The 230686-nt window shown below is 33.9% G+C and carries 166 protein-coding genes, 1 tRNA gene, 1 pseudogene and 1 riboswitch (2 of these 169 running past the window's edge); of the genes and pseudogenes, 90 read left to right on the forward strand and 78 right to left on the reverse strand.

From position 1 onward, the window contains the following. The 7 genes from AB3G33_RS02735 to AB3G33_RS02765 form a co-directional block, all read right to left on the reverse strand. Window positions 1-2028 carry the 5' portion of a glycoside hydrolase family 2 TIM barrel-domain containing protein gene (locus AB3G33_RS02735; RefSeq protein ID WP_367772427.1) on the reverse strand. Its footprint begins 1107 nt before the window's first position, so the window shows 2028 of its 3135 coding nt (coding positions 1-2028); it begins with the start codon at window positions 2026-2028; the stop codon falls past the left edge of the window. A gap of 382 nt (window positions 2029-2410) precedes the next feature. After that, window positions 2411-3928: a RagB/SusD family nutrient uptake outer membrane protein gene (locus AB3G33_RS02740; RefSeq protein WP_367772428.1), complete on the reverse strand. Its 1518-nt coding sequence runs from the start codon at window positions 3926-3928 to the stop codon at window positions 2411-2413. Between the two features lie 10 nt (window positions 3929-3938). Continuing rightward, complete coding sequence (locus AB3G33_RS02745) at window positions 3939-7013, reverse strand: SusC/RagA family TonB-linked outer membrane protein (RefSeq protein WP_367772430.1); 3075 nt, start codon at window positions 7011-7013, stop codon at window positions 3939-3941. 160 nt (window positions 7014-7173) lie between these two features. Further along, the gene (galT, locus tag AB3G33_RS02750) at window positions 7174-8226 is read right to left on the reverse strand and encodes a galactose-1-phosphate uridylyltransferase (RefSeq protein WP_367772432.1); all 1053 of its coding nucleotides are present in this window, start codon (window positions 8224-8226) and stop codon (window positions 7174-7176) included. A 1-nt stretch (window position 8227) separates the two neighbouring features. Further along, entirely contained in the window at window positions 8228-9397 is a 1170-nt protein-coding gene (galK, locus tag AB3G33_RS02755) for a galactokinase (protein WP_367772434.1), read from the reverse strand. Between the two features lie 115 nt (window positions 9398-9512). After that, complete coding sequence (locus AB3G33_RS02760) at window positions 9513-11954, reverse strand: DUF4982 domain-containing protein (RefSeq protein WP_367772436.1); 2442 nt, start codon at window positions 11952-11954, stop codon at window positions 9513-9515. A gap of 1 nt (window position 11955) precedes the next feature. Further along, entirely contained in the window at window positions 11956-12981 is a 1026-nt protein-coding gene (locus tag AB3G33_RS02765) for an aldose epimerase family protein (protein WP_367772438.1), read from the reverse strand. Window positions 12982-13107: 126 nt separating this feature from the next. Between AB3G33_RS02765 and AB3G33_RS02770 the strand changes: the two genes are divergently transcribed. Next, window positions 13108-14106 (forward strand): GntR family transcriptional regulator, encoded by a 999-nt coding sequence (locus AB3G33_RS02770; protein WP_367755762.1) that lies wholly within the window; start codon window positions 13108-13110, stop codon window positions 14104-14106. 32 nt (window positions 14107-14138) lie between these two features. Here the strand turns inward: AB3G33_RS02770 and AB3G33_RS02775 are convergent, their stop codons facing one another. After that, window positions 14139-18095 (reverse strand): two-component regulator propeller domain-containing protein, encoded by a 3957-nt coding sequence (locus AB3G33_RS02775; protein WP_367772440.1) that lies wholly within the window; start codon window positions 18093-18095, stop codon window positions 14139-14141. A 387-nt stretch (window positions 18096-18482) separates the two neighbouring features. Between AB3G33_RS02775 and AB3G33_RS02780 the strand changes: the two genes are divergently transcribed. The 11 genes from AB3G33_RS02780 (at window position 18483) to fsa (ending at window position 35572) form a co-directional block, all read left to right on the forward strand. Then, on the forward strand, window positions 18483-21494 hold the full coding sequence (locus AB3G33_RS02780) for a SusC/RagA family TonB-linked outer membrane protein (RefSeq protein ID WP_367772441.1): 3012 nt from the start codon (window positions 18483-18485) through the stop codon (window positions 21492-21494). A gap of 18 nt (window positions 21495-21512) precedes the next feature. Next, on the forward strand, window positions 21513-23039 hold the full coding sequence (locus tag AB3G33_RS02785; RefSeq protein WP_367772442.1) for a RagB/SusD family nutrient uptake outer membrane protein: 1527 nt from the start codon (window positions 21513-21515) through the stop codon (window positions 23037-23039). A 78-nt stretch (window positions 23040-23117) separates the two neighbouring features. Continuing rightward, window positions 23118-24290: an endo-1,4-beta-xylanase gene (locus tag AB3G33_RS02790; RefSeq protein WP_367772443.1), complete on the forward strand. Its 1173-nt coding sequence runs from the start codon at window positions 23118-23120 to the stop codon at window positions 24288-24290. 59 nt (window positions 24291-24349) lie between these two features. After that, window positions 24350-25405, forward strand: coding sequence for a glycoside hydrolase family 43 protein (locus tag AB3G33_RS02795; protein ID WP_367772444.1), 1056 nt, complete (start codon window positions 24350-24352; stop codon window positions 25403-25405). Window positions 25406-25409: 4 nt separating this feature from the next. Then, entirely contained in the window at window positions 25410-27161 is a 1752-nt protein-coding gene (locus AB3G33_RS02800; protein WP_367772445.1) for a sugar-binding protein, read from the forward strand. A 177-nt stretch (window positions 27162-27338) separates the two neighbouring features. Beyond that, window positions 27339-29159 (forward strand): glycoside hydrolase family 2 protein, encoded by a 1821-nt coding sequence (locus AB3G33_RS02805; protein ID WP_367772447.1) that lies wholly within the window; start codon window positions 27339-27341, stop codon window positions 29157-29159. Between the two features lie 11 nt (window positions 29160-29170). Further along, window positions 29171-30211, forward strand: coding sequence for a family 43 glycosylhydrolase (locus AB3G33_RS02810; RefSeq protein ID WP_367772449.1), 1041 nt, complete (start codon window positions 29171-29173; stop codon window positions 30209-30211). 33 nt (window positions 30212-30244) lie between these two features. Next, a complete protein-coding gene (locus AB3G33_RS02815) occupies window positions 30245-31426 on the forward strand; it encodes an aldose epimerase family protein (protein WP_367755779.1) in 1182 nt (393 codons plus the stop codon). A 22-nt stretch (window positions 31427-31448) separates the two neighbouring features. Then, window positions 31449-32450, forward strand: a complete 1002-nt coding sequence (locus AB3G33_RS02820) for a glycoside hydrolase family 43 protein (RefSeq protein WP_367772451.1) — start codon at window positions 31449-31451, stop codon at window positions 32448-32450. A 398-nt stretch (window positions 32451-32848) separates the two neighbouring features. Then, on the forward strand, window positions 32849-34888 hold the full coding sequence (locus AB3G33_RS02825; protein WP_367772453.1) for a transketolase family protein: 2040 nt from the start codon (window positions 32849-32851) through the stop codon (window positions 34886-34888). A 27-nt stretch (window positions 34889-34915) separates the two neighbouring features. Then, window positions 34916-35572 carry a fructose-6-phosphate aldolase gene (fsa, locus tag AB3G33_RS02830; protein ID WP_367772455.1) on the forward strand — a complete coding sequence of 219 codons (657 nt, stop codon included), beginning with the start codon at window positions 34916-34918 and terminating at the stop codon, window positions 35570-35572. Window positions 35573-35776: 204 nt separating this feature from the next. Here the strand turns inward: fsa and AB3G33_RS02835 are convergent, their stop codons facing one another. Further along, window positions 35777-36466: an NUDIX domain-containing protein gene (locus AB3G33_RS02835; protein WP_367755787.1), complete on the reverse strand. Its 690-nt coding sequence runs from the start codon at window positions 36464-36466 to the stop codon at window positions 35777-35779. Between the two features lie 592 nt (window positions 36467-37058). On the opposite strand from AB3G33_RS02835, the gene AB3G33_RS02840 reads away from it, so the two are divergent. The 12 genes from AB3G33_RS02840 to AB3G33_RS02895 all read left to right on the forward strand — a co-directional run bounded on the left by AB3G33_RS02840 (window position 37059) and on the right by AB3G33_RS02895 (window position 56395). Next, window positions 37059-40106 carry a SusC/RagA family TonB-linked outer membrane protein gene (locus tag AB3G33_RS02840; protein WP_367772457.1) on the forward strand — a complete coding sequence of 1016 codons (3048 nt, stop codon included), beginning with the start codon at window positions 37059-37061 and terminating at the stop codon, window positions 40104-40106. Window positions 40107-40136: 30 nt separating this feature from the next. Next, entirely contained in the window at window positions 40137-41699 is a 1563-nt protein-coding gene (locus AB3G33_RS02845; RefSeq protein WP_367772459.1) for a RagB/SusD family nutrient uptake outer membrane protein, read from the forward strand. A gap of 89 nt (window positions 41700-41788) precedes the next feature. Continuing rightward, complete coding sequence (locus AB3G33_RS02850; protein ID WP_367772461.1) at window positions 41789-43333, forward strand: alpha-N-arabinofuranosidase; 1545 nt, start codon at window positions 41789-41791, stop codon at window positions 43331-43333. Between the two features lie 11 nt (window positions 43334-43344). Continuing rightward, window positions 43345-44958, forward strand: coding sequence for an arabinan endo-1,5-alpha-L-arabinosidase (locus tag AB3G33_RS02855; protein WP_367772463.1), 1614 nt, complete (start codon window positions 43345-43347; stop codon window positions 44956-44958). A gap of 44 nt (window positions 44959-45002) precedes the next feature. Beyond that, a complete protein-coding gene (locus AB3G33_RS02860) occupies window positions 45003-45998 on the forward strand; it encodes a glycoside hydrolase family 43 protein (RefSeq protein ID WP_367772465.1) in 996 nt (331 codons plus the stop codon). A gap of 10 nt (window positions 45999-46008) precedes the next feature. Next, window positions 46009-46995, forward strand: coding sequence for an arabinan endo-1,5-alpha-L-arabinosidase (locus AB3G33_RS02865; protein WP_367772467.1), 987 nt, complete (start codon window positions 46009-46011; stop codon window positions 46993-46995). Window positions 46996-47015: 20 nt separating this feature from the next. Beyond that, window positions 47016-48980 (forward strand): glycoside hydrolase family 127 protein, encoded by a 1965-nt coding sequence (locus AB3G33_RS02870; protein WP_367772469.1) that lies wholly within the window; start codon window positions 47016-47018, stop codon window positions 48978-48980. An 86-nt stretch (window positions 48981-49066) separates the two neighbouring features. Then, on the forward strand, window positions 49067-51052 hold the full coding sequence (locus AB3G33_RS02875; protein WP_367772471.1) for an alpha-L-arabinofuranosidase C-terminal domain-containing protein: 1986 nt from the start codon (window positions 49067-49069) through the stop codon (window positions 51050-51052). 167 nt (window positions 51053-51219) lie between these two features. Further along, window positions 51220-52911 carry a ribulokinase gene (locus AB3G33_RS02880; RefSeq protein ID WP_367772473.1) on the forward strand — a complete coding sequence of 564 codons (1692 nt, stop codon included), beginning with the start codon at window positions 51220-51222 and terminating at the stop codon, window positions 52909-52911. After that, window positions 52895-53596: an L-ribulose-5-phosphate 4-epimerase gene (locus AB3G33_RS02885; protein WP_367772475.1), complete on the forward strand. Its 702-nt coding sequence runs from the start codon at window positions 52895-52897 to the stop codon at window positions 53594-53596. The genes AB3G33_RS02880 and AB3G33_RS02885 overlap by 17 nt, the downstream gene beginning before the upstream one ends. An 87-nt stretch (window positions 53597-53683) precedes the next feature. Continuing rightward, complete coding sequence (araA, locus tag AB3G33_RS02890) at window positions 53684-55192, forward strand: L-arabinose isomerase (RefSeq protein WP_367772477.1); 1509 nt, start codon at window positions 53684-53686, stop codon at window positions 55190-55192. A gap of 21 nt (window positions 55193-55213) precedes the next feature. After that, entirely contained in the window at window positions 55214-56395 is a 1182-nt protein-coding gene (locus tag AB3G33_RS02895; RefSeq protein WP_367772479.1) for an aldose epimerase family protein, read from the forward strand. Window positions 56396-56773: 378 nt separating this feature from the next. On the opposite strand, the gene AB3G33_RS02900 is transcribed toward AB3G33_RS02895, so the two are convergent. Further along, the gene (locus AB3G33_RS02900; protein ID WP_367772481.1) at window positions 56774-58693 is read right to left on the reverse strand and encodes a glycoside hydrolase family 97 catalytic domain-containing protein; all 1920 of its coding nucleotides are present in this window, start codon (window positions 58691-58693) and stop codon (window positions 56774-56776) included. Window positions 58694-59174: 481 nt separating this feature from the next. On the opposite strand from AB3G33_RS02900, the gene AB3G33_RS02905 reads away from it, so the two are divergent. The 4 genes from AB3G33_RS02905 (at window position 59175) to AB3G33_RS02920 (ending at window position 63947) form a co-directional block, all read left to right on the forward strand. Next, window positions 59175-60494 (forward strand): phage integrase SAM-like domain-containing protein, encoded by a 1320-nt coding sequence (locus tag AB3G33_RS02905; protein WP_367755812.1) that lies wholly within the window; start codon window positions 59175-59177, stop codon window positions 60492-60494. A 256-nt stretch (window positions 60495-60750) separates the two neighbouring features. Beyond that, the gene (locus AB3G33_RS02910) at window positions 60751-61989 is read left to right on the forward strand and encodes a hypothetical protein (RefSeq protein ID WP_367755814.1); all 1239 of its coding nucleotides are present in this window, start codon (window positions 60751-60753) and stop codon (window positions 61987-61989) included. A gap of 135 nt (window positions 61990-62124) precedes the next feature. Continuing rightward, window positions 62125-62400: a helix-turn-helix domain-containing protein gene (locus AB3G33_RS02915; RefSeq protein ID WP_367755816.1), complete on the forward strand. Its 276-nt coding sequence runs from the start codon at window positions 62125-62127 to the stop codon at window positions 62398-62400. A gap of 8 nt (window positions 62401-62408) precedes the next feature. Continuing rightward, window positions 62409-63947: a hypothetical protein gene (locus AB3G33_RS02920; protein ID WP_367755817.1), complete on the forward strand. Its 1539-nt coding sequence runs from the start codon at window positions 62409-62411 to the stop codon at window positions 63945-63947. Between the two features lie 179 nt (window positions 63948-64126). Here AB3G33_RS02920 and AB3G33_RS02925 read toward each other — a convergent pair whose 3' ends face one another. The 10 genes from AB3G33_RS02925 to AB3G33_RS02970 form a co-directional block, all read right to left on the reverse strand. Next, window positions 64127-64945, reverse strand: a complete 819-nt coding sequence (locus AB3G33_RS02925) for a hypothetical protein (protein WP_367772483.1) — start codon at window positions 64943-64945, stop codon at window positions 64127-64129. 128 nt (window positions 64946-65073) lie between these two features. Beyond that, the gene (locus AB3G33_RS02930; protein WP_367772485.1) at window positions 65074-68262 is read right to left on the reverse strand and encodes a type I restriction endonuclease subunit R; all 3189 of its coding nucleotides are present in this window, start codon (window positions 68260-68262) and stop codon (window positions 65074-65076) included. A 10-nt stretch (window positions 68263-68272) separates the two neighbouring features. Then, window positions 68273-70063, reverse strand: coding sequence for a DUF262 domain-containing protein (locus tag AB3G33_RS02935; RefSeq protein ID WP_367772486.1), 1791 nt, complete (start codon window positions 70061-70063; stop codon window positions 68273-68275). Between the two features lie 39 nt (window positions 70064-70102). Continuing rightward, window positions 70103-70564 (reverse strand): type II toxin-antitoxin system antitoxin SocA domain-containing protein, encoded by a 462-nt coding sequence (locus AB3G33_RS02940; RefSeq protein ID WP_367772488.1) that lies wholly within the window; start codon window positions 70562-70564, stop codon window positions 70103-70105. 2 nt (window positions 70565-70566) lie between these two features. Next, window positions 70567-71463, reverse strand: a complete 897-nt coding sequence (locus AB3G33_RS02945; protein ID WP_367772490.1) for a hypothetical protein — start codon at window positions 71461-71463, stop codon at window positions 70567-70569. A gap of 9 nt (window positions 71464-71472) precedes the next feature. Continuing rightward, window positions 71473-72669, reverse strand: a complete 1197-nt coding sequence (locus AB3G33_RS02950; RefSeq protein ID WP_367772492.1) for a restriction endonuclease subunit S — start codon at window positions 72667-72669, stop codon at window positions 71473-71475. Further along, window positions 72653-74221, reverse strand: coding sequence for an N-6 DNA methylase (locus tag AB3G33_RS02955; RefSeq protein WP_367772494.1), 1569 nt, complete (start codon window positions 74219-74221; stop codon window positions 72653-72655). The genes AB3G33_RS02950 and AB3G33_RS02955 overlap by 17 nt, the downstream gene beginning before the upstream one ends. Window positions 74222-74223: 2 nt before the next feature. Next, entirely contained in the window at window positions 74224-75471 is a 1248-nt protein-coding gene (locus AB3G33_RS02960) for a hypothetical protein (RefSeq protein ID WP_367772496.1), read from the reverse strand. Then, entirely contained in the window at window positions 75461-78148 is a 2688-nt protein-coding gene (locus tag AB3G33_RS02965) for an N-6 DNA methylase (RefSeq protein ID WP_367772498.1), read from the reverse strand. The genes AB3G33_RS02960 and AB3G33_RS02965 overlap by 11 nt, the downstream gene beginning before the upstream one ends. A 60-nt stretch (window positions 78149-78208) precedes the next feature. Further along, window positions 78209-79207, reverse strand: a complete 999-nt coding sequence (locus tag AB3G33_RS02970; protein ID WP_367755837.1) for a helix-turn-helix transcriptional regulator — start codon at window positions 79205-79207, stop codon at window positions 78209-78211. 272 nt (window positions 79208-79479) lie between these two features. Continuing rightward, window positions 79480-79577, forward strand: a riboswitch (SAM-I-IV-variant riboswitch). On the opposite strand from AB3G33_RS02970, the gene AB3G33_RS02975 reads away from it, so the two are divergent. From AB3G33_RS02975 to AB3G33_RS02985, 3 genes are all read left to right on the forward strand, one after another. Further along, window positions 79545-79952, forward strand: a complete 408-nt coding sequence (locus tag AB3G33_RS02975; RefSeq protein ID WP_367772500.1) for a hypothetical protein — start codon at window positions 79545-79547, stop codon at window positions 79950-79952. (Overlaps the previous riboswitch by 33 nt.) Before the next feature lie 8 nt (window positions 79953-79960). After that, a complete protein-coding gene (locus tag AB3G33_RS02980) occupies window positions 79961-80344 on the forward strand; it encodes a hypothetical protein (protein ID WP_367772502.1) in 384 nt (127 codons plus the stop codon). Between the two features lie 61 nt (window positions 80345-80405). After that, window positions 80406-80846: a hypothetical protein gene (locus AB3G33_RS02985; RefSeq protein ID WP_367772504.1), complete on the forward strand. Its 441-nt coding sequence runs from the start codon at window positions 80406-80408 to the stop codon at window positions 80844-80846. 694 nt (window positions 80847-81540) lie between these two features. On the opposite strand, the gene AB3G33_RS02990 is transcribed toward AB3G33_RS02985, so the two are convergent. Next, window positions 81541-81620 (reverse strand) — tRNA-Leu (locus AB3G33_RS02990). Window positions 81621-81909: 289 nt separating this feature from the next. On the opposite strand from AB3G33_RS02990, the gene AB3G33_RS02995 reads away from it, so the two are divergent. The 3 genes from AB3G33_RS02995 to pth all read left to right on the forward strand — a co-directional run bounded on the left by AB3G33_RS02995 (window position 81910) and on the right by pth (window position 84468). Next, window positions 81910-82851, forward strand: a complete 942-nt coding sequence (locus tag AB3G33_RS02995) for a ribose-phosphate pyrophosphokinase (protein WP_367755845.1) — start codon at window positions 81910-81912, stop codon at window positions 82849-82851. A 42-nt stretch (window positions 82852-82893) separates the two neighbouring features. Further along, window positions 82894-83508, forward strand: a complete 615-nt coding sequence (locus AB3G33_RS03000) for a 50S ribosomal protein L25/general stress protein Ctc (protein ID WP_367755847.1) — start codon at window positions 82894-82896, stop codon at window positions 83506-83508. 285 nt (window positions 83509-83793) lie between these two features. After that, window positions 83794-84468, forward strand: coding sequence for an aminoacyl-tRNA hydrolase (pth, locus tag AB3G33_RS03005; RefSeq protein WP_367755849.1), 675 nt, complete (start codon window positions 83794-83796; stop codon window positions 84466-84468). A 52-nt stretch (window positions 84469-84520) separates the two neighbouring features. Here the strand turns inward: pth and AB3G33_RS03010 are convergent, their stop codons facing one another. Continuing rightward, window positions 84521-87196 carry a reprolysin-like metallopeptidase gene (locus AB3G33_RS03010; RefSeq protein ID WP_367772506.1) on the reverse strand — a complete coding sequence of 892 codons (2676 nt, stop codon included), beginning with the start codon at window positions 87194-87196 and terminating at the stop codon, window positions 84521-84523. A gap of 218 nt (window positions 87197-87414) precedes the next feature. Between AB3G33_RS03010 and AB3G33_RS03015 the strand changes: the two genes are divergently transcribed. The 4 genes from AB3G33_RS03015 (at window position 87415) to bioB (ending at window position 90607) form a co-directional block, all read left to right on the forward strand. Continuing rightward, entirely contained in the window at window positions 87415-88347 is a 933-nt protein-coding gene (locus AB3G33_RS03015) for a bifunctional riboflavin kinase/FAD synthetase (RefSeq protein ID WP_367772508.1), read from the forward strand. Between the two features lie 110 nt (window positions 88348-88457). Continuing rightward, the gene (locus tag AB3G33_RS03020) at window positions 88458-88910 is read left to right on the forward strand and encodes a hypothetical protein (protein ID WP_367772510.1); all 453 of its coding nucleotides are present in this window, start codon (window positions 88458-88460) and stop codon (window positions 88908-88910) included. Window positions 88911-88985: 75 nt separating this feature from the next. Further along, complete coding sequence (locus AB3G33_RS03025; protein WP_367755857.1) at window positions 88986-89423, forward strand: hypothetical protein; 438 nt, start codon at window positions 88986-88988, stop codon at window positions 89421-89423. 98 nt (window positions 89424-89521) lie between these two features. Further along, the gene (gene bioB, locus AB3G33_RS03030) at window positions 89522-90607 is read left to right on the forward strand and encodes a biotin synthase BioB (protein ID WP_367772512.1); all 1086 of its coding nucleotides are present in this window, start codon (window positions 89522-89524) and stop codon (window positions 90605-90607) included. Between the two features lie 65 nt (window positions 90608-90672). Here the strand turns inward: bioB and AB3G33_RS03035 are convergent, their stop codons facing one another. From AB3G33_RS03035 to AB3G33_RS03045, 3 genes are all read right to left on the reverse strand, one after another. Continuing rightward, window positions 90673-95802 carry a T9SS sorting signal type C domain-containing protein gene (locus AB3G33_RS03035; RefSeq protein WP_367772514.1) on the reverse strand — a complete coding sequence of 1710 codons (5130 nt, stop codon included), beginning with the start codon at window positions 95800-95802 and terminating at the stop codon, window positions 90673-90675. Between the two features lie 348 nt (window positions 95803-96150). Next, window positions 96151-100236, reverse strand: coding sequence for a T9SS sorting signal type C domain-containing protein (locus tag AB3G33_RS03040; RefSeq protein ID WP_367772516.1), 4086 nt, complete (start codon window positions 100234-100236; stop codon window positions 96151-96153). Window positions 100237-100719: 483 nt separating this feature from the next. Next, window positions 100720-104292 carry a T9SS sorting signal type C domain-containing protein gene (locus AB3G33_RS03045; RefSeq protein ID WP_367772518.1) on the reverse strand — a complete coding sequence of 1191 codons (3573 nt, stop codon included), beginning with the start codon at window positions 104290-104292 and terminating at the stop codon, window positions 100720-100722. Between the two features lie 285 nt (window positions 104293-104577). Between AB3G33_RS03045 and AB3G33_RS03050 the strand changes: the two genes are divergently transcribed. Beyond that, on the forward strand, window positions 104578-105054 hold the full coding sequence (locus AB3G33_RS03050) for a regulatory protein RecX (RefSeq protein ID WP_367772519.1): 477 nt from the start codon (window positions 104578-104580) through the stop codon (window positions 105052-105054). Between the two features lie 310 nt (window positions 105055-105364). Next, window positions 105365-108811, forward strand: coding sequence for a T9SS sorting signal type C domain-containing protein (locus tag AB3G33_RS03055; protein WP_367772520.1), 3447 nt, complete (start codon window positions 105365-105367; stop codon window positions 108809-108811). 2 nt (window positions 108812-108813) lie between these two features. Here the strand turns inward: AB3G33_RS03055 and AB3G33_RS03060 are convergent, their stop codons facing one another. The 4 genes from AB3G33_RS03060 to AB3G33_RS03075 all read right to left on the reverse strand — a co-directional run bounded on the left by AB3G33_RS03060 (window position 108814) and on the right by AB3G33_RS03075 (window position 113361). Then, window positions 108814-109971 carry a beta-ketoacyl synthase N-terminal-like domain-containing protein gene (locus AB3G33_RS03060; protein WP_367772521.1) on the reverse strand — a complete coding sequence of 386 codons (1158 nt, stop codon included), beginning with the start codon at window positions 109969-109971 and terminating at the stop codon, window positions 108814-108816. Between the two features lie 128 nt (window positions 109972-110099). Beyond that, window positions 110100-111371 (reverse strand): adenosylmethionine--8-amino-7-oxononanoate transaminase, encoded by a 1272-nt coding sequence (gene bioA, locus AB3G33_RS03065; RefSeq protein ID WP_367772523.1) that lies wholly within the window; start codon window positions 111369-111371, stop codon window positions 110100-110102. 82 nt (window positions 111372-111453) lie between these two features. Further along, window positions 111454-112071, reverse strand: a complete 618-nt coding sequence (gene bioD, locus AB3G33_RS03070; protein WP_367772524.1) for a dethiobiotin synthase — start codon at window positions 112069-112071, stop codon at window positions 111454-111456. A gap of 150 nt (window positions 112072-112221) precedes the next feature. Then, window positions 112222-113361, reverse strand: a complete 1140-nt coding sequence (locus tag AB3G33_RS03075; RefSeq protein WP_367772526.1) for an aminotransferase class I/II-fold pyridoxal phosphate-dependent enzyme — start codon at window positions 113359-113361, stop codon at window positions 112222-112224. 183 nt (window positions 113362-113544) lie between these two features. On the opposite strand from AB3G33_RS03075, the gene AB3G33_RS03080 reads away from it, so the two are divergent. The 7 genes from AB3G33_RS03080 (at window position 113545) to AB3G33_RS03110 (ending at window position 121065) form a co-directional block, all read left to right on the forward strand. Beyond that, window positions 113545-114084 carry a hypothetical protein gene (locus AB3G33_RS03080; RefSeq protein WP_367772528.1) on the forward strand — a complete coding sequence of 180 codons (540 nt, stop codon included), beginning with the start codon at window positions 113545-113547 and terminating at the stop codon, window positions 114082-114084. Window positions 114085-114370: 286 nt separating this feature from the next. Then, complete coding sequence (locus AB3G33_RS03085; RefSeq protein WP_367772530.1) at window positions 114371-115573, forward strand: hypothetical protein; 1203 nt, start codon at window positions 114371-114373, stop codon at window positions 115571-115573. A gap of 84 nt (window positions 115574-115657) precedes the next feature. Next, a complete protein-coding gene (locus AB3G33_RS03090; protein WP_367772532.1) occupies window positions 115658-116785 on the forward strand; it encodes a hypothetical protein in 1128 nt (375 codons plus the stop codon). Window positions 116786-116949: 164 nt separating this feature from the next. Then, window positions 116950-117396, forward strand: a complete 447-nt coding sequence (locus AB3G33_RS03095; RefSeq protein ID WP_367772534.1) for a DoxX family membrane protein — start codon at window positions 116950-116952, stop codon at window positions 117394-117396. A 33-nt stretch (window positions 117397-117429) separates the two neighbouring features. Beyond that, a complete protein-coding gene (locus tag AB3G33_RS03100) occupies window positions 117430-118353 on the forward strand; it encodes a hypothetical protein (protein WP_367772536.1) in 924 nt (307 codons plus the stop codon). Beyond that, the gene (locus AB3G33_RS03105) at window positions 118343-119899 is read left to right on the forward strand and encodes a phosphatase PAP2 family protein (RefSeq protein ID WP_367772538.1); all 1557 of its coding nucleotides are present in this window, start codon (window positions 118343-118345) and stop codon (window positions 119897-119899) included. Before AB3G33_RS03100 ends, AB3G33_RS03105 begins: the two co-directional genes overlap by 11 nt. A 47-nt stretch (window positions 119900-119946) precedes the next feature. Further along, entirely contained in the window at window positions 119947-121065 is a 1119-nt protein-coding gene (locus AB3G33_RS03110; RefSeq protein ID WP_367772540.1) for a permease, read from the forward strand. A 292-nt stretch (window positions 121066-121357) separates the two neighbouring features. Here AB3G33_RS03110 and AB3G33_RS03115 read toward each other — a convergent pair whose 3' ends face one another. The 7 genes from AB3G33_RS03115 to AB3G33_RS03145 all read right to left on the reverse strand — a co-directional run bounded on the left by AB3G33_RS03115 (window position 121358) and on the right by AB3G33_RS03145 (window position 132494). Then, window positions 121358-121639: a F0F1 ATP synthase subunit epsilon gene (locus AB3G33_RS03115; protein ID WP_367755886.1), complete on the reverse strand. Its 282-nt coding sequence runs from the start codon at window positions 121637-121639 to the stop codon at window positions 121358-121360. Window positions 121640-121713: 74 nt separating this feature from the next. Next, entirely contained in the window at window positions 121714-123225 is a 1512-nt protein-coding gene (gene atpD / locus AB3G33_RS03120) for a F0F1 ATP synthase subunit beta (RefSeq protein WP_367755888.1), read from the reverse strand. 257 nt (window positions 123226-123482) lie between these two features. Continuing rightward, complete coding sequence (locus AB3G33_RS03125; RefSeq protein ID WP_367772542.1) at window positions 123483-125024, reverse strand: G-D-S-L family lipolytic protein; 1542 nt, start codon at window positions 125022-125024, stop codon at window positions 123483-123485. A 37-nt stretch (window positions 125025-125061) separates the two neighbouring features. Further along, complete coding sequence (locus AB3G33_RS03130; protein WP_367772544.1) at window positions 125062-127890, reverse strand: TonB-dependent receptor; 2829 nt, start codon at window positions 127888-127890, stop codon at window positions 125062-125064. Window positions 127891-128192: 302 nt separating this feature from the next. Further along, entirely contained in the window at window positions 128193-130040 is a 1848-nt protein-coding gene (glmS, locus tag AB3G33_RS03135) for a glutamine--fructose-6-phosphate transaminase (isomerizing) (protein ID WP_367772546.1), read from the reverse strand. Between the two features lie 9 nt (window positions 130041-130049). After that, a complete protein-coding gene (locus tag AB3G33_RS03140) occupies window positions 130050-131666 on the reverse strand; it encodes a DUF4270 domain-containing protein (protein ID WP_367755896.1) in 1617 nt (538 codons plus the stop codon). Between the two features lie 21 nt (window positions 131667-131687). Continuing rightward, window positions 131688-132494: a glycogen/starch synthase gene (locus AB3G33_RS03145; protein WP_367755898.1), complete on the reverse strand. Its 807-nt coding sequence runs from the start codon at window positions 132492-132494 to the stop codon at window positions 131688-131690. Window positions 132495-132572: 78 nt separating this feature from the next. Between AB3G33_RS03145 and panC the strand changes: the two genes are divergently transcribed. The 8 genes from panC to AB3G33_RS03185 all read left to right on the forward strand — a co-directional run bounded on the left by panC (window position 132573) and on the right by AB3G33_RS03185 (window position 141496). Further along, window positions 132573-133451 (forward strand): pantoate--beta-alanine ligase, encoded by an 879-nt coding sequence (panC, locus tag AB3G33_RS03150; protein ID WP_367772547.1) that lies wholly within the window; start codon window positions 132573-132575, stop codon window positions 133449-133451. 14 nt (window positions 133452-133465) lie between these two features. Continuing rightward, window positions 133466-133816, forward strand: a complete 351-nt coding sequence (gene panD, locus AB3G33_RS03155) for an aspartate 1-decarboxylase (RefSeq protein WP_367755901.1) — start codon at window positions 133466-133468, stop codon at window positions 133814-133816. 194 nt (window positions 133817-134010) lie between these two features. Beyond that, window positions 134011-135159, forward strand: a complete 1149-nt coding sequence (locus tag AB3G33_RS03160) for an alpha/beta hydrolase (protein ID WP_367772548.1) — start codon at window positions 134011-134013, stop codon at window positions 135157-135159. After that, entirely contained in the window at window positions 135159-136520 is a 1362-nt protein-coding gene (radA, locus tag AB3G33_RS03165; RefSeq protein WP_367772549.1) for a DNA repair protein RadA, read from the forward strand. Before AB3G33_RS03160 ends, radA begins: the two co-directional genes overlap by 1 nt. A 126-nt stretch (window positions 136521-136646) precedes the next feature. Continuing rightward, a complete protein-coding gene (locus tag AB3G33_RS03170; RefSeq protein WP_367772550.1) occupies window positions 136647-138290 on the forward strand; it encodes a carboxylesterase/lipase family protein in 1644 nt (547 codons plus the stop codon). Between the two features lie 197 nt (window positions 138291-138487). Next, entirely contained in the window at window positions 138488-138898 is a 411-nt protein-coding gene (locus tag AB3G33_RS03175) for a hypothetical protein (RefSeq protein WP_367755909.1), read from the forward strand. A 74-nt stretch (window positions 138899-138972) separates the two neighbouring features. Continuing rightward, entirely contained in the window at window positions 138973-139389 is a 417-nt protein-coding gene (locus AB3G33_RS03180) for a hypothetical protein (RefSeq protein ID WP_367772552.1), read from the forward strand. A gap of 145 nt (window positions 139390-139534) precedes the next feature. After that, window positions 139535-141496 carry a transglycosylase domain-containing protein gene (locus AB3G33_RS03185; RefSeq protein ID WP_367772553.1) on the forward strand — a complete coding sequence of 654 codons (1962 nt, stop codon included), beginning with the start codon at window positions 139535-139537 and terminating at the stop codon, window positions 141494-141496. Window positions 141497-141616: 120 nt separating this feature from the next. Here AB3G33_RS03185 and AB3G33_RS03190 read toward each other — a convergent pair whose 3' ends face one another. The 3 genes from AB3G33_RS03190 to AB3G33_RS03200 all read right to left on the reverse strand — a co-directional run bounded on the left by AB3G33_RS03190 (window position 141617) and on the right by AB3G33_RS03200 (window position 144544). After that, window positions 141617-142654, reverse strand: a complete 1038-nt coding sequence (locus AB3G33_RS03190; protein WP_367772554.1) for an aldo/keto reductase — start codon at window positions 142652-142654, stop codon at window positions 141617-141619. A gap of 154 nt (window positions 142655-142808) precedes the next feature. Continuing rightward, window positions 142809-143750: an OmpA family protein gene (locus AB3G33_RS03195; protein ID WP_367755917.1), complete on the reverse strand. Its 942-nt coding sequence runs from the start codon at window positions 143748-143750 to the stop codon at window positions 142809-142811. Window positions 143751-143779: 29 nt separating this feature from the next. After that, window positions 143780-144544 (reverse strand): exodeoxyribonuclease III, encoded by a 765-nt coding sequence (locus AB3G33_RS03200; RefSeq protein WP_367755919.1) that lies wholly within the window; start codon window positions 144542-144544, stop codon window positions 143780-143782. Between the two features lie 136 nt (window positions 144545-144680). Here AB3G33_RS03200 and AB3G33_RS03205 point away from each other — a divergent pair, with 136 nt between their 5' ends. Further along, window positions 144681-146483, forward strand: a complete 1803-nt coding sequence (locus AB3G33_RS03205; protein WP_367755921.1) for a GNAT family N-acyltransferase — start codon at window positions 144681-144683, stop codon at window positions 146481-146483. Between the two features lie 64 nt (window positions 146484-146547). Here the strand turns inward: AB3G33_RS03205 and AB3G33_RS03210 are convergent, their stop codons facing one another. The 14 genes and pseudogenes from AB3G33_RS03210 to AB3G33_RS03275 all read right to left on the reverse strand — a co-directional run bounded on the left by AB3G33_RS03210 (window position 146548) and on the right by AB3G33_RS03275 (window position 159330). Continuing rightward, window positions 146548-146829, reverse strand: coding sequence for a TM2 domain-containing protein (locus AB3G33_RS03210; protein ID WP_367755923.1), 282 nt, complete (start codon window positions 146827-146829; stop codon window positions 146548-146550). A 461-nt stretch (window positions 146830-147290) separates the two neighbouring features. Then, a pseudogene (locus AB3G33_RS03215) lies at window positions 147291-148235 on the reverse strand (2-hydroxyacid dehydrogenase); the annotation flags it as partial. A 115-nt stretch (window positions 148236-148350) separates the two neighbouring features. Then, window positions 148351-148734, reverse strand: a complete 384-nt coding sequence (locus AB3G33_RS03220; protein WP_367772556.1) for a Dabb family protein — start codon at window positions 148732-148734, stop codon at window positions 148351-148353. Between the two features lie 129 nt (window positions 148735-148863). Next, window positions 148864-149850: a DUF6624 domain-containing protein gene (locus tag AB3G33_RS03225; RefSeq protein WP_367772557.1), complete on the reverse strand. Its 987-nt coding sequence runs from the start codon at window positions 149848-149850 to the stop codon at window positions 148864-148866. Between the two features lie 50 nt (window positions 149851-149900). After that, window positions 149901-150293, reverse strand: coding sequence for a hypothetical protein (locus AB3G33_RS03230; protein WP_367772559.1), 393 nt, complete (start codon window positions 150291-150293; stop codon window positions 149901-149903). Between the two features lie 453 nt (window positions 150294-150746). Then, complete coding sequence (proC, locus tag AB3G33_RS03235) at window positions 150747-151523, reverse strand: pyrroline-5-carboxylate reductase (RefSeq protein ID WP_367755931.1); 777 nt, start codon at window positions 151521-151523, stop codon at window positions 150747-150749. 47 nt (window positions 151524-151570) lie between these two features. Next, on the reverse strand, window positions 151571-152980 hold the full coding sequence (mgtE, locus tag AB3G33_RS03240) for a magnesium transporter (RefSeq protein ID WP_367755933.1): 1410 nt from the start codon (window positions 152978-152980) through the stop codon (window positions 151571-151573). Continuing rightward, window positions 152970-153749, reverse strand: coding sequence for a 16S rRNA (adenine(1518)-N(6)/adenine(1519)-N(6))-dimethyltransferase RsmA (rsmA, locus tag AB3G33_RS03245; RefSeq protein ID WP_367755935.1), 780 nt, complete (start codon window positions 153747-153749; stop codon window positions 152970-152972). Before rsmA ends, mgtE begins: the two co-directional genes overlap by 11 nt. Window positions 153750-153903: 154 nt before the next feature. Next, the gene (locus AB3G33_RS03250) at window positions 153904-154215 is read right to left on the reverse strand and encodes a DUF4286 family protein (protein ID WP_367772561.1); all 312 of its coding nucleotides are present in this window, start codon (window positions 154213-154215) and stop codon (window positions 153904-153906) included. 61 nt (window positions 154216-154276) lie between these two features. Further along, the gene (locus AB3G33_RS03255; RefSeq protein ID WP_367772563.1) at window positions 154277-156055 is read right to left on the reverse strand and encodes a tetratricopeptide repeat protein; all 1779 of its coding nucleotides are present in this window, start codon (window positions 156053-156055) and stop codon (window positions 154277-154279) included. Between the two features lie 121 nt (window positions 156056-156176). Next, the gene (gene serS / locus AB3G33_RS03260) at window positions 156177-157448 is read right to left on the reverse strand and encodes a serine--tRNA ligase (protein WP_367772565.1); all 1272 of its coding nucleotides are present in this window, start codon (window positions 157446-157448) and stop codon (window positions 156177-156179) included. Window positions 157449-157645: 197 nt separating this feature from the next. Further along, complete coding sequence (locus tag AB3G33_RS03265) at window positions 157646-158185, reverse strand: hypothetical protein (RefSeq protein ID WP_367772567.1); 540 nt, start codon at window positions 158183-158185, stop codon at window positions 157646-157648. A 93-nt stretch (window positions 158186-158278) separates the two neighbouring features. Beyond that, a complete protein-coding gene (locus AB3G33_RS03270; RefSeq protein WP_367772568.1) occupies window positions 158279-158449 on the reverse strand; it encodes a hypothetical protein in 171 nt (56 codons plus the stop codon). A 158-nt stretch (window positions 158450-158607) separates the two neighbouring features. Continuing rightward, window positions 158608-159330 (reverse strand): hypothetical protein, encoded by a 723-nt coding sequence (locus AB3G33_RS03275; protein WP_367772570.1) that lies wholly within the window; start codon window positions 159328-159330, stop codon window positions 158608-158610. A gap of 322 nt (window positions 159331-159652) precedes the next feature. Here AB3G33_RS03275 and metG point away from each other — a divergent pair, with 322 nt between their 5' ends. The 4 genes from metG (at window position 159653) to AB3G33_RS03295 (ending at window position 164897) form a co-directional block, all read left to right on the forward strand. Beyond that, window positions 159653-161713 carry a methionine--tRNA ligase gene (gene metG / locus AB3G33_RS03280; protein WP_367772571.1) on the forward strand — a complete coding sequence of 687 codons (2061 nt, stop codon included), beginning with the start codon at window positions 159653-159655 and terminating at the stop codon, window positions 161711-161713. A gap of 100 nt (window positions 161714-161813) precedes the next feature. After that, on the forward strand, window positions 161814-162725 hold the full coding sequence (locus AB3G33_RS03285; protein WP_367772572.1) for a DMT family transporter: 912 nt from the start codon (window positions 161814-161816) through the stop codon (window positions 162723-162725). Window positions 162726-162732: 7 nt separating this feature from the next. Further along, complete coding sequence (locus AB3G33_RS03290; protein ID WP_367755952.1) at window positions 162733-163422, forward strand: HAD family hydrolase; 690 nt, start codon at window positions 162733-162735, stop codon at window positions 163420-163422. Window positions 163423-163640: 218 nt separating this feature from the next. Then, window positions 163641-164897 (forward strand): OmpA family protein, encoded by a 1257-nt coding sequence (locus tag AB3G33_RS03295; RefSeq protein WP_367772574.1) that lies wholly within the window; start codon window positions 163641-163643, stop codon window positions 164895-164897. An 84-nt stretch (window positions 164898-164981) separates the two neighbouring features. On the opposite strand, the gene AB3G33_RS03300 is transcribed toward AB3G33_RS03295, so the two are convergent. After that, window positions 164982-166124, reverse strand: coding sequence for a cystathionine gamma-synthase (locus AB3G33_RS03300; protein WP_367772576.1), 1143 nt, complete (start codon window positions 166122-166124; stop codon window positions 164982-164984). A gap of 103 nt (window positions 166125-166227) precedes the next feature. Here AB3G33_RS03300 and AB3G33_RS03305 point away from each other — a divergent pair, with 103 nt between their 5' ends. Further along, window positions 166228-166971: a DUF4163 domain-containing protein gene (locus AB3G33_RS03305; RefSeq protein WP_367772578.1), complete on the forward strand. Its 744-nt coding sequence runs from the start codon at window positions 166228-166230 to the stop codon at window positions 166969-166971. A 2-nt stretch (window positions 166972-166973) separates the two neighbouring features. On the opposite strand, the gene AB3G33_RS03310 is transcribed toward AB3G33_RS03305, so the two are convergent. After that, entirely contained in the window at window positions 166974-167429 is a 456-nt protein-coding gene (locus AB3G33_RS03310; protein WP_367772580.1) for a DinB family protein, read from the reverse strand. 74 nt (window positions 167430-167503) lie between these two features. Between AB3G33_RS03310 and AB3G33_RS03315 the strand changes: the two genes are divergently transcribed. From AB3G33_RS03315 to nadD, 5 genes are all read left to right on the forward strand, one after another. Further along, window positions 167504-167860 (forward strand): arsenate reductase family protein, encoded by a 357-nt coding sequence (locus AB3G33_RS03315; RefSeq protein ID WP_367772582.1) that lies wholly within the window; start codon window positions 167504-167506, stop codon window positions 167858-167860. Then, complete coding sequence (locus tag AB3G33_RS03320; RefSeq protein ID WP_367755964.1) at window positions 167853-168746, forward strand: DMT family transporter; 894 nt, start codon at window positions 167853-167855, stop codon at window positions 168744-168746. Before AB3G33_RS03315 ends, AB3G33_RS03320 begins: the two co-directional genes overlap by 8 nt. 68 nt (window positions 168747-168814) lie before the next feature. Then, entirely contained in the window at window positions 168815-169675 is an 861-nt protein-coding gene (locus tag AB3G33_RS03325; protein WP_367755966.1) for a YicC/YloC family endoribonuclease, read from the forward strand. A gap of 41 nt (window positions 169676-169716) precedes the next feature. Next, on the forward strand, window positions 169717-170289 hold the full coding sequence (gene gmk / locus AB3G33_RS03330) for a guanylate kinase (protein ID WP_367755968.1): 573 nt from the start codon (window positions 169717-169719) through the stop codon (window positions 170287-170289). Window positions 170290-170375: 86 nt separating this feature from the next. Continuing rightward, window positions 170376-170987, forward strand: a complete 612-nt coding sequence (gene nadD, locus AB3G33_RS03335; RefSeq protein WP_367755970.1) for a nicotinate (nicotinamide) nucleotide adenylyltransferase — start codon at window positions 170376-170378, stop codon at window positions 170985-170987. On the opposite strand, the gene AB3G33_RS03340 is transcribed toward nadD, so the two are convergent. Then, the gene (locus AB3G33_RS03340) at window positions 170988-171884 is read right to left on the reverse strand and encodes a LysR family transcriptional regulator (RefSeq protein ID WP_367755972.1); all 897 of its coding nucleotides are present in this window, start codon (window positions 171882-171884) and stop codon (window positions 170988-170990) included. Between the two features lie 86 nt (window positions 171885-171970). On the opposite strand from AB3G33_RS03340, the gene AB3G33_RS03345 reads away from it, so the two are divergent. From AB3G33_RS03345 to AB3G33_RS03355, 3 genes are all read left to right on the forward strand, one after another. Next, window positions 171971-172741, forward strand: a complete 771-nt coding sequence (locus tag AB3G33_RS03345; RefSeq protein ID WP_367755974.1) for a type 1 glutamine amidotransferase domain-containing protein — start codon at window positions 171971-171973, stop codon at window positions 172739-172741. Window positions 172742-172743: 2 nt separating this feature from the next. Beyond that, a complete protein-coding gene (locus tag AB3G33_RS03350; RefSeq protein WP_367772583.1) occupies window positions 172744-173901 on the forward strand; it encodes an iron-containing alcohol dehydrogenase in 1158 nt (385 codons plus the stop codon). A gap of 296 nt (window positions 173902-174197) precedes the next feature. Then, window positions 174198-175193, forward strand: coding sequence for an NAD(P)H-dependent glycerol-3-phosphate dehydrogenase (locus tag AB3G33_RS03355; protein ID WP_367755977.1), 996 nt, complete (start codon window positions 174198-174200; stop codon window positions 175191-175193). Window positions 175194-175273: 80 nt separating this feature from the next. On the opposite strand, the gene AB3G33_RS03360 is transcribed toward AB3G33_RS03355, so the two are convergent. The 3 genes from AB3G33_RS03360 to AB3G33_RS03370 form a co-directional block, all read right to left on the reverse strand. Continuing rightward, window positions 175274-175681 (reverse strand): hypothetical protein, encoded by a 408-nt coding sequence (locus AB3G33_RS03360; RefSeq protein WP_367772585.1) that lies wholly within the window; start codon window positions 175679-175681, stop codon window positions 175274-175276. A gap of 192 nt (window positions 175682-175873) precedes the next feature. Beyond that, complete coding sequence (gene pheS / locus AB3G33_RS03365) at window positions 175874-176893, reverse strand: phenylalanine--tRNA ligase subunit alpha (RefSeq protein ID WP_367755981.1); 1020 nt, start codon at window positions 176891-176893, stop codon at window positions 175874-175876. Between the two features lie 143 nt (window positions 176894-177036). After that, on the reverse strand, window positions 177037-177393 hold the full coding sequence (locus AB3G33_RS03370) for a hypothetical protein (protein ID WP_367755983.1): 357 nt from the start codon (window positions 177391-177393) through the stop codon (window positions 177037-177039). Between the two features lie 178 nt (window positions 177394-177571). On the opposite strand from AB3G33_RS03370, the gene AB3G33_RS03375 reads away from it, so the two are divergent. Continuing rightward, entirely contained in the window at window positions 177572-178108 is a 537-nt protein-coding gene (locus AB3G33_RS03375) for a CvpA family protein (protein ID WP_367772587.1), read from the forward strand. Between the two features lie 8 nt (window positions 178109-178116). On the opposite strand, the gene AB3G33_RS03380 is transcribed toward AB3G33_RS03375, so the two are convergent. The 8 genes from AB3G33_RS03380 to AB3G33_RS03415 all read right to left on the reverse strand — a co-directional run bounded on the left by AB3G33_RS03380 (window position 178117) and on the right by AB3G33_RS03415 (window position 187328). Next, window positions 178117-178863, reverse strand: a complete 747-nt coding sequence (locus tag AB3G33_RS03380; RefSeq protein ID WP_367755987.1) for a tetratricopeptide repeat protein — start codon at window positions 178861-178863, stop codon at window positions 178117-178119. 15 nt (window positions 178864-178878) lie between these two features. Continuing rightward, window positions 178879-180624, reverse strand: a complete 1746-nt coding sequence (locus tag AB3G33_RS03385; protein ID WP_367772588.1) for a BatD family protein — start codon at window positions 180622-180624, stop codon at window positions 178879-178881. Between the two features lie 86 nt (window positions 180625-180710). Beyond that, a complete protein-coding gene (locus tag AB3G33_RS03390) occupies window positions 180711-181487 on the reverse strand; it encodes a tetratricopeptide repeat protein (RefSeq protein ID WP_367772590.1) in 777 nt (258 codons plus the stop codon). A gap of 60 nt (window positions 181488-181547) precedes the next feature. After that, window positions 181548-182576, reverse strand: a complete 1029-nt coding sequence (locus tag AB3G33_RS03395; protein ID WP_367755993.1) for a VWA domain-containing protein — start codon at window positions 182574-182576, stop codon at window positions 181548-181550. A 101-nt stretch (window positions 182577-182677) separates the two neighbouring features. After that, on the reverse strand, window positions 182678-183679 hold the full coding sequence (locus AB3G33_RS03400; protein ID WP_367772592.1) for a VWA domain-containing protein: 1002 nt from the start codon (window positions 183677-183679) through the stop codon (window positions 182678-182680). Beyond that, the gene (locus tag AB3G33_RS03405; protein WP_367772594.1) at window positions 183679-185313 is read right to left on the reverse strand and encodes a hypothetical protein; all 1635 of its coding nucleotides are present in this window, start codon (window positions 185311-185313) and stop codon (window positions 183679-183681) included. Before AB3G33_RS03405 ends, AB3G33_RS03400 begins: the two co-directional genes overlap by 1 nt. A 62-nt stretch (window positions 185314-185375) precedes the next feature. Beyond that, complete coding sequence (locus AB3G33_RS03410; RefSeq protein ID WP_367755999.1) at window positions 185376-186239, reverse strand: DUF58 domain-containing protein; 864 nt, start codon at window positions 186237-186239, stop codon at window positions 185376-185378. Window positions 186240-186323: 84 nt separating this feature from the next. Further along, on the reverse strand, window positions 186324-187328 hold the full coding sequence (locus tag AB3G33_RS03415; protein ID WP_367756001.1) for an AAA family ATPase: 1005 nt from the start codon (window positions 187326-187328) through the stop codon (window positions 186324-186326). Between the two features lie 212 nt (window positions 187329-187540). Here AB3G33_RS03415 and AB3G33_RS03420 point away from each other — a divergent pair, with 212 nt between their 5' ends. From AB3G33_RS03420 to AB3G33_RS03440, 5 genes are all read left to right on the forward strand, one after another. Continuing rightward, window positions 187541-188413: an aldo/keto reductase family oxidoreductase gene (locus AB3G33_RS03420; protein WP_367772596.1), complete on the forward strand. Its 873-nt coding sequence runs from the start codon at window positions 187541-187543 to the stop codon at window positions 188411-188413. A 71-nt stretch (window positions 188414-188484) separates the two neighbouring features. Then, the gene (locus tag AB3G33_RS03425) at window positions 188485-189240 is read left to right on the forward strand and encodes an SDR family NAD(P)-dependent oxidoreductase (RefSeq protein ID WP_367772598.1); all 756 of its coding nucleotides are present in this window, start codon (window positions 188485-188487) and stop codon (window positions 189238-189240) included. Between the two features lie 3 nt (window positions 189241-189243). Beyond that, complete coding sequence (locus tag AB3G33_RS03430) at window positions 189244-190392, forward strand: ATP-binding protein (protein ID WP_367756007.1); 1149 nt, start codon at window positions 189244-189246, stop codon at window positions 190390-190392. 301 nt (window positions 190393-190693) lie between these two features. Then, on the forward strand, window positions 190694-191419 hold the full coding sequence (locus AB3G33_RS03435) for a metallophosphoesterase family protein (RefSeq protein ID WP_367772600.1): 726 nt from the start codon (window positions 190694-190696) through the stop codon (window positions 191417-191419). 47 nt (window positions 191420-191466) lie between these two features. Further along, a complete protein-coding gene (locus AB3G33_RS03440) occupies window positions 191467-191964 on the forward strand; it encodes a DUF6646 family protein (RefSeq protein WP_367756011.1) in 498 nt (165 codons plus the stop codon). 95 nt (window positions 191965-192059) lie between these two features. On the opposite strand, the gene AB3G33_RS03445 is transcribed toward AB3G33_RS03440, so the two are convergent. Next, window positions 192060-193613 carry an aldehyde dehydrogenase family protein gene (locus AB3G33_RS03445; RefSeq protein WP_367772601.1) on the reverse strand — a complete coding sequence of 518 codons (1554 nt, stop codon included), beginning with the start codon at window positions 193611-193613 and terminating at the stop codon, window positions 192060-192062. A 198-nt stretch (window positions 193614-193811) separates the two neighbouring features. On the opposite strand from AB3G33_RS03445, the gene AB3G33_RS03450 reads away from it, so the two are divergent. Continuing rightward, window positions 193812-194771: an MBL fold metallo-hydrolase gene (locus tag AB3G33_RS03450; RefSeq protein ID WP_367772603.1), complete on the forward strand. Its 960-nt coding sequence runs from the start codon at window positions 193812-193814 to the stop codon at window positions 194769-194771. A gap of 104 nt (window positions 194772-194875) precedes the next feature. On the opposite strand, the gene AB3G33_RS03455 is transcribed toward AB3G33_RS03450, so the two are convergent. Continuing rightward, window positions 194876-195415, reverse strand: a complete 540-nt coding sequence (locus AB3G33_RS03455) for a 3-hydroxyanthranilate 3,4-dioxygenase (RefSeq protein ID WP_367772605.1) — start codon at window positions 195413-195415, stop codon at window positions 194876-194878. Between the two features lie 183 nt (window positions 195416-195598). Then, the gene (locus AB3G33_RS03460) at window positions 195599-196708 is read right to left on the reverse strand and encodes an endonuclease/exonuclease/phosphatase family protein (protein ID WP_367772607.1); all 1110 of its coding nucleotides are present in this window, start codon (window positions 196706-196708) and stop codon (window positions 195599-195601) included. 262 nt (window positions 196709-196970) lie between these two features. Here AB3G33_RS03460 and AB3G33_RS03465 point away from each other — a divergent pair, with 262 nt between their 5' ends. From AB3G33_RS03465 to AB3G33_RS03525, 13 genes are all read left to right on the forward strand, one after another. Then, complete coding sequence (locus AB3G33_RS03465) at window positions 196971-197867, forward strand: LD-carboxypeptidase (RefSeq protein WP_367772609.1); 897 nt, start codon at window positions 196971-196973, stop codon at window positions 197865-197867. Window positions 197868-197907: 40 nt separating this feature from the next. Continuing rightward, a complete protein-coding gene (locus AB3G33_RS03470) occupies window positions 197908-198267 on the forward strand; it encodes a YraN family protein (RefSeq protein WP_367772611.1) in 360 nt (119 codons plus the stop codon). 118 nt (window positions 198268-198385) lie between these two features. Beyond that, window positions 198386-199042, forward strand: a complete 657-nt coding sequence (locus AB3G33_RS03475) for an aspartate kinase (protein WP_367756025.1) — start codon at window positions 198386-198388, stop codon at window positions 199040-199042. 275 nt (window positions 199043-199317) lie between these two features. Next, entirely contained in the window at window positions 199318-199881 is a 564-nt protein-coding gene (locus AB3G33_RS03480) for an RNA polymerase sigma factor (protein WP_367772613.1), read from the forward strand. Window positions 199882-200118: 237 nt separating this feature from the next. After that, the gene (locus tag AB3G33_RS03485) at window positions 200119-201288 is read left to right on the forward strand and encodes a FecR family protein (protein ID WP_367772615.1); all 1170 of its coding nucleotides are present in this window, start codon (window positions 200119-200121) and stop codon (window positions 201286-201288) included. Between the two features lie 128 nt (window positions 201289-201416). Then, window positions 201417-204680 carry a TonB-dependent receptor gene (locus AB3G33_RS03490; protein WP_367772617.1) on the forward strand — a complete coding sequence of 1088 codons (3264 nt, stop codon included), beginning with the start codon at window positions 201417-201419 and terminating at the stop codon, window positions 204678-204680. Window positions 204681-204695: 15 nt separating this feature from the next. After that, window positions 204696-206183 (forward strand): RagB/SusD family nutrient uptake outer membrane protein, encoded by a 1488-nt coding sequence (locus tag AB3G33_RS03495; RefSeq protein ID WP_367772619.1) that lies wholly within the window; start codon window positions 204696-204698, stop codon window positions 206181-206183. Between the two features lie 15 nt (window positions 206184-206198). Next, the gene (locus AB3G33_RS03500; RefSeq protein ID WP_367772621.1) at window positions 206199-207278 is read left to right on the forward strand and encodes a SusE domain-containing protein; all 1080 of its coding nucleotides are present in this window, start codon (window positions 206199-206201) and stop codon (window positions 207276-207278) included. 127 nt (window positions 207279-207405) lie between these two features. Then, entirely contained in the window at window positions 207406-208788 is a 1383-nt protein-coding gene (locus tag AB3G33_RS03505; protein ID WP_367772623.1) for an alpha-amylase family glycosyl hydrolase, read from the forward strand. Between the two features lie 318 nt (window positions 208789-209106). Then, window positions 209107-211266: a glycoside hydrolase family 97 protein gene (locus AB3G33_RS03510; protein ID WP_367772625.1), complete on the forward strand. Its 2160-nt coding sequence runs from the start codon at window positions 209107-209109 to the stop codon at window positions 211264-211266. A 115-nt stretch (window positions 211267-211381) separates the two neighbouring features. Beyond that, window positions 211382-214765 (forward strand): gliding motility-associated C-terminal domain-containing protein, encoded by a 3384-nt coding sequence (locus AB3G33_RS03515; RefSeq protein WP_367772627.1) that lies wholly within the window; start codon window positions 211382-211384, stop codon window positions 214763-214765. Window positions 214766-214782: 17 nt separating this feature from the next. Then, window positions 214783-215670 (forward strand): type IX secretion system membrane protein PorP/SprF, encoded by an 888-nt coding sequence (locus tag AB3G33_RS03520; RefSeq protein ID WP_367772629.1) that lies wholly within the window; start codon window positions 214783-214785, stop codon window positions 215668-215670. Window positions 215671-215914: 244 nt separating this feature from the next. Continuing rightward, window positions 215915-217981 (forward strand): alpha-amylase family glycosyl hydrolase, encoded by a 2067-nt coding sequence (locus AB3G33_RS03525; protein WP_367772631.1) that lies wholly within the window; start codon window positions 215915-215917, stop codon window positions 217979-217981. A 94-nt stretch (window positions 217982-218075) separates the two neighbouring features. Here AB3G33_RS03525 and AB3G33_RS03530 read toward each other — a convergent pair whose 3' ends face one another. From AB3G33_RS03530 to AB3G33_RS03545, 4 genes are all read right to left on the reverse strand, one after another. Next, complete coding sequence (locus AB3G33_RS03530; RefSeq protein WP_367772633.1) at window positions 218076-218843, reverse strand: SDR family NAD(P)-dependent oxidoreductase; 768 nt, start codon at window positions 218841-218843, stop codon at window positions 218076-218078. 100 nt (window positions 218844-218943) lie between these two features. Beyond that, window positions 218944-219873 (reverse strand): helix-turn-helix domain-containing protein, encoded by a 930-nt coding sequence (locus AB3G33_RS03535; RefSeq protein ID WP_367772635.1) that lies wholly within the window; start codon window positions 219871-219873, stop codon window positions 218944-218946. Between the two features lie 106 nt (window positions 219874-219979). After that, the gene (gene mfd / locus AB3G33_RS03540) at window positions 219980-223354 is read right to left on the reverse strand and encodes a transcription-repair coupling factor (RefSeq protein ID WP_367772637.1); all 3375 of its coding nucleotides are present in this window, start codon (window positions 223352-223354) and stop codon (window positions 219980-219982) included. After that, a complete protein-coding gene (locus tag AB3G33_RS03545; protein WP_367772639.1) occupies window positions 223347-223949 on the reverse strand; it encodes a hypothetical protein in 603 nt (200 codons plus the stop codon). Before AB3G33_RS03545 ends, mfd begins: the two co-directional genes overlap by 8 nt. A gap of 225 nt (window positions 223950-224174) precedes the next feature. Here AB3G33_RS03545 and AB3G33_RS03550 point away from each other — a divergent pair, with 225 nt between their 5' ends. Continuing rightward, window positions 224175-225128: an L-threonine 3-dehydrogenase gene (locus AB3G33_RS03550; RefSeq protein ID WP_367772640.1), complete on the forward strand. Its 954-nt coding sequence runs from the start codon at window positions 224175-224177 to the stop codon at window positions 225126-225128. 52 nt (window positions 225129-225180) lie between these two features. On the opposite strand, the gene AB3G33_RS03555 is transcribed toward AB3G33_RS03550, so the two are convergent. The 4 genes from AB3G33_RS03555 to AB3G33_RS03570 form a co-directional block, all read right to left on the reverse strand. After that, entirely contained in the window at window positions 225181-227055 is a 1875-nt protein-coding gene (locus AB3G33_RS03555; protein ID WP_367772642.1) for a M1 family metallopeptidase, read from the reverse strand. 62 nt (window positions 227056-227117) lie between these two features. Beyond that, window positions 227118-228743 (reverse strand): S8 family peptidase, encoded by a 1626-nt coding sequence (locus AB3G33_RS03560; protein ID WP_367772644.1) that lies wholly within the window; start codon window positions 228741-228743, stop codon window positions 227118-227120. 74 nt (window positions 228744-228817) lie between these two features. Further along, a complete protein-coding gene (locus AB3G33_RS03565; RefSeq protein WP_367772646.1) occupies window positions 228818-229678 on the reverse strand; it encodes an MBL fold metallo-hydrolase in 861 nt (286 codons plus the stop codon). Between the two features lie 219 nt (window positions 229679-229897). After that, window positions 229898-230686, reverse strand: the 3' portion of a protein-coding gene (locus tag AB3G33_RS03570) for a M48 family metallopeptidase (RefSeq protein WP_367772648.1). Its footprint extends 279 nt past the window's final position; 789 of the gene's 1068 nt are visible here — the last part of the coding sequence; its start codon lies off the right edge, out of view; its stop codon occupies window positions 229898-229900.

Consider the following 230686-nt stretch of genomic DNA (forward strand, 5'->3'; position numbering starts at 1 on the left):
ATTTTTCAAAACTTCATATTTGAAAAGGTATTTATCAAGATTAGTATAACCAAAACCATTTTCGACTTCGATAATTCCTTTCTCTAAATTTATCCCCTTGAAAAGTATGTCTTGATACACTTTTTTTACTTCAAAAGCACCAGGGTGCGGCGTGCGATCTGGCCAAACCAATCCATTATGACAAAAATTCTCGTCGTTAGTGTAGTTTTGACCTCCCATATCACCACCATAAGCCCAGTATTTTCTACCAGCTTCATCTGTTTGTTCAAAGCCTTGATCAACCCAATCCCAGATGAATCCACCTTGCATGTTAATACTACTGTGAATAATGTCCCAATACTCTTGAAAGTTACCGTTACTGTTACCCATTGCATGTGAATACTCGCACATGATGAAAGGACGTTTTACATCTTTGCGATTAGCATATTCCTTCATATATTCCATACTTGGATACATTGGACAAACAACATCAGTGTTTTCTTGTTCCCCAGCTTGCTCAAATTGAACTAATCTCGTTTTATCTCTATTTTTTATCCATTCGTAAGCCTCGTGAAACACAGGTCCATTTCCACATTCATTACCTAGTGACCATAGAATAACCGAAGGTTGATTTTTATCGCGCTCCACTAAGCTATAAATACGATCCATATGAGCTGCTTTCCATTCTGGGAGATATGCTGGATGCTTTGTTTTATCAAATGAACCTTGAAGTTCAGCTCCCATTCCATGCGTTTCAATATTTGCCTCGTCAACTAAAAACAAACCATATTTATTGCACAGTTTTACCCACAATAAATTATTTGGATAATGGCTGCAACGCACCGCATTAATGTTTAGTTGTTTCATTAACTTGATGTCCTTCATCATGGTTTCTTTATCTTGATAATGACCGGTTTTTGGGTTATGCTCATGAATATTCACCCCGTGAACCATGATTCGGATGCCATTAACTAATAATTGTCCGTTCTTCAATTCTACTTTTCTAAAACCGATAGAAGTGGCAACCGTTTCTACAAATTTGCCGTTTTCATCCTTTAACGTAAGTACTAGAGTATAAAGGTTAGGTGTTTCATTATTCCATAATTTAGGGGAACTAACATTTTGTACAAACGTGGTTGATGAAACCGCATTGGCACCTAAATTCATTTTAATTGTTTTTACAAAAACTTCTTTTCCTGTAGCATCAACTAATTTAGCTACAACAGTTTGATTGTTCTTGGCAACCGAATTGGTATTTTTAAGTTTAATATCTACAGATAAACTTCCGTTTTTATAAGTAGCGTCAAGATCAGGACGAGCAAAGAAATCAGCAATACGCGTATTTGCTGTACTATAAAGATAAACGTCCCTGTCAATTCCAGATAGGCGCCAAAAATCTTGATCTTCTAAATAAGACCCATCGCTCCAACGATAGACCTCAACGGCAACCTGATTTACGCCTGCTTTTACATACTTCGTAATATCAAATTCAGTTGGGCTTTTAGTATTCTGGCTGTAGCCCACTTTTTCTCCATTTATCCAAATATACATGGCTGATGTTCCCGCTTCAAAATGAAGGTAAACACGACGTCCGTCCCAGTTTTCTGGCAACTCGAAAGTACGGCGGTAAGACCCAACAGGATTATCGGCATGATCAATGAATGGTGGATTTTTGACAAATGGATACGTAATATTAGTATAAATAGGAATTCCATATCCCACTAATTCCCAGTTGGAAGGCACTCCAATCTCTTTCCAGTTGGTCGTATTAAAATCGGGTTTAAAGAAATCTTTTGGTCTTTCATCCGGTGTAGGAGACCAATTAAACTTCCATTTCCCGTCTAAACTCATATACCATGGTGAACGAGTATAGTCATCCGCAATTGCTGATGCTTCATCTGCAAAAGGTAAAAATGCAGCTCTAGCTGGCTCACGATTAATCTGAAATACTTCAGGATTTTCCCAGTCATTGCGACTTGGTTTTTCCTGGGCAAAGACAATTAAAGATATAACAGCAAAAATGCTAGTTAAAATTGTTCTTTTTTTCATGTTCACTATTTTTTTAGGTAACTATTTTCTCATTTAGTTCTTTAATTTACAATGAATTGGCTTGCATTATAAAAGTAAAGGAACCCTGTTTTGTTTAAAAATAGCACAAATGATTAATTGCAGTACTACTGCAATTAACCATCTGTCACTATTTATTCTTATCAGTTATTGGGTGTGATTATTTTGACATTAATTTTAGCTCTATTTTGTTTTTTAACAGTGTAAGCCAATGTCTATATCCAATAAATGGATTAAAAACGTTTTTCGACAACATCCCAAATTTCATTTAGTATCAAAATTTGCTACATCATTAAACCATTAAACTTCTGTAGCCGTTTTTTTTATAAAATAATAACACCCGAGAACTAATTATTGTACTCTATTACCAATTGGCATTTTGAGTCATCTTAGGATTATTGTTTAATTCACTTTCTGGAATAGGAAAGTAATTGTATTTGGCTGAGTAATTATTGTAGCCTTCTCTTAAACTTTCTTTAATCACTTTTTCTAATGTACCCCATCTTCTTAAATCATACCAGTGAAGTCCTTCACGAGCAAATTCAACATTTCTTTGATGCATAATTTCATCCATCATTTGAGTTTGAGTCCATCCTGTCATTACAATGCTAGTTAGCTTCGCTCTGTCTCTAATTCTTTTAACTAAAGGGATTGCACTTGCCACTTTTCCTTGCATAGTTTGCGCTTCAGCAAGCATTAAAAGTACATCGGCATAACGCATAGCGTATTCATTCAATTCTGATTTCCAATCTCCTTCATCGTTATTCCACCAGTTTTGATTTTTTCTAATCCAAATAGCATTTGCTCCAAATTTTGTTGCAAAATCAGCATTATAATACATGCTTCCTGGGTAGTTCCATGCCAAAGTAGCCGTCGCTCTTGGATCAAAACCTCCATCTACCGTTTTCTCTTTGGTCATTGCATTCAATAATGTTTTTGAAGGCAATAACTCAAACCATCCACCTACTTCACCAGGAGCACATTCTTGAGCCATTGTTGTAGCTCTAGTTCTTTGTGCTGGTTCTCCTCCCCAAATAGTTGCTCCACCTACTCTACTAAACTGAATTTCAAATACAGATTCTTTACTGTTCTCATGCTTACCATCAAATAATTGAGCATAATCATCCAAAAGACCGTATCCATTTGTCCCTTCGTTATTTACTAATTTAGCAAATTGCTCTTCGGCTTTTGCCCACTCTTTTCTATATAAATACGCTTTTCCAAGATAAGCAATAGCAGTATTTTTAGTTACTCTCCCTTTTAAAGCCGCAGGATATATTTCTGGTAACGGACTAGTAGCTGCTAATTGAAAATCAGCAATTATTTGGTTCCAAACTTCATCTTCAGTCGACTTTTCTTTAAAGTAATCGGATGGGTCTTTTACTAAATCAGTAAATATTGGCACACTTCCAAATTCAATTACTAAATTAAAATAATTCAATCCTCTTAAAAAACTAGCTTCGGCAACTAATTGCGCTCTTTTAGTTTCATCAATATTTTGGATTTGTGGAGCATAATTTATCACCTGATTGGCACGAAATATCCCTATGTACATTGCTTTAAACATCCCTGTAGTTTCTGCCGTACTAGGACTATTTTTATAAGTAGCGACTGCAAAACGTCCAGGAACGTCATTTCTAGCAATAAAGTTTTCTGTTCTATTCTCTTTTAATTGCATGGCTTGAATTTCCCAATACCCTGCATTATTATTATCTACTAATGTATTATATACCGTAGCTAATCCAGACTCCAGATCGGCTGGTGTTTGCCAGAAAGATTCTGTTGTTAATTTATTTGGGTTCCCGAATTCAAGGTTGTCCGAACAAGAACTTAGCGTTACAAGTCCACCCATAAAAAATACTATGATTAATTTCTTTTTCATTTTTGTCGATTTAAAAGTTAAGTTGAATTCCAAATGTAATTGTCTTGCTTAACGGATAAGATTTATAATCTATCCCTCTACCTCCAAGTCCATCACTTGAAACATCTGGATTATATCCTGTATACTTAGTAAAAGTATGCAAGTTGTCTCCGGCAACATATAATCGGCATCTGTCAATCGCTAATTTTTGACTTAAGCTATTCGGGATAGTATACCCAACTTGGACCGTTTTGATTCTAAAGTAAGAACCGTTTTCAAGAAAACGATCAGAATAGTCTGCTCCATTATCATTTAAATCGTCAATGTCCAATCTTGGGAAATTTGAATTTGGATTAAATGTATAAGAGTTTAAAGTTGCACTAGAATAATTAATGTTTGATCTTACAGTAGCGATATCCGTATTATTACCATTATAAATCATATTTCCTTGCGTCCCTTGAGCTGCTATTGTAAAGTCAATTCCTTTCCAATCAGCTGTAAGACGTAAACCATATTCAAAATCTGGGAAAGCACTTCCTCTATACTGTCTATCAGCACCATCAATTTGCCCATCACCATTAAAGTCAACATATTTTATATCTCCTACTTGTGCTCTTGGTTGGATTGGATTTCCATTTAAAGTATAAGCATCAATTTCTTCTTGAGATCTGAATAAACCATCCGTTTTAACAAGAAAAAAAGAATAAATAGGATATCCTACTTTACTATACGTTACTGCTGCTCCGTGGAATGATCCACTAGAACCTGCTAGAATTTGACTTCCTGTACTTAAATCTTCTACACGATTTTTTACACTAGAAATATTAGAAGAAACAGAGAAATTAACTTCTCCTACTTTTTTATTATAAGTCAATCCTAATTCAAAACCTTTGTTAGACACTTTACCAGCATTCGTATAAGGGTCATTGCTAGAACCTACTGACAATGGAATTGGCACACGCAAAAGTAAATCTGTCGTATTTTTTTCAAAGTAATCAGCAGTAAAGTCTAATTGACCATTCCACATTGACAAATCAACCCCTACATTTGCAGTTGCAGTTGATTCCCATTTTAAACCAATTGCAGGATATTCTTGTTGAATATTACCAATCCATAATGAATTTGGCTCGCCCACTGCATAGCTGATTCCTGGAGAAATCAAACCAAGATACTGGTAGTCTCCAATTTCTTGATTCCCTAATACACCATAACTAGCACGTAATTTTAACTCAGATACAGGTAAGTTTAACTTGGTGAAAAAATCTTCTTTTCCAATTCCCCAAGCTGCAGAAATAGATGGGAAATTCCCCCATTTGTTTTCTGGGCTAAAACGAGAAGAACCATCACGTCTAAATGTTGCAGTAAAAATATATTTATTGTCATATGAATAAATAGCACGACCAAGGAAAGACATTAATTTACTTTCACTTGCTAAACCAACAATTGAAGGATCTTCTGCTCCAGCAAGAACATAAATACCATCAGGTAATCCTGAAACTGAACCTGAAATTGAACGAAATTTATTTTCATAAACCGTATGTCCAACTAATAAATTTACAGAATGTTTTCCAAAAGTTTTAGAATAATTCAACGTATTTTCTATTTGATAATACTGATTCATATCACTTCCTTCAGCTAAAGTATTCTTTAAATTCTTAAAGAAACCACCCACTTCGTAACGAGGTGTATAATTATAAGCTTTATGCTCAGAAATAGTTGCCCCTACGTTTAACTTATATTTAAAACCATCAAAAAAACTTGCTTCAGCATAAGTGTTTATCAATGCTTGGTAATAATCATTCTTTACATCAAAAAGATTCAAAGCAGCAACTGGATTAAATATATCCGTTACTGAACCAGATGCACCTCCATAACCTCCGATGGCGTTTTCGTCATAAATGGCAAAACCAGGAATCATTGATATTGCTGATCCTACAACATTTCTTCCTTGTCCAGGAACACCTGGTAAATCTTTTCTTTTTTCTTTGGTCAACATTACTGTTTCACCAATTTTAAAGATCCCTTTTTTATAATCCGATTTAACTCTTAAATTAACACGGTCATAATTAGTCTCTTTAACAACTCCTTCTTGATTAAAGTAGCTTAATGACATACTATACTTCACATTATCAGAACCTCCTGAAAGTCCCAATGAGTAATTTTTAGTTGGAGCCGTTCTGAATATTTCATTTTGCCAGTTTATACCTGCACCCGAAACTTCTGGGTTTAGAGCAATATCCAACGGCTGTTTTCCTGCTGCGGTATAGGCCGCAGTACTTACTTTTGCCCATTCCTCTTGATTTAACAAATCTAACTTTTTAGCTACGCTTGCAGACCCAAAAGAAGAATTGAAAGATACTTTCATATCTCCCTTTTTACCACTCTTTGTTGTAATTAAAATAACCCCATTTGCAGCTCTAGACCCATAAATGGCGGCAGCAGATGCATCTTTCAATACTTGAATAGACTCAATGTCATTTGGATTCAAATTATTCATTGATGCTACTGCAATATCATCAACTAAAATCAACGGATTATTATTGTTTAATGATCCAGCTCCTCTAATCTGGATTTTAGTTCCAGAACCTGGAGCACCTCCACCTGATTCTACTGTTACACCAGCAATTTTTCCCTGAATTGCACTACCTAAATTCGTGTTACTTTGAGCGTCTAATTGTGATGCTTTTAAGCCTCCAACAGCTCCAGTCATATCACTTTTCTTGATAGTACCATATCCAATAATAACAACTTCATCTAAAGTGTTATTTTCTTCATTTAATACTACATTAACGATTTTTCTGCCTTTAACAGCCTCTTCCACTTTACCATATCCAATGTAAGAGAATACTAAGGTTACATTAGAATCACTTACATTTAATACATAATTTCCATCAACATCAGTCATGGTACTATTGGTAGTCCCTTTGACAAGTACAGAAGCTCCAATAATAGTTTGAGATGTCTTTTGATCTATAACAGATCCCTTTATCGTATTTTGAGCTTGCAAACTAATACAAGAAATCAAAATAAAAAGAGATAAAGTGAGTTTAGAAGTTAAGAAAGTTTTAATCCTTAACATCTGATTTACGTTCTTCATGGTTTTCATAAATTCATGTTTTTAATAATTGGTTGGTTAATAATTTTTTTTTTTTGCTTAATCATTCTTAAAAAAAAACACAAAAGTTTTGCAACCCTACTTAAAAAGAAGGAAATTTAAATTGAGCTCTAATTCAATTTTTAAGTGTATATTTTAAAAGATTTTTTTACTATAGGCGCGTCTTATAATGAACTTCTGATTGGTTTTTCAGAAGTTCCGCACTTTTCTCAGGGGTAATATCTCTTTGTGATTCTCCCATCATTTCATATCCTACCATGAATTTTTTTACGGTTGCAGAACGTAATAATGGTGGGTAAAAATGCATATGAAATTGCCATTCTGGATGTTCCTCACCATCAGTTGGAGCTTGATGAATTCCTGAGGAATAAGGGAATGACGTTTCAAAAAGATTGTCGTATTTAATTGTTAATAGTTTTAAAATGGATGCAAAACCAGTTACCTCATCAGTTGTAAAATCAGTAATTTTTGTCAAATGACGTTTACTGATAATCATTGTTTCATAAGGCCAAATAGCCCAAAAAGGAACCAATGCTACAAAATGATCATTCTCGATTACAATACGCTCATTTAGTTTTAGCTCTTCTTGCAAATAATCCTGCAATAAATTACTTCCGTTTTTGTCTAAATACCCTTTTAAATTATTTTGCGTTTTCTCTACTTCTGTTGGTAAAGAAGATTGTGCCCATATTTGTCCATGCGGATGCGGGTTACTGCATCCCATAACACTTCCTTTATTTTCAAAAATTTGAACGTGATTGATGTAATCTACAGCACCTAAATCCGTATATTCTTTTTGCCAAGTATGAATAATGTTTTCAATACCTTCCACTTCCATTTCAGGCAATGTCAAATTGTGTTTTGGTGAAAAACAAACCACACGAGAAATACCTCTTTCCGGTTGTGCTTTAAAAAAAGTGTTGTTTTTGTTTTCTTCAAAAGCAATCTCTTCTTGCTTTAAAGCGGCAAAATCATTTTCAAAAACAAAGGCATTTTCATACGATGGATTTACTTCTCCATTAGCGCGCACATTTCCTGGACACAAGTAACAAGTTGGGTCATATTCTGGCAAAGAATCTGAGGTGACTTTTTCATTTTGACCTTGCCAAGGACGTTTAGCACGGTGTGGCGAAACCAAAACCCATTCGTTGATTAATGGATTATAGCGTCTGTGCGGATCTTCGTTGATATCAAAATTTTTCATTCTAATTGTTTTTATAAAGTGTTGTTCCGTTTCCGATTTTTACATCATAAATTTTTAATTCTATTCCAAAAGTCTCAAAATAAAGTGCCGAAAGCTCCTTTTTGATTCGGTTTTCATGTCCTTTTTTAATTAAGTTAATGGTGCAGCCGCCAAAACCACCACCCATTAATCGAGAACCTACAACTGCTTCCTCGTTTTTAAGGGTATTGACAATCATGTCTAGTTCAGCACAACTTACTTCATAATCTGAGGACAATCCTTCATGTGTTTCAAACATTAACTTCCCAAGAGTTTCAATATTTCCTTTGTCTAATGCTTCACATGCCAGGATAACCCGATTGATTTCTTTTACTACGAAAAGACTTCTTTTAAAAACATTAGGACTCATTACATTTTGTAATCCTAAAATATGTTGCTCTGTACAATCTCTAAAACTTGATATCTCAGGAAAATTATTTTTCACAATTGCAATCCCTTCTTCACACTGTTCTCTTCTTTCATTATATGCCGATGTCATTAAGGAATGCTTCACATTTGAATCAAATAAAATCAAAGAATAATCATTGAAATCAGCATTATGATATTCATACTCCAATGTTTTGCAATCAATTTTTATTACCTTATTTTCTAAACCCATCACACTAGAAAATTGATCCATAATTCCACAATTGATTCCTACCCAATGTTCAGCGCTTTGCCCCATTAGCGCCATATCAACTGGTTTTATATCCAAATTAAAAAGTTCATTTAGTCCAAATAAAAAACCACACTCTAAAGCTGCAGAGGATGATAACCCAGAACCAACTGGAATATTACTGCTAAAAACACAGTTGAAACCTTCAAACTCAAAACCTTTTATTTTCAATTGATTGATAACCCCTCTCACATAATTAGTCCAAACATTGTCGGTCAATTCAACTGAATCTGCAAGGTTAATTTCGAATTCATCATTAAGATCAATTGCAACTATTCTTGATTGATTTGTATTGTTTTTCTCGAAAGCAAAACAAATTATTTTATCAATTGCCGCTGGCAAAACATAACCATCATTATAATCAATATGTTCTCCAATAATATTAATCCTTCCTGGAGAAAGCACAATTTTTTCTGCAGTTGAACCAAAGGTTTCCTGAAAAAAATTGGTAGTATTTTTAATTAAAATATCATTCATTATTTTGAAATTATTATTCTTAACTGTATTAGTTTTCGAGGCTTGAACCACTTTTTCCCTTTTAAAATCCTTCTCTTTATAAGGTATCACTGCAATTCTTGCTTCGACTTTTTATTTATTTTGTAGATACTAAATTTAATTTACCACTCTTAAGCCCTGCTCCATTTACTTCGAGCTTTACATCCCCAGCTGTTGTTGTCGATTTTACAAGTACTACTAACTTTCCACTAAAAAGTTTCATAGTATCTTTATGAAACATTTCGAGCGAAGTAGCATCCCCATTACAAGCTGCCCTGAAAGTACCCGCTCCTTTAACTTTAAATTTTAATTGGTTTGTTGCCGTAGGGCACGGAATTCCATTTTTATCAACTACTGATACAGTGACAAAAGATATATCTTCGCCATCAGCAGTAATTGATTTTCTGTCTGCGTCTAAAACTATTTGATATGGCTTGCCAGCAGTTTTTACTTCTTGTTCAGCAATCGCTTTACCATTGTCGTCATAAGCCACGACTTTTACCGTTCCTGGCTCATATTTTACATCCATCCACATTAAACGGTAGCGATTTTGTGGGGTACTGTTGTTTTTTTTCTGCACACCCATGCTTATGCCATTTATAAAAAGTTCAGCGCTGTTGTAGTTCGTATAGACAAAAACAGGAGTAATTTCTCCTTCACGACCTTCCCAGTTCCAATGCGGCAAAATATGAAGAGTTGATTCCTTCGTATTCCAACGGCTTCTGTATAAATAATAGCGATCCTTAGGTAAACCCGCTAAATCGTTAATTCCAAAATAAGAACTTCGAGACGGCCAGCTTTCATCATAAGGTGTAGGTTCACCCAAATAATCAAAACCAGTCCAAACAAATTCACCAATAACCCAAGGTTTATCATCTTGAAGAACAAAATCTTCATCGGGTACATTAGACCAGCTACACGCTTCTAAATCATAAGATGAAGACTGAAAGTCAGGATATTGCTTCATTTTTTCTTGAACCACAGGAAATTTATAAATCCCTCTAGAACTTACAGTTGAAGCAGTTTCTGAACCTAAAATAAAACCTTGTGGAAATTTCGCAAAGGCTTCATCATATAAATGCACACGATAGTTTAAACCTGGAACATCCAACACTGCTCCAAAACCAGATTCCATAGTCGCTTTTACTTGATCCATACCCACAGTTACTGGGCGTGTTGGGTCTTCTCTATGAAATATTTCTTGCAACCATTTGGCTCTTTTTACACCTGCTTCTCCCCATTGATCAGGCACTTCGTTTCCAGCACTCCACATTACAATAGAAGGATGATTTCTTGTTGCACGCACCAAATTCACGATGTCTTTTTCGGCATAATCCTCAAAAAAACGATGATAACCATTCTCTACTTTCGGTTTTGCCCATTCATCAAAACTCTCTGCCAAAAACAAAAAACCCATTTCATCAGCCAATTCCAGTTGTTCAAAAGAGGGCATATTGTGTGAACTACGGATCGCATTGCAACCCATATCTTTTAATATCATCATTTGTCTGCGCAAAGCAGCTTTATTTACTGCAACTCCTAGTGGACCAAGATCGTGGTGCAGACAAACGCCTTTAAATTTAGTTACCTTCCCATTTAGACTAAATCCTTTATTGGGTTCGTATTTTATTTCTCGAATTCCAAAAGGAGTTGACATCACATCTTTCAGTTCTTTACCAACATACAATTGGGAAACCGCTTTATATAAATAAGGGGTTTCAGGGCTCCATAATTTTGGATTTTCAACTTTTATATTTTGATCAAACTCATTTCCGAATTGTATCGTCGACTCCTCAGAGTTTAGTTTATGTCCTTCGGCGTCAAAAATAGTGGTAACTAAACGGGTGTTTTCCCCAGAAGTTTTTGTCTTAATATTAACTTTAGCAACTTCGTCATTTATAAAAGGTGTCGTTACAAACTGTCCCCATTGGTCAATACTTTCGTTATTTTTTATAATAACACTTACATTTCGATATAAACCAGCACCAGGATACCAACGTGAAGCAAATTCTTTATTGGTTAGTTTTACTGATAAAGTGTTCTCTCCTTCTTCTACAAATTGGGAAACATCAAAATAGAAATAACTGTAACCATACGCCCATTCTCCTACTTTTTTTCCGTTCAAATACACTTGAGGTTCGCTCATTGCCCCTTCAAAAAGTAAAATTATTTTCTTCCCTTTTGAATCTTTAGGTAATGTAAATTTATTGCGATACCAGGCCGTTCCTATGTGAGGTAAAGCTCCTGTGCGCCCAGTTTTTTCGGTAGCTACATTTTCTCCGTTTTGAACAATGGCAACACTCTGCTTATCTACATTTTTATCAAATGGCCCGTATATTGCCCAGTCATGTGGAACAGTTACAGATTCCCATTTCGAATCATTAAAATTTATTTTTGACGCCTCTTCAAAATCTCCTTTTTGAAATTTCCAATTCGTATCTAATTTTATTTTTGATTGTGACTGTGCTTGAATTTCTCCAGAAGAAAAACCCAATACAATTAGCAATAAAAAAAGTATGTTGTTTATAATTTTAATCATTTTAAAAAGATTGAAATTTATAAATTGTTTTATGATGATATAATTCTTCTTTTCTCAAAATTGAACTTGGAAAATGTTCGTGATTTGGAGCATCTGGGAAATTTTGTGTTTCAAAACAGATGCCACTTAAAGGATGATAATCGCAATTTTCTTTGCCTTTTACTTCATTAAAACAATTGCCTCCAACATAAATATGAACTCCAGGTTGATCTGTATAAACAGTCATTTTTAGCCTATTCTTTTTGTTGAAAAGTGAAGCTGCAAACTCCTCTTTATTATCCAAAACAAAGGTGGTATCAATTTCCGATGGACATTTTTTGGGACTACTAAAATCAAATGAAGAACCGGCAATGTTCAAAAATTTTCCTGTTGGAATATTTTCATTTGTAGTTTCCAGAGTTCTTTTAGAATTAACTATTAACTCTTGCTCTAATATGTCTGATTTGTGACCATCAAGATTAAAATAACTGTGATGTGCTAAATTCACAATAGTGTCTTCACTTGAACTTGCTTGGTATTCTATAATTAATTCATTTTCTTCCGATACCGTATAAGTCAACTTAACCGCAAGCTCTCCAGGATAATTTTCTTCTCCATTAGGGCTTAAACAACTTAATGTAATCGATGGGTTTTTACCTTCAGTCCAATTTTCTACAGTCCAAATTTTTTGGCTAAAGTTCTCAATACCTCCATGAAGAGAATGATTATTGTTATTTTTATTTAATAAAAATGCTTTCCCATTCAAATTAAATAAACTGTTATTTATTCTTCCAGCAAATCTCCCCACTGTTGCTCCAAAATAAGGAGGACTTTTCAATTGAAAAGATTTTAGATACGCTTCTAAATTATCGAACCCTAAAACAACATCAATGACTTCGCCAGTTTTTAATGGCATTTTTAATGAGACTACGGTAGCTCCATAGTTTATAACGGTTAATTTCATACCGTTTTTGTTACTTAAATCAAAAGACTCAATAACCTCCTCGGTAGTTGTTAAACCAAACAATTTCATTATATAATTAGTCATAAAATATGATATGTGTTTTATTTCTATTCTTTTTTTATCAATATCAAAAATCAAAATTAGAATAATAATTCACTTTTACATACCAGTACCTACCAGTTTTTGTATATTGCAAAAAAAATCAGTCTCATGAAAACAATTTCCATTAAAAACAATCTTGGGATACCCAAATACAAACAGATCATCTCATCAATAGAAAAAACTATTGAAGATGGCAAACTAAAAAAAGATGAAAAATTACCTTCTATAAACAAAGTATGCTTAGAATTCTCATTGTCCCGCGACACTGTTTTACAGGCGTATGAAGAATTGAAAAAAAGAGGAATAATCTATGCTATTCTCGGAAAAGGGTACTACATAAAAAGCACTGAAATAAGCACTAAACAAAGGATTTTCTTATTATTTGAAGAGCTAAATATCTTTAAAGAAGACATCTACAACTCTTTCTTGGAAAACATAGGAAAAGAGGCCCAAGTTGACATCTTTTTTCATCATTTTAACATCCAAGTTTTTAAAAAACTAATAAATGAAAGCAATGGAAACTATACTAAATATATTATAATGCCAACCAATTTAGTGGAGGCAGCATCCGTTATAAAAACCCTACCGGTTAACGATGTTTACATATTAGACCAAACAAATCCTGATTTAAAATTGTATCCTGCGATATATCAAAACCACCTTAAAGACATCTACAATGGCTTACTTAAAGGAAAATCAAAATTAAATAAATACAAAAAAATTATCTTAATATTTCCTGGGTTTCGAGAACCATTAGGAATGAAAATAGGTTTTGAAAATTTTTGTAAAGACCACAATTTCAACTACGAAATAACACCCGACTTTAAAAATAGAGAAATAAAAAAGGGAGAAGTCTACATCATTCCAACGGATCGAGACCTCGTAAGTGTAATTGAAAAGTCAAAGTCTCAAAACTTAAAATTAGGCAGTGATTACGGTATTATTTCATATAACGAAACTCCATTGAAAAAGATTGTAGAAAATGGAATTACGACCATTTCTACCAATTTTGAAGCTATGGGAAAAATTCTTGCACAAATGATTCTACAAGGAAAAAAAGAGCAAATTGAGAATAAAAGCGCATTGATTATTCGAAATTCTTTGTAAAATAATTTGAGATTTGAAATAAAACATCCCTATTAATTTTTCATTGAAATATAATCTGATGGAGACATTTTAAAATGTTTTTGAAAATTTCTACCAAAACTGGTTTGCGATTTATATCCTACCATTTCAGCAATTTCATACATTTTATAATCTCCATTAAGCAACAATTCAGCCGCCTTTTTTAATCGGACAATATTGATTAATTCATTTGGACTCAAATTAGAAATATCTTTGATTTTTCGATACAAAGTTGACCTGCTCATATTCATAATCTCCGATAGGGATTCTACACTTAAATTTTGATCTGTAATATTTTTAATAATCTCATCATCTAGTTTTTTCAAAAAAGCTTCGTCCGTTTTATTGTGAGCAATACTTTTGATGTGCGAAAGGGGAGAGCTGGCATAATATTTCATTATTTGCTTTCTGTTTTCAATTAAATTTGAAGACTGAACTTTTAAATATTCCATAGAAAAAGGCTTGGATATATAGGAGTCAGCACCTACTTCAAGTCCGTCAATTTGTGATTTAAGTGAATTTTTTGCCGTTAACAATACTACTGGAATATGGCTTGTTTCAAGATTAGTTTTAATTTTTTTACACAACGTAATTCCATCCATCACAGGCATACCAATATCACTGATAACTAATGAAATATTTTCATTATGAATTATTTCCAGAGCTGACTCTCCATTATTTGCAGAAAAAACAATGTAAGAAGAAATAAGTTCTTTTGTAATAAAATCCAACAAATCTTCATTATCTTCTACGACAAGAATAGCAGTTTTTTCGCTATTTCCTTCCAACTCTTTTATTACACTTTCATTATTGCCAGAGTCTTTAGGAAACTCATCATATAACATAAATTCTTCTTCCTGATGCAGCGGAACAATAAGTTCAAAAACATTTAATTCCGACTCTATAAAAACCAATTGTAAGCTCCCATGATGAAGTTGTGTTAAAGACTGTGCCAAGGACAATCCGATGCCAGTTCCTGAATTATTACCCATATTTTCTACTCTGAAAAAGGGTTCGAAAATTTTATCTTTTAAATAACTAGGAATCAAATTTCCATCATTTTTAACCAACAGTTTTAATTTTTTTTCGTCCCTAGTTAAACTTACAATCACCTTATTATTGGAGTATTTAATTGCATTATTAAACAAATTACTGAGTATTTTTTTTAAAGCTTCTTTATCAACAAAAGCATAAATATCTTTATCACTTAAATCGAGTTCAAAATCAATGTTTTTTTCCTCTATTAGCTGACTAAAACGCAGGTGCAAGTTTCTCATAACAGCAGAAATATTTGTCTCTACAAAAGTGAGTTTTAAGCCTCCAATTTCTGTTTTTCTAAAATCCAAAAGTTCATTTACCAGCTTGAGTAATCTGGAGGTATTTTTTTTCATTATTAAAAGATTCTGAGGAATCTCTGGTAATTCATAATCAAAATTCAATAATTTTTCTAAAGGACTTTTAATAAGCGTTAAAGGCGTTTTTATTTCATGAGCCACATTGGTGAAAAACTCTATTTTCGCATGATAAATTTCTTTCTCTTTTTCATCATTCAGATGCTTAATTTTTCGATTGTTTTTCTCTTGAGTCACATTATTTGAATATCTAATAATTGCAAATAACCCGCAACATAATACTATAAAGTAAAATACATATGCATAAATACTAGCCCAAAACGGCGGGAGTATTTTTATAGTTATAGTAGCTTCTTTACTCCAAACTCCAAAACTATTTAATGATTTTACTTTAAAAGTATAAGTACCAGAGGCAAGAGCCGTAAAAAAAACTTTATTATTCCTTCCTAAATACACCCAGTCTTTATTAACGTTTTCTAGCTTATACCAATATTCAGTCAGTTGCGCACCAGTATAATTTAAAGCTGCAAACTCAATATTAAATGATGACTGATCGTATTCCAACTCTAACTCATCTAGGTATGAAATGGATTTTTTTAGAGGTGAATTTTCCTCATTTGTCAAAACCTCTTTGTTATTTATTTGCAAACTGGTTATAAATATTTCCGGTTTATATTTATTTTTAGTGAAGTTTTTAGGATTAAAACTAATCATCCCGTTCAGGTTACCAAAATACATATCTCCATTACTATCTTTAAATGCAGAGTTATAATTAAACTGGTCACTTAACAATCCGTTTGCAGTGGTGTAAATTTTAATACTTGTGTGATCTGAACCAAAATTCACTAATCCCTTGGAAGTTGTTATCCATAGATTTTTCAAGTCATCTTCTACTATAGAATAGAACACATTACTAGGAAATCCATTTGTTGTGTCGAATTTAGTAAAGCTTTTCGTTTTTTTATCATAAAGATTCAATCCATTCTCTGTAGCAATCCATAAATTATTGTTACTATCTTGAAAAATACAGTTTATAGAACTGTTGCTAATCCCCTTTTTGTCTTTATAATTGTATCTAAAGATCTCATTTTTCTTGTTTTTAGAATCATAAAACAATAATCCTTCTCTATAAGTTCCAGCCCAATAATTACCATCAACATCCTCCATAAAAGTAGTATAATGCATGGTTTCAGGAAATATACTAAAGAGATCAAAATTATCTTCGAGTTCATTGTATTTGTAAATCCCTATTGAAGTCAGTATTAAAAAATCCTTGTTTCTTGTTTCATAAAAGCTAAATACAAAGTTGCTTTTAAGCGCCCCTTTGGCGCTACTAGCTTCATAATGTTTAATTACTTTTCCTGTATTTCGATTTAAAACATCTAAACCATGCTCAAAAGTTCCTATCCAAATATTGTCCTTTCTAGGCAATAAAGCATGAATATTATAATAGGACACTGAACCTGACCTTCCATTTGGTTTAAACGAAGTGAATACCTGTGTTTTTGTATTAAATTTATTCAAACCAGCATCTTCAGTACCTATCCAAAAATCACCTTTATCATCTTTATGAATTTCTCTTACCGCACTTCCGCTAATGGAGTTTTGATTGTTTTTGGGGAAATATTTTTTAAATTGTGTATACTGTTTTTGATGGTAATTAATGCCCCCAAAATAAGTTCCTATCCAAACACCCAATTCCTTGTCAATAGTTATAGAATAAGCCGCATTATCTGAAATACTAAAGGGATCGTTAAAATCTTTTTTAAGATTAGTGTATTTATTTGTTTTGATATTATAAATAAACACACCCGATTCACTAGCTATCCAAATTTCATTATTTGTTTTTTTATTGAACTGACGAACAAACAAACATTCATTTTTGGCAAATGGCAATGCTACTGTTTTTTTAGTGATAGGATTGTACGAAAGAACACCATGTTCTTGTGTCCCAATTACTATATTATTAGTATCTACAGCATAAATAACAGTTATCCTATAAGGAGTTTTACTTACAGCATCATAATTCAACACAACATTCTCAAATGACAAACTTTCATCTGAATAGTGGTACAGCTTGTTTAAAGACGAAACCCATATTTCCCCTTTTGCATCTCTAGTTATTGATGTTGCAATAAAATAACTATTAGGATTGAATGTCGTAGTTTCATTTTTTAGTATTGAATATTTATAGAGAATGTTACCTGAAATAAACCATATATTACCATGTTCATCATGCTCTATTGTCGCAATTCTATCATTAATGGCCTCATTTAGAATACTAAACCGATCTGCTATTTTATCATATTTATACAACCCCTTATCAGTTCCGATCCAAATAATTCCTTTGTATTCATGCAGCGATTGAATATAGTTACTACCCAAACTATGAATAGGATCACCATTCCCGCGGTAGGTCTTAAATCCATAGCCGTCAAATCTATTTAATCCATCTTTTGTACCAAACCACATAAAACCATCTTGGTCTTGTAACGAAGTTAAAACGGTATTATTCGAAAGTCCTTCTTCTACTTTATAGTGCTTAAAATAATAGTCTTGAGCATATAAAAAATTAGTAAAAAAACAAATAAGAATTACAAAATATAAGAATTTACTCATGTTTTTAAATTTGATGTTAATCGACAACTTCTACAAATCGTCTCAATTGTATTCCAAATGTTGCAACAACATAATTTTTTAGCATTAAAAAAGAAATCTGCATCATTTACAAGTAATATTGACACAAATGAATTGATTTTTTTCGAATAAAAAAGGCCTAATTTGAATTTTGAAATAAAACATATTGATATTTTTTTAGCTTAAAAATTATTACATGTGTAAAAAAAACAAATTAAAAATACACAATAATTAAAATTTAGAAAAATGAAGCAACAGATTTTAAAAAACAATATTAACTATTTTTTTGATCGAATAAGAGACGATTAAAATAATAAAGGAACTATCCAAAAAACCAAAATCAATGAAAACTTTTTAAACGAAAAATCAATGAAAACAAAAATCAACCAAATTTTAAAGCAGAGATACTACCTCTTACTTTTTTTTAGTTTATTACTTCAACAAACGTATGCGCAAGACCAAATTCAAATTACTGGGAGAATAACTTCAGCTCTTCATGGAGATGCTGTTCCATTTGCAAATATCTTAGTGAAAAATACTACAAATGGTACTGTTACAGATCTTGAAGGTAAATTTTCAATTACTGCAAAGACAAATCAAACTCTTGTTATCTCTTATCAAGGATATAAAACAAAAGAAGTTTCAATCAATAATCAAAAAACAATTAACGTTTCGCTAGAAGAAGGAGCAGTTGCTCTAGATGAAGTGGTGTTAATTGGTTATGGTTCACAACAAAAGAAAGATCTAACTGGAGCTATTTCAGTGGTTAAAGCCGATGAAATTCAAAAAAGACAAGTTACTACAATGGCCGAAGGATTACAAGGCTTAGTAACAGGAGTTAAAGTTAGAGGTGGCGGAAGACCCGGACAAGAAGCCAGTATTGAAATTCGAGGACTTAAAAACCTACAAAATGCAAATCCGCTGTATGTAGTTGACGGATTAATTACATCAGCCAATAGAGATTTTAATCCAAATGACATTGAAACTATCCAAGTTTTAAAAGATGCCTCTGCTGCTGCAATTTATGGCTCTAGAGCAGCAAATGGTGTAATTATAATTACTACCAAAAAAGGTAAAAAAGGACCACTAAAAATAGAAGTTTCCTCAAAAACCAGCTTTACATCTATGCCTACCTATGATTTAATGGGAACTGAAGAGTTTTCGAAATTTAATTTTCAAGCATACGATAATGCAGGTATTCCAAGACAAAACTTAAATCTTGGCGTAAACACTGATTGGCAAAAAGAAGTTTTTAAACAAGGCTTAATTCAAGATTACAATGCTAGTTTTTCAGGTGGAGGAGACAATTCAACATTCTTTATGTCAGCAAATTATTTTGGAAATAAAGGAACTGTAGTTTCAACTGATTTCAACCGAGTTTCATTTAGAGTGAACACAAGTGGTACAAAAGGAATTTTCAGTATTGGGGAGAACTTAGCCATCAGTAATTCAAAAACAGATGAAATGTCAGGCAACCCAATCATAGATACGTACCGATTATTCCCTACAATTCCAGTTTATGATGAAGATAACCCAGGCGGATATGGTTATGGAAAACAAGGTGTTGCAAATACTTTTGGGACAAACCCAATTGCTATTGCCAATTTATTAGATACAGAAAATCAAAATTTTAGAATAAGAGGGAACTTATGGACGGAATTGAAACTAGCTTCTTTCCTAAAATACCGATTTAATTTTGGTTATGAAACCAGTTTTGATAGTTACAACTTTATTAGAAAACTAGGAAATTGGACTTTAAATCAACCCTATGAGCAGTCATTTATTAATCAAAATAAAGGCCGTTCACAAACTAAATTATTTGAAAATACATTGACATTCAAAAAGGAGTTTGGTAAACATGAAATTACTCTTTTAGCAGGTCAAACCTTTCAAAAAGACAATTACGACCAAATTTATGGTACAAAAAGAAATCTTTTGATTAATCCAAGTACAGGAAATTATTTTGATGTTTTGGATCTAGGTGATCAAGCTGAAGTTGGTGGATTTAGAAATGAATCTGCATTAGCGTCTTATTTGGGAAGACTGGAATACAACTATGATGATCGTTATTTATTTAATGCTGTTTTCAGACGTGATGGCTCTTCAAAATTTAGTGATGCTAATAAATGGGGTAATTTCCCATCCGTTTCATTAGGATGGAGAGTGAGCAACGAATCCTTTTTTAAAGTGGATTTCATAAATGATTTAAAAATGAGAGCCAGCTATGGTGAATTAGGAAGTGGAAACATTGGAAATTATGAATACCAAGGATTTATAAACACTTTTGGTGCCATTGTATTGGGAGATGGACAAACTTTATATCCATCAGCCAGTCAAGTTAGATTAGCAAACGAAGAATTGCGTTGGGAAAAATTAAAACAAACCAATGTTGGAATCGATTTAGGAATGCTAAATAACTCATTACGCTTAACTGCAGATTATTTTATAGCGCGTACAGAAGATGTTTTGTTTGGATTCCCAATTTTAATGACAACTGGAAATGATGGTGGAAATCCAATTTCAAATGCGGCAACTATCGAAAATAAAGGATTTGAATTGGATTTAAGTTACAATAAGAAAATAAACGACTTCTCCTTCAATGCTTCTATCAACTTTACTAAACTAAACAACAAGTTAGTCTCTCTTGGTAATGGTCAAAATGAAAGTATTCAAGGGAATACAATAACAAGAGCTGGTGGTGCTGTAGGAATGTGGTACATGTTACAAACGGATGGGTTATTCCAAAATCAAGAAGAAATTCAAAATTATGTAAACTCAACTGGGACCGTAATAATGCCAAATGCACAACCTGGAGACATTCGTTTTAAAGATGTAAATGATGACGGACAAATTACAAATGAAGACAAAGACATTGTAGGCAGTCCATGGCCAAAATTCGAAATGGGATTAAATGTAGGAGCTTCATATAAAAACTTTGATTTTTCTATGAACTGGATTACCTCACAAGGGGCAACCGTTTATAACGGATTTCGAAGTACAGTAGACCGTTTTGATGACGATAGTAACTATAGATCTGGAATTCAACCTTGGACACCTGAAAACCCAAATACAGATTTTCCTAGAATTGTAAAAGGAACTACTTTGAACTCAAGAGGGGATAGTGATCGATTTTTAGAAAGTGGTGATTTTATCCGACTTAAATATGTTGGAATTGGTTACAACCTACCTGAAAAAACAATACAAAAAGCTGGTTTTACTAGTGCTAGATTTACTTTGTCTACACAAAACGTGATTACAATTACAAAATATCTTGGATTAGATCCTGAATTCAGTAATGGTAATATTTTTCAAAGAGGGGTAGATGTAGGTTCATTTCCAAATCTAAAAACCTATTCACTAGGTGTAGAGTTTAGTTTTTAATTTTAAAAAAATAGTATAATGAAAAAAATATTTTTAATAACTGTAGTTTTTCTCAACCTCCTTTCCTTATCATCATGCGATAATGAGCTTGAACTTAACAACCCAAATACATTAACAACAGGTCAATATTGGGCTACAGAAAGTGATGCACAAGCAGGAATAAATTCTGCATATGCTATGTTTTATAAAGATGGAATGTGGGCGAGATGGATTTATTTCCGTCTTGATTTAACATCTGATGAAGGTTTTAGCCAAAGCCCATGGATTGAATTAGCCGATTGGACCCGATTTAATTATATCAATTATAACTTCTGGGAAGGGAATTCAGTTACTTGGAGAGATACATACAAAGCTATTTTTAGATGCAATCAAGTGCTAGCCAATGTTCCCAAAATTGAATTCAAAAATGAAGTGGATAAAAAGAACATTTTAGCTGAAGCAAAGTTCCTAAGAGCACTAAACTATTACTATGCAGCGATACTTTGGGAAAATATTCCAATCGTTTTAGAGCCTTCAACACCAAATGATCGTCCAGAACAAAAAAATATCACTGAAGTTTGGAAACAAATTGAATCAGATCTAAATGATGCTTACGCCGATTTACCAACAGAATGGTCGTCAAGCCAAACTGGAAGACCTGACAAAGGTGCTGCAAAAGCAATGCTCGCAAAAGTGTATATGCAACAACGCAAATGGCCTGAAGCTAAGACGGCTTTAGAATATTTAATAACTGGATCTGGCGCAAAATATAGTTTAGTAGCTAATTACAGAGATAACTTTACTGATGTAAATGAAAACAACAATGAATCTGTTTTTGAAATTCAGTTTGGAGATCAAAGAAAAGGGGGAACTGGTGAAGATCCTAGTGCGGCCGTTTCTAGTAACCGTGCTCAGTTTTTTGCTCCAAGAAGTATTGGATGGTCTGATGGACAAGCAAGATATTGGTTAGTTGAGGCTTTCAAGAAAGAAAAAAATAAAGACGGTGGTTTAGATATTCGATTAAGATATACCTTGTTTTATCCTGATTTATTAGCTGATTTTGGAGACAAAACCTATAATAAAACTTGGCAATGGGGAGCTGATGAGGCATGGTTTAGAAAAGGGAGTAGAGATTACTATAGAGACAATGAAGATTATTACAGTCAAGTAAACTACCGATTAATTCGCTATGCAGATATTTTATTGCGTTATGCCGAAGTGTTGAATGAAACAGGAAATACCGCTGGTGCCTACCAATATGTAGACAAGGTAAGAGCTCGTGTAAACATAGGCACTTTAGCCGCTGCTCATCCTGAAATTGGAAATGACAAAACCAAATTCTTAGAACAATTAAAAATGGAACGAGTTTTAGAATTGGCTGGCGAAAGTGTTCGTTGGGAAGATTTAAAACGTTGGGGAGATTTAGATTCTCAAGCTGCTGTAGATAAAATTGCAGCCCGTGATCCTGATTTTAAAAACTTCGTTGTTGGCAAACATAAAAGATTGCCAATTCCTCAAGTAGAGGTTAACAACAACCCCAATTTAATTCAAAATCCAGAATATTAAGCTATAATTTTTAAGGGAATGATTCCTGAATCACTCCCTTAAAATTAGCAAACATTTGTCCCAATAAAATAAATTATAATGAAAAACACAAAACTATATCTGGCGCTTGTGCTAGTAGGGATGTTATTACTTAGTTGTAACAAAACTAAATCAAGTAAAGAAAAAGAGAATAATACAGTAACAACCACGGTTGAAAAAAGAGAGATCTGGACAAAAGAACAGGCCAATTTCTGGTACGCAAAACAGCCGTGGCTAGTAGGGGCAAATTATTGCCCAAGTACTGCCATAAATCAATTAGAAATGTGGCAAGAAGCTACTTTTGACCCCAAAAGAATTGATCAAGAACTTGGTTGGGCAGAACAAATTGGAATGAACGTAATGCGTGTTTATTTACATGATTTGTTACACAAACAAGATGCCGAAGGGTTATATAAAAGAATGAATAGCTTTTTAGAAATTGCCAACAAACACCATATAAAAATTTTATTTGTGCTTTTTGATTCTTGTTGGGATCCCTTTCCAGAATTAGGAAAACAAAGAGACCCAAAACCATTTGTTCATAATTCAGGATGGGTACAAAGTCCAGGGAAAAAAGCATTATTAGACGAAAAAGAATATCCGCGTTTAGAAAAATACGTTAAGGAAACGGTAGCGCATTTCAAAGATGATGATAGAATATTAGGCTGGGATGTGTGGAATGAGCCTGATAACATGACAGGTCCTTCTTATGAAAAAGTGGAAATTGCTAATAAAGTTGATTTTGTATACCCTCTTTTAGAAAAAGCATTCCAATGGGCTAGAGAAAGTAACCCGTCACAACCATTGACTTCAGGTGTCTGGGCTGGCGATTGGACAGAGGTGAATCTAAAACCAATTTTTAAATTACAGTTAGAACAATCGGATGTAATCTCATTTCATTGCTATGATAAACCTGTCGATTTTGTAAAACGCATTAATGAATTAAAACGTTATGGAAAACCAATGTTGTGTACAGAATATATGGCTCGCCCTAATGGAAGTACATTCGAAGGTTTTTTACCAATTGCAAAAGAAAACAAAATTGCAATGATCAACTGGGGTTTAGTTGACGGAAAAACACAAACAAAATTCCCTTGGGATAGTTGGACAAAAAAATACACTGCAGCTCCTCCAGTATGGTTCCACGAGGTTTTTAATACAGATGGCTCTCCTTATATTGTTAAGGAAACTGAACTAATAAAGAAATTAACCTCTGAGGCTGTTTCTAAATAAAATAAGCTGAAAACTAACCCTATTTTAATGAATTAAAATAGGGTTATAATACCAATCACATGAAAAAAAGGATATTAAATACACTTTTTCTAATAGCCGTTTTATTTTTAGAAACGGCATTATTTGCGCAGCAACCTAATCCACCGGGACAAGTAGAAAATGGTTCAAAACCAAAGAACGAAGCCTACTTATTTGCTCATATGACCCATACAGATTACGGGAGGTTATACTATTCAGTAAGTCTTGATGGCTTGCATTGGACTAATTTGAATGATGGAAAAAGAGTGTTTCCAGAATATCAAGGTCATCCTGATATTTGTAAAGGGCCAGATGGAAAGTATTATATAGCAGGAAATACCAGCGATGAATCACCAGAAATTAATATATGGGTTTCTGATGATTTAATAACTTGGAAAAAACATGCTGTTTATACACCTGACCTAAAAAGCACTCCTGATTATGCAAATGCATTACAAAGAATAGGTGCTCCAAAATTGTATTATGACAAAGACTCAGTAAAATTTATGCTAACATGGCACACACCACACAAACTAGGCTCAAAAGAAGATCCAGAAGCTTATTGGGCAAGTCAAAGAACACTTTATGTGTTATCTAAGGATTTAAAAACTTTTGAAGGCACACCCAATCGATTGTTTGATTGGGATATGGGAACAATTGATGTATTTATTAGAAAAGTGGGAGATTCCTATTATGCTGTTTTAAAAGATGAAACTTACCCCTCTTTATATTGGACCACGGGAAAAACCATCCGAATTGCTAAATCAAAATCGCTTTTAGGCCCTTACTCCTTACCACAAGAATCGATTAGTCCTAATTTTAGAGAAGCACCGATGTTGATTGCATCTCCTGATGATAAAATTTGGTACCTGTATTACGAACAATACCCAGGAGTTTCTTATGGATTATCTATTTCAGATAATTTAAATGACCCTTGGTTTCAGGCCTCAGGATATACTTTTTACAGTGATTGGGATAAATATAGTTTACCCGAAAAAGCAAGACATGGCTGTATGATTTCCATTTCCACCAAGGAGTATAACAATTTGGTGCAAAAATTTGGTTTAAGTAAAACGGAATCAAATTCAAAAAAGTAAAAAAATGAATAAAATAAATCATTTATTTCTACTCTTTATTTTCATCCCATTACTTTCTTGTAGTGATTCTTCAAATGTGGTTGATGAAAAACCGATAGTAGAAAACATTCCATCTAAACCCGCTGTTGAAGGCATCCGAATTGCTTGGGATTATAACACTTTAATTCAGGTTTCGGATAAAAATAGTCCGGATTACAATGGGTACGCGAGATTAATACAATTAAACGATAAAAAACTAATTTGTACTTACGAATCTGGAGGAGCCATATTAGTAAAGACAAGTAATGATTTTGGAAATACTTGGAGTGCATCTATTAAAGTAGCATCTGGAAATACTGCGGTGAATATGACCACGCCTGATATTTTACAGTTAGAAGATAATTCTATTTTGATTTGCTATAATCCAAGACCAATTAGTAATGGAAATAGCAACGAAAAATTTTCTATCAACACTATTAAAAGTTATGACGGAGGTTTGACTTGGAAAGAAAATCAAATTGTTTATGAAGCCAGTTCCGATTTTGAAAACGGCTGTTGGGAACCTTCTGCACTACAAATTCCGAGTGGAGAAATTCAATTGTTTTTTTCCAATGAAAACGTGTACCGCACTTCTACTGAACAAAACATTTCTCTTATTCGCTCTTCAAATAATGGTTTAACATGGTCAACAACACCTGAAATTGTGAGTTTCAGAGCTGGGAAAAGAGACGGAATGCCTTCTCCTATTCTATTAAAAAATCAAACAGAAATTGTTTTTTCTATTGAAGATAATGGTGTTGAGAATCAATTCAAGCCCTATATTATTCGAAATTCAATTACAGAAAACTGGAAACAAACCATTGATGCAAACAGCAATAATCGAAATTATGCTTTGGAAGAGGTATTGAGTAACTCTGTTTATGCGGGTGCTCCTTACCTATCGCAACTGAGTACAGGAGAAGTGCTACTGTCCTATCAAGGAACAGAAAACAGAACTTCAAACGACATTAATAATGCCGATATGAAAGTGGTAATTGGGAATAATGAAGCCAAAAATTTCAATAGAAAATCTACTCCTTTTCTACTTTCAAATGGAAAATCAGCATTGTGGAATAGTATTTCTGTTTTGGAAGATGATACCGTAATTGCTTTAACAACCACAAACCAATTTTCCAACTCATCACAAATTTGGATGATAAAAGGGCATGTTTTACGCGATATTAATGCTGTCAGGGAAACTGCTACAATTGACGGACTGAGCAATGAAGGAGTTTGGCAGAAAGAAAGCCCAATTTTTATTGGCCAAAAAAGTGCCACACAATTAGAAGCTAATTTTACGTATGATACCGAGTTTTTATATGTTTTTGCACAAATAAAAGACAGCCAAATTATAAGCACGGATGCAATAACTGGAAGTGATGGTTTGGATTTGTATTTAGATCCTAAAAATAAAAAATTAATCGTTCCTGGAAGTTCCATCTTTAAACTCGAATTAGGACAATCCAATCAATTTTCACTTTATGAAGGCGAAAATAGCAAATGGAAAAAATTAGATGGTTCTCAAGGAATTCTAACGACTACAGTTAAAACCACAAATGGCTATCGAATAGAAACCAAAATTCCTTGGACAACACTAGGTGGAATCCCATCAAAAGACATGAGAGTACGCTACAACATAGCCCTTAGAGAGAAAGGAACAAATGATTATACAGAAGATATTGCAACCAATATAAATAACAAACCCTATTCTTGGTCGACTTTAAAGTTGGTTAATTAATAGGAACCATATATAAAAAAACTAGTGAATTTTTAGTGGTTAAGAAATTCACAAAGTTGGTTAGTTAGTTTTTTTTTTTAAAATTACCGGACTATTTAAAATAGTCTGGTAATTTATTTAATGACAAAAAAATAACACGTCAATTTAAATGATGTGTGCTTACAAATAAATAATATAATGATGAAAAAAAATGTACAGGTAATCCTATTTTTATTTTTAGGGTTATCACTATCCGCACAATGGAAACCTGCTGGAGAAAAAATTAAAACAGTATGGGCAAGTAAAGTAGAACCTAATCATGTACTTCCTGAATATCCTCGCCCAATTATGGAACGAAAGGAATGGAAAAACCTAAACGGATTATGGAATTATGCGATTCTAGAAGTTGGAAAAGCAGCTCCTGAGAAATATGACGGTCAAATTCTTGTTCCTTTTGCAGTCGAATCCAGTTTGTCTGGTGTGATGAAAGATGTTGGCGCTAAAAATGAGCTTTGGTATAACACTAGCTTCACTATAGAATCCAATTGGAAAGGCCAGAATATTTTACTGCATTTTGGTTCAGTTGACTGGAGAACTGAAGTTTGGTTGAATGGCGTAAAAATAGGTTCCCATACTGGTGGATATACTCCGTTTTCTTTTGATATAACACCTTTCATAACTGGAAAAACGCAGCAATTAACGGTAAAAGTTTGGGACCCCTCTAATGAAGGACCACAACCAAGAGGAAAACAAGTTAGGAGCCCAGAAGGAATCTGGTACACACCGGTTACGGGAATTTGGCAAACCGTTTGGATAGAGCCTGTAAATAAAAAGAATATTACAACGATTAGAACCACGCCAAATATTGATCAGAATGTGATTAACATAAAACCTGAAGTTGCAGGAGCAAGTTATGGAGATCTAATTGAAGTAACTGTTTATGAGGATTCAAAAGCACTTGTAACTGTTAAAGCTTCGGCTGGAGAAAATATAGAAATTGTTTTAAATAATCCAAAACTATGGTCACCAGAATCTCCATTTTTATACAAAACCAATGTGAAATTAATTAGCAACAGGAAAATGGTTGATGAAGTAAAAAGCTATTTTGCCATGCGGAAAATTGGATCTAAAAGAGATTCAAATGGTGTTCTTAGAATGCAACTGAATAATAAAGACTATTTCCAATACGGCCCATTAGATCAAGGTTGGTGGCCTGACGGACTATATACCGCTCCTACTGATGAGGCTTTAAAATATGACATTGTTAAGACAAAAGAATTGGGTTTTAATATGATTCGGAAACATGTTAAAGTAGAGCCAGATCGCTGGTATACGCATTGTGATGAAATAGGAATTTTAGTATGGCAAGATATGCCAAGTGGTGATGAGCAACCTATATGGCAAAACAAAAAATATTTTGAAGGTAATGAATTACAAAGAACACCTAAATCTGAAGAAATTTATAAAAAAGAGTGGAAAGAAATTATGGATCATTTGTATTCCTATCCAAGTATTGTCGTTTGGGTTCCTTTTAATGAAGCTTGGGGACAATTCAAAACCGTTGAAATTACAGACTGGACCAAGAATCACGATCCAAGTAGATTAGTCAATTCATCTAGTGGAGGAAATCATTTTCAAACAGGCGATATCTTAGATTTACACAATTATCCTGGTCCCGAATTGTATCTTTATGATGCTAGAAGAGTAACTGTATTAGGGGAATATGGGGGAATTGGATTACCTGTCGAAGGTCATTTATGGAGAGCAAATGACAATTGGGGGTATGTAAAATTCAAGAATAATGCTGAAGTAACCAATGAATATATTAAGTATGCAACCGAATTAAAGAAATTAGTTAAAACAGGATTTTCTGCAGCAGTATATACCCAAACTACTGATGTTGAAGGTGAAGTTAATGGGTTTATGACCTATGATAGAAAAGTAGATAAAATGGATTTTGAAAAAGTAAGCACAATCAATAAAGAAGTTATTGATGCTCTAAATAACAAATCTAACTAACAGTCGTCACAATGAAAAGATATTTAATGTTGATGTTAATCGTAATTATTTCTGGTTGCAATTCCGAAACCTATTCGCAAAAAGAAACCTTTACTAATCCTATTTTACCTTCTGGCGCAGACCCATATAGTACGTATTACAATGGATATTATTATTATACACATACGTTGCAAAACAGGTTGGTTTTATGGAAAACTAAAAATCTAGCCGATTTGAAAAATGCAGAGAGCAAAACCATTTGGATAGCACCAAAAAATACTGCCTATTCTGGGGACATCTGGGCACCCGAATTTCATATTATAAATGGAAAGTGGTACGTGTATTTTGCCGCAGATAATGGAGACAATAATACCCATCGAATGTATGTATTAGAAAACAAATCAGACGATCCTTTTAAAGGGGAATGGGAATTTAAAGGAAAAATAGCTGCAAAAACAGATAAATGGGCCATTGACGGAAATGTATTTTCCTATAAAAATAGCCTATATATGATTTGGGCAGGATGGGAAGGAGATACTAATGGACAACAGAATATCTATATCGCAAAAATGAAAAATCCTTGTGAAATAGAGGGAGATCGAGTACTAATTTCATCACCAACTCTGGAATGGGAAAAGCACGGAGCCTTAAATGATCCGTCTAATCCACCACAAGTGAATGTCAATGAAGGACCACAGTTTTTATCAAATGGAGGCCAAGTTTTTATAGTGTATTCAGCAAGCGGTTGTTGGACTGATTTTTATGCTTTAGGCTTATTGCATTATAAAGGAATTGGCAATTTACTGGATGCTTCTTCTTGGATAAAATCAGAGCAACCCTTATTTCAACAATCGGTAAAAAACCAAGTTTTTGCACCAGGACATAATTCGTTTTTCAAATCCCCAAACGGAAAAGAAGATTGGATTTTATATCATGCCAACTCTAATCCTGGGGAAGGTTGTGGAAATAAAAGAGCTCCAAGAATGCAAAAAATAAACTGGGACTCAAACGGATTTCCTGTGTTTGGAGAACCCCTTAGTGCTGGAACGATACTAAATATTCCTGCCGAATAGTTTTCTTTAAAAACGATATAAAAATTAAAAAAAATGAAAAAAATTCAGATTTACACCGCTATAATTCTTACTGTAATTCAAGTTTCATGCAAAGAAAATAAAAATAATAATTCAACTCAAAAAGATATGAATCAAGAATCGACTACTCAATTGGCTAAAAATTCTTTAGAAAATAAAAATTTTGAAACAGTAATAGACAATAAAAAGACGAGCTTATATTGGATCGAAAATAACGGTTTAAAAGCGGCTTTCACCAATTACGGAGGAAGATTAGTAGGATTATGGTTAATAGATAAAAATGGAAAAGAAACTGATGTTGTAGTTGGAATGAACAGTGTCATTGGGTTTCAAAAATCGACAGAACCCTACTTTGGAGCTACAATAGGTAGAGTTGGAAACCGAATTGCAAAAGGGAAGTTTACCCTTGAAGGTAAAGAATACAATGTTCCTTTAAATAACGGAGAAAATGCATTGCATGGTGGTAAAAAAGGCTTTCAAGATGTAGTGTGGAGTGCGGATAAAACGGATGAGCATACTTTAATTTTGACCTACATTGCTGCTGATATGGAACAAGGATTTCCTGGAAATCTACACGTAAAAGTAACCTACAGTATTACTGCAGATAAAACTTTAAAAATGGAATATGAAGCCACCACTGATAAAACTACCATTGTTAATTTAACCAATCATGCTTTTTTTAATTTAAATGGAGAAGGTAGTGGTACTATTTTGAACCATGAATTACAATTATTTGCACAACAATATACACCAGTAGATTCTGGTTTAATTCCAACTGGTAAATTAGAAAATGTTGCTGACACCCCTTTTGATTTTCTTGAAAAACACACTATTGGAGAGCGCATTGAGACTAAAAACGAACAGCTAGAGTTTGGAAAAGGCTACGATCATAATTATGTCCTAACTGGAGATATTAAAGATGGAATGCAACATGCGGCTACAATTACTGGAGACCTTTCGGGGATTTCTATGGATATATATACAACCGAACCTGGAATTCAGTTTTACAGTGGCAATTTTATGCAAGGTAAAAACACATTTAAATCAGGTGCAAAAGATAATTTTAGAACCGCATTCGCTTTAGAAACACAACATTTTCCAGATGCACCAAACCAACCAAATTTCCCATCGATAACCTTAAAACTGGGTGAAAAATATCACACAATCTCGTATTACCACTTTTCAATTCGTAAATAAAATGATCTCTAATTAAACTCAAATGAAAAAAATTTATATAATTCTATTTTTAGGACTAAGTTTAAGTTCTTGTTCTCAACCAAAAGGAGAAGATAAAATAACCCCTGCCCCCCCAGTAGCATTAAAAGATATTTTTCTAGCAGATCCTACCATTTTTTATAACGATGGAACCTATTACTTATACGGAACAACTACTGGAAACACAACTGTTATTGGAGAAGGCTTTCAGGTGTATACCTCAACTGATCAAAAAAATTGGAAAGGACCCGTAGGTGCTCAAGGTGGTCTTGCACTCAAAAAAGGAGATGCATATGGAACAACCGGATTTTGGGCTCCACAAATAATAAAGTATAACAATCTATTTTATATGATTTATACTGCCAATGAAAATATTGCCGTTGCAACAAGTAATAACCCGATTGGACCATTTAAAAATACAACAAAAGAACCTCTAGTAGCTCTAGTAAAGCAAATAGACCCATTTGTATTTATAGATGATGATGGCAAAAAATATTTATATCATGTTAGACTTACAAATGGAAACCGAATTTTTGTAGCCGAAATAAATGATGACCTTTTAAGTATAAAACCAGAAACACTAACAGAATGTATCTCTGCACAACTACTATGGGAAAACACCCAAAATGTAAACTGGCCAGTTGCCGAAGGGCCTACAGTGATAAAAAAAGAGGGCTTGTATTATTTAATTTATTCAGCAAATGATTTTAGAAATCCTGACTATGCCGTAGGATACGCTACCAGTAAAAGTCCCTTAGGACCTTGGGAAAAGGCAGCAACGAGTCCTATTATTTCTCGAAATTTAATTGGAGAAAATGGAACCGGTCATGGTGATTTATTTTTGGACAAAGAGAACCAGTTGCAATATGTTTTCCATACGCATTTCAATGGTGCTCAGGAAGCACCCAGAAAAGCAGCAATTATTGAAATGAATTTTACTAAAAAAGAAAATGCATTTCAATTAGAAGCAAAAAAAGAGACTTTCCGATTCTTGAAGACTAATTAAATAATACCTCAACACAAAGGGGATTTAACCTTTCTATCGTTTTTCAATAACACAGTCTTACTTTGGCAATACTATCAAAAAAATAGTATTGCCATTTTTTATTGGCTAAAAAAATAAGATTCTTATTTAAAAAAGTTATAAAAATAATTTATTTGTTATTGTAGAATAAATTTGCATACATTTGTAAATGTATTTTTTACACTTATTATTTTTCAACAATTTTCAATACACAATTTCTCAAGTTTGGTTGATTTTGTTTTTAACTAATTAGTGAAAAAAAACACTTAATCTACTTTAATTCAATCGCTAAAAACGACAACAAATTTTGTTTTTATTATAAAATTGAATTGACAGTTTGGATTTTTAATTAATTACAATAAAAAAATAGAACTATAATTATGAACCAAAAAATTGACCAATTAGCTACAGACAACATAAGAGCGCTTTCCATTTCAATGGTAGAAAAAGCCAATTCAGGACATCCTGGAGGCGCCATGGGTGGTGCCGATTTTATGCATCTTTTATATACGGAATACCTCAACTTTGACCCAACCGAAATGGATTGGCCATACAGAGACCGTTTCTTTATGGATGCTGGACATTTATCAGCATTAATGTATTCTCAATATTATTTATTAGGAAATTACAAAAAAGAAGACCTTCAACAATTTAGACAATGGGGCTCCGTAACGCCAGGACATCCCGAAGTGGATGTTTTGAGAGGTATTGAAAATACCTCGGGACCATTAGGACAAGGTCATGCTATGGGTGTTGGAGCAGCTATTGCCGCCAAGTTTCTTGATGCAAGATTCAAAGGGCTTTTTGAGCATAAAATATACGGTTTCATCACTGATGGTGGTGTTCAAGAGGAAATTTCTCAAGGGGCAGGTAGAATTGCTGGACACTTAGGATTGAATAATTTCATCATGTTTTATGATTCTAATGATGTGCAACTTTCGTCAATGACAGATGAAGTAACATCCGAAAATACCGCCATGAAATATGAGGCTTGGGGTTGGAACGTAATCACAATTGATGGTCATGATCATACTCAAATAAGAAAAGCACTTAGTGAAGCACACGAAGAAGTTGAAAAACCTACTTTGATCATTGGGAAGACAATTATGGGAAAAGGTTGTGTTACAGCAACTGGGGCGATGTATGAAGGAGAATGTGAATTGCATGGAAAACCTATTGGTGATACAAAAGCAGATTACGTAAAAACACTTTTAAATCTAAAAGCAAATCCCGAAGATCCATTTGCTATTTATGAAGAAGTCGCAAAACATTACGCTAACATCCTTGAATTAAAAACAGCAACATCTGCTAATAAAAAACTCCAAATCGCTTCTTGGAAAAAAGAAAATCCAGCACTTTCTTTAAAACTAGAATCGTTTTTATCTGGTGAAATTCCTGATTTAGATTTAAGCAGTGTTGTTCAAAAACCAAATGTAGCAACAAGAGAAGCTTCTTCTGCTGTACTTGCCTATTTAGCAGAAAACGTAGAAAATATGATTGTTTCATCGGCAGATTTATCGAACAGTGACAAAACTGATGGATTCCTTAAAAAATCATCGATTTTACAAAAAAATGATTTTAATGGTGCCTTTTTACAAGCTGGAGTGGCTGAATTAACAATGACTTCCATCGCAAACGGAATTGCGCTTCATGGTGGTGTAATCCCTGTAGTAGCGACATTTTTTGTATTCTCCGATTATATGAAACCAGCTATTCGATTAGCAGCTATTCAAGAATTACCTGTAAAATATGTTTGGACACATGACTCGTTTCGCGTTGGTGAAGATGGACCTACGCACCAACCTATCGAACAGGAAGCACAAATTCGCTTGATGGAAAAAATTAAAAACCATTCAGGGAATCAAAGTTTATTGGCCTTACGCCCTGCCGATGCGATAGAAACATCAGTAGCTTGGGATATGGCATTAAAAAACACTAAAACTCCAACTGGTTTAATTCTTTCGAGACAAAACATTCAAGATATTCCTGCACAAGGAACTTCAAGATACGAAGAGGCTACAGAAGCGTCAAAAGGCGGATATTTAGTAAAGTCAACTCAAAATCCAGATATCACATTAATCGCAAATGGTTCGGAAGTGGCAACCCTTTTAGCTGCTGCAGTTCTATTGGAAAAAGAAAAAAATCTAAAAATAAATGTAGCCTCCATCATTTCTGAAGGATTATTCAAAGAGCAATCTAAATCGTACCAAGAAAGTATAATTCCAAAAGGAAAATTAGTTTTTGGCCTTACTGCTGGACTACCCGTAAATCTTGAAGGTTTGATAGGAGATAGCGGAAAAGTAATTGGGCTAGACCATTTTGGATATTCGGCACCAGCAACAGTTTTAGATGAAAAATTTGGATTTACAAGTGCACATGCTTGCGAAGAAATCCTAAAATATATTGAAGAAAGTAAATAAACAAACAAAAAACTAAATAATAAAGACATGAAATTTTTTATAGATACAGCAAATTTAAAAGACATTAAAGAGGCAAATGATTTAGGAATCCTAGATGGTGTAACTACTAACCCATCATTAATGGCAAAAGAAGGAATTACTGGTGCAGCTAATATCATTGCTCATTATGTAAAAATATGCGAATTAGTTGATGGCGATGTTAGTGCCGAAGTAATTTCAACTGACTTTGAAGGAATGGTTGCCGAAGGAGAAAAATTAGCTGCCTTGCATCCACAAATTGTAGTAAAAATCCCAATGATAAAAGACGGGATCAAAGCAATAAAATACTTTTCGAACAAAGGAATAAAAACCAATTGCACTTTGGTGTTTTCGGCAGGTCAAGCTTTATTGGCAGCCAAAGCAGGTGCTACTTATGTTTCTCCTTTTATAGGAAGATTAGATGACATCTCTACCGATGGTTTAACACTTATCGAAGACATCAAATTAATTTATGACAATTACGGTTACGAAACTCAAATTCTAGCCGCATCAGTACGTCACGTCATGCATATTTTAAATTGTGCTAAAATTGGTGCCGATGTAATAACTGGACCATTGAGTGCTATTGAAGGCTTGCTAAAACACCCACTTACAGATATTGGTTTGGCTACATTTTTAGCCGATTATCAAAAAGGAAATAGTTAAAACAAAAAACAGAGCTAACTTATTTTAGCCATTTTATTTCACTAAATAGTTCTTAATTGATACCGAATAATCAAATCTCTTGAAATTGTAGTACGTCAAAGGCGATGGGATAAATTCTATATCTCACGATTTAACTATCCAAAAAAAAGGAAGCCTCAATAAAGAGACTTCCTTTTTTATTTTAAGTAACGAACTACTAAATTATTAAAGATTCAGTACAAAATCATTCAATAATTTCGCATCGTATTTTTCTTTGTCAAAAGTATACAGATACGACCCTTTTCTAGAAGACATCATATCTTTCTCCTCTAATTTTATCAAAATATCCAATGAATTTATTTTACTGATAAAATTCCTTTTATCCAGCTCTTTGCTTAAAATTGCTTCATACAATTCTAACAATTGACGCATCGTGAATTTTTCAGGCAAAAGTTCAAATCCTATTGGTTTAATCGAAGTTCTATAACGCAATCTTCTTATAGCATGTCGTAGCATCGAATCATGGTCAAAAATTAATTTTGGAGCATTCGAAACACTAAACCATTGTGCATGATAATTTTGAATCAACTCTGCATTATGATTTTCAATATTAATTAAAGCATAATAAGCTACTGAAATAGTTCTCTCGACAGGGTCACGATCAATATCACTATAAGCATGCAACTGCTCCATATAAATATCTTGAAGTCCCGTATAACTATTAAGGATTCTTAGTGCAGCAGCATCTAATACTTCTTCTTTTTTAAGAAAGCCTCCTATTAAAGACCACTTCCCTTTTTCTGGTTCAAAATCCCTCTTTATCAAAAGTATTTTTAAACCTTCATCATCAAAACCAAAAATGATACAATCTACTGCTAATAATACTTTGTCAGCAGAACTATAACTATTAAGCATACTCCTTTTTTAGGGTAAATATATAAACTTCCTCATCCGTTTCATAATTTATTAATGTGGTTTTTACACTTCGTAAATTATAAAGGGTAAATCACAGCTAAATTATGTTCGGAAATTGAGATAGTAGTTGTTTTAATTTTGGATATCGTTCTTATCATTAATAAAAGAAGGCCACTATCTTTTTTTTAAGTTAATTCAATTAATGAAGCACTTTATTACCGTTTTACCATTCCAAAATACCTGCGATTTGTTAAAAAAGGATGCTGTAATAAGCTTTTATTACACAATACTACCCTGATTTATAGTTAAAAACGCAAATAAATCCTGATTTTAATAATAATTATTCACTGCTGATTTTTTGATTAAATAATCGCTTTTTTAATGAAAACACTACCTTTTATATAAATAAATTGTAAAAACGTTATGGTTTTTTAAAAAAAATACAATTTTTAAATGTTGTTTTTACACTTAATTTGCAATATGTGTTTTTTTTCGATATTTTTTTTACCATATTAATTTGTTTTTATAGTTTTTTTTTAATTAAATTTACAAATGTAAAATATACACTTATAACTAACCAAAACAAATTAGAATGAAAACAAACCAACGATCATTTTTCTATTGCAATTTTGTATTGCCGAGAAAAGAATGGCTATTAGTAATAATAGTTATGTTATTTTCTTCTTATACTCTTTCTGCCCAAGAAGATAAGACTATAAAAGGGGTTGTCAAATCGGCAAAAGATGAAATGCCAATACCAGGAGTCAATGTTTTAGTAAAAGGAACCAATACCGTTACTGTTACAGGACTAGATGGGGAATATTCAATAAAAGCATCACCAAAAGCTATTCTTGTTTTTTCCTATTTAGGATATTCAAATCAAGAAGTTGCTGTGGGTAATAAATCGCAACTAAACATCGCATTAAGTGACAATTTAAATAAATTAGATGAAGTAGTTGTTATTGGGTATGGTACTCAAAAAAAATCAGACCTTACAGGATCTGTTAGTGTGGTAAACATGGATAATGCTAAGAAAACAGTAACTTATGATGCTGCAAAAATGCTTCAAGGTCAAGTAGCAGGAGTTACCATGCAAACCTCAGGAGAACCAGGTGGATTCGTTAACATTAAAATTAGAGGTATTAACTCTTTTAGTAACAACAATCCACTTTTTGTAATTGATGGTATGATTGTAGACAGTCCTTATGACTTTGCAACTGGTGAAATTGAATCTATGCAAGTTTTAAAAGACGCTTCTTCTGCTGCAATATATGGGGTTCGTGGTGCAAATGGAGTAATCATTATTACTACTAAAAAAGGAAAAGCAGGTAAATTTGACATTAAATACAAATCACTTGTTGGTTTTCAAAACGTAGCCAAAAAATGGGATCTTACTGATAGAGTAGGATATCAAAATATTACTAGTGCTGCAGAGGTTAATGCTGGATTAACTATTGCTCCAGGTAATGATCCTAGTAGCCCTTATTACATCAACAATGTAGATACAAACTGGCAAAATGCAGCTTTTAAAACTGGAATTATAGAAAACCATTCTCTTACTTTTAGTGGTGGTGCCGAAAGTTTAGGGTATAATATGAATGTGGACTATTTTAAAAATAGTAGCTATATCGATTCCCCACAAGATTATAAAAGAGTATCTACTACTTTGAATTTAACTGGTAAAAAAGGAAAATTTAAATACGGTTCAAAATTAGGATTTACACAATCAGGTAAAGAAAATTTTAACGAGTACAACGCTGGTGAATCTCCAATTAGTGATTTATTAGGTGCTATTCCTACAATGCCTGTTTATGATGCGAACCGTTTAGGTGGTTACGGTGGAACAACAAACTTAACACAAAGAGCTATTTCTATGAACGTTATTGGTTACAACAACTTGATAACTAATACTGGAAAAAGAAATCGTTTTATTGGAGATATTTGGGGAGAATATGAAATCGTTAAAGGTTTAAAATATAAAATTGACGCTAGTTTTGACAGACTGGATTGGCAAAATAGAAAATTCATCCCGCCAAGTGATTTAGGATGGTACTATCTTACTACAAATGATGAAGCTTCATTAGATGTTTCTACAGGAAGTCAATCAAGAACTTTCTTAAACAACTTACTTACTTACGAAAAAGAAATTGGCAAACATAAATTTGATGCTTTAGTAGGTTGGGTACAAGAACGTAGTGATAACTACAATCACTGGTCAAGAGGAGTTGGATATACTCCCGGAGAAATTAGCCATTTAGAATATGCTGATAACACTAGTGCTGGAGAATATGAAAACACAATTACTGGTGTATCGTATTTAAGCAGATTAAATTATGCGTATGATGACCGTTACTTGTTGCAAGCTAACTTTAGACAAGACAAAACTTCTCTTTTTAGTCAAAAATACAATAAAGGTAATTTTTACTCTTTCTCAGGAGCATGGAAAATCAGTAATGAAAAATTCATCCACTTGCCAGAATGGGTAAGCAATATTAAATTAAGAGGAGGTTACGGTATATTAGGTAACAACACAATCCCAACTTACTTTTTCGCAACTACTACCAATAGTTTTGCTGGTTATGATTTTAATAACGCATTGGCACCAGGAACAACAGTAGTAAGTGCTTTAGATCCAAATGTGCACTGGGAAGAAACAAGAACTACGAACGTCGCTCTTGAATTAGGATTACTTAATAATGACCTACAATTTACAGCTGAATATTATGTTAAAAAATCAACTGACCTTTTAATTGGAGTGCCATTACCGTTTTCAACTGGTGCCTTTCCTGCAAGTGTAACAACAAATGCAGGTGCAGTTAGAAACAATGGTTTAGAATTTTCAGCTACCTATAATAATGATCATAATGCTTTCAAATATAGTATCTCAGCTAACTTAGGTACTTTGAATAACAAAGTATTACAAATAGGTCTTGATGGAAACCCAATTTACGGTGCTGCTTCAAAAACAGAAGTAGGTAGATCAATAGGTGAAATTTACGCATACGAAACTGCTGGAATTTTTCAAAATGCTGCAGATCTGGCTGCATCACCAACACAAACTAATGCAGGAGTTGGAGATGTAAAATTCAAGGATGTAAACGGTGACGGAATGATTACTGATCTTGATAGAACGTACCAAGGAACTACAATTCCTAAATACAGTTATGGTTTTAACTTTAGTAGTTCATACAAAAACTGGGACTTCTCTATGTTTTGGCAAGGAAGCGGTGGAAACAAAGTGTTTGATGGAATGTATCGCAATTTAATGGCTGGACAATATGGTAACCATAGTATAGATGAATTAAATTACTGGACACCTACAAATACAAATACAAACGTTCCTCGTCCAATTATAGGTGATCCAAATGCAAACACAAGAGACTCTAATCGTTTCATCGAAAAAGGAGACTACATAAAATTGCAAACAATGCAAATTGGTTACGAAATTCCACTTAAAAATATAAGCTTTATTCAAAAAGCAAAATTATTTGTAAACGGTCAAAATTTATTAATAATCAGCAAATACAGAGGATATGACCCTGATTTTAATAGCAATGATGGTTTGTTCTCAAGAGGATACGATGGTGGTTCATTCCCAAATCCTAGAACTTTTTCTTTAGGACTTGAAGTGAATTTTTAAAAATAACCAAACAATTTAAAACGAATCAAAATGAAATATAAAATATTTAATTACCTAACTGTTTTCTTCTCAATAGCAGTCGTAACAACGAGTTGCGTGAATGATGAAGATTTAATTCAAGTTGACCCGAACAACAATGCGGTAGATTCTTTCTGGAAAACGGATCAGGATGCTATCCAAGGTGTAAATGCTGCTTATGGTAGTTTGTTAACTGATGGAACGTACATGAGAAGTACTCCTTTATTATTAGACTTAAAAGGAGATGACACAAGAAGTAACAGTCCTTGGGATGCCATGTACAATGTTGGGCGTTTCAACTCTAATGTATCAAATTCAGCAATTTATGGTTGGGCTTACGAAACGTATTACCAAGGTATTTATCGTGCGAATCAAGTACTTACGAATGTTCCAGCTATTGAAATGGCAGATGCAGGACTTAAAAACAGAATTTTAGGTCAAGCCTATTTCTTAAGAGGATTGTATTTGTTTCATGCCGTAAACATGTTTAAAAACGTACCATTACCTACAGACATTGCTGTTTATTATCCACAAAAAACGCAAGAAGATGGATGGGCACAAGTAATTGCCGACTTTAAAGCAGCTGCAGATTTGTTACCAACAACTTATGATAATGTTACAGGATTAGATGCAGGTCAAAAAGGACGTGCTACAAAAGGAGCTGCTTTAGGATATTTAGGAAAAGCCTACTTATTTACTAAAGATTTTGCCAATGCTAAAATTGCATTTAAACAAGTAATCGATTTAGGCGTTTATTCATTAGTCTCTAACTACCGTGATAATTTTACAGACAGTAATGAAAACAATTCGGAGTCATTATTTGAAGTACAGTTTAGTAGAGATGCAGGTGGAGTTGACTTAGGTTGGGGTGGTGCTCCTGCTTCTGGATGGGGAAAAACATCTGCTAGAGCAATTACTTATGGACCAAGAGCATTTGGATGGACAGATGTTCAGCCAACAAGAACATTGTTTGATGAATTTCATGAAGAAACAACCACTACTGGTGGTGTAGATCCACGATTGGATGCTACAATGTTCTATAACAAACCTGGTGGAATGCAATTGTACGGACAAGATTTCGCCACTTTTTATGCAGCAAACCCTGGAGATTTGAATGATTTGTTTTGTAGAAAATATGAAAATTCAGATGGAAACTATGCTAATGAATACGACTGGCGTTCAGGAATCAACGAGCGTTTGTTACGTTATGCTGATATCTTGTTAATGTATGCTGAAACTTTAAACGAGACTGGCGATACTCCAGGTGCTTATACTTATATTCAAATGGTTAGAACTAGAGCTGGATTACCTAATTTGGCTACAGCAAAACCCGGATTATCACAAGCAGGTATGAGAGACCAAATAGGTCACGAAAGATTCTTAGAGTTCCCTCTTGAAGGACACCGTTTTGATGATATTCGCCGTTGGGGTTGGTTGCAAGATCCCGTAAAGCTTGCTTGGTTAAAATCAAGAGATGTTGAATTTAATTCTTACGCATCAGGAAGAGAATATTTCCCAATACCACAATTAGAAATGGATAACAATCCTGGTACCGTTCAAAATGATGGGTATTAATACAATTTGATTGAATTAGTTAGAAATTTTAATATCACATGCTAGGCCTTAAAAAAGTTTACCATGTGATATTATTACTTAAATAAAATATGAAAAAAGCGTTATTATTATTAGTTTTTATTTTTTGTAACCAAAGTATTTTTTCTCAAAAAGAGACTACCGTGCTTACTATAAAAAGTAATGAAAGTGCACCTACTATCAACAAAAACATCTACGGCCATTTTGCCGAGCATTTAGGACGTTCTATCTACGGAGGTTTTTTTGTGGGTGACACATCCAAAATTCCAAATACAAATGGAGTACGAAATGACATTGTTGAAGCACTAAAAAAATTAAAAATCCCTAATTTAAGATGGCCAGGTGGTTGCTTTGCGGATACTTACCACTGGAAAGATGGTATTGGACCAAAAGAAGAAAGACCAACAATGGTAAACAAATGGTGGGGAGGAACAACTGAAGACAATAGTTTTGGAACCCATGATTTTTTAAACCTATGTGAATTACTAGGAGCAGAACCTTACTTATCCGGAAATGTAGGAAGCGGAACTGTGCAAGAACTTTCAGACTGGGTACAATATGCCAACTTTGGAGGTAAAAGCCCAATGAGTGATTTACGTAAAAAAAATGGTCGAATAGAACCTTGGAAAGTAAAAATTTGGGGAATTGGTAATGAAGCTTGGGGTTGCGGTGGCAATATGACACCTGATTATTATGCTGGAGAATACCGTAAATATGCCACTTTCATGTCTGATTGGGAAAACACTGGTGGCTTGATGCGTATAGCATCTGGTGCAAGTGATGCCGACTATAACTGGACTGAAACTTTGATGAAAAATATCCCAGCAAACATGTTGGGTGGTGTAGCAATGCATCATTACTCAGTGATTGAATGGAATAAAAAAGGAGATGCAGTTGATTTTACCGAAGGGCAATATTTCACAACAATGAAAGAAGCCATAAAAATGGATGAATTGATCGTTAAACATGGGGCTATCATGGATAAATACGATCCAGAGAAAAAAATTGCTTTGGTTGTAGATGAATGGGGCGGTTGGTACGATGTGGAAAAAGGAACTAATCCTGGATTTTTATACCAACAAAATACTATGAGAGATGCGGTTCTAGCAGGAGCTACTCTTAATATTTTCAACAACCATGCGGATCGTGTTCGAATGGCAAACCTAGCACAATGTGTAAATGTTTTACAAGCTGTTATCCTTACAGATAAAGCCAAAATGATTTTAACACCAACCTATCATGTGATGCAAATGTACAGTGTACATCAAGATGCAAAACTATTACCAATAACTTTAAATTCTCCACTGTATACCTATAATGGCGAATCGCTTCCTGCTTTATCGGCTTCGGCTTCAAAAGATAAAAACGGATTAGTTCATATTTCATTGGTAAACGTAGACACTAAGAAAGATCATAAAATAGAAATTGATCTAAACGAACTTGGAATCAAAGCAATTTCTGGAAACATATTATCATCATCAAAATTGCAGGATTACAATTCTTTTGATAATCCAAACAAAATACAACCAGTAGTTTACAAAGGATTTGACGTGAAAAAAGGAAAGTTATCTATTGTGGTCCCTCCTTTTTCTGTAATAATGTTAGAAAGTAAATAAAAAAGGATACAATGAAAAAATTTAATTCTATTTTAAAATTAGTCCCATCACTAGTACTGTTGCTGGTTGTGGCTTCTACCAGTAGTTGCTCAAGTAGTGATGCCCCTACTCCAGATCCAACTCCTACACCAACTCCCACTCCCACTCCAGTTACCTTTCCAGGACCAAGCTATGCAGATAATTATACGTCTATAGCCGCTTGGGGAACTAATTCACAATGGAATTTAGCCAATGTTCACGACCCTACAGTAGAGAAATGTGGCGATTATTACTATATGTATCAAACGGATGCATCCTATGGAAACGCTACTGATGGACACGGTCATTTTTTTTATAGAAGATCTAAAGATCTTGTCAATTGGGAATTCATGGGGTCTTCGATGACTACTGCTCCTACTTGGGTTTTGGATTCTGTAAATAACAAAAGAGCTAGAATGAATCCAGTTTTGCCTCCAATTACAAGTCCTAACTACGGTTTTTGGGCACCTTGTGTGAGAAAAGTAGGTAACAAGTATCGTATGTACTATAGCATAGTAGTTGATAATCCAATAATTGGTTCTGATTTTACCTACTCATGGAGTGAAAGAGCATTTATTGGACTGGCTGAAACCGACGATTTGGCTTCGAATGTTTGGGTAGATAAAGGGATGGTTGTATGCTCAGAACCAGACGGATTAAAACCGTATTCCTTTACGGGTGCTAGAAATTGGGAAGATGCCTATTTCAAGTTCAATGCAATTGACCCAAGTTTTATTGAAACTCCTGCAGGAGAACAGTATTTAATTTATGGTTCATGGCATTCGGGTATTGCTGCCTTAAAATTAGACCCAACAACAGGGAAGCCATACCAATTAAAAACTTTAAGCGATTATGGAACCCGTATCGCTAGTCGTAGTGCAATTAGTCGTTGGCAAGGTTCCGAAGGACCAGAAATTATATACAATACAGACACCCAATATTATTATTTATTTATGGCGTATGACGGACTAGATGTACCGTACAATACTCGTGTCGCTCGATCAAAAAACATCACAGGTCCTTATCTAGGAATAAACGGAGCCAATGTTACAAACGGAGCCGATTGTTGGCCGATGCTAACACATCCTTACGGTTTTAACAATCATACGGGCTGGGTTGGAATTTCACATTGCGCCATTTTCCAAAACCCAGATACAAAACAATGGTTTTATGCCTCACAAGCGCGTTTACCAGAAGGTGTTCCTGGAATTAATGTTTCAAATGCAATAATGATGGGACATGTACGAGAAATTCAGTGGTCGGAAGATGGATGGCCAGTAATAGCACCTGAGCGCTATGCTGCAGTACCAAAAACTACATTAACCGAAAGCTCTTTTATAGGTCAATGGGAACAAATCACAATGAATTACCAATACAAAGTCATTCAAAAATCGGTTACTATATACTTAACAGCCGATAAAAAAGTGAGCGGTGGACTTACCGGAACTTGGTCTTATGACAGCACAAACGCAGTACTTACCGTAAACGGAATAAAATGTAAAGTTAGTGATGCTTGGGATTGGGAAAGTGCCACACGAAAAGTAACAATAACTTACTCCGGACTTACGACAGCAGGATTACCTGTTTGGGGTAAAAAAACAAACTAATTTATTCCTTCTTATTATAAGATTGAATAAAAATAAAACATAAAATGAAAAATATATTTTTAATCCTATGTACTGTTGTACTATTCTCCTCTTGTAAAGCAATAAAAATAGATAAAAATAACGCTTCCGCAAATGGAGAAATAAACAGTGGTACAACAACCTTTAACAATCCAATCATAAAAGGAAAGTATACTGGTGATCCAGCTGCGCTTGTTTACAAAGACAAAGTGTACTTGTACGCTGGCCATGATGAAGCACCAAATGATTTCAATTTTTATAAAATGAACGAATGGCTGGTTTATTCCTCATCCGATATGATTCATTGGGAGGAACATCCAGTACCTCTTAAAGTAACTGATTTTGCTTGGGCAAGCTCTGATGCTTGGGCGGCACAAGTTATTGAACGCAACGGTAAATTTTATTGGTATGTTACTGTTTCTCATGGAGCCATCAACGGGAAAGCCATTGGAGTTGCAGTTTCGGATAGTCCAACAGGTCCTTTTAAAGATGCATTAGGAAAAGCTCTTGTTACTAATGACATGACCACACAAACCAAGATTGATTGGGATGATATTGATCCAACGGTTATGATTGATGATGATGGACAAGCCTATTTATTTTGGGGAAACTCAGTTTGTCATTATGCTAAATTAAAAGAAAACATGCTCGAATTAGATGGCCCAATTAAAACCATCTCCTTACCAAATTACACTGAGGCGCCTTGGATTCACAAGAAAAAAGATTGGTATTATTTATCTTATGCATATCAATTTCCCGAAAAGATAGCTTATGCAATGAGTAAATCAATCAATGGTCCATGGGAATACAAAGGCATTTTGAATGAAATCGCTGGAAATTCAAATACCAATCACCAAGCTATAATTGAATTTAAGGGAAAAGACTATTTCATCTATCACAATGGAGCTACTCAGCCAGACGGCGGAAGTTTTAGAAGATCCGTTTGCATCGATCGATTGTATTACAACGAAAATGGCACAATGAAACGAGTAATTATGACTTCAGAAGGAATTCAAAAATAAAATAAGTATAATGAAAATACATAAAAAAATACAATTCTTACTTTTACTAATAATCGCTACTAGTTCATCATGGGCGCAAGATATTACGGTTCATGATCCAGTGATTATTAAACAAAAAGATACTTACTATATCTACTGTACAGGACAAGGTATCAGTGTTTTTAGTTCTAAAGATTTAAAAAAATGGAAACCAGAACCAGCAATATTTAATGAAAAACCAACCTGGGTGGATGCAGTTGTACCTGATTTTAACAATCACATCTGGGCACCAGATATTTCTTTCCACAACAATACTTATTACTTGTATTATTCGGTTTCTGCTTTCGCAAAAAATACTTCGGCAATTGCGGTAACAACCAATACTACTTTGGATCCAAAAGACCCTGCTTACAAATGGGTCGATCAAGGAATTGTGATTCAATCCATCCCAAATCGTGATTTGTGGAACGCCATAGATCCCAACTTGACATTTGATGAAAACAATGTTCCATGGTTGGCTTTTGGCTCTTTTTGGAATGGCTTGAAAATGGTAAAATTAAATCCTGATTTAAAATCAATTGCTCAACCTCAAGAATGGTACACCATTGCAAAACGCAAAAGAACATTTGAACTAGCTGACACTGATCCTGGCGATGGCGCACTTGAAGCTCCTTTTATTTTCAAAAAGAACGGGTATTATTACCAATTTCTTTCTTGGGATTTGTGCTGTCGAGGAGAAAAAAGCACCTACAAAGTAGTGGTAGGAAGATCCAAAAACATTACCGGACCTTATGTTGATAAAGAGGGAAAAGCATTAAACGAAGGCGGAGGAACGCTACTTATTCAAGGCAATGAAAACTATTATGGTGCAGGACACAACGGCGCTTATACTATGGATGGAAAAGATTATATCATTTTTCACGCCTATGATGTCAAACAAAAAGGAAGACCTGTCTTAAAAATAAAACAAATGCAGTGGGACAATGCGCTTTGGCCTATTGTGGACCCACTGAATTAATAAAATAAATAGCAGTTAAAATGACATTCAAAAAAACAATAATAGTAGTCGCCAGTTTAGCAATGACCATTTCTGGACAGGCACAACAACCAATCAAAAAAACAACTGCTTCAACTTTAGGTTATTCAATTACACCTGTCAATATTCAGAATGTAAAACTTACTGATAATTTTTGGTTACCCATTATAAAAAAGGTTCAAGAAAAAACAATTGAGTATGCGATTCAAAAATGTGAGGAAGAAGGTCGCATGGATAACTTTTTGATCGCAGGTGGTATAATGACAGGAGAGGTAAAAGGTCAAATGCCTTTTGACGATACCGATGTCTACAAAATTATCGAAGGAGCATCAAACACCTTGATTAGTGAACCCAACCCAAAACTAAGTACATTATTAGATTCCCTTATTGGTATTATAAAAGTAGGTCAAGAAAAAGATGGTTATTTAACCACTTGGAGAACAATAAATCCAGCGAAACCACCAGCAACTTGGGTTCCTGTTATCGAGGGAAAGCGTTGGGAATCGTTGCAAATCAGTCATGAATTATATAATTCGGGCCATATGTTTGAAGCTGCAGTAGTACATTATGAAGCGACTGGAAAAAGAAACTTCCTAGATATTGCGATAAAAAATGCCGACTTATTGGTTAAAACTTTTGGTGATAATGCCAATCAAGTTCATGGAGTTCCGGGACATCAAATTGTAGAAACAGGATTGGTGAAACTATATCAAATTACAAAAAACAAAGCCTATTTAAATTTGGCTAAATACTTTTTAGATAATAGAGGCAACCCAAAAAATCATGCTTTATATGGAGCCTACTCCCAAGATGATATCCCTGTAATCCAACAAAAGGAAGCAGTGGGTCATGCTGTAAGAGCCGTTTATATGTATGCTGGAATGACCGATATTGCTGCGATCGAGAATGACAAAGAATACCTTAATGCAGTGAATGCTTTGTGGACAAACATGGTCAACAAAAAAATGTACATCACTGGTGGAATTGGTGCCATACATGATGGAGAAGCTTTTGGTGCAAACTATGAATTACCGAACCTTACGGCTTATAATGAAACTTGTGCTGCTATTGGTGATGTGTACTGGAACCATAGATTACACAATCTAACTGGAAGTTCTGATTATTATAATGTTATTGAACGCACTTTGTATAATGGCTTAATTTCTGGAATTTCATTAGACGGAAAACAATTTTTCTATCCTAATGCACTAGAATCAGATGGAGTTTATAAAAACAACAGAGGCTCTTGCACTCGTCAATCATGGTTTGATTGTTCTTGTTGCCCAACAAATTTAATTCGTTTTATTCCTTCAATTCCGGGATTAATTTATTCGACAAGCAAAGAGGTACTGTATGTGAACTTATATGCTTCAAATAATGCAAAAATTACATTAGATAAAACTGAATTAGAGATTGCTCAACAAACCAATTATCCTTGGGATGGTAAAGTTGCAGTTACTGTTTCACCAAAAAAAGAAAGTGAATTCACTATAAAATTAAGAATACCAGGTTGGGCAACTAACCAAGTATTACCTGGAGATTTATACAGTTATAAAAATGTTTCATCTGCAAAAACAACCGTTTCTATAAACGGAAAACCAATAAATTACCAAGTAGATAAAGGATATATTACCATTACTCGTAAATGGAAAAAAGGCGAAAAAATAACCCTTAATTTTCCTATGGAAGTAAAGGAGGTAGTGACTAATAGTAAAGTAGAAAGTAATATTGGAAAAGTAGCATTAGAATATGGTCCAATAGTGTATGCGATTGAAGAAATTGACAATGCAACTGCATTCGATAAAATTACTGTCGATGCCAATGACAGCTTCAAAGTTCAAAAAGAAAATAACCTTCTAGATGGGGTGAATACGATTCAAAATAAAAGATTAAAAGCCATTCCTTATTATTCCTGGTCTAATAGAGGCGTTGGTAAAATGAAAGTTTGGATTGATTATAAAGAATAAAGCAATATCCATAGAGAAAATAAACAAATCATTAAAGTTTAAATTAACCCACAACTTTAAACTTTAAACCTTAAACAAATGTAAAAATGAAACCAAATTTAATTACCAAAATTACGCTATGCGGGCTTTTACTTAACGGCTTTTATGGTCAAGCCCAAAAGACGACGCTTGAGGTGAACACCACAAATACTGTTACTAAAATTCAACCTACAATGTACGGTGTGTTTTTTGAAGACATCAACTTTGCTGCCGATGGAGGTCTTTATGCCGAAATGATCAAAAACCGTTCATTTGAATTCGACACGCCACTTATGGGATGGGAACAACCCAACAGTGACACTCATTCATTCAATAACGAATCAGGAATTGCAACCACTATTAAGGCATTAGAAAACAAAACAAACCCTAGTTTTTGTAGAGTTCTGGTAAAAAATGACAAAGGATTTGAAATGATCAATGTTGGATTCAGAGGAATGGGGATTAAGAAGGATGCAAAATACAATCTTTCTTTAAAAGCAGCCAATCACAATGGTGCTATTAAAAAAATCATAATCCAATTTATTGATAAAGACAAAAAAGTATTAGGCGAAACTAGCATTGTTCCTACATCAAACGATTGGAAAGGATATTCAGCACAATTAACCGCTACTCAAACCGAAGCCAAAGCACAACTGAAAATTACGTTTGAAGGAACAGGTACTATTGATTTAGACATGATTTCGGTATTCCCGGAAGACACTTGGATGCATCGAAAAAACGGAATGCGTAAAGACATCGTTCAGTTACTTTATGATATGAAACCAGGATTTCTAAGATTCCCAGGAGGTTGTATTGTAGAAGGTAGAACTTTGGCACAGCGCTACCAATGGAAAAAAACAGTGGGTGATGTAGAGAAAAGAGAAACATTAATTAACCGTTGGAATACCGAATTTGAACACAAACCAGCACCCGATTATTTCCAAACTTTCGGATTGGGATTTTTCGAATATTTCCAACTTGCCGAAGATTTGGGAGCACAACCCTTACCTATTTTAAGTTGTGGAATGGCTTGTCAATTTAATACGGGCGAGTTGGTTCCTATGGAAGAATTAGATCCTTATGTTCAAGATGCTTTGGATTTGATCCAATTTGCCAATGGTAGTGTTGAAACTCCTTGGGGTAAAGTTCGTTCAGATATGGGACATCCAAAACCATTTAATTTAAAATTCATTGGTGTAGGTAACGAACAATGGGGACCAGATTATATTGCTAGATACAAAGTTTTTGAAAAAGCGATTAAAGACCAATACCCAAATATGACAATTGTCTCAGGTGCAGGTCCATTTCCAGAAGGAGATTATTTTGACTACGGAATGGAAGAGTTAAAGAAATTAAATGCCGAAATTGTAGATGAGCATTATTATAAAAACCCACAATGGTTTAGAGAAAACGCTACTCGTTACGACAATTATGATCGAAAAGGACCTAAGATTTTCGCAGGAGAATATGCTGCACAAAGTGTTGCTATTGCAAGTCCTGACAATAAAAACAATTGGGAATGTGCTTTTTCTGAAGCGGCTTTCATGACTGGATTAGAAAGAAATGCCGAAGTAGTCAACCTAACTTCATATGCTCCATTAATGGCACACGAAGAAGCTTGGCAATGGACACCAGATTTACTTTGGTTCAATAATTTAGAAGCCTACGGATCTGCTAATTATTATGTTCAAAAATTATTTGCAACCAATAGAGGAACCGATTTAATCAACATAACCAAAGAAGGAAAAGCAGTGACAGGACAAAATCATTTGTTTGCCTCTGCTGTAAAAGACGTGGTGAGTAAAGACGTAATTGTAAAATTAGTCAACACTTCGTCTTCAGCACAAGTAGTTAATATTGATTTAAAAGGAAGCAAATTATCGTCTAAAGGAACATTGACTACCCTTACTAGTGCAAACTTAGAAGATGAGAACTCTTTTGCCAATCCTAAAAAAATTAGCCCAACAGAAAGCGAAATTAAAGTGAAAAATAACAAAGCAATAACAAGTCTACCACCCTATTCTGTTACTGTTTTAAAAATTAAAATGAAGTAATCGTAACAAAATAAAAGTGAATTATACATTTATTAGCTAATACTTTCATAAACAACAGTTTTTATGTCATTTTAATAAAAATTAGAACCCTTAATTAAATTAAGTGTTTTTTATACACTTATAATTTATTTATACTATATTTGTCATTACAATTTAAAGAATCTAGAATGAAAAATTATGTTATTGGATTAGATTACGGAACAGACTCTGTTCGAGCGGTCTTAATAGATACAGAAAACGGACAAGAAATAGCATCTAATGTTTGTCATTATTCCCGTTGGAAAAACAAAGAATATTGCAATGCATCTATCAATCAGTTTCGCCAACATCCACTAGATCATATCGAAGGTCTAGAGGCTACAATAAAATATGTTGTTCAAACTAGTAATGTAGATCCTTCATTAATACGAAGCATTTGTATTGATACTACAGGATCATCTCCAGTACCCGTTACCGAAGATGGAACACCACTAGCTTTGACCAAAGGATTTGAACACAATCCGAATGCCATGATGGTATTATGGAAAGATCATACTTCAATAAACGAAGCCAACGAAATCAACGAATTATCAGCTAGCTGGGGTGGAGAAAACGTTACCAAATATGTGGGAGGAATCTATTCATCAGAATGGTTTTGGGCAAAAATTCTACACATTGCACGACAAGATGAAGCCGTAAAAAATGCCGCTTACACTTGGATGGAACATTGTGATTTAATGACCTATTTATTGATTGATAATAAAGACTTAAAATCATTTAAAAGAAGTCGTTGCGCTGCAGGACATAAAGCAATGTGGCATGAAGACTGGAATGGATTGCCACCTGAGGAATTCTTAGGGCAATTGCATCCTTACCTAGCCGCTCTTCGTGGAAGATTATATGATGAAACGTATACATCAGATATTGTAGCTGGAAAATTAAGCCAAGACTGGGCCACTAAACTTGGACTTACAACGGATACAGTAATTGCGGTTGGAACATTTGATGCACACTCTGGGGCGGTAGGAGCAAAAATTGAAGAAAACACTTTGGTTCGCGTAATGGGAACCTCAACTTGTGATATTTTAGTAGCTTCAGAAGAAGCAGTTGGAACTAAAACAGTACGTGGAATTTGTGGTCAAGTACATGGTTCAGTAATTCCAGGTTATGTAGGTCTTGAGGCAGGTCAATCTGCATTTGGAGATTTATTAGCTTGGTACAAAGAACTATTATTATGGCCCACCGATAATTTAATTGCTACTTCTACCCTTTTGACTGCGGAACAAAAAGAAAAACTACAAGAAGAAATTAGCGATAATCTAATTATAAAATTAACAGAAGAAGCAGAGAAAATTCCTGTTTCCGAAAGTATTCCAATAGCATTAGACTGGATCAACGGAAGAAGAACTCCAGATGCCAATCAAGAAATCAAAAGCGCCATTTCTAATTTATCATTAGGGACTAAAGCACCTCATTTATTTAAGTCATTAGTAAATGCAATTTGTTTTGGATCAAAGAAGATTGTAGATCGTTTTGAAGAAGAAGGGGTAAAAATCGACACTGTTATCGGAATTGGTGGTGTTGCTAGAAAATCGCCTTTTATCATGCAAACTTTGGCCAATGTATTGAACAAACCAATAAAAGTAGCTGCATCTGATCAAGCACCAGCACTTGGAGCTGCTATATATGCAGCCGTTGCAGCAGGAATTTACGATAACGTAATTGAAGCCAGCAAAAAAATGGGAAGTGATTTTGAAAGCGAATATTTTCCTCAATTAGATAAAGTTGCTGCTTATAATAAATTGCTTTTGGGTTACGAACAACTGAGCTTTTTTGCAGATCCATCACTTAAAAAATTACAAGATGAGCTCTATGTATAACGATTTAAAACAAGAATGCTACGAAGCAAACATGCAACTAAATGCGTTGAATTTAGTAGTATATACTTTTGGAAATGTTAGTGCTGTAGATAGAAAAAACGGTGTTTTTGCCATAAAACCAAGTGGCGTTCCTTATGAAGATTTGAAACCTGAGGATATTGTTATCGTTGATTTTGACAATAATATCATTGAAGGAAACATGCGTCCGTCATCGGATACTAAAACACATGCCTATTTATATAAAAATTGGCCTAATATAGGTGGTGTAGCACACACGCACGCTACATATTCTGTGGCTTGGGCGCAAGCGCAAAGAGACATTCCGATTTTTGGAACTACACATGCAGATCACTTAACTTCTGATATTCCTTGTGCGGCTCCTATGGCTGACTCCCTTATCGAAGGAAATTATGAGCACAATACTGGAATTCAGATTTTGGATTGTTTCAAAGAAAAAAATCTTTCTTATGAGGAAGTAGAAATGATTTTAATAGGAAATCATGGCCCATTTGCCTGGGGCAAGAACGCAGCAAAAGCAGTATATAATAGTAAAGTATTGGAAGTGGTTGCCGAAATGGCCCATCTTACATTACTAATAAATCCTAATGCTCCAAGATTGAAAGATTCGTTAATAAAGAAACATTACGAACGCAAACACGGAAAAGATTCGTATTACGGACAATAGTCAAATCGTTTATTTGTTGAATCGTTTAATCCATTCAACAAATAAACAGTTAAAAAAACAAACAGTTAAACGATTAAACAAAAAGAAATGATAGATATATCTCAAAAAGAAATTTGGTTTGTAGTAGGAAGCCAAGAATTATACGGTGAAGAAACACTACGAAAAGTAGCTGAACATTCGCAACACATTGCAAAAGGTTTAGATGCTTCATCACTTGTTCCTCTGAAAATTGTTTACAAAGATGTGGTAAAATCACCAGCTCAAATTACAAATGTATGTTTAGAAGCCAATTCTAATAAAAACTGTATTGGTATCGTGGCTTGGATGCATACCTTCTCCCCAGCCAAAATGTGGATTGGTGGTTTAAGTATTCTTAAAAAACCTATCTGCCATTTACACACACAATACAACGCCGAAATTCCTTGGGGTTCAATAGACATGGACTTTATGAACTTAAATCAATCAGCTCATGGAGACAGAGAGTTTGGTTTTATCATGTCTAGAATGCGCAAAAAACGTAAGGTAATTGTAGGACACTGGGAAGACGAACGTGTTCAGAAAAAAATAGGGAACTGGACAAGAGTAGCTTTGGGTTGGGATGAATTACAAAATTTAAAAGTAGCTCGTATTGGTGACAATATGCGTGAAGTTGCCGTTACCGAAGGAGACAAAGTAGAAGCTCAAATTCGTTTTGGCGTTTCAGTAAATGGTTATGATTCATCTGATGTGACTAAACATATCGAAAAAATTACAGACCAACAATTAAACGATTTATTAGCTGTTTACGAAGCTTCTTATAATCTAACTCCATCATTAAAAGAAGGTGGCGCACAAAGACAATCACTTGTTGATGCGGCAAAAATCGAATTAGGATTAAGAGCATTCTTAGAAGAAGGTGGGTTTGGAGCATTCACAGATACCTTTGAAAATCTAGGTGCATGGAAACAACTTCCAGGAATCGCAACCCAACGTTTAATGGCGGATGGATATGGATTTGGTGGGGAAGGAGACTGGAAAACAGCAGCAATGGTTAGAGTTTTAAAAGTAATGAACGTAGGTTTAGAAGGCGGTACATCATTCATGGAAGATTACACCTACCATTTTACTCCTCAAAAATCGTATGTATTAGGATCACACATGCTTGAAATTTGCCCTTCAATTGCTGATGGAAAACCTTCTTGCGAAGTACACCCATTAGGAATAGGTGGAAAAGAAGACCCAGCACGTTTGGTATTTAATTCACCAGCTGGTGAAGCGATCAACGTATCTTTAGTAGATATGGGAACTCGTTTTAGATTGATTGTAAATGAAGTTATTGCGGTTAGACCAATGGCTGATTTACCTAAGCTTCCTGTAGCAAGAGTATTATGGGATTGTAAACCCAACTTAGATATAGCAGCTACAGCATGGATTCTAGCAGGTGGAGCACACCATACTGTATATAGCCAAGCAGTAACTACGGAATTTATGGAAGATTTTGCCGATATTGCAGGCATCGAATTGCTTGTTATCGATGATAAAACAACAATCCGTGAGTTTAAAGACACAATAAATGCCAATGAAGCATATTATCATTTGTTCCAACATGGAATGTAATTTCTAAAAAAACCTAAAGTTATGAATATAGTAAAACGTTGTATTTATGGATTTTCCATAGTAAGTTTGGCCTGTATGAATGTTCAATGTAAAGGCGATAAAAAAATGGAAGAAACTACCGTTGACACAAAAGTTACGGATTCCGTATCTATAGTAAAATCAGAATATGGAACTACACCAAAAGGGGAAAAAGTAGATCAATATACACTTACTAATCAAAAAGGGATGGAAGTAAAAATCATCACTTTTGGAGGTATTATCTCTTCTATGAAAGTACCTAACAAAGAAGGAAAATCAGAAGAAGTGGTAATTGGTTTCAATTCATTGGACCAATACATGAAAGACAATCCTTATTTTGGAGCACTTATTGGACGATATGGAAACCGAATTGCGAAAGGTAAATTTACCCTAGACGGAAAAGAATATTCGTTGGCTATTAACAATGCACCAAATGCATTACATGGTGGACCAGAAGGTTTTCATAGAGTTATTTGGACTGCAGAAGAAGCAAAATCAGGCGATAGCGCTGCTTTAAAATTGAAGTATGTAAGTAAAGATATGGAAGAAGGTTATCCAGGAAACTTGACTGTTTTTGTAACCTACACCTTGAATAATGACAATTCATTAGACATTCTTTATGAGGCAACAACCGATAAGAAAACCGTGGTAAACTTAACAAACCATTCTTATTTTAATTTATCATCTGATTTTTCTAAACCTATTTTAGATCATGAAATTACGATTGATGCAGATAAATTAGTTCCTGTTGCAGCAACACTTATTCCTACTGGTCAATTGACAGATGTGACTAATACCCCTTTCGATTTTAGAAAACCTAAAAAGATTGGAGCTGAAATTGAAGCCAAAAACGAACAATTGAAAAACGGATTGGGTTATGACCATTGCTGGGTACTTAATAATCAAGACAAAGGAGAACGTTTTGCAGCTTCGGCATATGATGCAGGAAGCGGAAGATTGCTTGAAGTATTCACAGATCAACCTGGTATTCAATTTTATTCAGGTAACTTCCTAGACGGGACTTTGCCAATGAGAAATGGAGGAACTTATGCACGTAGAACTGGTTTTTGTTTAGAAACACAACATTATCCAGATTCTCCAAATCAAAAAGATTTTCCTACTACAGTATTAAACCCTGGAGAAAATTACAAAACACAAACAACGTTTAAGTTTTCAGTAAAATAATTGAAATAGAAATACTAACTATTATAGATTAATTTTCTATACCTATAAATAAGTTAAGTGGTTTTGGTTTAAATATGGAACTAGTTAGTAACCCCAGAAGTAGTACTTCTGGGGTTTTTTATGACCTAATTTTATCAAACAAAACGGAATAAAGGTTATCAACTATAGATGAAATACCTATAGCTAGTTACATTCAGCCTAGTTGATTTAAAATTTCAAATGATGCACCCGTTTCTAGCCCTGATCGAAGCGGCATCCTTTCCTGCCATTTTTTGGCAGGAAAGATATAGTGTAGAGCAGGAAATAGCTCCTAAAAACAGAAAACCTCGAAAGCACAAACTCTCGAGGTTTTTCACAAATTAAAACTAATTAAAAAAACTAAATCTTCACGACAAACCCACCATGAGATTTCATAGTTATTTTGAGTTTAGTCTTTTTGGATACTGGATTTTGTTGAAATCCTTTTTCGTTTTCGCTAATAATAAAACCATTCACATTGGTCACAAAAGACAAATCAATTTCAATTTCCTTGGCTGTATTCTCCCCGTTAATCCCCACAATATGCCAAACGTTATCTTTTTCTCGAGCCATTATAACATACTTCCCTGGGTATCCATCAATGAATTTAGAGTCGTCCCAATTCGTTGGGATATCTTTTAAATAATCGACTACATATTTTGGCATTTTGGCCATTCCTTCCGGAATTTCGGCAATATGTTGCACTCCTGATAAAAATAAAACGGGCAATGCTAGTTCGAATGCTGGAGTTGTTTTTCTAGTTATATTAGGAATGGAATCCAAAACCATCGGCGTGAAATCCATGGGGTCAAAAACATTACGAGCAAAAGGAAGCATGCTACAATGGGAAGGTGCTAAGTCAGCAATATCTTGAAAGAAAGTAATGTATTCGTATCCTTTAACGGCCTCCGTAGAAACTAAATTGGGATACGTACGTTGCCATCCTCTAGGCAACGTAGCGCCATGAAAATTAACCATCAGATGATGAGTGGCAGCATCCGTAAGCATATCGTGATAATAATTAATCATAGATTGACCATCACCTCCAAAAAAATCAACCTTGATACCGGCAATTCCCATATCGGCCAGTTTCGTGAATTCACTTTCCCTGTCCCGATGCGTCAACAACAAACTTTTAGGATGATAATCGGTACTGTTCCAAGAACCAGATGAATTGTACCAAACCATTAGTTTTACGTTCTTCCCTTTGGCGTAAGCCACTAATTCTTTCATTTTAATAAATCCAATTCTTGTATCCCAGTCGGCATCAATTAAACAATACGGCCAATGCATTTGCGAAGCGTAATCTATAAATTGTAAAGTAGTATCAAAGTTCACCGAATCATCTTTTAGCAAAACCCAACTCCAAGAAGACAATCCACTTTTTATAAAAGAAGTTTCCATGGGTATAGACGGCTCAGCAAGATCCGTCCCCATCGTACTTTCGGTAATTGTTTTTAAGGAGCCAATTGTTAGTGTTCTCCAAGGAGTGAACCATGGCAAGGTAGATTGTGGATTTAGAGCACCGTCAGGAAAAACTTCTTCTTTTTGAGGGAAGGTAAGTTGCATTGCTTTTGAGGTATCATTATAGACCAATCGGCTACCACAATAATTTCTTGGCAAACCAACTTCGGAAACTAAAATCCATGTAGCATTAGATTGAAATAAAGCGGGGTACACCCAGCCTTCGCCAATTTCAGGTTTTGTATTAACAGGAACACCCATTGCATAATGCTCTTCATAGGAAGGATTGGTTTCTTTCCAACCCGTCTTGGCTTTAGACATGGGTTGCAACCAGGCTTTAGTAGTGGCATCAAAATTATAGCTGGTTTTTTCCTCTACAATTTTTTTAATCTCATTTGACGTTTCTGGAAAATGGTAACGAAAAGCAATTCCATCGCTTGATAGCTGGAAAATGATATCCATCGCTTCTCCTTTATTATTTTGCAAACTCACCGTATATTGATTTGCGGTGTATGAGATTTGTTTTCGTTTCCCTTGCAACATAGTATAACTAGATTGAATAGGTGTGGGCTTAGAAACAGACACTATTTCTAAACCCGTATAAAAATTAGCATCTTCTCTAATAATGCCAAGTTCCGATGTATTGATAACCACCTTATCTTTAAAGAAGACCTTATAAGAAGGCGTATTTTCTGAATTTAGATTAAATTCGATTTTTACTGTTTTATCTGAATTGACAAAATAATAAGCAGTTGGTTTCAGTACGAAAGAGGTCAATGAAACGAACAACAAAGACAAGAAAATTATATTTTTCATTTTTAAGTGTTTTATTTACACTTACAAGAATACGAAAATAAATTTATATATAAAACGATGTAATAAAAATAGTATGGTAGTGGGAATTAAATATATAAAGGTGACTTAACCTGAATTTTGACTGTGTTCCATAGAAAATTGGAATTAGAAAATTATTGAGAAAAATTTAAATTTAGCCTAAAATTTAGAAAAGTATAAAACCAAAAAAACCGCTTCTTTCGAAGCGGTTTTTGTACCCGGAGCCGGAGTCACACCCTATCATTTCAGCAAAATCACAAAACCTTATAAACATTGACAAAAATTAATTAAAATCTTTGTTTTCAGTACTTAACGCACACATTAAAACTCAAAAACTATCTAATAAAGACTAACGAAGTTGAAGCATTATCAATAATTGTCGGGCAATAATCGGGCAAATTTGTAAATTGAATATTTAAATTTATTATCTTTGTTTTGTTCAAACAATTAAATGTTTAAGAAAATGGCAACAGTACAATTTAGAATAAGAAGCAAGGCAAACAAAAACGTACCAGTAAAAGTGCGTCTTTTAAATGGTAAAAATACCGACTTAGAGCTAAATACAGGGTTTACTATTAACCCAACAGACTGGAGCGAAACAACAAATCGTCCAAAACAAAACAATGCTGGAAACAAGCAAATTTTTAGCGACCTAAAAAAACTAGAATCATTCATTTTTGAACAACTCAACAAAGATCTAGGAAACGGAATATTAATAGATTCCTACTGGCTAGAAAATACGATTAAAGAATGTTTTAAACGTGTTGAGAAAACAGATGCAGGATTAATGATCAATCACATTCAGCATATAATAGACAGTGCCTCCACACGTAAAGTAAAAGGCCGAAAGAATCTGGGTTTATCAAAAAGCAGAATCAATAGTTATATTAATTCTAAAAATATTTTGACTGAATATCAAAAACACATAAAAAAACAAATACACTTTCTAGACATTAATAAATCATTTATAGACAAATTCTCTAACTGGTTAATAAATGACAAAAAGTACTCTATAAATCATTCGGGCGATCAGATTAAGAACCTAAAAGCAGTATGTTCAGACGCCGAAAAAGACAACATCACAGTAAACCACTACGTCAAAAATATTGAGGTTTTTTCTGAAAGCAATGAAGATAGATTTATAGTAACACTATCCTTTGCAGAGTTAGAGCAAATAAGAACATGCGAAGAGATTAAGACAGCTGCATTAATAAACGCCCGTAACTGGATGTTGCTAGGATGTGAAATTGGACAAAGAGGCGGAGATTTACTCAATATTACAAAAGATAATATTCGTTATAATAAGGGAAATATGTATTTGGACTTAATACAGCAAAAAACAAATAAAAAAGTAACCATTGGAATAGTAAACCCTCACATTATCGATATTATAGAAAATCATTTCCCTTATCCAATAAGCACACAAAAACTAAATGTACATATTAAAAAAGTTTGTGAACTTGCCAAAATAGATGAGAGGGTTGAAGGAAAAAAATGGGACGAAGAGACTAAACGAAAAAAATTAGATTTTTACCCTAAATACGAACTGGTTACAAACCATAGTTTCAGAAGATCTTTTGCAACTAATTACTATAAAAAGATGCAGACTTCCATACTAATAGGCATAACAGGACATTCGAAGGAGAGTTTATTTTTGCAATACATAAATGAACGTGAAGACAAAGATGCAAATGCAGATTTATTTATAAAAATGTGGGAAATAATGAATAAGGAAGCAGAGGAAAAAGACGAAGACAAACCATCACAACTGAATGTAGTATGAACAAAATCCAATCAGTTTTTAAAATAGTAGAAAAGAAAATTAATTCTCGATAAATTGATATATCAAGTAGTAAATACCTTTCTTGACATATGTAAATGGCAATACCAATGAAGGAATGTTTTTAGAATATATAGGCAAGAAACATAATTAATTATGCTTTGCGACCAGTAGAAATTTGGACTTAGAAATCAAAAAAAGTTAAAGAAGTTAAATTAACTTTGCTCAAATCGGATACTGTATCTTAATAAATAAACTTGTGAAAACAGAAATAAACAAAGTAAAAGAGGTATTACAGGAGATTCTAAATTCTTTTGATGATGAAGGCTTAGATAATAAAATAAGCTTACTTGAAGAAGGTGTAGCCGAATTTTTTGTTGCAAATAGAGAAAATACGAACTTTTTTGCGACCTTTCTAAATAACTTTATACTTAAACCTATTGCAAAACAAATAGAAATTCTGGAGGCGCAACTTCCATCGTCAAGTAGAACACAAAAGGCCAGAAGAGAGATTCAACTCAAAATTATAGATAGATTTAAAAGTCTGCTTATAATTTTTTTTAATGACTATCATAAGTATTTACAAGGGTTTAGTGAATACGATAAATTTATTAAGCAAAATACTAAAAAAAAGGCTTATAAAAGAGATAGTTTATTATCAACTAGCTTTGGTGAATTATTAGAATTTTACTCAGTTCAATATTTTAAGAAAGTTGTAGATACAGTTTTTGATAATACCTTTATTTATTTTAAAGAAATTTTTGAGGATTCTAAACAAATTGAAAATTCAAAGCAAGAAATTCTATTGTTTGTCAAGCAATTGGAAGAAACTATTGATTCCTTAAGAGTAATAATAGCAAATAAAGAAAGTAAGCTTGACGAAGTTTTAAAAGAGGAAACTCCATATGGGACGAAAGAATATGAAATGGAAAACGGAGAACTAATTACTGTTGAATTATTAGACGGATATGTTTCTGATATAATAGAAAGGAGTGATATTATTATGAAAAATAAATATCAACAAACTATATTAAAGAAGCTTTCTGATAAGTTGTATAGTTCTTTTCTTTTTTTACAAGAATTTAAGCCATCTAAAGAAAGCCCTACAACAGTTTTTCATAGCCTAAAATTTGAAGAATTGAACTCCTTTTGTGAAGAGTTAAGGGATTTTATCGGTATGCAAGTAAAACTGGAAACAATAAAAGAGGTTTTTACAGTTGGATATCCGATAGATAATCCTAAAATAAACTTAATTAATGGGACACTAAACGATTTTGGTTTTCTAATTTCAAAAATGAGACCCTACTTTATAGACTCGATTAAAACCAAATCAAATTATGCTCAATGGTGGTCAGAACGTTTTACTTTTAATCTTATAGAAAAAGATAAAAAAAATGTTTCAAATATGATTTCAAATATGGAAAAAGGGACTCGATTTCCTTCAAAAAAACAATCAATATTTAAAATCATCGAAAGTTTAAACCCTATCCCACAATAATCCCACATTAATTTTAAGAAAACCTTCTTAAGCCTTGTATTTACTCAATAATCAACTGAGTAATACAGGGCTTTGTTTTTTCTATCCCACAATGCCCACACTTGATTTGTCTTATAAAATTTAAAACAAATTAATATGAGAGAATCAAGTTTAAATCAGTTTAATACTGACCAGTTACAACCAGAAGCCATTCAAGCATTGGTAGCTCAAGTACACGAGCTTTCTGCAAACCTTCAACCAAAACAACCCGAAGAGTATTTAACCCGACAAGATGTTGCAAAACTTCTTAAGGTTAACATCTCAACCGTGAGTAATTGGAAAAATGATGGTGTTATTAATGCCTATGGCATTGGAGGAAGAGTCTACTATAAGAGAAGCGAGATTGACAAAGCAATGATTAAAATTAATTAGTCATTGCTATGGAAATTAACACAATAAAAGGTAGTTACTATGTGTACCTACCAACAAAGCTGTACAGTAAAATTGTGGAGCTATCGGAAGAAAACGAACATATTGATTTAGGACTTTCAGCATTCTTATTACATCTAATAATTAAAGGAAAATTTAAAGACAAAGAGTTAGAAAATGGCAGTGAATGGGTGAATTTATGTTCAGGAATCTTAAGAAAATATGACTGTGAAACCTACAAAACTTCATGTCATTTAAAATTTTTAAAAGAAAAGGGGATCATCGATTCATTGCCATATATTAAAAATATAAAAGGCAAAAAAGATGAATGTGCTAAACATAAAATTACAGAACAATATTTGACGTCAAAGAACGAAACAGTCTCAGCAAATGACTCCAAAATATTCATGCAAGAATATGAAGTAAAGAATAAACAAGTTGTAAAGCAGAATCAAAAGCGAATTAATCAAAGAAAAGGAGTTGCTCAATACAAGACAGAGCATTTAACAAAATGGCTAAATAGTTCTGGCTTTTCATTGGATATTGTTTCAGCATCAAAATATGTAGATAAAAAATATAGCACAACAAATGATTTAGCAAAGAAAAAGAAACGACGAATAACAAAAAAAATTAAACGTTTAATAGCAATAAATGAATTTAAGAGCTTAAACAGTAAATATTTTAGAGATGGTAAGGATGATCGTTTACATAGCTATTTTACATCATTACCGTCCGATTTAAAGCGATTTGTTACCTATGAAGGGCAAAGATTAAAAGAGGCTGATATTAAAAGTTCTCAACCATTTATTTTAACAATAATTCTTGGTATAATCAAGGATGAATATTATTATGAGATAACAAAGTTCAAGCAAATATCAGAAAAAAGATTTAGCAATAGGTTGATTAAGAGAATTAGTAGTTTAATTAATACATATGAAGATGGTGAATATATATTAGATATAAGAGGTATATGTTATAATATTACTATAATGCTGCAAGAAACGTTGAAACCCTTTGATTTTACTGAAATCGACAGCTTCATTTCTTTAATTCATTCAAAAGACATTTACACTTATGTAGGTGAACACCTTTTAGAATCTGGTGCGATTTGGTTTAAAAGTAACAAGTTTTTCACGATACTTTTTGATAAAGAAAAGAAAGCTCATCGAATTTATGATTTTGATGATTTAAGAAAATGTGCAAAAAAGATAACTATAAACGCTCTATATGCTTCACCAAAAAATTCAGGAGTTAAAGCATTGCAAGATTTTAAGATGTTATTTCCAGAGGTCACAAAACTATTAGATGTTATGAAGAAGAATAACAAAGCTGAATTACCCATTTTAATGCAACGAATAGAGGCTAAATGTATTCTGGACTACTGTTCTAAGAAAATATCTAAAAAGCACCCAGAAACGCTTCTAATATCAAGGCATGATAGCCTTGTGACTACAGAGGATAAATTTGAAGTTATGAGGAACGCCTTAAATGCATTATTAAATAATTATTTTGGTATCGACGTTGAATTGGGGGAAGAATTATGGGAGTAAAAAATGATATTGAGGAAATTGATAATTCTATTAAAACAAATATCATAGTTACAGATAGGTTTACGGCACTTTGCATTGACAAATAAAATTAATTCATTGAATGCAAAGGACCAAATCAAGAATTAGGTAATACTTACGTTTTTTAAGTAAAGTTGATTTAAGACAAAATGTAGTTTATTTTAAATTTCATTAATATTTTTACTCCTAATATCATCAATACGATTTTTTTCCTTTTGCAAATCAAGATTGTATTTTTCTAATTCTTTATTTTTTATTTTCATGTCAACTATTAAAGAATCGATATACTTTTTATAGAAATAATTTATATTGAATTCAAAGCCAAAATCAGCTGATGATGGACTTGGATAAGCTGCTTTAAGATACTTTTTCATCTGTTTTTCTTCTAAATCATCTCTATTTACGCGTTTGCCAGTTGTTTTATATAGGAAATCGTCCATTTTCTGGTCATTTTCTACCTCACTCCCAACTCGACTGCCATGTACTCTATAGCGTAATAAAATGTACTTATCTTCCTCCTCATATAAAGTGTATTTCATATTGTATAAACCAAAGTTTTCGATCTCAATGTTGGGAATTTGTTTAATGGTTTTAGGGTATTTTTTATCAAATAAATTTTTAAGTTCTAAAGTTTGCTTTTTATAAGCTGCTAATATTTCGTCAGAAATTTTATAGTTTAGATACTTTTTGCTGTATCCTTTTTTTACTGTATAGGAAAGGTATATTGAATGTTTATCTTTGCTCACATCAAAATAATAGTACCTGCTATCAATAGGTAATGCAAATTGATTGTTTTCTAATTTATGATCTTTATTTAATTGTTTAATTTCACTTAAAAACATGGAATCTGACATATAAGGTGAAAGTGTCAGAAAAAGTGGTTGATGATTAATTTTTATTGGAATTGATTTTTTTTCGTCTTCTTTATTATTGCAACTAATTAAAAGTAAAACAAGAGCTATTGTGTATATAATTTTCATACTTATTTGATTTGATTTTTTTTACAGGAATGATGATTTTAATTTTAGATTTTAATATTTTCCAAATAAACATAGTAGACCTCATTTTCATCTATCTTAACTTTTCTATAATTTAAACTTTTCATACCCTAGACCCTATACTTCTTAAAATTCTCTGCCTGTTCAAAAATCTCTTTATAAACCTCGTCTCGATCTACTGGAGGATAACCATTATCAGCTAAGAGGATAATCAAACCTACTTTCAATTCTGCTTTTATATCATCTCGTTTACTCCAATCCGTATATTGAGCTTTATCATCAACCACTTCTTTGACTTTTTGTGCAAGTGTGATTAGCTTTTCTTCTGGATACACAAAATCATATTTAATTGCCAAGGCTTTTAAAATGTCGTAGAAGGCTTTTTCTTCTATATCAATTCCTAAATCTTTGAACGAGTCTTTCTCTTTTTTTAAGGCAAAATACAAGTCAATAATCTCATCAGTAAAGTCCTCTAGTACCATACTGTTTAACACATCGCTTTCTTTTCGTTCGTTGTATTTGTCCACAATAAATTGCAGGCGTTTTGAAAAATCAATTCCCATAACTTTATTGATTTTCTGTACGTCTTCAATGGCTTTTGCCAATAATTTTTGCAACAATTTAATCTTGGTGTTGGGAAGTTTAATCTTGTCCAATTTCGCCAAATAATCTTCTGAGAAAATGTCAACCTCTGTTTCACCAGTTTCTCCTAATTTAAAGATCTCTTCGATTCCTTCACTTTCAATTGCTTCCTGAATCATATTACGAACTTTATTGTTCATTTGTGCAGTATCTGGAGCAACTCCTTTGGTTAGTTTGAATACAATGGATCTTACAGCCAAGAAGAAATGAATTTCATCTCTAACGTGATTCGTAAAAGCGTCACTACCTGAACAAATATCATAGGCCGCTTTTAAACGCTTTACGATATACATAAAACGTTTTTCTATATCTTGTGTTATCTGGGCAAATTCAGCACCTTTATTTAAAGTGTTCAGTTGTTCCAGAGGTGTGCCGTTGAAATACTTACTATTATCAAATTTATGAAACAGTTTATGTAATAAATCCAATTGGTCTTTTACTACTACAATAGATTGCTCGATGTCTTCAAAAATGTCAGAATCCTTTTTGTTATAATGGGCTAAAGCTAAATTCATTTGCTTTTTGATACCAATATAATCCACAATCAAACCTTTGTTTTTTCCTTCGAATTTTCGATTCACTCTTGAAATGGTTTGAATCAAATTGTGACGCTGGATTGGTTTATCAATATACATCGTATCTAGGAATGGAACATCAAAACCTGTCAACCACATGTCTACTACGATGGCTATTTTGAAATTGGATTTTTCGTTTTTAAATTGTCGGTCCAACTCTTTACGATCGTCTTTTGTGCCTAGTAAATGATACATGTCTGCTGGGTCATCTTTACCTCGAGTCATAATCATTTTTATACGCTCGATTGGTTTGATCTCTTTTTTCTCTTTATCGGTTAGGATTACACCTTCATCACAAACTTTTATTTCACCCCATTCAGGTCTTAGCTCTAAAACGTTTTTATACAACTCATAAGCGATGGGTCTGCTGCTGCAAACAAACATAGCTTTCCCTTTTACTGTAGCTCCTTCGGTTATTCGATTCTCATAATGGTTCACGAAATCCTCAGCTAAATCCTTTAGTCGTTTAGGATCACCAATGATGGCATTCATTTGCGCCATCACTTTTTTACTCTCTTCAATTTGATGCTCATTACTTCCTTCCTCAGCACAACGGTTATAGTATTCTTCAATTTCTTGAAGTTTACGATTATTCAATAAAACTTTGGCGGCACGTCCTTCATAAACGATGCGTACCGTAATTTCATCTGCAACAGATTCCGTCATCGTATAGGCGTCTACCACTTCTCCAAATACATCAATGGTAGCGTCAATAGGAGTTCCTGTAAAACCTACATAAGTGGCATTTGGTAAAGAATCGTGAAGGTATTTAGCAAAGCCATAGGTTTTAACCACCCCTTTTTCAGTCACCGTTACTTTTTGATCTAAATTGGTTTGGCTTCGATGCGCTTCATCTGAAATACATATTACATTGTTTCTATCTGTCAATAATTTAGTGTCCTCATTGAACTTGTGAATCGTAGTTAAGAATACGCCACCGCTGTTTCTACCCTGAACTAGTTCCCGAAGATTAGATCGACTTTCTACACTGATAATCGTATCATCACCCACAAAGCCTTTGGCATTCGTAAATTGTCCCGATAATTGGTCGTCGAGATCCGTTCTATCGGTAATAAGAATAATTGTGGGACTACCGAAATGAGTACTTTTCATCAATAAGCGAGTCAAGAATAGCATCGTATAGCTTTTCCCGCATCCTGTGGTACCAAAATAAGTTCCTCCTTTACCGTCGCCTTCTGGACGTTGGTGAATTTTTATGTTTTCAAAAAGTTTTGTGGCTGCATAATATTGGGGATAGCGACAAACAATCTTTTCGTTTTTCTTAGAGCTATCGGGTAGATAGATAAAGTTGTGAATAATGTCACGCAGTCTTTTACGATTGAACATTCCTTGAATTAAGGTGTACATCGCGTCAATACCGTCTACTTCTTTTTTCATGCCTTCTATTTTACGCCAGGCATAAAAGAACTCGTAAGGGGCAAAGAATGAACCTGCTTTGGTATTCACACCGTCACTAATAACGCAAAAAGCATTGTATTTAAACAAATCAGGAATGTCTCTTTTATATCGAGTGGTTAACTGGACATAAGCATCGTGAATAGTGGTATTTTCCTGAATGGCAGTTTTGAATTCAAAAACTACCAATGGCAATCCGTTGATGTATAAAATCAAATCAGGGATACGCATTTCGTATCCTTTAATCGCTAGTTGATTTACAATTTTATAAATATTGTTATCTTCTTCCGAATAGTCTATGAGCTGTATGTAACAATCTTTTTCGCTGCGGTCTTCTCTTTTTAATAGAAAACCATCCGAAACCATTTTCATAATCGCTTTATTGCTTTCATACAAATCTGATGAAGGCAAGCGTTCTAAATCTCTAACGATAGAATCAATTTCGATTTCGGAAATATTCACTGAAGCATAATTAGATCGCAAATAATTTCTTAAATCATCTGTAATCAGGACTTTTTCACTTACTATATGTCCGTAAGTAGATGGTGGTTCTGCAACTCCATTGAATTCTAATTTACGGATGTCACTTCCTACAAGATAAGTCATCTCTTGTTCTTGTAGTAAGCTGATAAATGCTTGTTCTAATTGTGCTTCGGTAAATTTCATAAAAATGTTTTTATAACTGCTCGTAATAGACTTTTAATTTATTTGCCATCAATCTTCTGCGTTCTTCTAAAAATCCTTCATATACCAAGTGACTTGCTTCCTCTAGAATACTTGGAATGTCATTATTAATCAAGTTTTCTTGCAGACTACTTTCAGAATCCAAAGTGCTTATTCCATTAGTTCCCGCCTGTATTTGAAGTTTTACCTTATCCAAATAATCTTTAGGCGTTAACATCCCCACTTTTATATTGGTAGCTTGTTCTGTGAATACAAAATTGGCAACTTGATTGTATGCTTTCTGTGGATATCCATTATTCATCAAGTATTTTTTTGGAAAAATATGATGTACATCTCCTCGTTGTTCTATAAGGCTACTAATTTTCATGCTTTTAGATAAAAAAGCTACCGAATTATTACTTACTTGTGCCGCTAAATACAAGTTGTATGCATTGTTGTTGACACTGGAAGACTCTAAATCGTTTATGATTCCGAAATCCCAAAAACCGGCACCCAAGTTCGCTTGTTCCATTTGGATTAAATAGGCTGCTATTCCTTTTTCATTGATTTGTTTGATGTCTTCATCTATTCGAGATTCTGCAGAACCGGAATAACGACCAATTAATATACTCATGACCAACCAACGTTTTACATAGCCTTGTGTTTCCGCTTCACCCATTCCATCTTCACGCAATTTTAAATACAAAGCATAAGCAAAATTCAAACTGTTTTGAGAAGATATTAATTTCTTACTAATTAAACCTGTCGATTTAATGATCATTATAAAACGTTGGTAATTAGTCTGATTTACAAAAGCAGATAAGCCTTCGGATAGTTTAGCATAACTGGCTTCGGCAATACTTCCTTCATAGGAACGGGTTTCAAAATTCCTTCCTGATAATAAAGCGACTAAATCACTGAATTTACCACGACTAAACTTGAAAGTAAATGCGACTCTTAATAAAGCTATATAATCAGGTACATACAAATCATCACTGCCTGTAGCCATCCATTTGATCTCTTTGTAGTAATCAGTCTGTGTAAAGGTATTGTCGTTGTCTTGTATGTGTTTAATGAATCCTTTATCGACTAACAAGCGGCAGAAGTAATCTACCATTTTACGCATGGTGTTGCCGCCATATTTTTCATCAGAAGCGATTTTAGACATTACAAAATCGGCATTGCTTAAGACAACGCCTTTTTGATTGATACGGATAAAAATTTCGGTAACGGTATCAATATCTAAACTGGCATCTAATTCGATAATACCCACTTGTTTGGTTTTGATTCGTTTTAGGTTTTCAATACGCTCTTCTACTAAATCTTCATCGGCATCAGGATTGTCTTGGCAATATTTCCGAATGGCTTTAGAAATGGAAATTTCATCATTTACAATTGGGTTAATATTATCTATCCATTCCGGACTTTTTTCGTAGGCTTTATTGAGTACATCAAATTTTTCTTCAAGAGGATTAAAGGCGATGCGAATGTTTATTTCTTTGTAGTTTTTATCCAAAACACGTTGGCCGACTATGGCAGCTGTTAAAGCTGTAATACGTTGTTGACCATCTATCAATACTTTTTTGCCAGCAGATAGTTCGCCGTTCTTTAATTTTACATCTGGATTTCTCCAGGTAATTATATAACCCACAGGATATCCCTGATATAAGGAATCAATTAAGTCTCTTACTTTGGCACCGTTCCAAACAAAAGGTCTTTGAATTTCAGGAATGGCAATATCGCCAGATTTGATCCAACTTAATAATGTTTCTACGGGTTGTTGATGGACGCTATATTTTGCCATTTATTTATACTTTTTCTTTGAATTTAAAATGAATCACTGTTATTTCTCTTTGTATTTCCTTGCTAAGTTTACTATATCAATTATTTGCCCTTGTGGTGTGTTTAAAACTCCGTAGGTCGAATTAACTAAGTTATTAAGCTCTGTCCAACTATAATCTTTGCAATGACCTATAACAAAATCCACAACTTTTTTGGCCTCATCTTTTAAACTCAAATTCTCTTTTTTATTTAAGAAAATTATGACCGTTTGTTCTCTGTTTTTATCATCAAGTTTTATAGTAACTTCATAATTAGAAGATTCATTATAAATACTTCTTAATGTTTTATAAAATGGGCCGTATTCAGTTTGCATCCATTCTATATCAGTTATTTTCTCAAAATTAGTTATTGCATAACGCCACTCTATTAAATAAAGTAATTTCATTACTCTAGAAATAGATAACTGATTTGAATTAGGGTATTTTATATACAAATAATCTAAAATATTTATTACTCTCTCCATAATTAAAATCCTTTTTCTAGTGCTTTATTAATATTTGGAAAATCCCAATCAATTTTTTCAACAAAAGCTACTAATCTTTTTTCCTCATCTTGATTTAATGTAAACTCTATTTCAACTTCTTCAAAAGCCCTATCATTTTTACTTTCTATTACAATAATTGAAGTTTGTTCGAGATTCATTAAATCCTTAAAAGCTTTTATATAGAAGCTCCTGCTTTTCATTTTCATATTCCAAACCGTCTCCTCTTCAATTTGAGCAAGATCATTAACAACTTTGTAATAACTTCTCCTAAATTTCGTCCTTTTGCTGTCGGCAACTGGAATCCCTGAGTTTTTAAAAAATTTAATTTCTTGCCAAGCTTTGAAAATTAATCCTTCTTTCTTATAACTAGTACGACTTCTCCTTTTTAACTCAGGATTTGAAGAGTAACGTCCTAATACATAAAATTCGTCATTAATTAGTTTATATAAACTAATTCTTTCATTACTTCCCAATTTCATTTTTTCAAAAAGATAAGCTAAATGAATTTCTACAATTTCAATAGAATTATTATTAATTTTTGAAATTTGACTTTCTAAGTTTTGAATTTTAATATCTAATTCATTTTTTTCATTATTTAATAAATCAATTTCATTAGTTTTATTTTTTTCTATTTTTTCAATAGTTTTTGAATTGGAAACCTGCTTAACAATATGCATAATACTAGAAAGTATTATAAAACAAAACAAAATCCAACCAAGTGAATTAGAATGTATTTTATGCCAAAATATTTCACGATTCAAACTAAACAATATACCAACAATAGCAAAAATTAAAGTATTTAATCCATTCCAATAGGGCAATCCATGTTCATATATATGGTTCGAAAAAATTCCGAATTTTGTGTTCTCTATTCCCATTTAAGTTCTCTAGTAATTAGTTTCTATTCCACTCTCAACCCTTGTCATTTTTGCCAACAATAACTCCTTCAATTCCTCTAACTTTAGATTTTCTAAAACTTTTATAATTAGTTTACTATCTATTAATTCTACAGTTGAATTAAATTTCGCAAACACCTCATTGTCAGGAATTAACACTGGAATTGATTGAATATTGTACAAAGGCAACTTTCCTTGAACTCCACCTACTGTACTTTCTTCAATCACTCTTTTACCAATTTCTGAATTTAAATAATGATAGAGAAACTTTGCATTTACAAACTCTATATTATTTATTTTCATACAGTTTTCAGTAAGATTTGCATTATTTAAGCTTTCGTTAATAATATTAACCACACCTATTGTACCAACAATAGAAATAATTACATCATTTGTATTAGCAGTGTATCTTGAAATTTGAGCTTGAATTTCATGTGACACATACTGAAATTTTGAATTTAATACTAAAAACTTAGTTTTTTTCATGTCTGCAACCTTGATATAAGGTCTACCAATTTTGAAGTCATTCAATTCATCACCTTTCGGTAGGCGCTTTCCTCCTTTAATACTTGAAAATCCACCTAAATTTAAAAACCTCCATCCTTCAGGTAAATTTTCAAAATCTATTTCATCCACAAACCATTGCTTGTAAATAGCCTGAGCGGTATCTTCGAGTTTAGTAATGAGTTGGTTGTTTAAGGCAATACGGTTTTGAATAATGTTGTATTCTCGAACGATTTCTTGTTGTTTTTCAGGAGAAGGAATAGGTAAATAACAATCGTTTAAAGCATCCCAATCAAATCCACCTCTAATCGCACTATCGCATTTAAAATCGGCATATCTGTCAAATTCGGATCTTCTAAACCACATCATCAAATATTTTGGATTGAGTTCATTCTCGTCATTAACTTCAAAAACGGTGTACGCAGGAGAAACCAAGACTGGCTCTTCATCAATTTTCAAAACAACTGGAAATTTATGAACTCGAATAACAGACATAAAATCGCAAGAAAATTGATGTTTATTCACAACTTTATAGACACTCATATCAGTTCCTATAATATTAGACGTTGAAACTCTAAATTCTTTGGTCATACTAAGACCAACTAATTTTGAAACTTTTAAATCTCTATTTCTATTTTCTACTTTATGAATATAGTCTCCTAATCTTTTATAACTTGATTTCATAACCTAATTCTTTGAAAACGGTTAATAAATCAGTTTTCGATTTTGTTTCGGCCTGCAATAGTTCACCAAACTCTGCCTGTAAAGTTTGCATTTTTTCATCAAAATCAATATTCTCATCACGGTTAACGAATTCAATGTATTTACTTGGCACCAAGGAAAAATCTTTGGAGGTAACCTCTTCTAAAGAAGCGGAATAAGAAAACTCAGGAACATCGTGATATTTTGATAAATCTGTTTGCCAATTGTGGTAGGCTTGAGTGATTTCAAGTATATTCTCTTCAGAAAATTGCGTAAATTTCTTTTCAAAAGGAATTCCTTTTTCTCTTAAATCCAAGAATAAAATTTCGTTTTGGCGGTCTCTATAGTTTCTGGTTTCATCCGGCAATTGAACTGTTCTAGCTTTTTTATTTTTGTTCAAAATCCAAAGCGTTACACTAATGTCAGTGGTATAAAACATAGATCGTGGTAAAATTACAATGGCTTCCACAATATCATTTTCTATCAGTTTTCTACGAATTTTATACTCTTCACCACCGCCAGAAAGTGCACCATTGGCCAAGATAAATCCTGCCACACCGTTTTCGGAAAGTTTAGAAACCATATTCAAAATCCAAGCATAATTAGCATTGCTAGTAGGAGGGACGTCATAGCCTCTCCAGCGAGGATCGTCTACCAATTCATCAGCAGCTCTCCAGTCTTTTTGGTTGAACGGAGGATTAGCCATAATGTAATCGGCTTTCAAATCGGGATGTTGGTCACGACCAAAAGTGTCGGCCGCTACATCACCTAAATTGGCCGCAATCCCACGAATGGCCAAGTTCATTTTGGCCAGTTTGTAGGTTGTAGAAGTGTATTCTTGTCCGTAGATAGAAATCTCTTTTTTGTTACCGTGATGGTTTTCTATAAACTTAATAGATTGCACAAACATACCTCCAGAACCACAAGCGGGATCATAGATAACCCCTTTGTAGGGTTCAATCATTTCGGCAATGAGGTTTACAATACTTTTAGGGGTATAGAATTCACCTTTCCCTTTTCCTTCTGCCAAGGCAAACTTGCTCAGAAAATATTCATATACACGACCCACAATATCGGTCTGTTTGTCCTTGATGGTGTCAATGTTGTTGATCGTGTCTAACAAAGCAGCTAACTTACTCACATCCATATTAAGACGAGAGAAGTAGTTGTCAGGCAAAGCGCCTTTCAGGGCAGGATTGTTTTTCTCGATAGTATGCAAAGCGGTATCGATTTTTAAGGCAATATCATTTTGCTTGGAGTTTTCAATAACAAATGACCAACGGGATTCTTCGGGTAAAAAGAAAATGTTAGACATATTGTAGAATTCCTTCATTTCCAGGTATTTCTCTTTTCCATCAGCGATCAGTTCCTTGCGACGTTCTTCAAACTTGTCACTGGCAAATTTCAGGAATATCAACCCTAACACTACGTGCTTGTATTCAGATGATTCTACTGTTCCTCGCAGTTTATTTGCCGAATCCCAAAGGGTTTCTTCTATGCTTTTTTCTTTCTTTGCTTTAGCTTTTATGGCCATAATTATAATTTGATAATTTCTTTAATGTGTAATTTTGTTCCGTCAGGGCTTGGCTCTGTTCTTACGTTTAGGTTGTCCCCAAGGGAAATATGATTCTGCATAACCATATTTGGTTGGATACTAAGGCTATTTGAACCGTTATTCGGTTGGAAGGTGCCATATCCATTTTCGGCTATTCTAGTGACATGACCTTCATGCCATTCCATTGCATTTTGATTGTTGTTGTTTTCTACCAGGTCTATCCATAAACTTTCGTTTGCCTCCATGCTGCTGTTGTCATTTAGATAGTTTTGATACCATACCAGCAAATCGCAGACAGTAAATGTTAACTGGTAAAGTAGGTATGGCGTTTTTATTTGTGCCCTATAATCTTGATAATCCATGTTTTTTGCTGGATCCACATCCGATGTATGTGAGGCGGCTCCTGTGATGAATAATAAATTTTTGATGTTATCAGCCATTAATTTTGAAAAATGAGTTTTCGAACACCTAACGTTATTGGGTTTACAATGTTTGGTTGGTTCACCTGCTAAAAACAAACTAGAATCTGTTAGATTAAGTTTGCCATCCTTACCAATACAATTCTCATGTAATATATTATACTTAACAGCGTCTCTAAAAACATATTCAACATATTTTCTAAGTTGTGTAAAATAGAGTGAAGGTTCTAAATCACTTCCATTCGATTGAATTGATTTGATTATGGTTACAAGATGATTTATATCTTCAGCAGGAACATTTATTTTTTTTGCGATGTGAAAAACCTGTCTATGTTGAATCTCAATTTTAGTTTGTTCCAAGTTATCGATTTCTTTTATAATGTCTTGAATTAACTCTTTTTCATGCAATGTTTTAGTATAGTAGTCAAATTCTATTCTACCAAATTTTATATTATTCTGGTATTCCAAAATAGGTTCCATAAATTCCTGATTTGTCAAATTTCTTTGAGCTCCAGTATAAATAAACCAAGGGATTATTCTGTCACCCAATAATTCACTTAAGAATTTTAAAGAATAGAATAAACCAGTATTACTTTGCTTTTCTTCATCAATATCTGATTTTTTGTACCCAGTAGCATCTAATATAACTGCCTGGTATTCATAACTGGAATCATTTTTTAATAATTCCATTCCTTGCACATGATATTTTTCACTAACCAATTCAATATTGGCCATTTTAGCCATTTTCTTGATTTGCTCCAATGGCTGACCATTATGTTGATCATCTATCAATAAGACTTTATAGCTCATAAGATAATTTGTATTTAAATTCAACACCTACTTCAAAAGTATAACCATTAGCTTCATCAATGGCATAATTATTTTGAAATACTTTACCATTATTGCGCTCGGTAAGAACTTTAACGATATGACCTCCTTTGCCAGAATTAGACGTAGATCCTGCTTTCCCTCCATCAGCAAAATAATCCATAGCATTAATTTTTGAAGGTTTCCCATTATTTAAAACAGCAATTGTAACCATCTCTTCTTTAGAATCTAATGACAACGCCATTTTAATCTTGTTGACTTGATTTGAACCCTTAAAACCACCATGTTTAATTGCGTTATCGAAAATATTTGTAAAAACTCTTTGCAAATCTTTTTTGTAAACTGATATAATAAGTTCCTTTATATCAAAATCAATCTTAATTTTATCAATATCAGTACAATCAATTTCAAATAAATTACCATTGCTCTTCAACTGATTATCACAGAATTCTTTGATGAATACTAGAACATCAATATTTTCTTTTATAGAAGCATTTTCTGAAGTGTCATATAAATCGGAAAGAATAACTGCTAATTTTTGCACACTAGTATAAATATCTTTGATAGACGAATGAACGGTGTCATTACTGTCCTGATCTACAATATTATTAAACAGCTCCGGATTTGCATCCGCAAACATTTCTAAAGTAACTATTTGCCCTTTGAGATTTAATAATTCTCCATTACGAATATCATGTAATTTCCATTGAAAATCATTCATACGTTCTTTTAACAAAGTATCAATCGTCGCTTGAAGCTGAAAGGTTTCAATTTTGCCTTTATCAGATTGAATTCTGGCTCCTTCAGTTAATGCCCTTTGGAGGATTAATGAACCTTGTGTATCAAAACGTGGAATAACGACTTTGATTCGCATAAAATCCTGCTTTCTTAAATTTGGCATTACCGTCCCTAAAGAAAAAGAATCAACTTGCTTGGTTACATAATCGCTGCTTAGTTGCTGTATTAAGTATGATAAATCAACAATGTCATTATTGATAGTAAATGCATCAATATCTGGAGATATAAAGACAGGATAGTCTAAACTAGCATCAATAAAGCTAGGTTTTAGTTTATTAAAGCGTTTAGAAATCAACAGAGCAGGAGCGGTTAATTTATTAAAAACTCTACTAACGATATCCTCTGCCAAGGAGTCGATTGCAATAGTATAAAGAAATGAATCGTTTAATAAATCTGAAATTTTAACTAATTTTCCAGATTCATTGTCAGTTCTAACTCTGGGAACTGACGTTAATACATTTGATAATTCAACTAATGTAGATCCTTCAGGAACTTCAAAATCGTCAATTGTTGTTAAATATCTCGGTAAATTGAAATTGAAATCGTTTTCCGCGATCTCAGAATAAGGTACAATTCTTGAAAATTCATTCTCTTCTTTACCATTCTCCCATACATCTGCTATATGGTTGATGTTTTCCGGCATCAGTTTATTTATAAACCTTTCAGATAAATATTCTTTACTTGCGTCGATAATAAAAATTGAATCTCTTTTAAAATCCGGTTTATTCTCAAGTATAATTATAGAACTAGGTATTCCTGTACCATATAATAATTTTGCCGGTAATCCAATTATGCCTTTTATGAAGCCGGATTCCAATAGATATTTACGAATATTTCTTTCAGATCCTCCTCTAAAAAGGACGCCGTTTGATACGACGCAGGCAGCTACACCATTTTCCTTCAAAGATTTAACGATATGCAGTAAAAAAGCAAAGTCACCGCTATTTGTGGGAGGTATTCCAGTAGTGGAATTCCATCTATCGAACATATCACTATGGGGGTCTGTAGACCAATTGTGGACATTAAAAGGAGGATTAGAAACAACATAATCAAACTTTTTAAGTTGAGTTTGAATATGGTTGGATTTATCCATGGAAACATCTAAAAAGCTGGGAAAATTTAAAACATCGCGATTCTCCAAATTATAATCAGTAATTCCATGAAAAAGGAAAGTCAATTTTGCCACGAAGATGTTTTCTGGAATTCTTGTTTCTCCATATATAGTCACATCATCACCACCTTCTTTAAAAACTGAAAATAAAAGACTCCCTGTTCCGCAAACAGGATCATAAATGCTTTTGACACTATTATCTTTTTTGAAACCAATTAGTTTTGCTATTAAAATACCAATTTCATTGGGTGTGGCTGTTCCAGCAGAATACTTGACGCTATTTTCAATAAAAGATTGGTTTACGTGCTCAAATGTGTCAACCCAGATGGTATTTCTTGTATTATCGGACGAAGCATGTCTGTTAGAATAATCTTCAATTAAAAGAATAATATTACCCAGAATAATATCTGAATCATGGTCTTTTCCTAAAACGGAGGCGCTATTAAAATCAATGAAATTTATTACACCATCGAAAATAGGGTTCTCCCTAGCAATAGAATTTAATCGCTTATTTATTTCATTACCAATTGAAGTTCTTTCTTCATAACATAATTTTAAAATAGATTGAAAATCACAATCGGCGGGAATCGTTATATTCAAACCTGTATTAGTGTTTTTATTATCACTAATGTGTCTTAAAAACACCAATGTTAAAATATAGTTTTTTAGACTATCGACCTCAATTTTACCCCGGAGTTTATTTAATAAATTCCAAAAATCACTATTCCAACTATTTTTACTCTCAGACATAAACTTTTATTTAACTAATTACTTTGCAAATGTAAATTGCATTAGTGCATTACACGTGCATTAATAATTATTTTTCATTTTATCGATTCTATCTTCTAGTTTTTCAACTAAAAATTGTGGTTTAATTAGTCTGATTTTTTCTCCAAAAGACAAAATCAATGTTTCCAACTCATAGTTTGGTATTAGGTTTAAGTGAATGAAATACTTACCATCTTGTTCTTTAATTTTCTGTGAGCCGTGAATAGGTTTGGTTTTTAAGTAAGGGACCAGAGACTGGTTAGCTTCAATTACGATCTCTTGGACTTCATCATTTGATACAGTAACTCCCACAACATCTTCGAAATATTCATTAAAGTCGATTTCAGTCTCTATATATTCCTGAGAAGTTTCTTGTATACTTTCTATTCTGTCTAAAGCTAAATTTGTTATAGTTTCATAATCATTGGACTTCCCAAATAAAAACCAACGCATATTATATTGCTTTAAATAATAGGGATGTAGGGAAAGGGTAGTAGCAGTATCTGTTTTGAAATTCTTATATTCAATATTTAAAACCTTTTTATAAAGAATTGCATTATAAAGTTCCGGAATGTATTCCAATCCCTTCAAGTATTCATTTTGTTCAAAACTGATAATAATCTCCTTTTGTTGTTTCAAGTTAAATGTAGATTCTAATCTTGTATTTAGCTCATTGATCCAATTGTATTGTGGTAATCCTTTGAAGCGGTCTAATGTTAACAATGCTTCCCTTAATTGATTTGCTTCTGTTTCATTCAAGGGTTGGTTTGAAATCGAAAAAGAAGGGTTTTGATACCTATAGAAAACTCTTCTCCCTTCTTTGTCTTTTGTGAGTTCAACATTCCAACCTTGTTCACTTTCCATGAATCTTAGATCATCATAGAGTTGTCTTTTTTTAATCCCTTCTTCATTTCCGGAATACTCATAAATTGCTTTATTACATTCTTCGATAAGATCTTCAATAGCGTATTTTCTTCCAGTATTACGGAAGCACTTATCTAAAGTTTGGTATCGGATAATAGCATGTTTATTTGTAGACATGTAAGAATTTAGTTCTGAATTTTATATAACACAATAATACAACAAAGCATAGGAATTAGAATGAGGAAAGCCGTAAAGGATTGCCTTATTTTAGATTAATTCCATGCTCTTTAATTTGTTTTGATTGCATTTGAGTAAAGAAACGATATTTTGTAGGAATTTACTATACCCAGTTTTAGTGATATTCTAAATGATTGTTAAGATAAGGATTCGCTTAATTTATATGTTTTATGGGGTTTTAAGGTCTGGATTTATTTTTAATTTATATATTTGAATATCATTACGAACTACACTTAAGTAGTAGCAACCTGCGACCACACGCGAAGGTGCTGAAACAATGAGCCTAAACAAAGGAAAAATTATGTTTAAAACACCTCGGTTTATTTCCAAATTCAATACTGCTTTAAAAACAAAAAAGGCTGAAAAAAATCTGTTTAAGATTTATTTAGACCTCGATTTCCAGTTTTATAGTGTCGATTTTGACGAGCTCCACGAAGTCAACTATGTATATGACGAGAAGGAGTTGTACGACCAAAGTATCGCTGGTATTACAACGTTTTTAAAATTTCAAAAACCCAATGGAAGGGATTATGAGTTTTACCCTGATATCTATTATACACAACTAGGTAAAAATCAAAAATATGCTATTATCACGTATTCTTTTACAGGAGCTTATTCTACTAAAGCAGTTGCAATGGTTCAGAGACTGCGATTAGATACTATAGAGATATTTAAACATTCCTAAAAAATATAATGAAAACAAAAGCAATAAAAACTTTTACAGCTGTCATTACCCTTGGACTAGAAATAGGCTATAGCAAAGAGCTTTATAAGAAAGGTTTTTTTATTCAGACCCTTCAGGAGTATCAAAGGCATAGAATTGATGAAGCAAGTATTTATTTAAGTGCTTCAATCACCGAATGCATTATTGTTTTAAGTGGTCAGGAAGAAAAACATATAAGATTAGAATTTATAAACTATCCTAAATTTCCTTTGGAAGTTGAGGTGTTTAAAAATGAAATAATAAAACTTGGTTCTCATTTGCTTAAGAAGTTGCAGCAGAATAGATCTGTTATTGTGTTTACAGATGAAACGATTATGTTGGAAATCGATGAAGCAATAGACCCAAGGATTTAAATAAATTTACAATATTAAAGAAGTTACAAACCAATTTTTGTAACCAATAACAAAAAAACATATGAAAATTACAAAAGATTTTTTTTTGACAATTACCTATTTGATAGTTCTATATCTCATTTTGACTTTAAATAATTTAGCATTTCAATGGCTAACTATAAAAGTTATTGCGCCAATTTTTGAATGGTTTTATGTGTTAGATTGGTTTTGGAAAATTCTTATCTTAGTTTTTGGGGGTATTAGTATAATTACGATTTTTTACAGTTTGCTCACTTTGCTTGGAACCATAGTTAATATGTTCTTGGGTAGGGTGTTTCCTTACAATAAAGTAACATTAATAGGCTCGATTATTTTGTGCCTTATAAATATAACTATTTTAGAAATCCTCGCATGGAAACTACCAAAATATGATTTTTGGCTTTTCGGATTATGGCTAATTATTGCATATGTTATTGTTCAGATGAATTGGGTTTTTATTTACCAGCCGAAAAGTAATGACTAAAAAACTAAAAGCTGTATTAATAATCCTTTTTATCAATATTCAATGAGAAAACTGGAAGGAGAAATAGAATTAATTCACATTAGTTTTTAAGATTGTATGTTAAACTGTAATTTTTTTTTACAAAAAAAAATAGAGACATTAAGGACTATATATAAAGTAGAGGGTGGGAAGTTGAAAAGGAAAATGACTTTTAAAACAGCCACCCCCCCTAGGTGAAAAATGTTTTCTTCGATTTGTTTTGAAATTTTATGTTCTTCACTGGTCGAGGGATTTCGCATCCTGTATCAGTGATTTGTAACAGTATAGTAAAACAGCTCTGTTAAGTTATTTTTATTCGCTTTTATATTGCTGAATAGCAATGCCTGTCTAGGTTGTTTGCACAATTACAAACCGTCACTTCTTTTTCAAAGTAACATTATAACTGAATACTTACTTTGTATAATTGAAAAATGTCATATAAGTTGAAAGAGATGAAAACTATCTTAACAGGAAAAGGACATGAATAGGTGTTTGTATCTATACTTTCAATTTATTCTAAAATTTAAAAACACAGCAACTATAATATATAAGAAATATAAACATTGAAAAATGAGTTTATTTTGCGTGTTTTCTCTTTTGTTGGGCAATAGTCGGGCAAATAAAATAAAAAAAAGCCTGTAATACCTGATAAACAAGTGATTACAGACTTTTTAAGTACCCGGAGCCGGAGTCGAACCGGCACGGTTTCCCACAGGTGTTTGAGACCAGCGCGTCTACCAATTCCGCCATCCGGGCTTAGCTAGACATGAAATAACAACAGTTATTTCAACGCAATAAAAGAGGAGATTGTAATAAATCAACCATCGATTCCTTTAACACGGTGCAAATGTAAAAAATAATATTAAAAATTCTACTAAAAATACTTAATTTTTTCCTTTCAGAGTTGAATAAATTTTATAAATTTGCACCTCGTTAAAAACGCAACACACAACTAACTACACCCGAGGCGCATACAAACATCTGGCTTAGACAATTGACGAAGCCGAACAGTATGGAGCGTAGCGGAATAAAAACAACAAATTAAATGTCACACCTAGAACCAGAAGCTAAAATTTTTGCTTGTTCACAAAGTGTCTATCTTGCTGAAAAAATTTCTGCAGAATACGGAATACCACTAGGAAAGGTTACCATGTCACATTATAGTGACGGTGAATTTCAACCTTCTTACGAAGAGTCTATCAGAGGGTTACGTGTGTTTATTGTTTGTTCTACATTCCCAAATTCAGATAATTTGATGGAATTATTACTAATGATAGATGCTGCAAAACGGGCTTCGGCTAGACATATAACTGCAGTAATTCCTTACTTTGGTTGGGCTAGACAAGATAGAAAAGACAAGCCAAGAGTTCCGATAGGAGCTAAACTAACAGCTAAGTTGCTAGAAACTGCTGGAGCAACAAGAGTAATGACCATGGATTTGCATGCAGATCAAATTCAAGGATTCTTTGAAAAACCAGTAGATCACCTTTTTGCCTCTACTATCTTTTTACCGTATGTAAAAAGTTTAGGATTGGACAATTTGACAATCGCTTCTCCTGATATGGGAGGTTCAAAAAGAGCGTATGCGTATTCTAAGTTTTTAGAATCGGATGTAGTTATTTGCTACAAACAAAGAAAAGAAGCCAATATTATCGACACCATGGAATTAATTGGTGAAGTAAAAGGTAAAAATGTAATCTTAGTAGATGACATGATTGATACCGGAGGAACTTTGGCGAAAGCCGCTGATTTAATGATGGAAAAAGGAGCATTGAGTGTAAGAGCAATATGTACACACGCCATCTTATCAGGAAGCGCCTACGAAAAAATAGAAAATTCTAAATTATTAGAATTAATTGTTACCGATTCTATTCCATTAAAGAAAGAATCAAAGAAAATAAGAGTGTTGAGTTGTGCCCCGCTTTTTGCTGAAGTTATGCACATGGTACATCATAACAATTCCATTAGCGGAAAATTTATTATGTAACCACAAACAAGTAGAATATTTAATAACTATATAATTTTTACAATGAAATCGATTACAATTAAAGGATCAGAAAGAGAAAGCGTGGGAAAAGTTGCGACTAAAGCCTTACGTAATGCTGGAGCGGTTCCTTGCGTGTTATACGGAGGAGATCAACCAGTACATTTTTCAGCAGAAGAAAAAGCATTCAAAAGCTTGGTTTACACTCCAAACGCTCACACAGTTGTGATTGAACTTGGAAAAGGAAAATCATTCAATGCAATTCTTCAAGACATTCAGGTTCACCCTGTGTCTGACAAAATTTTACATATTGACTTCTTTCAAATTTTTGAAGACAAAGAAATCACTATTGAAGTTCCAGTTAAAATCATTGGTAACTCTAAAGGAGTTATGGCAGGTGGAGATTTACGTTTAAACAACCGTAAATTAAAAGTAAGAGCATTACCTAAAAATCTTCCTGATTTTGTTGAAGCTGACATTACACCACTTAACATGGGTAACAAATTATACGTTACTAAAGTGCCATCTGAAAACTTCAAAATCATGCACCCAGACAACACAGTAATTTGTCAAGTGAAGATTTCTCGTGCTGCTATGAAAGCGGCTCAAGAAGCTGCAAAAGCTGCAAAAGCAGGACCTGCAAAAGGAAAGAAAAAATAATATTTTCTCTACAAATTCAAAAAGCATCAGTTTCACAACTGGTGCTTTTTTTTGTTCTTCACTTTTTTTATTTTTAGAAGCACAACTACCTACTTTCATCAACAATTCACCCGCTATTCATTTCAATCTTTTTGCCCGCCAAAAAAGGCGAACAAAAAGGATTTCCATTACTATCGGGGCTATTTTACAACTTTTAATTATCCTTAGAAAATCCTTTCAACCCACTCCATCAAATTATCTAATTATCTAATTGACAAATTATCTAATTAAGTTTACTTTTGCATCATGATAAAATGGATACACAGCCTGTTTTCATCACCAAAAACAGAAGAAAATACAGATTATATAAAACCGGAGGTTCACGAACACCACAAAAACAATATAAAAAGCATGAGTAATAAGTTTTTAATTGTAGGACTTGGCAACATTGGTGCTGAGTATGTAAACACAAGACACAACATCGGTTTTAAAATACTGGATCACCTAGCCAAAAAAGAAAGTCTCTCCTTCGAAACCGTAAAACTAGGCGCACTTGCTCAATACAAATTTAAAGGAAGAACCTTTTTACTGCTAAAACCTAATACGTACATGAATCTTAGCGGTAAAGCAGTACAATATTGGATGGATAAAGAAAATATTCCCTTGGAAAATTTATTTATCATCACCGATGATTTAAATTTATCTTTTGGAACCATCCGCATTAAACCAAAAGGAAGTGATGGGGGTCATAACGGACTTAAAAACATCAACCTAGTTTTAAACACCAATCAATATACCCGATTCCGTTTTGGAATCAGTGATGAGTTCAAAAAAGGAAAACAAATAGATTATGTCCTTGGAGATTGGGATGACAAAGAGAAAGTAGCTCTGCCTGAACGCTTAGAAACTGCATCCGAAATTATAAAATCATTTGGAACCGCAGGATTAGAAAATACTATGACAACCTATAACGGTAAATAAAAAAAGGGAAACGCACTTAGTACGTTTCCCTTTTTTGCTTAGATTAAAATAATTATTCTATCACCAATTTTTTTATTTCTTTTCTATCACCATCAACAACCGTTAACAAGTAAACTCCCGATTGCATGTTTTGTAATTGAATATTTTTATTAAAAACGGTTTCGTTTGTAAATTCTTTTTCAAATAATTTCCTGCCTAATAAATCGTGAACGTAGACTTGCACCCCATTTGAAGATTGGCTTGTAAACTGAATATTAAAATTCCCTTTATTTGGATTTGGATACATCACAAAATCACTAATCTCAAAATCAGCTGCTGAAAGCGTATAGGATTGTGCGCAAATCGCAATGGATGCTGAATTTAAAGTACCCGTATCATTCTTATAAGCATCACGGATTCTAAATGTCCAAGTTCCTGATGGATTTTCGCCATTAAAAGCTGCCAAAGCTTGAAAAGGAGTTACTGTTTGTAATGTAGTAGTACCACATACTAAATCAATGCCTGAATCATCATAAATCAAGTCCAAAGTACTGTTTGTATTTCCACAACTTTTGTCAAATAATTTCACGGTTGTTCCAAGAGGGCTTACCACCTCCATTTCGACATCCGATAAAAAAGCATGAGTGAAATTGACTTTAAAATTCACATCAGAAACTGTCGCTGATGTCGCCGGAACAGTAATGGTTCTTGTAGTATAAGCTGCTTGTTCCGGAATTGCAAATGGAGCTGTAAAAGAATAGGTATTACAAGTAGAACTTACAGAATATCCTATAGAAAAAGCTTTACTATTTATAGCATAAAAAATACTGGCTGTTGGTTCTACTAGAATTCTACAGTTTTTAGCTGTAACATTAGGAACAGTAATAATTTGCACACCATCATTTGGAGTATTTGCAACCAACACTGTTGGAAAAGTTAGTCCTCCATCAGTAGATAGTTTTATATTTACATTTGTAGATCCTGCTAATACATTAGCGCCATTTACATCCCAATTAACAACTTCACTAGTTCCTTGAAACCAACTTAAATTCTCCGTATTTTGTGAGGTCACCGCGAATGGCCCAGCTGTTCCACTTACAGTAATAATCGCTTCATCAGAATTAGTTTGGGCAGTGCCCGCGGCTGCATTGTCTCTTCCTGTTAAAACAAAATGGAGTGTTCGCGCCACTGTTGCAACCGATTCCCATTTACTGGTTAGTTTATTCGACAAAACATTAGCATAGGCAGGCATGTACCTTGTAGCACTACTGCTTGGAAGTAATGATCTGAACAAGGGTCCATCTGCTTTAGACGAAACAGCTAAACTATTTGCTTTATCAGCAGTTACTGCAGAGTCGTTTTGTTCCCAAGTATAATTAACTGTATCCCCATTGGGATCTGAACCAGTACCTTTCAAAATAAAGGCAGTACCTTTAGGAATAGTATAATCCAAACCAGCGTTAATTGTTGGTGGACTGTTCGTAATTGTTGTACTTGTAGGACATGTTTTTGTTAATAAATTATCTTGTATTTGCTTAATGCTTGCATAAGCAAAATAATCATCTGAATAAGCTTGCACATCATAATCCGTTGTAATACCAGCATAACCCATTATCGTAGAGCCACTTCCTGGCTCCACATTTACTCCCGTTCCCTCAAGTTCATAAGAAAAAGTATGATTTGCCCCTAATTGATGTCCCATTTCATGTGCTACAAAATCGATGTCAAAAGTATCACCTTCGGGTTTATTATCAGATGGAGAAGTATAAGCACTTCCTTTTCCTAAAGGAACCGCAACTGATGGTGGCACACACACACAACCAATACAACCAGCATTTCCCCCACCTCCAGATGCTCCAAATAAATGCCCAATATCATAACCCCCATTCGTGATTGTACTACTTAAATTATCTTGCAATTCTTGAGCCCACGTCCCTCCTGCTCCTGCCGTTGCATCTGAATAAGGATCAGTTGCTGCATTGGTGTACATTATTAGATTATTATTGCTAATGATCACTAATTTCACTGCCAAGTCTTTATTAAAAACACCATTTACTCTGGTCATTGTTGCATTCATAGCCACCAAAGCTTTAGCAATAGTACCACCATGATACGTGGTATATTCACCCGTACAGGATAATGCTAATCGTAATGTTTTAAAAACTTTATTATTGGCAGAAATCTTAGCGGTTCTGTTTAGTAATTGTTTGTCTATACTTACATCTTCTGTTTTACAATTTAAAGGCAATTTCCCTGTTTCTCTGTTTGTATTTGAAATAATTGTATATAATGATTCTCCTGAGATGGGCTCGATAAACTCAGATCCGCTATCACCCCTTAAAACCATAGTTTGAATTCCTTTTGGAGAAATACTAAAATTTAAAGATGCATTTTTATCAGTAATTCCAACACCAGAATACGCTCTAATATCTGGGTATTTTGCTTGCAATTCAGGTTCAAAATTAGAAGATTCTCTAACTAAAAATTTTTCTAATTCCCCTTTTGCATTTGGAACTGTAATTTCAATCCCGCTTACTTCATCCGTTTTATTGTCAGTTTTTGTTAATAGTTGTTTTAAAAAGGCATCGTTCAACTGAAATGCCATTTGTTTATTAGCATTTGGGCTATTGCTGTTTTTATCTAATGCAGACACAACACTAGAATCCATTTTTTTCCAAAGTAATTGATTTTGGGCATCAACCGAGGAATAGAATAGAATAATTAATAGAATTGTAATGTATTTTGTCATGGGTACAAAAAATTTATGTCTCAAAATTAAAGTATTTATTACTAACTTATAAAATGTAATCTCACAATTTTGATTGAAAAATAAGATTCGACGCATACTTTTGTAAAAAACTCCCTCATTTTAACGAAACTAATGCCTTATTCAAAGAAAATCAGCTCCTCATCGCTTCACAATTAAAATAGATTAGCATAAATTTGCAATATTATAAAACTTACGCTTTGAAGATTTTTCATTCTATAAAAGATTTCAGTTCTCCAAAAAAAACAATCCTAACGCTAGGTACCTTTGATGGAGTTCATGTTGGTCATAAAAAAATTCTGGAGAGAATAATACAAAATACCGCTAACAAAAAATACGAAAGCCTTGTACTCACTTTCTTTCCTCATCCAAGAATGGTTTTGCAAGAGCAATCCGAAATAAAACTACTGAATACTATCCCCGAAAAAATAAATCTATTAGAGAAAATTGGAATTGAAAACTTAGTCATTCATCCATTTGACGAAACTTTCTCGAGATTAACAGCTGAAGAATTTGTAAGTACTGTCCTTGTGGATCAATTTCATATCCATAAAATCATTATTGGTCACGACCATCGTTTTGGTAGAAACCGTACGGCAAATATTGATGATCTCATTAATTTTGGCAAACAGTATGGCTTTGAAGTAGAACAAATATCTGTTCAGGAAATAAATGATCTTTCAGTTAGCTCAACAAAAATTAGGAATGCCTTATTGGAAGGAAATATGAATTTGGCAAATGAATACTTAGGCTATGATTATTTTTTAACGGGTACAATATTTAAAGGAAAACAACTGGGAAGAACAATTGGGTTTCCCACCGCAAATTTAAAAATAGAAGAAAACTATAAGCTTATTCCGCTAAATGGTGTTTATATTGTTAAAAGCACAATCGACCAAAAAACAGTATATGGAATGATGAACATAGGCTTTAATCCAACAGTTAAAGGAGAAAGCTTATCCATCGAAATTCATTATTTAGATTTTGATGCTGATTTATATGATCAAAAAGTTGCAGTTTCCATCCTTAAATACCTTCGCCCAGAAGAAAAATTCGATTCAGTCGATACCTTAAAGAAACAATTACAAAAAGACAAAGAGGCAACAATAGCTTATATTAAAGGTCTTAAATAATTAAAAAAAATCTCGTTACATTTTAAATATATTCCTATATTTTATGTAAATTTGATATGTATTTTCCTGTTTATCAAAGAGATGGTATTTTAATTTTTAAAACCAAACGTATGAAACTACCTAAAGAATTATACAACGGAATTATTATTTTTATCGGAATTAGTCTTTATTTTTTATTAATGGAAGCATTAAATTTAGCTGGTCTATTTTATTTGCGTTTATTTAATATCCTTTTTGTCTTCTATGGAGCAAACAAGACCTTAAAATCAAATTTCTTGGAAGACAAGAAGGTATTTACTTTTAATGCCATTTCAGCTTTAGCTACTTCACTAATAGGTGTTTTTTTAAGCATTATTGGACTAATTATTTATAGCTATGCTAAAGGTGGTGATCAATATGTACAATCTTTGTCTGAAACCTTATTATTTGGTGGAAACCCTTCTATTATGACCTACAGTATTAGCTTACTTTTTGAAGGAATTGTCTCGGCCGTAATAGTTACATTTATCTTAATGCTCTATTGGGACACTCGTTATGCTTCAGACAAGCATGGAATCAATTAAACCTTTGCCTGTTTAAAAAAATTATCGCTTCCTAGTAAAACAGCAAGTTGCGTTTTTTATCTAAATAAACTTATTATGAAACTACCAAAGGAATTACTGAATGGCTGTCTGATCTTTATTGGGATTGCGGTTTATTTTTTACTTATGAATGTTTTGGGATATGGCAACTCCTTTTATTTGCGCTTAGTCAACATCCTTTTTGTGTTTTATGGTGTAAATAGAACAATCAAAATGAATGTTAACATAGGAGAGAAATCATTTGTTACTAATGCTGTTTCTGCTATGGCTACTTCCCTTGTAGGTGTTTTTTTAAGTATTATAGGATTAATTTCATATAGTTATATGAAAGGAGGGGATCAATACGTGCAATCCCTATCAAAAACATTTTTATTTGGTGGAAATCCATCAATATTCACCTATTCAATCAGTCTGCTTTTTGAAGGAATTGCTTCTTCAGTGATTGTAACCATGTTACTACTATTGTATTGGAACAACCGCCTAGCGACTGATTAACTACCGTTAATATATTTTCATAAACTTTTATTTCAATGCCAATACATTGATTCTTTAGAACAATTTGATTACTTTTGGCGCATCAAAAAAACGCATCAATGAGCATTACTAAACATAACTGGACGAAAGAAGAAATTATTAATATATACAACAAACCTATGATGGACTTGCTTTTTGAAGCAGCTTCCATTCATAGAGAGCATCATGACCCAAATGTTGTACAAGTTTCTACATTATTATCTATAAAAACGGGTGGTTGTCCGGAAGACTGTGGCTATTGCCCACAAGCTGCTAGATACCATACATCTGTTGAAGGGAATGACCTTATGACAGTAAGCCAAGTCAAAGCACAAGCTTTACGAGCTAAGTCAAGCGGATCTTCAAGGGTATGCATGGGTGCTGCTTGGAGAAATGTAAAAGATGGGCCAGAATTTGACCAAGTTTTAGAAATGGTTCGTACCATTAACAAACTGGACATGGAAGTATGTTGTACACTAGGTATGATTACCGAAAACCAAGCACATCGTTTGGCAGAAGCGGGATTGTATGCCTACAATCATAATTTAGATACTTCAGAAGAATATTATAAAGAAGTGATATCGACACGTGGTTTTGAAGATCGTTTACAAACCATTGAAAACGTTCGCAAAACCAATGTAACCGTTTGTAGCGGAGGAATTATTGGAATGGGCGAAAGCATAGAAGACAGAGCCGGAATGCTAGTGGCACTTTCTACTTTAAACCCACAACCAGAATCAGTACCAATCAATGCATTAGTTGCTGTTGAAGGAACTCCAATGGAAGAAGAAAAACCAGTTGAAATTTGGGAAATGATACGTATGGTTGCAACCACTCGTATTATCATGCCAGAAACCCAAGTGCGTTTATCAGCTGGAAGAATGAATATGAGCCGTGAAGGACAAGCCATGTGCTTTTTTGCCGGTGCTAATTCAATCTTTGCTGGTGACAAATTACTTACCACTCCAAATCCTGATGTAAATGAAGACATGAAAATGTTTGAAATGTTAGGATTGAATCCTCAAAAACCATTCACTAAAGTTTCTCAACCTGCAACAGTTGAGGCAGAAGATTCACAGTTTGCTCCTCTTGGAGAGAAACCAAAATGGTCAAGACCAGGACATGTTATCGAAAAAAACCTAGAAGCTTCTACTAAAGGAAAATAGTCTTTCCTTAATTATATAAAAAACCATCTTGCAAAACAAGATGGTTTTTTTTGAATTTAATCTGGTTAATTAATCACCTTTTTGGTAACAACCTTCCCGTTTTGAAGTGCTACTTTAACTAATAACATTTGTTGAGTAGCTCTCAAATTTAAAATCATCAATTCTTGTGAGTTTACATTCCTTTTGTGAAAAACCTCTTTTCCAGTAACATCCGAAATGATTATTTCATCAATTAATTCAGTTGAAGAAGCAACTTTCATCTGTTTATTTTTTATTGAAACTATAACTTGAGTATTTAATTTATCAAAATCAGTAATTCCTAATGACTTATTAACATAAATCAAGTTAAAACGGTCATTAAAAGTACCTGCCACTGAATTAAAATTATAAGGTGTGGCTTTTATATTATGAACCACATTTAATAACTTATCTTCTAGATAAATATTTTGGCCATCTAGAAACAAACCGTCTACATGATCAATAGCAATTGTAGCATTTCCATTGGTATTAATGGAATATCCTAATGGTACTGTGTCAGAATCCAAAAATGGTAAACCTTTACTTTGTATGGCCAATTTATCAGTTCCTATTAAACTATATAATAAAAAAGGAACAGTATCGTCAAACACATAACTATCATAACCTCTATCATAACCATCAGTTGCATTTTCAATATACCCAACCAAAGCTTGACTAACATTTGAAGAACTATTTGTCAAGTTTAACCAAATCCTGTGTTTTTCAAGTTCCTTTATTTTATTGTTATTTTTAACTTTATAAAAATTGGTGTTATTACTTGTTTCTCGCATGGTATTATTAAACTTCAATGATCCAGCTATTTCATTTTGTATAATAAACCCTTGACCAGAGGCAATAAACTCTGTTGGCGAATTATTGTTTCCAGTACCTGTATTACCCGCGGCACCCCCTAGTAAATTATAATAATAATAATCAGTTGCGCTAAAATCATTACCAACCAAACGATTATTATGGGACCAAAAATATAGGGTGCCTTCTAAAGTATTCGTTGGATTCGAAATGGGGTCATAAAGGTTTTCGTTAATAAAATCTGTGGCATTAATTGCAGATGGATATGGATTCCCCACTAAACTTAAACCCACATCGCCTGGTGGAGTTGTAACTGCCACAGTTATGTTTCCGTTATTAGGAACTCCAACAAATTGATTTGAGGTCACCATCGGTACTGTGCTTGAAGTGTTTTCAGGAGCTCGAATGGCATAACCTTTCCCTAGTTCGAAAACGGAAGTTGAAGGGTTTAAAATTGTAAATGTATCATTCATACTATTATAGGAGAAAAACTTATCTCCTTTTGTCAGTGGTGAAAAATCAAGTAAAGTTTGTGAACTAGTTGTTGGAGAGCACCAATAGGTTATATCATAGTATAACATTGGGGTCGTATTTCTTTTTACATTAATATTTCCGCTATTCGATCCTGTATATGTCGTTTGTAACAAACTGGCATTATTTTCAAAAGTAAGTGTGCCAGGACTTGCTACGGTAACAGCGTCTCCAACTGATAACGTAAAACCATCTTTTACCGTAAGATCTCCTTTTGTAACAGTAAGCGTATTGGCAATATCAATATCACTACCCATTGTATAAACTCCCCCCGTACCAGAAAACAAAAGATTAAAATAACTTCCAGTTGTAACGGTTTGAGATGTTCCGTTATATTCAACTGTACCAGAAGAAAAAGGTTTGGCATTTGAAATCCCTGAAAAACGAATTGTACCATTCATAGATACAACAGAAGCAAAAATTAATGTTCCTCCTCTCATATCTATAACTGAACTAGGAGCCAAAACATTTAATGCACTAGTAGTCAAATTATACCCATTCATATCAAAAACAGGAGTACCGCCATTATTAATATTCAATTGTCCACCAGTTACTATATTACCAGAAGCCGTTTGTGTTCCAGAAGTATTGTATATTTCTATTGCCGGTGAGGCATTATATGTTCCAGACACAATTTTTTGCCCTCCAGTTCCATTGGAATAAAACACTGTATTTACCCAGGTTTTCCCTGAAGGAAGGGGAAGACTAGAAGTATTTAGTGTTATGATTTTTCCAGCACCAGTATTAGAAAATGAACCGCCATCGTTTAAGGCAAAAGCCCCCATATTTAAAACCGATGTACTAACATTATTATTCAAAATATTTTTTACACTAATTCCTATTGATGTAGTCAATGGATTCACTGTTTTAGAGTTCGTTAAATTATTGAATGTAGTTATACTAGATCCTCCAATAGACTGAGCAATCGTTCCATTAAAATTGACTGTGCCTGTGTTCGCTACGAAGGCCCCATTATTTGTCCAATTCCCTTTTATTGCTAATGTATTTGAACCTGATACCGTTAAAGTAGCACCTGTTTTAATTGTAATGTTTTTGCAAATTCCACCAGCTGCTCCTATAATTGGTTGATTAGTATTTACTCCTATACTTACATCTGTTGTTGCTGTAGGAACACTTCCACCACACCAATTAGAAGGGGTATTCCAATCGGTACTAGTAATACCAAGCCAGGCTCCAGTCAAACAAGAGGTTAATACATTTACAACTCCAGTTGTAGAAGATCCAAACCATGTCCCGTTTATATTTGTAGCTGCGGAACCAGTTCCACCCCATGAACCTATAGCAGTTTGTAGTACTCCTCCTAAAGTTAATGAACCTGAAGTTGATGCTGTCCCATTTAATAATAAAGCCACCGCAGTATCCTTAATTTCAAAATCTCCTGAAATAGTAGTTGTTCCTGTAAATGTTTTATTACCTGAATTACTCAAAAGTAGATCCCCATAATTCTTAACCGCCACTGTTTGTGCTGTTCCATTATAATCAACAGTACTATCTACATCCAAAAAAGTTGTCGAAAATACAGGAAAAAAACTTGTCCCACTTATTTGTAAGGTACTAAAATCTAAAACCGTAAGAGTTGAACCTCCAGAAATAGAAAAACCTCCTGTGTTTAAAGTTGCATCACTATCAATAATAAGAGGAACATTTGCATTAAAAACTTTATTTGCATTTGCTGTTATAACTCCTGTATTCGTTACAAATACACCTCCAGTTGATGTAAATGGTGTTTTCCATTCTAGGCCTGTACCTTGAGCTGATGTTCTATTGTATTGTAAAGTGGCAGCAGAACCATAAGTAGGTATTGCTGATACAGTTGCAGCACCTTCCATAGAAAGGATTCCATTTATTGTTGGCAATCCAGTAAGTGTTTTAACTCCTGAATTTGAAAATGTAAGATTATTAAAGGTGGAGGCTGTTGCCAATGTTTGAGTAGCTCCGCCAAAATTCACAGTTCCAGTTCCAGCCACAAAATTTGCCCCAGTACCCATCCAAGCAGTTGTTGTTGAAGAGTTTACATTAAAAACACTTGAACCACCATTTAAAATTCCGGCAGTTAAATTAACATCCCCAGAAAAAGTATGCGTTAGTCCAGAACCTAAATTCAAATTCCCGCCCGTACCATTAATAGTAAATCCAGCTCCATTTACATTTCCTCCCAAAGTAGCAGTACCTGCTGTTTTAGTCATAGACACTAATCCCGTTGTGGTAAAACCAGCAATACTTTGGGTAGTCATTGTATTAGCAATAATAATTGGAGAACTACCTGCGGTAAATAATCCACCATTATTTATAAAATTACCTCCAAGGGTTAAACCAAAATTAGCTGTCGCTAGCTTCGCCCCATTATTGATGGTCAAAGGTATAGATGCATTAAAAACCTTGGCTGCATTAAGTGTTATAACTCCAGTATTAGTTATATTAACACCGCCTGTAGCTATAAAAGAACTTATCCATTCTTGTCCAGCAGTTCGGGCAGTTGCCGTATTGTATTGTAATGTAGCCGATGCGCCATAGCTTGGAATAGCAACTGAGGGAGAAACGGGCACAGTTGCCGTTCCTTCCATAGAAAGAATCCCATTAATAGTATTAGCACTTGGCAATGATTTTATTCCTGAACCCGAAAAAGTAAGATTATTAAATACTGGGTTTGATGCAGAAACAGTTTGGTTTCCAGCCGCCCCAAAATCAACGGTTCCAGTACCAGCCGTAAATAAACTTCCAGTTCCGCTCCAAGCAGTTGTACTTAAAAGGTTTGCCTTTATAGTACTAGAACTTCCGTTTAAAATTCCTGCGGTTAAAGTTACTCTTCCTGAAAAAGTGTGAACTAGTCCTAATCCTAAATTTAATGTTCCTCCTGTTCCGTTAATAGTTAAAGCTGCTCCACTAACATTAGATGTAAAAGTTGCTATTCCTCCCGTTTTTAACATACTCACAGTACCAGTTGTAGTAAAACCTTGAATCGATTGACTAGCAGTACCTGTAAAAAAAACTTGTGCAGTTCCTAAAGCAACAGTACCAGAATTAGAATAATTCCCTCCTAAATACAATCGCCCTACTGTACCTCCTGTACCAGTATAAGTCATAGCACCTGAATTAGAGAAACTACCTGCCGTTGTGGTAATTCTCCCCGTTGTTCCAATAGTAAAACTTCCAGTATTTGTATTTAAAAAATTCCCTGTTGAAATGTTTAATTGTCCTGATGTCGTAAGATTAACCAATCCATTATTCGTAAAATCTCCTGTGAGTGTTGTCACACTTGTTGTCCCAGCAATTGTTCCATTATTAGTAATAAAACCGGTTACATTCAATGCTCTACTATTAATATCTAATGTTACCCCATTATTAATAGTCAAATTTGCAATCAAGGTAGATGCTGAAACAGTTACTGTATTAGCACTAGAACCATTACCGATTGTAATATTAGGTCGAACACCTGTTGGCGTTAAAATACCAAAAGTGGCCGTCCCCGTAAACAATACTGTCCCAGGACCGTTGACTCCGTTAGTAGTAGTCCCGCTGTTAGAAAAAGTTCCCGAAACGGTTAAAGTTTGTCCATTATTTACAACTAACTTACTTGTAGTATTGCTTAGACTAAGGTTTGTAATACTAGTTGAAACCGTAACCGTAACTGTATGTCCTGTAACAATAGTTACGTTATCCGTACTAATTGGAACTATTCCACCTACCCAAGTTGAGGCCGTTGACCAATTTCCATTTCCAGCGCTTGTTATAGTTGCTGCATTAGCAAATGAAACTGTTAACAAAAAATACAAAACTAAAAAAGATCTTATGTTAGAAAGTAATTTTATATTCATATAGTGTTGATTTTTAACACACATCGTGCATTATTTCATACAAATATAATTCATTTCATCACACGATTTATTTATTAAGAAAAATCCGCTGCTAGTTAAACGTGTTTTTTAAAATTTATCCTATCATGCAGGTTTGCAATACCGTTTTTGGTTTGCCTATTGAATACAAACAAGTAGTATTAAATAATAAAACATACCGCATTAACCAAAAAAAAATGATTTAAATCAAAAGTATGTTCTAACTATTAAATTCAAATAGTAGTCACATCTCATATTCCAAAATTATATTATAAAAAAACCCATTATGAGTACACATAATGGGTTTCTACATAAATTCTTATTTATAATCTAATACACAATTTTTTTATTTACTGTTTGTCCGTTTTGCAAAACTACTTTCACAATTAGAGCTTGATCAGTAGGACCTAAATTAGGTATCGTATATTCAATATTATCAACTTTTATTTTTTTATAAAGTTGTTTTCCAGAAAAATCATAAACAAATATTTTATCTATAAGATCATCTGAAGATTTAATTTGTATTTCTTTGTTTTTATTCGAAATTACGACACCATATTTCAAATTCTCAAAGTCATCTGTTGCTAAAGTTTTATTACTATAACTTAAAATAAAACGCTCATTAAAAACCCCATCTTCTGTTTTAAATAAATAGGGAGAGTTTTTTAAATTATGAGTTGTATTAAGTAGTTTGTCTTCTAAAAACACCTCTTTATCAACTAATGATCCATCCACCTGACCAATTGCGATTTCAAAGTCACCCACTATGGTTGAACTGTATCCAAGTGGCACCTCATCGGCTTGATCAAACGGTAACGCTCTTCCTTGAATAACTAAATTCTTATCCTGATTAATACTATAAAAATCTAAATATTCATTAGAATCAAAACTTTCTCCATCAAAAGCAGAGTCATATTCATTTGTTGCGTCAGTTATATAACCAATTAGAGTTTGTTTAAAAGCTCCTTGAGTATTAGTTAGATTTAACCAAACACGATCTTTTTCAATAGGCTTTTCTGTTTCGTATTTAGCGTTTTTTATTTTAAAAAATTGTTGATTAATTCCTGAACCGTCAGCTATAGTTGTTCCGGAAAGACGCATTGAATTAGAGAATGTAACTGGGTTAGTACCTAAACTGGTTGTAAAGAACGATTGTCCTGCAGCAATATTACCAGTAGGAACAGTTCCTCCGCTAGTGGCTACTGCACCAGTCCCATTATAGGACGCATAATCATCCGAAGTGTAAGCATAAGCCCCAGAACCTGCGGTTCCGTTTGATATGTTTGAAGCCAATTGAATAGCTGTATTATGTGTCCATATATAAATTGTTCCTTCAATGTTTAAATTATTACCCGACAAAAACAGCGCTCCATTTATCGCAGAAGGGTATGGATTCCCTACCAGATTAGAAGTTCCTGTTGGTCCAATTGGTAGGACAATTTTTCCATTATTTGGAACCCCCACAAAAGTGGCTTGATAAACCGAGGGTGGTGATGATGAAAACCCTTGGTTTCCATTAATAATGTACCCTTTTCCTGGTTGCATAATCGCTGAAAATTGTTCTCCTGCCCAATTTTCTGGTGTAGCAAAGTCATTATATGAATATGCTAACCCTGATGAATAAGAAGGTGATATATTTAAATTTTGCCCTGTAACTGGCGATGACCAATACGTATAATCCGAATTAATAACCGAAGAAGTATTTCTGATATAATTTATAGTTCCAGTATTTACTGAAGCATCATTTACTTGTACTAAACTGGCACTGTTTTCAAAAGTTAATTTTCCACTACCTAAAACAGTTACCTCATTAACTATTTTCATGGTTCTTCCTGTCTTAATAACTACATTTTTACTTCCAGACACGGTACAAGAACAACCATTTACATCAGCATCTACACTGTAATCTCCTGCAAATATAATTTTATCACTAAGTGTTGGAGCTATTCCACTTGACCATACAGTCCCGTTCCATGAATTTGTACCATTCACCTTTATCATGACTACGGCGGATGTACTACTTAAAGTACATGAAGTTACTGTTCTTCGAAACCAAGTTGTTTGTGTAATGGACCCTGTAGTATAATTGATTGTATTATTAGTACCCGTAGCGGCAGAAAATCCTGTTGTAGCACTTGTGGTACTACTTTCCCAAAGATAAGCATAAGTACCTGTTCCTCCACTTGGTATAGAACCAGTTAGGGTAGCTTTAGATCCATTACAAATAGGTTCTATATAAGATGCCAAAATATACACTTTCTTTACAGTTCCAACACAGGGATCTCCAAAAACTCCATTGGTGGCAGGAATTGTAGCCGAATTATTTCCTAATAAATACCCTTCCGTTACAGATTGACTAGAGGTAGCATGGCAACTTCCTATAGTAAAATTTGGGGAGGTCCCACCTGGAGTTCCGTAACTTGCGAATGCAACATTCGAAAAATAAGTCCCTAAAGGAGCTGTAAGCAAAGCATTACCACCTTCTGCAGCTGTAGCGCTCACTTGTCCAGAAGTTCCACTACTAAAAGACAAACTATTATTACTTAATGATGGGTTTACCGTCACTGTTGTAGATATACAAGATGTTGAATTACAACTGCCCTCATACCTAACATAATAGGTTGTTGTAATTGTTGGCGAAACACTTATCGTATTTCCTGAACCAACTAATGTCACTCCACAAGATCCTGAGTACCACTTTGCACTCGCTCCACCGCCTAATGTCCCGCCACTAACAGTTAACGAAGTAGAGCTTCCAACGCAAATAGTTGTTGGTGCAGTAATTGTTGTTGGAACAGCTGAAGATGTACTTAGTGTTATACTTCCAACTGCGCTTACATTTCCGCAACCTCCAGTCAATTGAATCGAATAACTATAAGTCCCTGCAGCATCGGTTGGTGTACCGCTTATTGTAATTGTGTTTGATGCCCATACCGCTTTCACACCAGCTGGCAAACCATTAGCCCCAATTACATTATTATTTGAAATCCCTGTTGCTCCTGTTGTTGTATGCGTTATATTAGTCATACTAGTTCCTGAGCAAACAGTTGGGCTAGAAGATGCTGTACTAGCAGTATTATTTGAAATTGTTGCTGTACAAACACTTGAATAAGATATCCCTGAGCATGGTGAATTTTGAACTACAGCTCTATAATATGTAGTCTGTGTTAGACCTGAAATATTTATATTATTACTTGTTGTTACTATTGTCGTTGGAGCTGTTGCAAAATTATCAGTAGAAGATTCCCATCGAATTGGCGTTCCCACTTGACCAGACAAGGCTATGTTTGCAATATATGTATTAGCACATCCGCTTACGTTTGAGGGTAGCGTACCTCCTGCACTAGACGATGCGATAGAAACATATAAATATTTACCTCCTCCACCATTACCACAGCCATTAACCGACTGCACGTTGATATTACCTGCAGTTGCCGTTGCGCTAAAAGTTACACTTGCTGAAAGTCCATCAGCTGCTGGCGTTATTGTAGCTCCACTACCACTATATAACCAAACATAAGAAGAAGAATATACATCTGGAGTTATTGTGTACGTTGTTGTTGAATTTTGACATTGAGAGTTTGAGCCTGATAAGCTATTTGGTCCTGCACCAGGTCCATTTGAAACATATACTGTTCTTGTTGCAGTGTATGTTGTACATCCACCTGAACCACCTATTGTATATGTAATAACTGCAGTACCAGCTGATTTACCCGTAACTAAACCACTAGATGCGTTAACAGTAGCAATACCTGTATTACTACTTGACCAGGTTCCTCCAGAAACTGTTGAACTAAACGTAGAAGTTGTTGTCCCGTACGTACATAAGTATTGGGTACCAGACAAGGTACCTGCGCTAATTGGACAACCTTTTAAAGTAACATCATCAATATATAATACCCTATTAGTATTATTTGAATTAGAATCTTTGTAAATTGCAATCCAAACTTCAGAATTATTATTAGCAGAAGCTGGTAAAGTAATACTTGTTTTTGTAACATTAGATGTTGTAGGCGTATAGGACGTAATTATAGTACTTGTTGTAGCGCCTTTATCAGAACTTACCAAAACTAAAAAAGATCCAATACCATTATTACTAATACTATTACAATATGAGAATATCATATTTTCATAACCTGTCGTATTTACTGTAAACAAATAATAATCCCCTGTGTTCCAATTAGATCCTGCCAAAGATCTACTTCCACTGCATGGATTACTATTGCTAATCAACGCGTTTGAAACACCATTTTGAGCTATCGATGGAGTCCCAACGGTATTATTAATATTTGGATTATAGGAACCTTCAAAGTCATATTGAAAAAGAGTTGTTTGACTGAAAGAAACATTAGAAATTATTAAACAAATAATACAAAAAATTATTTTCTTATTAATTAAAAGTAAAATTCTATTCATATGGCATTTTTAAAAAAATTGGGAGTAAATTCTATATATAATTCTTCTAAATAGTCCATTTTATTTTTCTAAAAAAAACAAAACCACATAGATTTTAGCAATATCGCTTGTCATTTTATGAATTATAAAATTTAATCGGCAATAAGCGTTTAAATCCGATTAAGAACAGGTTTTGAATGGATTGAAAAAAAAATCGCACAAAATAAACATTCAGTGTTTGCTTTTTTTATCAATAAATTTTAAATTCATTAAAATGCAATAAAGAGAGCTCATTATTTTAATTATTATAAACACCAGTTCATTTTGTTGTAAAACAAAACGCGTTTACAACCAACCTCTATTAATACTAATTTTCTAATAAAAACTGTAATCAAAAAATAGTAGTATAAAAAAGTTAACATATAAGTTTAAAAAAAATCTATAAATAAAAATCCCATCTTGTTCAAAACAAAATGGGATTAGATATATACTTTTTTAAAAATTTTAGTTTATCATTTTTTTATGGATTATTTCTCCTCCTTGCAAACTTACCTTTATTAACACTGTTTGCTTAGCTGAAAGTAAGTTTAGAATAATTAGTTCTTTATTATTCACATTGGCTTTCTTATAAATTTGCCTTCCTAATAAATCATAAATTACTACCGTATTGATATTTTCAACTGATGAATTTATTTTTACTTCTTTATTTTTATTTGAAATTAAAACTCCTTTTTCAAGTATATCAAAATTATCAGTTGCAAGCATTTTATTAGTATAACTTAACACAAAACGATCATTAAAAGTACCTGTTTCAGTTTTAAAATTATAAGCAGATTCATTCAAGTTATGAATACTATTAGTTACATTATCTTTTAAATAAATGGCTTTACCAGCAAATAAACCATCAACCTGATCAATATTTATAGTAAATTCTCCTGAAATGGTGGAACGATAACCTAAAGAAATGGTGTCCGAATCTTCAAATGGTAAAGCTCTACCTTGAATTACCAAATTTTTATCTTTATAAACACTATAAAAATCAATAAATTCATTCCCGTCATAACTTTCCCCATCATATCCACTATCAAAATCATTTGTGGCTCCTGAAATATACCCTACTAATGTTTGCTTAAATGCACCTTGAGTATTTGTCAAGTTTAACCAAATTCTGTTTTTTTCAATCACCTCAACTGATTTAGAGTTTGACGCATTTTTAAAAAACTGAGAATTGTCTAGTTTCACTCCTAATACATCCACTCGCATGCCATTATTAAATGTTGCTACTTGACCACTAGCAACACTAGTTGCAAAAAAAGACTGCCCTGATGTTATTTTTCCAGATGGGATACTTGAAGTATTAAAACCTAAAGTAGTAGCTGGAGTTCCAACGCCAACACCTCCTGTAAAATTATATGATGCATAGTCATTAGAGGTATAAGCATAAGCTCCAGAACCAGCACTTCCATCAATAATGTCTGAGGCTAGTTGAATTGCTGTATTATGTGTCCAAAAATAAATAGTTCCTTCTAGAACAGCACTATTTGCAGATAAAAACAAATCAGCGTCCAATGCTGATGGATAAGGATTTCCAATCAAGTTTGAAGTATTTACTCCTCCAATGGGAATTTTAATTATTCCATTATTAGGAATACCTACAAAAGTAGCAGAAAAAGGGGATGGAAATGGAGGTAAAGGTGGTGCATATTCTGGCCCTCTAACTATATATCCTTTTCCAGGTGCCATAACTGTTCCTGAAGATTCTTGCCTCCAATCCTCAGGACTGGCAAAAGCATCATATGAATACATCTTTCCTGCTAGTGTATTTGGGGATAAAGCTCCCAAAGTACTCCCAGAAACTGGCGAAGACCAATAAACATAATCGGTATTTATAATTGCCGGGGTTATTCTATTGTAATTTATATTTCCAATATTGGTAGCCGAATTATTAATTTGTACTAAACTTGCATTGTTATTAAAATTAAGCGATCCGCTTGAAATAGTAACCCCATTAGTTATTTTCAAAGTAACTCCAGAATTAACGGTAACGTTTCCGGAATTCACTTGGCAAGAACATGCTTCCATATCTCCTGCTATAGTATATGACCCATTAAATATAAGCGCTTGAGCACTTGTAGGAGGACCATTTGTCCATGATCCATTCCAAATAGCAGCTGCTGGAACAGTCATTGTAACTATATTTGAAGTTGCTGGATTAGTTATTGCACAAGTTGTATTAGAAGTCATTATTACTTTTATCGCATCTCCATTAGACAAGGTTGAAGAGGTATAGGTTGAAGAGACAGCTCCACTTATTAAAGTTGCTCCATTATACCATTGGTAAGTTGGCGTTGTACCTCCATTGATTGGTGCAGCTGTAAAAGTTACTGATGTTCCTGAGCAAATCGCTCCCAATGGAGAAGCTACAATACTTACACTCGCTGGTGAATTTGGGTTCACTGTCATAATTAGAGTATTTGAAGTTGCTGGACTAGCTGTTACACAAGTTGCATTTGAAGTCATTATTACTTTTATAGCATCACTATTAACTAACGTTGAAGATGTATAGGTTGAAGATGTCGCTCCGCTTATTATTGTTACTCCATTATACCATTGGTAAGTTGGATTTGCGCCTCCGTTTATTGGTGTAGCTGTAAAAGTTACTAATGTCCCTGAACAAATCGCTCCTAATGGAGAAGCCACAATACTTGCACTTGCAGGTAAGTTAGGATTTACAGTAACCGTAGCACTTCCTGAAATTGTGCTAGAACAATTAGGTGTACTTTGATAAGTTGCACTGACTAAATTATAAAGAAAAACACCAGTAGCAGTTGTTGCAACTGGTACATTTACATTACTACTGGCACTTATATTAACAGTTTGATTAGAACCTCCATTTATATTATAAATAACTGTAATAGCCACAGTTCTAGGATTTGTAAAAGTGATATTAGGAGATGAAGCACCAGCACAAACAGTTGTTGAACCACTAATTGTTGCATTAGCCATAGGTCTAACAATTAAATTAGCCCCAGCATTTATAATACCACTGGTTCTGGTACACGTCGCATTTGATATTGAAACTATAGTATACCCAGTATTGGATGTAGGACTATCCCCTGGCGTAAAACTATAAGGCGAAGCAGTTGGTATTGAGACTGTAAATTGTTGTAAAGTGGTATCATTTTTATAAGTTATACTGTATGGGGTTGTAAAAGTGGTATCATCTGCATCATATATCAGTTGTGGACTACCTCCAGTACAAATAGTACTCGCTATAAAACCATTACTTATATTATTAGGAAAAGTATTAACTGTGATAGTCACAGCTGTTGTATATGCTGAATAAAAAGTAGTTCCTTGAACAACCGATTTCGTTCTTCGTTTATAGCTTGTTGTTGAAGATAAAGCAGGTGGGGAATATGTAGCTGCCGTTTCTGAACCTATAGTAACATAGCTACCACTGGCATTCGTTTGCCATTCATAGGTAATTGTCCCAGAACCTGTACCCGGTGTCGTAGAAGTCAATGTTGACGGGGTAACTCCACTACAAATTATTTGTGAAGTTCCGATAGCGCCTGTAGTAACAACATTTATACCTCCAGCAGTCTCAATTTGATCAAATAAGTACAAAGCCCCACCACCTACACAAACCGCATATTGAGTAGCCCCTACAAAAATTTCATCATTATTATTACAACTTCCATTCAAACTAGCTGGACCATTTTGAAGATATAGTGCAACATTTGAAGGTAATCTCAATACAGAATGATCAAAATTAATGTGACCATTAGGAGACGTTACAACAATTAATGAAGAATATAAATATATGTCGGCATTTTTATTTAAATCTAATGTCCCAGAAATAGTTATAGTATTTGCGTAAATAGGTGTAACATCAAGAGTCACTGTGCTTCCGGAAACAATCGTCACATTATCGGTAGAAGCAGGAACTACACCTCCAACCCAAGTTGACGATGCCGACCAATTACCTCCAGTTGATGTACTCGAAATGTTTGCTCCAAAAGCGGTAATCTGAACTAAGACTAAAAAAAAGGGCAGGAGTAATTTTTTTATCATATTTCCCTAAGTTGTTAATATTCAAAGTAGTGTAATCTCTAAAAAGAAAAAACTTACATATACAAAATAAATTAAAAATAAATTAAACAATACAACAAAGTCGTTAACTTGCACATTAATCCGATATAACATCATTTTTCACACATAAAACGACTAAATACCTTACATACAATTCATTGTAACTTTATTTTTTAATAAATAAATCCTTCTTTATACAACTAAATTAAATAACAAACTGACCTTTTTTAAGTTAGAATTTCAATTTAAAACCCTTAAAAATCCAAAATGAAAGATGTATTTTCCATAAAAGAAGCTATCAAAAAAGCAGAACATTATTGTGCCTATCAAGAACGTTGTCATGATGAAGTAGAGCAAAAATTGAGAAGCATGAAAATGGATCAAGAGGAAATAAGCACTATTATAACTCATCTTATAAATGAAAATTTTCTTAACGAAAGTCGTTTTGCTTGTAGTTTTGCAAGAGGAAAGCACCGAATCAAATATTGGGGAAAGATTAGAATTGTTAACGAATTAAAATTTCGAAATATAACTAGCTACAATATTAACCTAGCTCTTAAAGAATTTACACCCGAAGAATATGAAACAACATTTCATGTATTAGCTGAAAGACATTGGGAATCAATTCACGAATCAAATAAATTAAAAAAAAGGAAGAAATTTTGTGACTATTTACTTCGAAAAGGATTTGAAAGTGATTTGATCTATTCGAAAATCAAAGAATTAGAACAAACTCCAAAATAACTTACTAATTTGCAATTGCTTTTAAAACAAATAGTCAGGAAAAATAAAGGCACCCTCCACAATCGCAAAACTTATAAAATTAGTAAAACTAAACCTCAAAATTTATAATTACCCCAAAATTTTAGAAAAATACAGGGTAAAACTCAATTAGAAAAAAAATCTAAATAACAAGAAATCTTTTACATATATTTGTAAAAGATTAATTTATCGGATTTTACGGTTACTTGTCGATTAAATTTTAATAAGTAAAACCTTTTTTTGTTAAACATCGTAAATAGAGTTTTAGTCCATAAACTTAATTAATGCTAATATGCATAAACAATTACTATTACTATTCTTTTTTTGTTTATTTATAGAGTCATCAAATGCTCAGTGTACTATAACAGGTAACCAAACTAGTTATGGAGCTAGCGCATGGATAGGTTATGTATATGCAAATACTAACGGTGGAAATCCTCCCAGCAATGCATTCACAACTACTTACCAAGGATTCGTCAATCAACCAGAAATTTTCGATCAGAATTTAGGATCTGGGTCTATTTCAGGAACAAATTTATGTGGTACATATGCTAATAATTTTGCAGTACGGTATAAAATGAATAAAACCATGCCGGCAGGAACTTATAATTTTACCGTTGGTGGTGATGATGGATATCGTTTAAGCATAGATGGTGGAACAACCTATATAATCAACAACTGGAACGACCATGGGTATGTTAGTTCTACAACTTCTGTTTACTTAAGTGGTAATACAAACTTTGTTTTAGAATATTTTGAAACAGGAGGAGATTCAAGAGTATCATTTAACTATACCGTAGATCCTTGTTCTACCGCTCCTACTTCAATTACGGGTAATAACAACATTTGTAATGGATTTGCCACAACCCTTACAGCAACTGGAGGTTCAGCAAATAGCTCCACAACTTACCAATGGGGAACTGGAACTGTAGGTAGTAATATTATTGCAGGACAAACAGCAAGTTCAATAACTGTTACCCCAGCTACGAGCACAACCTATTGGGTAAGAAGAATTGATTCTTCTCCATGTAATGTCACAACTGGAGCTGCATCACAATTAGTAACTGTAAATCCAAACCCAGGTGATCAAACCAGTTATGGTAGTAACTCATGGATTGGATATGTTTATGCACCAACAAATACAGGAAATCCACCAAGTAATGCTTTTACAACAAACTACATTGGCTATATAACGCAATCTGAAATGTTTAATTTAGATTTAGTGAATGGTTCCATTTCTGGACCTAATTTGTGCTCCAGTTATGCTGATTATTTTGCTATACGCTTTAAAATGCAAGAAAACCTCGACGCAGGCTATTATACTTTTACGGTTGGAGGGGATGATGGATATCGTTTAAGTGTTGATGGTGGAGCAACTTTTTTAACTAATTTAAGTGATTGGACTGGTCATGCTTATCAATCAAAAACAGCAACTGTTTATCTAAGTGGAAATACCAATTTTGTCTTAGAGTATTTTGAAAGTGGTGGGCAATCTAGAGTTTCGTTCAACTATACCGTCTGTAAAACATCTACAGCTCCTACTTCCATATCCGGAGCAAGTACGCTTTGTACGGGCGAGGGAGGAACAACTTTGATTGCTACTGGAGGAATACTAGCCTCAAACTCCGTTTATCAATGGGGAACAGGAAGTACAATAGGTAGTAACATTATAACCGGACAAACGACTCCTGATTATGTAATAAACCCCACTGTTACTACAACGTATTGGACAAGAATAATAGACTGTTCAACATATACAACATCTGGAGTAACAAAAACAATTACTGTCAATACTGGAACCACAGCAGGAACATTAAGTTCAACTGCAACCACGATTTGTAAAAATACTAGTCCAAACCCGATAACAATAGCGGGGAATGTAGGAAGTATTACCAAATGGCAATATGCAAATGACAATGCTTTTACTAGTGGAGTTACTGATATAGCATCAACCGCAACTACTTTAACTAGTGCATTAATGGGAAACATTAGTACGACACGATATTACAGAGCAGTTGTTCAAAGCGGGTCTTGTCCTATAAAAAACACAGTTCCTATTTCAATTACAGTTCCTGCTTCATTAACCTACTCCAATGGTGCTTGGAATGGTACACCTGATGCAACAACATCAGTAGTAATCTCTGATAATTTGATTTTGACAAATGATTTAAGCGTATGTTCTTGTCAAATTTCAAATGGATATACTTTAACGGTTGAATCTGATAAAAATTTAATAATTCAAACAACTTTAACAGTTGACACTAATTCAAACTTAATTGTAAAAAATAACGGAAGCATCGTTCAAGCAAAAGACAATTATACAAACTCTGGGAATATAACCTACATCCGTTCTACAACTCCTATAGATAAATTTGATTATACTTATTGGTCCACACCAGTTTCCCCTCAAACATTATACAACCTTTCCCCTAATACTTCTGGTGATAAATTCTATTCGTTCAACGAAACTATTGATGACTGGAAACAAGAGGATAATTCTATCACAATGGTTAAAGGAAAAGGATATACAATTCGTGGTCCTCAAGACTATGTTTCACCAAAACCATTGAGTGTATTTGATGGGACATTTAAAGGAGCTCCTAATAATGGCATCATCACTATTGGAATTGGTAAAGCAGGAAATTCAAACTTATTAGGAAATCCGTACCCTTCAGCATTGGATGCTAGCTCATTTTTAACAGCTAATAGCAGTTTATTAGAAGGAACCATTTATTTATGGACACATAATACTGATATTGCATTGAATACACCTAATCCAGGATCAGGAACATATGCCTACTCATCAGATGATTATGCTTCTTATAATTTGACTGGAGGAGTTGGTACTGCCAAAGCAATTAGTTCTACAAACTCAGGTGCAGTAAATGCAAATATTCCTACTGGAAAAATTGCTTCTGGTCAAGCTTTTTTTACCACCAGTAAAGCGATTGGTACCGCCACTTTTAACAATACTATGCGAGTGGGAGCTAATGGAATAACTGGAACGAATAATCAGTTTTTTAAATTTAGCTCAAATTCAAAAACAACCGAAAGTAAAACCATTGAGAAAAATAGATTATGGCTTGACCTATATAATGACCAAGGTGCGTTCAAACAAACTTTAATTGGTTACATCACTGATGCTACTGATGACTATGATGATTCATTTGATGGCGAAAGTTTTGACGGAAATGAATTTGTAGATTTTTACAGTATTAATGAAGACAAGATTTTAACAATACAAGGACGTGCTTTACCATTTAAAGATACTGATATAGTACCTATTGGATATACAACTGTTATTGATGGTAATTTTAGCATCGGCATAGACCAAGTTGATGGTGATTTTACAACTCAAGTGGTTTACTTAGAAGATAAATTACTCGATATTACTCATAACTTAACAGAAAAACCATATGATTTCACAACAGAAAAAGGTGTTTTTAATGACCGATTTGAAATAAAATACACTAATAAAACATTAGGAACTGATACCTTTACTCCATCAAACAGTAATTTTGCAGTTTATAAAAAAGGGAAACAAATTAAACTAGATTCACAAACTAAGCTAATTCAATCAGTACAAATATTTAATATAAGTGGAAAGTTAATTTACAGTCAAAAAGAAATTAACAATTTAAAATTCAGTACGACCGATTTAAGTATCAATAACCAAGTTGTTATTGTAAAAACAACATTAGAAGACAAACAAATCAAAACAGCTAAAGTTATCTTATAAATTTAAGGGCAAGACAAAAGCACACTCACAGCATTTCCACCAAATCCAACAGCATTTACTAATACTTTTTTAATGGGTTTGGTTTGTGATTGCACTTCTGCAAAAGGGACTCCAATAAACCTATTGTGTTGCATCATTAATAGAGCGAGTTCCAAACTTAATAAACCTGAAGCGCCAAAAGTGTGCCCTATTTTCCATTTGTTTGACGTCAGTAAGGGAAGAGTTGAACCAAAAACTTTTTGAATGGCAAGATATTCTGTCAAATCTCCTTTTATAGTTCCTGGAGCATGCATTACAATCACATCAACATCGGAAAGTTTAGTCTCTTTCAATGCCATTTTCATTGATTTTTGAAAACAAGTGGCTTCTGCCGAAATGGAAATATTATGCTCTAATAATTCTGTGGCATAACCAATTCCTTCAATATAAGCCAAGGCATTATCTTTTTTACCAATCTCTAAACAGCAAACTGCTGCGCCTTCACCCAGAATCATCGTGTTTTGAGTTTTCTCTAAATCAAGAGCGCGATTGGGATACGCATCATTATTTCGAGAATATATTTTAAGTGCTCTCATTTGAGCAATTGTAAAATCAGTTAAGGGAGCCTCACTTCCTCCAACTAGAAATTTATCAACCATTCCAGCTCGTAGCCAAGCCACTCCATTTAATAGGGCATGCAAAGCAGTAGAGCAAGTTATAGAATGCGAAATTTCAGGACCAGTACTTTGTAAGTCGTGGGCAACCCAAGAAGAAATATTTCCCAAGGTTGTTGTAGGCGATGCCAATGTTTGCGCTTTACCTGTCTCAAGGTACTCTTGATAATGTTTCTCAAATAATTCAGTTGCACCGCGGGAAGAGCCAATGTTAATTCCAAAAACATCATTTGAACCCCAACCTGCTTGTTTCATAGCAGACCGAGACGCTTCCATCGCATACAAAACCGATTTGTCTAAGGATTTGTATTTTGAATCTGACTCTTTCAATAATTCGATTTTTTGAACCGAATTAGTATCTAAGGGTGCTATAAATGTGGGTGCTTCATCCAAATGTTGTTTTACAAAACAGTGTGCTTCATTTAGATAATTCTCCCATATTTTTACGGGATCATTTCCTAATGGAGAAACAGATGAAAATGCGGTGATGGATATTATTTGAGACAAAGTTGTATTGATTTAACCGCAAAGGTCGCAAAGTTTTTCGCAAAGCACACTAGCTTTGAAGCTGAAATAACAACATTGCGAATCTTTGTGATTCCTTTTGATATTTAGGAAAATTATTTTCTAAAAATTTAAACTATTTCTAGAGCATCTTCGACTACTTGATATATTTTTTGCAATTGGATATTGGAAATAATGTATGGTGGCAAAATGTAAACAATATTCCCTACGGGACGTAAAATCACTCCATTTTCAATAAAAAAATCATAGAGTTTGTTTCGCATACTTCCATAGTAACTTGCTACACCGTCTGTTTTTATCTCTAAAGCAAAAATAGTTCCTAAAACTCGGGTAGTCTCCACTTTTGGATGCTGCTTGATTTTGTTTTGAAAAGCAAGATGACTTGCATTCACTCGAACTAAATTAGCCTGCATTTCGGAAGTAGTTAACAATTCTAAACTAGCCAACGCTGCTGCACAACCTGTAGGGTTTGCGGTAAATGTATGTCCGTGAAATAATGCCTTATTAATATCTTCGTCATAAAAAGCGTCAAAAATAGCTGAAGTAAAAGTGGTAATCGCCATAGGAATTGTACCTCCTGTCAAGGCTTTTGACAAGCACATCATATCTGGATTTTCCTTAAGATAATCCATAGCAAAGTTTTTTCCTGTTTTTCCAAAACCAGTCATCACTTCATCGGCAATAGTCAATACATTATTTTCTTGGCAAATTTTGATTAATTGATCTAATGTTTCTGGTTCGTACATTACCATTCCTGCTGCTCCTTGAACTAAGGGTTCAAAAATAAAGCCAGCACAATTATTATTATTTATTTGAGTTTTTAACGCCTCATAACTTTCTTGCTCTTTCCCTTTTACTGGTACCGGAATCCGAACTACATCAATGAACATCCCTTCAAAGGCCTGAGTATAAAACGAAATTCCGCTTGCTGCCATGGCTGCAAAAGTATCGCCGTGAAAAGCATTTTCGAAAGCAATAATGGTAGTTCGCTTTTCTCCTTTGTTGAAAAAAAACTGCAGTGCCACTTTTATAGCTACTTCAACTGCAGTAGAACCATTATCCGAGAAAAATATTTTTTGCTGATTATCTGGTAAAATTTCGATTAACCTTTCCCCAAGAACAATTGCGGGCTCATGCGTAAAACCACCAAATAGGACATGCTCTAATGTTGTGAGTTGTTTGTAAATAGCATCAGCAATGAATTTATTACTGTGCCCATAAGGATTTACCCACCAAGAAGCGATGGCATCTATATATTCTTTGTCATTTTCGTCCCAAAGCAAAGCACCTTCTCCTTTTTTTATAGCGATAGGAAGTGCAGCCGTTTTATGTTGTGTGTAAGGATGCCAAAGATATTGGCGGTCTCTTTCTGTTAAGTTCATTTTGCAAAGATAAAAGAAGTGAGAGACAAGAAGCAAGAAAACCATTGAAATCAGGTTTGTTTATGCCAACTTGCCCTTGCACTTATAATTTTAGTAAATTTTCTCTAAATTGATCAGCATATTCTCGGATTACATTTTGATCAAAATAAGGTTCTTGCTCAATTCTTCCAATACATTTCTCTCCTGTCTTATGGAGAATAATAGATTCTGTTGCTTTGTTTTCTTCGCCACTAAAGATAATTCCAGCAATAGCAATTTTACGATTTTTCAGAGCTTCGATTGTCAATAACGTATGATTAATACTTCCTAAATAATGTCTAGACACTACAATTACTTTGTAATCAGGTTGAATTAAATCAATGATACAGTCATCATTATTTATGGGGACAAAAAGCCCTCCAGCTCCTTCAATAACCAAGTGATTTGAAGTTTCAGGTGCTGTAATTTTAGTTAAGTCAATGGTAATTCCATCAATTTCAGCCGCAAGATGCGGACTTGCTGGCGTATTTAATTGATAACTATTGGGATGAATTACCGTTTTACAATTTCTAATAAAAGACTGTATTTTATGACTGTCTGAATTTTCTAGATCACCCGCTTGGATGGGTTTCCAATAATCCGCTTCTAGCGCTTCGGTTATGATGGATGATGCAATTGTTTTTCCTACATCGGTTCCAATTCCTGTAATAAATAGTTTCATATAAATTAGGCCACTGATAATAATGATTAAACGAATTTTTTGGTTTCATAAAGATACACGGAGAAAAAAGAAGGTACACAAAGAATTAGTGTGTTAATTTTTTTCCAATTATCCTCCGTTTTTAATTTTAAAACTTTGTGTAAAACTGAGCTAAAACACAAAGGTACCCAACAAACTTAATACTTCTGATATTTCTTCTTTAGAATTAAAATTATGCAAACAAAAACGGAGTCGCTCCTGCCCTTCTGGAACTGTAGGTGACAAAATTGCTTTTATATCAAAACCCTTTTCTTGAAATTGTTTAGCAATTGACTTTACTTTTTCATTTCCTGGAATAATAGCTGATTGTATAGCTGATTTAGAATGTACAAAAAGAGGTTTTAAGCCTAATAAAATCTTTTGTTGATTAAATTGAATTATATTTTCACGGAGATTATTGATGTTTTCTTGATTATTTTCCAAAAATTGATAGGCCATTAAAATAGTAGCGACGGAGTGAGGAGAAAGTCCTGTCGTGTAAATAAAACTTCTAGCAAAATTGACCAAATAGTCTTTTAATTCTGGAGATCCTAAAACTGCAGCTCCATGACAACCCAATCCTTTTCCAAAGGTCATAATTCGGGCAAAAACGGCATCTTGTAAATGAAGCATTTGAACTAATCCTTCCCCTTTTTCACCAAAAACTCCTAAAGCATGCGCCTCATCAACAATCAAAAGACAATCGTACTTATTTGAAATTTGTACTAATTCTTCCAGATTTGGCGCATCTCCATCCATAGAAAAAACACTCTCGGTAACAATATAAATGGTAGTATTTGGATTTCGAAGAATTAATCTTTCTAAATCTTCAAAATCATTATGATCAAATTTATACGCTTTAGCATGAGATAATTGTATACCATCCCGAATGGAGGCATGGCATAATTCATCATAAAGTATTAAATCTCCCTTTTGCGGAAGCGAACTAAAAAAGCCCACATTGGCATCATAGCCCGAATTAAAGATTAAAGCCGATTCGGATTTATGGAATTGAGCAATATAATCCTCGGCTTGTTGATATACTTTATGATTTCCTGATAACAATCTAGAACCAGTTGCTCCATTATGAATTTCATTGTTATCAATTAAAAATTGATGGGTTTTATGGAAAATAGTATCTGATTGAGATAATCCAAGATAATCATTGGATGCAAAATCTATTAATCCTTTGCTAATTGGCAATTGCCTCAATGCATTATTTTGCAAACGGCTTTCCAGTTTATCAGATAATTTTTTTGGAAGTTGAATCATAAGCAACAAAAATAAACAACTTTTTAGGATTATAAATTGCGAGTTTAATTTATAACCAATTTCTTTCATGAATTAACAAACATAAAGTCGTTTTAACTGTTATTTAGCATTAAAATTACATTATGTGAAATAAAAATAAAAAAAATATTCAAATGTAAAATAGTTTTTATATTTTCGAAGCCTATGAAACGAATTGCATCCTTATTCTTATTAGTATCATTGTTTTACAATGTACTGGGATACTATTTAATGTTTGCTTATCAAGACGAGCAAGCATGGGTTTCTGCTATAGAAAAAACGCCCGATTCGGAGTTTCAAGTTATAGAACTAAACGCAACTTTATATTCATTTATTGAAGACACTGATTTTGAATATGTAAATGAGAATGTTGTAATTGAGAATAAAAGTTACCATATTTTCAAAAAAAGGATTCAAAATAACATCCTTAGTTTGTACTATTTAAGAAATTCCTATGGAGATGTCATTGGAAAAGATTTAAAAGACATAGTCAACAATCAATTATTTGATAGTAGTCCTTCTAAAAACTCTCCAATAAAAAAATTATTAAAGACGTTTCTTCAAGATTATATCCCTAACACAACTGTATGTGTTCATTTTTCTCCAAACTCAGATCAAGACACAAAGAAACTTTCTAAGTATCTTAATCTAGATTTAAACTCGGGCTACTTATCCACACTGTATACGCCCCCAAAATTCATTTAATTTTTTATTCCTTTCAGTAGAATCATTTTATAATTTGACACATTAGTGTAAAAATAGCAACGCGATTTATTTAAATCGGTGTTACAAACCGCTATTATGCTTTTCAAATTTTAAAACGAAACCACTATTCCTTTACACTAGTAGGTCTTTTTGCTAATTACAAAAGCAAGACAACTTACTTGTTAATAGTTGTTAAATTAGGATATTTTTCTTACTAAAAAATCATTTCACTCTTTTATTTTGACTCTAACAGTCAGAAAAACAAACCAGTACTTAAATTTATAAAATGAAAAAACCAAACCAATATTATATCTATACCATATTATTAATTTCTATATTATTAATACAAAACCAGAACATTGTTGCACAAGGATGTGTAGCTGTCCGTCAAATGGGAGGTCAAAACATGAACACTTCCAATTCCTATAATTTAAACAAAGGAGATTTTCAAGTTGGAGCAAACTATCGTTATTTTCATTCTTGGAGACACTTTGTAGGAACAGAAGAACAACCACAACGTCAAACTTCAGGTGGCGGTTTTGATGAAAATGGAAAAGAGCGTGGCAATGCAGTTAATATCTATTCTCATGCAGTAGACTTAAATGTTTCTTATGGGCTAACAGAACGCATTCAGTTGAACGCTACATTACCTTATGTAAACAACGAACGTTCTCAAGTATTAAAACAAACCAAACCAGTAAAAAACACCTATAGATACAGCGTTTACGCTGATGGAATTGCTGATGCACGTTTAAGCGTCAACTATTGGATATTTGACCCTAAAACCGCTAAAAAAGGAAACCTTATGGTAGGGTTGGGTGTGAAATTAAATACAGGTAGCCATGACCGAAGAGATGATGCACCACAAACAGATGGAACTATTAAAAGCGTTGTAATGGATCAAGCAATTCAACCCGGAGACGGAGGTGTTGGTTATTCAGTAGAACTACAAGCATTTCGACAATTAACAGGACGTCTTTACGGTTTTGCAAATGGATACTACTTGTTTAATCCTAGAGAATCAAACGGTACATTTAAATCAGCCCCAAAATTAGGTTTAGAAGGATATGAAATTTACGCTAGCCCGGACCAATATTTTGGTCGTGCAGGTGTTATGGCTGCTATAGACAAAAAAGAAAACTTCACTGTTTCATTAGCAGGAAGATTTGAAGGTATTCCAGCATATGACGCTTTTGGAGGTCAAGTTGCTTATCGCCGTCCTGGTTATGTTATTGCGGTAGAATATGGCTTTTCCTATCGATTAGGCAAACATGGATTTAGCTTATTCATTCCTTACAACGTAGTTAAAAACCGAATTCAAAGTGCAGCTGATATTGCTAGCCAGAACTTACAAAATTCTACAATTACAGATCCAAGTAAATATGTGCATGTACAAGGTGATGCCGCTTTTGCTGATTATTCAATCAACATAGGTTATAATTACCGTTTCAGCTTAAACAATAAGATCAAGGTAACTATGAAACATTAGTTTGTTAAAGAAAAAAACAACCTTTAGTCAGTGGTATTTTTTACCAAAAAAACAATGAAAAAACAACCAATTAAAACATAAACGATGAAAAAATCATCTTCATTATACAGTGTCTTTATTATTATTTTATTTATTACTAATTTATTTATTACTCAAAAAACCAATGCTCAAGGTTGCGTTGCCATTAAAGGAAACGCTACAAGTTGCATGATGGTTCATCCTGACAGTACTAATGTTGCTCAATGGCAATTTACAACTAGTGGCCGTTATTTTAAGTCTTTTAGACATTTCTCAGGAACGACTGAAAACAAAGACCGATTAATTCAAGGAACGGAAGTCATCAATTATTCCTCCATCGTTAATCTTTCATTGACTCGAATAATCGACAATCGCTGGTCAGCAATGGTAGATATTCCAATTTTAAATAATGTACGTTCATCCTTGTACGAACATGGTCTTGTGGATGGCGTTTATGTTAAAAAAGAAAGAAATACGACAAGTTCATTTGGATTAGGTGATATTCGATTTGCAGTTTACAGATGGCTATTAGACCCTCTTAAAAATAAAAAAATAAATATCCAACTAGGACTAGGACTTAAACTAGCAACTGGAGATTATAATTATAAAGACTATTGGCATAATGTAGGTCCTAATGGCACCAATGAGTTGCGTCCTGTTGACCAATCAATTCAACTAGGAGATGGAGGTACTGGAATTACATTAGAATTAAATACTTTCTATAATTTCACAGACAATTTTGGCATGTATGGTAACTTCTATTACTTGAGCAATCCTAGAGAACAAAACGGAACAAGAACCTATAGAGAAACTTTATCTCCAAGATTAGCAAATGAAGCTATCTCAAGTGTACCTGATCAATACATGGCGAGAGCGGGCTTTAACTATTTATTTAACCACATCCATGGATTAACATTAGCAGCTGGTGCAAGAGTAGAAGGAATCCCAGTGTATGATATTATAGGTGGCAGCGGTGATTTTCGCCGACCAGGATATATTTGGTCAGTAGAGCCATCGGTAAACTACGAGTATAAAAAAGTGATTTTATTTGCATCGGTTCCATTTGCAGTAGCTAGAAACCGTACACAAAGTGTAACAGATAAAGAAAATTCAGCTACAACTGGCACTCATGTTCAAGGAGATGCAGCATTTGCTGATTATACAATCAATATAGGACTATCAACGAGATTTTAACGAAAAGCGACGGACTATTAATTTGTCTACTATACTATTTTAGTAAAATTAATAGTCCGTTTTTAATTTTTTTTCAATTAATACAATTGCCCAATTACCACTTCATTTATTATTACTAAAATGAAGACAAAACCGAAACTTTACAATTTCAAAAAAAAAATACTATGGAAGCTACTTTCAACTCTTTATATTTTTCATTTAGCACAAAAATGGAAAAACACAGCATTACCTTAATGCGCATTGCTCTTGCTATTGTTTACATTTGGTTTGGTGCTTTGAAAATTTTCGGAATGAGCCCCGCAGGAGAACTAGTAGAAGAAACTGTATATTGGTTTAGACCCGAAATATTTGTCCCCATTTTAGGAATTTGCGAAGTACTGATTGGCCTTGGTTTACTTGTGAAACGCTTCATCCCTTATACCATTATATTACTATTACTACACATGTGTGCTACGTTATTTCCAGTTTTTATATTACAAAAAGTTTGTTTTGATGCTTTTCCATACTGCCCTACTTTAGTGGGTCAATACATCATCAAAAATGTAGTCTTAATTGCAGGAGCACTAGTAATTGCAGGAAATTCGAACAAAACAATATTAAACAAGAAATAAAAATAGAGTAATCACCAATTCTTACACTAAACAATGAAAAAAACCATATTATGCTGTTTCCTCTTAACGGCATTTTTAACGAACGCCCAAACAGATACCGATGCGATTATGATGGGGAAACAAAATTTTTGTGTTGGATCAATTTACCAATACAGTAGTTGGAAACAATATTGGGAAGGAAGTATTAAAAGAGACAACCTAAACATGGGAACCGTTTCAACAAAATCAATTTCAATGATGGGAAACTATGGTATTTCTGATAATTTAAACGTATTATTTAGTTTGCCATATGTACAAACAAATGCTTCTGCCGGAACCATGAGTGGGCAAAAGGGAATTCAAGATTTATCCCTAACCTTAAAGTATATGCCTATAGAAAAAAATATAGGTAATGGTATTTTTTCCTTATATGTAATTGGTGGATTTTCGACACCCGTTTCTAACTATACTCCAGATTATTTGCCGTTAAGTATTGGTTTACATACTAAAACAGGGCAAATTAGACTAATGGGAGATTATCAGATAGGGAAATTATTCACAACCATTTCAGGGACGTATATTAAAAGAGGGAATGCTACACTTGATCGAAATACTTATTTAACGGATGAAATTCATTATACAAATAAAGTCGATATGCCAGATGCCATAGCAGTCAATTTTAGATTTGGTTATCGTTCTAGCAGATTAATTGCTGAAGCCGTGCTTGATAATTGGGTGACACAATCTGGAGGATTTGATATTACAAAAAACAATATGCCATTTATAAGTAATACTATGAACACTTTAAAATACGGATTTAATTCTAAATATACTTTTAAAAACCTCCCTGAATTGTCAATCGTTAGCGGATGCAACTTTGTAATTAGCGGAAGAAATGTGGGGCAATCAAACACTGTCTATGGTGGTTTGTTTTATATTTTAAATTTAAAAAAAACACAGAAAGAAGATGAAAAATAGAAACATAAAAATAATTCGAAACTCTCTTTTTGTCTTATTACTTACAATAACCTATTCGTGTAGTAATGATATCACCGAAAGTAATGAACAATATGCCACTTTGAATCCAAAAAGCAATGATGAATTGGCGGGTAATTGGAAAACTATATTATTAACAGCTCCTGATGAATTCCAGCTAGATGCTCCAATTGCAGCAAATACGCCCGCTTTTAATCGAGAAATAAATGAAATAAAAAGCTATCAAGAAAACATAACTGAAGATCAAAAAAGAATAATAAAATACTGGAGCGTTGGTGGTGTATTGCGTTGGAATGAAATCATGCGTACACTTGTGGCTCGCCATAATCGTCCACCTTATCAAAATGAAGACGGAACTTATCCTGTCCCATCTGGAGCAAATCCTTTTGCAAACCCACAGTTTCCATTCTCAAGTCCTCCTTATGCTGCAAGGTCATATGCGTATGTAAGTGCGGCACAATATGATGCCCTTATTGCAACTTGGTACTACAAAAAACTGTATAACAGAGCAGCACCATTCGCAGTAGATACAAATTTGCAAGTATTAATTCCAAAAAGTACTTTGCCATCTTATCCTTCAGAGGACGCAGTTTTGGCTGGAGTTACTGTAGAATTACTAAAATTATTGTTCCCTACGGAAATCGCTTATATTGATGGAAAAGCAGAGGAAGAAAAACTATATCGCATTATTTCTGGAGCAAATGTTCGCAGTGATATAGATGCAGGAATCAGTTTAGGTAGAAAAATTGCAGGCAAATTTATATCTAAAGCAACATCTGATGGTACTGGCGCAGCGATTGGAACACCTGAAATTTGGAAATCACTAGAAAACCAAGCCGTGGCAAAAGGAGAAATACCATGGAAGTCATTGGAATTTCCTGCTAGACCTCCTATGTTGCCCTTATTTGGTAAAGTCAAATCCTTCTTTATGACTCCAGAAATGGTGGTTGCTAACCGACCAATAGCCCCTCCATCAACACAATCTCCTCAGTTTGCTAAAGAGCTAGCTGAAATTAAAGACTTTAGTAAGAATCCAACAAGAAAAAATATGGCAATCGTTTCATTTTGGGCAGACGGCGTAGGCACTTACACCCCACCTGGTCACTGGAATGCTATTGCAACAGAAGCATTTGTACAAGAAAACTATAGTGAAGTACGATGGGCGAGAAACATGGCCTTATTAAATATCGCCATGATGGATGCCGCAATTTCTTGCTGGGATGCAAAATATACGTATTTCAACCCTAGGCCATCACAAGTAGATCCTTCGATAAAAACAACTACCGGAACACCCAATTTCCCAGCTTATGTTTCTGGTCATTCCACTTTTAGTGCTGCCGCATCAACATTGCTTTCTTATTTAATTCCTTCAAAAGAGCTACAATTTAAAGCAATGGCATTGGAAGCCTCAAATTCAAGAATGTATGGCTGTATTCACTATAGAAGTGATTGCGAAAAAGGATTAGAGTTAGGACAAAAAGTTGGAAATATCGCCATTGCTAGGGCAAAAAGTGATGGAGCTGAATAACTAAAGAATTCCAAATAGAAAAACATACTAAAATAATTTGATAGAAAATGACAACTACTACCTCATACACAAACAAAGAAAACATCCTGAAACTACTATTATTAGTTAGTTTTCTTGCGCTATTTTTAAGCGCAAGCCGTTTTCAAGCTGAATTTAAAAAAGTAATCTGCATCGAAGGGAAATGCGATAAACCACACGAACATGGTCAATTAGGGTATCATGAACGATTTCATATCGATACAAATGATAATTTTGCAGTTGCAACTATAAAAGGGGTTGCCAATTTCTGGGAAGCAAATGCTACTGGAATGACCTTCGCAATTATTATAGGCGGTGCCGCCCTATCATTACTATTGTCTTGGAAAAAATTTGAAGAATTAATACAGTTAAAAGGAATAAAAGGAGCCGCTATAGGAAGTGTTTTTGGAATGCCTTTAAATATGTGTGCCAACTGTTCTGCTGTTACCAGTGTTAGCGTTACTTCTCAAAAGGGAAGCACTGAAGCAACACTAGGAATTATCCTCGGAGGTGCATTACTTAACATCATTGGGATCGTAACTATGTTTGGAATCTTTAATCCAGCTATTGTTATTTCAAGAATTATTTTTAGCATAATAATGATATTATTCGTTATTCCTCAAATATCAAAATTAATAACTAAAAAAGAAGCTATTCCCGTAAAAAGTGAAGTATTCGAAAAGATATCTTGTTATTTTCCAGAAAAATCAATATTTCAAACTTTAATAAAAGCCACCGAAGATTGGTTAATAGCCGTAGGCACTATCGCATACAAATTAATTCCTTTAATGATTGTTGGTACTCTATTCACAGCTCTTTTTAGAGCCTTTTTCCCAAATGAAGTACTACATACTATCTTGGCTTACAATCCAATTGTAATCTTGATAATTGTTTCTTTTATTGGAACTATGCTTTCAGTTCCTGTATTATTCGAAATTTTATTAGGAACTATATTATTGCAACTTGGCTTTACAAATGGTGTAATTGCGGCTATGCTATTTACCGCTCCTTCTTATGGCCTTTTCACAGTAGTATTAACAAAAGAAAAATTAGGGGGCTATAAAATTCCAGCACTATTAATAGCAATTACTTTTATTTTTGGAATTGGAACAGGATTATTAGCGGATTACTTAACTCAATTATTTTAAATCATGAAAAAACCTATCATCGGAATCATATTGTTTCTATTGCAAATTAGCTTGGCCTTATTTTACAACAACACATTTGATCTAAAATTCATTTTTGGGCTTGCGATTATATCAACCTTATATCTTTTATATAAGCTTATAAAAAATAAACAAAACGCAATATAACATTTGTAATTACACCGTTTATAAACGAAAAAAATCAAGATCAAAAATAGAGTTGAAAAAACAATTTACTGCATAAAAAAACGCCTAACAAATAGCTAGGCGTTTTTTATATAAATTTAAGATTGCACTAATCAACTAATACAATTACTTTATTATCTTTCATTTCAATAGTTCCAGAAGAAATAGCCAACGTATAATTCTGATCGTTTACTTTCGAGAATAAACCTGCTGTTTCTTTATTAAACTTAAAATCCGGTGCTGTAATGTTTACAGTTCCTTTTTGAAGCAACGAAACTATTGGAGCGTGATTATTTAAAATTTGAAAACTTCCATCAACACCAGGTACAGATATTGAAGTTATTTCTCCTTTGAACAATGATGCTTCTGGTGATACTATTTCTAAAATCATTTTTTATTTATTTTAAATTTTAAATTTTAGATTTTAAATTAATTTATAATTCAAAATTCAACATTCAAAATAGATTATGCTTCTGCCAACATTTTTTCTCCTGCTTCAATAGCTTCTTCAATAGTACCTTTAAGGTTAAAAGCTGATTCTGGTAAGTGATCTAATTCACCGTCAATAATCATATTAAATCCTTTGATAGTATCTTTGATATCAACTAACACACCTTTCAATCCTGTAAATTGCTCAGCAACGTGGAAAGGTTGAGATAAGAAACGTTGCACACGACGTGCTCTAGAAACGGCTAATTTATCTTCTTCAGATAATTCTTCCATACCTAGAATCGCAATAATATCTTGTAGTTGTTTGTATTTTTGAAGAATCTCTTTTACTCTTTGTGCACAATCGTAGTGCTCATTTCCTAAAATTTGAGGAGTTAAGATACGAGAAGTAGAATCCAATGGATCTACCGCTGGATAAATACCTAACTCAGCAATTTTACGAGACAATACTGTTGTTGCATCAAGGTGAGCAAACGTTGTTGCTGGTGCTGGATCCGTTAAATCATCTGCAGGTACGTAAACCGCTTGTACAGATGTAATAGATCCTTTGTTTGTAGATGTGATACGCTCTTGCATCGCTCCCATTTCTGTAGCTAATGTTGGTTGGTATCCTACCGCAGATGGCATACGACCTAAAAGTGCCGATACCTCAGATCCCGCTTGTGTAAAACGGAAGATATTATCCACGAAGAACAATACATCTTTTCCTTGGTCAGTTCCAGCTCCGTCACGGAAATATTCCGCAATAGATAATCCAGAAAGTGCTACACGAGCACGAGCTCCTGGTGGCTCATTCATTTGTCCGAAAACGAAAGTAGCTTTAGACTCTCTCATTCCTGGTAAATCAACTTTAGATAAATCCCATCCTCCATTTTCCATAGAGTGCATGAATTCATCCCCGTATTTTATAATTCCTGACTCTAACATCTCACGAAGTAAGTCATTTCCTTCACGTGTTCTTTCTCCTACTCCTGCGAATACTGAAAGTCCACCGTGACCTTTTGCTATATTGTTAATCAACTCTTGGATCAATACTGTTTTACCAACACCTGCACCACCAAACAATCCAATTTTACCCCCTTTTGAGTAAGGCTCAATTAAATCGATTACTTTAATACCTGTGAATAAAACTTCTGATGAAGTTGATAAATCCTCGAATCTTGGAGCTTGACGGTGAATTGACATTCCGTTTACACCCGTTTTTGGCAATTCAGGTAAACCATCAATTGCATCACCAATTACATTGAACAAACGTCCGTAAACATCTGCACCAATTGGCATTTGAATTGGATTTCCTGTCCCAACTACTTCATAACCTCTACTCAAACCATCTGTTGAGTCCATCGAAATGGTACGAACTGTGTTTTCACCAATGTGAGATTGTACTTCAAGTACTAATAAAGTACCATCTTTTTTTGTGATTTCTAATGAATCATAAATTTTTGGAAGTTCAACATCTTTACCGTTGAAAACTACATCAACTACTGGACCAATGATTTGCGCAACTTTTCCTATTACTTTTGACATTACTTATGTATTTATTAAATAGCTATTTAGGTTTATGAAATACCACCAACCGAAATTTACCGATTAGATACTTTTTTCAGAGTGCAAAGATAATTTTTTAAAATAAAAAATCAACACCTTTTCGCATAAAAACATTAAAAAATTAATGGATAACTTAAAATCAAGTTTAAAACCCTCAAAATATCCGAATATACTAAAAATAAAAACCACCACGTTTTAAAAACGGGTGGCTCTATTTTTTTAATCTTACTACAAATTTATTGAATTACTTTTGGATAAATTATTGGATAAAGACCTAAATCAATCTTCTTCAACGTGGCAGAATATTTAACATTTATAGCATCACTAAAAGCATTTGCTATCAATGCATATCCTCTAGGACCAGGATGTACTCCATCAAGAGAAAAAGCCCCACCTGTCACATAAGTTGATGTTAGTGTAAAACTATTACTTACAATACCTCCTGTTGACAACTGAGTCATTATTGTCTTTGTATCTACAAATGCCAAACCTTTTGAATCCGCAATTGCTTTTATCGTTACATTATAAGCATCTGTAGCCGTTTTAATCATCGCAACTTCTGTTGGAATTAATACATCTTTATCTTGTAAAGGATATGTTATCCCAAATTTATTTAAAGGAGCTGGAATTCCAGCTGGAGCAGTACCAATTACAGATTGGGTTGGCAAGACAACTAAATCATTTGCATTTGCTTGACGAGCTTGTCCAAAAACACTTCCATAAAAAGTAGCGGTAGCCACTCCTAATGTAGGTGTGAATGCTGCAGTTAATTGAGCTGATAAGTTCGTTAAAGACTCATCTTTTATCAATAATGGATTTGAAGCCGTCGTAGATAATAAATTTATTCTATCACCTGCACCAAAAGCAGTTAAAGCTGCTTTCAATGGCCCATACAATTGCGCATTAAGTGCCCCAATTGTAGCGTCCCCAACAGCAGTACTTCCACTACCAAGAAGTTTTGAAGTTAAAGGATTATAAGGAACCGTTGTAAAATAAGGTAGCGTTGTAATATAAGGTAAGTTAGCGACAACCCCTTTTGCCCCATTAGCAGTTAGATTAGTAACTAATCCTGAGTATACACTTGCAAAAACATTAGGGTCAGTAATATCATTACTACCATAAGTAGCCGGATTCAAATTTCCCGTTTGATCCACACCAACACCTCCAGAAGTTGCAAAACCCAATACATCATTACCTCCAATCCATAAAGAAAAGAAAGTTGGTGCTTGAACTAAGGCGTCCGCTAAAACAGTAGTTCCAGCTGCAGTTGAAAATCTTGCAAAATAAGGATTTGCTGCACCTATAGCTACACCGGCAACATTTCCGTATCCAGGTGCAACTAAATGGTAACTTTTAGCCCCAGGAACACCTAAATTATTAAAAGGGCCAGTTAAGTGAGTTGTCACTTCAGTTGTTGGAACACCATCAACAGAAACTGGACCAACACCATTAAAATACAAACGAACTCCGGCAATAACATTACCTCCTAGAAGTAATCCACCGATATTATCAGAAGTATAAGGTGTTTTGAATTCCCCCCCACCTGCTTCAACAAACTGTTGTGCTAATAGATTAACATAAGAACCTTCTTGTCCTTTTTTGAAAAGCGCACCATCACTATAGCCCGCAGCAAATGAATCGCCCAATGCCACATATTTTGTAAAACTTGCCGAGCCTGAAGTTGCAGGTACTTCAGCAGGAGTCGTATTTGAATCGTCACTATTACATGCCACAAAGGTCAACGAAACCAATAGTAGCCATTTGAAATTTTTTATCATTGTTTAAGTCTTTTTTTTATTAATGAATACTATTAGCTTACGGATTGATTGTCCAAGAAGCAAAATATTGTTGCCCAATTAAACCGGCACCTAATACTTGAGCATATTCTTTACCACCAATATTTGCTGCTCCAATTTTTAATGTAGATTTCAATTTTGGGAAGTTATAATTAATTTGAGCGTCAATTACTGTAGCGGCATCGATCATACCATCAACCATTGTTGATTGCCATAAATACTCACTATTCCATCTTCCACTAATATTGAAACCGAAATTTTCAAATAATTTCTCATTACCAAATGATGCTTTTACTCTATGTTTTGGAGTATTAAATCCAGCTTCAAAACTTGGATCTTTAGCTTGGTCAAAATTAAATTCAGCATAGTTGTAATTAACACCTACTTCGAAATCTCTGTATACTTTTTTAGAAAGGCCCAAACCAAAACCTAGCGATTTGATTTCAACATTCGTATTGGTATACAATTGGTATGCTCTATAATTTCCGTTTTGAAGTGCGTGTAATGATTGCGCACCGGCATCCGCAGCTAATGGATTTGGAGCGTCTTGTGCTGTTCCGTAATAAGGAGCCACAACATTCAAGTTTCCAATAAAATCATTATAAATATTATAATACCCATTAATATCGATTGACACATCACGAATAAATGAACGATATCCTAATTCAAATGCTTTAACCTGCTCTGGTTTTACATAATTTACATTTGTTTTTCTTAATAATGCAGAACCTGCAACAGGGTTACTTGCTGCCAATGCACTAAAAGCAGCTACAGAACTAGCTGTATAAGAATTATTATATGCATTTAATCCAGTCATAACAACGTTTTGACCACCAGCCAAAGCTTGTCCAACTGCAGTAGCAACTGGTAAAGTCTCGCTATATCTTGTTAAGTTGTCTGGAGCTGATCCAAGTAATATGGCGCTTCCTACATTAAATCCAATGTATTGATCTTGTGTTGATGGATTTCTAAAACCAGTTTGAAATGAAGCTCTGAAATTATGTCTTCTACTTTCTCCACCTGAATAAACAAATGAAACTCTAGGAGATACATTTCCGTCGAAATTTTTTGATTTATCGTAACGAACAGATCCAGTAAATTTTAAACGGTCATCTATCATTTTTTTAGTCAACTGCGTATACGCTCCATATTCGTTATAATAAATAGGACCATCAGCATCTGTATAAATTCTTCCATGAGAATTCAATTGATATTGTCTGTATGAACCTCCAACTTGAATTTCTGCAAATTTGATGACATCTTTAAAGTTATAATTTGCATCTGAATGATATACTTTAGAATTATCAACTAATTTAGATCCTGTAAGCACACTTTCACCTGAAATAACTTGATTGAATGCAGCCTTAAACTCAGGAGTACCTGGGATTAATCTTCCAGTGTCTGCCGTTTGTCTCGCTATTTTATGAGCATTTTCAGGAGTCATACCTGCTAATGTAGATTGAACATAAGCTCCTGCATATTGTCCAAACCATGTTTTATCGTCTTTCCACACTCTATTGACATTAATCCCTGTAAATAGCATATCATATGATTTACCACCATCTTCAGTTGTAGTATACCCTCTTACATAAAAATTCTTTCCTTTAATCTCTAATTTATGCTGTTGCATAAAAAAGTCATTCAAATAATACCTATTTGCTCCTTGATAAACAGCATTACCAAAACCAAATTTACTTTGCAAAATAACTTCTAAGTTTTCATTCCCAAAAGGTCTATAATGAAGTGAAAAATCAATTTTAGTATTACTCGCTTTATTATCCGTAAGATCAGTTTCATTATACCCCGTTCTACTTACATTATAATTAGGAAGTAAATTAACTGCAGATGCAGGTATCAAACCTAAACCAGCAAGGGATTGACCAACACCTTTTATATTTGTAGAAACTTCATCACCATATACATTTATACCATCATAATTAACATGACTTCTATCTCTTCCAGCAACGGTTTTGTCATTATAATTAGTAGCATACCAATCCGTACCATGCATGTACGTGAAATTAGCTTTTGCCGCCAATTTAGGACTAAAAGCATGCGCCATGCGAATTCCATAATCTACATAATCGTTATTCCCTGCCGCTTTTTGACTTGTTTGTCCAAATTTTGCATAAGCTGTGATTCCAGGACTAGTGAATGGACTTTTACTATTCATGAATAAAATTCCGTTAAAAGCATTAGCACCATACAATGCAGAAGAAGCACCTGGTAAAAGCTCTACACTTTGAACATCAATCTCCGAAACACCAATCATGTTACCAAGAACAAAGTTTAACAAAGGAGATGAATTATCCATTCCATCGACTAACTGCATAAAACGGGTATTCGCAACTGTTGCAAAACCACGCGTGTTAATTGACTTAAAAGACAAACTACTTGTATTCATTTGAACTTCTTTTAAGTTTTCTAAACCATCGTAAAAAGTCGCTGAGGCTGATTTTTTAATATCCGCAACACCCATTCTTTCAATAGTTACCGGAGATTCTAATACACGCTCTGGAGTTCTTGAAGCAGAAACAACAATTTCATTAAGTAAATTATCCTCTTCTTTGAGCACAAGATTTACTTTTTGATTATTTGATGAAATATTTACTTTTTTGGAAATAAAACCAACACTTGTAACCTCGATCGTATAAGGAGGCTTTTTTGAAGAACTTAAGATGAATTTTCCATCAATATCTGAAACAGAACCGATGTCTTCTCCAACAATTTTAATATTAGCTCCAATAATAGGTTGGCCATTACTGTCAGCTACCGAACCCGAAATTGAATTTTGAGCAAAACTAATGCTACAAAAAAACAATGACAAAAAAAGTAAATAAGCTCTCATTTGGTTAATTTTTTAAGATTTATGTCACCAAAGTACAAATATTTTTGATATTACTAAAAAAACGTTAAAAATATTTAATAATTATCATAAAATTTAGCCCATATTAACTTATTCAATATTGTCTTTTATTAAATATTAACCATAAAAAATTGTTAAAAAAACAAAATATACTATGCATACATATAAAATTAACTAAAAAAATAGGTTTATCATAAAAAAACAGATTTTAAAAAATATTTTCGCAAAAAAAAGAAGCAAGACCTAAAGTCTTGCTTCTTTTATATAATATATGAAGATAATAATTATTCGACCGTAACCGACTTAGCTAAGTTTCTTGGCTGGTCAACATTGCAACCTCGCATAACCGCAATATGATAAGACAAAAGCTGCAATGGAATTGTGGTAATCAATGGAGATAAAGCATCTGATGTTTCAGGAATTTCGATAACATAATCCGCTAAATCACGAACTTGAGTATCCCCTTTCGTAACAACAGCGATAATTTTACCACTTCTAGATTTAATCTCTTGAATATTACTTACTATTTTATCGTAATGACCTTGTTTAGGAGCAATTACAACTACCGGCATATGCTCATCTATTAAAGCGATTGGACCATGTTTCATTTCTGCTGCCGGATAACCCTCAGCATGAATGTATGAAATCTCTTTTAACTTCAAAGCGCCTTCTAATGCAACTGGAAAATTATATCCTCTACCTAAATAAAGACAATTGGGTGCATCTTTAAAAATAGCTGCAATTTCTTTAGCTCGATCATTAGTTTCCAATGCTTCTTTTACTTTCACAGGAATCAATTCTAATTCTTGCAAATACATATGAAAATCAGAAAGAGACAATGTTCCTTTTGCTTTAGCTAAACGAAGCGCAATCATTGTCAATACTGTAATTTGTGTTGTAAATGCTTTAGTCGAAGCAACACCAATTTCAGGCCCTGCATGTGTATAAGCACCAGCGTGAGATTCTCTTGAAATAGAGGAACCTACTGCATTACAAACTCCAAATACAAAAGCACCATTTTCTTTAGCTAATTTAATTGCCGCCATCGTATCTGCTGTTTCTCCAGATTGAGATATAGCGATAACAACGTCTTTACTATTTATTATTGGATTTCTATATCTAAATTCAGAAGCATATTCTACTTCGACAGATATTCTAGCAAATTCTTCAAAAATATATTCTGCAACTAAGCCTGCATGCCATGAAGTACCACATGCTACAATAATAATTCTATCAGCGTTTAAAAACTTCTCTAAATTATCTTCAACACCTGACATTTGAATAATACCTTCATTGGGATGCAACCTACCTCTATATGTATCTTTGATTACGCTTGGTTGCTCATAAATCTCTTTTAACATAAAGTGATCGTAACCTCCTTTTTCAATTTGTTCCAAATTCATTTGAAGTTCTTGAATATAAGGATCCACCAAAGAATCATCTTTGATTTTTCTTACTTTCATCTTCTTATGCAACATGATATTTGCCATCTCCCCATCTTCTAAATAAACAGCATTAGAAGTATATTCAATAAATGGTGAGGCATCGGATGCAATAAAATATTCTCCTTCCCCAATACCAATTGCTAAAGGACTACCTAAACGAGCCGCAACAATTTCATCAGGATTTTTCTTGTCGAATACCGCAATTGCATAAGCACCAACTACTTGGTTTAATGCGATTTGAACTGCTTTTCCTAGTTTTATATTTTCTTTTTTTTGTACCTCTTCTATTAGATTTACTAATACCTCAGTATCTGTATCTGAATAAAAAACATATCCTCTTTTAACTAATTCTTCTTTTAGAGGAGCATAGTTTTCAATAATCCCATTATGAATTATTACTAAATCCCCTGAATTAGAAAGATGCGGATGAGAGTTTACATCATTTGGCACACCGTGAGTAGCCCAACGCGTATGTCCAATACCAATTGTTCCATTAGTAGACATTTCTTTAGAAGCTTTTGCTTCCAAATCCACCACTTTGCCTTTAGTTTTACATAGTTTAATAGCTTCTCCATCATAAATCATGACACCAGCACTATCATACCCTCTATATTCAAGCCTTTTTAATCCTTTTATAACAATAGGATAAGCCTCTCTATAACCTATATATCCAACAATTCCACACATAGCTTTATATTAATTAGGTTTAGTATAATAAATTTCTAATTTCAATCTTTTATCCTCAGGTACAGTAGATTTACCTCCGTAAATAATGGTCCCTAATGGATTCATAACTGATGCTCTAGGCACTTGAGAAATCGCAGTTGGTGTTCTCAGTTTATTAGAAGCAATTACATTAATATCTTCTGTAACTACAAGACCTAACTTTACATTAGTTGAATCCACATTTTTTATAAGTCCTCTAATTTGATTCGTTATCCTAATCTTATAAGAAACGCCTCTTCCATTTGTCACTGCCTCTTTTTCCAAAAGACCACCAAAAACAGCTTTCCCATTTTTAGAATTAGTTCCTGATGTGGCATCATTATAATAATCCGTTATTGGACGATGATTATTTAAATCATATAAGTAGATTCTATTAGGTTCATAACTACTCGCCATTGCACTTGCATCAACATGAAAAACGAGGTTAGCTTCATTAATCAACCATCCACTTTTTCTAATAATGTCTAACTCATCAGCAACTCCGTTTGGACTTCCAGTTAAGCCATCTTCTCCATACAAATCTTTTCCAAAAAGCTCTAAGACAGCTAACGATCCTTCGCCACCTTTTAAATATAGTTTATCATCACCAATTGTTGTATTGACATTTCCTGAATTAGTTGCGTCCATATAAGAAGCATTAACGTTACTTTGATTCAGCAAATTTACCGTATTACCCGCAAGATTAAGATTTATTGATTTTTCAATTCTTGTCGCATCCGTATCAGAAGTGTCTTCTTTATACGTAATTGTAATTTTTCCTTTTTTAAAATCCATCATAGCCAAAGCACTTGAACTACTTCCTGATTTTTCTACTTTAAAGTACAACCCTCTAAAGTAATCTTTAAAAATATCATTTGTAACTAGTTTTCCAGAAGCTGATGCGTCGATGATTTTAGTCTTAAAAAAATCCATATTAAGATTTAAACGCATTCCTGGAGCAACTCGTGTAATGACATCTTTACCATCTGTGGTTACTGTATATTTATATTCTGCCGGACTAAAAGAGAAAGAATCATTTTCAACTGGATCAGAAGAATCATTTAGTCGATTACCAACTTTTACATTATCAAAATCAGCATTTTGATCGGTAAAGAAACTTTGAGAAGTTTGAAACCCTCCAACTGGATCTAAATCTCTCATGTAATATCCAGATTCAAAAACGCTTAGTTTAATTTTAGCATCAGATGGACCATAAATAGAATCCAACTCATACACATGATTTCCATCTGTATCCGTAGATTTCAATGTGTTAAAATACGGAATCGTCAAAACAACACTTTCAATTACAGGGTTTTTCCCTATTGTTGGATTAATCGTCTCCAAAGCAAGCTGACTGGCAAAATTTGCCGTAGTGGTACCAAAAGCCGGATTATCATAAACACCTAACGCATTTACAGCAAGATTATTAGATTGAACCGGGCCTACTTTTTGATTGTAAGATATAACACTTGAAGTATATTTGTCAAAAGCAAAATGATTGTCACCTAATAAACCATCCCCAATTGAATTATAGTCTTTATCACAGGAATACAAAAAAAGAACAACCGTAACAATTAGAATTTTCTTAAAAAAAGAATTATTGTACATATAAAATAATAAAAGTTAAAACTACAGAACCTCGTTATTGTAAAAATTACTATACGCTTCAGCGAATGCATCTTTAGGGACGAAAGGTAAAAAAGGTTTTCCTGAAGATTCTATAAATTTTGTTAAACTTGGAGAAAGACTATCCGAAGCAATAATAACAGCATCTGAATGATTTACAGTTGCTTTTATAATGCTTTCGTAATCAGGTGTTTTCAAGTCTTGTATTGCTTCCAAAGGAACTCCATCAAGACCAATTTTATTAATCATCTCAGCATCCAAAGTTCCTTCAAATGATTGACTATAAACTGAAGTAACGATTTTCGTTTCAGAAAATAATGCTTCATTTTTATAATAATGTTTCATATAAATAGGCAACATTGCAGCCATCCATCCATGAACATGAATAATATCTGGAACCCAATTCAGTTTTTTAACAGTTTCTACTACTCCTTTAGCAAAGAAAATAGCACGCTCATCATTATCAGGATACATTACCCCATCTTCATCGGCAAATGTTGCTTTTCTTTTGAAATATTCATCATTATCAATAAAGTAAACTTGAATTCTCTCTTTAGGAATAGAAGCTACCTTAATTATCAAAGGCATATCTAGGTCATTCACCACCAAATTCATCCCTGAAAGTCTAATTACTTCGTGTAATTGATGTCTTCTCTCATTAATATTCCCGTATCTAGGCATAAAAATTCTAATCTGTCCACCTTGATCATTAACCATCTTCGGTACATCGTAAGACATTAAAGAAACCTCGTTTTCAGCCAAGTAAGGCACCACTTCAGATGATACGTATAATATCCTCTTATCTTTCATATTGTAATTTGCTTAATTTATTGGTAATAAAAACCATGCAAAATTACAAAAATTTATGCAGTTATTAACTAATATATTATGTTTGCATTTAATTTTAATAAAAAAGACATGCATATTTTCAATGGAAAAGCAGCTTTAATGGACTATTTAAAATCTATTAAAACCCTGAATTCCAAAATTGGTTTTGTTCCAACTATGGGTGCTTTACATCAAGGACATCTTTCGTTGATGCAACAATCATTGATAGAAAATGAAAATACTGTGGTAAGTATCTTTGTAAACCCAACCCAATTTAATAATCCAGAAGATTTACTAAAATACCCAAGAACGTTAGATCAAGATATTGAAAAAATAGCAAGTCTAAGTACTGATATTATTCTTTATGCACCCACTGTTGAAGATATTTACGAAGGAAAAATACTATCTCAAACGTTTAATTTTGACGGATTAGAAAACCAAATGGAAGGAAAATTTAGACCTGGTCATTTTAATGGTGTGGGAACCATTGTAAAACGTCTATTCGAAATTGTAACTCCCACAAATGCCTATTTTGGTAAAAAAGATTTTCAACAATTGCAAATTGTAAAAATGATGGTTAAAAAAAACCATCTAGACGTCAATGTAATAGGATGCGAAATTTACCGCGAGAAAAATGGTCTAGCCATGAGTTCCAGAAATGAACGCTTAACTGAACTAGAAAAAAAGGATGCAGCACTGATTTACAAAACTTTAACTACGGCCAAAGAAAAATTTAAAACAAACAGTTCCAAAACGGTAACGGACTGGGTTAAAAAAATATTTACTGAAAACAACTCATTTGAACTAGAATATTTTCAAATTGCTGACGAATCTTCGCTACTGCCTTGTATCAGAAAAAATAAAAATAAAAAATACCGTGCTTTTATAGCCGTAATCGTCAATAATATTCGATTGATTGACACCATTTCATTAAATTAATTTACTTTTGTAGCATGCAAATTCAAGTACTAAAATCAAAAATTCATCGAGTAAAAGTAACTGGAGCCGATTTAAATTATATCGGTAGTATTACCATCGATGAAACCCTTTTACTCGCTTCTAATATTATTGAAGGAGAAAAAGTTTCCATTGTAAACATTAATAATGGAGAGCGCTTTGACACTTATGCAATCAAAGGCCAAAAAAATTCAGGAGAAATAACATTGAATGGTCCCGCCGCAAGAAGAGTCCAAAAAGATGATATTATTATTATTATTTCTTATGCCACTTTAGACTTTGAAGAGGCTAAAACATTTAAGCCTTGGATTATTTTCCCAAATGAAAACGACAATTCCTTAACATAATAAACAAGAATAGGATAAATGCTGTTTCAATATATAATTCTATATTGAAACAGCATTGTTATGCGCATAAACTATTGCGTTTTTTGTAGATAAAAACCATTTTTTACATTCCCAATTGTACTAATTAAAATAATAAAAGTATTATATTGGTACACTATTTCGCATTTCCATTAATTTTTATAAAGTCAAAAATTATGAAACATCTACTACTGTTCCTTTTCTTTACTACAGCACTATTTTCTCAAAAAACTACGGAGCCCTTCAAGTCAAATACTTTAGGCGAAACAAGACAAATCACAATTAGCTTACCATCATCTTACGAACAAAACCCTACAAAGAAGTATCCTTTGCTTATTTTACTAGATGGAGAATACTTATTAGATCCTTTTAACGGAGCTTTAAATTACGGTGGATATTGGGATGATTTACCCGAAACAATTATTGTAGGTATTAACCAAAATAGAAATAACGAAAGAATAGCTGACAGTAACTTTGACCAAGTTGAGGGTGTACCAACAAAAAAAGGAGCTTCTTTTTTTGAATTCATTGGCGGAGAATTACTCCCTTATATCGAAAAAAAATACCGTACCGCCCCTTTTAGGATCATTGCTGGACATGATACAACTGCTGGGTTTTTAAACTTTTTCCTTTATAAAGACAACCCGCTTTTTAATGCCTATATTTCATTAAGCCCTGAATTAGCTCCTGAAATGGAAAATAGGATTCCTGAAAAATTATCCAATTTAAAACAACCCGTTTTTTATTATCTGTCCTCCGCCTCTGGAGACATTAGACAACTTAAAGAACCCATTAAAAGACTAGATGACAATATTAAAAAAGTAACTAATACTTCTATTAATTACAAATATGATGAGTTCAACAATGCCTCGCATTATTCATTAGTTCTCTATTCAATTCCTAGTGCTTTGTATCAAATTTTTGATGCTTATAAGCCTATTTCTTCTTCTGAATTTTCAGAAAAAATAGTCGTTCTTCAAGCAGGATATGTTGATTATTTAATTAATAAATATGATGTTATTTCAAAAAATTTGGGACTAAAAATTCCCGTTCGATTAAATGACTTTAAAGCAATTGAAGCCGCAATTTTAAGAAACAAAGCCTATAATGAACTCGATAAATTAGCTGAAATCGCCGATAAAAACTACCCGAAATCAATGCTTGCTTCCTATGAGTTAGGATTGATGTATGAAAAACAAGGTGACGCTAAAAGAGCCTCACAAAAATACCAACATGCCTCTCAATTAGAAGAGATAGGTGACTTGACCAAAGACATGATGTTTGAGAAATATGATGATATGAAAAGCTTAACACAAAAAAAATAATGTCAAAAGTTAAAACTACTTTTTTCTGCCAAAATTGTGGCGCACAATATGCCAAATGGCAAGGTCAATGTAATTCTTGTAAAGAATGGAATACCATTGCAGAAGAAATTATACAAAAACAAGAAAAAGTAGCCTGGAAAAGCGAACCAACTACCAAAAGTAAAGCACCCAAACCATTAAAAATAAACGAAATTGATTCCGCTCAAGAGATCCGCATGGATACTACTGATGCTGAACTCAACCGTGTTTTAGGAGGTGGAATTGTACCGGGCTCTATGATCCTATTAGGTGGAGAACCTGGAATTGGAAAAAGTACGTTATTGCTTCAAATATCTCTAAAATTACCATATAAAACGCTATATGTTTCAGGAGAAGAAAGCCAGAAACAAATAAAAATGCGTGCTGAAAGGATTACGACATCAAGTGAGAATTGCTATATTCTAACGGAAACAAAAACGCAGAATATCTTCAAACAAATTGAAGCCATTGAACCCGAAATTGTAATTATCGATTCCATTCAAACCCTGCACACTGATTATATAGAATCCACAGCAGGAAGTATATCTCAAATTCGTGAAACTACTGCTGAACTGATCAAGTTTGCCAAAGAAACCAATATCCCTGTTATTCTAATTGGTCATATTACCAAAGATGGAAATATAGCTGGACCAAAAATTCTGGAGCACATGGTAGATACTGTCCTGCAATTTGAAGGCGACCGAAATCATGTATACCGAATTTTACGATCACTCAAAAACCGTTTTGGATCCACTGCCGAAATTGGAATTTATGAAATGTTAGGAAGTGGATTACGAGAAGTTTCAAATCCATCCGAGATATTGATTTCTCATAAAGACGAAGAATTATCAGGAACGGCCATTGCCTCAACTCTGGAGGGAATGCGCCCGTTAATGATTGAAATACAATCCCTAGTGAGCACCGCTGTTTACGGAACTCCACAACGCAGTACCACTGGTTACAATGCCAAAAGACTAAATATGATTTTGGCTGTTTTAGAAAAAAGAGCTGGTTTTAGGCTTGGCGCCAAAGATGTATTTCTCAACGTAACAGGAGGAATTTCGGTAGATGATCCTGCCATCGATTTGGCTGTTGTAGCAGCAATTTTATCATCGAATGAAGATATTCCGGTAAATAAAGATTTTTGTTTTGCTGGCGAAGTAGGGCTTTCGGGAGAAATCCGTCCTGTAAATCGTGTGGATCAACGCATTCAGGAAGCTGAAAAACTAGGGTTCTCCACTATTTTCGTATCCAAATACAATAAAATTAGTTTAAAAAATACAGGGATAAAAATTGAATTAGTTGCCAAAATTGAAGATGTAGCAAGTATGTTATTTGGATAGAACTAATTGAAATCATTTTTCACAATAAAGCTCAAAAAACGAACAATTTAAACACAATATTTAGTTTTTTTCTTGTAACTATTTATATCTTTTACGAACTAATAAATATACTAAAAAACTAAAAATATGAATCTAAAAAAAACCTGTATAGGGATATTATTACTTGTAGCACCTATAATTTCAAAAGCACAACATGCCGAAAATCAAAATGCCTTCCCTGTTCAGATAACCACCACAAATGGAATTATTGAAGGTGAATTTGATATAAAAACTAATATTCAAAGTTTCAAAGGAATACCATTTGCACAACCACCAGTAGGCAATTTGCGTTGGAAAGCACCTCAACCAGTAACAAACTGGAACGGAATAAGACAAACCAAAAAATTTGGACCAAGAGGAATCCAATCTAATGTTTTTGGTGATATGGGTTTTAGAAGCGATGGAATGAGTGAAGATTGTCTTTATCTTAATGTGTGGTCACCCGCAAAAACATCAACTGATAAATTACCCGTTTTAGTTTATTTTTATGGTGGAGGATTTGCCGCTGGTGATGGATCAGAAAATAGATATGATGGAGAAAACATGGCCAAGAAAGGGATTGTAACCCTAACGGTAAACTACCGCCTTGGTATTTGGGGCTTTTTCTCTCATCCAGAATTAACCAAAGAATCTCCCAATCACGCTTCTGGAAATTACGGCCTATTAGATCAAAATGCAGCCTTGAAATGGGTTCAAGCCAATATTGCAAAATTTGGCGGAGATCCAAAACGAGTAACTATTGCTGGAGAATCTGCAGGTTCTATTGCTGTGAGTGCACAAATGGCTTCCCCATTATCCAAAGGTCTTATTGCAGGAGCTATTGGCGAAAGTGGTGGTTCTATTTATCCTACTTTAGCACCTGTGCCTTTAGCTGAAGCTGAAAAAACAGGCCTTGATTTTGCACATAAAATCGGTGCTTCTACTTTAAAAGACCTCCGTGCTATGTCAACTCTTGAACTGTATCAAAAATCACTTGGAACAAGTTTAGGTGTTTTCAAAACCACAATAGATGGTTATTTTTTACCCAAATTACTGCCTGAAATCTTTGAGGCTAAACAACAAGCTATGATTCCTTTGTTAGTAGGATGGAACTCCGAAGAAATGACCTACAAAGCATTAACAATGGGTAAAGACATCAATAACGAAACCTACATCCAGAAAGTAAAAGAGCTTTATGGTGACAAGGCAGATCAAGTGCTTCAATTATACCCTACAGGAAGTCCAGAAGTAACGGAACAATCAGCAACTGATTTAGCTGGTGACCGTTTTATTGCTTACAGCACTTGGAAATGGTTTGATTTACATCGAAAAAACAGCATGCAGCCTATCTATCGCTACTATTATACCCACCCAAGACCAGAAATGCGAGACAACAGTCTAGAAGCGGGTCTTGCTGGAGGTGTGATCAAGAAAAACTCAAATACCCCAAAGGCACCAATCCCAAAAGGCGCTGTTCACTCGGCTGAAATTGAATATGCTATGGGAAATTTAGCGAGTAACAAAGATTATGCATGGTCGGAAGATGATTATAAAGTTTCAGAAACTATGATGAATTATTTTGCTAACTTTATAAAAACGGGTAATCCAAACGGGGATGGACTTCCAAAATGGCCTATGGCAAAAAATGAAGAGCAACCTGAAATTATGATTATTGATGTCAATTCAAAATCAAAGAAGACTGAAAATGATGCCCGCTATTTATTTTTAGACAAAGAATATTCAAAAAAATAAGTTTAAAATATATTAAAAAAAAGAGGATGTCCTTAAAAGGGTGTCCTCTTTTTTTATACCTAATTAAATGTAATACAACCTCTAGAATTAAATTAAAAAACACTCACTTACAAGTATTTAACTATAATTTATATTTTTATTACCATTGTTTTTTTGTAAATTTATAATTCTGAAAAAAATACTTAAAGGGCTCTAAGATGGAACCATCCGACAAAACAATGGTACGTTTCTACCAGCTACTTGGCAAACTATTTTATTGTATTGCAGCTGCGGATAACACCATTCGAAAAGAAGAGGTAAATCAATTAAAAAAAATCGTCCAGAAAGAATGGCTTCCTTTAGAAAACACATTTGATGAATTCGGTTCTGATTCGGGCTACCAAATTGAAATCGTATTTGATTGGTTAATTAACAACCAGTGGGACATAGAGAACGTTTTTTTTGATTTTAAAATTTTTAGAGAAGAGCATCAACACTTATTTACGACCACCATTAAAGAATTAATTTTAAAAACTGCTGAAGCTATTGCAAAATCATTTTCGGGTAAAAATAAATCCGAACATGTTTTAATCAGTAAATTGATTGCTATTCTACAAGAAAACTACTAATTGAAATATATAATGTCTTTGTTAAAAAATTAAAAAGGATTAAAAAAATCAATATAATTTAAAATTAAAAAAACATGAAAAAGCAAACTGGTATTTGGATTGACTCAACAAAAGCAATCATAGTGACTTTGAATGATGGTAAGGAGTTTATATGTGAAATTCAATCGAATTTAGAAAACAAAGTGTATCATGATAAAGAGGGAGACAAAGGAAGTTTTCAAGGAAACCAACACATTAATTCGGACAAGACTTTTGAAGAAAGAAAAAAACATCAAATGAATAATTTCCTTAAAGATGTTGTTACCTCTGTTCAAGAATCGGATGAGCTTTATCTTTTTGGTCCAGCTGAAACCAAAATCAAACTACAACAAAAAATCAATGATGACAAATTAACCGGTAACGGAAAATTAAAATCTGTGGAAACATCAGATAATATGACTTCCAATCAGATTGTTGCCAAAGTCAAAAAATTCTATAGTGAACCACATTAATTATCTATTCAATAAAATTTATTTACCAAAGCCACAATTCAAATCATTGTGGCTTTTATATACCTAAAAGATTATAACGCTTTAGGCTAAAATTCAAACTATTCATTTAAATTAGCCATTTATTTATAAAAAAATAATGATATCCATGAAAACCAAAAAAGGAAAGATAATGATTGCAGTAAAAATAATTACTGCCTTGTTTGTGGTTCTTTTTTGTCTTTTTTATCTATTCCGAGATTCTCTTTTACAACAATCCATAGCGCAAGTTTCTACTAAAATCGAACAGAAATACAATTGTAACTTAACCATAAAAAAAGCTTCTTTTACAGGTTTAACAGGATTAGAAGTAAATGAATTAACATTGGTCCCCAAAAATGCAGATACCCTCTTTACGATTCAAAAAATGCAAACCAGTATTAACTTTTGGCATCTATTTTTAGGAGACATCCAACTAGGGACTTTAAAAATAAACAATGGATTAGTACAACTAGTACAAAAAGGAAAAGTGAAAAACTTTGCCGCCTTTTTAAAGAAAGACAGTACCGACATACGTACTGGTGAAAAACGAGATTATGCAGCCTTTGCGTATCGCATTATTTCCAAAGCACTCAATCTAATTCCAACGGATATGAAAATTGAGAATCTCAAATTTAAACTTGATGACAATGGAAAAAAAGCGACTATAGACATCAAAAAATTAGTCTTAGAAAATACCGAAATAGAAACCTCGATAAATGTACAAACCAATACTTTTGCACAACGATGGAAAATCAAAGGCTATGCAGATCCTCGAAATAAAAAAGCAGATCTTCAGTTTTTTAACATTGATACTGGTGCTATAAAAGTGCCTTATTTTGATGAGCGTTATAACTTAAAATCCAGTTTTGACTCCATCCGATTGAACATTGAAAATATTGATAAAAGTGGAGGAGAACTGCATATTGACGGCTTCACTTCGATTACCAATCTAAGAATCAATCACCCAAAAATTGCCAGTAAAGATGTCCTTATTAAAAACGCTCGCTTTGACTACCGTTTGCTTTTAGGTTCCGATTTTATTTCGATAGACAGTAGTTCTACAGCACAGTTTAATGCCATAAAATTTCATCCGTATGTAGCGTATGAAACCGAATCAGATACGATTTACAAACTCAAAGTAAACATCCCAAAGATGAAAGCACAAGACTTCATCTCGTCTCTTCCTGACGGTTTGTTTACTCATTTTCAAGGAATGGAAGCCGAAGGAACATTTGATTATAAATTAAATTTTAAATTCAACAAAAACAAACCAGACCAACTTGTTTTTGATAGCAATTTGAAAAAAGAAAACTTGAAAATTACAAAATACGGCGAAGCCAATCTCAACAAACTCAATGGTGAATTTGTATACAGAGCAATAATCAATGATGTTTTACAACGTCCTGTATTAGTTGGAAATGCCAATCCCAATTACACTCCATTAGATCAAATTTCGCCTTACTTAAGAAAATGTGTGTTAACTACTGAAGATCCTTCTTTCTTTTCTCACCAAGGTTTTATTAATGAAGCATTCAAACAGTCCATTGTAAAAAATATAAAAACCAAGAAATTTTCAAGAGGCGCCAGTACCATTAGCATGCAATTAATAAAAAATGTTTTTCTTACAAGAGAAAAAACGGTTTCCCGAAAACTGGAAGAAATTCTTTTGGTTTATATCCTAGAAAATAACCGAATTGTAAGTAAAGAGCGTATGCTTGAAGTGTATTTTAATATAATCGAATGGGGACCAAATGTATATGGAATCGGAGAAGCGAGTCGTTATTATTTTCAAAAAACTCCCGCAGAACTTACTCTAAATGAATGTTTGTATCTGGCGCGAATTATTCCAAGTCCCAAAAAATTCATGTACCAGTTTAACGACCAAGGGCAGTTGAGAGATTTCGCTAACAAACAGGTCTCGTTCTTAACGAATATAATGATAAGAAGAGGATTAATCCCTATTGAGGACACCATTTACAAAAGACTTCCTATCGTGATTTCCGGGCCTGCAAAATCACTTATTAAAATGCGAGTACAGGACAGCACAGCGGTAGATTCAATAACCGTAAAAGACGAATTTGAGTTTTAACCCACTGTAAAATTCTCAAAAAAGATACAAAGTCTACACAGATTTTTGAATTACAATAAAAAATAAAGCCCACAAAAAATTTCTTTGTAGGCTTTGCGTAAAAAATTTTACAATTAAATATTATGGTGCTGGATCAGGAATGATAGCCTGAACTTCATTAATTTCTTGTAAGACCTCATCAGATAATGTTACGTTAATTGTATCAATATTTTCTTTTAATTGATCCATTGTAGTAGCACCAATTATAGTACTGGTCAAGAAAGGCTGTTGTTCAACAAAAGCCAAAGCAAGTTCTGTTAAGGTCAAGCCATTTTTAAGTGCTATTTCCTGGTATAATTTTGTTGCTTGCGTACATTGTTCACTACTGTACCTTGAATACTGTGGAAACAAGCTTAACCTTGAATTAGGATGCTTTTCACCGGTTAAAAACTTACCAGACAATACACCAAATCCCATAGGCGAATATGCCAACAAACCTATGTTTTCTCTTGCGCAAACCTCAGCAGAAGCACTTTCAAAAAGTCTATTCAATAACGAATATGGATTTTGAATTGTTTTTACTCTTGGCAAGTTATTGTATTTATTCTCCTCTAAGAAACGCATGATTCCCCAAGCATTTTCGTTAGAAAGTCCAATGTGCTTAATTTTTCCTTCTTTAATGAATCCGTCAAGGGATTCTAAAACTTCATGAATATTATCTTCCCATTGATCGTCTTGTAACGTGAACCCACGTTGCCCAAAATAATTGGTTTTGCGTTCTGGCCAATGCAATTGGTACAAATCGATATAATCGGTTTGTAAACGCTTTAAGCTATTGTCTAATGCATACTTGATACTTGCTGGCGAAAAATCATTTTTTTCTCGCATGTAAGTGAAATTAGGATTGGGTCCTGCAATTTTAGAGGCTAAAACTATTTCTTCTCTTTTTCCTGATTTTTTAAACCAAGTTCCAAGAATTTTCTCTGTACTTCCGTATGTTTCTTGTCGTGCTGGAACCGAATACATTTCGGCCGTGTCAAAAAAATTAACACCTTGTTCCAGAGCATAATCCATTTGCGAATGACCTTCTAATTCATTGTTTTGCTCTCCAAAAGTCATTGTTCCAAGGCAAATTTTGCTGACTTTTATATCGGTATTGGGTAAAGTAGTATATTTCATTTATTGTAATTTTAAAAGATAAAGATACAAAGGTAAATTTTATTAGTGGAGTTGTCAGAAGGTATTAACAGATCTTTTCGAAACGTTTACACCAATAAAAAAAGGTTCAAAGTAAAAACTCTGAACCTTTCAATCTTAAATATTTGTTTCTTTTTTAATTGATTTCATTCAACATTTCAGCAATTTCATCCAATCTTGGAGTAAGAATAATTTCGATTCTTCGATTCTTCGCTTTCCCTTCAGGGGTAGCGTTGCTAGCTAGTGGAGAAAACTCTCCTCTTCCTGCAGCCGTAAGATTTTGCTTGTTGATTGCTTTGTTTTCACTCAAAATAGCCACAATTGCAGTTGCTCTTTTAGTTGATAAATCCCAGTTATTAGCAATTGGCCCTGAGCTAGAAAAACCATCATCATCCGTGTGTCCTTCAATCAAAACCGAAATATCTGGATTGTCACCCAAAACTTTTCCTAGTTCTACAACCGCTTTTTTTCCTTCGGCACCTACTGAATAACTACCAGAATTAAAAAGCAATTTGTTTTCCATAGAAACATACACCTTTCCGTTTTTTTGCTCTACCGTCAATCCTTTTCCTTCAAAACTGTTTAACGCTTTAGACAATGTTTCTTTCAACTTTTTCATAGCCGCTTCTTTGGCAGCAATCAAAGATTCCATTTCTTGCAAACGTTGCGAACTTTTATTTAAACGTTCTTGTTCTATCGCCAAAGCTTTTCCTTTAGCATCCAGTTGAGCCAATAAATCACGATTTTTACCCATGTTAGCCTGCAAAGCCTCATTACTGTTTTTCTCTAATGCTTTATACGATTCTTGCAAAAGATCCATTTTACTTTGTAAAGCACTGTTCTCTGCAAGCCATTTATCGCGCTCTTGTTTTACTTTATCCAAATCTGTTTTTAACGCAGACTGATCCAGTTCCAACTGATTTTTATCTTTCAGCAACGCATCTTTATCATCAGATAAGGTTCTGTTTTCCTTTTTTAAGTCGGTATACTTGTTTTCTAAATCCGTATATATTTTCTTAGACACACAAGAAGTGGATAGTGCCATAATTAATAATCCAAGGGAGATTCTTTTTATCATATTTATCATTTAAAGATTAGCTTCATAATTTATTCTATTTCTACTAAAACGGGACAATGGTCAGAATGTTTTGCCTCGGGTAAAATTAGTGCTCTTTTTATTCTATCTCTCAAAGGTTCGCTTACTAAACAATAGTCAATACGCCAACCTTTATTATTCAATCTTGCAGTAGGAAAACGCATAGTCCACCAAGTATAATTATCTGGTTCTTTGTTTAAAAAACGGAAACTGTCAATAAATCCATTTTTTAAAAATGCATCAAGCCAAGCTCTCTCTTCGGGTAAAAACCCAGATGTTTTTTTATTCCTAACCGGATCATGAATATCTATTGCTTCATGACAAATATTATAATCTCCACAAATCACCAAGTTTGGAATTTCCTTTTTCAATTCCGTAATATAATTTTGAAAGTCATCCATAAACATAAATTTATGACTTAACCTTTCGCTATTTGTTCCTGATGGCAAATACAAACTCATTACTGATACATCATCAAAATCAACACGTAGATTACGTCCTTCAAAATCCATGTGCTCAATTCCTGTACCAAAAACGACATTGTTTGGTTTTATTTTCGATAAAATCGCCACACCACTGTATCCTTTTTTAGTAGCAGGAAACCAATAATGATAGGGATAACCCGCAAGCTCAAAATCCAACAATGGAAGTTGCTCGGGTGTTGCCTTAATTTCCTGCAAGCAAATCACATCGGGATCAGCTTGTTGCAACCAATCTATAAATCCTTTTGAAATTGCTGCACGAATTCCATTTACATTATAAGAAATAATCTTCATTTATATAAAATTTTGATTTCCAAAAATACTAAAAATTAAAAAGCTTAACCTATAAATAACAAGAAAATCCGATGCCTGAATGAGTAGTTAATCGAGTTTTTTTCTATCTTTGTTTTTCGCTCAAAAACAAAAGTAAATGGGTTTAGTTACCGCCAAAGAAGTTGCAAAAGCAATAAATGCTGAAAAATACGGAGTTTTAGGAACTTTTACGGGTTGGTTATTAATGAAAGTGTTAAAAATTTCTACTCTTAATAAATTTTATGATAGCAACAAACATTTAAAGGACGTAGAGTTCTTAAATGCTATTATTGACGATCTACAAATAAAATTCGAAATTCCAGAAGAAGACTTAAAACGATTGCCAAAAGAGGGCGCTTATATCACCATTTCAAACCACCCACTAGGCGGAATTGATGGTGTTTTGTTATTGAAATTAATGCTCGAAAGAGAACCAAATTTCAAGATTATTGCTAATTTTCTTTTGCATCGTATTGCCCCTTTGAAAGATTACATCATGCCTGTTAATCCGTTTGAAAACCATAAGGATGTCAAATCAAGCGTGGTAGGAATTAAGGAGACATTACGCCACCTAAGTGACGGAAAACCTCTAGGAATGTTCCCGGCTGGAGAAGTTTCCAGTTATAAAGACGGGCAACTCATGGTGGACAAGCCATGGGAAGAAGGAGCTATAAAAGTAATTCGAAAAGCACAAGTACCTGTTGTACCAATTTATTTTCATGCTAAAAACAGCAGACTTTTTTATCTTCTTTCTAAAATTAGCGACACGTTCCGCACGGCTAAACTACCTTCAGAAGTTTTTAGCCAAAAACATCGTGTGATAAAAGTGCGTATTGGAAAACCTATTTCGGTAGCGGAGCAAAACGAGCATGTATCGATAGAAGCCTACTCTGAATTCTTGAGAAAGAAAACATATATGTTAGCTAATCCATTTGAAAAGGAAAGTAAATTACTGAATACGCCAAGTTTAAAAATACCAAAAAGTCCAAAAGAAATCGTTACTCCTGCTAATGGAGAAAAAATGATTGCCGAAGTAAATGCGTTAAGAGATACGGACTGCCGACTATTACAAAGTAAAAACTACGAAGTCTTTTTTGCGGAAGCAAGCAAAATACCTAATGTTCTTCATGAAATTGGCCGCTTGAGAGAAATCACTTTTAGAGAAGTGGGAGAAGGAACAAATGAATCTATTGATTTAGACAAATTTGACCAATATTACCATCATTTATTCCTTTGGGATGAAGATGCTAAGAAAATTGCTGGTGCTTATAGAATGGGATTGGGTTCTGAAATTTATCCAAAATACGGAATGGAAGGTTTTTACTTGAATGAACTTTTCCGTTTTGAACCTGAGTTGCATGATATGATGTCTAAATCTATCGAAATGGGCCGAGCTTTTATCATCAAAGAATACCAACAAAAACCAATGCCTCTTTTCTTATTATGGAAAGGAATTATTCATACGACTTTGCGTTTTCCAGAGCACAAATTCTTGCTTGGCGGTGTGAGTATTAGCAATCAATTCTCAGATTTTTCTAAATCATTGATGATTGAGTTTATGAAATCAAATTATTACGATCCCTACATTGCACAATACATCCACCCAAAGAAAGCATATAAGGTAAAACTAAAAGACGCCGATAAAGATTTCATTTTTGACGAAGCCGAATCGGATTTAAATAAATTTGATAAAATTATTGATGAGCTTGAGCCTGGTGTGTTACGTTTGCCGGTATTGATCAAAAAATACATTAAGCAAAATGCGAAAGTAGTGGCTTTCAATGTAGATCCCTTGTTCAACAATGCTGTTGATGGATTAATGTACATTAGAATTGCTGATATTCCTGAAAGCACAATGAAACCCGTTATGGAAGAGTTTCAAGCAGAACTCGAAAGAAAACTGGTCGATAAGGAAGATTAAAAAACAAGTCTTCTATATATAAGTATAAAAAAAATCTCAACAATTGTTGAGATTTTTTTTATACTTAAAACCAACCTTTTTTATGTACTTGATACGTTTGATAAAACTCCTCATCCGATTTTGTCAAATAAATAATTCCTTCAATTACCCCTAATAATCCTGTAACAGATCCAAGTGTAAAAAGACTAATGACCAACCAAATAATTCCTTCGGAAGTATATCCCAATAAAAATTTATGAATCCCAAACGGACCTAAAAGTATCGCTAATAATCCTGCCGCTAGCCTTTTATTGTCTTCTTCTACTGGTTGCGGATTGTTCCAATGTTCTTGTTTTGAATGCTCCATGACAACTATAATTAATTGATTTCGAGTATTAAAAGTATTAAATTTTATTTAAAAACACTGTCAATAGGCTCCCAAAGTTCAATTTTATTTCCTTCGATATCTACAATCCAACCAAACTTCCCATAATCATAGGATTCCATTTCGCCTACAACCGTCACGCCTTCTTGTTTTAATTGCAACAACAGCTTCTCTAGATTATCAACTCTAAAGTTTTGCATGAATTGTTTTTCGCTTGGCGCAAAATAAGTAGTATCATTTGCAAACGGAGACCATTGTGTTGAACAATCTAGCCCTTTGTTGTCCTTCCACCAAAAAGTGGATCCATAGTCATCTGTCTTTAACCCAAGATACTTTCCGTACCATTCCACTAGTTCTTTTGGATTTTTAGATTTAAAAAAAATACCGCCAATTCCTGTAACTCGTTTTTCAGCTATTGTATTTTCAGGAGTTCCAAAATATTTTGCTTTGATTTTATCTACAATTACTTGTGCCAGTCGTTCGTGACTTTCAAAGGTCCAACCAGCTACATGCGGAGTCAAAATTACATTTGGTGCTTCTAATAAATACTGAAAAGCTTCAGACGTGTTTTCCTCTTGAAACAGCGTTTCAAAAGATAATTTCTCATATTCCAACACATCTAATCCTGCTCCCATAATTTTACCCGATTGCATAGCAGCAACCAAATCAGTAGTAACAATGTTCTTTCCTCTCGAAGTATTGATGATCCAAAACGGCTTAGCAAATCCATTAATAAAATCAGCATTAACCATTTTATTGGTTTCTGGCGTCCATGGAATATGTAAACTCACCACATCTACTTTTTGCTTAAATTCTTCTAATGACACTTGTTTTGCATTGGAGTCACCCACATTTTCTAAAATGTCATAACACAATACTTCCACCTCAAAACCGCGTAGTTTTTTAGCAAACGATTTCCCCATGTTTCCGTAGCCAATAATCCCAACGGTTTTTCCATCGAGTTCATGACCGCGATTGCTTTCCCGATTCCAATGCCCCGAACGGATTTCTCTATCAGCACTATTCAGTTTATTGAACAGCGAAAGAATCATTCCTAAAGTATGTTCAGCAACGGCGTTTCTATTTCCTTCAGGCGCAGCAATAAGCGTCACGTTTTTAGTTTCGGCATAATCACAATCAATGCTTTCCAGACCAGCGCCTACACGAGCTATAAACTGTAAATTTGTGGCTTTATCTAAGAATTGCTTGTCAATCTTGAAACGACTACGGATAACGATGCCGTGATAATCTTGAATTTTGGCTTCAATTTCCTCTTTGGAAGAAGTGAAATCCTCCTGATTGGTAAAACCTAGGGTTTGCAATTGTCCCCATAATATAGGGTTATTGCTATCGATATGAAGTATTTTAATGTTTTCTGGTTTCAACATTGTTCTATAATTTAATGTTGTTCAAAGTTACAATTCTTAATAGTGAAATTGCATGATTTGTCTGCTGGATTGTAAGAATCAAGTTCCAATTATAAAATAGTATAAATAAGGGAATCTAGTTTGTAGCCCAATAATCAAAAACCGTCACTTTATCTGGTGCAGGATTTAAAAGCGCCACAAAAGCTTTGTGAGCTGGATCAATAAGATACGCATCCCTATCTGCTTCACTAGTAAATGTCAAAGTAAAACAATGCGTCAAACCATTATTTAAGTTTTCAGGACTATTATTAGTTCCCCATTCGAATGCCTTTATAACTGGGATTTTATGTTCTAAATCACTCAATGCAGCTACCACTTTATTGATATATGCAGGATCTGTATTTTCATTCCAACCAAACATAACCGCATGACGTAGCAATTGTTTATTATGGGTTTTTTGGGCATTTACAGTAGCACAACTTGCCATAATTAGTAACGTAATTATTAATACTTTTTTCATTTTGCTTTTTTTTGAAATATACGAAATATTTCAATCCTTTAACTGGTAGAGATAAGGTTGTTCTCTAAATGAATTTAGCATTCTTTTTGAATTAAATTTTAATTATCTAAATGCAAAAAAAGTGAATTTTTATTGATAATGGCTCCCGAGTTTTTTTTCTATTGAAGGTAAATCTTTTATATATTGCTTCGCATCCCATTTCATTTTCCATACTTTAATGTATTCAGACAGAGGACTGAGATATATTTCTCCTCTTCTTTTATCAACATTCTCTGGATCTTTCAATGGTAAAATATAATATGTTTTTGTTTGCGGATCTTGACCAACTTGAGTTCCATAAATTTGTTTTTTATTTTGCATGGTAAGAAATCGATCCTCATACATTGCCAAATATTCTGGCATTGACTCTCCTTTTTTAACAGACTCCTTAATTAAAGGCAAATACTTTTTACTGTCTTTTAAATCTAGACTCATAACTAGAGCTGATAAAATATACTCCCCTTTCAAACCTAATAAATCAGAGCTTGGCCAACCATCCTTAGCAATAATAGCATCTATTTTTTGTTTAATTTTTGTCTTTCCCTCATCAATTGTTTTATTAAAAGCGAGCATTTTTTGCGTATTACTTCCATTCTTATTTACAAATTCAGGCATATCCTTTAAAAGATTTTGATTTTCATCATTTAAAGCCTTTAATTCGGTTACCAAAATAGAATTTAGCTTAGCTTCCTTTTTAAGTTTATTTCGTTTCACTTCCTTTAAAAAGGCTGCCCAACGTTTGTCATTATGAAGAGAAGCTAAATCTTCATCAATAATTGTATGATCGTAATTTGTATAACTTCTTTTTATTTCCTTTGATTCGAGTTGATAAAATGAACTATCTGGAACTTTGGCTAATGCCCATGAACAAGCAGCGTTATATCGATCATTGGCTCTAATTTTCCATCCCTTAATTTCAAATGCCCTTGAGTATACCGATCCCGAATTTAAATAGTCTTTTGCCTCGTAAAGCGAATCTGCTTTAGTAACTAGTTTATAATATTCATTGGATGGATTTTGTCCGAATGAAACAGAAGTTGTTAAGATTAATAGGATAAGATTGGTTATTTTTTTCATTTTAATTCTACTGTTGTTAACTTCTAATAATAAATTTCCAAGTTAGGAAATTATTGCTTAACATATTCAATTTGATAACAATCGTAACACTCGTCACTCAAAAACAATTTTGCTCCTTCTACACTAAATGATTGACTAGGTTTTCCTGAAAGATAAACTAACATTGGTTTCTTTTCTCCAAAAATAGATTCTTTAGCTTGAATTGAATAGGATTCAGTTGTTGTTAAATTTCCGTTTTCATAGGTTTTTACTTCTGACTTTGAAATTTCAACACTCATGGATTTATTTGTGGAACTTGGAGTTGTAGTTTCTCCAGTTATGCCTCCGCTAGATTGAACCCAATCCCATTTTCCAACAATAGAATTAGCAACCATAGTCGATTCACTTGTTGAACAACTAAACAAAGTGAAAATTAACGCAAAGTATATTAAAGGTATTTTCATAATTATTGTTTTAAATATGATACGAATTTTTCCAATTGGTTGCGTACTTTTTGACTTATTTATAAGTTACTTCCTGAATTATTATTAAAAAAAGCAATTTGATTTTATCGATAATATCAAATGATACTATTAAAAGTAGTTTTGTTTCTCCATTGAAACAAATATAATCATTGTTAATTAAGCTAATTGGCTTAAAAACTACCACAAAAACCAACAAAACTAAAGAGTATGGTGATTTGCCTCAATTGTAATAAAAAAGATTTTTGAATAAAGAGTAACGATTGCTGATTTTTGATTTGAAAAACCAAACTCAAAACACATTCGAGGCTGCGTGAGGGATAGAAGCTAGCTACCGAAGTAGCGCGGATAGCTCGACACCATTAAAAAAAGGGTCTTATCAACATTCCTGCTGATAAGACCCTTTTTATTAATGGGGGCACGCCCAAATAATTATTATCCTTTGATTTGTTTCAATGAAGTTTTTATTCCGCGTATTAAGGACGAACTGAATCCGTGCATTTCCATTTCGTTTAATCCCGCAATGGTACAGCCTTGTGGCGTAGTTACACGGTCGATTAATTGTTCTGGATGTACTTGTTCTTCCATGACCATTTCGGCTGCTCCTTTTACTGTTTGTGCTGAGATAGCCAATGCGGTTTTCCAGTCAAATCCTATTTCGATTCCAGCTTGCATCGATGCACGGATGTAACGCAAGGCAAAAGCGGTTCCAGAGGCGGCAAGTACTGTAGCTGCATCCATTAATTTCTCATCAATTATAGGCGCTGTCCCTAAATCTTTGAAAAGAGCGACCGTATTTTCGGCTTTCTCTTTGTCTTTTTCATGAAAAGCAATACAGGTTGCTGAGGCACCAAATTGGGACGCAATATTTGGCATGATTCGGATGGCGCTATTACCAGATCCTATCTTGTTTTGTAAATTTTCTATCGATAAGCCACTTACAGCTGAGGCGATTACTTTATTTGAAATTACGGGAAGAATTTCGGCCAAAACTACATCTACTTGGTATGGTTTTATGGTTAAAATCACAATATCTGCTTCTTGAATTCCTTGTGTATTATCCGTAGAAACCGTTATGCCCTGTTCTTCCAAATATAAAATGCTGGCGGTGTTTCTTCTTGTAATGGTGATTTGATTTCCTTGCGAAAATTTAGATAATCCTTTTGCGATGGCAACTCCTAAGTTTCCTCCGCCAATAATATGTACTTTCATGCTGGTTGTGGTTTATTAATTAATAAATTTTAAATTCAGTCTGGTTTTCATAATAACTTCCCTTTTAATAATAAGGAAGCAATTGTAAAATAAATAACCAAACCTGTCACATCTACCAAAGTTGCTACAAATGGTGCTGAAGATGTTGCAGGGTCTAATCTAAGTTTTTTTAATAAAAAAGGTATCATCGAGCCTGAAAGTGTTCCCCATAAAACTATAAATACTAATGAAATTGAAACCGTCATTGCAACCGCAACCCAATGAATACCATATTGATACAATCCCGTTTGTTGCCAAATCATTATTCTAATAAATCCTACAATCCCTAATATAGAACCCAATAAAAATCCTGAGGCAATTTCTTTTTTCATTACAAACCACCAGTCTTTGAGGTCTAATTCTTTCAACGCCATAGCACGAATAATCAAAGTGGCGGCTTGTGAACCAGAATTCCCCCCACTCGAAATGATAAGTGGAACAAACAGTGCCAAAACAACCGCTTTTTCGATTTCTCCTTCAAAAAATCCCATTGCCGAAGCGGTAAACATTTCTCCAACAAATAAAATTACCAACCAAGTGGCCCGTTTTTTGACCATTTCGAAAAGTCTTGTTTGCACATAGGGTAATTCAAGTGCTTCCAAACCACCAAATTTTTGAATATCTTCGGTATCCCTTTTTTCTATTTCGTCTTTTATGACATCAATCACATCATCAATCGTGATGCGACCTACCAAACGCCCCAATTCATCCACAACTGGAATAGCTTCGAGGTCGTATTTATCCATTATTCGGGCTACCTCAACATCAGCCATTTCAACACCTACATAATTCAGTTTTCGAATATAAAATTCGCTTATTGGCGTTTTGGTAGTTGGCGCCGTCAGCAAATCCTTCAGCGACAAACGTCCCTTGAGCTTATTGTCGTCATCAACAACGTAAATTGAATGTACTCTGGAAATATTTTCTGCCTGTATTCGCATTTCTTTTACGCAAGTCATCACGTTCCAATTCTCATTGACTTTTACCAATTCTTTGTGCATGATTCCACCCGCTGTATCCTCGTCATAACGCAATAAATCGACAATACTTTTGGCGTGTTCAATATCTTGAAGTTCCGATATTACCTCGGCTTTTCTATCCTTGGAAAGCTCTCCAATAATATCGGCCGCATCATTGGTTTCTAACTCATCGAGCTCCTCTGCAATTTCTTTCGAAGACAATCGGCTTAATATTTTCTCTCGTAAATCATCGTCCAATTCAAGGAGAATTTCGGCTGTTTTCTCACTGTCTAAAACTTGGAAAATATAGGTAGCTTCCTCGATGCTAACCTCATCCAGAATTTCTGCAAAATCAGCATGATGCATATCATTCAACAAAACTTCCAGTTGCTGGTTATTTTTTTCTTGAATAAGTTGTGCTATTTGCTGAATTAAGTCTTTACTGATTTTAAATTCCATCGGCTTCAATTTTTTGGGTCAATGCTATAAATTGTGCTACATCCAGCTGTTCTGGACGAAGATCAAAGATAGGATCTTCTCGTAAATTATCGGATAAGTTTAGCGTTTTTAAACTGTTACGTAATGTTTTACGACGTTGTTGAAAAGCGGTTTTCACTACCGTAAAAAATAACTTTTCGCCACAAGGCAAACTGTAATCTGCTTTTCTACGCAAACGCAACACCCCTGATTTTACTTTGGGTGGCGGAATAAAAACATTTTCGTCAACAGTAAATAAATATTCAGCATCATAAAATGCTTGCGCCAAAACTGATAATATTCCGTAGGCTTTTGTTCCTTTTTTTTCACAAATACGTTGCGCCACTTCTTTTTGGAACATCCCTGCAAATTCAGGAATTTGATCTCTCATTTCCAACGTTTTAAAAACAATTTGTGTCGATATATTGTACGGGAAATTCCCTATAATCGCAAATTGTTTGCCTTCAAAAACTTCATTGATATTGTATCTCAAGAAATCTTTTGAGATAATCTTGTCTTTTAATTTTGGATAATTTTCATCTAAGTAGGTAACAGATTCTGTATCAATCTCGATTACATACGTATTTATGGGCTTGTCTAACAAGTATTTTGTTAACACTCCCATTCCAGGTCCTATTTCTAATACATCATCATACCCTTCTAGGTTCAACGTATCAGCAATGTCTTTAGCAATGCTTTCGTCTTTCAAGAAATGTTGTCCGAGGTGTTTTTTGGCTTTTACTTTTTCCATGTTTTGTGTTTAAAGTTTAATGTTAAAGTTCCAAGTTTCCCAACTCAATACTTATTCCTTAAACTATTTTTTAAATTAGAGAAGATCATTTGCTTCCTCTAATGTAGCTACTAAATTCCTTTTTGATGCAGAAACACCTAAACTGAATACTTATTTAATGATCCGAAATCACTTCTAATTCTGTTCTAAAAGCCAGCATTTTGTCTCCAAATAATTTTGCTCCTTCTTCACGAAATCCAGGGGCATCTTCTTGGTAATATTTTTCTAATGTTTCTTTGCTGTCTGTAGTATATTGAGCCGAATAGGTAACTCCGCCCATTTCTTCCTCTATCAAAACGCGAACTAATCGAGCAGAAGAGAATTTCCCTGTGGCCAGAATTTCAGGTATGTGTTTGTGTTGCATCCAGATCATCCATTGATCGTGAACGCTTTCATGTATGTTTGTGGTAACGTTGTATATTATCATGTGTTAATTGGGTTAACTGGTTAATTGTTTAATCGGTTAACCAAATAACCGATTAACCTTTCTATAGATTTTTATCTCCTCTTAATCTTCTGAAGCTTTTTCTTGCTTCTACAAAATAAATACTGTCTTCATGACCAAAGAGTATTTTTTCATATAATGGCTTTGCCTTTTCGGGTTCGTTTATTTTTTTATTATAAATTTCTGCTGAAAAATACAGTGCTTCATCTATGTAAATTCCGTCACTATGATGGTCAATAATTGCTTGATATTGGCTTAAAGCCAAATTATAATCGGCTGTTTTTTCATAGATTTTACCCAATCGTAATAGCGTTACTGCTTCTATTTCCTGTCCTTTGAATTTTTGCAAAATGGACTGAAACTGTATAATCGCTTCCTGATTTCTATTTTGATACAACAAATAATCTCCTTTGGCAAATGCCGCTAATGCCGTTTGTGTCGAATCAGCAACAGTATTGTCATTAATCAACAAAAAATACTCCAGAGCATCATTAGCAATCAATTGTGTATTTGCCGATTTTAGTTCTTTGAACTGCTTCAACGCCCAAACGAAATCTGTTTTAAAATAACTCGTTTTTGCAGCTTTCAAACTGGCTTCGTGTGCCACAATATCATTCTTTAAATCCATTTCAATCTGTGAATAATAAATCAACGCTTGGTTGAATTTTTCTTCATACAGCAAAATATCTGCCAACTCCATTTTCACCTTCGCAACATCATAATCATTCAATTGTAATTCCAGTGCTTTTGCTATTATTACTCTTGCTTTTTCAGGGTTTTTCAAATTAAAAGCTACAAAATGCGCCTGAATCAATTGCAAAGATAAGGTAAAAGGTGTTATTTCATATTCTGTCAACAAACGCTCTAATTGTGAGTTGATTGCAGGAAAATCTCTTTCTTGGGCTTTAGCAATTTTTAATTTTATTATATACGAATGCGCTTGAACGAGCAACTCTATATCCTTAGTGTTTTCTATTACAAAACTCAACATTTCATTGGCAGTGGCTTCATCCTCTTCTTCAATGGCAAGCTGAATCAAACTAACAATATTAGCTAGCGATTCTGGATTGCGCTTATAAATGGCTTTTTCCTGAATAAATGCTTTTGAAAACTCTTTTTGTTGGACGTAATACCAACTCAAATACCGATTCCAAAATAGGTCTTGGCTTTTTTGAACTCTAAGAATTAATGCTTTTCGCAAAAGATTACTAAAATCAGCATCGCCATCGTCAGTAATGTACCGTGCTAATTGATTTTGTATCAATATCGAATTTTGAGGATTGGCTAAAGCTTCGTCAAGAAAGGTCGAAATCATCATTTCAGTATTTCCCATTTGCCCATAAAGCAGTCCTTTTTGATAATTAAAATTATAATTAGGAACGAGATCAGAAGCTATTTGATATGATTTTAAGGCATAGTCCAATAATACTTTCTTCTCAAATGAATTAGAAATCGCATATACTTCATTCGGGTTTTTCCGAATTCGGTCTAAGGCTAAATCGTAATTAATTTTAGCTTTATCCTCTTTTTTTTGGAGTTGGAAATTGTATCCTAATTCTACTAGAAGACTCCCTTGTTTGTATTTATCAAGGCGAGCTTGAATTGCTTTTTCGGCAATGTCGTATTGTTGTAACTGTTGGTAGCAATCTACAGTTCTCAGGAAATACTGCAAGTTTTGAGGTATGCTTTCCAGTAACTCTTCGTAACTTATTTTGGCTTTTTCAAAATCACCTTTGTCATAATAATACTGTGCCAATTGCTCGTTTTGAGAAAAACAAACTAATGAAAAAAACAAAGTGATATGTAGAAAGAGTTTTTTCATTATTAATTATAGTTTGTTTTGTCAAACATCAATTTTATAAACATATAAATCATATCAATTTTTGCATCACCTTCATTTTGGAATTTTTACAAAAACTGATATGACTTATATGTTACATTTTTTAATTTATAATATCAAAACCACAGTACGGACGCAATACCTCAGGTATTACAATTCCTTCTGGAGTTTGGTAATTTTCTAAAATTCCAGCCAATACTCTTGGCAAAGCCAATGAACTTCCGTTTAGTGTGTGTGCCAATTGGTTTTTTCCGTCTTTGTCTTTGAAACGTAATTTCAAACGATTGGCTTGAAAAGTCTCAAAATTAGAAACAGAAGAAATTTCTAACCAACGGTCTTGTGCTGTAGAAAAAACTTCAAAATCATAAGTCAAAGCCGATGTGAACCCCATATCGCCACCACAAAGGCGTAAAATTCTGTATGGTAATTTTAATTCGTTTAGAATTTCTTTTACGTGTTCCACCATTCCATCCAACGCTTTGTAAGAGTTGTCAGGATGCTCCACGCGTACAATTTCGACTTTATCAAATTGATGCAAACGATTCAATCCACGAACGTGTGCACCGTAAGAACCTGCTTCTCTTCGGAAACATGGTGTATATGCAGTTGTTAAAACTGGTAATTCGTTTTCGCTCAAGATTACATCTCTAAACAAATTCGTCACTGGAACCTCAGCCGTAGGAATTAAGTACAAATCATCCGTTTTGTCATGGTACATTTGCCCTTCTTTGTCTGGCAATTGCCCAGTTCCATATGCCGAAGCTTCGTTTACCATATGAGGAACTTGCACTTCATTGTAACCTGCTGCTGTGTTTTTGTCTAAAAAATAATTGATCAAAGCACGCTGTAATCTTGCCCCTTTACCTTTATAAACAGGAAATCCTGCACCCGTAATTTTTACTCCTAACTCAAAATCGATGATGTCGTATTTTTTTACCAATTCCCAGTGTGGTTGTGCACCTTCGTGTAAAACTGGGATCTCCCCTTCTTCAAAAACATTTAAGTTCTCTTCTGGCGTTTTTCCCACAGGAACAATATCAGCAGGAAGATTGGGTAAAGTATATAATTTTTCTAAAAGTGCGGCTGCAAACGCATCAGCTGATTCAGCCAAAACTTTGCTTTTTTCTTTTAGTAAAACTGTTTTTTCTTTTAGGATTGCGGCTTTTGATTTCTCTCCCGCTTTCATCAATTCACCAATGTCTTTGGATAATTTATTAGATTCAGATAAAATTCCGTCTAACTCCACTTGTGTAGCACGACGTTTTTCATCTAATTGAACAACTTCTTCAACAGCGCTAGTGGCATCCATATTTCTTTTTGCCAAAGCGGTGATTACTTTTTCTTGATTCTCTCTAATAAATGCGATTTGTAACATAGCTTGATTTTATTAATCTTCTTTTATATAATGGAAGCAAATTTAAGGAAATGTTTAATACTTACAGCGGAAAGTTTTAAGGAAATATTTTCGCAAAGAGGCACAAAGAAGACACAGAGATTTGCGAAGTTTTGCTAAATTTAGGGGCTTACCCTTTCGTTTTTTCTTTGTAATAATTTGCTAAATAATCTAAATCATTAAGCTCTTTTTATTTCGTGACCCACAAATTCCTCCAAAACAGCAAACATATCATCTACTGAAAGCACTTCTGTATCTGGATGGGATTTTAAAAAATTAGCGTTTAAAGTCACTAAATCTTCTTCGATTGTTGCAAATGATGGTGTGTTTAAAATATCTCTAGTAGGATTTACACCTTCTAGTTTTCCTTTTAGGAATTTATCTCGTTTTACACTGCTCATTAATTTAGCTTTCTTGCTTTGTAGTTGAAAAAACTCCAAGTGTTTCTCAGCACCAATCAAAGCCAAACCTTCCTCTACTAATTCGTTTAATTCTCTATTCCAGCCTGAATTGTAAACAAATTGAGCAAAATTCCCTTCGGTACATTGTGCATTATAATAATCTAAATAATAACTCATGATTGCATCTTCATGAATCAAATCGTCCTCCATTTTTTCCTCACGCATTAAGTTAATTACCGATATATTAGAATTGATTACATCTTGTGGGTTTTCGCTACCTACTGCCGTTTCTGAAATAATTATTTTACCAAATTCCATTTGTTTAATTTTTAAGGAGTGTGGAGCAAATTTCGGGTAAAATAGCGAGGAATGGAAATGTTTTTTTAGCTACTTGTTAATTAACGCTACTTGTTAATTGATCTCAGAATCGTTACTATTCTTTTGCTGATTCATTTTTGTAACTAAAGCTTTCAAACGTAAGGCACTTGCTTTTTTCTCCTCTTGAAGCTTGGCTTTTTTTCGATTTAGCAATTTGGTATGCAAAGCCTTGTTTTTAGTGTTTTTTTCGGGTCCTTTTGCCATGATATACAATCATCTTAAATTCTAGTTTGCAAATATAAAAAAAGCCACATTAAAAATGTGGCTTTACCTACTAATGTATTAAGTTCAAACTTAAATTGTTTAAACGTATTAAAAATAATTTAAGCACAAACTGCGAACTTGTGCCAAATTCACTAAAATTATTTACTAAAAAAGTATTCGTGTATATCAATTATCTCACTTCTTCCTATCTGAACTAAATCCCTAGTGTCTTTTAGAAAAATCCCTAGTGATCTTTCATTATATATAAATTTCATTTCGCTTGAATAATCAGTAACTACATACATATCACCAGACAACTCAAAGAAAGGAACAACAAGTTTGCCATTAACTTTCAAACCTTTATTTACAATTTTACCCTCAATTAATTTATTTTTAATTAAACTATTATCATTAATTCCAGAAGCAACTTTTACGTAAGAGGTCATCATTTTAACCCATTCGCTTTCATCAATTAAATACCATTTTACTTTATCAAAATTAACTCCATTTTCACTTACCCAACCATTACTAGTAAATCCGAACAAAACCTGTTTTTTACCATTTAAAACTGGTTTTTCTTGAGGTTGAAATTCCTGGATATTATATAAAATAACAGAAACAGAAGACATATCTTTCAATTTTTTACCATTAAAAGCCAATGTTTTTAATGAAAAACTAGTTAATTCAGGGTGGTTCTTTAATATCCATTGTGTTGCAGTTAGTTCAGCTTGTTCTTCCATTTGGTCAGCGGCAAATATACCCGCACCGATAGCAGCTAAACCAGCTACGGCTGCTAAAGCACCAGCGGCATTATTTTGAGCTTCTACTTTTTTAGGAAATAGTAATAGTACAATAATTAGTAATGTAATTAATTTTCTCATTTTACTTAAATTAGGTTTTTAATTAAAACAGCATTTTTTGCCACTCTAACTACAAACTTAATATAACTGAAATACAATCCTTTACGGTTTCCCACATTGGCATTCAAATTTCAAGTTAAGTAGAGATCCATAGCCCCGATTACTTCACTTAATTTCTATTTTTGCGGAGTACAGTGAACTTCATCTGCAGTGAAAATCCTTTCTCTTTTTCCTTTAAAAATAATAAGATTGCAACGGATAGCGGGACATCGAAGATTCAGCGGAGCTAAATAGCTACAAATAAAATTCTATTGCTTATTTTTGCACTCAATAAAATTGAATCATGATACAGAATCCAAAAAGATATACGATTACAGCAGCATTGCCTTATACGAACGGACCAATTCACATTGGCCATTTGGCGGGTGTTTATGTACCATCAGACATTTATTCTCGTTACTTGAGATTACAAGGAAGAGACGTTTTGTTTGTATGCGGAAGCGACGAGCACGGTGTGGCAATTTCTATGAAAGCGAAAAAAGAAGGAATTACTCCTCAAGAAGTAATTGATAAATATGATGGAATAATCCGTAAATCATTCTCTGATTTTGGAATTTCGTTTGATAATTACTCAAGAACTTCGGCTAAAATTCATCATGACACTGCTTCGGAATTTTTTAGAACATTATATGAAAAAGGTGATTTTATAGAACAAGTAACAGAGCAGTTGTATGATGCAAAAGCAGATCAGTTCTTGGCTGACCGTTTTGTAACTGGAACTTGCCCAAAATGTGGTAATGAAGAAGCATACGGTGACCAATGTGAGAAATGTGGTTCTACACTAAACGCAACGGATTTAATAAACCCAAAATCAACAATTACGGGAGAAACTCCTATTATGAAATCAACGAAACACTGGTTTTTACCTTTGGACCGTTACGAAGATTTCTTGAAAGAATGGATTCTTGTAGGACATAAAAACGACTGGAAACCTAATGTTTACGGACAAGTAAAATCGTGGATCGATGGCGGGCTTGAGCCTCGTGCAGTAACGCGTGACCTTGATTGGGGAATTGATGTTCCTGTTAAAGGTGCCGAAGGAAAAAAATTATATGTATGGTTTGATGCCCCAATTGGCTACATTTCTTCTACTAAAGAATGGGCTTTGCGCGAAGGAAAAGATTGGGAGCCTTACTGGAAAGATCAAGATACGAAATTGGTTCACTTTATAGGGAAAGACAATATTGTTTTTCATTGTATTATTTTCCCTGCGATGTTGAAAGCCGAAGGAAGCTATATTTTGCCAGACAATGTGCCAGCAAATGAGTTCCTGAACTTGGAAGGAAATAAATTATCGACTTCTAAAAACTGGGCAGTTTGGTTGCACGAATATTTGGAAGAATTCCCAAATCAGCAAGATGTTTTGCGTTATGCTTTGACATCAAATGCGCCAGAAACAAAAGATAATGACTTTACTTGGAAAGATTTTCAAGCAAGAAACAATAATGAATTGGTTGCCATTTTTGGAAACTTCATTAACCGCGTAGTCGTTTTGACTAATAAATATTACGAAGGAGTTGTTCCAAGCCCGAATACCTTATCAGAAGTGGATGAAGCAACTTTAACGGAATTGAAAGCCTATCCAGCAGTTATTTCAAGTTCTTTAGAGCGTTACCGTTTTAGAGAAGCGCTTGGAGAATTAATGAATGTGGCTCGTTTAGGAAATAAATATTTGGCCGACGAAGAGCCGTGGAAAGTGATAAAAACCGACGAAGGTCGTGTTCAAACTCAAATGTATGTAGCACTTCAAATTGCTGCGGCTTTGAGTTCACTTTGCGAACCGTTCTTGCCTTTTACAGCAACAAAATTATCACGAATATTGAAAATCGAAAGTCCGTTGAGTTGGAGTACAATTTCAGAAACTTCAGATTTAATTGCGGGTGGACACTTAATAGGTGAAGCAGAATTGCTTTTTGCAAAAATTGAAGACGAGAAAATTCAGAAACAAATTGACAAACTAGAAGCGACTAAAACCGCTAATACTGCCGAAAACAAAAAAGCAGAACCACAAAAAGAAGCGATTCAGTTTGACGATTTTGCCAAAATGGATATTCGTGTAGGAACGATCTTGGAAGCAGAGAAAATGCCAAAAGCCAACAAATTGTTGATTTTAAAAGTGGATACTGGAATAGATGTTCGCACGATTGTTTCAGGAATTGCAGAAAGCTTTAAACCGGAAGATATCATTGGAAAGAAAGTTACAGTTTTAGTGAATTTAGCTCCAAGAAACTTGCGTGGTGTAGAAAGCCAAGGAATGATTTTGATGTCTACTAATACTGAAGGAAAATTGGTTTTTGTAAATCCAGATACCGATGGTGTTGCAAATGGGGAGACGATAAATTAAGAAAAAAGAAAAGTGTATAAACACGAATTTCACTATTTTTCACCAACTACACTGTGTAAATTAGTGAAATTCGTGTTTATATTAGTTAATAGCAAAAAGAATGACCAATGCAAAACCAAGATTAGCTTTAGTTTTCGGGATACTTTGTATTTCGATTTTCCCTATATTGATTAAACTCAAGCTGGCTCCTGGGTTAATTTCTGCATTTTACAGGATGGCAATTGCTGTTTCTTTGTTATTACCTTATGTGCTTGTCACTAAAAAATTTAAATTACCTGAGAAAAAACACTTGATACTGGCAATCCTTTGTGGTGTTTTATTTGCTTCGGATGTTGCGGTTTGGAATATTGCCATTCAGGAATCAAGTGCAACCCAAGCTTCTTTATTGACCAATTTGTCACCGTTATGGGTGGGAATTATTTCTTATGTGTTTTTAAAAACCAAACCAGCTCTAAATTTTTGGATAGGAACTATAGTAGCCCTTTTTGGAATGGCGATGTTAGTGGGATTTAAATTCTTTCTGGAATTAGATTTTAACAATTCCTTTCTATTAGCTGTATTATCAGGAATTTTCTACTCCATCTATTTATTGGTTAGTAAAAAAGCACTGACTCATATAGATGTACTGTCCTTTATGACTATTAGTTTACTGGCATCCACTCTCTACTTAGCAGTAGTATGCATCTGGATGAATGAGCCTTTTTCTGGGTTTTCAAATTCGGGTTGGTTCGTTTTATTGATTCAAGCCGTTGTTTGTCAACTGATGGCTTGGTTATCGGTTAGTTACGCAACCCAACACATGCGTCCCACAAGAGTTTCGTTGAGTTTATTGGGTCAAGCAGTTCTCACCTCTATTTTAGCTTGGGCGTTTTTAGATGAGAAAATTACAATCAATATGGTAATTGGTGGTATGATTTTGCTTTTGGGTATCCGAATTACTTTTTACACGAAAACCTTTTCAATAAAAAATATATTTAATAAAACAAAAGAGGATACCTCTTTGATAGCATAAAAACAATATGAAAAATTTAAAAGTAATAGCCTTCGACGCAGATGACACTTTATTTATCAATGAAACCTATTTTGATGAAACCGAAAAGAAGTTTTGTGGTTTGATGGAAGATTATTTATCGCATCAAGGAATTTCGCAAGAACTGTTTAAAGTGGAAATTGATAATTTAAAAATGTATGGGTATGGCATAAAAGGATACATCCTTTCTATGATTGAAGCGGCAATGAGAATTTCTAACAATACCATTCCAATAGAAATTATCGAAAAAATCATACAGTACGGAAAGGAATTGATTGAGAAACCTATTGTTTTATTAGACGGAGTTGAAGAAACCTTGGAAGCTTTACATGGCAAATACAAACTAGTTGTAGCGACTAAAGGAGATTTATTAGATCAACGCAGAAAATTACACAATTCTGGATTAGGGAAATACTTTCATCATATAGAAGTCATGTCAGACAAACAAGAAGTGGACTATCTTGATTTGATTAAGCGATTGGAAATAAAACCAGAGGAATTCATTATGATAGGGAACTCTTTAAAATCAGATGTTTTACCTGTTTTAGCGATTGGCGGTTACGCTGTTCACATCCCGTTTCACACTACTTGGGCTCATGAAAAAATTGATTATAAGGTGGAGCATACTAATTTTAATGCCTTTATTAGAATTTCAGATGTTTTAAAGACCATTTTATAAATAAAAACGCGTCTTTTTATAACTTCCCTAACTAAATCAAGTCACAAAAATTAATGTTTAGCAATTTATATTCGCAAAAAAACAGGTAAAAAATTAGTAATAACCTAAGCATTCCCCGCAATTTACAGAATTAATGCTAATTATTACATAATTAACTGTTTGAAATTTCTTATTAAACATTATATCGTATTTTTGCCTAGAATTTAAAAATGAAAAAAATGAAAAAACTTATACTTACGTTGGTATTTGCTGCGGCATTTACAACAATGAGTGCTCAAACTGAGACAGAAAAGAGTACAAAAGAAGATTACAACAAATGGTCTATTGAATTGGCTGGTGGTGTTAACAAACCACAAAGACCTATGACTTCAGGTTATTTTACATCTACACCAAGTCCTTATGTAATTGATTTAGGAGCAAGATACATGTTTAATAACAAATTTGGTTTGAAAGCTGACTTTGGTTACAACAGTTTTGAAGGACAAAATAGTTCTAAAGACTTTAGTACTAAGTACTACAGAGTTGACTTACAAGCAGTAGCTAACTTAGGAAGAATCATGAGTTTCGAAACTTGGACTAATACAATTGGTTTATTAGGTCACGCTGGTTTTGGTTTAGCTCAATTAGAAGACCAAAACTCTGCTGTAAAAGACAGAATGGGTAACTTTATGGCTGGTGTAACTGGACAAATTAAATTATCTAACAGAGTATCATTAACAGGTGATTTTACAACTATTCTTAATGCTGCACAAGATCACACATTTGATGCTGCAACATTTCGTCCTCACCAAGGATTTCAAGGAATTCTTTTCAACGGTACAGTTGGTTTAACAGTTTACTTAGGTAAAAATGTAAAACATGCTGACTGGGTTATTGACAATGAAGATCGTTTAGACGGAATTGACGCAAAAATTGCTGCAATCGAGAACAAAATGCTTGATACTGACAATGATGGTGTAGCTGATTATTTAGATCAAGAGCCTAACACTGCTGCAGGTGCTTTAGTTAACACTAAAGGTGTATCAGTTGACGCAAACAACAATAATGTTCCAGATGACGTAGAAAACTACATCATGAAGAACTATACAAGTAAAACTGACAAATCTCCAATGTTAAGCAACAATGAATTAATCAAAAGCTTAATTAATGGTGGCTATGTTGCTACTTATTTTGATTTTAACAAATCTACACCAACAAATGTTTCTACAGAAGGTATCGATTTTATCTTAACTTACTTAAGAAACAATCCTACAGCTTCAGTTGATATTATTGGTCATGCTGACGAAATTGGAAGATCTGCTTACAATGATAAATTATCTAATGCAAGAGCTGCTAAAGTGAAAAGCATTTTATTAAAAGCTAATGTTGACGCTTCAAGATTGAACGTTATCGCAGCTGGTGAAGATAATTCAGTTGATAAAGATTCAGAATTAGCTAGAAAACTAGTAAGAAAAGTTACTTTCAGAATAAAATAATTTATTCTTAAATAAAATAAAAGCCCAAATCTAAAATTTAGATTTGGGGCTTTTTATTTATAAATAACCTGTAATAAGAGGCTTTTATGCTAATGCATTCTTTAAGTCTTCCAATAAATCTTCAATATCTTCTACACCTACACTTAAACGCACTAAATCATCAGTAATACCAACTGCGGCACGTTTATCTTCAGGAATCGATGCATGTGTCATTAAAGCAGGATGATTTGCCAATGATTCAACTCCTCCTAAAGATTCTGCCAAAGTAAATAGTTTAACTTTTTCCAAGAAATCAATTGAATCTTCTTTTTTACCTGAAACAAAATCAAAAGAAACCATTCCGCCAAAACCACTCATTTGCTTTTTAGCAATTTCATGAAACGGATAACTTGGTAGTCCTGTGTAATAGACTGTTTTTACTTTTGGATGATTATTTAAAAATTCAGCCACTTTTTCTCCGTTTTCACAATGCCTCTGCATTCTTAAGTGCAACGTTTTTATTCCCCTTAGAACTAAAAAGCTATCCATTGGCCCAAGAGTAGCACCTGTCGCAAATTGCTGAAAGTGCAATTGCTTCCCCAGTTCAGCTGTTTTAGTAATCAAAGCCCCAGCCACTACATCAGAATGTCCAGCAAGGTATTTTGTAGCCGAATGCATTACCACATCGGCACCTAAATCCAATGGACGTTGCAAATAAGGTGTAGCAAAAGTATTGTCTACTGCAAATAGAATATTATTAGCCTTAGTAATTTTTGCTATTGCAGCAATATCGGCTAATTTCATTAATGGATTTGTAGGTGTTTCAACCCAAATCATTTTAGTGTTTTCGTTAATTAATGATGTAACATTCTTCAAATCATTCATATCAACATAATGAAACTTAATTCCTGAATTATGATATATTTTAGTAAACATTCTATACGTACCTCCATATAAATCGTCCATTGTAATAATTTCGTCACCCGCTTTAAAAGAACGCAACAAACAATCAGTAGCTGCTAATCCAGATGAAAAAGCCAATCCTTTTGCTCCATTTTCAATACTTGCTAATGCTTCCTCTAAAGCTGATCTTGTAGGATTTGCAGATCTACTATATACATAATCACCAATTGGTTTGCCTGGGCTTGTTTGTGCATATGTCGAAGTTTGAAAAATGGGTGGCATAACTGCTCCAGTTGACGGATCATGATGTTGCCCTCCATGTATTGTTTTTGTATTGAATTTCATATCTTTAAATTTTACTGTTTTAATGGTTACTCAAACTTACCGCTAAAATTATTCCTGACAAGGAGCAAGTCCATACCTTTGTATTAAATTAACACTTTTTGAGATGAAAAATATTATCCTTTTTAGCCTATTACTTTTTTCTATGGCACGTTGTTCTAAGGAGCTAGTTTTTGAAGATCAATCATTCTTAAAAAAAACGAGTTTACCCTGCAAAGAGAATTGTCCTCAAATTAGTATAAAAATTCCAATTGCAAAAGACGTCCCCGATGTAGCTGACAACATCAATAAAAAAGTCTTTTCAGTTTTAAAAGAGATTGTATACTTTGGCGAAAAGCCATACGCAGCAAACAATTATAATGATCTCTCTAGGTCCTTTATTGATTCCTATGAAAAACTACAAAAAGAATTCCCAAAAGACAGTTTTGGTTGGGAAGCAAAAATCGAGGGATCCGTAAAATACGTCTCAGATAGTATTTTAAATATTGAAATCAAGCACTATACTTATACTGGTGGAGCTCATGGATACCAAGGCTTACGTTCACTACTTTTTGATCCTGCAACAGGGAAAACAATTTCGAACAGTCAATTGTTTAAAGACCAAAATGGATTTAAAGCGTTTGCAGAGAATAAATTCAGAATTAAATATAAAATCCCTAACGACAAAAATATCAATTCAACTGGCTACTTATTTGAAAATAATGTATTCCACTTGCCGCTCAATATATTTTATACTGACCGTGGATTGTTATTGTATTATAACTCATACGAAGCGGCATCCTTTGCAGATGGACCAAAAGAGTTGCTCATATCCTATAAAGAAGCAAATCCTTATTTGGTATTAAAATAAAATTAAATGAATTTTCTAATACCTAGAATAGCGCCAATATGAATCCCCTCATGAAAACTATTAAAAAACATAGCGTCTTTAGTATTTTTCAAAACAAAACCTGTTGAAGTGGGGTATTCTTGGTAGCTAACAAAACTATTATTATTCATATCAATCTCCGTTTGATCGATGGTATCCATCAGTAAATTATAAATTTCATCTACTTCAGCTTGCGTTGCATCTTGTTCTGGCTTTGTCCCTTTTTTATATTTTTCGACCAACGAATCTGAAATATTCATTGGAAGACCCGATAATTTATAAACTAGCATTTGTTGCACCACTACGATGTGGGCAATATTCCAAATTAAATTATTATTATGTCCCTCAGGAATGGTGTTCAATTGTGCTAATGTATATCCTTTTAAAATTTGAGATAACATTTTTCTACTGGTTCTGGTAACGTCTAATGATGTGTTCATTTCTAATTTTTTGATAAAAATAATCATTTTCAGTTTCAAATGATTTTTCTTTGCACAAAGAAATTGAAATTATTATGAACAAAATCTATTACATCGCTTCTTGTGATACTTGTCGAAAAATTATTAAAACCTTACCTAAAGGCAATAATCTTGTTTTTAGAGACATCAAGCAAAATCCTTTAACTACTGAAGAATTGGATGAAATGTATCAATTATCAGGCAGTTACGAGGCATTGTTTAGTAAAAAAGCACAATTGTATAAATCTATGAATTTGAAGGATCAAACCTTGACTGAAGATGATTATAAAAAATACATTTTAGAACACTATACGTTTTTAAGTCGTCCCGTTTTTGTTATTAACGGTAATGTTTTTGTTGGCGGAACGCAGCAAAACATGCTTCAAGTGATGAAAGCATTAAATAATGTCTAAAAGAAATATTGCTCTTTTTGGTGCAACTATTGTTTCCATAATATACGGCGTTACATTTACCATTGCCAAAGATGTCATGCCTACCTATATTGATGCTTATGGCTTCATTTTATTGCGTGTAAGTGGTGCTATGCTTTTATTCTGGTTCTGCTGGTTGTTTATGCCTAAAGAAAAAATAGCAACTAATGATTTTCCCCGAATTATTGTTGCTGCTTTTTTTGGCGTGGCCTTCAATATGCTAACTTTTTTTAAAGGACTTAGCCTTACTTCACCCATCTCGGCATCCGTAATTATGGTTACCACGCCTATGATTGTTTTAGTCCTTTCGGCAATTATTATGAAAGAACGAATGAAGAAACGCATGGTTGCTGGGATTTCTCTGGGTTTAATAGGAACTGGTTTTTTAATTCTTTATGGCAAATCAATTGGTACCGCCACAAATGCCACTTTAGGAAATATTCTCGTTTTTTTAAATGCCGTTTCTTATGGTTTTTATTTAATCATTGTCAAAAAATTGATGGAGAAATACAATGCTTTTACTTTTGTAAAATGGATTTATCTATTTGGTTTTTTAATGGTTTTGCCTTTTGGCTGGAGCCAATTTGAAATAGTTAACTGGTCAATAGTCCCTGTAGCTATATATTGGAAAATAGGATTTGTAGTCGTTATTTCGACTTTTGTAACCTATTTATTGAATTTACTTACCATGAAGGAATTAAAACCAACAACAGTGGCTGTATTTATTTATCTACAACCTGTATTCGCAACTGTATTTGCGATTGGCCTTGGGAAAGATGATTTGAGTTTAGTGAAAATTATTTCGGCCATTTTAATCTTTTTAGGGGTGTATATGGTTACCCAAAAACCATCTGAAAGAAAGGAATAAACCTTAAAAAACAGGCTCTTTGTGGGTTAATTCGCTTTTCATTATCTTTGACCTCTTTATACAACTATATGATACAATCAATGACAGGTTTTGGTAAAGCTACTTTGCAACTACCAACCAAAAAAATAACAGTAGAAGTAAAATCTTTAAACAGTAAAGGTCTTGACCTTAATGTAAGAATGCCTTCGCTGTACCGCGAAATGGAATTGGGTTTACGAACTCAAATCGCATCAAAATTAGAAAGAGGAAAAGTAGATTTTTCTATTTTTATCGAAAGTACCGCTGAACAAACCACAACTAAAGTTAATGTCCCAATTGTGAAAGCATACATCAGCCAGTTAAGAGAAGTTTATGCCGCTGCTGATGAAACCGAATTGATGAAAATGGCGGTAAGAATGCCCGATGCATTAAAAATTGAGCGCGACGAAATCGACGAAAATGACTGGGTACAGATCCAAACTGTTATTGAAGAAGCGGTCCAAAACATCTTGACTTTTAGAAAAGATGAAGGAATGTCACTTGAAAAAGAATTTCAATTGCGAATAGGTAACATTCGCCAGTACATGACTGATGCATTAGCATTAGACCCTGAACGCGTACAAGCTATAAAAGACCGTTTACAAACTGCCATTGCTGAATTGCAAGTAAACGTTGATGAAAATCGTTTTGAACAAGAATTAATCTATTACCTAGAGAAATTAGACATTACCGAAGAAAAAGTGCGTTTAACTAATCATTTGGATTATTTCTTAGAAACTATAAATGGAACCGAAGCCAACGGTAGAAAATTAGGTTTTATTACTCAGGAAATGGGGCGTGAAATCAATACTATGGGTTCTAAATCCAATCATGCACAAATGCAGAAATTAGTCGTTCAAATGAAAGACGAATTAGAAAAAATTAAAGAACAGGTTTTAAACGTATTGTAGGTTTCGGCATTAAAAAAATACCGAAATAAATTCAGCATAAAATGAAAAAAGGAAAATTAATTGTTTTTTCGGCACCATCGGGATCTGGAAAAACAACCATAGTTAAGCATTTACTAAGCAAACCTGATTTGAATTTAGAATTCTCTATTTCTGCAGCTTCTCGTGATCCTCGAGGGGAAGAAACAAACGGAAAAGACTATTATTTCATTTCAACTGAAGAATTCAAAAAACACATCAAAAACGAAGATTTCCTAGAATGGGAAGAGGTCTATAGAGACAACTTCTATGGAACTTTAAAAAGCGAAATCGAACGCATCTGGGCCAAAGGTAAAAATGTAATTTTTGATATTGATGTTGCTGGTGGTTTACGTATTAAATCTAAATATCCAGAAGAAACTTTAGCCGTATTTGTAAAGCCACCAAGTATTGATGAGTTAAAAATTCGTCTAAAAAAGCGCTCCACCGAAAGTGAAGACAAAATTAATATGCGAATTGCAAAAGCATCAGTTGAACTAGCTACAGCTCCGCAATTTGATGTTGTAATTAAAAATTACGATTTAGATATTGCTTTGGAAGAAGCCTATCAATTGGTGAAGGATTTTGTAAGTAAATAAAAATTAAAAAATTAAAGAATTGAAAGATTTAAAAACCAATGATAATCTTTCAATTCTTGAGTTTTTTAAATCTTTAAATTAAATCGATGAAAATAGGACTCTATTTCGGAACTTTTAATCCCATTCATGTTGGGCATCTTATTATTGCAAACCATATGGCGGAGCACTCTGATTTAGATCAAGTTTGGATGGTAGTTACGCCACATAATCCACACAAAAAGAAAAGTACTTTGCTTGATGATTACCATCGATTACAAATGGTTCATTTAGCAACCGAAGATTTTCCAAAATTGAAACCTTCCGATATAGAATTTAAGTTGTCACAGCCCAATTATACGGTGAACACTTTGGTTCACTTGGAAGAGAAATTTCCAAACTACGAGTTTTCTTTAATTATGGGCGAAGACAACTTAAAGTCGTTGCACAAATGGAAAAACTACGAAGTTATTTTACAAAATCATGATATCTATGTGTATCCTCGCATTTCATCAGAAGCTGACACGAGCCTGAAAGGCGAACTGGCGCAGCAAAATGTAGAACTTAAAAACCATCCTAAAATTCATTTAATTGATGCACCAGTAGTTGAAATTTCCTCTACATTTATTCGCAATAATATTAAAGCAGGAAAAAATATTCAACCACTTTTGCCAACTAAAGTTTGGGAATACATTGATCACAATAATTTTTATAAAAAATAATTATTCAAATATTGTCCTTAGAACTACTTCAATTTCTTGAAAAGCGGTATTAAAATTATCATTTTTTCCTGACAATAAAAAAACTTCCGTACTTGGCATGAGTTTGCTATTCCATAATAATTGAATTCTTTTTTCTTCTATAAAACACTTAGCATTAATATCCCAAACTACTGCTACTCCTGTATTTTTAGCAAGAACTCCAAGCATTTCATATTCTGATGGAATAATATAATTAGAAATCATTGTTGGCCTTTTTTTATTAAAAACATGTAGCCAAAACAATTTGATGTGTGGAATTCCAGCATCATGACTGTACCACTTTTGATTATTTAACCATTGTTCAATTGGTGAAAAAACTTTAGTTTTAATTTTTAATTTCAACTCGGATGCATCAATATTGTTGGAGCCAACTATAATTTGTTTCATTTCTCCTACCTTTTTTTGAATGGTATCGAAGGTGTCAAACCTTTTGGTCACAATAGCAAAATCGAGTTTTTTAGCATCTACTAATTCAAACAGCGTTTGGTTTTCATGAAAACTAAAATCTATATAATCATACTGTGAAATCAATGCACTACCAATACTACTAAATAAATGCTTCGATATACCAACTGTAATTAATCGGTTTGCATTAAAAGCTTTAGCACGAAATCCATTTTCTACATTTTCCAATCGGTCTAGAGCTTCTATAATCAAGTTATTCAGTAACTTAGCATATTCTGTTGGTTCAACACCTTTTGATTTTCGATTAAAAAGCGTGTAGCCTACATGGGCCTCTAGCATTGCTATTTGCTGACTCACTGCAGGTTGACTTATAAACAACTCTTTGGCAGCTAAAGAAAAGTTCCCGTTTTTATACACGGATTTAAAAGTTCTGTACCATTCTAGATTGACCATGATATAAATATATTTATCACAAACATAATTTAAATTATTTTTACTAATAGCATATTCGCCGTAAATTTGTAGTAATAAAATCAGTTATGAAGAAAATAGCATTATTTACAATTATTGCATTAACTGTGGGTTGCATTAAAGCAACCGCACAAAAACAAAATAAAAAAGACATGAAAAAAGTATTATTTGTTCTTACTAGTCACGATAAATTAGGAGACACCGGAGAAAAAACAGGATTTTGGACAGAAGAATTTGCTGCTCCTTATTATGAGTTAGCTGACAAAGGAGTCCTAATTGATATTGCTACTCCGCTTGGTGGTCAACCTCCAATTGATCCAAAAAGTGAAGACCCGTCATCGGCAACTGAAGACACAAAACGATTTGACAAAGACACTGAATTACAAGCTAAATTAAGTAAAACACATAAATTAGCCGATGTAAAAGAGTCTGATTACGATGCTGTTTTTTATCCAGGTGGTCATGGACCATTATGGGATCTAGCTTCAAATAAAAATTCAGATGCATTAATCTCAGCATTTTACACTAATAATAAACCAGTAGCTTTTGTTTGTCATTCACCAGCGGTATTGAAAAATGTAAAAGTAAATGGAGAATTTTTAGTTAAAGGTAAAAACGTAACTGGTTTTTCTAACACTGAAGAAGCTGCAGTAGGATTAACTGATGTGGTTCCTTTTTTATTAGAAGACGCCTTACAAGCTAATGGAGCAACGTATTCTAAAGTTGAAGATTGGCATCCTTATGCAGTAGAAGACGGTTTGTTGATTACTGGGCAAAACCCTGCATCCTCTAAATTAGTTGCTGAAAAATTATTACATCAATTAAACGAAAAAAAATAAGCATGTTAAACTTCGAATTATATAATCCCACGAATCTTGTATTCGGAAAAGGACAAATTGAAAAACTAGGAAGCCTTGTACCCAAAGGAGCTAAAATATTATTGGCTTACGGTGGTGGAAGTATCTTTAAAAACGGAATTCACGAACAAGTACTCCACAATCTTAAAGGGCACGAAATTGTAGAATTTAGCGGAATTGAAGCTAATCCTCATTTTGAAACTTTAATGAAAGCAGTAGCCATTGTTAAAGAACAACATATTGATTTTATTCTTGCCGTTGGTGGTGGATCTGTAATTGATGGTGTGAAATTTATTTCAGCAGCTGTTAATTTTGAAGGAAACCCAATCGATATCTTGCAAAAACGCATTTTAATTAAAGAGAATGCAGTGCCTTTTGGAACTGTATTAACCTTGCCTGCTACAGGAAGCGAAATGAATTCTGGAGCTGTTGTAACTATTGAATCGACCAAAGAGAAATTGGCTTTTGGTGGTTCAGCTATGTTTCCACAATTCTCTATTTGCGATCCAACGGTGATTGAATCTTTGCCAAAAAGACAATTGCAAAACGGTGTTGTCGATGCCTACACGCACGTAATGGAGCAATACTTAACTTATCCACACGAAGGTTATTTACAAGACCGCATTGCCGAAGGAATTTTACAAACCTTAATTGAAGTAGGTCCACAGGTAGTTGAAAATCCTAAAGATTATGCTTTGGCATCTAATTTTATGTGGAGTTGCACCATGGCCTTAAACGGTTTAATCCAAAAAGGAGTTCCTAGTGACTGGGCAACACACATGATAGGTCATGAACTAACTGCGATGTTCGGAATTGACCATGCACGAACTCTTGCTGTTATTGCTCCAAGTTTGTACAAAGTAATGTTTGAGACTAAAAAAGGAAAACTAGCACAATACGGAAAACGCATCTTCAACTTAGAAGGAACGGAAGATGAAATTGCTAACGAAGCTATAAATAAAACGGTTGAATTCTTCCACAAAATGGGAATGGACACGAAGCTATCTGACTATACAAAAGAGTATAATCACACTGCTGATTTCATTGTAAATCGTTTTGATGAACGCGGATGGAAAGGTTTAGGAGAAAGACAAAACATCACTTTAGACAAAGTAAAAGCTATTGTGGAAATGAGTTACTAATTCAGAATACTGGAACTATTACAGTGTAAAATAAAAAGGCGTTTTGAATTTAATTCAAGACGCCTTTTTGATAACACCAAAACAAAACTAACTAACTCAATTTTCATTTATTTATTAAAAACTTAATTTATAATAGGTTACAACGTTAATACGATATAAATATTGTAAGAAATTATAAAAAAAAATATTTTATTTTTATGATTGCTTTTTTCAAGCAATTAAAACTCCAGTTTCTTAAATAATTTTTTTGTTTAATTACTCCATTTTTAAGTACTTTTGGTTAAATTTATTAAAAAATGGCCGGAAATATAAAATTCGCAGTTATAGGTGGTGGTAGTTGGGCAACAGCGATTACAAAAATGTTATGTGTAAACCTTTCGGAGGTTTCATGGTACATGCGCAATGAATCAGCTATTGAGCACATAAAGACTTACAAGCATAACCCTAATTATCTTAGTGCGGTAGAGTTTGACACTAAAAAACTAAAATTAACTAGCGATATTAATGAAGCTGTTGCATATGCAGACTACCTCATTTTTGCAATTCCTTCTGCATTTTTAAATGATGAGTTAGAAAAACTAACTGTTTCATTAAAAGATAAAATAATCTTTTCAGCTATTAAAGGAATTGTTCCTGAAACAAGTTTAATTGTTGGCGAACATTTCCATTTTAAATATGACATCCCGTATTATAATATTGGAGTAATTACAGGACCTTGCCATGCCGAAGAAGTAGCATTAGAGCGTTTATCGTACCTTACTATTGCTTGTGGTGATGCTGATAAAGCAAAATTAGTCGCCAAAAATCTATCAGGAAATTTTATAAAAACTAAAATTACAGATGATATCATTGGGACCGAATACGCAGCTATGTTGAAAAACATTTATGCTATTGCTGCTGGAATTGCTCATGGATTGGGTTATGGTGATAATTTCCAATCCGTTTTAATGAGTAATGGTATCCGAGAGATGAAAAAATTCATCAAGAAAGTCCATAAAATGAAACGAAACATTAATGACTCTGCTTATTTAGGAGATTTATTGGTTACTGGATATTCTGTTTTTTCCAGAAATAGAATGTTTGGTAATATGATTGGCAAAGGCTATACTGTAAAGAGTGCAATGATGGAAATGAGCATGGTTTCTGAGGGCTATTATGCAACAAAAAGCGCTTATAAGCTCAACCAAGGGTACCAGGCGAAAACTCCAATTATAGACGCTGTTTATGAAATATTGTACGACGGAAAGGATGCAAAAGCAGTCTTTAAAAAACTAACAGACCAACTGGATTAATCTAAAATAATTCGATTTTTAAACACAAAAAAGGCGCTATCTCATAAGATAACGCCTTTTTCATTATGATAAATTATACATTACCTTATAATAACTCCATCAACAAATAAGATAGGAACTTCTTCCACATCAGTTTCATTAATGGTATTGGCTTTAAAAATAAATTTCTTATCATATAATTTATCATCTATGAAAAAAGTAACCATAAACTCATTGTTAAGTTGTAATACACTTTTTTCAATCATTTCGATTTTCACTACCGAAACGGACGGTACTTCTACAAAAGCATGACGTAAAAGTGATGTTTTTTTCATCTCTCCATCTATAGTCCCAAATGCTTTAGAAACAACCATTACACTTTCTATTAGGTAATCGCTGTCATTTACTAAATAGGCATACCAAACTTTTTCCATAAAGTCGTCACTCCATTCTTGGACTGCGGCTATGAAAACGTTCTCTACTTCGGGGATAATTATGTCTTTTTTCATTGTGATATAACTCTGAAAGCTACTTTTATAACTATTAAGAAATTAAGGTTGTTACGTTTAATCCTTATTTGATCAATATTGACTATTCAACTAAAATACTAGCCCAGATAGAAGTGAAAATCCTTTTCTTGTTTTTCTTTAAAACAAGAAAAGATTGTAACGAATAGCTGGAAATAGCTCCTAATTCAATTATTAAATACTAGCTTTAAATTGTTCTAAGAAACGAACATCGTTTTCGTAAAACATACGAATATCGCCTATTTGATAGTTCAACATGGCGATTCTTTCAATCCCCATCCCAAATGCGAAACCAGTATATTCTTCTGGATCGATCCCGCAATTTTTAAGTACATTAGGATCTACCATTCCACAACCACCAATTTCTAACCAACCAGTTCCTTTGGTAATTCGATAATCAGTTTCGGTTTTTAAACCCCAGTAAATATCAATTTCGGCACTTGGCTCCGTGAATGGGAAATAAGACGGGCGCAAACGTATTTTTGATTTTCCAAACATCTCTTTGGTAAAATGCAACAAGGTTTGTTTCAAGTCTGCAAAAGAAACATCTTTGTCGATATAAAGACCTTCTACTTGGTGAAAAATACAGTGAGAACGGGACGAAACAGCTTCGTTACGGAACACTCTTCCTGGAGAAATAGTACGAATAGGCGGTTTATTGTTCTCCATATAACGCACCTGAACCGATGATGTATGCGTACGCAACAAAATATCAGGATTGGTTTGTATGAAAAAAGTATCTTGCATATCACGAGCCGGATGGTATTCTGGCAGATTTAATGCGGTAAAATTATGCCAGTCATCTTCTATTTCTGGACCTTCGGACACGTTGAAACCAATGTTTGAAAAGATATCTATAATTTGGTTTTTTACTAATGATATTGGGTGACGAGAACCTATTTTTATTGGTTCAGAAGAACGTGTTAAATCACCAAACAACCCTTTACTTTCTTCTTTATTCTCTAAAGATTCTTGTATTGATTTTACCTTTTCTTCGGCAGATGATTTAAGCAAGTTGATTACTTGACCAAATTCCTTTTTTTCTTCATTAGGAACATTTTTAAATTCGGCAAAAAACTCTTTTAAAACCCCTTTACTTCCAAGAAATTTAATTCGGAAAGCTTCTAATTCTGCTGGACTTTGGGTCGAGAAGGCTTGTGCTTCACCGATATATTCTTTTATCTTATCTATCATTTTCATTCAATAATTGCGTGTGCAAATTTACAAAATTTGTTTCAGGTTTAAAGTTTAAAGTTTAAAGTTTCCCTGATAAATTGTGAGATTACCATTTAAGTACTACTATAAGGTTAAATAATATAAAAACTGATAACTGAACACTACTTTATTACTTCTCTTTCAAGAAAATAATTAACAATTGCTTCTTTCATCAATACGGATTGTTCTCCCGCTTTAAGTGGTGGCAACTCTTCTTTTACTGTATAATGAGGCCAGCCTTCTTCGTCAAAAAAATCGAATTCATAAAATCCGTATGGTTCTAATAATCGACAAATAGCAATATGCATTAAGTTGAGTTTTTCGTCTTTTTTATATTCACGGTGTACTTTTCCTAATTCTTGTACCCCAATTAAATAAATGATAGCGTCTAGATCTAAATCTTCACCTTGTGAAAATTGATCTGATAATATAGTTACAAGCTGTTCCCAGCGTTCTTTAAGTTGTGTGTCTCTTGACATTGTGATTGTTGATTGTAGATTAACGATTTTTGACCCGAGCGATAGCGAAAAGGCAAAGCATTTCAGATTTTCAAAAAAAGCATCCAATTATTATGGCAAAGATAACAACTAGAAAATTGACAATGGATGTTTGATAATTCTTTTATATTTGTTCCTTTATCATTACTAAACTAATTTTATGGGAATTTTAGATATTGTCCTGGGTGCATTACTGATATACGCTTTATTTAAAGGTATGAAAAATGGGCTTTTTGTAGAACTTGCTTCCTTAATTTCGCTAATCTTAGGGATTTATATTGCCATAAAATTCTCCTATGTTGTTCGTGAAGTCGTATCAAGTCATGTTTCATGGTCTCCAAAATACGTAGAAATAATCGCTTTTGGGCTCACTTTTATAGCCGTAGTCTTAGTAGTGCATTTATTAGCCAAGGTGCTTACAGGGATTATGGACTTCGCTTTTTTGGGTTGGATTAACAAGTTAGCTGGAGGTTTTTTTAGTGTTATAAAAACCATATTGCTCTTGAGCATTGTATTGAATCTTTTTCAAAAAATCAACATCAACAATATGCTTACCAAGCAAGAGACGCTAGATAAGTCCATGTTTTACAACCCTATTCAAGAAACGTCAAAGTTTATTTATCCAAGATTACAAACCTGGTACGATGATTTTAAAAGCAAAAACGAAGATAAATCACTTACTAATAAGCAAGAATAAAGAGAGAATTACTTTACTTCTTTGATAGCATTATTTTCAATCCAGCCCTCTGTTCCATCTGTTAGCTGCACTTTTTTCCAACCTTCCACAATTTCTTCTACAAAGACTTTTGTACCTTCATGTAACACCACAATGGTAGAAGCTAATTTTTGGGGCTCACTTTTTACATCCGCCATTTCGGCAAAAACGATTGCTGGCTTTTCGTTTTCAAAATGGCTTTTTTCAAAAATGGCTGCAGCGACAGTTATCATAAGCAAGAAAACAACCACAAACATGGAGAAGAAAAATATTCTTTTAACCACAGTCATTTGAGAAAAATAATATCCTATAAAACACAATAGAAACAATACTGAAAATCCTATAGAAATCCATCCCCAAGTATTGTAATGATAAATTGCCGTGAAATCACGAAGCAATTTACCAAAACCTACTTTTGGAATTACTTTTATTTCGTCAATAGTTCTTTTTTGTGCAAATCTTAAATTGTTTTGAACGTCCTTATCATTTGGTTTTAAAACCAAAGCCTTTTCATAATTATAGATAGCAGGAGCTACTTTGTTTAATTTATAATAAGAGTTCCCTAAATTATAATACAATTCAGCCGACTGCTTATGGCTATTTACCACACTTTCGTATGCATGAACGGCTTCCTGATATTTCCCTTTTTGGTATAAATCATTCCCAGTTTCAAAGCCACTTTGAGCAAAGAAAATTTGAGAAGTAAATAATAATACTATATAAAAAATGTTTTTCATCTTAATCATCAATTGTTAGATCTGCTTTTCTAATTCAGAGATTATTGAAACAGCCTTGTCATAATCATTTTGAATAGTTGCGCTTGAAGCTGGTGCATATCGAGCTACTTCACAGTTTTCAGTTAGAGAAATAAAATCATTTACTACCTCTGGATTTGCATTTCTAGTCAATAATAAGTCCTTGATATTGTCCTTACTCATTTCCGAAGTTTCAATATGAAGTTTTGCCTTCAAGAAATTATGCATCGCTTTTTCAAGAGCCACGTAAAACGGTTCTTTATTATTGATTTGTTTCTTGGCTTCAGATAAATATTTCTTAGCCAATTTATTATTTCTTCTAATTCTATTACCAACAACGTCTCCGTCAATAGCTTCTTTTTTCTTTCGAAGTAAAACTATAATTGGAACAATTAAGAACGGTAAAAACAATAACCCCAAGAACAAATTGGAACCAAAGAAGTCGTCTTTTTTTGTTGACTCTAATTTTGTTTTCAGTTTAATATATTTGAATTGTTCTTGAATTGAAACCGTATTCTTCTTAGAGTTTAGATTGTCTGCTGTTCTAGTATCAGTAGGGCCATCCAGAACGTTAATCATTATTTCAGGAGAACTAATCGTTTTATATGTTCCTGATCCTAAATCAAAATAAGAAAAGCGAAGTGGTTTTACTGGGTAATTCCCTTTATATTGTGGCACAATTGTATAACTGTCAGCCACTTTTCCTGACATCCCCGCTAAAGAGGTATTCACTTGATCTGTATGAACCGCGTCATACATTTCCAAGGCATTAGGTACTACTGGTTTTGGTAAGTTGAATAATTTCATATTCCCTTTACCTGTCACGCTTACATTTAAATCAAGGCTTTCTCCATTTTTAAGATTTGTTTTGGATGGAATCACTTTAAAATCAAAACTACCTACTGCTCCAGAAAAATCTTCTGGCTTACCAGCTTCAGGAAGTGCTCTTACCGTTATTGCTTTGGCTCCAGCCGAAACTCTTTTATTTCCTTCGGTCAAAATTACTTGACCAAACATGTTTCTACGATTAGTAGGCAATTGCACATCGATATCTAATGACAATGGCTCTATAGTCAATTTTCCCGATTTTTGAGGGTATAGAACTGTTTTTCTTAATATTACATAACGGTATTTTTCCCCTTTAAACATGCCTTCTTCGGCAACTAATTGCTTGATGTCAATGTTTTGACTCCAGAAATCATTGTACTTGGGTTTATTCAATTCTCTCCAATTCGTAATTCCAATGTTATAGCTAAAATACAGTTTATACACTACTGTAATAGGTTCATTGATATACGGACTTGTTTTCGAAATATCAGCCACAAGATAAATATTATCTGCTGCAGAGACACTAGTGTCGTTTGGATCTTTTGGCTGTTCGATTGCCGATGTAACATTAATTTTTATTGGAGAAGTTTTATACACCTGCCCGTTGTATTCTATGGATGCTTGCTTAATAACTAAAGTCCCTTTTTGATTTGGCAATAGGTAATAGGAATATATTTTTTCAAAAGAACTGCGGCCATTCACCCAAGATTGACTTACTTGTTGGCTTGGACCAGCAATTACTCTAAATCCTTCAAAAGAAGGTTCACTAAAATTATCACCATCGATATTCATAGCAAAATCTACACGGAGTCTTTCATTAAGACCAAGTGTCGTTTTACTTACTTTAGCCTCAAATTGCACTTGAGCCATAAGTCCTTGAAAACTTAATAGTATTAAAATTAAAAAATTCTTCATTATTACTGTTTGTTCGTTGATTCCTTGATTTACTACTTAATGAATTTGTTATTAAAACAAATCACGAATAGGTTATAAACCAAATCTTACCAATCTTTTTCTGTTTTTGTTGGTTTTCCTTTTACTTTTTGTGCGTTTACTTTGTCTTGGATTTTCTTTTCCTCATTATTGACCGCATCTAAAAGACTTTGTAAACGTTGTGGTGAAATACCGCCAGGAGTTGGTTTTGGCTTTCCGTTATCCTCAGGCTTTTCATTGTTCTTTTTATCCTTATCTCCCTTATCGTCTTTTTTGTCCTTGTCTTTGTCACCGTCTTTTTTATCCTTATCCTTGTCTTTCTTGTCTTTGTCTTTATCCTTGTCTTTTTTATCTTTGTCTTTGTCTTTTTTATCCTTATCCTTTTTATTGTCTTTAGGCGGATTTTCTTTTAGCATTTTTTTTGCTAATGCATAATTATATCTTGTTTCCTCATCTGTAGGGTCATTTCGAAGTGCGTTTTTGTATGCTTCTACCGCTTCAGTATAATTTTTTTCTTTCATGAATACATTACCTAGGTTGTGAAAGGCTTTGTGTTTTTGAGGTCTCGTTTTAGCACTTTTTAAAGCTTTGGCATAGGCATATTTAGCTTCAGCAGGTTGGTTTTGTTTGTATATTGCATTACCTAAATTATATGGAGAAACAGTTCTGTTTGGAAATTTAGAACCCGAAATTCTATAATTAGCCTCTGCATCAACAAATTTATTTTGAGCATATTCCTCATTTGCTTTAGGCAGATTTTTATCTTTCTCCTGAGCAAACACTCCTCCAAATCCCAAACTAAGGAATACAGAAAAGGAAAATATGTATTTTTTAAAATTTTTCATTTTTCAATTATTATGTTCATCCTCGAATGTAAAAACAGTAAAGGAATTGACATTTATTTTTTATTCGTTAAACAAATTCAGCTTCTTCACCCAACTTGTTTTTCTTTCTAATAAGAAAAGATCTAGGAACAATAAGATAAAAGCAAATCCTAGAAACCATTGAAATTGCGATTGAAAATCGGCCATTTGCGTGGCTTCAAACTCCGTTTTTTGAATCGTGTTTAACGTGTTTTTTATGTATTCCAAAACCTCTTTGGTATTGCTTCCATCCACATAACCGCCTTTAGTAGCTTTAGCTATGGTCTCTAAACCAGCACGGTTTAATTTTGTAACTACCACTTGGTCATTATTATCACGAACATAACTTTCTACAATTCCATTTCTTTTCAATGGAATAGTCCCTCCTTTTTCGGTTCCAACTCCTATTGTGATAATGCGCATTCCTTGCTTATTGGCTTCTTCGGCTGCTGCCTGTGCCCCTTCAGAATGGTCTTCCCCATCTGAAATAAGAATTAGTAATTTGCTTGTTTTGCTTTTATCATCAAAATAAGTTCCTGATAACTTTATGGCCTCATCCAGCGATGTTCCTTGTGAGGAAACCATCTCCGTGTTCATACTTTGCAAAAACATTTTGGCCACACTGTAATCAGAAGTAATCGGCAATACAGGAAAAGCACTTCCCGCATACGCCACAATACCAATGCGGTCATTCCCTAACTGATTGATAATTTGAGAAACCAGTTGTTTACTTTTTTCCAATCGGCTGGGAGCGATATCTTCGGCAAGCATACTTTTGGATACATCCATCGCAAAAACGATATCAATACCTTCTCGTTTTACCGTTTCCATTTTGGTTCCTATTTTTGGATTTACCAATCCTAAAATTAATCCCACTAATGCTAATAGAATAACTGCTAGTTTAAAAACAGGTTTAAAAACAGAAGTCTCAGGACTCAATTTTTTAATTAAATCCAGATCTCCAAATTCACGTTGTTTTTTTCTTTTCCAATAGAAATTCAAAAGATACAACACCACCACAATTGGTAGTACGAATAAGAGGTATAAATATTTTGATTCGTCTAATTCCATATTTTTTTTTAAATATCAGTCTCGAAATATCAAGACAAATTTTAGATTCCAATTTTCACGTCCAATCTCCCTTCCCTTTGGGGAGGACTGGGGTGGGGATACTAAATAAAACTTCTATACACTGTGTTTCTTAAACCAATTTCGGCCAATAATAAAAATCCTGCTATCCAAACAAAAGCTCTATATTTTTCATCGTAATCATAAAACTTAAGCTCTTCAATTTCGGTGGTTTCTAACTTATTGATTTCACCATAAATTTCTGCCAATTTACTGTTGCTCGTTGCTCTAAAATATCTTCCATCCGTTTTTTTAGCGATGCTTTGCATTAATTTTTCATCGATTTCCACTTTCATCATTTGAAATAAAAACTGTCCGTTTGGCCCTACGGCATAAGGAAATTCAGCCATTCCATTAGTACCAATTCCAATAGTATATACTTTAATTCCATATTGTTTGGCAATATCCGCTGCGGTTTCTGGTTCTATAAAACCAGCGTTATTCACCCCATCAGTCAATAAAATAATCACTTTGCTTTTGGCCTTACTGTCTTTCAATCTGTTTACAGCTGTTGCCAAACCCATTCCTATTCCCGTTCCATCTTGTAAAACATTATCGTATTTGATGCTTTTTATTGCTTCAAGAACAACTGCTTTATCACTAGTAACTGGAGTTTTTGTATACGCCTCCGAAGCATAAACTACTAGCCCTATTCGGTCATTGGGTCTTTCCTCTGCAAAATCAGCTGCCACTCTTTTTAAGGCTTCCATTCGGTTTGGCTTTAAATCTTTGGCCAACATACTTCCTGAAACATCGACAGCCATTACAATGTCAATCCCTTTTGTTGTTTTTGTTTTATTACTAATATCTACCGTTCTTGGTCTCGCCATTGCCACAATTAAGGAGCTCAACGCTAATAAACGAAAAACACTTAAAAAAGGTTTTAGTTTAGCTAGTAAAGAAGGCGTTGTCTTGAACCCTTGAATCGAGCTAATTTTTAAGGTTGCTGATTGTTTATTTCTTTTATAAACTAACCAAATAACAGCTAGTGGTATTAAAAGAAACAACCAGAAAAACTCAGGATTTAAAAAAGATATTTTCCCCATTACTTACTTACTTGTTTTAATTCGACAGAACTCAACACTCTATCCGATATTTGATTTGCATATGAATCCCCTTCTTCATGGAAAATCATAATTTGTTGTAATCCTCCATCTTGACCAAACAACAACAATTCATAATATAATTTTTCACTGCTCTTAGTCGCCTCATTTATTCTAGTGAACGTTCCGTATCCTTTTAGACCACTTATACCTTCAGGTGTTTGAAAATCTTCTTGTTTCACAATCATGTTTTGAGCTCCTTGTGATTCTAATGCTTGAATCGTTCCTTCCATTGATTTTTTTAAATCAACTGAAGTCGAGTCTTGTTTGTACTTATAAGTAGAAACCATTAAATAGAAATTATCTAAAAGGCTACCATAAGCAAACGAATTCATTTCTTTAATCAATGCCATTCCATTCTTAGGTAATGATTTTGTTAAATCTATTCTTTTAAGTACTTTTGGCGTTTCCATTATAATTCCTGGATTTCCATATTCACTTTTCACCCATTCGCCTTCTAATAACTCTTTGGTTGGATGTCCTATAATATTGTCTTTTACATAGTCAAACCCTTTAGTAACGATTAAAAAAGTAGTAGTTGCAAACAATAAGAAAAGAACAGACGCTATAGTTATTGCTATGCGTTTATTTCTTTTTTTCTTTAACTGAATTTGAATTTGCTTTTGTCTTTGCACCTCATTCAACAAAGTATCCTCTTCCATTTCAACTACAACAGGAATAGCGCTGTCTAGTGTTAAAATTGCTTTTTGAATTTTATTTCGATCTTCTGCAATTTCATATTCTACTGGTTTTGATTTTGCAAACTTTACTAAATCGGCTTGTTTCAATACCCGTTCTAAATTTTCAATTGTTTCTTGAGAAACCGTCATTTTCTTTTTGACAGATGCTGCTCTAAGCCCCAAAATCAATTCGGAAGTAGTACTTTCCATAGCTGGAATTTCAATTGCTTCTTCGATATAATTTCTGGCAATATCAGTCAACTCACTATAATACTCTTTAACTTCTCCTTTTTGCCAAAGTTCTTTTTTCTCTAAATCATTGAGTAGGTTGGTCGCTCTTTCAATTGGCGTTTTATACACATCCTCTTCAATTTTTTTCTTTTGTTGCTTTTTAATGTACCAATAAATCAAAGCGCCAATTCCACCAAGTATCGCAAGCGCCAAAAGATATTTCCACCAGTCTCCCAATGTGTTTTCTACAGGAATAATATCCTTAATATCATACATTTTTTGTTTTAAAGTATCTACTACTACATTAGCTACTTCTACCTTAAGTGAATCCGTATAATAGGGTTTATTATTAATTAAGATTTTTATACTAGGAACTGAATATTTTCCAGAATCAAACTGAGTTAATCCGTATTTCTTGATTAATTCATAGCGGTCATTATTTTTAACCGTATCGATTGGGTAGGATTGAATTACTTCAAGCGCTCCTATATTTTTCAACTTAGGAAAAACAACTTTAGACAAAGTATCCACATCTGTTTTTATGGTCAGTTTAAACTCTGCTCCAATTTTATTTTTTGTGGTATCTATACTTGTAACTACTCTTTTTTGTTGGGCAAAAATGGTAGTACAAAGAAGTAGTATTAGTAGGCTTATATATTTTTTCATTAGTAATTTTTGAAACATTTGTTTTCCAACTCCCCGCACTTCATGGAGATTGAAGCAGAGTTTTACCTCGATTTGAAATAGCTCAATAATTTAGTTACATAACTTTCGTCAACTCTAGTATTTACAACTCCTGAACCTGATTTACTAAAGGTTTCTTTAAAATACATTAATTTATCATTATAGTATTTCTCATAATTAAATCGGACGGTTTTTGAACTGGTATCGATTAATTGTATTTCTCCAGTTTCAGCATCCTGCATTGGAACCATTCCTATATTAGGCATTTTTTGTTCCCTAATATCATAGACACGGATTCCAGTAATATCATGCTTTTTTGAAGCTATCTTTAATGTTTGCTCATAATCTTCACACATAAAATCAGAAATCATAAATACAATAGCTTTCTTTTTCTGAGTACTCGATAAAAACTTTAAGGCTTGAGCAATATTTGTTTTATGACTTTTCGGTTGAAATTCTATTAATTCTCTTATGATACGTAATACGTGAGAACGTCCTTTTTTTGGCGGAATGTACAATTCGATTTGATCAGAAAAAAGAATCAATCCAATTTTATCATTATTCTGAGTTGCCGAAAAAGCCATTGTTGCGGCAATCTCGGTTACGATATCTTTCTTGAATTGATTTTTTGAACCAAAACTTTCTGAACCTGAAATATCCACCATTAACATCATGGTCAATTCACGCTCCTCTTCAAAAACCTTAACATGAGCCTCATTGTATCGGGCCGTCACATTCCAGTCAATGGCACGAATATCATCCCCGTATTGGTATTGACGTACTTCACTAAAAGTCATTCCACGTCCTTTGAAAGAAGTGTGGTATTCCCCCGAGAAGATATGATCACTCAACCTTCTGGTTTTGATTTCTATTTTTCGTACTTTTTTTAAAAGGTCTTTTGTATCCATTTATTTAATTTGTTTAAAGTTTAAAAAAGTTTAAGGTTTTCACGTTTGCTACAGCAACTTGAAACCTTAAACCTTAAACAAATTTTAAGGTACTTCTACTTCGTTTATAATTTTATTGATGATGTCTACTGAAGTAATATTTTCCGCTTCGGCTTCGTAAGTCACTCCGATTCTGTGACGCAATACATCATGTACTACCGCACGAACATCTTCAGGAATTACATATCCACGACGTTTGATAAAAGCGTAACATTTAGCCGCATTAGCTAAATTGATACTTCCACGTGGTGAAGATCCAAAACTGATTAAAGGTTTCAAGTCGGCTAATTTGTATTTCTCTGGGTAACGAGTAGCAAAAATAATATCAAGTATGTATTTCTCGATTTTCTCATCCATATACACTTCGCGTACGGCTTCCTGTGCACGTAAAATTTGTTCTACCGAAACCACTTGATTTACTTTCTCATAACTTCCTTTTAAGTTTTGACGAATTACCAATCGTTCTTCATCCATTTTTGGATAGTCGATAACTGTTTTCAACATAAAGCGGTCTACCTGCGCTTCTGGTAGTTGGTATGTTCCTTCCTGTTCAATAGGGTTTTGGGTTGCCAAAACCAAGAAAGGTCTTTCTAACTTGAAAGTCGTATCACCAATAGTTACTTGTTTTTCCTGCATCGCCTCAAGCAACGCTGATTGCACTTTGGCTGGTGCACGGTTAATCTCATCGGCTAGGACGAAATTAGCAAAAATAGGTCCTTTTTTAATCGAAAATTCGTTCGCTTTAATGTTGTAAATCATAGTTCCCACAACATCCGCAGGTAATAAATCAGGGGTAAACTGGATTCTACTAAACGAACCATGAATTGCTTGAGAAAGCGTGTTGATGGCTAATGTTTTTGCTAATCCCGGAACACCTTCTAATAAAATATGTCCTTGACCTAAAAGTCCAATTAACAAACGCTCCACCATGTGCTTTTGACCCACAATCACTTTATTCATTTCCATAGATAAAAGATCGATAAACGCACTCTCTCTTTCTATTTTTTCATTGATTGCTCTAATGTCTAAAGTCGATGTATTCTCTTCCATATTATTATTTTTAAAACCTTGAATTTAATGCCTTACTTTTGGTAGTGCAAATTGAATTTTTTTTTAGAGGAAAGATGTTAAAGAATGGTTAAAACTTCTACCAAACACTTAATTTTAAGGACGAATTATGATACAATTTTCATATTTTTAAGAACTTTGAAAAATATACTTTGAAATCAGAGAATACTGAGTTTCAATAAAAAATTAAACCTATGAGCAAAACAACATTATCACCAATAATTGCTGGCACAATGAATTGGGGAGTTTGGGATAAAAACCTAACCCCAAAGGAAATGGAAAACATGATCCATGTATGTCTCGAAAACAAAATAACCACCTTCGATCATGCCGATATTTATGGCTCCTATACTACCGAAGCTGATTTTGGAAAAGCATTTGCTTCAAGCAAAATAGCCAGAGAAAAATTACAGTTAATTTCCAAGTGTGGCATCCAAATGTTAGCCGAAAATAAGAGCACCACTATCAAGCATTATGATTATTCTAAAGCACACATAATCAAGTCAGCAGAACAATCGTTGAAGAATTTACAGACTGATTATTTAGATGTGTTTTTATTGCATAGACCAAGCCCTTTAATTGAAGTGGATGAAATTGCTGAGGCGATTGAAAAATTGACAGCTGAAGGTAAAATCATTGATTTTGGACTGTCTAATTTCACGACTTCACAAACTGAATTACTTAGCCAAAAAACAGAAATTAGTTACAATCAAGTTCAGTTTTCAGCAACCAATTTTGAACCTATGCTCGATGGAAGTTTTGATTATATGCAAATGAATAACATTCGTCCGATGTCTTGGAATCCGTTGGGATGTGTTTTTAGAAAAGACATTCCACAAACGCATCGCTTGAAAAAATTATTGGCAACATTAGTTTCAAAATACCATTTGGGTTCTGATACACTATTACTTTCTTGGGTTTTAAGACATCCAGCCAAAGTAATCCCAATTGCAGGAACTGTAAATGTAGCTAGAATTCAATCGTTAATGAAAGCTGTTGATTTAGAGCTAGAAAAAGAAGATTGGTTTGCTATATGGTCTGAAAGTATGGGACAAGACGTTCCCTAAAAATTTAAGATTTGCATTTATTTTTCAAATGCAACTTTAACAACAATTACAAATTGAATTACCACAAAAACATGAATAAAACTGCCTTTATTACTGGTGCTACCAGCGGAATTGGAAAAGCAACTGCCGAAATATTAGCTAAAAACAACTATAAAATCATTCTTTGCGGAAGACGGGAAGACCGATTGACTGAACTAGCAACTTCGCTTGCTAAACTGACAGAAGTACACACGTTACAATTTGATGTTCGAGATAAAAAAGCCGTTTTTGAATCGATAAATTCTTTGCCAGAAGCTTTTTCTACTATCGACATTTTAATTAACAATGCCGGGAATGCGCATGGTTTAGATCCTATTCAAACAGGTGATATTGACGATTGGGATGCTATGATTGACATCAATGTAAAAGGATTGCTGTATGTTTCTAAAGCGATTATTCCACAAATGATAGAAAGAAAATCAGGACATATCATTAACATTGGTTCTACTGCAGCCAAAGAAGTGTATCCAAACGGAAATGTATATTGTGCTACAAAACATGCAGTAGATGCACTAAGTCAAGGCATGCGTATCGATTTAAATCCATACGGAATTCGTGTAGGTGCCATTCATCCTGGTATGGTGGAAACGGAATTCAGCGAAGTGCGTTTTAAAGGAGATACTACCAAAGCCGAAAATGTTTACAAAGGATTTACGCCATTACAAGCGGAAGACCTTGCCGATATTATTCATTTTGTAGTGTCAAGACCGTATCATGTAAACATCGCCGATTTAGTTGTTATGAGTACGGCGCAAGCGTCTTCAACAATCGTAAATAAATCACTATAATAAATGATCAACAAGCGTCTTTTAATTAAAAACCTACTCGCTCATAACGACGAATCCAGTTTTTATGATAAAAAACGACAATTGAACTTGCATACCAGAGAGGGCAAAGCCAAATTTTTAAAACACATTTGTGCTTTGTCCAATTCTAATCCGGCCAATAATTCGTATATAGTTGTAGGTGTTGAAGATCAAGATAATGAGATTGTAGGTGATGATTTTTTTGACGACAGTCATATTCAGAATTTAGTAAATGCCTATCTTGAGAATCCTCCCAAAATTCAATACGAAAATGTTCCTTTTCCTAATTTGCCCAAAGATAAAGTTGTAGGACTGGTAACGATAAAACCCAAAAACAAACCTTCTTTTTTCAAAAAAGGAATTCATACCATTCCAGCCAAAGCAACATTTATAAGACGGGGTAGCAATACCACACCAACCGAAGATAAAATTGAGAAAAATTATCTCAATACCGAAACTGTAATTGATATTGAAAATAATTCCAGAAACAATATTAAATACACTTTGGACGGCGTATTTGATTTTATCAATTTTCGCCATAAAGACATGGCGCCAAAATACAAAGTATTCAAAGAACTTTTTGTGATTTGTTGGGCTGGAATCCCAAAGAAAGTGCGAGGTAGTACTTATTTATCTCGTGTGGACATCGAACTCATTAATGAACAAATCAAACTCTTCTACTCCGCTCAAGATGTAGTTACTATAACTTTTGATGAAGATACTTTTACTATTATTGAATATGTTCCTTTGGGTTTAAACGATAAAACCAGTTATTATCCATTAGAACAACAAACGATTTATTTTTATGAAAATGGGTATTATAAAATAGAAAGTAAAATGCTGTTTCAGCCCCCAGAATTTAATAGAAAAATGCTTTTTCACATTTATAATTCTAATCTAGCATTGTTGCAAAAACTACGAAAAGGAATTGTATTGTCTGATAGAGAAAATAAAGATTTAGAAAACCTGCCGTCTACCTTCATGATTTGTTATCTCAATGGATTTGAAGATGCCAAAGAAAAATTGATTGATGCTAAACTACTTATAAAACCGTTTCCGCAAATTTATTTGTCTTTCAAGGAAGCCATGCGGATTTTAAGAAAAATGAAATACGATACTAAAAATGAAGATTAAAAAATGATATAATATCATTTAAAAAACTACAAACTGCTTGGATAATCAAAAGTGATAAGGCGATCAGTGCATTCATTTTTTTGAAGTTTTTAATGTTTATGTAAAAATACATAAAAAATTTCATATCAAACAATCACTAAAAGTAGTGATATTTTAGGAAAAACAAAAATAGTACAAATACCGCATGCTGTAAAAAATAAAAAATAAAAAAATCAGCCTGTCCCAACTCTTTTTGCTATTTTTATCAATTAGAAAAACGACACTCTTATCATTTTTCATAATCCCGATTGACCAAACATAAATGAGAACACTAGTTATAGGCGACATACACGGAGGCTTACGCGCTTTACACCAAATTATAGAAAGAGCTAAAGTAACTCCAGAAGATACTTTAATTTTTCTGGGAGATTATGTAGATGGCTGGAGTCAATCTCCACAAGTAATTGATTATTTGATTCATTTAAAAACCACTAATAACTGCATTTTTATTCGTGGTAACCACGATGAATTATTATTGCATTGGTTAAAAGACAGCAAAGACAACCTCATGTGGTACAAACATGGTGGTGAGGCAACCGTCACTGCCTACCAAAATGTTAATGATACTACTAAACAATTACACATTGACTTTTTATTGTCACTGGACGACTATTATTTAGATGAAAAAAATCGGCTTTTTGTTCATGCTGGTTTTACCAATATGAATGGGGTGGAGTATGAATTTTATCCTAAATTATTTTATTGGGATCGAACGCTTTGGGAAACGGCACTAGCATTGGATCGAAGCATCAAACCCAATGACTTATTGTATCCAAAACGCTTGACGCTATATGATGAAGTTTATATTGGCCACACCCCAGTCACCCGAATTGGAAAAACAGAACCTTTGCAAATGGCTTGTATTTGGAACGTAGATACGGGAGCAGCTTTCAAAGGACCTTTAACAATTATGGATGTAGATACAAAGGAATTCTGGCAAAGTGAACCCTTAAACAACCTGTATTTTGATGAAAAAGGTAGAAATTAAGATTTATTAAACTAATTTTGTCTTGGAATTTATAACCTCCACGAATTATGAAAAAAATTATTACATTATCATTACTATTAGCTTTTGGTCTAATTAACGCTCAAGCCTTCAAAGGGAATGGAGATGTTAAAGGGCAAGTAGGATTTAACATTCAAGATGGAGGAACTGGTATTTTCTTATCATCTGATTTTGGAATTGGAGAAAACATGTCATTGGGACTTACTGGTAATTACTTATTGTCAGTAAATAAAGATGCTATGGGAAATCTACCGGAATTTGGAGATAGAATTGACTTAAAAGCACGATTCAACGCTAATTTAGGGAGTGTTTTACAAATGCAACCTAACATGGACATCTACCCAGGATTGGATTTAGGTTTAAGAAATTTTGGTGCTCATTTGGGTTTCCGTTATTTCTTTACGGATGGTTTTGGATTGTTTGGAGAAGCTGGTGTCCCATTGGCTAAATATGACAAAACGATAACTGGTTTTGACCACTTAAACAATCAGTTTACTTTAAACGTTGGTGCTTCTTTTAATTTGTAATACAATTAATTATAAAGAAACTTCTGAAAATTCAGAAATAAAAAAAAGGCAATTTGAATTTTCAAATTGCCTTTTTTTATGCTAATTATTCATGATTACAAATCAAATTTTATTCCTTGTGCCAATGGCAAACTCGTTGTGTAATTGATGGTATTAGTTTGACGTCTCATGTATACTTTCCAAGCATCAGAACCGGATTCTCTACCTCCACCCGTTTCTTTTTCTCCTCCAAAGGCTCCACCAATTTCTGCGCCAGAAGTTCCAATGTTTACATTTGCAATACCACAGTCAGAACCTACAACAGATAAGAACAATTCTGCTTCTCTTAAATTATTGGTCATAATCGCTGATGACAATCCTTGCGCCACTCCATTTTGAACAGCAAGTGCATCTTCAACATTTCCTGAATATTTCAATAAATACAATACTGGAGCAAATGTTTCGTGTTGTACAATTTCAAATGAATTATCTGCTTCTGCAATCGCTGGTTTTACATAACATCCGCTTTCATATCCTGTACCAGTAAGAACGCCACCTTCAACAAGTAGTTTCCCACCTTCGGCAACCACTTTAGTCAATGCATTATTGTACATTTCTACTGCATGTTTGTCGATAACTGGACCTACGTGATTGTTTTCGTCTAATGGATTCCCAATACGCAATTGACCATAAGCCGAAACGACTGCGTCTTTTACAGTATCGTAAATACTTTCATGAATGATTAAACGACGTGTAGAAGTACATCTTTGTCCTGCAGTTCCCACTGCTCCAAAAACAGCTCCAATCACTGTCATTTTAATATCAGCATCTGGTGTTACAATGATGGCATTGTTTCCACCTAATTCTAATAATGATTTTCCTAAACGACCCGCTACTGTTTGAGCAACAATTTTACCCATACGAGTAGAACCTGTAGCCGAAATTAGAGGAACACGTTTATCACTAGTCATCATTTCTCCTACTTTGTAATCTCCGTTGATTAAACAAGAAATTCCTTCTGGAAGGTTGTTTTCTTTGATTACCTCAGCAATAATATTTTGACAAGCTATTCCACAAAGCGGTGTTTTCTCAGATGGTTTCCAAACGCAAACATCCCCACAGATCCAAGCCAAGGCCGTATTCCAAGCCCAAACCGCTACTGGAAAATTGAATGCTGAAATGATTCCAACAATTCCCATTGGGTGGTATTGTTCATACATACGATGTCCCGGACGCTCAGAATGCATTGTTAACCCGTGCAATTGACGAGATAGACCTACTGCAAAATCGCAGATATCAATCATTTCTTGTACTTCTCCGTATCCTTCTTGTAATGATTTTCCCATTTCGTAAGAAACCAATTTACCTAAAGCCTCTTTATTTTTACGTAATTTTTCTCCAAACTGACGAACAATTTCTCCACGTTGTGGTGCTGGCATGGTTCTAAAAGTTTTGAAAGCAGCTGTTGCTGATTCCATTACTTTTTCATAATCTGCTGCTGTAGTTGTTCTTACTTTTGCTATCAATTGACCATCTACGGGAGAATAACTTTCTAGGATTTCTCCATTTGAAAAATGATTTAATCCTGTTGATGTTCCTTCATTTATGTCCTTTATACCCAATTGAGTTAAAGCTTCTTTCATTCCGAATTGATTTGCTATTGTTATCATTGTAACTTTTTTGGTTAAAATTGTTATATTTTTTTGTAAAGATATAATTTCGTGTTGAATTTCAACCCAATTATAGTGTTAAAATCGGACTAAAATTAGACCAATTTGGTGACATGTAGTTGATTTAGCAAAAAAAAGCTTCAATTTAAAAAGAAGAAACTAATTTTATAGTCTGAAATTAATTCATAATAATATCCTATGACCCTTTTTAAAAATTTCTGGATTTACTTGTTTTTACTGTCTGCGAATACATTTGCCCAACAAGCACAAAACCCTGCATTTCAAGTTATTCCTTTGGGTATAAGAGGCGGTATTGACGAAACCAATCTTTCCGCTTATTTACTCGCTCCATCAAATACAACCGAATATATTTGTCTTGATGCGGGAACCCTGCATGCAGGAATTGAAAAGGCAATTGCAAATAAAATTTTTAAAGTTTCCTCAGAGACGGTTTTAAAAAAATATATCAAAGGGTATTTAATATCCCATGCCCATTTAGATCATGTTTCGGGTTTGATCATTAATTCACCTGCCGATTCATCAAAAACGGTCTATGCAACACATAGTTGTATGGAAATGATGGAAAAACATTATTTCAACGGACAAACTTGGGCTAATTTTGGAGATGAAGGCACTGGTTATCAAATAAAAAAATACCATTTTCAAACGCTAAATACTCTTGAAGAAACTCCAATTTCTAACACCACAATGACCGTAAAAGCATTTTCATTAAGCCATGTCAATCCTTTTGAAAGTACTGCTTTTTTAATTAAAAACAAAGATGCTTATGCCTTGTACTTGGGCGATACTGGTGCCGATTCTGTTGAAAAAAGTGATAAACTACGTTTGCTTTGGACCGAAATCGCTCCCTTGATCCAAAGCAACCAATTAAAAGGAATTTTTATTGAAGTTTCGTTCCCAAACGAGCAACCCGACACTCAGTTATTTGGACATTTAACACCTAATCATCTCTTGAGTGAACTCCATAGGTTAAGTGAACTTACTGGAAAAGATGGGTTGAATGGGTTTAAAATTGTGATTACCCATATGAAGCCACCAGTTGACAATTATATAAAAATCAAAAATCAATTGATAAAGCAAAATGACTTGGGTTTGCAATTTATATTCCCAGAACAAGGGAAGCGATTTGAGTTGTAAATTACATCTAAATCCTAGCCCCGGTAGTAGCGACATCCTTTTGTGGCTTTCTTTAAGCCACAAAAGATACAGCGGATAACGGGAAATAGCTCCTAAATAAAAAACTATTTTTTGGCAACAAATCGAGGGTCGACTTCCATAACGGTTCCACATTGGTCACACGTTCTTAGTTCTTCAGAGTCATAAAAATGCTCAAAGTGAGGTAAGAAATCTTTCTCGATGTTATGAAGTTCAAAACGGACTTCGTACAATTTATGGTTGCAATTGTCGCAATACCATTGTAGCCCATCTGTGAAACCTTTTCCTACTCTCTTGCGTTCAATTACAAGACCTATAGAACCCTCAGAACGTACTGGAGAATGAGGGACATTGGCGGGATGTAAGTACATATCCCCTGCATGAAGTTCCATTTCTTTGCGCTCGCCATCTTCTTGAATAACTACTTTTATAGAGCCTTCAAGTTGATAAAACAACTCTTCAGTTTCGTTATAATGATAATCTTTACGGGCATTGGGACCCGCAACAATCATAACAATATAATCCCCTGATTCTCTGTATAAATTCCTGTTGCCAACTGGTGGTTTCAGTAGTTTACGATTTTCATCAATCCATTTATTGAGGTTGAATGGTTTAGCTATGGACATTTTGATTGGGTGTTAAATTTTTGAATCGCTAAGTTAGTGAAAAAGTCCCTAGCAGTAAAGCCAGCTAAACCAAAAGACTGCTTGTTTTTGTACGTTTTCTAATTTAAGGGAGGATAATATGTCATTAACGACAATTCGTTTATTTAATAAAATAGGAACATCAAAATTTTTATGCTTAAATTCCTACTTTACTTCTTTAATTAAATAAATATAAACGGGAAAATGATCGCTAAACCCGATTTCGGTGGCGGAATGTCTTTTAGGATAGCCTTTATATTGTCCTGAAGTTTGTATTAAAAAAGGTTTGTTGTAAATACCCGCTTTCCAATATTGAAAGCTGGAAAAATCATTTCTTATTAAAGATTGTGAAACCATGATTTGGTCAAAAATATCCCAAGAATCTCGAAAAGCGATGGTACCCAATCCTTTTTTAGCCATTTCTTCGAATGGATTATAGATTCCTAATACCGAAACCTCTTCTTTCTTAGCTTTGGCTCCAAGTGCTTTTTTGACACTGTTATTTGACGGCCCGTCATTTAAATCTCCTAAAGTAATCACTTTTGCATTTGGGTTAATTCGTTGTAAAGAATCAATTATTTTCCTGTTCAAGGCTCCAGCAGCTTCTCTAAATGGACTTGACTTTTTTTCACCTCCTGAGCGGGATGGCCAGTGGTTTACTATAATATTGATTTCTTCTCCCTCTAAAAAACCTGTGACTAACAGCTGATCCCGCGTAAAAACACGATTATTCTGTAGGTTAATTTCTTCATCATCATCTGTTTTTTCAACAGATTCATTTTTAGTTTTTTCTTTTAATTTGACTTGGTCTTTGTATACATATAATGGAATGTTAGTATAACTTGTTGGTCGAAAATATTTCTTTTGATATAATAAAGCCACATCAATTCCTCTTTTATCGGGAGAATCAAAATGGATGATACCATAATCAATATTAATGAGTTTAGATTCTTTGAGCAAATCTTCTAAGACTCCTCTATTTTCAATTTCGGAACATCCAATGAATGTAGGTGAATTAGTGTTTTCAGAAGAACCTATTTCGAATAAAACTCTAGAAAGGTTTTGAAGTTTTTGATAGTATTTTTTGGAAGTCCAGTGTTGTGCTCCTTTTGGAGTCCATTCATCATCATTAGTATCCGGATTATTAATAGTGTCAAAAAGATTTTCGAAATTATAAAAAGCAACGGTATGAATCGAATAATTTTTTTGTTGACCTACTGTCTTTGTCAGCGGAAAAAATAAAAGGAGAAAGAGAATCGATCGTAAAATTTTCATAAGCACCGTTTAAAAAGGAATGACCGTCCAGAATATATCTTCAAGTAAAAATACTTCATTTTGAGAAGTAAATAATAAATTATTTCAAATTTGCTATCTTTGTTTTAATCCTATTGAGGAGCTACTCAAATTATATTTACCCCAGAAAAATAAAAACATGCCTACCACTCGATTTTGGACGTTAAATATTAATTTTTGTTGGACTAAATTCCTACTTTTAATTTTTATTTTACATTCTATCAATACCCAATCCCACACACTAATGACTACACCACCTATTTTACAAAAAGGAGATACCATTGCCATAGTATCAACAGCAAGAAAAAACATTGACGACAATCTTAAGCCGGCAATTGATTTATTGCACAGTTGGGGATTAGAAGTAGTGATAGGAAGTACCATTGGTTTAGACAATAACCAACTTGCAGGTACTGATGAACAAAGAGCTGCGGATTTTCAAAAGCAATTGGACAACCCAAACATCAAAGCAATTTGGTGTGTAAAAGGAGGGTATGGTACGGTGCGAATGATTGATTTATTAGACTTTACAAAATTCAAACAACACCCGAAATGGATTGTGGGTTTTAGTGACATTACCGTTTTACACAATCACCTCAATACAATGGGTTTCAAATCTATTCATGGTGTGATGCCTATAACGGTGCCGAGAGCAACCCCTGAAGCAATCGAAAGTTTGCGTTTGTCTTTGTTTGGAGAAAAACTGAATTACAGTATTGCATCTGACCCTATGAATAGAACTGGAAGTGCCTCTGGAGAATTAGTAGGAGGAAATCTATCTATTCTATATAGTTTACTAGGATCAAATTCGGCTATTGACTGTAAAGACAAAATATTATTTATTGAAGATCTCGATGAATATTTATATCACATTGACCGCATGATGATGAACCTCAAACGCAATGGCTGTCTAGAAAGTATTAAAGGAATTATTGTGGGTTCCATGACTAAGATGAAAGACAATGATATTCCTTGGGGCAAAAATGCTGTCGAAATTATAGAAGATGTTACTAAAAAATACAACATTCCTATTATCTACAATTTCCCCGCAGGTCACATAAGGGACAATCGTGCTCTAGTTTTAGGAGATATCATTCACATAGAAGTTACTACAAGTAACGCTTCAGTAACTTTTGAGTAATAATTTTCTTTAAAAATTCAAGTGATTTAAAATTGATAAAATGGCGGAACACAATGAATTAGGGAAATTTGGTGAAGAAATGGCTTTTGCCTTTCTGCAAAAAGAAGGCTATGAAATTCTAGATACTAACTGGACTTTTCAAAAAGCTGAAATAGATATAATTGCTAAGAAAGAAGATATTTTGGCAATTGTTGAAGTTAAAACCCGTTCCTCAATTGAATTTGGTTTGCCTCAAGATTTTGTAAAACCAAAAAAAATTCAACTTCTAGTTAAGGCGGTAGACGCCTACGTAGTAGAAAAAAATATGGATGTCAATGTTCGTTTTGACATTATTGCTATCCATAAAGAGGGTAAATCTTTTGTAATTGAACACCTTATCGATGCTTTTTATCATTTTTAAGTAAATTTTATCATGTTATATTTGTAACAAATTGTTTTTTATTTATATTTGTAGCGATTTTTGACACAACAACTAACTAAACTAACTACTAAAACTAAGTAAAAACACCTAATTTATTATGAAAACCGTTTCTTCAATTGTAGAAAATTACATTAAAACAAAGCCATTTTTATTAAATGCTTTATCACTTGGGATAATCAACTTAACCTCATTATCCCGAAATATCATGTCCGAATTGGAAAGTGAATTTGGAAAAGAAGTTAAACAAGGAGCCATCGTAATGTCACTAAAAAGACTGACCGAAGAATTAGACTTCCGATTAAATCACAAAATCAATAAAGTAATAAAAAACATTGGAGAGATTACGGTTCGATCTGCTTTGACTGACTATACTTTTGCAGTATCAGAAACTGTTTTAAATAAACAAGCTGAATTAATCTCGGATATCAATGCATTGCCCGATGTTTTTTATACATCATCAAGAGGTGTAAATGAAATTAACATTGTAATAAGTAACAGTGTAAATCAATTAGTTGACAAGCATTTTGTAAGTGAAAAATTGATTCAAAAACTAGACAATTTAGCTTCTATAACGGTAAAATTACCAAAAGAGAATATTGTAATTCCAGGTATTTACTATTTCATTTTTCAACGTTTGGCTTGGGAAGGAATTATAATCAACGAGGTGATTTCTACTTCTAATGAATTTACCATTTTAGTAAGCGAAGAGCAAGTTGATGTTGCTTTTAAAGTAATAAAAGATTTGAAGAATTAATCCTTTCAAATTGTATATTTTCAAGCTTCCAGTCTTAAAAAAGGTTGGAAGCTTTTTTAATTCACACTTATTTTTGGGCTCAGCTTAATTCCGTTTTCAATTAAAAATTAACTACTTATCACCAAATTTTGAACAAAAAATTATAAATAGATTTTTACTTAAAGAAATCAATGAGAATATTATTTTTATATATTTGCTAATTCATCAGACAATTAAGAGGCTAGAATTGAGAGTGTGCTATTTTAATCTTATAAAAATTAAGGGTAATACAATTAATGTCAGAAACAAAAAACTATAGCGATCAATTATTAGTTAGTGAACTCAAAAACAACAACGAAAAAGCCTTTCGTTCCCTTTTTGATCATTACCATCAAGATATCTATGGGTATAGTATTAGCCTACTTAAATCAAAAGAATTAGCTGAAGAAAATGTTCAAGAAGTATTTTTAAAAGTGTGGCTACATCGTGAAAATCTAAATTTAGAGCAATCCTTTAAATCGTATTTGTTCACTATTGCCAGAAATCAAGCCTTTAATATTTTGAATAAAGCGGCCAATGATGTCCTTCTAAAAGAAGAAATTTTCTACAAAAGCCAAAAATCACATGAACAAGGTGATTATTCTATTCGAGAAGACGACTGCAAAAAACTCAAAAAACAAGCCATTAAACAATTGCCTCCCAAGCGCAAGCAAATTTTTAAAATGTCACGAAAACAAGGCAAAACGTATGAAGAAATTAGCCATGAATTAGGGATATCAGTAAATACTGTAAAAAGCCAAATGAGCAAAGCACTTGAATCAATGCGGCTATTTTTAAAAGGCCATGATGGGATTTTATGATACGCTTTAACTATTTTTCTCTCAATCACTCTTTATGGGTGATTTTTTTTGACTTTTTTTAAAAAAAATAAAACATCACTAAATGAATGTAAGTTGCTTTTAATCAACTACTTATATTCAATATTTTTGTGCTATTTAAATTATTTTATGTTAAAATTAAAAAAATTACAACGTTTGAGTAGTAGTCAACTCCACTTCAACTGTATAATATAGTACCGGAACAAAAAACTACTTGAAATGAATGAAAATTCAGAATTACAAAAATTACTTCATAAATTTATTTTAAACCAATGCAATGTGGAGGAAAGTAATGAAGTTGTTGCCTATTATCGAAAAAACAATCTCACAACTGATTTTCCAACAGTTGACGACATAAAAATTTTGCTGGCTGAAACTCCTCAAATGGATTCATCAACAGCAGATAAAATTTTCTCAAATATTCTATCTCAAACAAAAGAAACGGAAGCAGTTACTGTTGAAACCAAAAAGATTCCAATTCTAAAATACCTTTCAATTGCAGCAACAATTCTTGTTATATTGTCTATTGGATGGTCCTATCAACATACTCTTTTAATTGAAAAAAAGGCGCAAATACTAAATGGTGATGAAATCACCCTCCAATTAGCTAACGGTGATGTTCAAATTATTTCTGGTACTAAAAAAACTCAAGTTACGGACTCAGAAGGAAATGTAGTAGCAAGTCACAATGGAAATAAAATTGCGTACGATACCGAAACCTCTTTAGAAAAACTAGTTTACAACACCATTAAAATACCATATGGAAAACGATTCGAATTGGAATTGTCTGATGGAACTATTGTACACCTGAATTCAGGAACCACACTTAAATACCCTGTGAAATTTATTGCTAGTGAAAACCGTCAAGTCTTTCTAGATGGAGAAGCTTTCTTTGATGTTACAAAAGACAAAAAACACCCTTTTGTTGTTAATGCTAATAATTTAAACGTTCGTGTTTTAGGAACACATTTTAATGTTTCTAGCTATCCTGAAGATGCTGTAACTGACGTTGTTTTGGTAGAAGGTTCTGTTGGACTTTATACTACAAACGAGAAATTTGACGCCAATAAAAACACTATTCTTAAACCAGGATATAAAGGTAGTTTTAATAAAAAAGACAGCCATATTGAAACAAAAGCAGTCAATACTGACATTTATACTGCCTGGATGGAAGGACGATTGAGTTTTAAAAATATGAGTTTTACTGATATAACAAAAAAATTAGAAAGACACTACAATGTTACTATTGTGAACCACAACAAGAAATTGGCTAATGAGAAGTTTTATGCCAGTTTTGGTGATGAGCCAATAGAAAAAGTACTGAGCTACTTTAATGACCTTCACGGCATTAATTACACGATAAAAGACAATGAGATATTAATTAAATAACAACTAAAAACCAAATAAAAATGACGAGTTAACCATTATGCATAAAAAAATCGGAAAGAGCTGCGAACAATTTCCGATTGAATAAGTGATTGAACCTAACTGATTAAATACAATCGATTTACAAAATTATGAAAAAAAAACCAAAGAATAGTGGGATACAATTCCCATTGTTCCAAAACAACCTAAAATTGAAACTAACTACGCTACTTCTTTTAGTTGTCATGTTTAATATCCGAGCGAATACTTATGCCCAAAAAACAAAAGTAAGTTTAGAATTAAACAATACAACAGTTGAAACGGTTATTGAAACCATTGAGCAAAAAACAGATTTTAGATTTATTTACAAAATGAATGATATCGATTTAAATCGAATCATCTCTATTCGTGTAAAAGATCAAACAATTGATGTAGTTTTAGACAAACTGTTCAAAGGAACAGGTACCGATTTTAAAGTTAGAGAAACTCAAATTATTTTGAAAAAACCTCTAATTGAAAAAACGGATCAGACTTTTTATTTAAAAAAGACTATAAAAGGTAAAGTATCCGATGAAAATGGTATGCCTCTTCCAGGTGCCTCGATCATGGAAGAAAAAACCAAAAAAGTAGTAGTCACAGATATCAATGGAAACTTTGAAATTGATGTTGAAAACAGTGACGCTATAATCATAATAAGCTATATAGGTTATAAAGAGAAAAGAGTCTCTGCAAACCAAGATAATAGTGTAATTCAACTTTTTCCAGATACAACTACCTTAGAAGAGATTGTAGTGGTAGGTTATGGAACTTCATCGAGAAAAGATGTTACTGGTGCTGTATCTTCTATAGCTGCAAAAGACATGAATCAGGGTGCTGTTGTCAACCCATTGCAATTAATTTCGGGAAAATTGGCTGGGGTTAATATTACACAAACAGGAAGTGAACCAGGTTCAGCTCCTAGTGTTAGAATACGAGGAATCTCTTCTTTAATTGGGGGAAATGATCCTTTGGTAGTTGTAGATGGAGTTCAAGGAAATATGGATTTATTAAACCAAATTCCACCTAGCGAAATTGCCTCTATGGATATATTAAAAGATGCCTCAGCAACTGCCGTTTATGGTTCTAGAGGAGCTGCGGGAGTAATCATTGTTACTACAAAGAAAAACAAAGCAGGAAGAACATCCGTCGAATATTCTGCTTCAACAGCTATCGATTATATTCCAAAAAAATTAGACATGTTGAATGCTGACCAATGGTGGCAACAAGCTCAATTAGTTGGCGTTCCTGCTTCGGCAAATCATGGTTCAGATACAGACTGGTATGGTATTCTTACCAAAGGTGGTGCTACACAAACTCACACTTTATCATTTGGCGGAGGAACAGATAAATTTAGCTATAGAGCTTCGATCAGTGCTATTTTACAGGATGGTGTTGTAATTAATACCAGCAATAAAAAATACATTGGAAGAATTCAAGCTACGCAATCCGCAATGGATGATAAATTGAAATTGACTTTTAATTTGAATAGTGGGGTTACTAATGCCGTTAACAGTATTGGTAGCATTGGTAGAGCTGCATTTACTTCAAATTTGATCACTAATGCGTATGTAATGCGTCCTACTGATCCCGTTTATAATACAAATGGTAGTTATTTTACAGACCCAAATGTATTCCAATACTTGAATCCTTATGCTGCTGCACAAACAGTGACCAATGAAGGGCAATATGATAATTTGTTTGGAAGCCTTAAAGCCGATTTAGATTTATACAAAGGGTTAACAGCTGGTTGGTTTGGAAGTTGGAGAAAAACAAATAGTACAAATGGGTACTATCTTCCTGCGGAATCAACTAATGCTTATGCGGTGGATCAAAATGGGTATGCGAACATAAGCAACAACAAGCAAAATGAAAAATTAATGAATATTAGTCTTTCATACAAAAAAGTGTTTGGAGACCATAGTATTAATGCATTAGCCTTGTATGAATGGCAAAATCAGGCCTACCAAGGTAATTTTGCTCAAGCCAAAGGTTTTATCAATGACATTGCAACTTATAATGCTTTGCAACTAGGTGACTTATCTAAAGTGCAACCTGGTGATATCTCATCCTATAAAAATGACCGAACACTAGTTTCCTTTTTGGGGCGTGTGAATTACTCTTTTTTAAACCGATATTTATTTACAGCTAGTTTTAGAAGAGATGGTTCATCTGTATTTGGTGTAAATAATAAATGGGGAGATTTCCCATCGGCTTCGGTTGCTTGGCAAATAGACAAAGAGCCTTTTATGGCCAATCAAACTATTTTTAGCGAATTAAAATTACGTGGAGGATATGGAGTTACAGGTAATCAACAAGGATTATATCCACAAAACTCTATCTCACTTGTGGGTGGATCTGGAGTAACTTATTTTGGAGGTCAACAAATCACCAATTTCAATGTAATCCAAAATGCCAATGCCGATTTACGTTGGGAGACAAAAAAACAAACCAATATTGGTTTAGATTTTGGTCTTTTCGACAACAAAGTAAGAGGAAGTATTGATGTATTTACAGCAACTACCGATAATCTTTTATTTGATTATACCGTTCCACAACCTCCTTTCCCATATAATACAATCAAAGCAAATGTTGGAAGTTTATTAAACGAAGGATTGGAAATTGCAATTGGTTATGATTTAATAAAAACCGACAACACAACACTTACCCTTGCTGGGAATGTGTCTTTCTTAAGAAATAGAATATTGAACCTTAGCGGAAGTATCAATGGTGTACCATTAAACACGAATAATGTTCCTTGGGGACCAAGTTCTTACTTAATTGAAGGACAACCTATAGGTACGTTTAATATCTTACATCATACAGGTAAAGACAATGAAAATTCGGAAACAGTGCTTGATGTTGATGGAAACGGTATTATTGATCAAGGAACTACTAGTCCAGACCGCTTAATACAAGGTTCTGCATTACCAACTTACACCTATGCATTCAACCCCTCTTTTCAATATAAAAACTTAGATGTCTCTATGTTATGGAGAGGATCAGGTGGAAACAAAATTTACAATGGCCTTAAATCAAATTTAAGTTACCTAGAAAATATTGGTAAATCAAACGTGTTGGAAAGCGCTATTCCTTTAGGGTTATTTACTTCAAAATATGGTTCTGACTTATGGCTTGAAGATGGTTCTTTTTTACGATTAGAAAATGTAACTGTAGGCTATAACTTTCATTTTGAAAAAGTAAAATATATTGAATCTGTTCGACTTTCTCTTACTGGAAATAACTTATTGCTAATTACACCGTATTCAGGAATTGATCCCGAATTAAATTTGAGTGGTGGTAATGGTTTTGGGGGCGACAATGGTATTTACCCTCGTACCCGAAGTTTTGCCTTTGGATTAAATGTAAAATTTAAATAGTAAAAGAAAATGAAAATGAAAAATATATTGATAGCAGGAAGCATTTGTTTCCTTTTTCTATTCGGATGTACGAACATAGATGAAAATGTATATGATAAATACTCCGCAGACGATTTTTACGGCTCTGCTCAAGGTGCCGATGTAGCGCTGGCTAGTGTTTATGCACAAGTTGGCGGTAATTGGGATGGTGTAGGTTATGCTGGGGCTGATAGAGGTTGGTATGACTTAAACAGTTTCAGTTCAGATGAGCAAGTAATTCCTCATAGAACAACGGGTGATTGGGAATTGGATTTTGCTCGTTTATACAAACACGAATGGTTGCCTACGGATTCTTTTATAAATAACACTTGGAAATGGTTGTACAAATCTATTTTCAATGCCAATTTGGCCGTTAATCAATTAGAAAAATCCAATGCCGAACCTTCAAAAATTGCTGAAGCCAAAGTATTGAGAGCCTTTTTCTATTATTTACTAATAGATGATTTTGGTAATGTTCCTTTTTATACAGACAACAATATTACTGTAGATCAAATCCCTCAATCTAGTCGTAAAGAGGTATATGATTTTGTAGTAAAAGAACTTACCGAAAATGTAGAAACCCTTTCAAGCACTAAAGGCGGTAACTATTACGGAAGATTCAATAAATGGGCAGGTTATACTTTATTAGCCAAAGTTTATTTGAATGCACAAGTATACACTGGAACTCCTGAATGGGAAAAATGTTTGGCTGCTTGCGATAAAGTAAGCGAAGGAGGATTTTCTCTGCATTCAGGTGCTGCCGATGCTTCTAGCCCTCTGGGTAACAAATATTATGAATTATTTGGTGATGTCCTTCCAGATGATGAAACGATCCTATCTATTTTCGTTACTGCAAATGTAGTTTCCCGTAACATTTTTACTATTCGTAGTTTGAATGGTCCAGATGCTAATGCATTATTTGGAACTAGTGGTTGGAATGGAACTATTGTCCCAAAGGATTTCTTCTTGAAATATGCTGACCAAGACATTCGTAAAAAACAATTCCGTTATGGAGATCAAGGTGGTGGAGTTAATTATTCTATAGACGTCGCTTCACTTGACAATCCTGGGGCAGCACCACAAGCTGGTGTTCGTGATACTAAATTTTACCCTGTGACACCTATGGATGGTGGTGGTGCATCAAATGACTTTCCTATCTATCGCTATGCCGATGTGTTATTAATGAAAGCAGAATGCAATGTAAGATTAGGTAACCCTACAGCTGCCAAACCATTTATCGATCAAATAAGACAACGTGCTGGTCTTGGAATATTAGCTGCAAATCCAACATTAGATGATATTTATAATGAAAGAGGATTTGAGTTAAACTGGGAAGGACATAGAAGACAAGACATGATTCGTTTTGATAAATTTTCATTAGCAAACGATTTTAGAGGCGTTTCTGCAGATTACCGAAAATTATTCCCTATACCTACCGCAGCATTAGATGCTAACAAGGGACTAAAACAAAATACAGGTTACTAACACATAGAAACTATTATGAAAAAATATATAAACAAGATATTCGCACTTTGCACCTTACTTTTCTTAGGTGCATCTTGTGAAAATGATGCCGTACTTACTACTTTAAAAACAGTAAGTTTTTCTGCCCCAATAGAAGCTTCGTCTAGCACTATTGTCCTTTCATCAGAAAACGAAAATCTATCTGTAGTCACTATTTCTTGGCCTACAGTAGTATTTCCTGTAAACGCTCCTGTAACTTATGCTTTGGAATTTGATGTTCCCGCAGATGCTGTTGGCGCTACAGCTTGGTCAAAAGCAGTTCGTGTTGAGGCAGGAGTTGATGTGCTAAGTAAAGCTTTCTCAGGAAGCGATTTTAATAAAATGGCTATCAAACTAGGACTTCCCGTTGATGAATCAGGAAAAATAGTTGTTCGTGTAGTATCCACTTTAGACAGAACTATCTATTCCGATGCAATTGAATTAACTGTAACTCCTTTTGCAAAAGCAGTCGTTTTTGGAGAAATTTACATGCCCGGAAGTTACCAAGGTTGGGATATAAATACAGCAGCATCTTTAACAGCAATTAATGCAGGTATTTATCAAGGATATGTTACGATTCCGGCAGGTGCTGGCTTAGGATTTAAACTTAACACCAATAGAAACTGGGATCAATTTTATGGTGCTGGCGCAACTAATGATGTATTAGTTGACCATAGTGATGCTGATTTTTTAATGCCTCAAGCTGGTTCTTTTCAAATTAATGTCAATCTAAATACAGCAAAATGGAAAGCTACGCCCTATACTTGGGGAATTGTAGGTGATGCTACAGCTGGAAGTTGGGACAATTCTACAAATATGTCTTTTAATCACCAACTAAAACAATGGGAGATTACAAGTGATTTGAAAGTTGGAAATGTAAAATTCAGACTTAATAATGCTTGGACTATTAATTATGGTCCAAAAAATAATGATGATGGGATAGTTTATTTAGATGACCCAGGAGCACATTATATATCAGAAGCAGGGACCTATAAAATAACATTTAAAATAGATGATATTGATCCCGCAACTAATGGATATCCTCCAACGGCTACCTATACAGTTACAAAAATCTAAAAACAAAATATTCGTTTAGCATTAAAAGATGTAGTTTATCTATTTAAAAATGGAGCTCCTAATTACAAAATGGAGCTCCTGTTTTCATCGCTATGTGCAATACGTTTATTATTAAAATCAAAAAAAAATGAAATTATATATCAACATCGTTTTTATACTTGTCTTTAGTTCGGTACTCGCTTCATGCAGTTCTTCGGATAATGAGCCAAATCCAGCATCAGTATATCCACAATACGGAACCCGTTTTGAAAAAATGCCTAAAAAGGAAGATGCCGTAATTTATCAGGTAAACATTCGTGCCTTTAGTGAAGCAGGAACTCTAAAAGGAGTTCAAGAAAAACTAACTACTATTCAAGAACTTGGAGTTAATGTTATTTATTTAATGCCTATTTATCCAGTGGGTATAGTGCGATCTTCTGGCGGATTAGGATCTCCATATTCTGTTAAAGATTACAAAGCAGTAAATACTGATTTTGGAACTTTGGAAGACCTACGCGTTTTAGTAGAAGAAGCCCACAAAAAAAATATGGCAGTTATTTTGGACTGGGTAGCTAACCATACTTCATGGGATAATGGTTGGATTACTGCTCATCCAGATTGGTACCAAAAAGATGCTAGCGGAAATATTATTATTCCTCCAGGAACTAATTATAATGATGTAGCACAACTAGATTTTACAAATACTGAAATGCGTGCCGCTATGATTGATGCCATGTCCTACTGGGTATACAGTGCAAACATAGATGGTTTTAGATGTGATTATGCTGATTTTGTACCCCAAAATTTTTGGTCAGAAGCTATTACAGCATTAAGAAAAATTAAGAAAAATCAAACCATATTGATGCTTGCAGAAGGTTCAAAAGTGAGTCAATTTGCTGCTGGTTTTGATTTTACTTTTGGATTTAATTTCTTCAGTGCTATTGAAAAAGTTTTTGGCGAAAGCAAATCAGCAACTACTCTACAAGATTCGAATGCTATAGAATATGCTAATAATTACACTCCTGAAAATAAAGTGGTAAGGTATACAAGCAATCATGATGTCAACCTTTCTGATGGTACCCCTTTAGAGTTATTTGGTGGAAAAAAAGGATCTATTGCCGCATTTGTAGTTGCAGCATACATGAATTCTACACCTATGATTTATAATGGGCAAGAAGTAGGGTACAATAAAAGAATCGATTATTTTAACCGCACCCCTATTGACTGGAGTACAGCTGATTTAGATATGCTAGCCGAATACAAGAAAATCATAGCTTTTAGAAATTCTAGCAATGCCATTAAAAAAGGAACTTTTAAAGGATATAGTAGTGATGCGGTAAGTGCATTTACCATGGAAACAGAGACTGAAAAAGTTTTTGTATTATCCAACTTAACTTCGTCAACTGTTAATTACACTATTCCTGTTTCATTATCAAAAATGACATGGAAAGATGGGTTTACTAGTGCTGCAATAACGGCCACTACTGAAATAAGTTTATTGCCCTATGAATATAAGGTATTGAAAAACTAATCTAAAAACTAGTTTTTGGTAACATCGGTTAGCCAAAAAACGACTCTATTATTGGCGCAAACACAAAGGCATAAAAGATTTAATTCATATCACTTTCTTGTTTATAAGTAATTTGATTCTTTTTTTAAATTTTAAATACTTCGAAACTATTTGCCTTTGTGTGTTGTGTCTATTCGAAAATTATTAAGGAGGGACTAAAATCCACTCCTAAGCTGCTGGGAAAATTCAATGGGAACTTTTCGCACTCCTCCTACGCATTCAAAAGAGATTTTTAATACAACCAGAATTGCATTCTCTATTAATTAAAAAAATAAAAAAATGACCTTTAAACTTAAAAAAACAAATCTACATCAGTTGTTTTTATTTATTTTCCTTGCTCCTTTTTTGGTACAAGCACAAGAAATAAATTCACCTAATAAGAATCTTGTTCTAAAATTTGAACTTGTAGCAAATGGTGTTCCTTCTTATCAATTATCTTATAAAGGAAAACCTGTAATCAAGCCTAGTACTTTGGGATTAGAAATAAAAGATGTGCCTTCGTTTATGGATGGCTTTTCCATTACTAATACGGAACAAAAATCAGTTGATGATTCTTGGAACCCAGTTATGGGTGAGGAAAAAACCATTCGCGACAACTACAACGAATTGGTAGTTACTTTGGCACAAGCCAAAAACAACAATCGTTTCATCCGAATTCGCTTTCGTTTGTTCAATGATGGATTGGGGTTTAGATATGAATTTCCAAAACAAAATGATCTTAATTATTTTGTAATCAAAGAAGAACATACCGAATTTCAATTGGCTGGAGACCATAAAATTTTCTGGATTCCAGGAGATTATGACACCAATGAATATGCGTATACCACATCAAAGATTTCAGAAATTCCTTCCTTGATGAAAAAAGCTACCGTTGAAATTAATTCACAATGGCCTATAAAAAATCTAGCTGTACAAACCCCATCGATGATGAAATCTTCGGATGGTTTATACATCAATATTCACGAGGCTGCATTGATTAATTACCCAGCGATGTCTTTAAACGTTGATGCAAACACTTTTAAAATGAGCAGTCATCTTACGCCTGATGCCGTTGGAAATAAAGGATACATGCAAACGGATACACAAACGCCTTGGAGAACAATCGTAGTAAGCGATAAAGCCACTGATATTTTGGCTTCAAAACTGATCTTGAACCTCAACGAACCCACTGCTTACAAAGATGTTTCATGGATAAAACCAGTGAAATACATTGGAATTTGGTGGGAATACTTCGTGGCTGGAAAAAGCACATGGGCGTATGGGAAAGAGAACAATGTGAAGCTTGGCCAAGATTTTACTAAGCTTACACCAAATGGAAAACACGGCGCAACAACAGAACATGCCAAAGAATATATTGATTTCGCTGCAAAAAATGGATTTGATGCCATCCTTATCGAAGGATGGAATGTAGGTTGGGAAGATTGGATTAACAATTGGAAAGAAGAGGTTTTTGATTTCACAACTGCCTATCCTGATTTTGATGTAAAAGCAGTTCATGAATACGCTGCCTCAAAAGGGGTAAAGATTATCATGCACCATGAAACTTCGGGAGCTGCAACAAACTACGAACGCCGTTTAGATCGTGCTTTTCAGTTTATGAATGATAACGGATATGATGCTGTAAAAACAGGATATGTAGGGAAAATTATTCCGCGTGGTGAACACCATGACGGACAATGGATGGTAAATCATTACATACATGTTGCAGAGCGTGCCGCCGATTATAAAATTATGATCGACAGCCACGAAGCAGTTCGCCCTACGGGATTAAACCGTACCTATCCAAACTGGGTTGCTCAAGAATCAGCTCGAGGAACGGAGTTTGAAGCCATGGGAGGATTAGCTCCAGAACACACCACTATTTTACCATTTACTCGCTTGATGGGTGGGCCAATGGATTATACACCCGGTATTTTTCAAACGGATCTTACGTATTACAAAACAGGTGGGAATCAACGTGTCAACACTACATTGGTAAAACAACTGGCCTATTATGTGACGATGTACAGCCCGTTGCAAATGGCAGCTGATATTCCGGACAATTACAATCGTTTTCCTGATGCTTTTCAGTTTATAAAAGATGTTGCAGTAGACTGGGACAATAGTTATATCCTAGAAGCAGAGCCTGGAGATTACATTACTATTGCCCGAAAAGCAAAAGGGAAAAATGAATGGTTCGTAGGAGGAATCACTGATGAAAATTCAAGAACGGCAACTATTGCTTTTGACTATTTACCAAAAGGAAAAAAATTCATAGCAACTGTTTATGCAGATGCTAAAGATGCTAGTTGGAATGAAAAACCACAAAATTATACGATTCAAAAAATCATAGTGACTTCAAAAAGTGTTTTGAAACAATACATTGCTCCTGGTGGAGGGACTGCCATCAGTATTAAAGAAGGGGATGCTTCAGAAATGAAGGGATTGAAAAAACTGTAATTTGAACAACAACAACAACAACAACAACAAGCCCTATTACAAAATCTTCTTTTAGTAATAGGGCTTATTAAACAACATCACAAAAACCACGATTATTAACTAAAACCAAAAAACCATGAAAAAGAAATTACTCTTTTTTATTATTTGTCTATTGACAATCTCTTTTGCAAATGCAAAAAAGCCACCACTTCATTCAGTTGAAAAACAGAATGCAGTTTTTCTAACCGTCAGCATCTTTGGAGACGCCACTCCAGGTGCTTGGGTAACGGATACCGATATGACTACCACAGATGGAATTACGTATACGCTCAATGGTGTAGCTTTAGTTCCTGGTGCTTTAAAATTTAGAGGAAATCACGCTTGGACATTACCCTACAACTGGGGTGGAACTGCTTTTCCTTCGGGAACTGCAGTAGTAGATGCTGATCCTATAACAGTGCCAACCGCTGGTACTTACAATATTACTTTTAACATTGAAACTGCTGTTTATTCGATTGCGATTCCAACAGTAAACCATCCAATAATCAGTATTTTTGGAGACGCTACTCCGGGTGCTTGGGTAACGGATACCGATATGACTACCACAGATGGAATTACGTATACGCTCAATGGTGTAGCTTTGGTTCCTGGTGCTTTAAAATTTAGAGGAAATCACGCTTGGGACTTGCCTTATAACTGGGGTGGAACTGACTTCCCTTCAGGAACTGCGGTAGTGGATACCGATCCTATAACAGTACCAACCACTGGTACTTACAATATTACTTTTAACATTGAAACTGCTGTTTATTCGATTGCGATTCCAACAGTAAATCATCCAATAATCAGTATTTTTGGAGACGCTACTCCGGGTGCTTGGGTAACGGATACCGATATGACTACCACAGATGGAATTACGTATACGCTCAATGGTGTAGCTTTGGTTCCTGGTGCTTTAAAATTTAGAGGAAATCACGCTTGGGACTTGCCTTATAACTGGGGTGGAACTGACTTCCCTTCAGGAACTGCCGTTGTTGATGCTGATCCTATAACAGTACCAACCGCTGGTACTTACAATATTACTTTTAACATTGAAACTGCTGTTTATTCGATTGCGATTCCAACAGTAAACCATCCAATAATCAGTATTTTTGGTGATGCGACTCCAGGTGCTTGGGTAACGGATACCGATATGACTACCACAGATGGAATTACGTATACGCTCAATGGTGTAGCTTTGGTTCCTGGTGCTCTAAAATTTAGAGGGAATCACGCTTGGGACTTGCCTTATAACTGGGGTGGAACTGACTTCCCTTCAGGAACTGCGGTAGTGGATACCGATCCTATAACAGTACCAACCGCTGGTACTTACAATATTACTTTTAACATTGAAACTGCTGTTTATTCGATTGCGATTCCAACAGTAAATCATCCAATAATCAGTATTTTTGGAGACGCTACTCCGGGTGCTTGGGTAACGGATACCGATATGACTACCACAGATGGAATTACGTATACGCTCAATGGTGTAGCTTTGGTTCCTGGTGCTTTAAAATTTAGAGGTAATCACGCTTGGGACTTGCCTTATAACTGGGGTGGAACTGACTTCCCTTCAGGAACTGCGGTAGTGGATACCGATCCTATAACAGTACCAACCGCTGGTACTTACAATATTACTTTTAACATTGAAACTGCTGTTTATTCGATTGCGATTCCAACAGTAAACCATCCAATAATCAGTATTTTTGGTGATGCGACTCCAGGTGCTTGGGTAACGGATACCGATATGACTACCACAGATGGAATTACGTATACGCTCAATGGTGTAGCTTTGGTTCCTGGTGCTTTAAAATTTAGAGGAAATCACGCTTGGACATTACCCTATAACTGGGGTGGAACTGCTTTTCCTTCGGGAACTGCCGTTGTTGATGCTGATCCTATAACAGTGCCTACAGCTGGTACTTACAATATTACTTTTAACATTGAAACTGCTGTTTATTCGATTGCGATTCCAACAGTAAACCATCCAATAATCAGTATTTTTGGTGATGCGACTCCAGGTGCTTGGGTAACGGATACCGATATGGTTACCACCGATGGAATTACGTATACGCTGAATGGTGTAGCTTTGGTTCCTGGTGCTCTAAAATTTAGAGGAAATCACGCTTGGACATTGCCTTATAATTGGGGTGGAACTGCTTTCCCTTCAGGAACTGCTGTTGTTGATGCTGATCCTATAACAGTGCCAACCGCTGGTACTTACAATATTACTTTTAACATTGAAACTGCTGTTTATTCGATTGCGATTCCAACAGTAAATCATCAAGTAATAAGTATTTTTGGTGATGCGACTCCGGGTGCTTGGGTAACGGATACCGATATGATTACTACTGATGGTAACTTATATACTCTTGATGGAGTTTCTTTAATTCCTGGTGCTCTAAAATTTAGAGGGAATCATGCTTGGACATTGCCTTATAACTGGGGTGGAACAGCTTTCCCTTCAGGAATTGCAGTAGTGGATGCTGATCCTATAACAGTGCCTACAGCTGGCACTTACAATATTACTTTTAATAAAACGACAGCAGAATATAGTATTTTAATCCCTTCAGCACCAAGTAAATTAACTTATAATACCCCAAATATTTTTGTTTCAAATACAACAATTTCGAGCTTAGTACCATCAGTAGATGTAGGTCTTGGCAATCTTGTTTACACGGTAAATCCATCATTACCTGAAGGATTGCAATTGGACGCTGTTACTGGAATTATCAGTGGAACACCAACAAGCATTCAATCTGCAAGTGCTTACACAGTATCTGCAACCAATAGTTATGGTTTTTCTTCCAAAACAATTAGTATAGAAATACAAGGTGTACCAACAAACCTAACTTATACAGGAGACCTTAGACTACCCATAAACATTGTAATGGAAACAGTAGTACCAACTGTAATTTCAAATCCAATTTCGACTTTTAGTATAAATCCGTCATTGCCTTTTGGCCTAATTTTAAATACTGCTAACGGAACAGTATCAGGTAGACCCACAATCGAAACTGATGTTATCAACTATACAGTAACCGCAACTAATGCAATAGGTTCTACATCAAAGAGCTTCTCTATCGAAGTGTACAATGAAGACCATGATTTTGATGGAATTCTAGATGTCAATGACAATTGTCCTACAACGTATAATCAAGATCAGGCAGATATTGACCATGATGGTATTGGCGATGCTTGTGACTTAGTTGAAATAAATGTAGCCGAAGGATTTTCACCAAATGGTGATGGTAAAAATGATACTTGGTTTATAAATAATTTAATCAATCACCCCAATTCATCTGTTCGTGTTTTCAACAGCACGGGAGCTGAAGTGTATTTTTCTCCTGATTATCAGAATGACTGGAATGGAGAATACAAAAACACGGGTAAAATTGTAGCCATAGGTTCTTATTTCTATCAAATTGATTTAGGTAATGATGGTTCTATTGATCAACAAGGGTGGATTTACATTGCTAAATAATTTATAAAAAAAGTAACATGAAAAATATACATTACATATTGGCAACCACACTACTCTTAATTGGTAGTTCCGTTTTTGCCCAACAAGAAAGCTCATTTGCTTTTTACAAATACCACATGAACGTTATCAATCCTGCTTATGCAGGTGTTGATGAGCAAACCGTAATTACAAGTTCCATAAGAAATCAGTGGAGCGGAATAGCAAATGCCCCAAAAACGCAAGCCGTTTCTTTTGGAATGCCAATTGCAAATAATCTTGGCTTTGGTATCGCTGTTGTCAATTCTTCTACTTTTATAGAAAAACAAACAGCAGTAGATATTAATTTATCATATAAAGTAAAAATGAGTCAAAGCACGGATTTGTATTTGGGTATTAATGCAGGAGGTACTAATTTTAATCTAAACACAGCTGGGCTAGAACTATATTCTGTTGAATCAGATCCTGCTTTTGGTTCCATCAAAACGTTTAACCCTAACTTTGGAGCCGGTGCCCTATTAAAAAGTGAAAAATTCTATGTCTCGCTTTCGGTACCTAAATTATTACATATCCAAAACGCAAAAAATGACAATGGATATGCAACATTAGAAACTAACAAACCTAGAATTTATCTAAGCGGTGGTTATGATTTTAATCTTAATCCAGCAGGGACATTAATATTGAAACCTTCTGTTTTGGCTCGATATGCTACTGCTACACCTTTCTCAGTTGATATTAGCACGATGTTGCAAATACAACAAAACTTTGAAGTAGGTGCATTATACCGAACTGATAAAGCCTATGCTGCAATGGCTAATTTTATTCTTAACAAGAAATTCATCATTGGGTATGCTTATGAAATGAGTACGATTTCAACAATGGCTAGTGCTAAAAATACCAATGAAATTTTACTACAATATACGTTTTAAGTTCATTTTAGTTTTGTTTAAAACACCTCTTAGGAGGTGTTTTTTTTATTTCAAAATTCCTTTTTAATTAAACGTTAACATTATAATACAAACCCATTTGCATACATCTTAACAACCTTCAAAAAGGAAAGTTAATTGATTTTAATGCTAGTAACCCTATAGTGTTAATTACAGTATTGCTTGAAAAGTAAAACTCAATTAAACCGACTTTTTTTAAAATTAACCAAAAAACCAAAAAAAACCAATGAAGAAAAAAACCATTTCGAGACTATTAATAAACTGTTTAAGCCAATCAAAAGAGCTACTACTTTGTTTAAATCTTTTGATTATCTTATTTACAAGCTCCATCTATGCTCAAGATCCTGCTCAGTATGGAACTCCATATACAGGAGTGCCAGATCCAAGAGATGCAACTATTTATCAAGTACATATTCGCCCTCATAGTGCGACAGGAAATTTAGCCTCAGTAACTGCTGATTTAGACCGTATCAAAGCACTCGGTATTAATGTACTGTATCTAATGCCTATTTACCCATATGGAACTGACTCTAGAAGTTCCAATTCACCGTATTGTATCAAAGAGTTTAAAACAGTAGGGGCTGAATATGGTTCTTTAACAGATTTAAGAAACCTTACTAATGCAGCTCACAGCAGGGGAATGGCTGTTATTTTGGACTGGGTTGCCAATCAAACTTCTTGGGATCATCCATGGATTACACAACATCCCGATTACTATGTTCAAAGTAACGGCGCAATTCAGCAATTAGGATCTTATCCTGATGTCGCGGCATTAAATTTTAACAGCACAGCAATGAAAACGGCTATGATTGATGCTATGCGTTTTTGGGTATTTGCTGCTAATATTGATGGCTATCGCTGTGATTTTGCCGACAATTCCCCTGCTGCTTTCTGGACTCAAGCCATCAGTAATTTAAGAGGAATTAGTGCCCACAAATTAATATTTTTTGCAGAAGGAACCTTTGCACAAAATTTCACCTCCGGTTTTGACATGAACTTTGGGTTTAAATGGTATGGTGAGGCACTGAAACCTATACATACTGGCACTTCTGTTGCGCAAATTCAAACGACCACAAATACGGAATACACTTCGGCAAATGCCTCACAGCAGCTGGTTAGATATACCGCTAATCACGATACCGAAACTTCAGAAACAGCCATGAATGTTTTTGGAGGTCACGATGGAGTAATTGCAAATTTTCTGGTATCAGCTTACATGCGAGGGGTCCCTATGTTAACCAGTGGACAAGAAGTAGATTTTAATCAGGTAATTCCATGGCCGTATACCTCTGTAAAAATTAATTGGGGTAACACTACCGCAAAAAATGATTTTACTAAAATTCTAAATTTCAGAAATTCAAGCGTAGCTATAAGACGTGGCACAATGACCAATTATTCAAACACCAATGTTTGTGCTTTTACTAAAACATCAGGTAGCGAAAAAGTTATTGTTCTTACCAACCTCCGAGGTTCATCATCTACGTTTGTTGTCCCAGCAACCATGGCAGGCTCGTATAAAGAAGTCTATTCTGGTACAACAATTAACTTGACTTCAGGAGCAACAATGACTTTGAATCCTTATCAATATCTTGTTGTCACAAACCTCTATTATTATACAATTCAAAATAGATGGAAAGGAACCTATCTCTACGATGCGGGGAATAATGTAGCCTATGGGGCAACAGTAGCAAACAATAATTATCGATGGGAAAAAGTAATGATTGATGGTCGTTACACTCAATTCAAAAACCTAGGTACAGGAGAGTTCATGCACATCGAAAATCAAACCGGTTCTGTACAATGTGGCGCAATTACGGCAGGTTGGTCGAGTGCGCAATGGACTCCAGAATATATTGATGGAACTTGGATCAGAATTAGAAATAAATGGCAGCCGGCAAGTATTGTCAATGTAGAAGGACAAACGGGAGCGGCCCAATATTCTGGTGCTCAAGACAGTTTTTATAGTGCACAATGGCAATTGAATGCTGTAGCGGCTGGAACTTCTACTTCAAAAGTATCAAATTCAAAAACTCTTTCGAATGAAGAAGACCTAATTAGTTCGATTACTATTTATCCTAATCCAGCAACCAACAATCAATTTAATATAGCCTTACCTGAATTAGAACAAAATGATATAGCAACTGTTAAAATTACTGATTTGAACGGTAAAATTGTATTTACAAAAGAGATTAATACCTCTACAATAATTAATCACAATTTAGCAACTGGTATGTATTTTATTTCAATTCATTCGAATAATTTAGACGCTACCAAAAAACTGATTATAAAATAGTTAAAAAAACTATTAACTAAAAAAAGGGTGTGTGAATTACTTTTCATACACCCTTTTATATTTTCAAAATAGTTTAGCTTATTTGAATTTATTTTTACAAATTCATTCCGCCTGAAACTTCAATTCGTTGTGCATTGACCCATTTAGCATCATCTGTACATAGAAAAGCAACTACGCTACCAATATCGTCTGGCAAGCCTACTCTTCCTAATGCTGTCATTGCAGCAATCATTTGGTTTAATTGTTCATTGTCACGAACTGCACCGCCACCAAAATCAGTTTCTATAGCTCCTGGTGCCACGATATTCACTCTTATTTTTCGTTCTCCCAATTCTTTTGCTTGGTACTTGGACAAGGTTTCTATTGCTCCTTTCATACTTGCATAAGCAGCATAACCTGGGAATGAAAAACGAGTTAATCCTGAAGAAATATTTACAATTCCACCACCGTCATTCATTACTGCTAACGCTTTTTGAGTTAGAAAAAATGCTCCTTTAAAATGAATATTAACCATGTTGTCTACTTGAGCCTCGGTAGTTGTTAAAAAACCTTCATGAACTCCCACACCTGCATTATTAACTAAAAAGTCAAATTTATCCGTATTAAAAGTGCTTTTTAAAACCGTTGTTACATTTTGAAAAAACGAATCAAAACTACTTGATTCCGCTACATTCAACTGAATTGCAACTGCCTTTTGTCCCAGTTTTTCAATTTCACCTACAACCACTTCTGCTTCTTCCTTTTTACTGTGGTAAGTCAATACTACATCAAGTCCTTTTTTAGCTAAACTTAAAGCCATTTCTTTTCCTAATCCGCGACTACCACCAGTCACTAGAGCGATTTTATTTTTTTTGTTTTCCATTTTGATTTGTTTTTATTTGATAGAACAAAATTAATACAGATGTACACTTCATCAATTGTAAATATCAATCCATAGTTTGCAAAATTCAAATCATGTCGTTTTAAACTCTAAAAGACAAAGGCGTCAATGTAGTTTGTTTTTTAAAGAAATTGGAAAAATGTGCCAGTTCCTCAAAACCCAGTGAATAGGCAATTTCCGAAATGTTCCAATCGGTTTCTTTTAATAAAATCTTTGCCTCATAAATCAATCGTTCACTGATTAATTCGGTTGTAGTTTTACCTGAATTCTCTTTTAATACTTTATTCAAGTGATTGACATGAACAGCCAATCGCGCAGCAAAATCCTTGGCCGATTTTAGCTCTAATCGTTGATGAGGCGACTCTATGGGAAATTGTCTTTCGAGTAATTCTAAAAATAACGAAGAAACTCTAGCTGCCGAATTGTGTTTTGAATACAAAGCCGTTACTGGTTGTAGTTTTTGTCCAAAGTGTATGAGCTCAGCAACATAATTTCGAATCAAATCGTACTTATACACATAATCAGAATTGATTTCTTTATGAATTTTATTGAATAACATATCAACCTCAATGACTTCTTCATCGGTCAATTGGAAAACAGGATAGCCATTTGTTTGAAAAATAGGAAGGCTATCTAATTCAATTCCAATTTTGTCCTTCGTCAAAAATTCACTGGTAAAGACACAAAAATGCCCCGACTGCTGGGTATCCTGTGGGACATAGTTATAAGGTATTTTTGGCGTAGCAAATAAAAGGGCATTCTTTTCAATTTCAATTACTTTATCAGCATACTCCACTCTATTTTTTCCTCGTATCAAACTTATTTTATAATAGGCCCTTCGATCATAAGGCATAAATGACTTTTCCTTTAATCTTTCATAAAGTTCTTTGATATTAAAAACATTGAAATGTCCTATTTCTTTTTGGATTCCATCTGGCAATAAAGCATTTGGTTCTGTAGTAGTACCATCGGTGATTTCGTTATAAAACTCGTCTAAGGATTTTAATTTCATGAGGTGTCGATTTGCAAAAATCAAATATAAGAATAAAAAAAACTTCCAAATCATTTAAGACTGGAAGCTTTTAATTTAATTTATCAAAGGATATTAAGCGGTTACTTTATTCTTCAATACCACCTAACATTTTCATTAACTCTAAGGCTCTTCTGGTTGATTTTACATTTTCAAAAGTCAACAATAAACGCAAGCCGTTCTTGGTTTCTTTTTCTTTAATTTTACAAATAGAACTGTGTTTTTGAACAAATTGCATCACAGCCATAAAACGATTCGACTGGTAATAATCCGATTGTTGATCAGATACAAAATAACCAATCATCTTGCCTTGTTTCATTACTAGCTTCTCTATACCAATTCCACTAGCAATCCATTTGATTCGTATGCTGTTCATTAAAGCAATTGCTCGTGGTGGCATAGGACCAAAACGGTCAATCAATTTTTTCTGGAAAACCTGTAAATCTTCTTCGCTTTTAATCGCTCCTAATTCATTGTACAAATTAAGACGCTCACTAATATTATTAATGTACTCGTCAGAAAATAATAATTCAAAATCCGTATCAATTTGAAGATCTTTTACGTATTCCTTGGTTTCTATATTATTCTCGGTAGGATATAAGTCTTTGAATTCGTTTTCTTTCAATTCCTCAATAGCTTCATTCATGATTTTTTGATAGGTATCAAAACCAATTTCGTTTATAAAACCAGATTGCTCTCCACCTAATAAATCTCCTGCACCACGAATCTCTAAATCTTTCATGGCAATATTAAATCCGCTTCCTAGTTCGCTGAATTGTTCTAGTGCTTGAATTCGTTTTCTGGCATCATCTGTCATCGCTGAATATGGAGGACATATAAAGTAACAGAATGCTTTTTTGTTACTACGCCCTACTCGACCACGCATTTGATGCAAATCAGACAATCCAAAATTATTGGCATTATTAATAAAAATGGTATTCGCATTGGGAACATCTAATCCACTTTCGATGATAGTAGTTGCAACCAATACATCAAATTCTCCGTTCATGAAGGCTAACATCAATTCCTCGAGTTTTTTTCCTTCCATTTGGCCGTGACCAATACCTACTCTGGCATTAGGAACTAATCGCTGAATCATTCCAGCAACTTCCTTAATGTTTTCAATTCGATTATTAATAAAGAAAACCTGTCCGTTACGCTGAATTTCATACGAAATAGCATCGCGAATTAGCTCTTCGCTAAAACCTACTACATTCGTTTCAATAGGATATCTATTAGGCGGTGGCGTTGTAATTACGGATAAATCACGCGCTGCCATCAATGAGAATTGCAAGGTTCTTGGGATAGGCGTTGCCGTTAAGGTCAACGTATCCACATTGGCTGCTATTGTTTTTAATTTGTCTTTTACATTGACACCAAATTTTTGTTCCTCATCTACAATCAATAAACCTAAATCCTTAAAGACTACATTTTTATTGACTAATTGATGTGTTCCAATAACAATATCTAATTTTCCTTCTGCTAATAACTTTAGCGTTTCTGCTTTTTGTTTGGCTGTTCTAAAACGATTTAAGTACCCAATAGAAACTGGCATGTCTTTTAGCCTTTCGGTAAATGTTCGGTAATGTTGGTAGGCTAGAATGGTTGTAGGAACCAAAATCGCTACTTGTTTACTATTATCAACTGCCTTAAAAGCGGCACGAATCGCCACCTCTGTTTTTCCAAATCCTACGTCTCCACAAACCAACCGATCCATTGGTCGGTCGCTTTCCATATCCGCTTTTACTTCGGCTGTAGATTTAGTTTGATCCGGTGTATCTTCGTAAATAAACGAACTTTCTAATTCGTTTTGCAAATAACTATCTGGTGCAAACTGGAATCCTTTGTCGAGTCTCCTTTTGGCATACAACTGAATCAAGTTGAAGGCAATATGTTTGACTCTGGCCTTAGTTTTTTGTTTTAAAACTTTCCAAGCATTCGATCCTAATTTATAAATTTTAGGAGGTGTTCCGTCTTTACCCGTATATTTTGAGATTTTGTGTAGCGAATGAATACTCACATAAACAATATCATTATCAGCATAAACTAATTTAATTGTTTCCTGCGTTTTGCCTTCAACTTGTATCTTTTGTAATCCTCCAAAACGCCCAATACCGTGATCGATATGCGTCACATAGTCCCCAACCGACAAAGTCGTTAATTCTTTTAAAGTGATATTCTGTTTTTTCGAATAGCCATTTTTGATGCTAAATTTATGGTAGCGTTCAAAAATTTGGTGATCGGTATAACAGGCAATTTGATTTTCTTCATCAATAAAACCTTGGTACAAAGGTAAAACGATAGTGCTGTATTGTTTTCGAATATTCTCAGAATTGGCTTCATCTAAGGTTTCAAAAATATCATGAAAGCGTTTGGCTTGGGCCTCATTCGAACAAAACAAATAATTTTTATATCCGTTAAAATGATTTTCATTCAGGTTATTTAACAACAAATCAAATTGCTTATTGAAAGATGGTTGCGGTTGAATGTGGAATTCGAATTTTTTAGTAGTTCGAAAAATGGCTTTAGAACTGAATTCTACAACCGAGAAATCTAAAGCTCTCTTGATAAAAGCCGATTGATTGAGAAACAATTGTTCTGGTGTTGCGTGCTTTATATCTTTGGATAATTTCTCAAAAGCTTCTTCAGCTTTCGCAAATTGTTTGTCTAATTGTGAAAATAAATCCTCTGTGTTTTGAATAAAAATTACCGTTTTTTCCGAAATATAATCCAAGAAACTTTCTCTGTTTTCTTGAAATACTTTATTCTCCACATTAGGGATAATGGTAATCTTTTTTTGAATTTCGATAGACAATTGTGTCCCTACATCAAAGCTTCGAATACTATCTACTTCGTTACCAAAAAACTCTATTCGGTACGGATTATCATTCGAAAAAGAAAAAACATCTACAATTCCACCACGTACCGAAAACTCCCCTGGTTCCGTAATAAAATCAACCCGTTTAAATTCATATTCGAATAAAACCTCATTGATAAAGTCGATAGAAAGTTGGTCTCCAACCGCTACTTTTAGTGTGTTCTTATCTAAATCTCTGCGGGTTACTACTTTTTCAAATAGCGCTTCGGGATAACTGACAATAACAGCTGGTTTCTTGCGAGAATTGATGCGGTTCAACACCTCAGCGCGTAGCAAAACATTCGCATTATCGGTATCTTCAATTTGGTACGGACGGCGATAGGAACCTGGATAAAATAAAACATCTTTATCGCCTATCATTTGCTCTAAATCATTCAAATAATAAGCGGCTTCCTCTTTATTATTTAATACAATTAAAAAAGGAAGTTCGGCTTTCTTGAATAAAGCTTGAATTACAAATGAAACGGCCGATCCAAGCAAACCGCTAAGATGCATTTTTACTTGATTATTTTCTTGTAAACAATCAACAATTTGTTTCGTTTTAGGCGAACTATCGTAAGTGTTGTATAGATTTTTTTTACTCAACGCGAGGGGTATTTGGGTCAATTGGGGTGTTTGGGATTGCTCTTGAAGCGTCCATCATTTGTTTTAACTCAGACTCTCCTTCTTCGACTGGAATTTTGCCTTTTTCAACAATTTTATCCATTTGTCTTTGCAAGGAACTCAGTTCATTATTTATTTCAGCAATTAAATGAATGACTTTTTGATCAGGAATATTGTCTAAATGAATGAATAAGTCTAACATACGAACTTTAGTAATCAAGGTCGAAATCCTACTTTTTATTTGAGGCTTGTTGTATTGATATGGAATATTGTTATTCAACGCCATCGCTTTCTTTGAAATGGCTGCCGATTTTTGTTGAAATGCCCCAATAGTCTTTTTGGGCTTAATGGCTAGTTCAGCCAAAAATTGACGGAACTCATTCCAAGACGCTACACTGGCTTCAGAAGCATCATTAATTGGTGTGTCATAAAAAACCCAACCTTTATTTATAGTAGAAAAAATAAGCTCCTTCTTTTTAACTTCTTTTTCGTTTTCAGCTACTCTTTTTTGATTGTCATTTTTACATGAAGAAAGAATTAGCACCGTAAAAAAAGCATATATAATTTTATATTTCATCGTAATTGCATTGAAGCACAAAGTTACAAAGTAAATTTATAAATAAAGGCCTGAAAACAGGAATTACAATTCAGCTTCAAACACTGCGTTTTTAGCATTAAAAATGCCAAAAAAAGATTTATACAATTATGATTTTAAGTGTTTATTTATACAATTTGCAAACTCGCTTCGAGGCGATTAAACTGTTTACGAAAACGTTATCTTTGTCCTTTAAATCACATTCAAATGAGTACAAAAATATTGATTATTGGAGCTTGTGGCCAAATTGGTACCGAGTTGACTCTTTCACTGAGAAAAATTTATGGAGTCGAAAATGTTATAGCGTCTGATATCAGAAAACTAAATATTGATGTTGTTAATTCTGGGCCTTTTGAAGTTATAAATGCGTTGGATTTTAACCAAATCGAGCATTTAGTAGAAATCCACAATATAACTGATGTGTATTTAATGGCAGCTTTACTATCAGCAACTGCTGAGAAAAACCCTGCATTTGCTTGGGATTTGAATATGAACTCATTATTTCACGTTCTGAATTTGGCGAAAGCCGGAAAAATAAAAAAAATATTCTGGCCTTCCAGCATTGCTGTTTTTGGACCTACAACACCTAAAGAAAACACCCCTCAATATACCATTATGGAGCCTTCAACGGTTTATGGAATCAGTAAGCAAGCTGGTGAAAGATGGTGCGAATACTACCATAATATTTTTGGAGTGGATGTACGAAGCATCCGTTATCCTGGTTTAATTAGCTGGTCATCGCCTCCAGGGGGTGGAACTACTGACTATGCTGTGGATATTTTTCATAAAGCCCTTTCGGATAAAAAATACGAATGCTTTTTATCCTCAGAAACTAAAATGCCGATGATGTATATGGATGATGCGATTGCAGCAACGATTCAAATAATGCAGGCACCAGAAGGAGAAATCAAAATTCATTCGTCCTATAACTTGGCTGCCATGAGTTTTACACCAACAGAAATTGCAGCTGAAATCAAAAAACACATCCCAGATTTTACAATTACCTATGAACCCGACTTTCGTCAAAAAATAGCCGACAGTTGGCCTGCTAGTATTGATGACCATCAAGCTCGAGAAGATTGGGGATGGAAACACAAATATGATTTGGAAACGATGACAGTGGATATGTTAGAGAATCTAAGAAAGATTGAAGGAAAATAAAACAAAAAAAAGTCTAGTTTAAAACTGGACTTTTTTTATGCTCAATAAAATATTACTTTACTTCATAAACGTTATTAGCTTGCTTCACATCAGCCATTAATCCGCTTGGATCAATAGTGATTTTCTTGATCGTGCTTTTGGGTTTAGCAATCGTAAAATCATAATTAGATGCTGCCCAAGTCCAGTCGTTTAAAACCGTTCTTTTAACTAATGGATTTGGATTTTCTTTTACAAAACTCATCATACGTAAAGGAACATAAAAACTTTCTGAAGTTCCATCTGTGTATTCTACAGTTAAGTCAATCGGCATCGGCATTCTGCCAATTCTTTCCAAACTTACTGTTGTTTGATCTCCATTTTCCGTTACGGCTTTGATTCCGTAATCAATCGTGTTAGTAGTCTCAGTCCAATCTACTAAATACCAATCTAGATTTGCTCCCGAAACACGTTCTGCACTCCTTTTGATATCGTTAGGCGTAGGATGTTTGAATTTAAAATCATGGAAATATCTTTTGATAGTTTCTGCCAATTTATCATCTCCAATAACATATCGCAACTGTGACAAAAAGATACTTCCTTTTACGTAGGAAGAAATGCTATAGGGTCTATTCTCATCATAACGATCTCCATGCGTAGTTTGTGGTTGTTCTTTACCTGAATTTACTAAACTATAATAGGCTTTGTAATTTCCTTCAAAAGGGTTCGCTACTTTTTTACCTGATAATTCATTTGTAGCTAAATCTTCTACGTAGGTAGTAAATCCTTCATCCATCCAAGGGTGTTTAGACTCATTTGAAGCTAAAATATGTTGGAACCAAGAATGTCCTAACTCATGCGTTGCAGTTCCATAAATACCATCCAACGTTCCGTTTCCTAACATCAACGTACACATAGCATACTCCATTCCGCCATCTCCACCTTGAATAAAAGAGTATTGTTTGTAAGGATAATTTCCAATGTTTTTATTGTAAAAATCCATCACCTTTACCATCATTGGCTCTAGTTTTTTCCAGTTCTCCACTGTTTTTGGGTAGTTTTTATACAAGAAATGTAAAGCCACATCATTTGGTCCTTTTACTACATCGTGGATGTAATTTTTATCAGCAGCCCAAGTAAAATCGTGCACCATAGGCGCTACAAAATGCCAAGATAACATTTTAGTTTTCTTCGGATATGCTACAGTAACTCCTTCATCTTGATACCCATGTCCTATTTCGTTTTGGTTTTGTAAATATCCTGAACCTCCTAAAGTATAATCCTTATCGATATTGATTGTTACATCAAAATTTCCCCAAACACCATGAAATTCTCTAGCGATATACGGATCAGCATGCCAACCTTCAAAATCAAATTCGGCCATTTTTGGATACCATTGCGCCATTGACAACTCTACTCCTTCGGAATTATTTCTACCAGAACGACGAATTTGTACTGGGACTTGTCCGTCAAAATCAAGCGTAAATGTTGTTTTTGTATTAGGTAAAATTGGCTTAGCCAAAGTAACTTCTAGAATTGTCCCTACAGTTTTTGCAGCAGCATCAACACCATCTTGTTTGAAATTAGTGATTTTTAAATATCCTATTTCGTTCGGTTTTAAACTTTCAATTCGGCTTACTTTAACTTCTTTACCCTCTACAGTAACTTTGTTTACCATTCTTCCATCAGGATCTTTGATGCTGTGTAAGCGTGCATCCATTTCACTTCCTGGCTGAAAAGCATTATTGAATAAATGGTAATAAACTGTTTTAAGAGTATCGGATGAATTGTTAGTATATACCAATTCTTGCTTTCCTTTGTATTGATAATTTTTCACATCCATAGTAACCTCCATTTTGTAATCAACATGTTGTTGCCAATAGGTAGAATTTTGAGCCATTAAGGACCCGAAATTGAATGTGACAATTGAAAGTAAAAGTAATTTTCTCATTTTTTTTTAAAATAAAAAATGGAAGGACATTCGTCCTTCCATTAGATTAATAAGTATGCAATTTATTTTTTTGACATTTTATCCGCCATGATTAAGGCATTGTATGCATTAACTATTTTTCCTGATTTAGACAAAGTAGTAAATGAACGTGTATCTTTTGGATTACCTCCAACAATAACATTTGTAGTAATAGCCACTCCAGAATCCATCAATATGTGTTTTACTTGTGAAGCAGATAATTTAGGATAATACGAACGAATAATAGCCGCAACTCCAGCAACATTTGGTGAAGCCATTGACGTCCCTTGTAAATATTTGTACGTATTATTAGGTGTCGAAGCATAAATTTTTACTCCTGGAGCAAAAACATCCACATTCACTTTTCCAATATTTGAAAAACGGGCCACCACTTTATCGCTGTAATCAAAATTTAATGCTCCAATAGTAATCATGTTATCAGCAAATTCTGTTTTCTTGTCATCAGAATCATTTGGATAATTATTGTAACTATCAATATCTTCCGCATCATTTCCTGCAGCATGAACGATTAATACATCTTTCTTTTCGGCATATTTAATTGCATCGTAAACCCATTGCTTGTGTGGTGAAAAACTTTTACCAAAACTTCCGTTAATTACTTTGGCTCCATTATCAACTGCATAACGAATTCCTAATGCAATATCTTTATCATACTCATCACCATCTGGCACAGCACGTACCGTTAAAATTTCAACATTAGATGCGATTCCGTCTCCACCTATACCGTTATTTCTAACTTGAGCTACAATTCCGGCAACATGAGTTCCATGAAGGATTTTCTCTTTGTCTGGACCCATCACGTTATTATTTCCGTATTTTGTATCCGTAATGTCGTTTGGATTGTCACCAACAACAGCTCTATAGTTTTGTTTTAGATTATCACCATTAAGCAATGCAATCATTCCATCAATATCATCTTTAATAGCAACTTTTAATTCCGGAACACTTAATCCATAAGAAAGCATTCTTTGCATCATTACTTTGCTTCCCAAAAGTGTAGAATCTTTTGATTCTATTTCATTCACTTCTTTAATGGTATATACTGGTTTTGCAAAATGTTTGGTTAAAACGGCATCTGCATTTGACGTTCCAAATAACAATTCTTCCAAACGCTCTTTTCCAGCTTTTGCTTCAGCAATTTTATCATCATTTAGTTTTTTAGCTTCAAGATATGTCGCCTCGTCAACTAAACTTTTGTCCTTGATAATTCTTTCGTATTCTAAATTTTCTTTTGTAATGTCTCCAAGGAAGTTCCAACCATGAATATCATCAATGTAACCGTTTTTATCATCATCAATTCCGTTTCCTGGAATCTCTTTTGTATTGGTCCAAACCACATCTTTTAAATCTTCATGTTCGATGTCCACACCAGAATCTACAATTCCAACAATAACTTTTACACCCGTTTTGTTCTTTAATAATTCCGAATACGCTCTATCAACACTCATTCCTGGAATCGTATCTTTTACAATATCTAAGTGACTCCAGCGTTTTAATTCGCTTTCTTTTAAAGGGGCAACTTTCTTAATATTTAAAGGGGCACTTATTAGGGCAACTGAACTAAGGCTTGAAACTTGTTTTTGAGCTCCACATCCCGCCAACACCATAACGGCAAAAGCAGAAAGTAAAATAGGTTTAATACTATTCATTTATTGATATTTTATAAGATTTTAAATATTTGTCTAAAATAATTTATTTTGTTACAAAAATAGGCAGATTAACACTATTTTAAGATTTCCTCACAACTGAAAACATCTTTTAATCGAACGCCTTTCTCCGTATGTTGCACTGTTATAATTTCATTATGAGCATCGTGTTCCAAAAATAAATAATAATTATTATCAGCAGCTGCATTTAGGAATTTAGTTTTTTCGGGCATCGTTAATAATGGTCTGGTATCATATCCCATAACATAAGCTACTGGAATGTGTCCGGCTGTAGCCAATAAATCAGCACAAAAAACGATTGTTTTATCTTTATATTGAATGTGAGGAATCATCTGTTTCTCCGTATGACCATCTGCAAAGAATATCCCAAAACCCAACTCTGATTTATCAAGAAAATCACCTTCAGGTCTTTTTATAAAATTCAATTGCCCGCTTTCCTGCATTGGTAAAATATTTTCAGACAAGAACGATGCTTTCTCTCTTGGGTTTGGTTTTGTTGCCCATTCCCAATGATTTTCATTCGACCAGAATTTGGCATTTTTAAACGCAGGTTCATAACCCGTTTTATCTTTGTTCCATTGCACGCTTCCGCCACAATGGTCAAAATGCAAGTGTGTCATAAAAACATCTGTAATATCATCACGATGAAAACCATATTTAGCCAAAGATTTATCCATAGAATGAGAACCCCAAAGCGAATAATACCCAAAAAACTTCTCGGATTGCTTGTTCCCCATTCCGGTATCAATCAAAATCAATCGGTTTTCGTCTTCAATAAGCAAGCATCTTGCAGCAATATCAATTAAATTGTTTTCATCAGCGGGATTGGTTCTATTCCAAATTGTTTTGGGAACAACACCAAACATAGCGCCACCGTCCAGTTTAAAATTACCAGTTTCTATAGGATATAATTTCATTTTTAGGATTTGAAAGGTTAATAAATTATATGGTTGTAAGAGAATCTAAATACAAAACCAAATAAGTCTTGCAATTTAAGTAAATTTCACTTCTTTAATCAAAGTAAGACTGTATTTAACTTTCAATTAAATCTAGTTCTTAAACTTAAAAAACAAAACCCCAATTTTAAAGTAACTTAAACTTTAAATTGAGGTTGTACATTATAAACCTTTGAAAAATTACTTCTTCATTTTTTGAAATAAATTTTTTAGTGTTTGATTGTCCACTATCTGAAACGTTTTTGTTTTAATCATTTTCTCCATAAATGTAATTCTATCTTCAGTCATAGGATGCGAACTTAAGAACTGCGGAACGGAAATGTAGTTTTTATTCTCCAATCGTTTAAATAAATTAGTCATTCCCACGGGATTAACTTTATTAATAACTAACACATTAAATCCTTCAACATCGGCTTGGTGCTCAAATTCTCGAGAGAAAGAAAGCGATTGTAAACTATTTATGTTGTTCCCAATAGTGGCCATAATCCCGTTTACATCTCCCAAAATTGCCGAAACAAACAAATAACCCGATAAATTCCTGCATAACATTTTCATGGAATGCCTGTGGTTTACATGTGCCGCTTCATGGCCCAATAAACCCACTAGCTCATCATAGTTTTGCATCGAATCCAATATCCCTGTATAAACAACAATATTGCCGTCAGGAAGTGCAAAAGCATTCACAATTTCAGAATCTACAACGGAGAACTTCAGCTTTTTTGTATTGTTTAATTTTAATTCTTTGGCAAACTCATTTAGAGCCTTTGTTTTAGAAGAGTCAATAGAGCTAAAAATAACATTTTGTTCAAAAAAAGTATCTCCTAGTTTAGTATCATATTCTTCAGGTATCAAAACAACTGATTTTTCAGCAACCCAGGGAATGGCATAAAGATAACATAACCCTATAATTGCAAGAATAACCACTGCTAATCCTAGATGAATTGTAGTCCCTAAATCCAAAAGACTTTG

This window comes from Flavobacterium sp. WC2421 (assembly GCF_040822115.1).
Classification (GTDB): domain Bacteria; phylum Bacteroidota; class Bacteroidia; order Flavobacteriales; family Flavobacteriaceae; genus Flavobacterium.

Excerpts from the sequence above, each read along its gene's own strand:
- AB3G33_RS03430 (WP_367756007.1), top strand. The coding sequence starts at position 189,244 with ATGATCAACAAGCGTCTTTTAATTAAAAACCTACTCGCTCATAACGAC.
- AB3G33_RS03560 (WP_367772644.1), bottom strand. The coding sequence starts at position 228,743 with ATGAATAGTATTAAACCTATTTTACTTTCTGCTTTTGCCGTTATGGTG.
- gmk (WP_367755968.1), top strand. The coding sequence starts at position 169,717 with ATGAAAAAAGGAAAATTAATTGTTTTTTCGGCACCATCGGGATCTGGA.
- AB3G33_RS02945 (WP_367772490.1), bottom strand. The coding sequence starts at position 71,463 with ATGGGAATAGAGAACACAAAATTCGGAATTTTTTCGAACCATATATAT.
- AB3G33_RS02875 (WP_367772471.1), top strand. The coding sequence starts at position 49,067 with ATGAAACCAAATTTAATTACCAAAATTACGCTATGCGGGCTTTTACTT.
- AB3G33_RS02920 (WP_367755817.1), top strand. The coding sequence starts at position 62,409 with ATGGAAATTAACACAATAAAAGGTAGTTACTATGTGTACCTACCAACA.
- AB3G33_RS03045 (WP_367772518.1), bottom strand. The coding sequence starts at position 104,292 with ATGATAAAAAAATTACTCCTGCCCTTTTTTTTAGTCTTAGTTCAGATT.
- AB3G33_RS03115 (WP_367755886.1), bottom strand. The coding sequence starts at position 121,639 with ATGATTTTAGAAATAGTATCACCAGAAGCATCATTGTTCAAAGGAGAA.
- AB3G33_RS03435 (WP_367772600.1), top strand. The coding sequence starts at position 190,694 with ATGAGAACACTAGTTATAGGCGACATACACGGAGGCTTACGCGCTTTA.
- AB3G33_RS03350 (WP_367772583.1), top strand. The coding sequence starts at position 172,744 with ATGTTAAACTTCGAATTATATAATCCCACGAATCTTGTATTCGGAAAA.
- serS (WP_367772565.1), bottom strand. The coding sequence starts at position 157,448 with ATGTTACAAATCGCATTTATTAGAGAGAATCAAGAAAAAGTAATCACC.
- AB3G33_RS03185 (WP_367772553.1), top strand. The coding sequence starts at position 139,535 with ATGAAAACCAAAAAAGGAAAGATAATGATTGCAGTAAAAATAATTACT.
- panC (WP_367772547.1), top strand. The coding sequence starts at position 132,573 with ATGTTTGCATTTAATTTTAATAAAAAAGACATGCATATTTTCAATGGA.
- fsa (WP_367772455.1), top strand. The coding sequence starts at position 34,916 with ATGAAATTTTTTATAGATACAGCAAATTTAAAAGACATTAAAGAGGCA.
- AB3G33_RS03225 (WP_367772557.1), bottom strand. The coding sequence starts at position 149,850 with ATGAAAAAAATAACCAATCTTATCCTATTAATCTTAACAACTTCTGTT.
- AB3G33_RS02780 (WP_367772441.1), top strand. The coding sequence starts at position 18,483 with ATGAAAACAAAAATCAACCAAATTTTAAAGCAGAGATACTACCTCTTA.
- AB3G33_RS03535 (WP_367772635.1), bottom strand. The coding sequence starts at position 219,873 with ATGAAATTAAAATCCTTAGACGAGTTTTATAACGAAATCACCGATGGT.
- bioB (WP_367772512.1), top strand. The coding sequence starts at position 89,522 with ATGAGCATTACTAAACATAACTGGACGAAAGAAGAAATTATTAATATA.
- AB3G33_RS03480 (WP_367772613.1), top strand. The coding sequence starts at position 199,318 with ATGTCAGAAACAAAAAACTATAGCGATCAATTATTAGTTAGTGAACTC.
- AB3G33_RS03340 (WP_367755972.1), bottom strand. The coding sequence starts at position 171,884 with ATGGTCAATCTAGAATGGTACAGAACTTTTAAATCCGTGTATAAAAAC.
- AB3G33_RS02925 (WP_367772483.1), bottom strand. The coding sequence starts at position 64,945 with ATGAAAATTATATACACAATAGCTCTTGTTTTACTTTTAATTAGTTGC.
- AB3G33_RS02955 (WP_367772494.1), bottom strand. The coding sequence starts at position 74,221 with ATGGCCATAAAAGCTAAAGCAAAGAAAGAAAAAAGCATAGAAGAAACC.
- AB3G33_RS03455 (WP_367772605.1), bottom strand. The coding sequence starts at position 195,415 with ATGTCCATAGCTAAACCATTCAACCTCAATAAATGGATTGATGAAAAT.
- AB3G33_RS03105 (WP_367772538.1), top strand. The coding sequence starts at position 118,343 with ATGAAAAATAGAAACATAAAAATAATTCGAAACTCTCTTTTTGTCTTA.
- AB3G33_RS03000 (WP_367755847.1), top strand. The coding sequence starts at position 82,894 with ATGAAATCGATTACAATTAAAGGATCAGAAAGAGAAAGCGTGGGAAAA.
- AB3G33_RS03205 (WP_367755921.1), top strand. The coding sequence starts at position 144,681 with ATGGGTTTAGTTACCGCCAAAGAAGTTGCAAAAGCAATAAATGCTGAA.
- AB3G33_RS03360 (WP_367772585.1), bottom strand. The coding sequence starts at position 175,681 with ATGAAAAAAGACATAATTATCCCCGAAGTAGAGAACGTTTTCATAGCC.
- AB3G33_RS03390 (WP_367772590.1), bottom strand. The coding sequence starts at position 181,487 with ATGAAAAATTTTAAAAAATACATATTTTCCTTTTCTGTATTCCTTAGT.
- AB3G33_RS03145 (WP_367755898.1), bottom strand. The coding sequence starts at position 132,494 with ATGAAAGATAAGAGGATATTATACGTATCATCTGAAGTGGTGCCTTAC.
- AB3G33_RS03425 (WP_367772598.1), top strand. The coding sequence starts at position 188,485 with ATGAATAAAACTGCCTTTATTACTGGTGCTACCAGCGGAATTGGAAAA.
- AB3G33_RS03175 (WP_367755909.1), top strand. The coding sequence starts at position 138,488 with ATGGAACCATCCGACAAAACAATGGTACGTTTCTACCAGCTACTTGGC.
- bioA (WP_367772523.1), bottom strand. The coding sequence starts at position 111,371 with ATGAACTTAACAGAAAGAGACCGCCAATATCTTTGGCATCCTTACACA.
- AB3G33_RS03370 (WP_367755983.1), bottom strand. The coding sequence starts at position 177,393 with ATGTCAAGAGACACACAACTTAAAGAACGCTGGGAACAGCTTGTAACT.
- AB3G33_RS03080 (WP_367772528.1), top strand. The coding sequence starts at position 113,545 with ATGAAACGAATTGCATCCTTATTCTTATTAGTATCATTGTTTTACAAT.
- AB3G33_RS03055 (WP_367772520.1), top strand. The coding sequence starts at position 105,365 with ATGCATAAACAATTACTATTACTATTCTTTTTTTGTTTATTTATAGAG.
- radA (WP_367772549.1), top strand. The coding sequence starts at position 135,159 with ATGTCAAAAGTTAAAACTACTTTTTTCTGCCAAAATTGTGGCGCACAA.
- AB3G33_RS02760 (WP_367772436.1), bottom strand. The coding sequence starts at position 11,954 with ATGATTAAAATTATAAACAACATACTTTTTTTATTGCTAATTGTATTG.
- AB3G33_RS03545 (WP_367772639.1), bottom strand. The coding sequence starts at position 223,949 with ATGAAATATAAAATTATATATGCTTTTTTTACGGTGCTAATTCTTTCT.
- AB3G33_RS03250 (WP_367772561.1), bottom strand. The coding sequence starts at position 154,215 with ATGATAATATACAACGTTACCACAAACATACATGAAAGCGTTCACGAT.
- AB3G33_RS02740 (WP_367772428.1), bottom strand. The coding sequence starts at position 3,928 with ATGAAAAAGAAATTAATCATAGTATTTTTTATGGGTGGACTTGTAACG.
- AB3G33_RS03520 (WP_367772629.1), top strand. The coding sequence starts at position 214,783 with ATGAAAAATATACATTACATATTGGCAACCACACTACTCTTAATTGGT.
- AB3G33_RS03385 (WP_367772588.1), bottom strand. The coding sequence starts at position 180,624 with ATGAAGAATTTTTTAATTTTAATACTATTAAGTTTTCAAGGACTTATG.
- AB3G33_RS03090 (WP_367772532.1), top strand. The coding sequence starts at position 115,658 with ATGAAAAAATCATCTTCATTATACAGTGTCTTTATTATTATTTTATTT.
- AB3G33_RS03310 (WP_367772580.1), bottom strand. The coding sequence starts at position 167,429 with ATGAACACATCATTAGACGTTACCAGAACCAGTAGAAAAATGTTATCT.
- AB3G33_RS03555 (WP_367772642.1), bottom strand. The coding sequence starts at position 227,055 with ATGAGAAAATTACTTTTACTTTCAATTGTCACATTCAATTTCGGGTCC.
- AB3G33_RS02935 (WP_367772486.1), bottom strand. The coding sequence starts at position 70,063 with ATGGCAAAATATAGCGTCCATCAACAACCCGTAGAAACATTATTAAGT.
- AB3G33_RS03470 (WP_367772611.1), top strand. The coding sequence starts at position 197,908 with ATGGCGGAACACAATGAATTAGGGAAATTTGGTGAAGAAATGGCTTTT.
- AB3G33_RS03440 (WP_367756011.1), top strand. The coding sequence starts at position 191,467 with ATGAAAAAAATTATTACATTATCATTACTATTAGCTTTTGGTCTAATT.
- AB3G33_RS02825 (WP_367772453.1), top strand. The coding sequence starts at position 32,849 with ATGAACCAAAAAATTGACCAATTAGCTACAGACAACATAAGAGCGCTT.
- galK (WP_367772434.1), bottom strand. The coding sequence starts at position 9,397 with ATGAATGATATTTTAATTAAAAATACTACCAATTTTTTTCAGGAAACC.
- AB3G33_RS03405 (WP_367772594.1), bottom strand. The coding sequence starts at position 185,313 with ATGAAAAAATATATAAGCCTACTAATACTACTTCTTTGTACTACCATT.
- AB3G33_RS03200 (WP_367755919.1), bottom strand. The coding sequence starts at position 144,544 with ATGAAGATTATTTCTTATAATGTAAATGGAATTCGTGCAGCAATTTCA.
- AB3G33_RS02765 (WP_367772438.1), bottom strand. The coding sequence starts at position 12,981 with ATGACTAATTATATAATGAAATTGTTTGGTTTAACAACTACCGAGGAG.
- AB3G33_RS03025 (WP_367755857.1), top strand. The coding sequence starts at position 88,986 with ATGAAACTACCAAAGGAATTACTGAATGGCTGTCTGATCTTTATTGGG.
- AB3G33_RS03460 (WP_367772607.1), bottom strand. The coding sequence starts at position 196,708 with ATGAAAATTTTACGATCGATTCTCTTTCTCCTTTTATTTTTTCCGCTG.
- AB3G33_RS03300 (WP_367772576.1), bottom strand. The coding sequence starts at position 166,124 with ATGAAATTCAATACAAAAACAATACATGGAGGGCAACATCATGATCCG.
- AB3G33_RS03050 (WP_367772519.1), top strand. The coding sequence starts at position 104,578 with ATGAAAGATGTATTTTCCATAAAAGAAGCTATCAAAAAAGCAGAACAT.
- AB3G33_RS02815 (WP_367755779.1), top strand. The coding sequence starts at position 30,245 with ATGAAAAAAATTCAGATTTACACCGCTATAATTCTTACTGTAATTCAA.
- AB3G33_RS03290 (WP_367755952.1), top strand. The coding sequence starts at position 162,733 with ATGAAAAATTTAAAAGTAATAGCCTTCGACGCAGATGACACTTTATTT.
- AB3G33_RS03095 (WP_367772534.1), top strand. The coding sequence starts at position 116,950 with ATGGAAGCTACTTTCAACTCTTTATATTTTTCATTTAGCACAAAAATG.
- AB3G33_RS03420 (WP_367772596.1), top strand. The coding sequence starts at position 187,541 with ATGAGCAAAACAACATTATCACCAATAATTGCTGGCACAATGAATTGG.
- AB3G33_RS03495 (WP_367772619.1), top strand. The coding sequence starts at position 204,696 with ATGAAAAATATATTGATAGCAGGAAGCATTTGTTTCCTTTTTCTATTC.
- AB3G33_RS02930 (WP_367772485.1), bottom strand. The coding sequence starts at position 68,262 with ATGAAATTTACCGAAGCACAATTAGAACAAGCATTTATCAGCTTACTA.
- AB3G33_RS03505 (WP_367772623.1), top strand. The coding sequence starts at position 207,406 with ATGAAATTATATATCAACATCGTTTTTATACTTGTCTTTAGTTCGGTA.
- AB3G33_RS02775 (WP_367772440.1), bottom strand. The coding sequence starts at position 18,095 with ATGAGTAAATTCTTATATTTTGTAATTCTTATTTGTTTTTTTACTAAT.
- AB3G33_RS03265 (WP_367772567.1), bottom strand. The coding sequence starts at position 158,185 with ATGGAATTTGGTAAAATAATTATTTCAGAAACGGCAGTAGGTAGCGAA.
- AB3G33_RS02785 (WP_367772442.1), top strand. The coding sequence starts at position 21,513 with ATGAAAAAAATATTTTTAATAACTGTAGTTTTTCTCAACCTCCTTTCC.
- AB3G33_RS03195 (WP_367755917.1), bottom strand. The coding sequence starts at position 143,750 with ATGATAAAAAGAATCTCCCTTGGATTATTAATTATGGCACTATCCACT.
- AB3G33_RS03525 (WP_367772631.1), top strand. The coding sequence starts at position 215,915 with ATGAAGAAAAAAACCATTTCGAGACTATTAATAAACTGTTTAAGCCAA.
- AB3G33_RS03020 (WP_367772510.1), top strand. The coding sequence starts at position 88,458 with ATGAAACTACCTAAAGAATTATACAACGGAATTATTATTTTTATCGGA.
- atpD (WP_367755888.1), bottom strand. The coding sequence starts at position 123,225 with ATGTCAAAAGTAATAGGAAAAGTTGCGCAAATCATTGGTCCAGTAGTT.
- AB3G33_RS03100 (WP_367772536.1), top strand. The coding sequence starts at position 117,430 with ATGAAAAAAACCATATTATGCTGTTTCCTCTTAACGGCATTTTTAACG.
- AB3G33_RS03160 (WP_367772548.1), top strand. The coding sequence starts at position 134,011 with ATGAAACATCTACTACTGTTCCTTTTCTTTACTACAGCACTATTTTCT.
- AB3G33_RS02995 (WP_367755845.1), top strand. The coding sequence starts at position 81,910 with ATGTCACACCTAGAACCAGAAGCTAAAATTTTTGCTTGTTCACAAAGT.
- AB3G33_RS03170 (WP_367772550.1), top strand. The coding sequence starts at position 136,647 with ATGAATCTAAAAAAAACCTGTATAGGGATATTATTACTTGTAGCACCT.
- AB3G33_RS03285 (WP_367772572.1), top strand. The coding sequence starts at position 161,814 with ATGACCAATGCAAAACCAAGATTAGCTTTAGTTTTCGGGATACTTTGT.
- AB3G33_RS03380 (WP_367755987.1), bottom strand. The coding sequence starts at position 178,863 with ATGAAAAACATTTTTTATATAGTATTATTATTTACTTCTCAAATTTTC.
- AB3G33_RS03190 (WP_367772554.1), bottom strand. The coding sequence starts at position 142,654 with ATGAAATATACTACTTTACCCAATACCGATATAAAAGTCAGCAAAATT.
- AB3G33_RS03550 (WP_367772640.1), top strand. The coding sequence starts at position 224,175 with ATGAGTACAAAAATATTGATTATTGGAGCTTGTGGCCAAATTGGTACC.
- AB3G33_RS02805 (WP_367772447.1), top strand. The coding sequence starts at position 27,339 with ATGATGAAAAAAAATGTACAGGTAATCCTATTTTTATTTTTAGGGTTA.
- AB3G33_RS03275 (WP_367772570.1), bottom strand. The coding sequence starts at position 159,330 with ATGAGAAAATTAATTACATTACTAATTATTGTACTATTACTATTTCCT.
- AB3G33_RS03110 (WP_367772540.1), top strand. The coding sequence starts at position 119,947 with ATGACAACTACTACCTCATACACAAACAAAGAAAACATCCTGAAACTA.
- AB3G33_RS02950 (WP_367772492.1), bottom strand. The coding sequence starts at position 72,669 with ATGAAATCAAGTTATAAAAGATTAGGAGACTATATTCATAAAGTAGAA.
- AB3G33_RS02860 (WP_367772465.1), top strand. The coding sequence starts at position 45,003 with ATGAAAAATATATTTTTAATCCTATGTACTGTTGTACTATTCTCCTCT.
- AB3G33_RS02980 (WP_367772502.1), top strand. The coding sequence starts at position 79,961 with ATGAAAACAAAAGCAATAAAAACTTTTACAGCTGTCATTACCCTTGGA.
- bioD (WP_367772524.1), bottom strand. The coding sequence starts at position 112,071 with ATGAAACTATTTATTACAGGAATTGGAACCGATGTAGGAAAAACAATT.
- AB3G33_RS02915 (WP_367755816.1), top strand. The coding sequence starts at position 62,125 with ATGAGAGAATCAAGTTTAAATCAGTTTAATACTGACCAGTTACAACCA.
- AB3G33_RS03040 (WP_367772516.1), bottom strand. The coding sequence starts at position 100,236 with ATGAATAGAATTTTACTTTTAATTAATAAGAAAATAATTTTTTGTATT.
- AB3G33_RS03230 (WP_367772559.1), bottom strand. The coding sequence starts at position 150,293 with ATGAAAATACCTTTAATATACTTTGCGTTAATTTTCACTTTGTTTAGT.
- AB3G33_RS02885 (WP_367772475.1), top strand. The coding sequence starts at position 52,895 with ATGAGCTCTATGTATAACGATTTAAAACAAGAATGCTACGAAGCAAAC.
- AB3G33_RS03140 (WP_367755896.1), bottom strand. The coding sequence starts at position 131,666 with ATGTACAATAATTCTTTTTTTAAGAAAATTCTAATTGTTACGGTTGTT.
- metG (WP_367772571.1), top strand. The coding sequence starts at position 159,653 with ATGATACAGAATCCAAAAAGATATACGATTACAGCAGCATTGCCTTAT.
- AB3G33_RS03415 (WP_367756001.1), bottom strand. The coding sequence starts at position 187,328 with ATGGAAGAGAATACATCGACTTTAGACATTAGAGCAATCAATGAAAAA.
- AB3G33_RS02880 (WP_367772473.1), top strand. The coding sequence starts at position 51,220 with ATGAAAAATTATGTTATTGGATTAGATTACGGAACAGACTCTGTTCGA.
- panD (WP_367755901.1), top strand. The coding sequence starts at position 133,466 with ATGCAAATTCAAGTACTAAAATCAAAAATTCATCGAGTAAAAGTAACT.
- AB3G33_RS03395 (WP_367755993.1), bottom strand. The coding sequence starts at position 182,576 with ATGGAATTAGACGAATCAAAATATTTATACCTCTTATTCGTACTACCA.
- AB3G33_RS03410 (WP_367755999.1), bottom strand. The coding sequence starts at position 186,239 with ATGGATACAAAAGACCTTTTAAAAAAAGTACGAAAAATAGAAATCAAA.
- AB3G33_RS02790 (WP_367772443.1), top strand. The coding sequence starts at position 23,118 with ATGAAAAACACAAAACTATATCTGGCGCTTGTGCTAGTAGGGATGTTA.
- AB3G33_RS03450 (WP_367772603.1), top strand. The coding sequence starts at position 193,812 with ATGACCCTTTTTAAAAATTTCTGGATTTACTTGTTTTTACTGTCTGCG.
- AB3G33_RS03180 (WP_367772552.1), top strand. The coding sequence starts at position 138,973 with ATGAAAAAGCAAACTGGTATTTGGATTGACTCAACAAAAGCAATCATA.
- AB3G33_RS02795 (WP_367772444.1), top strand. The coding sequence starts at position 24,350 with ATGAAAAAAAGGATATTAAATACACTTTTTCTAATAGCCGTTTTATTT.
- AB3G33_RS02835 (WP_367755787.1), bottom strand. The coding sequence starts at position 36,466 with ATGCTTAATAGTTATAGTTCTGCTGACAAAGTATTATTAGCAGTAGAT.
- AB3G33_RS03075 (WP_367772526.1), bottom strand. The coding sequence starts at position 113,361 with ATGATTCAACTTCCAAAAAAATTATCTGATAAACTGGAAAGCCGTTTG.
- AB3G33_RS03130 (WP_367772544.1), bottom strand. The coding sequence starts at position 127,890 with ATGAGAGCTTATTTACTTTTTTTGTCATTGTTTTTTTGTAGCATTAGT.
- AB3G33_RS02895 (WP_367772479.1), top strand. The coding sequence starts at position 55,214 with ATGAATATAGTAAAACGTTGTATTTATGGATTTTCCATAGTAAGTTTG.
- AB3G33_RS03400 (WP_367772592.1), bottom strand. The coding sequence starts at position 183,679 with ATGGGGAAAATATCTTTTTTAAATCCTGAGTTTTTCTGGTTGTTTCTT.
- AB3G33_RS02970 (WP_367755837.1), bottom strand. The coding sequence starts at position 79,207 with ATGTCTACAAATAAACATGCTATTATCCGATACCAAACTTTAGATAAG.
- AB3G33_RS02900 (WP_367772481.1), bottom strand. The coding sequence starts at position 58,693 with ATGAAAAATATAATTTTCTTGTCTTTGTTGTTCGTTTCATTGACCTCT.
- AB3G33_RS02800 (WP_367772445.1), top strand. The coding sequence starts at position 25,410 with ATGAATAAAATAAATCATTTATTTCTACTCTTTATTTTCATCCCATTA.
- AB3G33_RS02855 (WP_367772463.1), top strand. The coding sequence starts at position 43,345 with ATGAAAAAATTTAATTCTATTTTAAAATTAGTCCCATCACTAGTACTG.
- AB3G33_RS02960 (WP_367772496.1), bottom strand. The coding sequence starts at position 75,471 with ATGAGCTATAAAGTCTTATTGATAGATGATCAACATAATGGTCAGCCA.
- glmS (WP_367772546.1), bottom strand. The coding sequence starts at position 130,040 with ATGTGTGGAATTGTTGGATATATAGGTTATAGAGAGGCTTATCCTATT.
- araA (WP_367772477.1), top strand. The coding sequence starts at position 53,684 with ATGATAGATATATCTCAAAAAGAAATTTGGTTTGTAGTAGGAAGCCAA.
- AB3G33_RS03445 (WP_367772601.1), bottom strand. The coding sequence starts at position 193,613 with ATGATAACAATAGCAAATCAATTCGGAATGAAAGAAGCTTTAACTCAA.
- AB3G33_RS02810 (WP_367772449.1), top strand. The coding sequence starts at position 29,171 with ATGAAAAGATATTTAATGTTGATGTTAATCGTAATTATTTCTGGTTGC.
- AB3G33_RS03255 (WP_367772563.1), bottom strand. The coding sequence starts at position 156,055 with ATGAAAAAACTCTTTCTACATATCACTTTGTTTTTTTCATTAGTTTGT.
- AB3G33_RS03085 (WP_367772530.1), top strand. The coding sequence starts at position 114,371 with ATGAAAAAACCAAACCAATATTATATCTATACCATATTATTAATTTCT.
- mgtE (WP_367755933.1), bottom strand. The coding sequence starts at position 152,980 with ATGGAATTTAAAATCAGTAAAGACTTAATTCAGCAAATAGCACAACTT.
- AB3G33_RS03355 (WP_367755977.1), top strand. The coding sequence starts at position 174,198 with ATGGCCGGAAATATAAAATTCGCAGTTATAGGTGGTGGTAGTTGGGCA.
- AB3G33_RS03475 (WP_367756025.1), top strand. The coding sequence starts at position 198,386 with ATGAAAACCGTTTCTTCAATTGTAGAAAATTACATTAAAACAAAGCCA.
- AB3G33_RS02850 (WP_367772461.1), top strand. The coding sequence starts at position 41,789 with ATGAAAAAAGCGTTATTATTATTAGTTTTTATTTTTTGTAACCAAAGT.
- AB3G33_RS02845 (WP_367772459.1), top strand. The coding sequence starts at position 40,137 with ATGAAATATAAAATATTTAATTACCTAACTGTTTTCTTCTCAATAGCA.
- AB3G33_RS03345 (WP_367755974.1), top strand. The coding sequence starts at position 171,971 with ATGAAGAAAATAGCATTATTTACAATTATTGCATTAACTGTGGGTTGC.
- AB3G33_RS02985 (WP_367772504.1), top strand. The coding sequence starts at position 80,406 with ATGAAAATTACAAAAGATTTTTTTTTGACAATTACCTATTTGATAGTT.
- AB3G33_RS03510 (WP_367772625.1), top strand. The coding sequence starts at position 209,107 with ATGACCTTTAAACTTAAAAAAACAAATCTACATCAGTTGTTTTTATTT.
- AB3G33_RS03295 (WP_367772574.1), top strand. The coding sequence starts at position 163,641 with ATGAAAAAACTTATACTTACGTTGGTATTTGCTGCGGCATTTACAACA.
- AB3G33_RS02975 (WP_367772500.1), top strand. The coding sequence starts at position 79,545 with ATGAGCCTAAACAAAGGAAAAATTATGTTTAAAACACCTCGGTTTATT.
- AB3G33_RS03500 (WP_367772621.1), top strand. The coding sequence starts at position 206,199 with ATGAAAAAATATATAAACAAGATATTCGCACTTTGCACCTTACTTTTC.
- AB3G33_RS03325 (WP_367755966.1), top strand. The coding sequence starts at position 168,815 with ATGATACAATCAATGACAGGTTTTGGTAAAGCTACTTTGCAACTACCA.
- AB3G33_RS03320 (WP_367755964.1), top strand. The coding sequence starts at position 167,853 with ATGTCTAAAAGAAATATTGCTCTTTTTGGTGCAACTATTGTTTCCATA.
- AB3G33_RS03270 (WP_367772568.1), bottom strand. The coding sequence starts at position 158,449 with ATGGCAAAAGGACCCGAAAAAAACACTAAAAACAAGGCTTTGCATACC.
- AB3G33_RS02770 (WP_367755762.1), top strand. The coding sequence starts at position 13,108 with ATGAAAACAATTTCCATTAAAAACAATCTTGGGATACCCAAATACAAA.
- AB3G33_RS03375 (WP_367772587.1), top strand. The coding sequence starts at position 177,572 with ATGGGAATTTTAGATATTGTCCTGGGTGCATTACTGATATACGCTTTA.
- AB3G33_RS02905 (WP_367755812.1), top strand. The coding sequence starts at position 59,175 with ATGGCAACAGTACAATTTAGAATAAGAAGCAAGGCAAACAAAAACGTA.
- AB3G33_RS02840 (WP_367772457.1), top strand. The coding sequence starts at position 37,059 with ATGAAAACAAACCAACGATCATTTTTCTATTGCAATTTTGTATTGCCG.
- galT (WP_367772432.1), bottom strand. The coding sequence starts at position 8,226 with ATGAAAAATTTTGATATCAACGAAGATCCGCACAGACGCTATAATCCA.
- AB3G33_RS02820 (WP_367772451.1), top strand. The coding sequence starts at position 31,449 with ATGAAAAAAATTTATATAATTCTATTTTTAGGACTAAGTTTAAGTTCT.
- AB3G33_RS03210 (WP_367755923.1), bottom strand. The coding sequence starts at position 146,829 with ATGGAGCATTCAAAACAAGAACATTGGAACAATCCGCAACCAGTAGAA.
- AB3G33_RS03035 (WP_367772514.1), bottom strand. The coding sequence starts at position 95,802 with ATGAATATAAAATTACTTTCTAACATAAGATCTTTTTTAGTTTTGTAT.
- AB3G33_RS03490 (WP_367772617.1), top strand. The coding sequence starts at position 201,417 with ATGAAAAAAAAACCAAAGAATAGTGGGATACAATTCCCATTGTTCCAA.
- AB3G33_RS03465 (WP_367772609.1), top strand. The coding sequence starts at position 196,971 with ATGACTACACCACCTATTTTACAAAAAGGAGATACCATTGCCATAGTA.
- AB3G33_RS03010 (WP_367772506.1), bottom strand. The coding sequence starts at position 87,196 with ATGACAAAATACATTACAATTCTATTAATTATTCTATTCTATTCCTCG.
- AB3G33_RS03530 (WP_367772633.1), bottom strand. The coding sequence starts at position 218,843 with ATGGAAAACAAAAAAAATAAAATCGCTCTAGTGACTGGTGGTAGTCGC.
- AB3G33_RS03220 (WP_367772556.1), bottom strand. The coding sequence starts at position 148,734 with ATGAAAAAAGTATTAATAATTACGTTACTAATTATGGCAAGTTGTGCT.
- pheS (WP_367755981.1), bottom strand. The coding sequence starts at position 176,893 with ATGATAGATAAGATAAAAGAATATATCGGTGAAGCACAAGCCTTCTCG.
- pth (WP_367755849.1), top strand. The coding sequence starts at position 83,794 with ATGATAAAATGGATACACAGCCTGTTTTCATCACCAAAAACAGAAGAA.
- AB3G33_RS03515 (WP_367772627.1), top strand. The coding sequence starts at position 211,382 with ATGAAAAAGAAATTACTCTTTTTTATTATTTGTCTATTGACAATCTCT.
- AB3G33_RS02745 (WP_367772430.1), bottom strand. The coding sequence starts at position 7,013 with ATGAAAACCATGAAGAACGTAAATCAGATGTTAAGGATTAAAACTTTC.
- AB3G33_RS02940 (WP_367772488.1), bottom strand. The coding sequence starts at position 70,564 with ATGGAGAGAGTAATAAATATTTTAGATTATTTGTATATAAAATACCCT.
- rsmA (WP_367755935.1), bottom strand. The coding sequence starts at position 153,749 with ATGGAAAAAGTAAAAGCCAAAAAACACCTCGGACAACATTTCTTGAAA.
- AB3G33_RS02865 (WP_367772467.1), top strand. The coding sequence starts at position 46,009 with ATGAAAATACATAAAAAAATACAATTCTTACTTTTACTAATAATCGCT.
- AB3G33_RS03315 (WP_367772582.1), top strand. The coding sequence starts at position 167,504 with ATGAACAAAATCTATTACATCGCTTCTTGTGATACTTGTCGAAAAATT.
- AB3G33_RS02965 (WP_367772498.1), bottom strand. The coding sequence starts at position 78,148 with ATGTCTGAGAGTAAAAATAGTTGGAATAGTGATTTTTGGAATTTATTA.
- AB3G33_RS03565 (WP_367772646.1), bottom strand. The coding sequence starts at position 229,678 with ATGAAATTATATCCTATAGAAACTGGTAATTTTAAACTGGACGGTGGC.
- AB3G33_RS03305 (WP_367772578.1), top strand. The coding sequence starts at position 166,228 with ATGAAAAATATTATCCTTTTTAGCCTATTACTTTTTTCTATGGCACGT.
- nadD (WP_367755970.1), top strand. The coding sequence starts at position 170,376 with ATGAAAATAGGACTCTATTTCGGAACTTTTAATCCCATTCATGTTGGG.
- AB3G33_RS02870 (WP_367772469.1), top strand. The coding sequence starts at position 47,016 with ATGACATTCAAAAAAACAATAATAGTAGTCGCCAGTTTAGCAATGACC.
- AB3G33_RS03485 (WP_367772615.1), top strand. The coding sequence starts at position 200,119 with ATGAATGAAAATTCAGAATTACAAAAATTACTTCATAAATTTATTTTA.
- proC (WP_367755931.1), bottom strand. The coding sequence starts at position 151,523 with ATGAAAGTACATATTATTGGCGGAGGAAACTTAGGAGTTGCCATCGCA.
- AB3G33_RS03125 (WP_367772542.1), bottom strand. The coding sequence starts at position 125,024 with ATGATAAAAAATTTCAAATGGCTACTATTGGTTTCGTTGACCTTTGTG.